The sequence below is a fragment of the Oceanobacter sp. ABM4_470 genome (genome assembly GCF_056158645.1).
Map to the genome: position 1 here is coordinate 97,501 of NZ_JBSWTR010000001.1, position 230,686 is coordinate 328,186.

Sequence of the window (230,686 nt, forward strand, 5' to 3'; positions counted from 1 at the left end):
ACATGGGGGGACCATCCTCCAAGGCTAAATACTCCCAGATGACCGATAGTGAACCAGTACCGTGAGGGAAAGGCGAAAAGAACCCCTGTTAGGGGAGTGAAATAGAACCTGAAACCGTGTACGTACAAGCAGTGGGAGCCGACTTTGTTCGGTGACTGCGTACCTTTTGTATAATGGGTCAGCGACTTAATGTATGTGGCAAGGTTAAGTGTTAACGGAGCCGTAGCGAAAGCGAGTCTTAACTGGGCGAACAGTCGCATGCATTAGACCCGAAACCGGGCGATCTATCCATGAGCAGGTTGAAGGTGCCGTAACAGGCACTGGAGGACCGAACCCACTCCCGTTGAAAAGGTAGGGGATGACTTGTGGATCGGAGTGAAAGGCTAATCAAGCTCGGAGATAGCTGGTTCTCCTCGAAAACTATTTAGGTAGTGCCTCGGACGAATGCCACTGGGGGTAGAGCACTGTTAAGGCTAGGGGGTCATCCCGACTTACCAACCCTTTGCAAACTCCGAATACCAGTGAGTACTATCCGGGAGACACACGGCGGGTGCTAACGTCCGTCGTGAAAAGGGAAACAACCCAGACCGCCAGCTAAGGTCCCAAAGTTACAGTTAAGTGGGAAACGATGTGGGAAGGCATAGACAGCTAGGAGGTTGGCTTAGAAGCAGCCACCCTTTAAAGAAAGCGTAATAGCTCACTAGTCGAGTCGGCCTGCGCGGAAGATATAACGGGGCTCAAACTGTACACCGAAGCTGCGGATGCCATTTATGGCATGGTAGAGGAGCGTTCTGTAAGCCGTTGAAGGTCAAGGTGTGAACCAGGCTGGAGGTATCAGAAGTGCGAATGCTGACATGAGTAACGACAAGGGGAGTGAAAAACTCCCCCGCCGGAAACCCAAGGGTTCCTGTTCAACGTTAATCGGAGCAGGGTTAGTCGGCCCCTAAGGCGAGGCTGAGAAGCGTAGTCGATGGGAAACAGGTTAATATTCCTGTACTTGTTTGTAGTGCGATGGGGGGACGGAGAAGGCTAGGCCAGCACGGCGTTGGTTGTCCGTGTTTAAGCTGGTAGGCAGAAGACTTAGGCAAATCCGGGTCTTCAATGCCGAGACGTGATGACGGTGACTCTACGGAGTCCGAAGTGGTCGATGCCATGCTTCCAGGAAAATCCTCTAAGCTTCAGCTACAAACGAACCGTACTCTAAACCGACACAGGTGGGTAGGTAGAGAATACCAAGGCGCTTGAGAGAACTCGGGTGAAGGAACTAGGCAAAATGGCACCGTAACTTCGGGAGAAGGTGCGCCGGTTAAGGTGAAGGACTTGCTCCGTAAGCTTTGACCGGTCGAAGATACCAGGTGGCTGCAACTGTTTATTAAAAACACAGCACTCTGCAAACACGAAAGTGGACGTATAGGGTGTGACGCCTGCCCGGTGCCGGAAGGTTAATTGATGGGGTTATCTTCGGAGAAGCTCTTGATCGAAGCCCCGGTAAACGGCGGCCGTAACTATAACGGTCCTAAGGTAGCGAAATTCCTTGTCGGGTAAGTTCCGACCTGCACGAATGGCGTAATGATGGTCACACTGTCTCCACCCGAGACTCAGTGAAATTGAATTCGCGGTTAAGATGCCGCGTTCCCGCGGCTAGACGGAAAGACCCCGTGAACCTTTACTACAGCTTCACAGTGAACTTTGAATTGGCTTGTGTAGGATAGCTGGGAGGCTTTGAAGCGAGGACGCCAGTTCTCGTGGAGCCAATCTTGAAATACCAGCCTGGTCAATTTGGGGTTCTAACTCAGGTCCGTTATCCGGATCGAGGACACTGTGTGGTGGGTAGTTTGACTGGGGCGGTCTCCTCCAAAAGCGTAACGGAGGAGCACGAAGGTCGGCTAATCCTGGTCGGACATCAGGAGGTTAGTGCAATGGCATAAGCCGGCTTAACTGCGAGACAGACACGTCGAGCAGGTACGAAAGTAGGTCATAGTGATCCGGTGGTTCTGTATGGAAGGGCCATCGCTCAACGGATAAAAGGTACTCCGGGGATAACAGGCTGATACCGCCCAAGAGTTCACATCGACGGCGGTGTTTGGCACCTCGATGTCGGCTCATCACATCCTGGGGCTGAAGCCGGTCCCAAGGGTATGGCTGTTCGCCATTTAAAGTGGTACGCGAGCTGGGTTTAGAACGTCGTGAGACAGTTCGGTCCCTATCTGCCGTGGGCGTTTGAGATTTGAGAAGAGCTGCTCCTAGTACGAGAGGACCGGAGTGGACGAACCTCTGGTGTTCCGGTTGTATCGCCAGATGCATTGCCGGGTAGCTACGTTCGGACGGGATAAACGCTGAAAGCATCTAAGCGTGAAGCCTCCTTCAAGATGAGATCTCACTGGTACTTTAAGTACCCTGTAGGGCCCTGGAAGACCACCAGGTTGATAGGTCAGGTGTGTAAGCGTTGTGAGGCGTTGAGCTAACTGATACTAATTGCCCGTGAGGCTTGACCATATAACACCCAAACTTGTTTGGAGTGACAAGCAAGGCACTGAAGAAAACAGTGTGAAAGATACGAACAAGCAACCGCCGGTTCGCAAGAGAATCTCAATTAAACATCATGTATCCAACCCTATTTGGTGAACGTTGCCGCCCACAATCGTGAGTGCGTAAGACAACAAAAACACCAAACCAGTTTGCTTGACGACCATAGAGCTGTGGAACCACCTGAATCCTTTCCGAACTCAGAAGTGAAACGCAGCATCGCCGATGGTAGTGTGGGGCTTCCCCATGTGAGAGTAGGTCATCGTCAAGCTTCTATTTAAAGCCCCAGTAGCGAAAGTTACTGGGGCTTTTCTCGTTCTGGGGATCTCTAAAACACCGCGACATCAGAATGAGACTAAACTTGCGACTGGGGCATTAAATGGAATACGTGGGTCTCTGTTACTGATATCGGGCCCATGTGACAGGTGATGCACCGAAGGTGCCAGCCTGGAGCGCCGCCGGCGTGGCGAAGCCAGACAACGCGCAGCGTTGGACTCATTGAGGTCATCGTCTCTGTTGACCCAAATACCCTCTGTAAAAAATCTAAAGCTCAACCCATGCGGGCGCCCCGTCGGAGTGCCGCTTCACCGCGCTCCCAGAAACAACAGTCATGCCGGAGTGCCGTCGGAGTGCCGCTTCACCGCGCTCCCAGAAACAACAGTCATGCCGGAGTGCCGTTGGAGTGCCGCTTCACCGCGCTCCCAGAAACAACAGTCATGCCGGAGTGCCGTTGGAGTGCCGCGCCGCTGTGCCTCGAGAAGTCGTGCTCTCAGACGGGGATCAGTACGTCTGAAGCTAACTCCCCCCAACCTTTCCTCAGCTTCTGTGAAGCCCCTAAACGTCCTCTTTCCTTCACAAAACCCTCTTTCCTGTAAGAACTTTATATCCACCATTTGGATACCTTGGATTAAATCAAACGATTTTTTGGATGCCTCAGCCCAGTGATACCTTGAATGCATAGGTACTCCCCACCGTTACCTGTCATGGGAACGGTGATAAGAATAAGAAGGCAATTCCATGCAGAAGCAGATTTTCAAAACCCATCAGGGGCGTGTTGCATTGATTACTGGTGCAGCGGGCGCATTGGGCTCTCACTTTGCCCACCGGCTGGCTGAAGCCGGTTGTGACCTGGCACTGACTGATATTCAAATGCCCGATCAGACCATTGAGTCACTGATGGATACCGGTGTACGTATCTATGCCGATGCCGTCGATCTGGCGGATGCCGACGCCGTGGCCGAATTCGCAAATGGTGTGCTGAAGCAGTTTGGTCATTGCGACATTCTGGTGAACAACGCCGCTTACATGCCTCTTATTCCATTCGAAGATCTTACGTTGGCAGAGTTTCGCAAGTTTGAAGCCATTAACGTCGAAGCTTCTCTGGTGCTGGCGCAAACACTGGCGCCATCCATGAAGGCCCGTAATTACGGCCGTATTGTACAAATTGGTTCCTCTACTACCGGTGATCCTCGTCCGGGCTTTGCTTCCTACATCACCACCAAGATGGCGGGCGTTGGCCTTGTTCGCGCTTTAGCAGCCGAGTTGGGTGCCTTTGGTGTCACCGCCAACGTCCTGCATCCGGGCCTGACGGCCACAGAAAGCTCTCGTAAACATTTGCCGCAAGCGCTGTTTGATGCAGTGAAAGACTTGCAGCTGATCAAGCGCACGGAAGTGCCAGAAGATCTGGTGGGGGCGCTGGCGTTCCTGACGTCAGAAGAGTCGGGCTTTATCACCGGTCAGGCCATCAACTGTGATGGTGGCACAGCCTTTTAAGCCCCTAGCCGATGTGGCCGTGCTGCTAGGCGGCCAATCCGATCCTGTGCTCTTGGATAAAAATAACAAAGGAGCCGTTATGAAAAATCTCCAATCTGGCGCCCGCAAGGCGTCGTTGATGCTGGCCATGGCCGCTGCCATGACGGCCACGGTTGCTGCTGGCGCCAAGGGTATTGTGGCGGCCAATGAAGCCATCGCGGAACCCGATAGTCTACCGGCTGTGACGGTTAGTCACGCTACCCATGCCGCGGTGCTCGACACTACTTCGGCTGGTGAACGTCTGGTCGCTGTAGGCGAACGCGGTGTAGTGCTGTTTTCGGATGATCAGGGCCAGAGCTGGCAACAGGCGCAGGTGCCCTCCAGTGTGACTCTTACGGCCGTTAGCTTTGCTGATGACAAGAACGGTTGGGCAGTCGGCCATTATGGTCTGGTGCTGCACAGCAGTGACGGTGGTGAAAGCTGGCAAGTACAACTCGATGGTGCGCAGGCTGCACAGTTGGTGCTGGCTGAGGTCGAGAAAGTCACTGCTGACGACACAAGCCGTAAAGCCAAGCGTAAGTTATTTAGCGCCAAACGACTGGTGTCCGATGGCCCGGACAAGCCGTTTCTGGATGTCTGGTTCGCGGATAGTCAAACCGGTTTGATCGTTGGAGCTTACGGCCTGGCGTTCCAAACCCGTGATGGCGGTGACAGCTGGCAGCCACTGATCAGTCATATCGAAAATCCGGGTGAGCGTCACCTGTACAGCATCGCCGCCGATGCCAACAACATTTATCTGGCCGGTGAAGAGGGACTGCTATTTCGCGCCTCACGTAATGCAAACCTGGCATTCGAGCGTCTTTATTCCCCTTATGGCGGCAGCTTTTTCACCATCAGTGCCAGCAACGACGAGTTGGTGGTTGCTGGCCTGCGTGGCAATGCCTTTGTATCCCGTGATCAGGGGGATTCCTGGAACGTGCTGCAGTTGCCGTCCGAAGCTTCGGTGGTCGATTCCGAGATGAGTAATGGCGGTGAGCTGATGCTTATCAATCAGGCCGGTCAGTTTCTGATTGCCAGTCGCAACGAAGTTTACGCCACGCAGGTTGGGGTAGAGCGGGGTCTGGCGCCGACAGCGATTCTGTCAATGAGCGACGGCCGGGTGCTGTTAAGTGGGTTGCAGGGAATGACTGCGGTCTCCCTGTCCGATGAGCGAATTTCGAGTAACTGATTATGCATTCCAATAATGACCTCGATCTGGCGCCAGTCGGGCTGGATCAATTCGACAAACAATCCGGTAATGCGCTGGAGCGCTTGCTGTTCAACAACCGTTTGGCGGTGATCATCCTGTGTGTGCTGGTCACCATCGGTTTGGGTTGGCAAGCCAGTCAACTGAAGCTCAATGCCAGCTATGAAAAAACCATTCCGACCACTCACCCGTACATCGCCAACTTCCTTGAGCATCAGGAAGACCTGACGGGTCTGGGTAACGCGGTGCGTATCGCGGTGGGCAGTCATTCAGGATCTATCTACGACGCTTCCTACATGCAAACCCTGCGTGAAATCAGCGACGAAGTATTCTTACTGCCGGGCGTTGACCGGGCTGGTTTCAAATCGCTCTGGACGCCTAATACCCGTTGGATTGGGGTGACGGAAGAGGGGCTGGAAGGCGGCCCGGTGATCCCGGATGGTTACAATGGTTCCGATGCCAGCCTTGCCAGTTTGCAGTCAAACATTGCCCGCTCCGGTGAAATCGGTCAGCTGGTAGCGCTCGATGGTTCTGCTTCGGCAATTTTTGTACCGCTGCTGAGCACCTTGCCGGACGGCAGCGCACTGGACTACGAAACTCTGTCAATGCAGCTGGAAGACATTCGCAGTCGCTACGAGCAGAACGGCACCAGCATTCATATCACGGGTTTTGCCAAGATCATGGGAGACCTGATTGATGGCTTGTATGAAGTGCTGACCTTCTTCCTGATCTCGATCGCCATCGTTACAAGCATTGTGTTCCTGTACACCCGCTGCTTTGTGTCCACCAAACTGGTGGTTACCAGCTCCTTGATCGCGGTGGTGTGGCAGCTGGGGCTGATTTCGGCGCTGGGTTACAACCTCGATCCATACTCCATGCTGGTGCCTTTCCTGGTGTTTGCCATCGGCATGAGCCACGGTGCCCAGAAGATGAACGGCATCATGCAGGACATCGGCCGTGGCGCGCATAAATACGTGGCTGCCCGTTACACCTTCCGCCGCCTGTTTATGGCTGGCCTGACGGCGCTGTTGGCTGATGCCGTGGGCTTCGCGGTGTTGCTGGTAATCGACATTAAAGTGATTCAGGAGCTGGCCATTGCGGCATCGTTGGGCGTGGCGGTATTGATCTTCACCAACCTGATTCTGCTGCCGGTACTGCTGTCTTATACGGGCGTTAGTAAGAAGGCCGCCAAGCGCAGCTTGCGTGCTGAAGAACGCGAAGAAAAAGCCGCGCTGTGGGCGCTGCTCGACAAATTTACCCAGCGTGGTCCGGCTGCCATGGCGATTGTGGCAGGCGTGGTGGTTGCCGGTCTGGGCTTCTGGGGTTCCACACATCTGAAAATCGGCGACCTCGATCCGGGCGCCCCGGAGCTGCGTCAGGACTCCCGCTACAACCAGGACGTCGCCTTTATGGCCGACCACTTCGGCGCTTCCAGTGATGTGTTCGCCATCATGGTGGAAACCCGTGGCAGCGCTGGTTGCGCCAACTACGATGCCCTGCGCCGTGTAGATGCGCTGGAATGGCAACTGCGCCAGTTGCCGGGTGTGGTGGCGACCAACTCGCTGGCGATGATGAACCGTCGGGTACTGACCGGCCTTAATGAAGGCAACCCGAAGTGGTTCGAGCTGATCAAGAACCAGTCGATGCTGAACTTCATTACCGCCTCGGCTCCGCGTGGTTTGTACAACGACGCCTGCACCATGCTGACGCTGTTTGTATACCTGGCCGACCACAAGGCCGACACCCTGACCCGCATTGTGGATCACGTGGAAGCCTTCGCTACGGTAAACAACAGCGACGAAGTCACCTTCAAGCTGGCGGCAGGCAGTGCCGGTATCGAAGCTGCCACCAACATCGTAGTGAAGGACGCCTGGCGCGACATGCTGTTCATGGTGTACGGCGCGGTAATTCTGCTGTGCTTCATCACTTTCCGCAGCTGGCGTGCCGTGATCGTGGCGATCCTGCCGCTGATGCTGACCTCATTGCTGGCTGAAGCCTTGATGGTCGCACTGGGTATGGGGGTGAAGGTTGCAACCTTGCCGGTGATCGCTCTCGGTGTGGGTATTGGCGTTGATTACGCTCTTTATATCCTGTCGGTCACTCTGACCCGTATGCAGGCTGGAGAAAGCCTTTCGGATGCCTATCAGCACGCGCTGTCTTTCACCGGCAAGGTGGTGCTGATGACGGGGATGACGCTTGCTGCTGGCGTGTCCACCTGGGTGTTCTCGGTGATCAAATTCCAGGCCGATATGGGCATCCTGCTGGCCTTCATGTTCCTCTGGAATATGGTCGGCGCTATGGTGCTGCTGCCTGCATTGGGCCACTTCCTGCTACAGGGAAAAGTTAATCGTCAGGCCCCTGATAACGTTCAGCCAATCACTGCCAACAACACCGCAGTACAGGGAGGCTGAGCCATGCCAAGGATTCCATACCTGACCGATGCCGACCCTGAAAACGGCGAATTCGCCGACCTGATTCAGTCCATTCGCAGCAAGCGTGGCGGCCAGCTGCTGCACATCGACCGCATGTTGATGCACAGCCAGCCGCTGATCAAAGGCTGGGCCGCTTACCTCGGAGCCGTGCGTAACGACCTTGAAGTAGACGCCCGTTATAGAGAGCTGGCGATTCTGACGGTCTCGGCCCGCAACAGCACCGCTTATGAATGGCATCATCATAAAACGCCGTTTCTCAACGCCGGTGGTAACGACCACCAGTATAAGGCGCTAGCACAGCCATTGAGCGCGAGAGACAACAGCAAGCTGTTCGACCCGTCTGAGCGGGCGGTGATGACCCTGGCACTGGAAATGACCGACCAGCCACAGGCGAGCGAAGACACCGTCCACGCTGCCCGGGCAGCGCTTGGTAGCGACAAGCAAGTGGTGGAGCTGGTGGCGTTGATCGCCGCCTACAACATGGTGAGCCGGGTGATTAACACTCTGGATATTCAGGTGGAGCCGTAGTTTTCCTCTGAGCGGTGCGCAGTGCGCACCCTACAGGCTGGAGGTATGACTCGCACAGATTGCTCAATGGCTGGATGTTTGACGAGTTCCTACTCAGAGCATGGGAAAAGAAATACCGGCGTTGTGCAGCAGGCTTCGCGAATGAATTCGCTCCTACACAACCCCGGTGCTTGCTGAAAACGGCTTTCAGGGTGTGCACCGCGCACCAAACAAAACCCTTACAGCTCCTTCCTGTTATTCGTTAGGCAGCCATGGGTATCGCCCGTGGTCGTGTATGCAGAGACAACTTCGCATACACTGGTCGCTGATTAACGAAGTATCCGGAACCTGCTGTCTGATGAGTAAAGAAACCCTCGCGCTGAATCTGCGCTTGCTGTGTCGCTACAAGAAATCGATCTCCGATGCCTGCCGTGAACTCAGCATTAACCGTCAGCAATTCAATAAATACCTCAGTGGCAAGACATCTCCGTCTGGCAACAACCTACAAAAGATTTGTGATTATTTCGGTCTGGAAGAGCACGAAATCTGGATGGAGCATGATGATTTCACCCGCTTGCTACGTGCCCGTCCCGTCAACGAAAGCCCGACTATCGCCTCTCGTCCTGAGATCGAATGTTTTGATCAGCTGACCAGTCGGGCGCCGGAAGACCTGTCGAAGTACGAAGGTTCTTACTACATCTACTATTATTCAACTTCCTATCCAGACCAGATTCTCAAGGCCTATGGTGTTTTGTACGCCGATAACGGCAAGCACTACTTCAAGTGGATCGAACGGCTGTCATTGCAGAACAGCAGTGCCAGAGACGGCTTCGTCTACAAGATCAAGGGCATGGTGATGGGGATGGGCAACCGGATTTTTATTTCCGGTTACGAGCAGGTACTGGGTAATGAGCTGATCCACGTTACTCTGTTTCCAACCTACAAAAATCGCGTCTCACAACTGGCTGGTCTGATGATGGGGGTCTCCGGTTCCGATTCCCGTGAACCGGTTTGCCAGCGGGTCATCCTGTCCTTTCTCGGCAAGGCCGTCAGTCATAAGCAAGCACTAGCCAGCTGCGGTATCTACGCCCCGGATACCGACCAGATTGAAGCCGGTATTCTTGAGCGCATTCGTAACGATGTTGCCCCTGGCGAAACCGTTTTCCGGGCTCGACCACTCTGAAACACGTAACATATCAACTGGCCAATACGGACACTTCGGGCGGGAAATTTCTCTCGTTCAATTGACATTCGTATGGCTCTGACGGCGCTTTCCAGCGCCCTCTCAAGGCGCAAGCAACTAGACGCAGAAAGAGCATAAAGTAGCTTCAGTTTGCCGCAAGCCGCGAAATTGAACCCGCCAACTCGGCAAGCCTATAGTCGATAACAGAACAGAGATTCAGGCGCCTGTTTCTGCTCTGACCACTGATGAGGGATGTCACTTCGACATGTTACTGGCTGGTTTAACCATACCGGGTTAAAGCGGTTGGAGCGGCATAACAACGACTACCGAAGATTGGAGTAACCGCGAATGATGTTGCTGAAAACCATGGGCAAAAGCCTGAACAAGATTGCACTGGCTGGGGTAACGACCGTTGCATTGGCCAGCTCACTGTCTGCCAACGCTGCTGACCTGCGCTTGAAGTTTGCTGGCACTTTGCCTGCTGATAGTCAGGGCAGCAAGCTGATGAAGCAGATCGAAAAAGACATTGAAGCCGCTGACGTTGGCCTGAAGGTATCTGTATTCCCTGCCAACCAGCTGGGCTCTGGTGAAGAGCTGTTTGAAAGCGCCATTCGCGGTAACGTCGATATGGTTGCCGGTTTTATTTATTCCCACAAAGACCCGGTGCTGGAAATTGCCTCGCTGCCGTTTCTGGTCAGCAGCTGGGAAGAGATGGATCAGGTGATGATGTCGCCGGACTCCCAGTTCAACCAGATCATGTCTGAGCGCCTCGATGGCCTTGGCCTGAAGCTGATGAACAGCATTCCTGTAGGATTCACCGGCATTGTCGCCACCCAGAAGCCGGATGATTGGGCCGGTATGGGTGAGAAGGGCATGAACATTCGGGTCTGGTCGTCCGAGTTGATGAAAGAAACCGTTGAATTGATCGGTTATCAGGCCACCACCATGGCGTGGGGTGACATCTTCCCGGCACTGCAATCCGGAATCGTTGATGGTGCCCTGTGTTGTACCAAACAGGATGCCTACAACATCTTTGCCGTCAGCGATGTTGGTAGCTACTACGTCGCCAACGACACCATCACCGACACCTCGTTCTACTACATCTCAGCCAAAACCTGGAACAAGATGAACGCCGATCAACAGGCCGTGGTAACCAAGGCTTTCAACAAGGCCGCCGGTGACTTCTTCGCCTGGAACAAGGCCAACGATAACGAATTTCGCGACAAGCTGATTGCCAAGGGTTACGAGATTCTGGAGCCGACAGACGCCCAGAAGCAGGCCATGAAAGCGGAGGTTCGCGCCAAGGTATGGCCAATGGCTGAAGCAACTGTTGGCAAGGATGTGCTGGAGCGTCTGCAGTCAGCCAAATGATTCGTCCCTAAATGGCGGCAGACCGGTCTGCCGCCTGAGTTTTTATATTCCTCCCGCAGCTTTCACCGGATATTTCTATGACTTCTCTGGCAAACCACTTTACCGGCTGGCCGCATCGGCCGCTCAACCTGCTGATGAAGGTGCTCAATGCGATCCTGATCAGCTCTGGCATCGTTATGGCGCTGACATTCTTTATGGTGGTGCTGCTGCGCTACCTGTTTCAGGCCGACCTGTTTGCCTATGAAGAATGGCTGATGATGATTGCCTTCTGGATGTTCTTCAGTGGCAGCGCCATCGCCACCCATGACCGTCAACACGTCACTGCTGACATGCTCGGCTTTATGATCAAGAGCCCGCGCTTGCTGCTCTGGCGTCGACTTTTGGTTGAGTCACTGGAGCTGCTGATTCTGTTGGTGCTGAGCTGGTGGGGCTGGTTGATGATCATGGAAAGTATCGAAGCTTATCCACGCTGGCAGCAAACCGTCGCACTAAAGCTGCCGTTTATCCTTCCCCGCAGCGGTATTTTCATTGGCCTGGCTCTGATGGCCCTGTACACCGCGCTTCACCTGATCGTACTGGTTCGTGAGCTTCGAACCGACTCTTCGTCTGCACAGTAACGGGTGTTTTATGATTATTCTTACGACGTTTTTGATTCTGTGTGTGCTGCTTCTGTTGGGTGTCAGCGTACCTTTGGCCTTTGGTGGACTGCTGATTTATCTGGCCTTTGTTGGTGGCTATGACGTTACCGGTTTCCTACCCACTGGCCACTGGAAAATGAATTCGTTGGTATTGCTGGCGATTCCATTGTTCATCATTGCCGGTGCGATCATGGAGAAAGGCAAGATCGCCGCGCCGCTGGTGAATCTGGCTGAATTGTTTGTCGGTCACCTGAAGGGTGGTTTGTCTTCTGCGGCCGTAGTGGCCAGCGGCATCTTTGGCTCCATCTCTGGCAGTGCCAACGCCACCCTGACCTGTATTGGCAGCATCATGATGCCGCATCTACGCAAGGCCAATTATCCACAAGGGTTGTCGGCGGCATTGATCGTCAGTGCCAGCCCGCTGGGGCTACTTATTCCACCCAGTGCCTCACACATTCTTTATGCCTGGGCAGCACAGCAATCGGTGCTGAAGGCATTTCTCTCGACGGTGTTCCCCGGCATTATCCTGATCACCTTACTGTGCCTGGTGAATTACCTTTGCTTGCGTAACGTACATGACCTCAAGCTGGGTGAAAAATTGAAGCCTTTCAATTTGGCTCTACGCAGCCGTTCATTCAAGGCGCTGCCCGCGATGACCATGCCGTTGATCATTCTTGGCGGTATCTACGGTGGCATCATGACGCCGGTAGAGGCGGCCGGCCTGGCTGTCATCTACGCCATCCCGATTGGTATTTACGTTTATAAGGGCATGACCTGGAGCACCCTGATCAGCACCATGCGCGGTGCTGGTGTGACCATTGGTGTGGTGATGATCATGATCTTTATGGTGTTGATCGTCAGTCGTTTTCTGGTCTTCGAAGACATTCCGGGCATTGCTCAGGATCTGGTGTATTCGGTATCGGAAAACCCGATTGTGATCCTGCTGATGGTGAATCTGGTGCTGATCCTGATTGGCATGTTGATGGACGATATCAGCGGCTTGCTGTTGTCGGTGCCGCTGCTGTTACCGATCGTACAAAGCGTGGGCATGGACCCGATTCACTTTGCTGCGGTTTTGGGGGTCAACCTTGGCATGGCCAATATCACGCCACCGACAGCACCGCTTTTGTATCTGGGCTCCCGGGTTACCGAAACCCCAGTGAACGAGATGATGAAACCAACGCTGATTCTGATTCTGTTTGCCTGGTTGCCCACCCTGATGCTGACAACCTTCATTCCGGAGTTGTCGCTTTGGTTGCCTGAACTGCTGCTGGGTTAGTAAATACCTTGCTATGACGCTGGTTATACCTGACGGATAGCCAGCGGATATCCTGCCTTATACCTCGCTGGTTTAACTGTTCTCCTGCATTTCCCTGATTAGTACACATTTGTGTCATTGGGCTCACATTGTCGACACAATCGTACCTATCGTTGTTTACAAATAATACAAGTGATCCGTATATCCAGGTCACGCAATACAAATGTGTCTTGTCATCGGATCCGGACAAGTCCACTGCTGTATCGCACCTTGCGAGATTCCTCCATTTGACTAACAGGTGTTATGAATATGTTGAGAGCGACCAGGATTGCAGCGATTGCGCTGACTGCTTCACTCGGTTTTGCCGCGTCATGGGCAGCACAAGCGGATACCAAACAATTTGTTTCCATCGGTACCGGCGGTGTGACCGGCGTGTACTACCCGGCTGGTGGTGCCATCTGCCGTATGTTGAACAAGGGCCGCAAGGAGCACGGTATTCGTTGCTCGGCCGAATCTACCGGTGGTTCGGTATATAACGTCAATACCATCCGACAGGGCGAGCTGGAGTTCGGCGTGGTGCAGTCCGACATTCAGGCTGCCGCCTACAATGGCAACCGCATGTTCGACGGCAAGCCATACAAGGAATTGCGTGCGGTATTCTCGCTGCATCCTGAACCGATTCATCTGATGGCGCTGGCAGGTTCCGGCATCAAGTCTTTCGAAGATCTGGAAGGCAAGCGCGTCAACATTGGTAACCCGGGTTCGGGTCAGCGTTCGATGATGGAAATGCTGATGGAGAAGGCAGGCTGGACCAAGGACTCGTTTGCCATCGCAGCAGAGCTGAAGTCATCCGAACAGGCGCAGGCACTGTGTGATAACAAATTTGATGCTTCTTTCTGGGCGGCAGGTCTGCCAAATGGCTCGGCGCAGGAAGCCACTACCACCTGTGACATCAAACTGATCCCGATGGACGGCCCAACCTCCAAGGCGATGCTGAAAGATATCCCGGCCTATTCTGTTGCCACCATTCCGGGCGGTATGTACAAAGGCAACGATACTGAGATTCCAAGCTTCGGTCCAAAAGGTACGCTGGTGACATCTACCGACGTACCGGATGAAGTGGTTTACCAATTGGTAAAAGCAGTGTTTGAAAACTTCGACTCCTTTACCTCGCTGCACCCGGCATTTTCTCGCCTGACACCAGAAACCATGGTCTCTACTTCGCTGGTTGCTCCACTGCATCCTGGGGCCGCCAAGTACTACAAGGAACAAGGCTGGCTGTAACTCTGGCGATCTTTGGCCCCTGATTTCTTCAGGGGCTGATTGTCCGGCGCGACAGTGTGGAGCTGCCGGCCGGGCTTCCTGTTATTCAATCGGGTGCGACAGCGGTCGTGCTGAGGAAACCTTATGTCTACGGATTCTGGGCTGAAGAAGGGTGCAACAATGCAGCAGCTGGAAGACATGGTGGCAGCAGCAGACACGGGTAATCGTCTGCCTGTCGGTCGCATCTCCATGTTGGTACTGCTGCTGGTACCGCTGATCTGGTCGCTGTTTCAACTCTGGATTGGCTCTCCCTTGCCTTCTACCTTTGGTATCGGCTTTATGAACGATACCGAGTCGCGCTCGTTGCATCTGGCTTTTGCCGTGTTCCTGGCGTTTATAGCTTTTCCGGCTTTCAAAGGCAGCCCGCGCGACCATATTCCCTTGTTGGACTGGGCGCTGGCGTTACTTGCGGCATTCTGTGCCGGGTATATCTATCTGTTTTATGAATCCCTGTCGTTGAGGCCGGGTTTGCCGACCACCATGGATCTGGTCGTCGCCGGCGGTGGCATGGTGCTTTTGCTGGAAGCTGCCCGCCGTTCGCTGGGTCCGCCATTGATGATTGTCGCGTTGTGCTTTCTGGCTTATGTATTTTTTGGTGACAGTTCGGTATTGCCGGACGTGCTGCAATGGAAAGGCGCTTCGTTTCAGAAAGCCATGTCACATCTGTGGCTCACCACCGAGGGGGTTTTCGGTATCGCGCTCGGAGTGTCGTCCGGGTTTGTGTTTCTGTTCGTACTGTTTGGTGCCTTGCTGAACTCTGCAGGTGCCGGCGAATATTTCATCAAGGTGGCGTTTTCGCTGTTGGGGCACATGCGCGGTGGGCCAGCGAAGGCTGCGGTATTGTCGTCGGCCATGACCGGCATGATCTCCGGCTCTTCCATTGCCAATACCGTGACGACAGGGACGTTCACTATCCCGTTAATGAAGCGTCTGGGCTTCAGTGCTGACAAGGCCGGAGCGGTAGAAGTATCGTCTTCTATCAATGGCGTGATTATGCCACCGGTGATGGGGGCGGTGGCCTTCATGATGGTCGAGTACGTGGGGATTCCCTACATTGAGGTGGTCAAACATGCCTTCCTGCCCGCCACTATTTCCTACATCGCTCTGCTCTACATCGTCCATCTGGAAGCGGTAAAGATGGATCTCCAGGGCCTGCCAAGAGCAACACCGCCACGGCCATGGAAGGTGCAATTACTGCGCAGCGGCCTGATTACCTGCAGCAGTATTATCCTGCTGGGGATGATCTATTTTCTGGTCGAAGCCATCAAGCAATGGCTACCGGAACTCAGTATTGGACTGATTCTTCTACTGATAGTGGCGGGCTACACCGGGCTGGTGAAACTGGCTTCCGGCGAGCCGGACCTTGCCGCCAGCAGTGCTGACGACGATGAGGTTTTGCCGGAGTTTTCTCGCGTCTACAAAACCGGTTTGTATTACCTGGTGCCGTTATTTGTGCTGGTGTGGTTCCTGATGGTTGAGCGCAAGTCGCCGGGCCTGTCGGCATTCTGGGCGACGATGCTGATGATTTTTGTATTGTTGACCCAGCGACCACTGAAAGCCTGGTTCCGTAACAGCGGCGATTGCCGTCAGCAGTTTTTTATCGGCCTGAAAGATCTGTTTAACGGTCTCAACGACGGTGCGCGCAATATGGTGGGTATCGGGGTGGCAACAGCTACCGCAGGCATTATTGTCGGTACCGTAACACTCACAGGGATCGGCGGCGTGATGGCCGACTTCGTTGAGCTGATTTCCGGTGGTGTACTGATTCTGATGCTGCTGTTTGTGGCGCTGATCAGCATCGTTTTGGGGATGGGGCTGCCAACTACGGCCAATTACATAGTGGTGTCATCCCTAATGGCCTCAGTGGTGGTTGAATTGGGTGCCCAACAGGGGCTGGTACTGCCTCTGGTGGCGGTACATATGTTTGTTTTCTACTTCGGCATCATGGCCGATGTGACTCCTCCGGTGGGGCTGGCCTCGTTCGCGGCGGCGGCGATATCGGGCGGGGATCCCTTGAAAACCGGCTTTACCGCGTTCTTCTTTTCGTTACGTACTGCTCTATTACCGTTCCTGTTTATCTTCAATACCGATCTGCTGCTGATCGACGTTAACTGGTGGCAGGGCTGCTTTGTCTTTGTCACCGCCTTGATCGCCATGTTGTTGTTTGCTGCCGCAACCCAGGGCTACTTCCTTGCCCGCAATCGCTGGTGGGAAAGCGCGGCGTTGCTGCTGGTGGCATTCACCCTGTTCCGGCCGGGGTTCTGGCTCAATCAGGTGGAAGATCCATTTGAGCATCGCGATCCCCGACAGTTGGCCCAATACGTTGAAAGCCTGCCCGATCATGGCGAACTGAGATTGCGTGCCGAAGGCGAGACCCTCGATGGCAAGTTCGTGCAAACCACGGTGCTGTTCGATACAGGTGCCGCCGGTGGTCCTGGTGAGCAGCGTCTGACGGCCGCAACGGGCATGGAGCTGGTAAACAACGATGGTCTGATGCAGGTCGATAACCTGACTTTCGGCGGTGCTGCTGAAAAAGCCGGACTCGATTTTGACTGGACCATCACGTCGATCGAAGTGCCAGCCGAGCGTTTCGCTAAACAATGGTTCTATCTGCCGGCATTGCTGTTGTTGACCCTGGTTGTGGTTTGCCAGCGGCGGCGGCGTCCACAGCAACAACTGTCAGGAGCAAAGGCCTATGTATAAGCGTATTTTGTTGGCGGTCGATCTCAATGATGAATGGTCATGGCGTCATGCCTTGCCAGTGGCGGAGCAACTGACGCGAACTTTCAGTGCTGAGCTGGAGCTGATCTCGGTAATCCCCGATGTCGGCAACGCCTGGGTCGGTTCCTTTTTCCCGAAGGGGTTTGAGCTGAAATTACTGCAACAGCATGAGCAGCGGTTACAGCAATTCGTGGCAGACCATGTGGCCACCGAGCTGACAGCCAGCAGCCATCCAGCAGAGGGCAGGGTGCACGAGGCGATTTTACGGCGAGCAAGTCAGTGGCAGGCTGACCTGATTGTAATGGCCTCGCACAACCCGTCATTGGGACACAGTTTGATGGGACCCAACACCAATCGGGTGGTCGACCGCAGCCATTGCTCGGTGATGGTGGTGCGCCAGCCGGACCCGGCCTGAGTCTCATTGGCTCCTGCAAGTGCTCTCGATTCACCAACGTAGAGCAGCGGCCTGAAGCAATGCTTTCGAAGCTTCAGGCCGGTTGTCGAGCGTTACTTACGGTAATAGCCGCCCAATCGCCGCAGATTGTTTTCAAAGCGATGGATGTTATCGACCATTCCTTTGTCGCCCAACGCCACGCATTCCCCCAACAGTGCTTCAACCAGGGTAATTGACGCCACAATACTTGGGAAAAAGTGCGGAGTATCGGTATCTACCGTAAAGGTAAAGGCTGCACCGGATGCCAGTGGAGAACGGATATCATCGGTGATGGCGACCAGCTCTGCGCCGGATTCATGGATTATCTCAACCGACTTCACTGTTTCGATGCTGTAAGGATCGGAGCCGAACGCTACGACCACGTCATCGTCACCAATTTCAGCCAATTCACTCAACAGGTTGCCCTCCTGACCACGAATCAGGCTGATGTGCGGAAAAGCAATCCGGCCGACATAAGCAAAGTGGTGGGCGCAGGCGAAGGTATCGCGAAAACCCAGTGCAAACACCCGCCGCGCCGAGACGATACGCCGTGCTACCTGCTGCAGTTTCAGCAGCGTCTCATCATTGAACAGCTTTTCCATATCCGCCATGGCTGACATCGCGTACTGCTGGAATTGCTGGCCACTACTGTCGCCGGAATTCTGCTGGATCGACTCGATGCGAGTACCAAAGCTGACGGCAGGCTTGCTGTGAACGGCTTGCTGAAACACCTGGCGAAAACTGTCATAGCGATCAAATCCCAGGCATTTGGCTAGCCGGGTCAGCGTGGAGGGCGTGACATCCGCCGCCGCCGCACTTTTACGAATCGACAGCAGGGCCACGTCAACCGGGTGTTCAACCACGTAGTCAGCGGCCTTACGCAGTTGCTCCGTCAGGGTCGGATACAGAGAGGAAATCGCTTGCAGGGCGCTTTCGGCATCTGAAATGGTGCTGTTGGAAGTGGAGTCTGACGACATGCTGGGCCTTTCCCTGCGCTGCTAAAAAGAAAAGCCAGTTTAGAGGATTGGTACAGATTGTTCACTTCTGCTGTTGATTCGATACATTTGTCTTGCAATGAAACGAATGTGCTATTTATGATTTAATTTAGGTTCAAATGTACCTAAGTGAGAAACACACCCCTTTCATAGCCTCAGGCTGGGACCTTCTATGCCATTGCCAGAATTTGAAACCCTGATTTATTCACGCGACAGCGGCTACGCCACGATTCGCTTTAATCGCCCGCATCGACTTAATGCTGTGGTTGAGCAGTTCTACACCGAGCTGCTGGCAGCGTTGGCATTGGCGGAGGCTGACCCGGAAATGCGGGCAGTATTGCTGACAGGCGAGGGCCGGGCGTTTTGTGTTGGCGCCGACATGAAAGAGCACGGTGCAGGCGAGCGTACGGCATACCAGCGCCGTCAGTACCTGCAATTGGGCAATGATGTTTGTGAAGCCATTTTCCGGCTCAATATTCCGGTCGTGGCAGCGATCAATGGCTATGCGCTGGGTGCCGGTGCGGAAATGGCCTGTGCTTGCGATTTTGTACTGATGGCTGAGGATGCCCAGATTGGCTTCCCGGAAGTCAGCATCGGTACCTGTGTGGGGGGCGGTGTGACCCAATTCCTGCCACGTCTGGTTGGACTGGCCAAGGCGCGGGAACTGATTTTTACCGGTCGTCGCATCAAAGGTGCCGAAGCTGAGGCCATGGGGCTGGTGCTTCGGAGTGTGGCTGGCGATAACTTGCTGGCAGAAGCGAAGGCCTTTATTGCCGAACTGAGCAGCCGGGCACCGGTATCGATGTCACTGGTGAAGCGCTTGTTGAACGATGCGTCGGCGACCGACCTCGATTCGCAGCTGCGTCATGAGCTGGATGGCGTGTTTATGTGTACTACCACCCGTGACTGGCAGGAAGGCGTCGATGCTTTTGCTGACAAGCGTGCGCCAGTGTTTCAGGGGAACTGACCATGAAGAGTGAATTGCATGCGTTCCTGACCCCGGGCTCCATCGCCATCATTGGCGCATCCGCTGACCCGACCAAGCGTGGCTACAAGGCCATCAAGGGCCTGATCGATGGTGGCTACGAGGGCAATATCTATCCCATCAACCCCAAGGCCGACAGTATTCTTGGTTACAAGGCCTTTGCCTCAATCACCGATCTGCCGGTGGCGGCGGATATGGCCCTGTTCTGCACCCCGGCCAAAACCATTCCGTCCTTGTTAGCCGAATGTGGCAAGAATGGCGTCAAGGGGGCAGTGATCCTGGCCAGTGGTTTTGGCGAGGTAGATGCGGCCGGTGCCGCGCTGGAACAGCAGGTACTCAATGCCGCCAGAGAGGCCAATATTCGTCTGGTTGGCCCGAACACCTCCGGCATGTTCAACCTCCACAAGAAGGTCAATCTGCTGGGATTGGATAACGTCAAACCCGGCGATATCGGCATTATTTCGCAGTCCGGCAACATGCTGCTGGCACTGGCTCTGGAAGCCGAAGCCAATGGTCATATCGGGTTCAGCAACTACGTAGGACCGGGCAATCAGACTGACGTCGACTTTGCCGATTATCTGCAGCTTCTGGGCGAAGATCCGCACACAAAAGCCGCGACCTTCTATGTTGAAGGCTTCAAGCGTGGTCGGGCTTTCCTCGACGTTGCCCGTGACGTGACCCGGGATATGCCGGTAGTGTTATACAAATCCGGCTCTACCGAAGCTGGTCAGAAGGCCGCCAGTTCCCACACCGGCTCGCTGGCGGGGAGTTACACCATGACGGTCGACCTGTTGCGTCAGGCCGGGGTGAATGTGGTGAGCCGATCCGACGAAATCCTGCCGGTAGCCAAGGGCCTGAGCCTGATGCAATTTGCAGCGGGCAAGCGGGTCGCGGTGCTGGCCGATGGCGGCGGTCAGGCAACCATTACCTCAGACCGACTTTCAGAAACCGGGCTGGAACTGGCGCAGTTGTCAGAGACCACCCGTGCAGCGCTGAAGGAAATCCTGTTCCCACAAGCGTCGTTAGTGAATCCGGTAGACGTGGCGGGCAGCACCGATGCCAATCCAGGCCTGTTAGCTGACTGTATGCGCATCCTGGAACAGGACCCGGGCGTTGATATGGTGTTCCTGGTGGGGATGTTTGGTGGCTACGGCATTCGCTTTGCCAGCGAACTGAAGGTCGAAGAACAACAGGCCGCCGATGACATAGCGGCACTGGCGAAGGCATCAACCAAGCCTCTGGTGATCTACAGCTTGTATGCCCATGTGAAGCCGCAACCATTGGCCAGTATGCAGCAGCAGGGCGTGGCGGTATTTGATTCCATCGAACACGCAGTGCAGGTGATGAAAGCACTGGCTGAGCGCGGTCAGTACATGCAGTCGCTGGCCAATACCGAGCTGCCTGGAGCCGTAACCGCGACATCCGCCGCTGGCGATATGTTTGCAACGGCGCGTCAACAAGGCCGTGACCTGTTCGAGTTCGAAGCAAAATCACTGCTGCGTCAGTACGGTGTCGATGTGCCGGAAGAGCGTATCTACAGTGCAGGGCAGTCGCTGACTGATGTAGAACAGGTGTTCGGTAACCAGCCTCTGGCGATGAAAGTGGTATCACGGGACATTCTCCACAAGTCCGATGCAGGTGGTGTCAAACTCAACCTCTCGGGTGTCGCGCAACTGGAACAGGCGCGAGCGCAAATTCTCGCTTCTTGCCGTGCTTACAAGGCCGATGCCGAGATCGAAGGGGTACTGGTGACACCAATGGCCCGCAAGGGCACAGAGGTCATCATTGGCGTCAGCCGTGACCCGGTATTTGGCCCAGTATTGATGTTTGGTCTCGGCGGTATTTTTGTCGAGATTCTGGAAGACGTCGCCTTCCGTTCCATTCCGCTCAGCCGTCAGGATGCGCTGGGGATGATTAACCAGATCAAGGCGCGCAAGATTCTTGAAGGGGCCCGTGGTGAAGCGGCGGTCGACAAGAATGCATTGGTCGAACTGCTTCTCAAGGTATCCGCCATTGTGGATGGTCATCCGGAAATCGCCGAGCTGGATTTGAACCCGGTGATTGCCTACGACGATGGTTACGCTGTTGTGGACGCCCGCATCATTGTTGAACAGGAGGCTTCAAATGTCTGATCAAACAGTTTCCAACGTGGCATTGCCATCCCTGCAGGATGCACAACTGACGCTAGAGAACCGCATCGCCATACTGACGCTCAATCGCCATGATGTGCGTAACGCTCTGACCGGCACGGCGCTGGTGGATGACATTGTCGCGACAGCCGAATGGATCAACCGTTGCCCGGAAGCCTCGGTACTGGTGATTACCGGTGCCGGATCGGCGTTCTGCGCCGGTGGCAATATTCACGAAATGGCCAATCGCAGTGGTGACTTTGCCGGTGATGTTGCTGAAGTGGAGGCCCGTTACCGGGCCGGCATCCAGCGCATTCCGTTGTCATTGCAGGCCGTTGAGGTGCCGATCATTGCGGCGGTCAATGGCGCTGCTATTGGTGCCGGGTTCGATTTGGCTAATATGGCTGATATCCGTATTGCTTCGGAAAAAGCCCGCTTTGGTGAGACCTTCCTCAATCTGGGAATCATCCCCGGTGACGGCGGAGCCTGGTTTATGCAACGACTGATCGGTTACCAGCGTGCGTTCGAACTGACTCTTTCTGGCCGCGTGGTGGATGCACGTGAAGCCGAGCAAATCGGCATTGTGCTGGAAGTGGTCGAAGCCGATGCATTGATGCCTACAGTGATGAAACTGGCCCAGCGTATTGCCAGTCAACCAGCCAAGGCAACACGCCTGACCAAGCGCATGATGAAGATGGCCCAACGTATGGAACTGAAGGATTTTCTCGATCTGTGCGCCTGCTTCCAGGGCATGTGCCACAACGAGCCGGAGCATCTTGTCGCGGTGCAGAAGATGATCGACAGCATGGCGTCGAAAACGTCTGGTTGAACGGAGTCTCCCCAGGACCGGTCAGTCTCCCGGTCTCTTTCCGTTACCGCCCCGGATATTCCGGTGGCGGTTTTTTCGTATTTCGGTCAGCTTTGTTTGACTGCCAGTACGCTGTAGTCGGCAAAGGCATCCTTGCGGAACGGAATCTGTTCGCGCACCTGACGCAGGGTTTCGGCATCAGGTTCGATCACCATAAAGCTTTCGTCTTCGCCCATGATGTCGGTTTGCACACTATCGTCGACCCAGGGCGGACAGAAAATGGAGTGGCCAAAGTGGCTACCGGCGCGGTTAAGGCTGAGAAAGTAGACCTGATTTTCCAGCGCCCGGCTGACCACAAACTGCTGCCAGGAATGGAATGAGCAATCCTGCGCAAACGCCACCGGGTGCAGCAGCACATCAACTCCCAGTTCACGGCAGTAGCGACGACTCAGTTCCGGAAAACGTATGTCGTAGCAAATCAGCAAACCAAAGCGGACGCCGCCGATATCAAAGGTCGTCAGGTGATTACCACGACTGAAATAGTTGGCCTCGGAGGAATCTCCGTATTCGGCGGTGTGCAGTTTGTCGTAGTGGGTGAGGTAGTCGCCGTTGGCATCCAGCACCACCTGACTGATGTAGGTGTGGTCGCCGTCCTTGCGGGCGATACCGTAACAGACGGCAACCTGATGCTGCTGGCAAAATCGTGCAAACAATTGCTGGGTTGGCCCACCGAGAGGTTCGCTGAACTCTTCAATGTTGTTGAAGTTGGGGGTGGAGTATTCCATCACCGCCAGCTCCGGCAGCGCGATCAAGTCGACCTGCGCGGTTTCCGCTCGTGCGCTCAGACGCTCAATCACAGCTTCAACGTGCTGCAACTGCTGCTGCTTGTTCGGCGTAGCAGGAATCTGTATTTGCGCGGCGAGAATTTTCATAACTCTGCTCCCAAACGGTCTGCTAATGGGCAGACGGTGAAATCCAGTGGTTATTTAATCCAAGCGCTGGGGGCGAAAACAGATTCGCACTGTTGGCCCTGATGGCGTTGTTTTGAGCTGATAGGGCGTCAGTTGGCTCACATCCTGCGATCGAATTGGCCATTCCTTACAGACTGCTTGTGCATCCTCAGCCGAGCTGGCTCGCCCTTGTAACAGAGTGGCTGGTGAATACTTCTTATTGGTTTTTACATATCGGTAAAATGGATAGATTGGATTAAACCAAACGATTTCAGGGATGCTTCAGCACGGTGATACCGTGATTGCCATTGAATTACCCGCTCCCGGCCTGACCGTGAAATAACAACAATAAGCGGAGTTCCAAGGGCATCACTGTCGGTATGAATGGCTTCCCTGTAGCTATACCGGTTTTGCCTGTCGCCTGTCCCCTCTGATGTCTCCGGGGTGTTGTTTCACGGTCTCGCAAGAGAGCACGACTTGTTCAAGTCGCCCGAGCAAGGTGTGTCATCTGATCTCGGTCCGAAACAAAACAACAAAAACCGATGAGGGTTACTCATGATCCAGTACATCAAGAAAGGCGCGGCGGCTGAGACCAAAGCGGAAATGAACACCCAGGTGCGTGGCATCGTTGAAGGCATTTTGGCCGACATCGAATCTCGTGGTGACGCTGCGGTGCGCGAATATTCCGAGAAGTTCGACAAGTGGTCGCCGGAGTCTTTTCGTTTGAACGATTCGCAGATTCAGGAAGCCATCGCCCAGGTGCCCGCCAGCACCATCGAAGACATCAAGTTCGCCCAGGCGCAGATCCGTCGCTTTGCTCAGATCCAGAAGAGCACCATGCACGACGTCGAGATCGAGACGCTGCCCGGCGTGGTGCTGGGCCACAAGAACATTCCGGTGAACTCTGTTGGCTGTTACATCCCGGGCGGCAAATACCCGCTGATCGCGTCTGCGCACATGTCTGTGCTGACGGCAAAAGTGGCTGGTGTTAAGCGTGTGATCGCTTGTGCGCCGCCATTCAACGGTGCGCCATGTCCGGAAATCGTGGCTGCCATGCACATGGCCGGTGCCGATGAAATCTACTGCTTCGGTGGTGTTCAGGCGGTTGCGGCGATGGCGATTGGTACTGAGTCCATTCCTGGCGTCGACATGATCGTTGGTCCGGGTAACGCCTTTGTGGCCGAGGCCAAGCGTCAGCTGTTCGGCCGAGTGGGTATCGACCTGTTCGCCGGCCCAACCGAAACCATGGTGATCTGTGACGACACCGTCGATGCCGAACTGGTGGCGGTAGACCTGCTGGGTCAGGCGGAACACGGCCCAACTTCTCCGGCTTACTGCGTGACCACTTCGAAGAAGATCGCTGAAGAACTGCCAGCGGCCATCGAGACCGTACTGGCCCGTCTGGAAACCCGTGATGTAGCGGCCGTTTCATGGCGCGATTATGGCGAGATCATCCTCTGTGAAACCGACGAAGAAATGCTGCAAGAGAGTGAGCGCTTGTGTTCCGAACACGTTCAGGTGATGACCAAAGACCCTGACTGGTTCCTGGAGCGCATGACCAACTACGGCGGTCTGTTCCTCGGCGAGCGCACCAACGTGTCTTATGGCGACAAGGTGATTGGTACCAACCACACTCTGCCTACCCAAGGCGCTGGCCGCTACACTGGTGGTCTGTGGGTCGGCAAGTTCATCAAGACGCACACCTACCAGCGCGTGCTGACCGACGAAGCCTCTGTAATGGTGGGTGAATACTGCTCACGTCTGTGTAACGCCGAACACATGATGGGTCACAAGGAGCAGGCTGACATCCGCGTACGTCGTCTGGGTAACAAGTAATGGTGGCCCCGGTGATTCGTGAGCTGGACGGTACCGAGCTGCAAGGCAAAGTCGCTGTCGTCACCGGTGGCAGTGGCGGTTTGGGAGCCGCCATCTGTCAGCGTCTGGCACAGGCCGGGGCTTCCGTGGTAGTGGGCTACAACAGCTCGAAACAACCGGCGGAAGAGCTGGCCGAGCAACTGCCGGTAGTGGCTTCACATGCTGCTGACCCACACTGTGCCTTGGCGGCGCCGGTTACTGACTCCGCTGCCATGACAGTACTGGCTGAACAGGTGTCAGAGCGCTATGGCCGTTGCGACATTCTGGTGAACTGCGCGGGTACTACACGCTACTGCGCCCATGACGATCTGGATGGGCTCGACGACGAGCTGCTGGATCGCATTCTGGCCACCAACGTCCGTGGCCCGTTTGCCGCGACCCGGGCCTTCAAGACGCTGCTGCAAAATAGTACCGAACAAAGTGGCATGGCCAGTCTGGTGGTGAATATATCGTCCATTGCCGCCGTCACCGCGATGGGGTCGAATGTGATCTACTGCGCCTCCAAGGCCGCGGTCGACAACATGACCAAATCACTGGCGCGAGCACTGGCGCCGCAGATTCGGGTGGTGTCGGTATCACCGGGCCTGGCCGACACCGATTTTGTAAAACAGATGGACCAGAGCTGGCGCGATGAACAATCTGAGCGTACGCCATTAAAACGATTGGCGGCACCGGAAGAAGTCGCCGATGCAGTGATCGCGGCGGCGGCGTATTTGACCTTCACCACCGGTAACATCATTGCTGTGGACGGCGGTCGACCGCTGAGTTGATTAAGGTCGTCGGACGTCTGACGCGGCGGTGCGTTGTAGGAGGGAATTCATTGCCGATATCGGCTGGTTTGGCAAATCGCATTGCGAATAAACCTGCGCGGCCCGATTCACTCGTACAGCCATCGCACGGATAAGAACATCAGACGTCCAGCGTCCGACGATTTAAAAGAGGAAACCATGAATAACAAGAACAATATCCCGGATATCCGTCCCGACCACTTCGGCATCAGCGTGCCGGATATGGATGCCTCGCTGGAGTGGTACCAACGGGTGCTGGGGTTTCAACTCGATTTTCGGGTCTACCTCGACATCATTCCGGCCCACGTGGCCTTTATCCAGCGCGGCAAGTTCCGTATCGAGCTGTTCCAGCTGGATGAAGCCAAGCCGTTGCCGGAAGAACGTCGGATGCCCAACACCGACCTGCAAACCCACGGCAACAAGCATATGTGTTTCGGGGTACAGGACATGGAAGAGATGCTGGCTCACCTGCACAAGGAAGAGGCCGACATCGTCTTCACCAAGGTGATCCAGGGCACCCCAACCACTTTCTTGCGTGATAACAGCGGCAACCTGATCGAGCTGATTCAGCTGCCTCACCTGTGGGAATAGCGCCCTCACTCAGAGCGTGACTGGCAAACGGCCGTCAGGCTCCAATAACAAGACAGGAAATCCTATGAAACTCGCGACGCTCAAAGATGGCAGCCGTGACGGCCGCTTGCTGCTGGTAAACCGTGATTTGACCCGCATGATCGAGGCCGATGCCGCCCGTACCATGCAGCAGCTGGTTGAATGCTGGGACGATCTGGCACCAGAACTGGAACGCCAGAACGTCGAAATGAACGAGTCTGGCTGGGTGCAGGCCGAAGCTTTTGACCCGGCCCGCCTGATGGCACCGCTGCCGCGTGCCTACCAGTTTGTCGACGCGTCTTCGTTTCTCAACCATGGCAAAATCATGGAACAGGCCTACAACCTGAGCGTGAAGAAAACACCGGGCATCCCGATTCTGGTGCAGCGCCAAAGCGACGACTTCACCAACGCCGTTGATGACTATGCCTTCCCGAGCGAAGACGACCAGTGCGATTTCGAAGGTGAAATTGCCGTGATTCTGGACGATGTGCCAGCTGGTGTGGCGCTGGAAAACGCCGAGTCTCATATCAAGCTGTTCACCCTGATCAACGACGTGTCCATGCGCGGCCACCTGTTCCGCGAATTGCAGATGGGCTTTGGTCTGATCAACGCCAAACCGGCCACCACCTTTGCGCCGGTGGCCTGCACCGTCGATGAGCTGGGCAGCAGCTTCGCCAATGGCCGCGTGAACCTGGACATGTGTGTTCACCGCAACAACCAATGGTTTGGTAACCCTAACGGCCGTGAGATGGACTTCAGTTTTGCCGAACTGATCTGTCACTGGGCCTATAACCGTAACCTGCGTGCTGGCACTGTGCTTGGCACAGGCACCTTCTCCAACGCCAACTGCCGCGAAGTGGGCTCCGCCTGTCTGGCTGAACAGCGTGCGGTGGAAGTGATCGACAAGGGTGAATCTTCCACCGACTTCATCAAATTTGGTGAAAGCCTGCAGTTCGAGATGTTTGCCAGTGATGGCAGTTCGCTGTTTGGCAAGATCGACCAGACTTTTGTCAAAGGCAATGGCACAGGTGCCAGCACTGAAGTAATGCGTCAATCAGCCGAGGAGGCCAGTCTATGAAAGTGATGGTGACAGGCGGTAATGGCTTTGTTGGCCGAGTACTGGTGGAACGGCTGTTAGAAGATGGTTTTTTGCTTAATGGTCAGCCAATCACTGCGTTGACCGTGGCGGATATGAGCTGCGCGGGTGTGCCGGATGACAGCCGTCTGACGTGCGTGGAAGGCAGCATTGCCGACGCCGACGTATTGGCCAAAGCCGTGGCCGGGGAGCCGGAGGTGGTGTTTCATCTGGCCAGCATTCCGGGCGGTGCCGCGGAGAAGAACTTCGAGTTGGGTCTGGATGTTAACCTGACCGCCACCGTGAACCTGTATGAAGCTTGCCGTCAGTTCGCGACGCCACCACGTATGGTGTTCACCAGTACCATTGCGGTGTATGGCTCACCGATGCCTGATGTGGTTACCGACGAGTCTCCATTGCAGCCGCACATCAGCTACGGCTACCAGAAGCTGGCTACCGAGTTGTTGCTGCAGGATTACAGCCGCAAAGGCTTTATCGACGGTCGCATTGTGCGCCTGCCGGGCATTGTGGCGCGCCCACCACAGCCATCCGGCTTGCTGTCGGCCTTTATGAGCGACATCTTCTGGAAACTTAAAGCCGGTGAGCCGTTTACCTGTCCGGTATCGGCGCAAGGCGTTGCCTGGTTTATGTCGGTGCCTTGCTGTGTGAACAACCTGATTCATGCCGCCAGCATCAGCCCGGAAGCGATTGCACCCAAGCGTGATTTCACCTTGCCGGTGTTGCGCCTGACCATGCAGCAGGTGATCGACGGACTGGCCGAAGCCTACGGTGAACATTGCAAGGGGTTAGTGACCTTTGAACCGGACGCGCATCTGGAAGCCGGTTTTGCCACCCAGCCGCCTTTGGTGTCGGATGCGGCACTGGCGTTGGGCTACCAGCATGACGGTGATATCCAGACGCTGATCGAGCGGGCGACGTCGGTGTATTAAGCGGCGGTTTAGTGGTTTAACACGGTGATTCGGTGCGCACTGCGCACCCTGCCAGGTTTATGGTATGGAACGGGTAGGGTGAGCATCGCGTACCCTAGTGTCCAGCGTCCAATATCCCCGTAGGGTGTGCACCGCGCACCATCAACCTCGTTATTACGTAAAAATCTGCAAATACCCGGCTCGGGTATCAAGGCCAAACCCCAGCATCCACGCCATTTTCCACGTCATTCTGAATTCAATTTCCTGCTGTACTGATAAACCCGCCGGTAACAGGGCTATACCGCAATTCGCACCGGGGTTAACCTGTCCTGACCGCTCTGGCTTCAATAACAAAACCGTCAGTGTCGGAATCTTCTATCTACACAAGACACGGACACGTGGAGCAGGGCGCACGTATGAGTCAAACCACCCATCAGCCAACCTGGGCGTTGGCCATGTATTCGATTGCCGGGGCGACGCCGTTCGCAGGCCTGATGGTTAATGGTCAGGTACTGGCATTAACGGCGCTAAAGCCGTGGGCTCGTACGCAGGGACTGTTTTTGTCTGGCTGTGACACCTTGTATCACTGTTTGCAGCATTGGACGCACAACCTGCCGACGATTGAGTCCGCGGCGACACAAGTGCTGGAAAGTGGCTGGATAGCATTGGGCGACGATTTGCCGGTGGTTGATGAAGCACTTCTGAACGTTTGCTCCCCAATTCCACAGCCTCGACAGTTTTTCTGTTCAGGAGCCAACTATCGCCAGCATGTGATTGATCTGGTGATCGACCAGCGCCGCGACCCGGAGTGGGTGCATCTGGACGACGACGCCATTCGGGTGCAGGCACAGCAGTTTATGGACCAGCGAGCCAAAGGCACCCCGTACATATTCACTGGCGTCAGCTCGGCAATTACCGGCCCTTACGACAAGGTCGCGGTCTCCAAGCAGGAGGATCAGCCAGACTGGGAATTGGAACTGGCGGTGGTGATTGGTCAACCGGCGTTCAAATTGACGTTGGAAAACGCCATGGACGCCGTGGCGGGCTACACCATCGTCAACGACATCACCAACCGTAACCTGACTCATCGCCCTGACCTGCACGCCATCGGCTCCGACTGGCTGATGGGCAAATGCCAGCCGGGCTACAGCCCGATGGGACCTTATCTGGTGCCAGCAGCCGAAGTGGCCGACCCACACAACCTGTCGATTCAGCTGCGTCTGAATAACGAGCTGATGCAGGACGAAACCACTGCTGACATGATTTTCAATATTCCGCAGCTGCTGGTGTATTTAACCAGCCGGGTGCAGTTGTATCCGGGCGATGTATTGATTACCGGCTCCCCGGCGGGCAATGGCTCTCATTACAAACGCTTTCTGAAACCGGGGGATGTAATTGAAAGCACCATTAGCGGGCTGGGTTCGCAGCGTAATGAGTGTGTGGGCGGGTAGTGTGCCCTGAGCCTAGGAGGTAATTTCGACGCTGCATTGGTGCGCAGTGCGCACCCTACATCAGATATTTTGAAAGATTACCCAAGTAGGGCGTGTACTGCGCACCGGATAACCAGCGCTGGTATTTTAATCAGAGGCGTATCTTTCCCCTTTATAGGATGCATCCTACGGAAATCGTATTTGCTGGGGAGTTTGGCCTATATATGGTTTCTGCTTTGTAGGGTGCGCACTGCGCACCGGATAACGAACTTCGAATAAAACATTGTATGCCGTCATGATTAACAGGGAGGTTAATCCATGCCGAACTACCGTCGCTTTAGCCATTCTGGCTGCTTGTTTTTCACGCTGGTCAGCCATCATCGCCAGCCAATATTCACTTCGGATCTGAGCCGCCGCTGTTTACGCGATGCCATTGTCGAGGTTCGTTCCTCTATGCCCTTTGAAATCGATGCCTGGGTGCTGATGCCGGATCACATGCATTGCCTGTGGAGTTTGCCGGATGATGACCATGATTTTTCTACCCGCTGGGGACGAATCAAAGCTGGTTTTTCAAAGCGCATGAATGATGCAGGGATGGCATCGGCGGTTGGTTATTCCCGCCAACAACGCCATGAAAGCGGGTATTGGCAGAGACGGTTTTGGGAGCATGTGATCCGCGATGAAGCAGATTATCAGCGCCATTTTGATTACATCCACGGTAACCCGGTGAAGCACGGTTTGGTGCAGCGGGCAGCCGATTGGCCATGGTCATCGTTTCATCGTTACGTTGCCGAAGGGATATACAACGCCGATTGGTATTGTCGTGAAGATATGGCCATGAATGGATTTGGAGAGTGATGCCGGGGGGATATCGGTGCGCAGTGCGCACCCTACGGTTTAGCGTTTAACAGGAAAATTGGTAATTCCTACGGTATATTGGTGCGCAGTGCGCACCCTACATCAGATATTTTGAAAGATTACCCACGTAGGGTGTGCAACGCGCACCGATCCACGGCTGAACAAGACCATTCAATATCCTGCTCCCCGATACCTCCCATGGAATCAAACGATTTCACCGATACCTCAAGCCTCGTTAGCCTGATCACATGTCCGTTCGGCCAGATTCTTTGCTGGCTGAAGGCACACCAAACCGACAGGTAAGAGAACAATAATAATGCGTTCCTACAGGCTCACGCCGGTTACCTGATGTACTGCTGACGATCACGCAGGATGTCTGGCCAGCTGGTGGTTTCCATGATCCGGGGCAAACCGTTCTTTGGGTCTTCAATCCAGCATGGCGATATTCCACGTGGCGCTATCTGGCCGGTGTTCCGGCTCGAGGAGAAATTATGTTCGAACCATTCCCGGGGAATTACGTCTGGAATCTGCAAACCAACCTGGCGCTGGTGTGTGGTGGTAATCATGGCGAAATTGATGTGGCGATTCGTCCAATCAAGGAAGCCGCCGCCAACGGTGAAGATGCCGGTACCGCACAACTGTTCGACAGCTGGATTGCAGTAGCCGATCAAGTGGCCAAAAACGCTGCCGCCGATGAAGAGCTGGGCTACACCCTGTCTGCCGGTACCAAATATGGCCGTGCGTCTGGTTACTACCTGTCTGCCGAACGCATGCAATCCCGCGACTATGCACCGCGCTGGGAAGCCTACGACAAGGGGCTGCAGCTATTCCGCAAGTACGTTGAATGCCGTGGTCTGCACATCGACTTCGTTGAAATTCCGTACGGCGATTCTTCTTACCCGGCGATTTTTGTTCATGACGGCAGTGGCATCAAGCGTCCGGCGCTGGTGTCCTGTAACGGCCTGGATTCGATGAAAGAGCAGGTCTACATGGCGGGTCACGGTGAATCCAACCTCGAACGTGGCATGTACACCCTGTTTGTCGACCAGCCGGGTACCGGTGAAGCGCTGCGCAAACGCGGTCTGACCGCTGTGTATAACTCCGAAGCCTGGGCAACCCCGGCCTACGAATACCTGGCCTCTCGTGAAGACGTCGACGAAACCCGCATTGGTATGTTCGGACTGTCGTTAGGTGGCTACTATGCCCCGCGTGCGGCGGCCAACGAACCGCGTTTTGCACTCTGCGCCATCATGGGTGCCAATCATCTGTGGGGCGACCTGCAACACCGTCGCTTGCAGCGTGAAGGTGAGAACCCGGTACCGCATTACTGGGATCACGTGATGTGGGTGTGGGGTCACGATAACCTCGATTCCTTTATGACGTACTGTGACAACATCACCCTCGATGGCCAGATCGAAAAGATCAAAATGCCGTTCCTGATCACCCATGGTCAGGGCGACCGTCAGGTACCTGTGTCTGATGTTGAGCGTTGCAGCTCTCAGGCGGTGAACTCGGTGCAGTGTGATGTGCGGGTATTCACCCCGGAAGATTTTGAGATCGAACACTGTGGCGCCGACAACGGCACCGCCATGCGCGATTACATCGCCGATTGGTGTGCCGCCACGTTTGCGGCCATGAAGTAAAGCAAAGGGAAACGTTCGCGCTCTGTATCCTGTTTCGCCCCGCACTTTGCGGGGCTTTTTTGTCCGTGCTGCTTTGCTGGCTGACAACCATCACCCGAAAACAATAATAAAGGGACCTGCCATGACGCTGCTTTTATTGGTATCTAACTATCGTAAGAAAACCACTCACTCCACTCTGTTGATTCCGTTTATTCCGTTGGACTTGGCGACGCTGTCCTTGCTGGTGTTGGCACTGCTGTTTCAGCCTCCGGTGCTCGCCCAGCCCATAGCTCAGAAGACAAACCAGATACAAGTCCATTCCCAACCCCAAAAACAAACCCGGATCAACGATGGGCTGGTCATTATCGAGCCGCGCTTACAGGCCCTCGATACCCTCAGCAACCTGCTGATGTACTACAACCCCAAGTTTGAAAATCACGATCCGGTGATCCAGCAAAAGTATCGTGCTAGCCTGATGTCGTTGCAGCAGTGGTCGGTGACCAGTGGCAATACCGGGTTAGCCGCAAGGGTGAGCACCCTGGCTGAGCAAATCCGTGCGATTGAAGCGCAGCCAATTGAGCATGATTATTTGTTGCCAACATGGATTAACCGCGCGATTCAGACCCATGCCTTGTTGGATAAACAATTGGCAGAACAGACCGAAAATCTGACGCTGGAGCAAACCATAGCAGTGCATATGGCGATGCAGAACCTGGCCTATCAGACCTCCACCTTCAGTTCCATCAACCTGCTGATACTCGATGGTCGCCCGGACATCATGGCACACCTGGACGCACAGGTTCAGCAAGATCTCCAACAGCTTCAAACCAGAGGGGATCGTATTGATGAGTTCCGAAAACTGGACACCCGTTATCAGGTGATTCGTGCTCGTCTGGTTGGGGAACAGGAAGAGTGGGTGCCGAATCTGGTGAGCTTTTATTACAACAGCATGATCGATTTACTCGGGCGGATGCAGGATGTGCGCGTGGCCGGTGATTGATTGGCACAAGCTGTCAGGCAAAATAAACGGGGCTATGAGCCCCGTTTTTTGTAGCAGTAGTTCAAGGCATCGCACACAAGGCTACGCCAATGCATTAGCGCTAAGGGTTAGTACAGGCGGGAATTCACCTCCGATGATCAGATGGGTTCGCGAATAAATTCGCTCCTACTTGTCGTGCTCGGTGATTGAATTTGGTGTAGGAGGGAATTTATTCCCGATGACTGGATGTGTTCGCGAATAAATTCGCTCCTACTTGCTGCGCTGCGTGATTGAGTTCGGTGTAGGAGGGAATTCATTCCCGATGATTGGATGCTTTCGCGAATAAATTCGCTCCTACCACGGACGGGTGTGATTACCGCGGAATCGGTGCATCACGAATCGGTGCCCATCTAACTCCCACTGACTCTCAGACACAACCCGCAGCTACAAAAAAGCCCATCAACACAGGCTGATGGGCGAAAGGCAGTTGCTGAAACTGCAGTGCAAAGGCTCAGAGAACTCGGTTTGGAATCAGGTGGTCGCCAGCAAGGCTTGCATGGTGATCCCCATAATCTGGGTATGCTCTTCCTTCGGGCCGCCGGTCTTTTCGATCTCACCCAGGCGCATGGAGTTGGTGACGATCATGCGGCAGCGTTCCCAGCGACGATTCTGGAAGCGTTCCAATACTTCCAGAATATCGCCACCGTTTTTGAATTCTTCTGCCAGTACCACGGCATCTTCGTGGCCCATACCCGCACCAGAGGCCAGGTGTGGGGTGGTGGCGTGTACGCAGTCACCCATCAGCAGGATGCGGCCCTTGTACCATGGCCGTGGCATCAACATGCCTTCGAGCGGGCGATAGATGATCTGTGACGACTCGCCCAGGTTCTCGCGAATCTCGACGATCTCCGGCGCAGTGAAGGGTTCCAGCAGCTTGGTCAGGTGCGGTACCAGTTCGTGTTCCTCGAAGAACTTGTCCATGGTTGGGCGAGCTTCGGTGTAGTACAGGTACATTTCGGTATCGGACACCGGCGTAAAGCCGACCTTGCCGTTTGGCCCGAGGTACTGCATGGCGCAATCAACGTCGCCACGTGGAATCACCGCACGCCATACGCCCTGACCGGTGTACTGCGGGCGTGGGGCATCGGGGAAGATATCCTGACGCACTTTCGAGAACACGCCGTCGGTGCCCAGCACCAGATCGTAGCTGCCGAAGCGGCCATCGCTGAACTCTACTTCAACCTGATCGCCGCGTTCTTCAATACGGGTGAAGGTGCAGCCCAGATGCACATCAACACCGGCTTCTTTGGTGGCTTCGCCCAGAATCCGTGCCAGTACCGGGCGCATAATGCCACCGCCACCGACGATGGATGAATCCGGTACCGCTGGGGTGTCGATCTGTTTGATCAACTGACCTTCGGCGTTGAACATCTTCACGCCAGAGGTGATGGCACCTTTTTCCTTGAACTGCGGCAGGATGCCGATCTTCTCGACCGCGCGCAGGGACGGGCCACTGACGGTAATGCCAGCGCCATCGGTACGCCAGTTAGGGTCGATTTCTACCAGCTCGACGTTGGCACCTTGTTGTTGCAGCAGAATGGCCGCAGACATACCGGTGAAACCGCCGCCGATAATCAGAATCTTTTGTGCGGGCAGGGTCATGGTGTATCCCTCGTATTGTTATTTTCCGGTATCTGTCGGGTGCAGATACACATCGCCTTGTTCGTTAACAGTTAGCTGTACGGGTGTTAGTGACTGGCCGGGGCAAGGGCCACGCAAGCATTCGCCAGTGCGAATATCAAACTGCGCGCCGTGGGCACCACAGAGGATGCGATCCCTGGCCTTGTTCAGAAACTGGTCCTTGCGCCACGCCATCGAGGTTCCTTCGTAACCGCGGTGGGGGCAGGCGTTGAGGTAGCCAATCACCTCATTTCCCTGACGAATCACAAACAGACTGTCGCGGCCGCTTCCCGTTGGGTCAAAGCCGCGAGCTTCGCCGTCGTTCAGCTCATCGAAGTGGCACAGTTGCACAGCGGCTGTCATGGTTTACAACGCCGTAATCATCAGTGCGGATCGCCACCCGGCATCCACTTGTCGACCAGGGTGAAGTTGAAAATCTGCGACGCATCGGCGCTGGCGTCGATTTCACGCGGCGTCCAGCTGTCGTCGTGCAGGTCCATATCGGCGTCGTATTCAACGTGAACGCCCATTGGGCTGTTGAAATACCAGAACCAGTTGGAACCATAGATATGACGGCCAGGGCCCCAGAACGATTCATAGCCCTTGTCCTGGAAGCGCTTGCCTGCCAGCAACAGTTCGTTAGGGCCACCCAGATGGAAGGTGAAGTGCTCGACGCCCTGCATTTCCGGCGGCGTGTTCACAAGGAAAATGGTGTGGTGATCAAGGGTGCCCTGCGGACGCAGGAATGGCCCCAGATTGGTAAAGCGGTCGGCCACGCGGAAGCCCAGACGTTCAATATAGAAAGCTTCGGCCTTCTTACTGTCTGGCACAAAGTACACCACGTGGGAAAGCGAGCGCGGGATGATCTCGACGGATTCATCGGCACCAATCACGTTCACCGGACGGCCCGGCTCATCCCCCGGCGCGTTGATTTTCTCAGCCGGTACCGAGATCGGTTTACGGCAGCTGATCTGGAAGCCCAGTACAAAACCCATATCGTCGGCGGCTTCAATAGAGCCATCGTCCAAGCGTTTTACTTCGCGGTCTTTGCCCAGCTCTTCGGCAATGGCGTTCAGTGTGGCCTGGTCGGCAACACCGTGAACGGTTTTGCGCAGCATCGAGCCGGTCGGTAATGCTGGTGGCAGGCTTGGATCATCCTGATGACGGATTTCAATAGCGGTGCCATCCAGAGCTTCGAAGCGACCGCCAGCGGCCGATACATCTTTCGGCGTCAGGCCATAGTCGGTCAGGTATTGATTGCAGGCTTCAACGTCATCGACGCCAAACACCAGGCAATCGAGGCCGGTGATATTCATGGGCATTACCTTGTTGTCTTTATTATTGGGCCGCTCGAAGCATTTGTAATGACGGGTGAGCCTCGAGCGTTGAATGCCAGTCTAGGTAGCGCAAAGGTATCCATAAAAATGGTTTGTAGCTATAGCAACCATGGATGCGCTGGATACATGAAAAGGACTGTCAGGCCTGTTTGATGGCGGTCATTTTTTGATGCTGTTAATGAAGGCACTGCCGTCCGGTGCAATGACGTTCATCAAACAATGGCTGCCAACCCTTGTGTTTTCTGGGCCGTTAGTGGGCTTGAGGCATGGTCTGGCCATGGATTGTAGCGATGGCTACCAGCGGAAATCCCCATAGCAGGAAGTGGTTACAAGGCTGGATTTGTGGAAAACGCGGATTGTTTTTGAGATCAGAAGGCTTTTTCACTGACCCTTTCTGACACTGGCGGCACGTTTGGTAGCGGCCTGAATCGCTATCAAGCCAGCTATCGGTGGCGGGGATGGATTCCATTGCAACGAGTCATTTTACCGATTCGTTGCACTCTTTTTATGTTGAAGCCACGACGGCAGCCCAGTTTGCCGACGAGCAGAAACCCGATGGAAGAATATAAACATAACAAGAGATTTCATGATGGAAACCAAACACCCTGCACGTTCCGTGCTGCTGCGCGCCATTCGCGCCATCACTCTGACCGCCCCGATCGTTGCCATGCCATTGCTGACTGCCTGTGGTAGCGACGACGATAGCAATAATGATGCGGCCAGCCTGCCAGAACTGACTATCGACGCCGACAGCAGCTACGAAGTGGCCGAAACCACCGAACTGTCTGCGCTCACCTTGGCCTCCGGTGCCAGCCTCACCACCGCCGACGGCTACAGCCTGACGCTCACCGTCGACGGCGTTGAAACCGCCATTGAAGCCGGTGCCAGCTACAGCGGCGACGTTGTGCTGACCGTCACCAGTGATATTGCAATCACCTACGGCGAACTGGACCCACATTACTTCCGCACCGCGGTGTACGTTGAGGACGGCGCTTACGTGGCAGAAAAATCCGTTGCGGCAGCCTACGTCGACGGTGAAGTAACTGACACTGCCTTGACCGACGGCTCGATTACTTCCGAAGCGGAAAACTTCAATGGTGTGATGGTTACCAGCAGCAGCGATTCTGCCGATGCCTTCAACTACGCCATTGACGGCCTGACCGTCGACTTTACCGGCAACGGTGGCAACGACTTCGCCGGTTACGGTGCCGCGGTTTACTCTGCAGGACAGGCTGATGTGTCGATGGATAACACCAGCATCACCACTCAAGGGGCGGTTCGTACCGCCGTATTTGTTGGCGGCAACAGCACCATGCGAGTCAATAACTCCGACATACATGTGCAAAACGGCACCCTGCCTGACGACTACGAGTTCACCGTGGCACTGGGCGAAATGATGGAAGTGCCGTGGATGCTGGGCCTGACCGGTAACGTCCGTGCCACCAACCTGGTGGGTAACGGCACGGCTTACTACATTAACTCCACCGTGAAAGCCGAGGGTTGGGGGGCGCTGTCTACCGACGATACCGTCAGCGTGCGTCTGTACTGCATCGACTCGACGCTGGAAACCGAAGAAAGCGGCTACGGTGCATACTCTATTGGTGATGCGGTCGACAGCTTTAGCGGCTGTACTGTTAACGTCAATGACTATGGTCTGATCATGGCCGCCGAAGGCTCCGGCACCTTCACCGACGCCTCGGTGGTCAACTCTGACCGCTTCGGTGTGATGCTGCACTCCAACGGTTCCGGCACCCTGACCATTGAACGTGGCTCGGTATTCAATACCGGCGAAGCCGTGATTCAGGCCAAGGGCAGCTTCCCGACCGTGATTGTCGACGACGCTGAACTGAACTCCGAGCAAGGCATCATCCTGCAAATGATGGCCAATGATGACCCATACTTCGCCACCTTTATGGCCGAAAACCCGGACCTGTTCGCTGGGGCCAGCGAAGCCGGTGAAGCCACGGCGTCCTTCAGCAACGTGACGCTTAATGGCGACATCATTCACGGCAACACTGCTGCGGGTAATCTGGCCGTTAGCCTGGCATCGACCACATTGACCGGTGCCATCACTACTGCCAACACCACCTTCCAGTTTGAAGCCGACGGTCTGGCGGCCTCCGACGTGACCGCCGAGCAATACGGCTACATTGGTCAGGTGGTCAACGAGTTCGCTGCCACCACCGACGACAGCGGCCTCGACCTGACGCTGGACGGCTCCAGCAGCTGGGTGGTGGATGAAACCTCCTACCTCACCAACCTGACGCTGGAAGACGGCGCTGCTATTACGGCACCTGACGGTTACACAGTCACCATGCTGGTCGACGGTGTAGAAACCGCCATTGCCGCCGGTGAATACAGCACCGTAACCCTGCAAGTGGCTGCTAACTGACAGGCACTTAACTGGCGATAGCAAAGAGTCCCTTGCGGCAAATCGGTTCTCCGTCCGGTCTGCTGCAAGGGGCTCGATCCATATCACCCGCTTCCGGCTTTCAGGCGCGCGTCACTTGTGTTGGATATCCAGAATGAACATCAAATTCTCCCGGCTTTTGTCTCCTCATCTTTTGTTCCGCCATCTTCTATTAGTGGTGCCATTGCTGGCGCTCAGCCTCGCAGTCTGGTCAGGCCAGACTACCGATGACTTTTCAGCAACCAGCTCTCCTTACCAGATCGACTGGCCACAATGGGGCGAAGTGAACGGCGACCCCGTCCGACTCGACGAAGCCCGCTTCTGGCTCAAGTTCAGCCAGCGCCAACCATTCCCAGCCGAACGAACCCCTGCAGACATAGAACAACAATCCATCAGCTACATGTGCCAGCAACGCCAGCTGCGCACCCTGGCCAGCCAGCACGATATTGTTATTACCGATAACGACGAACAACAGTGGCAGCAACAACGCCAGCAAGGCATTCGCCGTTATGGCGGCCTTGGCGAATACCTGATTCAGGTGCGTCGCATGTACCAAAGCGAAGCCATGTACCACTGGCTGCATAACTCAGATTTACTGGCCGACCGCCTGTTCGAACAGCTGTACGGTGTTAATGGCGAAAAAGCCCCACCAAACACGGTTGAGCAATACATGAAAGAACACCAACTGGTGTACGGTTTCTGGCTGTATGAAGAACCGGGTTCTGACTCAGACAAACTCTCTGATTTGCGCAAACAACTGGACGGTAAAACCGCCCAGCAGCAGTTGGGTTTAATGAAGGGCTTCAGGAAGGAGCAGGGCTTGAAAGGAAAGCGTTCAGAAGGGGAGCTGGTATTAACGAGCAGCAGTAGCAACAAGCAGAAACCGGACTCCCAACAGCCAGATTCTCTCCAACCTGATTCTCGTCGGCCAACTAGCGCCAGGTTAATCAGCCTGAATACCTTCGCCCCGGAGGTTGCCGAAGTTATCCAACAACAGCCGCTTAATCAGGCGGGCCCGCTGATCAACACCGCCGACGGCCACTACCTGATGATCCGACTGCCGGTATCCGCCGGGCAGGCGGTCAATAACAGCAACCGCCCGTTGTCTTACTGGGCCGCCCGCAAGCAACTGTTCAGGCCGTTGGTGGAAGAGGGGTGTGGGGTTGAGGAGATATAACGGGCATAGGTAAAAGGGTTCTCCCCATTTTTCCAATGCCCTCGGTAGAGCCTCCGTCTGACATGCCACTTGGCAATTACGAGCAGTCTATTGGCATCGTGATAGCACCCCGTCGCCTGGAATATGTGGCCCGCCTTTGCGGTGCGCAGTGCGCACCATAATCCATCTGCCAGTGCCCCCGGCCCACAGATCAGGGACTTTCACAAAAAGAAACTCAAAAAAGAAAAACCGACTGCACCTGACCCCTAGCGGTTGAAACTATGCACGTCCGGCAGTTCCTGAGAGCAGGTCACGATCAGGTCTTTCACCCATTGGGTGACGGGGTCGACGTTGTGCATTTCGTGCCATTGCAGGCCCCATTTGAACGAGGGGATTTCCATTGGTGCTTCGAGGATGCGGATTGGCAGGTATTGTGCCCATTGCTGGGCCAGGCGGCGGTGAATGGTGGCGATGCGCTGGGTGCCGACCACGCATTGGGGGATGGCGCTGAAGGTGTTTACGGTGACTTCTACCCGTCGTTCGATGCCGCCGCGTTTCATCATCCAGCTGTCTACGCTGGGGCGTCGTTTGGAGCCGAATTGGGCTAACACGTGGCCGAGGGCGCAGTACTGTTCTATATCGAGGCTGTCGCCAACGGTGCGGTTTTCGCTCCAGCAGATGATCACAAAGTCTTCTTCAAACAGGTCCACTGAAGGGTGATCCGGCGACAGGAAGTTGTTGGGCAGCATCAGAAAGTCGGCGTTGCCTTGTTCCATTTCTTCAATCGGTGCGTTGGTGGGGGCCATGGTTTCAAACATGATGCCCGGTGCCTGTTCGGCGGCGCGGCGCAGCACTTCCGGCATCAGGATGGTGACGGGGTAGTCCGACATCACCATGGTCAGCTGCCGCTGGGCGTGGGCAATATCGAGGTCGGGCCGGCTTTCTAGGGTGGTCTGGATTTTCATCAGCAGCTCACGCACCTGGGGGATCAGGCTTTCGCCAAGCGGCGTCAGTACCATTTTGCGGCCTACCTGCACCAGCAGGGGATCGTCGAAGTATTCTCGCAGTCGCGATAAGGCACCACTGGTGGCGCTCTGGCTAAGGAACACTTTTTCTCCGGCACGGGTGATATTGCGCTCGCTAAGCAGCGCGTCGAGGACAACCAGCAGGTTGAGGTCAAAGCGGTTGAATCGCATGGGCACCTCACTATGTGGGTATTGTTATTTTTGTTGGCCTTGATCGTATTGCTGGATGGTTGTGATGGCAATGATCCGTTTTATGGATACATTGGCCGTGGCCCGAAATGTAGCTGATAAGGCTTCTTTAGTGTCAGTGAGTGTCAGGTTCGGGCCTGCCCGAGAAGGCGGTTTGCTCGGGTGCTTAGGACCACAACGGCTGCCAGTATCTTCTTTTCCCTCTTGTCTTCTTCTTTTTTTATTTCTTTTTTATTCTCTAAGTTTTTGAAAAATATAGATTTTTTTATGGATTAAAAAACTTTTTGAAGCCATTCAAGGGGCTGTATTTGAATGATCGAGAGGCTGTCGAATCGCCATCGGCAGAGCAGCAGGTGGGTATTTTGGTATTGGCGTAACCAATGCCAGACATGGAAGCAAACGATTTAGTGGATGGTAAAACCGGGTCTTAGTATGGCTCCGTACTCGCGCTGACGCTGCCCGGAATCAGGACGACCGAACACGGACTACCCAATATCCGAGGCAGCGACAGACACAGAAAAATAACAATAACGCTGCTGTCGTCCGACCGTTGCCAAGGCCACACCCTTGTTTGGGGAATGCGCTTTCAACTCGTCTTCAGTGGCTTCCGAACACCCGTTCGGAGTGACTGGAGGTGTCCAGTGAGTTCGATCCAATTGCATCAGTGCGGCTGTGGCCGCTCACATCACAAACCATCGGCTCCCTGCGTGGCCGGTGCCATTGATATGCACTGCCATGTGTTTGCGCCTGCGGCCAATCAGAAAGCCGCCAGCCATCCGGCTTTTGCTGCCGAGCAACAGCGCTTTGTGGAAGAAATGGGCGTGGCGTCGGTTGAGCACAACCGCGATGTGATGATGCCTTCGGTAATCGGCAAGCTGGTCGACGTGCAGCAGCGTTTGGCGGATATGGATGCTGAAGGCGTGGCCATGCAGTGCCTGAGCCCATCGCCTTCACAGTATTTCTACTGGGCCGACGAAGCCTTGTCAGCCGAGCTGGTGGCGCTGCAAAACGCCGCGATTCAGCAGCTGTGCGAACAGTATCCACAGCGTTTTATTGGCCTGGGTGCGGTGTCGCTGCAGCATCCTGAACTGGCCGTGAAACAGCTGCGCGAGCTGATGCAGCAGCCTTGTTTTTACGGCGTTGAAATCTCTACCCGTGTGAACGACAGCGACCTTGATGCCGCCGAGCTGTTGCCGTTCTGGCAAGCCGCCGCTGAGCTGGGTGCGCTGGTATTTATTCATCCGTTTTCGACCCGCGTGGATGACCGCTTGCAGGACGGTTACCTGTCGAACCTGATCGGTCAGCCACTGGATACCACCATCGCGGTGTCGCGTTTGATGGTCGGCGGGGTGCTCGACCGTTTTCCCAATCTGAAAATCCTCACCGCCCATGGTGGTGGCTATTTGCCGCAATACATTGGCCGCCATAACCGCGGTGCCGCGGTAAGGCCGGAGCTGGCGCACCTGCCCCGCCAACCGTCGGAATACCTTTCCCAATTGTGGTTCGACAGCCTGGTGTTTTCGCCACTGGCGCTGCGTCATCTGATTGATCAGGTCGGTATTGAGCGCGTGGTGTTGGGTACCGATTACCCGTTCGATATGGGAAGCAAAGCGGCGCAGGAATGGCTTTCTGCCCTTGGTCAGCATGAGCTGGAAACCCTGCTTATCCACAACCCGCTGCAGCTGCTGGGGTTGAGCGCCGACAGCCATCCCCATCTTTTTTCTGATCCATTTGTTTCTGAATCATTGAATCGGTTGGCCGTGGTAGCTGCCGATGCCAAGGAGCCTTTATGACTAACCCATTGATTGGCTGGCAGCCGCAGCCTGAAGACATCGTGATGGTTGGCCACGACCTGCAACGGCCGGAGTGCATTCTGGCCGAGCCGGACGGCAGCCTCTGGACTGCCGATGCCCGCGGTGGCGTGGTGCACATTGCGCCAGGCGGAGAGCAAACCTTAATAGCCCAGCAGCCAACTGAAGGCCTGGATGAAAACGCTTCTGCCGCCGATCGCATGATGGGCGGCACCCTGCCAAACGGTTTGGCGTTCGACGCCGACGGCAACATCGTGATTGCCAATTTTGGCACCAACGCCATTGAGCGCATGAGCCGCGACGGCGAATCCGAACTGCTGTTCGACAGCATGGACGGCAAACCGCTCGGCAAGATGAATTTCTGCCTGCTGGATAGCAAGGGCCGTATCTGGTTCACCGTCACTACCCGTCAGGACCCATGGACGATTTCCATCAACGAGAAAACCGCCGACGGCTATGTGGGTGTGATTGATGGCGACACCATTCGCGTGGCGGCCGATGGTTTTGTGGGCACCAACGAGATCCGTTTCGACGCTGACGAAGAGTGGCTCTACGTGGTGGAAACCAACGCCAAACGCATTTCCCGGGTGCGCTTCGACGACCAGTTGAACGAGCTGGAGCGCGAAATTTACGGCCCCGCCGATTTGGGCGGTTACCCGGACGGTTTTGCCTTCGACAGTTACGGCAACCTCTGGATCACCCTGATTCTGAACGAACGCCTGATCGCTCTGACGCCAGAAGGCGAGGTGCTGACCTTGCTGGACGACGGTAACCCGGAAGCGCTGGCGATCTATCACAAGCATTTCGATGAAGGCACCACCACGCCCGAGCTGATGGGCGCTTGCAAGGGCACGCTGGCACCGATGATGGCCAGCATCACCTTTGGTGGGCCGGATCTGAAGACCGTTTATATCGGAAGTCTGGCGGGAAGCAGTTTGCCGAGTTTCCGATCCCCTGTTGCCGGACTGCCCATGGCGCATTGGCGCTAACGGCTGTTCAAGCACTGACGACCATAAATATAACAAGGAGCCTATCAGTGATGACTAACAGGCAAACCACAGCAGTAAATCAGGCACGCTCGCTCGGCCGACCAACCCTGCTGGCTGCGGCAGTAGCAGCGGCCCTCAGCGCCGGTCATGCCAACGCCTTTATGGTAACCAACAGCTCGGATCTGCGAGTGATGTGGGATACCACGGTGAAGTATTCGAACATGTTCCGTTTGCAGGATCAGCACGACCGACTAACGGCCGATACCCAGGGCAACTGGCCGAATACCGACGACGGTAACCGTAACTTCGACAAGGGGTTGGTTTCCAATCGTCTCGACGTTCTGACTGAAATGGATGTGATCTACAAGCGCAAGTACGGCATGCGCTTGAGCGCCGCAGGCTGGTACGACAGCGAGTATTCCGGCGAGAACGACAACGATTCGGAATCGACCGCTAACCCGCTGTCGACCGACTACAACGAATTCACCGACGGCACCAAAGACCTGCACGGCCAGAACGTCGAAATGCTCGACTACTTTGTGTTTGGTCGTGCCCGCGTGGGCGATGTATCCATGACTGGCCGAATTGGCTCGCACACCATGGTATGGGGGGAGTCGCTGTTCTTCGGTGGCAACGGTATTGCCAATGGCCAGGCGCCTATCGACGTTGCCAAGGCGATGGCGGTGCCATCGGTGCAGTTCAAGGAACTGATGCGTCCGGTGGAGCAGATTTCCGGTCAGTTGCAGCTTACCCGTGATCTGTCGGTAGGGGCTTACTACCAGCTGGAATTCAAGAAAACCCGTCTGCCGGGCTCCGGTTCCTACTTCTCTGGCGTTGACTTCCTCAGTGAAGGTGCCGAGCAAATGCTGCTGGCGCCGGACGGCTCTGTGTACTTCAAACGGGCGGCCGATGCCGAGGCCAAAGACTCCGGTCAGTACGGTGTGCAGCTGCGCTACCGCGGTGAAGAATCCGACTACGGTTTCTACGCCATCCAGTACAACAACAAGGCACCAAACATCAATGTGATGCCGTTTGCCGATGCCCAGGTCGACAGCGAAGGCCGGGTGCAGGCCGGTGAGTACCGCTGGTTGTACCACGAAGGCGTGAAAGCTTTTGGTGTGTCGGCCACCCGTACCTTTGGCAACTTCAACTTTGCCGCTGAAGCCTCCATTCGTCGTAACACGCCGCTGAACAGCGATGCCGCGGCTGACATGCGTTACATCACTGGTGTGAAGGGCGGCAATACCGAAAGCGATGCGCTGTACGCCATTGGTAACACCAGCCATGCACAGGTGAACTGGCTGGCCAGCATTGGCCCGAACTTCCTGTCCCGCGAAGCCGATTTCCTTGGCGAGATTGCCTACAACCACGTGATGGAAGTGACCCATGACCGTGGTGGCGTACTGAATCCGAACGGCGACCGCGATGCCTGGAACATGCGTCTGATCTATGCCCCGAAATACCGTCAGGTACTGCCGGGCCTGGATTTGAGTGTGCCGATGGTACTGGGCTATGGCCTGCACGGTAACTCGCTGGCGGAAGGCTCGTTTATGGGTGAGAAAACCGGTGATCTGAGTCTGGGGGTTGAAGGCACTTATCTCGACGTATGGCGCTTTGGTTTTGCCTACAACAACTTCTTTGGTCCGGTGGATAACGTGATCGATGAAAACGGCCACGGTTCCTACAAGCAGGCCATGTCCGACCGCGACAACATTTCTTTCAACATTCGTCGCACTTTCTAAGCTCGGGAGAACCTCATGAAAGCTATTACCAAACCCATGAAAGTTGCTCTGCTGAGCGCTTTGCTGACGGCGGCGGGCGTTGCCTCTGCGGCTGTTTCCCAACAGGAAGCTAACCGTCTGGGCGCTGATCTGACGCCATTCGGTGCTGAAAAAGCGGCCAACGCCGACGGCTCTATTCCGGCCTGGACCGGTGGTAACACCACAGTGCCTGCCGGTTTCAAAAATGGCGGCAAACGCAGCGACCCCTACGCTGATGAACAGCCTCTGTTCGTGATTACTGCCGCCAATATGGCGCAGTACGAGAAGGGGCTGTCGGAAGGTCTGAAGGCGATGCTGAAAAAGTATCCGGATACCTTCACCGTGCCGGTATACAAGACCCATCGTACTGCAGCGGCACCGCAGTGGGTCTACGACAACACCAAAACCAATGCCGTGAAGGCCACGCTGGATGGTTCGGAAGTGAAGGGCGCCTTCGGCGGTATTCCATTCCCGATTCCGCAAACCGGTGAGCAGGCGATGTGGAACCACCTGCTGGCATGGCGTCCGGCGTCCCACCATGTGGATGTGCGTGGCATGCAGACCACCGCTTCCGGTCAGCACGTACCGACCGTACTGGCGTCCGGTGATTTCCAGATGCCGTACTACTTCCAGGAGTCCAACTACGAAGAGTTCATGGACGACTACGAAGGCGTGTTCTGGAAGATCCGCTTGCTGAACTATGGCCCGGCGATTCGCGCTGGCGAGGCGATTGTTGGCCACGAAAACATCCAGAACGGCAAGGGCGAGACCTGGGTGTACTTCACCGGTCAGCGTCGTGTACGTAAGCTGCCTAATTCCTGCTGCGATACGCCGACCCCGGCGTCGGCTGGCATTTCCATGTTCGACCAGACCAACGTGTTCAACGGCCGTACCGACCGTTTCGACTGGAACATTGTTGGCAAGCAGGAAATGTACATCCCGTACAACAACAACCGCCTGTTCCAGCGTCCTTCCGAAGAGATCCTGCTGGATCATCACATCAACCCGGAAGATATGCGTTACGAGAAGCATCGTGTTTGGGTGATCGAAGCGACTGTTAAAGAAGGTCAGCGTCATTTGGCTCCGAAGCGTCGTTACTACCTCGATGAAGACACCTGGTTCGCAGTACTGGCTGACCACTGGGATGCCAACGGCGACTTCTGGCAGATGGGCTTCTCCAACCCGATCACTGCGCCAGATATCCCGGCCACTCTGCCGCCCATGAGCTTCGGCTTCTACGACCTGGTGTCGGGTGCCTGGTATGTCGACGGTGTACTGAACGATTCCGACGAGCAGTACAAGGTGATGGAGCGTTACGACGACTTCACTTTCACCCCGGAAGCCATGGCTGGCGAAGGCATTCGTTGATAGCTGACTCAGTATTTACACACTCAAAGAGACCCGGGTCGCAAGACCCGGTAATCTTCCAACCCATATTCGGGAGTCAATAATATGAATAACAACATGACCCCAGTTGCCCGGCCCCTTCACGCCTGGTTACTGCTGCTTTGCGGCTGTATGTCAGTATTGGCTGCCGTGGTAATTGCCCCTGTATTGCCACAAATGCAGGAATACTTTTCAGCCACGCCCAACGTTGAATTTCTGGTGCCGATGGCACTGACGGCCCCCGGGCTGGTAATTGCACTGTTTTCCATGATTGTCGGTGTCATTGCCGACCGTACAGGACGTAAAAACCTGTTGGTTTTTGGTCTGCTTCTCTACGCGGCATTCGGTGTTGCACCTGTCTTTATCGATTCATTACCAACCATTATTGGCACTCGTATCGGGGTTGGGCTGGCGGAAGCCATCATTATGACGTCGTCGGTGGCTCTGATCGGTGATTACTATTCTGGCGTCCAGCGCGAACGCTATCTGGCGCTGAACACCACCTTCTCATCCGCTTCCGCTGTGTTGTTTATTGCCATTGGCGGAGCTCTGGGTGAATTTGGCTGGCGCACCCCGTTCATGGTGTACAGCATTTCCATCATTCTGGCAGTGATGGCCCTGATCGTATTGTGGGAACCCAAGCGTGCTGAACCGCAGCACTTGCTGGAATCCCTCTCCGATGAAGAAAAAGCCATGTGGAACCCGCTGAAAATCGCCGGTATCTGCGCAGTGACCCTGATCGGAGCCATTCTGTTTATGTCGGTTCAGGTGCACATTGGTTACTTGCTGCACAGCGTCAATATCACTGCTCCCAGCACCATTGGTCTGCTTGCATCCCTGGGCCAGGTTGCTGTTGTTCTTGGCTCCATCAGCTTTCGCTTTCTGATTAACGTGGCCTGGTTTGGAACTGCCTTGAGGTTGGGTACTGCCTTGGCGCTGGTGGGTATTGGTTACCTGCTGATTGGTGGTGCCGGTGGTAATGCGGAAATCATGGTGGCTGGAATGCTGATCACTGGCCTGGGCGCCGGGCTGATGTTACCGACCCTGATGGTCTGGAACATGATTAATTTGCCGAACCATCGCCGGGCATTGGGCACTGGTGCCTGGATGGCGGCTTTCTTCCTGGGGCAGTTCTTCACCCCGATGGTGGTGGTTGGCCTGCAGGATGTGACTGGTACGCACGCTGCGGCGATTGGTTTGATTGGTCAGTTCGTACTGCCAATCGCCACCCTGCTAATGATTGGTCAACGTTTGTTTCGTAACAAGGCGGTGTCGCTGGCCTGAGTGGCCAGCCCGTTTCTGATTCAGATATTCGCTAGAGTCCGGGATAAAGCCCGGTAACCGATCGCCAGTCAGCACCACAACCGAGATCCCGCGGCTGGCGTGACAATTGAGGAAATCCAAATGAGCAGTAACAGCTACGATGTCGTTGCTATGGGCGCAGGCCACAATGGTCTGGTCGCCGCTGCCTATCTGGCCAAGGCTGGTAAAAAAGTACTGGTTCTGGAGCGTAAATCCTATCCGGGTGGCGGTGTATCCACCCAGCAGATCAACACGCCGGGATACTGGCATGACGAGCACTCCAGTGTTCACATCATGATTCAGGGTAACCCGATGATTCGTCAGGACGAACTGGGCCTGATGAGCCAGCACGGTCTGGATTACCATTATTCCCACGTACCGCACGCGACGATTTTTCCGGATCAGTCGGTGCTGTACACCTATAAAGATATCGACAAGACCTGCGAATGTTTCGCCAAAATCTCAAAAAAAGACGCCGAAACCTATCGGGCGTTCGTGAAGATGAGCCAAGACTTCCTCAAGGTCTTTATGCCGGGCCTGTACTCGCCACCACCGCCGCTGGGCGAGATGATGGCGATGCTGGACCGCACCGAAGAAGGTCGCATCATGCTCGACTATATGAGCCGCGACTGCCTCGACCTGGTTAATCAGTTGTACGAGAACGACAAGATCAAAATTCACCTGTTGCGTCTGGTGAGTGAAAACCTGCAAGCACCGAACGAACTGGGCACTGGTATGGGCGTACTGCTGATGCCGGGCATCATTCACACTTACGGGGTTTCGCAGCCAGTTGGCGGTTCCGGCAAGCTGACCGAGTCGCTGGTGCGTTGTATCGAACACCACGGTGGGGAAGTACGCTGCAATTCCGAAGTGCGTAAGATCCTGATGTCTGGAGACGAGGCCAAAGGTGTTGAGCTGTCCGACGGTGAAAAGATCATGGCCAAGGACGCGGTGATTGGTGCCATTCACCCACACGTAATTCGCAAGTTCGTCGAAGGTGTTGACGAGCCAATCCTGAAGCGTGCCGAGCGCGCTACGCTGGCGCCGTTCTCGATTATGGTTTCTCACTACGACCTGAAAGAAAACGCTCAGTACTATGCCGGTGAAGACGTCGGTCACGCCACCATGCTGGAATTCATGGCAACCGACTCCCTCGACGAAATGTGTGCCGACTTTGACGACCTTAAACGTGGCCTGATAACCAAGCGCCGCCTGTGTGCCGGTGGTGATGAATCGATTGGCGACAAGACCCGAGTACCGGAAGGCGCAGGCATGTTCCACGGCATCACCTTTGCGCCATACGACGTCAAAGACGAACGCTGGGCCGGCAAGCATTGGGACGAGTTCAAGGAAGAAATCGGTGACCTGTCGCTGGAGCATTACCGCAAGTTCGTCAAGAACCTGACCTCCGACAACATCATCATGCGCACCATCTGCTCGCCGGTGGATCTGGAACGCAGCTCACCGAACTCCATGGTGCGCGGCGACCTGCACGGCGTAGCACCGTACATGTACCAGAGCGCGGGCCACCGTCCGACGCCGGACCTCGGCCAGTTCACCATTCCGGGCATCAAGAATCTCTACCTGGCTGGCCCGTTCCAGCATCCGGGCGGTGGTGTTTACGGTGCAGGCCGTGCCACCGCGCAGAAGATGTTCGAAGAACTGGGCATGGACTTCGGTTCCGTTGCCAAAGGTGCTCGACAGGATGCTGGTGATCCTAACGCCGCAGCGGCAGTCAAGAAAGGCGGCATGGTGCTGCGCGGCCCAGCCGACGAAGAGCTGATGAGCGTTGACTCCATCGGTCAGGAAAACGGCGAACTCATCATCAAGGGCAAGAGCTTCGGCACCATGCCGATGGAAGCCCGCCTCGACGCCGACGCAGCCCGCGCTGGCCTCAAAATGATGAAGCTGAAGGACATGGCCTTCCTGGCGTCATTGCCGTTCCGTAAGAGCAAATAGGTCGGACGACTGACGCGAGCCGACGCCCTCGCAGCGTAGGAGCGAATTTATTCGCGAAACTTGCGACCTGGCTTCTACGCTCCTGCGTGGGAGCCTTCGGAATTGCAGGATAAGCGTCCGACGCCTGACATCAGACGTCCGACCAAAGGGACTAAAAACATGAATAAGAACAATCGCCTTGAAGGCAAGGTCGCTATCGTCACCGGTAGTGGCTCTGGAATTGGCCGTGGTTGCGCTCTAATGTTCGCCGCTGCGGGGGCTCAAGTGGTCGGCGCAGACATCAACGTAACCACGGCCACCGAAACCGACCAGCTGGCAGCCGAGCAGGGCACGCCAATGACCTCGCTGGCACCGTGTGATCTGACCCAACCGGAAGACGTTCAACGTCTGATCGACCATTGCATCGAAACCCATGGTCGGCTGGATATTCTGGTCAACGCCGGAGCCTTTGGTGCCTTCGCCTGGCTCGAAGACATGGACTACTACGAAGGCTGGAAGCGCACCCTCGACGGTGAACTCAGCGTGGTGTTCCTGACTTGCCAGAAAGCCTGGCCGCACTTGAAAAAAAGTGGCGCTGCGGCGGTGATCAACTTCGCTTCCGCCAATGCTCATAACGCGTTCAAGCCGTTGCCCGCCATCGCCCATTGCGCGGGTAAAGGTGGAGTGCTGGCGATGTCACGTCAGCTTGCGATGGAAGGGCGTGAATTCAATATACGGGTGAATACCATTTCACCGGCCTTGATTGAAACTACCGCCACCCGCGAACCGTTGGAAAATATCCCCGGGTTCCGTGATGACGTGTTGAACAAAACCATGATCCGGCGCCTGGGCCAGCCGGAAGATATTGGATATGCGGCCATCTATCTGGCCTCCGATGAAGCAGGTTGGGTAACGGGGGCCGATTTACCCGTGGATGGCGGGTCGACAGCCTGGTAGTCCCTATTACTCTCTCACTTTCAGTGAAAATAAAAAATGAAAGGAATAACGTTATGTTGAAAACTATAAAAACCTCAATTTGTCTTCTTGGTCTTGTTGGCAGCGCCGTGTTCATGGCACCCGTGGCGACTGCTGATAACTACAATCCGGAACACACTAAAAATTATCAGGTTATTAATCGAGCCGCATTTGATAATTATATTGCCATGTTCAATGACAAGAACCCGCTGGCATTTGAGGCCTACTACGCCGATAACATGCGTATGCAAAATGGCCACCTTGTATTAAACGGCATTCCGGAAGTGAAAGAGCATTACCGCAAGATATGGTCTGTTATGAAAGAGGAGCTGACTGTAGTCAACTTTGTGATGGACGGAGACTCTGTCGCTGTTGAACTAAAGGCCCACTTTACCGCCGAGCAAGACAAAAAAGGGTCCGTATTCGGTGATGTCGTGGAAGGTGAAAATTTCGATTATCACGGTGTGATCATGTACAAGATTGATCATATGGGTAAGTTTTATGACATCAAAGTCGCTTACTTGGACTTTACCAATACTCGCAATGGCGTGACTAAATCACTTGGTATTGTGCATTAAGGAGCTGTCATTCCACTGCATTCGCCGTCTTGTTACGACAACCTGCAGGACCTCTTCTCAATATGGGTCCTTAAGGGGACATCTATTTAATCCTGCACGGCTCTGCGCGAGTGTTGCCGTTGTTCAGTGCAAGGCGACGGATGCAGCGAAATGACGAGTCCTTTTCAAATTCGTCAACACCGCACTGGGCGGCGGCAACCCGCGCCCTGCGGGGGCTGCCGGATGATCTCGACTCTGTGTCGCCGACTTTTGACTTGACCCGTCAGGCCTGCAAGTCGGCTTCGTGATTCGAAACCACCCGGTAGCCCAGAGTGAGCACCGGATTAAATAGATGTCCCCTTAAGTATGCCCCGGTTTCGGGGCATACTTGTTTTCGTAACCTGTGCTGCTGGAGAACACAACCATGTCATTGCAATCTGCAACCGAGGAGCTGGCCGAGCAATTGAAAATGCGTCATTGGATGCTGGCTACAGCAGAGTCTTGTACCGGCGGCGGTATCGCAGCGGCCTGTACCGATCTGGCCGGATCTTCGCAGTGGTTTGATTGTGGTTTCGTGACCTATTCCAATGCAGCCAAGATGGCGCTGCTGGACGTTGAGGCTGAAACTCTGGAACAGCACGGAGCGGTCAGTGAGCAAACCGTGCGTGAGATGGTCGTCGGTGCCGTCAGTAACAGCAATGCCGATGTCGCCGTGGCGACCAGCGGCATTGCCGGGCCGGGCGGGGCAGTACCGGGTAAACCGGTAGGGACGGTATGGTTTGCCTGGGGCAATCATCGCCGTTTGCATTCCGAGGTCTGCCACTTTGATGGCGACCGCGAAGCCGTTCGGCAACAGGCAGTGATGCATGCCATCAAGGGCTTGTCGCACTGGTTGGAGCAAGCCTGAACCGCTGAAAAATAATCCTGTTAATTCATCCAGTATTTTGATGCTGTTCTCTTGGCGTTGGTCAAAATCTGTGTTTAACTACTGGTCAAATTTACAGTAAATTATCGCCATACGTTTTAACTTCCCTGACGGGTACGAGGAATTCAATGGACGCGAACAAGCAAAAAGCACTGGATGCAGCACTGAGCCAGATTGAACGCCAGTTTGGTAAAGGCGCCATCATGAAGATGGGCGAACAGCCACGCGAAGCCATTCCGGCCGTTTCCACCGGCTCGCTGGGGTTGGATATTGCGCTTGGCATTGGTGGCCTGCCAATGGGACGTATCGTTGAGATCTACGGCCCGGAAAGCTCCGGTAAAACCACCATGTGTCTGTCCGCCATGGCGCAGGCACAGAAAGCGGGTAAAACCGTTGCCATCATCGATGCTGAGCATGCGCTGGACCCGCTGTATGCCGAGAAGCTGGGCATCGACCTCGATAGCCTGCTGGTTTCCCAGCCAGATACCGGTGAACAAGCACTGGAAATCTGTGACAGCCTGGTTCGCTCCGGTGCCGTTGATGTGATCGTGGTCGACTCCGTTGCCGCACTGACGCCAAAAGCTGAAATTGAAGGCGAAATGGGCGACAGCCACGTGGGTCTACAAGCTCGTCTGATGTCCCAGGCGTTGCGTAAGATCACCGGTAACGTCAAGAACGCCAACTGTCTGGTGATCTTCATTAACCAGATTCGTATGAAGATTGGTGTGATGTTCGGTAGCCCGGAAACCACTACCGGTGGTAACGCGCTGAAGTTCTACGCCTCTGTTCGTCTGGATATCCGTCGTACCGGTTCCGTGAAGCAGGGCGATGAAGTTATCGGTAACGAAACCCGCGTTAAAGTGGTGAAGAACAAGGTTTCTCCGCCATTCCGTCAGGCGGAATTCCAGATTATGTACGGCCGTGGTATCTACCACATGGGCGAAGTGATCGACCTGGGTGTGAAGTGTGATCTGGTGCAGAAGTCCGGCGCCTGGTACAGCTATCAGGACAACAAGATCGGTCAGGGCAAGGCAAACGCTGCTGCGTACCTGGAAGAGCATCCGGAAATCGCGGCTGAAATCGAAGCCGGTATCCGCGCTCAGCTGATCGCCAGCGTGACTGAAGACGAAGCGGCTGCCGCAGACTCTGATGAAGAAACCGCAGAATCCTGATCCCCTCGACGCTGCGGCTCTGAAGGTCGCAGTGGTTGATCTGCTTTCCCGGCGTGAGCATTCGCGCTGGGAGCTACAGCAAAAACTCCTCTCCCGTGCGGCATCCGCCGACGACCTTCACCGTGTTCTGGATGAGCTGGCTGAACGTGGCTGGCAAAGCGACCATCGCTATGTTGGCAGTTACATCCGTACCAAAACCCTGCGTAATATTGGCCCGGTGCGGCTGTTTCAGGAATTACGCCAGAAAGGCGTTGCGGAATCCCTGATTCGGGAAGGCTTGCAAGAGTCTGAAGTCGACTGGTTCGAAATGGCCCGTGACGCGGCCTTGAAAAAAGCCAACGGTCTGAATTTGTCGGAACAGAAAGACAAGGCCAAGCTGTATCGCTTTTTGGCCTATCGGGGCTTTAACACCGATCAGGTGCAGTACGCACTGGATGAGTGTCGTAACCGGGACAATGACTGAGTCTGGTCTGCTCAGTGCTTTTTAAACGCCGCAGCGGTTTTGCCATTGCGGCGTTTTTCGTTCAGTTCTTAAATCAGGAAAACGCACGGCCGCTTTTCATACCAAGCTTCTTAAGCACGATGGCCAGTGGGCAGAAGCCGGTGACCGAGGCTTGCAGCAGGTTGGCACCCACAAAAGCCGTTAGCCATAGCCAGTCCACGGAGTGCAGTTGCGACAGCGCAAGGCTGCCCAAAATCATGGTTCCTGCAAACGCCAGCACGATACGATCAATGTTCATAGGTTGCTCTCCGGTGTGTGGTTCTTTAACTCTGAATTCAAATATAACCATTCAGTTATTCTTTGCAAGTGTCTTTGTTATGACCTGGGTCATGCCCGGTGTAATCGGCTTATCAACGACGTTTGTCTGGCCAATAGCGAATCCACATGGCGGGGGACTCGGACATTTGATCGCAAACCGCTATACTCGGGCCTTTATTGAAAGCAACCACTGGAATTTTGCCACCGTATGAAAAGCGCAGATATTCGCCAGGCATTCCTGGATTTCTTTGCCTCCAAGGGGCATGAAATCGTGCCTTCCAGCCCGCTGGTGCCGGGCAACGATCCTACTTTGCTGTTCACCAACGCAGGTATGGTTCAGTTCAAGGACGTATTCCTGGGTAGCGACCCTCGCAGCTACACCCGCGCGGCGACGTCCCAGCGCTGTGTACGTGCCGGTGGCAAGCACAATGACCTTGAAAACGTGGGTTACACCGCCCGTCACCACACCTTCTTTGAAATGCTGGGTAACTTCAGCTTTGGTGACTACTTCAAGGAAGACGCGATCAAGTTCGCGTGGGAATTCCTGACCTCAGAAAACGGCCTGCAACTGCCAGTCGACAAGCTGATGGTGACCGTTTACGCCGAAGACGACGAAGCCTACGACATCTGGAACAAGCAGGTGGGCGTACCGGCCGAGAAGATCGTTCGCATTGGCGACAACAAAGGCGCCCGTTACGCGTCCGACAACTTCTGGCAAATGGGTGATACCGGTCCTTGTGGTCCGTGTACTGAAATTTTCTACGATCACGGTGAGCACATCTGGGGCGGGCCTCCAGGGTCTCCGGAAGAAGATGGCGACCGCTTCATCGAGATCTGGAACAACGTATTCATGCAGTTCGACCGTCAGCCAAATGGCGACATGGTGCCGCTGCCGAAGCCATCCGTTGATACCGGCATGGGTCTGGAACGTATTTCTGCAATCAAGCAGGGCGTTCACAGCAACTATGAAATCGACCTGTTCCAGGCGCTGCTGGCTGCCGCTGCTGAAGTGACTGGCTGCAAGGACACCGAGAACAAGTCCCTGCGCGTGATCGCTGACCACATTCGTTCCACCAGCTTCCTGATTGTTGATGGTGTACTGCCGTCCAACGAAGGCCGTGGCTATGTTCTGCGTCGTATTATTCGTCGTGCCGTGCGTCATGGTCACATGCTGGGTGCTTCCGCTGGCTTCTTCCACAAGCTGGTTGGCGCACTGGTTGAGCAAATGGGCGAGGCGTACCCGGAACTGGCCAATCTGCAAGAGCACGTTGAGAAAGTTCTGCGCATCGAAGAAGAACAGTTTGCCAAAACCCTGGATAAGGGCATGGCAATTCTGAACGCTGAAATTGCTGAACTGCAAGGCGACACCATCCCGGGTGAAGTGGCGTTCAAGCTGTACGACACCTACGGTTTCCCGCTGGATTTGACCGCTGACGTTGCCCGTGAAAAAGACCTCAAGGTTGATGAAGCCGGCTTCGACGTTGAAATGAACAAGCAGCGTGAAAAAGCCCGTGCCGCCGGTAACTTTGGTGCCAGCTACGGTGCAGGCCTGGATATCGACGGCGAGACCAGCTTCCTCGGTTACGAGTTGTTGGAAAGCAGCGGTACTGTTAAGGCGTTGTTTGTTGAAGGCAATGCTGTCGACACTCTGAACGCCGGTGACCAGGCCGTACTGGTACTGGACGAAACCGCGTTCTATGCCGAAAGCGGTGGTCAAGCGGGTGATACCGGCTTCCTGAAAGCCGATGGCGTTGTGTTCCAGGTGAAAGACACCACCAAGGAAGGCAACAACCACCTGCACAAAGGCGTACTGGTTGAAGGTTCTGTAAAGGTTGGCGATCAGCTGACGGCAACGGTTGATGCTGAAAAGCGTCAGGCCACAGCCCTGCACCATTCGGCGACGCACTTGCTGCACGCCGCTCTGCGTCAGGTTCTGGGTGACCACGTGTCCCAGAAAGGCTCCTTGAACACCTACGACCGTCTGCGTTTTGACTTCTCACACCTGGAAGCCGTTACTGCGGCTGAGCTGGCTGAGATCGAAACCATTGTGAACCGTCACATTCGTGCCAACACCCCGGTCGTGACCCGTGTGATGAGCATCGAGGACGCTCGTGAAACCGGCGCAGCCGCTCAGTTTGGTGAGAAGTACGGCGATACCGTGCGGGTACTGAGCATGGGTATGGACGATTTCTCGGTTGAATTCTGTGGTGGAACTCACGCCGCTCGCACTGGTGATCTGGGCCTGCTGAAGATTGCTTCCGAAAGCGGTATCGCGGCGGGTATCCGTCGTATTGAAGCTGTGGTGGGTCAGTCTGCACTGGACTTTGTTGCTGCAGAAGAACAAACCCTGAAAGGCATCGCCAGCTCACTGAAAGGCAACACCGAAAACGTGGCCGAAAAAGTTGAGCAACTGCAGTCCCGTAGCAAGCAGCTGGAAAAAGAACTGGAAGCCCTGAAAGCCAAACTGGCCAGCAGTGCCGGTTCTGACCTGGCCGGTCAGGCCAAAGACGTTAATGGCGTCAAGGTGCTGGCCGCTCGTCTGGATGGCGCGGATGTTAACGCCCTGCGTACCACTATGGATCAGCTGAAGAACAAACTGGGTTCTGCACTGATCATGCTGGCCGCTGAAAACGACGGCAAGGTGACCCTGCTGGCAGGCGTGACCAAAGACCTGATCAAATCCGCCAAGGCGGGTGATGCGGTTAAAGCCTGTGCGGAATACGTTGATGGCCGTGGTGGCGGTAAGCCGGAAATGGCTCAGGCCGGTGGCCAGAAGCCAGCCGGTATTGACGATGCCCTGGCTGCCTTTGAAAAATGGGCCGAAGGCGTGCTCTGATTCGCTTTCGTTCCCCGTGTAAAAGCAGGCTTCGGCCTGCTTTTTTTGTTTGGGACGCTGATAAACACAGACTGTTCTTAAAACAGAGCGGGTGATCAGTAATTTCCCCTGTTGGTTTGGGGGGTGGCTAAAAAACAGTCAGATATGAACCTGCGATATCTTTCTTGTTAATGACAATTGTTGTTTAATTAGCGCCCTTTTTAGCTAGGGACCCTCTGAATAACTCTGCACAGCTCTGCGCGAGGCCTGCAAATCCGCTTCGTGATTCAGCGTCGCCCTGTCATCCAGAGCGGGCACCGGGTTTTTCAGAGGGCCCCTGACACTTTTCAATTAGTCAAATTCGGCTGTTACATCATGGCACTTTTTGTTCAGAAATACGGCGGCACATCGGTCGGTACGGTAGAACGTATCGAAGCGGTTGCCGACAAGGTGAAATCCTTCCAGGACGCAGGCCATCAGGTGGTCGTAACGGTCTCGGCGATGAGCGGCGAAACCAACCGCTTGATCGGTTTGGCCAATGCAATTTCTGATAACCCGACACCGCGTGAAATGGATGTGCTGGTGTCTACCGGCGAGCAGGTCACCATTGCCTTGTTGGCCATGGCCTTGCAAAAGCGCGGCGTTAACGCCCGTTCCTACACTGGCTGGCAGGTAGGCATTAAAACCGACAGCTCCTTTATGAAGGCCCGCATCGAAGACATCGACACGGTTTCCATGCGTGAACAGTTGGACGCTGGCGGTGTGGTGATTGTTGCCGGTTTCCAGGGCATTGATGACGACAACAACATCACCACGCTGGGCCGTGGCGGCTCAGATACAACCGGTGTTGCGTTGGCCGCTGCTCTGGGTGCTGACGAGTGTCAGATTTATACCGATGTGGATGGTGTGTATACCACCGACCCGCGCGTTGTTCCGTCTGCCAAGCGGATGGATAAGGTGACGTTCGAGGAAATGCTGGAAATGGCCAGCCTCGGCTCCAAGGTATTGCAGATCCGCTCGGTAGAATTTGCCGGTAAATACAAGGTTCCTCTGCGCGTGCTTTCCACATTCAAGGAAGGCAACGGCACACTGATCACAATGGAGGAGAACAGCTCCGTGGAAAATCCAGTTATCTCAGGCATCGCCTTTAACCGTGACGAAGCCAAACTGACCATCAAGGGCGTGCCGGATGTACCAGGTGTGGCCTCAAAGATTCTTGGTCCTGTCAGCGACGCCAACGTTGAAGTCGATATGATCGTTCAGAACGTATCGGAAGACGGCACCACCGACTTTACCTTTACCGTACATCGCAACGACTACGCCAAAGCCAGGACCATTCTGGAAAACACCGGAGCAGAACTGAAAGCTCGCCACGTGATCGGCACCGACGATATCTGCAAGGTATCCATGGTGGGCGTGGGCATGCGTAGCCATGCCGGTGTTGCCAGCAAAATGTTCAAGGTGCTGGCGGACGAGAACATCAACATTCTTGCGATCACCACGTCTGAGATCAAAATCTCTGTGGTGATTGCTGAGAAGTATCTGGAGTTGGCTGTACGTGCTCTGCACTCAGCTTTTGGCCTGGACGCCGAAGAAGAGACACAGGTTCCTTCCTGAGCCTCTTCGATTTTTACAAACGGGGGAAACTTCCTGTCAGGAAGGACCCCTAAGAACCAATAGTTCTCAATTTTCGGTGATTTTTCTGACCACGATAGGATCAATGGTCAATACTGAAAGATGAAGAGAACGGGCTCAGCGCCATAGCACCCTAGAACTAATAAACAGGATTTCAGGAGCAACCCTATGCTTATTCTTACCCGTCGCGTAGGCGAGACATTGATGGTCGGTGACGATGTGACAGTGACTGTACTGGGCGTCAAAGGCAATCAGGTACGTATTGGTGTTAACGCACCAAAAGAAGTAGCTGTGCATCGCGAGGAAATTTATCAACGTATCCAACGAGAGAAAGACGGTGGTGATCCGAACGGTAACTACTAAATTTTTGTTTTTCTTATAAATTTCTCTTGGCAAGACGAAAAAACGTGGTAATATGCGCGCCGTGTTGAGGAGAGATGGCCGAGTGGCTGAAGGCGCACCCCTGCTAAGGGTGTATAGGTTTATACCCTATCGAGGGTTCGAATCCCTCTCTCTCCGCCACGTTTTTTCTACCCCGGTAGATAGCGTAAAAAAAGTGTTGACTCTTTAAGAATTATCACTAAAATACGCGCCCCACGATACGCGCTCGTAGCTCAGCTGGATAGAGTACCTGGCTACGAACCAGGCGGTCGGAGGTTCGAATCCTCCCGAGCGCGCCATTCAATACCTCATTGAATGCGAACATATCGTGAACAATTTGATGCGCGCTCGTAGCTCAGCTGGATAGAGTACCTGGCTACGAACCAGGCGGTCGGAGGTTCGAATCCTCCCGAGCGCGCCACTCAAATTCCTCTTGTTATATGTCTGAAGTATCCCCCTACACTGAAGCAACTCTAAAATCTCCGACAAGTAGACGGCTTTCTGCTCTATCGCTGTTGTCAGCTTACTTTCTTGGTTCCATCCCCTTTATTATTTTCCGACCTTGTTCTGTTTTCAGGCCACTGGCTTGTAGTCAAATTGCCGAGCTGTGGTTGAACCCGGCTTGTCGAAAAAACTAACGGCTGTTCAAGCGTCAGTCAGCTTTGCCTCGAACCATTGTTTCAGCTCGTCGAATCGTTCCGGTGGAAAGCAGGGAATGCCGTTGGCGGTTAGCAAAGCGGCTGTCGCTCCCTGATAGGGCGTTAGCGTGCCGCTGAAGCTGCCGTCATAGGTGCTATCCGAGCCACAAGACGGAGAGCGGCTTGCCAGCAAGGCTGCGACTGCTCCGTGCTGACGGGCACTGTCCAGCGCTCGTTGAGCGCCCTCTACAAAGGCATCGGTGACGTCCTGCTGGTCGTTGGTGATGATGCGGGCGGCTCCAGCCAGTACAGCAGCACCGTTGCCTCCGGTAATTTCGGCCGCTGGTCGTGGCGTTGGCAGGCCTCCCATCAGCTCCGGGCATACAGGGACAATCAACCCGCGTTGTTGCCACTGGTTGATGATTTGCTGAACCGAGGCAACCTTGCTGTCGTTGGCTTTGCCGTCATACCGCACGGGTTCTCCCAGTAAACAGGCGGAAACCAGCAGTTTCATGGCTGGCTCCTGTGGGTCTCGGAAGAATCTGCGGATGAAGGTTTGCGCGCCATCACATGAACATAGCGGCCTAACAGTCGATAGGGGTCTTTCAGGCCAAATTCCAGATCGGCATCTTGCACACTTTGTTGGCCAATACGCTCACGGATTTTCTGGTGCATATGGTCGTGGATACAACGGATGCCGCGCCAGCGCACAATCTCAAAGCCCTGTTGTTCCAATGCCTGCATTACGGCCTGTGGGTCCAGCGGGTGCTGTGGCGCATTGCCTTCCTTGCGTAAGCGGTCGGTTGCTCCTTGTGGGGCGTGGGTGCGGCCATTCATCAGCTGTCGCCACTCATGGCCGTGAAGGTTGTAAAACATCAATGACAGCCAGCCGCCGTCGCGAACATGCCGGGTAATGGTCGGCAGTTCTTGCAATGGGGCTTCCAGCCATTCCAGTACCGCGTGGTTCATCACCAGGTCAAACGGGCCTTGCAGCTGTTCTCCGGCGTCTTGCAATGGGCAACACACTGCGTGCAGAGGCTGTTGGGCGTCATTAAAGGCACTGCGGGCATGGCGAATCATTTCTTCAGACAGATCACATAGCTGAATGTCAGCGCCTTGCTTGGCCAGTTGAAGGGCAAATTGCCCCTGGCCGCCACCGAGGTCGAGAACCCGTTTGCCCTGTAGTGGAATCTTCAGATCCTGAAAATCCTGCTGCAAGGCAGCCAGTCGCAGCTGACCTTTGGGGGTGTCATAAATGGTGCGCCGAAAACGGCCGGCAATGTCGTCGAAATTGCGGTCTGGCTGGCGTTCGCCGCTGTGCAGTTCTGGTCGGGTGGTCATTGTATTCTCCGCTTGGACCGGCAGTGTATCGGCCTCTTCGGACAGTGGGAATCTTCGTATTCTGTTGCTGGCGTCTGATATCACTGCCACAAGCAAAATGTGCCAGAAGTTCTACACTTCTTGGGTGGAACACAGGATTGCCATTGTTATGACTCATGGTTGCGGAGATTCATCCAGCGAAAATACTTCAACGATGCCTGATCGCACGATCGCTCGGGAGTCCGATTGGCTGTGTGGCGATGAGGCACAGTTGTGCCGTTTTCAGCAGGAATTAATCACCCTTCGGCAGCAGGTGATCCGCGACCCTCTGACGCAGTTGAATAATGTGCGTTACCTGTTGGATGCCATTGATCGTGAAACCGAGCGCACCGAGCGTTCAGGTTTACCTACCTGCCTGATGATGGTCGATCTCGATCACTTCAAGCAGGTGAACGACACCTGGGGCCACGAAGCGGGCAACCGGGTACTGGTCGCCACGGCTCGGGTGATTCGGGAAAGTACTCGCAAGCTGGATATTCAATGCCGCTACGGCGGTGAAGAATTTGCAATTGTGCTACCGACCACGTCGTTGATGGCTGCCCGGCCGGTAGCGGAGCGCATTCGTGAAAACATTGCCGGTTTGTCGTTTTACGAACAGGAGCAAACCTTCACCGTGACGGCCAGTATTGGCATTGCCATGATCGAGCAGGGTGAGGGCTTACAGGTCAGCGAATTTATTGAGCGTGCGGACGCTGAGTTGTACCGGGCCAAGGAAAGTGGCCGCAATCGGGTCTGTGTTATGCGTGAGTTGCTGGCTGGCAGCCATGTGAACGAAGATGAAAAAGACCTGATGTGGAGCCTGTTCGGCGGTGAGCGTGATCAGGAGGATGGCTATCAGGAAGACATAGACCCGGAAGACAGAGACTTTGAGGACTCTGACCAGGAGAACTCTGACCCGGCAACAGACAAATCTACGTCAGACGCATCCGATCCGTCGGCATCCGACTGGATGGCCGAGGACTGGGACGACGATTCGCCAAACTGACTCAGCTCGGCTTGCGATTGCGCGTTAGCCAACGATCGAAAGAATTGGAAAACTGCTGCTTGTCGCGCTGATCAAACGCCGATGGCCCACCGCTTTGCATGCCGCTTGAGCGCATGGTTTCGTAGAAATCCCGCATATTCAGACGCTGTTTAATGGTTTCCCGGCTGTAGGGTTCACCGCGGGGATTGATGGCGTCCAGCCCCTTTTCCAATGCCTCGGCAGCCAGAGGAATGTCCTGCGTCACCAGCAGGTCGCCCGCCTGACAGCGTTCAATGATGGTGTGGTCGGCAACGTCAAAACCGGACGCGACAGACAGCTTTTTGATCCATGGAGAGTTTGGCAGTGGCAACGGGTGGTTTGACACAAACCATGTCAGTGTTTCTGTACGGTTTGCTGCTTTGCAAATCACTTCGCGGACGATTGCGGGTATGGCGTCGGCATCAATCCAGACTTCAGGTTGGCGTGTTTGCGAGGATTGTTCAGACATAGGGGTCTCTGACGGCGGCAATATTGCTGCGGCTATCATAGACAAAAGCGGTCATGGCCAAAAGCTGTCGATTGGGTTGCCGTCAGTGTCGCCACCCCGTCTGCTGCTGTGATGTTTTTGAGTCGGATATTTTTAAGTCGAGTCTTCTTGAGTAAATAGGCCTCAATTGTCGGGGTTGTGAATACGGACGATTAGCATGGCTGACCGAATGAGCCAGCTCGCCCACAGGCTGCTGTGTGATCAGGGCGTAACCGCAATGGCGTGGAAACAGCATGGGCTGTCTCTCATAGGGCTCGGTTGGAGAGATTTGAGTTGCCAACTCGTCGGCAGGATAAAACCCCGGCGTTGCCGTGAATACCGATGCTGCGCTGAACAGCGGAGCGTCCAACACATTGGTTTGCTGGCTGTGAATCAACCTTGCCACTGCGGAAGCCTGAACACCACTGGACAAAAAGCAGAAGGCCCAGCCGTGCCAGTGCTGGTTTTGATGTGCACCGTAGGCCAGCAAGGCTGCCGTTGAACGGCTGTATGGAGCAATACCGTAATGGCACTGCAGGGATTCCAGCAGGTAATTGGATTGCCAACGGGATTGGGCGAACAGCACATAGAGCGGTGCGTCGATGGCTTTTAGCTGCTCCAGTTGGGCGGCTAGTCCGGCGGATGGACATGTGGAATTCGAAGGCGTTTCTAACGATCGTTCAACGGCCGTGTCGACGATCAAAATAATACCGATGTTTGTTTTTTTCATGGGTATATCTCGATCTGGTTACTCGGCTAACGCTATCGGAAGGCTGGCAATGGGGCAAAGTGATGCATGGAATGACAGGATCGAATTGGCGCCAAGTACGACATATCAACCGCTGGGCTATGTGTACAGCTCTTCGTCAGTCAGTTCGCCAACCTGAGAGGCTGGCGACTGACTGACGACGAGGTTAGTGCTGACGAGGTCAGCCCGCGATGCCTCGGATCACGATGTACAGCAACGAGGGGCCCAGCAAGCAACCTAACGCGGTATAGAATGCTGCGGTCAGACAGCCATAGGGCACCAGTTTGGGGTCGGTAGCCGCCAATCCGGCAGCAACTCCGCTGGAAGTCCCCATCAAGCCACCAAAGATCACCGCAGTGCGGGAGTTGTTCAGGCCAATGTAGGGTGCCACAAACGGCGTGGCGATCATCACCAGAATCGACTTCACCAGGCCAGCTGCAATCGATAGCGCCATGACTTCGGACGACGCGCCAATGGCAGCCCCTGTCACTGGCCCTACAATGTAAGTAATGGCACCGGCACCAATGGTGGTCATGCTGACGGCGTCGGTATAACCAAACGCGGCGGCAATACCGACCCCGGCCACAAATGAGGTGACAATCCCCATCACCAGCGCCATGACTCCGGCACTGCCAGCCCGTTTCAGCTCTTCAATATTGACCCCGAAACCGGTGGCGACAATGGCGAAATCCCGCAGCATGGTGCCGCCAAGAATACCGATCCCCGACAGCAACGGCAGATCGACGACGCCTTTCTGACCGCCGCTGAACACACCACCCAGATAGGCCATAAACAGACCCAGCATGATGGCAATGGCCGAGCCATGAACACGGCCATTGGTAAATTTGCCAGAGGCCCAGTAAGAGAACCACATGGTGGCACCGATCACGGCAAATCCCGTCACCAGGCTGTATTTGGCGCTGACTTCAAGCATGGATTCGTACATAGCTCACCTCATTGACCTGTGCTGGTTTGGGCATGGTTGTTGTTATTGTTGGTGCTATGGCCTGTGGCAGGCACATCGTCAGGGGCTTGTTGTTTGTCTGCGCCCATACGGTCGAGTACTGGTACCAGTGCAAAGCTGAGTACCACGGCGCTGACGCCAGCGGTAATGGCCATTGGCCCGCCGGTCAGTGCGCCGAGCACGTTTTGCTTGGCCGCCATGGCAACCACGACGGGAATGTAGATGGCGCTCCAGAATTCAATGCCCTGTTCGGTTTTAAGGTTGAGGTAGCCGCGCTTTTGCAGGTAGCTGCCAGCGAGAATCAGCAGGATCATGGCGATACCGACACCGCCGACGTTGGCCGGAATGCCGATCAGTTTGCCAAGTACCTGGCCTATGGTGATGCCCGTCAGGGTGCAGACGGACAAGAGTGCAACACCGTAAATAATCATGGTTCGTCTCCAGATATTGTTAAATTTATTACTGGTTGTGACTGATTGGTTGTGTGTACTGCTGGTTGTTTTCTTACTGTTGTTATTTTTTTGTCGTTATTTTTTTGTTCTTGGCTCGGACCTGTTGGGGCCGAATATGAATCAACTCCTCCCTGTATGAATGCAATGCTGTGGAAAGTCCATAGCGCTTGCTGCTGGTTTGTTATTGGTTTTTTGTTCAGGCCAATTGCTCCAGATGCTCCAGTGAATGGTCGTTAACGGCGAGGCAGCGAGCCTGCGCCATTGCCCGTCGGCTCAATGGGGTCAAGGTGCCGCCGGGGGGCATTTCAAACACACTGGTGACGCCACGTTCTGCCAACAGGCTATTGCAGTCGTGCCAATGCACCTGCGAGGCCATGTTCCAGGCCAGATCGTGGCGAATGGCGTCTGCGGTGGGCAGCAGCCGGGCACGGGCAGCACTGAGGTAACGGATCGATGGCCGGTTCATGGCGACGGTGGACAGGGCCTGTTGCAGTTGTTCGGCCTGCGGAATCAACAAGTCGCAATGAGAAGGCACGGTGACGTCCAGTCGTCGACTGCTGCAGTGGCCACCTTGTTTCAGCAAGCTCACGGTTCGTTCCATGGCGGTGTGAGCACCGGCAATCACAAACTGGCTGTCGGAATTCAGATTGGCCAGATACACATCGTCGCCAGCTTGCCGTTGTTGCTGTAGCACGTGCTCCAGCGTTTGCTGGTGGGTGTTCAGCAAGGCGGTCATGCCGTAGCCATCGGGGTAGGCCTGCTGCATCAGGTTGCCGCGCAGGGATACCAGTGTCAGGGCGTCGGTAAATTCCAGTACACCGGCAATCACCGCAGCGGGGTAGGCGCCGATCGACAGCCCTTGCACGTAATCTGGCTGAATACCCCGTTCAATCAGGGTTTCGGCCCAGATCACACCGCTGATAGTAAGGGCCAGCTGAACATTGCGGGTGTGCTGAAAGGCGTCCTGGTTATCCAGCGTGTGCAGTTGACAACCCAGAACCTGTTCGGCTTCGTCGATGCGGTGTTTGACCCGCGGACTGCCGGGCAATGTTTGCAACATGCCAACTCGCTGGGCACCCTGTCCGGGGAAGCTGAATACGCGACTCATGCGATGGCTCCCCGGGTTGTTGTGTTGGTGTTCTCGCCGGTTATTTGTGGCTGGGCCTGTTTCTGGGGTTGAACTTGCTGCCATGGATCGGACGTCAGTACGGGCCCTGTGGCAGTTTTGAGCAGCAGCGTGTGGCTGTCCGACAGCCACTCTTTCAGCGCAAATGCTCCTACTGGCGTTTCGATCTGGATATCGACCCGGCAAGCCTGTTGCCAGCACAGCGTGTGCAGCGACTGCAACTGGGCAGGCGACAAGAGCTGTGGCGCACGGATTAACAGGTCCAGATCGCTGCTGCTGGTGAGTTGCTCCATACCGGTGGCAAGCTCGAACCCCAGGCTGCCGGTGATGCCCCAGCTGGCGCTGTTGTTTTGGTGGCTGAGATTATTCAGGCTGGTGGCCAATCCTTGCAGGGCCTGCCAAACCGGGTGAGCACTGGTTACCATGCGTTGTTGTGCGGGGATTGCCAGTTGTTCGGGAGTACAGCTTTCCAGCACCGCACCGGCTTCCAACCAGGCGGCATATCGTTGCTGTTTATTGGCACCCCGTAACCCCACCGGAATCAAGCTTGCGCCCGTGTGTTCACACTCACGATGCAGCGCCCGGCGCACCACCGCCCAACCCGTTTGCACAGCGGTTTTTGTGGTAGCAGGGCTGTGTTGGCATGGACGATCAAACGGCAGCCAAACAGGCAGCGGTTGCTGCGCGCTGATGGCGCGCAGTCCGGAGATGTCGAACCGCAGCAGGTCGTGAGGGTGAAGGTTCATGGTTACGCTCCGGCGTTCCATTGCTCGGCCAGCATCTGGCGCACCCGCAGCGAGGCCTGACGGTTTTGGCCGTGTAAACGACGGCTCAAACCACGAGGCTGCTTGAGGATGTCGGCTTGTGCGGTGCGCAGAGCCTGCTCCACCAGACTGGTATCCAGTTCACCCGGTGGTTCGTTTACGTCTGAATCGCTGCTCGCCGGGCTTAATTCCAGCATGGTGTCTACCAATCCAAGCGAGGCATAGCTTTGCAGGTCGTAGGCCATTGGCGGCACCGAACGGGCCAGTAGGTCCAGCTCGTCTTCGGTACGCATGGTGATGCGGGCCGCAGCGGCTTTGCCCATGGCGTGTACCATCACGTCGTCATTGGCGAGGGTAAGGATACGGTCGGCCTGATAACCATGCGCCAGAAACGCGCCAGACATGGCTTTGCCTACCAGCAGGGCAATGACCGGATGACCAGCCTGGCGGGCGCGGGCGTAAGCACTGACCGAAGCTGCTAATGCCTGATGAATACCCATGGCTTCTTCGCGGCGGCCGTAGGCCTGGCTGGGGGTATCGACAATGGCGACCAGCGTGCGCTTGCTGTCGCTCTGAGCGTCTTGTTCAATCACATCGTTAATGGCTTCGGCCAGGGCGATGCCTTCTTGCAGGCCGACTTCTCCCCGACGCGCCCGTGGAAAGTGCGCTTGCGGGTTGGCGGTCACCAGCAAAAAACGACAGCTGTGGGCGCCCAGTTCACCGTCGGCTATGCGGACAGAATCAATCGGTGTGCTGACGCTCTGGCACTGTGTGGTCAGTGCTTCAAACCATTGCGGGCCTTTTGGACTGATGAGAGTACTCATTGGTCATCTCCTTGTTGCAGAATCTGACGGGCGTAAGAGGGCGTCATGGGTTGATCCATGTTGATAGCTTGCAGGGCCGCCTTGTGTTGCAGCCAGGCTTCGCTGGGATGCACCGCCGGAACGCCAGATGCCAGACACTGCACAACCGCGCTGCGGGTATCGCCAACGCTGCCAGATACCAGCTGATCAATCAGACCGCACTGAAAACGCTGCTCGCCACCGGTCAGGCCCCAGATCAGGCCGCGGTCGCGGGAGTCGTATTCGTTCACACCGGCTTCCTGCTCGATGACCTGTGGGCCATTCAGACCCAGGCGGCCTTCGCGGGTCATGATCAGGTAGCTGCACAGACCAGCACTGATCGACATGCCACCAAAGCAGCCAACCGGGCCGGTAATCACCGCCACCACCGGCTGCATTGCGCGCAGTTCAACAATGGCGGATTGAATATCGGCAATGGCGGCCAGCCCGAGGTTGGCTTCCTGCAGACGTACGCCGCCGGTTTCGAGTACCAGCACAGCGCTGGTGGGGTTGCCGTTGCGGTTTTCCTCAATGGCCAATTCCAGCGCACCAGCGATTTTGGCTCCGCCAACTTCGCCGAGGCTGCCCCCCTGAAAGCTGCCTTCAATGGCGGCCACCAGGGTGTTTTGGCCGTCGATCTTGCCGCGGGCGATCACCACACCATCATCAAACTGGGGAACAACGCCCTGTTTTTCCAGCCATGGGGAGGTCTGGCGGTCAAACGGTGTCAGCAGTTCATGCATGGTGCCGGGGTCCAGCAGGCTACGAACCCGGTCGCGGGCGCTGAGGTCGGTAAAGCCTGTGGCTGCAGTGGCTTGTGTCTGTCTGCTCATCTCACTGCTCCTGCTCTGAGTGGTGTTGCGGATCTGAGTGGTATTGCTGGCCTGACGCCTGTTCGATTGCTTGCTCCAGTCGCAGACGGACGACGCCCGGAGTGGCGGCAAAATCGTGAATATCCATCCGCATGGCGGGCAGACTGCGGGTGTTGGCAATCTGTTGTAGCAGTTGACGCCAGCGCACTTCGGCACCGCTGACAGAGGTCTGGATGTGGATCTCCAGCGTGTCCGAACCCGGAGTGGGTTCGATCATCACTTCCAGATCGCCGGAGCCCACCTGGCCAACCAGTGCGCGTTGCAGCGATTGTGATGTGGCAGGCAGTTGTATGTGCAGGGTTTCCATGACGACTCCTTGTTATTGTTGGTCTGTCGTTGCCCAAACTGCGCGGGCATTGGATAAACGGGACGATGGGGCATCTGTATGCAGTGGATACAGACGATCGAGCAGCAGGGTGGCGGCCAGTAAATCCGCAGCACCACCAGCGGACGCCCGCAAGGCCTGCAATTGTTGTTCGTAACGAACAAAGCGAGCCTTGCCAGCACGACTGCCAAACCCTCCGCATTGAAGAATGTCGCGGGCCCCTTGCTGCATTTCCAACAGACCTTCCATACCTGCACGGGACAGCACGCAGGTGTCGGTCAGTGACGACATGATCGCCAACAGAGCATTCAGGCGAGCAACGTCTTCGGTTTCTCCGTTGGCGCGACTGTTGCGCAATTCAGGCAAGGCCAGCTGGTGGATGTGTGGAAAGCCTTGCTGGGCTTCTTCGCGGGCTCCGGTCACCTTGTATTGGCGGCAAGCGGTCAGGCCTTTGCTGGGATTGGCGTCAGACTTCGGCAAAGCCGGGTCGGTGATCCGGGCCAAAGCCGCGGCGTGTTGCAAGGTGCTGGTGAGCGAATGCCCGTTGGTTTGAGTGTCCGTTTGGGCGTCTGCTTGGGCGTCTGCTTGGGCGTCTATTTGAGCAGCAGCGCAAACCAGCAACCCCAACGCCCAGATGGCTCCACGATGGGTGTTGATGCCGTTGGTGGTGCGCAGCATGTCGGCTTCTGCCTGACGACCTAATGCACCAAGCTGCATTCGCAGAGCCAGCCCGTGATAGCGTTCAGGTAACTCTGCCATGGCGGTAAACCAGGGCTGTAAAGTGGTGGCCGATGCCTGCATCAACGACAACTGCATATCGCTGTGAGCGCCGTTTCCGCGGCTATCGACCAGCGCTGGCTTGGGTGCCAGCGCCGCTTCTTCGTGCAGTGCCCAGCAGGCCAATTGGCCCAGCTGATCGGGTGTGAGGTTGGGCTTGGCAGCCGATATGTGGCGCGGATTGTTCCGTTGCAATGTGTTCATGATTACCAGCTCCGGAATTTGGCAGGTGGGTGGTACAGGCCGCCGGACATCTGTTCCAGCTCGCTGATGCTTTGCGCTGCCAGCAAGCTGCGTTTGGCGTCACTGCGGCGAATGCCAAGGTCTTCCGGATAGGCCACCAGACCGGCTGCGCGCAGTCGTGCGGTTTCGGCCGGGTCCTGTTTCAGGCCCATTGGGGTAACACCGGCAATGGCGGCGATCATGGCGCGGCGCTGCTCCAGAGACTCGGCTTTGTAGACGTAGGCAATGCCTTCTTCGGTCAGCACGTGGGTGACGTCGCTGGCGTAAATCATCACCGGTGCCAGTGGCATCTGGTAATCGCGGGCCATGGCCAAAGCGTCGAGTTCTTCAACCAGGGTTGGCTTGCTGCTGTCTTGCCAGGTTTCGACCATTTGAACGACCAGCTTGCGGCCTTTGGTCAGCAAGGCATCGTCCGGACGCATGTCCAGCCAGGCTGGAGAAGAGTGACGGCGGCCGCCGGGATCATGGCCCATGTTTGGCGCGCCGCCGAAGCCCGCCAGTCGACCACGGGTAACGGTGGAAGAGTTGCCGTCCTGATCCACCTGCAAGGTCGAACCGATGAACATATCCACGGCGTACTGGCCCGCCAGCTGACAGAAGGCGCGGTTGGAGCGCAGTGAGCCGTCTTTACCGGTGAAGAAAATATCCGGCCGGGCGGCAATGTAGTTTTCCATGCCCAGCTCGGTGCCAAAGCAATGCACGCTTTCGACCCAGCCGCTCTCGATGGCCGGAATCAGTGTGGGGTGCGGGTTCAGCGTCCAGTGGCGGCAAATCTTGCCTTTCAGACCCAGCTGTTCGCCGTAGGTGGGTAACAGCAGTTCGATGGCGGCGGTATTGAAGCCGATGCCGTGGTTGAGCGACTGCACCTTGTGGCGCTCGTAAATGCCGCGAATCGCCATCATGCCCATCAGCACATGCAGGTCGGTAATCAGCCGTGGGTCGCGGGTAAACAGGGGCTCAATGAAAAATGGCTGGTCGGCCTGCACCACGTAATCGACCCAGGAGGCCGGAATATCAACACGAGGCAGGTCGCTGACGTCGTCGACAATTTCGTTCACCTGAAACACCACAATGCCATCGCGGAAAGCGGCGGCCTCGGCCAGTGCCGGGGTGTCTTCGGTGCTGGGGCCAGTGTAGATATTGCCTTCACGGTCGGCGGTGAAACCGGCCAGTAGTGCCACTCTTGGGGTCAGGTCAACAAACAGGCGGGCGTACAGCTCGATGTAGGTATGAATCGCGCCGACTTCCAACAAGCCGTCTTCCATCAGCTGGCCAATACGCAGGCTTTGCGGACCAGAGAACGAGAAGTCGAGTTTGCGGGCAATGCCATTTTCAAACAGGTCCAGATGCTCTGGACGGCCGACGCTCGGCATCAGCATGTGCAGGTTATTCACCTTGTCGGGGTTCAGGCTACCCAGTGAGCGCGACAGAAAATCCGCCTGTTTCTGGTTGTTGCCTTCCAGCACCACACGGTCGCCGGGTTTGATCAGGCGCTCCAGCGCCTTGCAGATATCCCCGGTGTCGATGATCACACCGTCGACCAGCTCGGCGATGCTGTCTTTGCGTTGTTGGGTGTCACTTCTTCGAGTCGACCACTGGGAGTGGCTGTCAGCACAGGCCTGCATGGGAACGTCCTCTGGTTGTTATTTTTCTTCGACGATAGGCCTGCGGTAATGGGGGCATCAATCAAGCTGATTGACCAACCATTACTGTCAGAGTAATAGTTGTGGATGGCAGTCACAGAACAATAAGGACAACGACATGCTCGATGACAACCTGACGCTGAAGAAGCTGGAAATCTTTTTGGCGTTTATGAAAACCGGCACTTTGGCCGGTGCCGCAGACCAGCTGAAGCTAAGCAGCGTCAGTGTTCACCGGGCCATTCACTCGCTGGAAGAGTCGTTGAAATGTCCGTTGTTTCGACAGGAAGGACGCCTGTTAGTACCGCTTCCCAGCGCCCGGATTTTTGAAGAACGGGTAGAGCAATTGCTGCACGGACTGGACGACGCGGTGAAAGTGACCCGCGAAACCGCAGGCCTCTTTTCGAGCCAATTCAAACTGGGCGCGCTTTACTCTCTGACCCTGAACACGGTTCCGCATCTTATCGCCGGGCTGAAATTACGCCGGGGCGATCTCAATATTGAGCTGACGCTGGACTCCAACGAGGTATTGTTTCGCAAACTGAGAGAGCTGGAACTGGACGCCATTCTGGTGTCATTGATGCAGGCTCCGCAGGAACCGGAATACACTGCATTGCCGTTATTTGAAGATCAGGTGATGTTGGCAGTGCCTGTCGACAGTTCGCTGGCGGATGCCAGCAGCATCAATTTATCGACCTTGCAGAACGATACCTTTGTCACCCTGACACCGGGTTTCGCCACTTATCGGGACAGCTACATGGCGTTTGAACGGGCAGGCTTTACCCCCAATGTGGTCACTCAGGTGAGCGATATTTTCTCGTTAATCAGCATGGTCAGTGCCGGTGTGGGTTATGCCTTGCTGCCCAAACGGGTGGAATCGGTGTTTGAAAACAAGATCCGCATGATCCCGATGGAAGGTTTGGAAGACATCAAGCAGCGTATCTTTATGGTCTGTTTGGCGAATAGAGAACGTGACCCGAGGATTCTGAGTTGTATTGCGGAGTGCCGGATGTCGGCAATGGAAGAGCCGGGTTGGCAAGGTGCGCGGTAACGGTTTACGGTGTCAAAACCGGCACTGTGGTGTCAAAGCGGGGGAAAAATGGTGGGCCTGCACGGACTTGAACCGTGGACCAATCGATTATGAGTCGACTGCTCTAACCAACTGAGCTACAGGCCCCTTGCTTGGTTCGCATTCTGTGGCGTTGCGCCGCAGTGCGAAGCGACAAAAAGTGCGACAGCATCCTTCCGTCTTTAAAGCGCCGCCGATTATACGTAGTTGGGGGTTTCAACGCTACTGCTCTGATAGATAACGGAAAAATTCGTGATCCATTTTTGTCAGCAGTGCTATCAGCAGTTCTATCAGGCGTTGGATAACGTCGCTGTCAAAACGGCAGACACAAAAAAGCCGCGAACGAGTCGCGGCTTTTTCAGGGCGTTGCCTGTCGACTTATTCGTCGATGAAGCTACGCAGGTGGTCAGAACGGCTAGGGTGACGCAGTTTGCGCAGTGCCTTGGCTTCAATCTGACGAATACGTTCACGAGTAACGTCGAACTGCTTGCCCACTTCTTCCAGCGTGTGGTCAGTGTTCATGTCGATACCAAAACGCATGCGCAGTACCTTGGCTTCACGGGCCGTCAGGCCGCCCAGTACGGAGCGAGTGGCTTCGGTCAGACCGTCGTTGGTGGCGGTATCCATTGGTGATTCGGACTGGGTATCTTCAATGAAGTCGCCCAGATGTGAATCTTCGTCGTCACCGATTGGGGTTTCCATGGAGATCGGCTCTTTGGCGATCTTCAGCACCTTACGGATCTTGTCTTCCGGCATTTCCATACGCTCTGCCAGTTCTTCAGGGGTAGGTTCGCGACCCATTTCCTGCAACATCTGACGAGAGATACGGTTCAACTTGTTGATGGTCTCAATCATGTGAACCGGGATACGGATGGTACGTGCCTGGTCTGCAATCGAACGGGTGATCGCCTGACGAATCCACCAGGTGGCGTAAGTTGAGAACTTGTAACCACGACGGTATTCGAACTTGTCGACCGCTTTCATCAGACCGATGTTGCCTTCCTGAATCAGATCGAGGAATTGCAGACCACGGTTGGTGTACTTCTTGGCGATGGAGATAACCAGACGCAGGTTGGCCTCAACCATTTCCTTCTTGGCACGACGAGCACGTGCTTCACCGATGGAAACGCGACGGTTTACTTCCTTGATCTCGGCAATGCTGAGGTTGGTGCGGTCTTCTACGGCTTTGATCTTCTTCTGTGAGCGGAAGATGTCCAGCTTGTAGGTTTCCAGCTTTTTGGAGTACGGCTTGTTGGAAGCAATCAGACCTTCAATCCAGTCCTGGTTGCCTTCGTTGCCCTGGAAGTACTTGATGAACTCTTTACGGTCCATGCCGCATTTGCGGGTCATCAGAGTCATGATCTGACGTTCCTGTACGCGGATGGCGTCGAGGGATTCGCGAGCGCTGCTGACCAGTGCGTCGAAGTATTTCGGCGACAGTTTGATCGGGGCAAAGATTTCGGCCAGCCAGATCAGGCATTTTTCAGCTTCGAGGCTGCCACGACCGTGTTCTTCGATGGCTTCCTTGGCGGCGATGTTGGCATCGATCATTTCCTGGAAGCGACGGGTCACTTCCACCAGATCCATACCGGAATCGGCTTCATCGTCATCGTCATCGTCGTCGGAATCGTCGTCAGAATCATCGCTGTCGGATTCTTCTGCCTTGGCGGCTTCGGCTTCAGGGCCGCTTTGCGGACCTGGCTCCGGGTCAACGTCAGACGGGTCGATAAAGCCGTTGAAGATGTCGCCAATGCGGTTCGGATCCTGTTCGGCTTCGAGGAAGGCGGTCATGATGGTATCGACGGCACCCGGATAGTACGCCAGGGCGGACATCACTTCGCGGATACCTTCTTCGATACGCTTGGCGATCACGATTTCGCCTTCACGGGTCAGCAGTTCCACGGTACCCATTTCACGCATGTACATGCGGACCGGGTCAGTGGTGCGACCAACATCGTTTTCTACCGAGGCCAGCGCAGCAGCGGCTTCTTCAGCAGCGGCTTCGTCGGCGGCATCGCTCATGAACAGTGCTTCGCCATCGGGAGCAACTTCCGACACCGGAATACCGATGTCGTTAATCATACGAATGATGTCTTCAACCTGATCCGGGTTGGCAATGTCGTCTGGCAGGTGGTCATTCACCTGAGCGTAGGTGAGATAGCCTTGCTCTTTACCTTTGGCAATGAGCTCTTTTAATCGGGACTGGTGGGTATTCGCTGACATAGGGGCCCTGTGTTCCGTTGGTATCAGGCGTGGCAAGAAAAGCGCTGAAGTATATAATTTTGGCTACTTTTAGGCCAGTCCCAAGCAAAGCGGATGCGCCTGAATTGTGATCAATAACGGTCACTTGGCGTCACTTTGGCATTTGAGACAGTCGGATTTCCGATTACTTGCTGGCGTCTTTTGGCACGTCTTTCTAATGTTGGGTCGGTCTGCTGTTTTTCAAGCCCAACCGGATAATTTTTGTTCAGATCGCGTTGGTGGCTGTGTTAGCGCTAACGCTGTCTGGGGTTATTCAGGTAAATATCGCCGCGGGCGGCGGTAAATTCGCGCCGTTGGCGTTGATATTCCTTGAGCTTGCGAATGTCGTCGTCGCTCATCTTCTTGCGTGTTTCCGAGTGTTCAAACATGGCTTTCAGTTGCTGGAATTCAGCCTCATAGCTGCGGTTTTGCAGTCGTTTCAGGGCCATTGATACTTCGGCTAACACAGGTTTTATGTTGCTGTGGTTGGCGTTTGCCAACTGCGTCAATTCGCTGTGGTAGGGCGTGCCTATCCATTGAATCAGCAAGCCAACGCTGCTGGATTGCGGCGAGTGTTGCAGCTTGCGGATGATTTCCAACAACAACCGCTCGCGGTCGGTTTGGGCTTCCAGCTCTGGCAGAGCGATCTCTCTGGCCAGTGACGGATGTTTGATCAGTGCCAGTATCGCCCGTTCCACAATCGGCACCAGACGTTCGTCGGTGTCTTCGCTGCTGCTGGCTTCCTCGTCCTGGGCATACCACTGGGCGGCCGGTAGCTGCTCGGTGTGGTAGTCGGGCATCACCGGGCTGTGGCCGTGTTCCGGTTCCGCTGGTGGCGGCTCCGGCTGTTCGGCCAGCTTGTCCATGGCCCGGCTATGAACACCAATCTGGCGCTCCAGTTCCGCCACCATCAGGTCACGCAGGGTGCCCTTGGGAATCCGGCTGATCAGCGGCGCGGCCAACTGATCGAGTCGGGCCTTGCCATCGAGGGTGTCGAAGTCGACTTGTTCTTTCAGGTGATCGAACAGAAACTCGGGCAAGTGACGGGACTGGTTCAGCCGTTGCTCAAAGGCATCGCGGCCTTCCTGGCGCACCAGGGTGTCCGGGTCTTCGCCGTCGGGCAGAAACAGGAATCGTGCCTGCAGTCCGTCTTCCAGCACCGGCAGTACGGTTTCCATTGCCCGTGCTGCGGCGGTGCGTCCTGCCTGGTCGCCGTCGAAGCAGAAAATGATTTCCGGCACAGTGCGGAACAGCCGCCGCAAGTGGTGTTCACTGGTGGCGGTGCCCAGCGTGGCGACGGCATAGTGGATGCCGTATTCGGCCAGTGCCACCACGTCCATGTAGCCTTCCACAATCAGAATGCGGGTCAGCTTCTGGCGAATCTTGCGGGCTTCGTACAGACCGTAGAGTTCGCGGTTTTTCTGGAAGATGGGGGTTTCCGGCGAGTTCAGGTACTTGGGTTTTTCGTCACCGAGAACCCGGCCACCAAAGGCAATCACCCGGCCGCGAACATCGCGGATGGGGAACATGATGCGATCGCGGAAACGGTCGTAGGTGCGGCCATCTTCCTTTTCGATCAGCATGCCAGCCGTCACCAGTTGCTTGTTGCGCTCGTTGTCGCTGGCCAGTTCGCTTTGCAGGTTGTCCCAGCCCGGTGGCGCATAGCCAATGCCAAAAAACTTGGCGGCCCTGCCTGATAAGCCACGGCCCTTGAGGTAGTCCACGGCTTTCTGACGGGAGTCGCTGCTGCGCAGCTGGCGCATGAAGAAGTCTGCCGATTCCTGCATACGGGTGTAGAGCGGCTCCTGCTCCTTTTGTTGTTCGATTTGCTGGCGGCTTTGTTGCTCCCGCGGTACTTCAAGGCCACTGGCGTCGGCCAGTTTCTCGACCGCATCAGGGAAACTCAGACCGTCAAATTCCATCACGAACTTGAGCGCACTGCCGGTCGCTCCGCAGCCGAAGCAGTAGTAAAACTGTTTGTCGCGGCTGACGGTGAAGGAGGGCGTGTTCTCGTTGTGAAACGGGCAGCAGGCGGAGTAGTTTTTCCCGGCCTTTTTCAGCTTGACGCGACTGTCCACCACGTCGACAACGTCGACCCGGGAAAGCAGTTCATCAATAAAAGACTGTGGAATACGACCTGCCATGCAGAACGGAGCACCTGATAGGAAAACGGAGTATGTGTGTATCTTATGCAATCACAACCAATTCGCCAGCCTGACGATTGGACCTGCTGCACAAACAAAAACGCCACTGACAAGCAGTGGCGTTTCTGAAACCCTGGCGGTGCGGTACAGCCAGTTGCTTAACCGAGCTGATCTTTGACCATTCGGCTGACTTGCGCCATATCGGCGCGGCCTTGCACCTGTGGTTTGAGGATGCCCATAACGTTGCCCATGTCCTGCATTGAAGCAGCACCGGACTGTGCAATGGCATCAGCAACGAGCTGGTTCAGCTCATCTTCGCTCAGGGCCTGCGGCAGGAATTCGCTGATCACGTCGATTTCGGCTTGCTCAGCGGCTGCCAGCTCGTCACGACCTGCTTCAGTATACTGAGCAATGGAGTCGCGACGTTGCTTGTTCATTTTGTCGAGAATCAGCAGCGCACGGGCATCGTCAACCTCAACACGTTCGTCAACCTCTACCTTTTTGAATTCGGCAGTGATCAAACGCAAAGTGCCAAGACGTTCTTTCTGTTTGTTGCGCATGGCATCTTTAACGGATGCTTTGATTTGCTCAACCAGAGTGCTCATGTGTGCTCCAGATTCTTACCAACAAATGATTAGTACAGGCGAGTCATCTTGCGCTGTTCGCGCTGTACTTTCTTCAGGTGACGCTTAACGGCAGCAGCAGCTTGACGCTTACGTACCCAGGTTGGCTTCTCGTAGTGTTCACGACGACGTACTTCAGACAGTACACCGGCTTTTTCACAAGCGCGCTTGAAACGACGCAGAGCTACGTCAAATGGTTCGTTTTCTTTAACTTTTACAGCTGGCATCCAATCACCTACGTATTAGCTGAATTCTTTGTTTGGAACCGATCATTGTCACAATAAGACCGATGGGCTCCAGTTAGAGGGCGGGCATTCTAAAGCCTTTGTTTGAATTTTGCAAAGCCCTGTTGGCTGCATTGGTTGGCATTCGACTTGGCCAGCCGTATCATGGGCGCCTTGGCGGGGTTGGGCTCTGTTTAATGGGCCGAATTTGGCGGTTTTTGCCCCCTTGCTACCGTGTTTAAACGCTCAGCAGGTAATAAATGAAGGTTCTTGGTCTGGAAACATCGTGCGACGAAACCGGTATCGCGCTGTACGACACCGAAAAAGGGTTGCTGTCGCATCGTCTGTATTCGCAAATTGCCGTGCATGCGGAATACGGTGGTGTGGTTCCTGAACTGGCCTCACGTGACCACGTTCGCAAGGCCCTGCCGCTGATTCGTGAGGCGCTGGCAGACGCCGGTCTGACCACTGCCGACCTCGACGGCATTGCCTATACCTCGGGCCCTGGCCTGGTCGGAGCCTTGCTGGTAGGCGCTTGCATGGGCCGTTCCCTGGCGTGGGCGCTGGACGTACCAGCCATTGGTGTGCACCACATGGAAGGCCATTTGCTGGCGCCGATGCTGGAAGACACGCCACCGGAGTTTCCGTTCATTGCCCTGCTGGTGTCGGGTGGTCATACCCAGCTGGTGCAGGTAGACGGTATTGGTGAATACACCTTGCTGGGCGAGTCGCTGGACGATGCCGCCGGTGAAGCCTTCGACAAGGCCGCCAAGATGATGGGGCTGCCGTATCCGGGCGGCCCGGCGCTGAGCAAGCTGGCCGAGCAGGGCGACGACAAGCGCTTTGCATTTCCGCGCCCAATGACCGACCGGCCAGGACTGGATTTCAGCTTCAGTGGTTTGAAGACCTTTACCCGCACAAAGATTCTTGAACTGGCGGTGGATGGCGTATTGGCCGAGCAGGACAAGGCCGATATTGCAGCGGGTTTTCAGTCGGCGGTGGTCGATACCCTGGCGCTCAAGTGCAAGCGAGCGATGAAGCAAACCGGTATAAACCGGATGATCATTGCCGGTGGCGTGGGTGCCAACCGCCGTTTGCGCGAGCAACTGCGTGAAACGGCTCACTCCCTGAAGGGCGAGGTGTACTATCCTCGGCCGGAATTCTGTACCGACAACGGTGCCATGATTGCCTACGCTGGCGCTCGTCGTCTGGCGGCGGGCCAAACTTCGGAGCTGGCGGTGGCGGTGGTGCCTCGCTGGCCGTTGGTCGATCTGCCTGCACTGGCAACGTCGGCTGACTCTGGCAACGTATAAAGGGCGGTGGCAATGGACAAGGTATTTATCGAAGGCCTGAAAGTCGACGCGGTGATTGGTGTTTTCGACTGGGAAAAGCAGGTTCGCCAGCCGTTGGTGTTCGACCTTGAAATGGCCTGGGACATTCGTCAGGCGGCGGCGACGGACGATCTGGCGTTCGCTCTTAACTACGCGGCAGTGACCGAGTACGTTGAGAACTTTGTGCGGGCGCAGCACTTCCAGTTGCTGGAATCCCTGATTGAACGTCTGGCGGATGAATTGACCAAGGAATTCGGTATGCCGTGGTTGTCGATTCGTGTTGAGAAGCCGGCGGTGGTGCCACAGGCCCGTGCGGTCGGCTTGAAAATTGAACGTGGGGAATACTGATTTGGCTGTTGTTTATCTGGGTATTGGCTCCAACATGGAGCCGGACCTGAATATCGCCAAAGGATTGCAGGTGCTGTCCGACGAACTGACGATTGAGCAGGTATCGCCCTGGTATCAGTCGCCCGCGTTGGGCTTTGAAGGACCGGATTTCATCAATCTGGTGGTTCGGGCCAGTACCGATATGTCGCTGACCGAGCTGGTGTTGCTGCTGAAGCAGATTGAAATGCAGTTTGGCCGGGCACCCAATGCCGCCAAGTATTCTTCCCGGGCGTTGGATATTGATGTGGTGATGTACGACGACTTGCTGGGCGACCACGCAGGCCAGACATTGCCGCGTTCAGATATCTGGCGCTTTGCCTTTGTGCTGAAACCCTTGCTGGACATTGCCCCTGCGCTGGTTTGTCCAAAATCCGACGCCCCGGTGGCTGACTACTGGCCTTTGGTGGCCCAGCAGCCCATCACTCAGGTTGAGCCCGCAGGCAGCCTGCAACGCTCGGCGTCTTCGCTGGCAGCCGCCGGCTATTGATTGTCAGCGCTGGCTATTCGCTGGCCAGCGCCTTTTTCCAGTTGGCCAAATGGCGGCTTCTGGCTTCGGCCAGAGCCGGGCGGATGGCAGCGCCTTCAATTCCCTGTTCGATCATTTGCCGGGCGTTAATGCTCAAGGCTTCCGAGAGCGCCTGGCGCAGAAAATCCGCCTGTGGGTAGTCGACGGTTTCAAAGCCGGTGCGGCCACGGGAATCAGCGGTGGCGACCAGCAACAGCTGCTCAAACCGTTCTGGCCTGCGCCAGACATCCATGCCATCAAACAGCTTCAAAATGGTCTCGGGCCGCAATTCCAATGCTCTGTGAACGTGGGTGTGCCATTCGCTGCTGAGGCGGGATAGCTCGGCAGCGTCTTTTGGTGCCTTGAGCCGTTTGGCCAGTGCCTTGGCGGGTTTGACACCTCGCTGTTCATGTTTGATGTGACGTGGCCATTCTTGTTCTGGCGTCAGTGCCTTGCCCAGATCATGGGTGAGCGCTGCCCAACGCACTGCCACCTCGTCAGAGAGTGTGACCGCCGCTTGTAGAGACATCAGCGCATGAACACCGCAGTCGATTTCCGGGTGGTGTTTTTCGGGTTGGGGCACGCCGAACAGCGCATTTAATTCCGGCATCCACACAGCCAGAGCGCCGCAATCTCGCAGCACCTGAAAATACACCTGTGGCTGTTGTTCCAGCAGCGCCCGTTGGGTTTCCTGCCATACCCGTTCGGGTACCAGATGTTCCAGTTCGCCATTGGCCACCATGGTACGCATCAGCGTCATGGTTTCATCGGCAACGGTAAACCCCAGCGCCGCAAAGCGAGCGGCAAAGCGGGCAACCCGCAGTACTCGCAGCGGGTCTTCGCTGAAGGCTGGCGACACATGGCGCAACAGGCGGTTTTGCAGGTCCTGTTGGCCGTTGTAGGGGTCGACAAGCTGGCCGTCGCTACCTTGGGCCATGGCGTTGATGGTGAGGTCGCGGCGCAACAGGTCATCTTCCAACGTGACATCCGGACTGAAGCGACACTCAAACCCTTGATAGCCGTGACCGGATTTTCGTTCGGTGCGGGCAAGAGCGTATTCTTCCTTGCTTTGGGGATGCAAGAACACCGGAAAATCGGCTCCCACTTGCTGATAGCCTTGTTGCAGCAATTCGTCAGGCGTTGCGCCAACCACAACCCAGTCGCGGTCCTTGATGGCAATGCCCAGCAGTTGGTCACGGACGGCGCCGCCTACCAGAAACGTCTTCATATCAATTCTGTCGTTGGTATTTCGTTTAGCCAGAATAAAAAACGCCGCAGGTGATGTCACCCGCGGCGTTTGGTTTGGCCGGATATGGGAATCGGCCTCGATGTTGTAGCTGATTAGGTTCCTTAGAAATAGAAACCGGTTTCCAGCGCAACACCGGCTTCTTTTTCCGGGTCGTTCGGGTTGGCCATTGCCGCAATGTCGATGTGCACGCCAAACGGTGAGAAGCCCAGACCGATGGAGGCGACTTCTGCTTCCGACACGCTCATGTTGGTGCGGTAACCCAAACGCAGTTGCAGGGTGTTGTAGATATCGAACTCAGCACCAATGGCGGCGTACTGGGTTGGGTTTTCCCAGGCGATCGGGTCGTTTTCAACCAGATCAACATCCAGTGCCAGTGTGGTCCAGTCGCCGTTGAAGGCAACACCCGCGCGGAATTGTGGATCAAGGGTGACTTCGCCGCCTTCCAGCGTGCGAGGTAGGGTAGAGCCTTTAACCTCTGCGTCTTTTACTTCAAAGCTCTTGCTGATCAGGTTCTTGCCAACCACACCAAACATCCACTTGTTGGACGCGCCAAAGCGGAACGAAGCACCTACGTCCAGGTTAACGTGGTTGTAGGTTTCGGACGCGTCTTCGAGGTCTTCCTGCTCGATATCACCGTCGTAATCGGCTTCTGCAGCGTAGTGCATGGTCACGACACGTTGCAGTTTGGGAGTGATACCAATCGCGACCTTCTTGTCCCAGAAGCTGAATTCACGGGAGAAGGAGACACCCAGGTCGGCAACGGCCAGGGCAATGACTTCAACGTTGGAGGTCATGTCCGGGTCTTCGGCGTCGGCCGACAGGTCGCCGTTTTCGATCAGGTTGTAGCTGGAACCGTCTTCACGGGTGATGGTATCGGAAGTGAAGTTGCTGGTGTCTTCGGCCTGGGCGGCAATGGTGTCGGCATCGTCCTGATCAACGTTACCGGCTTCGGCATCGGCAAGAAACGCGTCGATGTCGCTGGTCAGTTGGTCGGCTTCGTCAGCGTAGGCTACAGCGGCGTCGGAATAGCCATTCAACAAGGCGCTGTCATCGGCGCTGAAGAAGGCGCGACCAGAGAAGGTAACGTTGCCAGAGAAGCTCAGTGCGGCAGCGAATTCCTTGCCCGGGAATGCCAGCGCGGAAGAAACTCCCAGACGACCACTCAATGGATTGCCGGATACCGAATTCAATTCACTGGTCAGCTGCTCGCTGAGGTTATCAACGGTGGTCAGATCGCTGCGGACGTCGGCCAGGGCACTGCGGACATTGTTGTTGAGGCCGCGAATTTCACTGATTTTGGCATTGGCGTTGTTGACGTCGGCGGCGGTCAGTCCTTCAAGCGCTGCTTGAAGGTCTTCAGTTGCCTGACCGAGGTTATCGACCTTGTCTTCAAAGTTGTTGGCGGTGGCGTCGTCAAACAGGTCTTCAAACTCGGGTACCAGATCGTCGTTGATGTCGATGAAGGTGTCATACATTTCTTCTTCATCAGCCACGCTGAGGCCTACTTGCGGGAACAGGATGGCGAAGTCGTCATCGTGTTCACCCTGAGACAGCAGGGACGGGTTATAGGCCGGTGCGTGGGCACGTTTGGCACTGGCCACACCGGTGCTACCCATGGCCAGGCCGCGAGCATCCATTGGCAGGAAAGGCGAAGCCTGGGCGGAGGCAATGGTGGCAGAGGCGATGGCCGTGGCGAGCAGGGAACGTTTAATCATGATGGGGTCCTTGTTCCGTTGTAATTCCAGTTCGTGCCAGCGATGTGAGGGGGCGGCATCGAACCGTGTCTTCAGCAGTGTAGTTCAGCTACTGCTGTCCGTTTGTCAGAAGACTTCTTTTCATGGATTGGTCCAGATAGTAGCGGCAAGGCTGAGTTAAAACACCCGGCATTCCGAACCAAATTGTTGTTTTTTTATACGGTCAGCGTGACAGCACTTTATGACAGGCGTCACATTTTGTCAGGTTTTGTCTCAGTATGCGCCCGGTTTCACGGTTGGATTCGTGCTTTGGGACCCTCTGAATAACTGTGCACAGCTCTCGGCTTCGCCCTACCTCCTGCATCCATGCAGTCGTGCGCGAGTCCTGCAGGTTGTCATTGGCTCTCTACAACAACCCCGCGGCGAATGCAGCGGAATGGCTGGCCCTTTCCAAATCGGGCCGCGCAGGTTCGCCAACACCGTTCTGGCGGCCTGCAGGCCACGCCCTACGGGGATGGCAGGGCATTGCTGACTCTGTGTCGCTGATTTTTGACTTGACTAGCCAGGCCTTCAAATCAGCTTCGTGACTCAGCTGCGACCTGTCATCCAGAGCAGGCACCGAGTTTTTCAGAGGGTCCCTTGCCAGTTTGACCGACGCTGAGCGGCCATTTCGTTATTGATTGTAAAAAGCCTCAAGCGAGCACGGTGAGCGGCCGATAACCCCGACAGAGACGTTCTGATCGGAGACCGAATTTATGAAAGCCATGTGGAAAATGGCAACCGCAATGCTGGCGGCAACGGCACTGGGCGGATGCAGCGAAGCCATGATGAGAAGTGCCGGTATGGGCAGCAGTACCGACGATTATTTTGCTCCGGTCAAACAGCAGGTCGACCCGATAGCCCCGATGGTACTGCGGGTTGTGGGTTATGGCGCCATGGATCAAAGCAAGACTCGCTCTGAAGCCCAGCGGCGTTTGATGGCCATTCGTGCCGCTCGAATGGATGCCTACCGGGTGATGGCGGAGCGGGTTTACGGTACGGCCATTCAGGGCAGTACCACAGTGCGAGACATGGTGGTTGAGAACGACCGCTTGCGCACTTACGTCGAAACCTATCTGCACGGTGCCCGGGTGATCAGTACCGACGTGATGCCGGATGGCACGGTAGAAACCTTGCTGGAAATGACCATCGACCAGGGCTTCCGCAATTGCTTGCAAACGGTTGATAACCAGCGCCAGAACATCGATTGCCGGGTACCACTGGGCGGCGCACAACTTAGCCAGTTTGTGGAACGTCAGAACACCCGGGTTCGCAGCGAATCAGCGGTACCGGATTCCGGTTTCTATTTTATCGAATGATGACGTTGAGCGAATTGTGACAGTGATCGAATGACGACAGAGGCGGGGCCGCTGTTGCAGCCAGACACGTCGGGAGCAGGCTATGAAATGGTTTAATTGGATGTTGTTGATGACGGTGCTGGTGGCTCCTCATGGGGTCGCCCGTACGGTTGAAGTGAGTGGTCAGGCAGTGATTGGCAGCTCGATCAATCAGGCCCGCGAGGACGCCCTAAAAGACGCCTTGCGTCAGGCCAGCTTGCAGGCGGGCGCCAGCATCCGTTCAACCCAGTTGATGACCAGCGGTCAGATGGATCGCGACGAAGTCGACCTGCGCAGTCAGGCGCGCATTCGCGACGTAGAAGTGCTGCACGAAGGCGAAGCCAATGGCATGTATGAAGTGGTTTTAAAAGTCGATGTTGAATCGGAAACCCTGTGTGCTGCCAGCAATCAGAATTACCGCAAGGCCATTGCCGTGGCTGGCTTTGGGTTGGCCCGGCCAGCTCAGGCGACGCTGGGGCGGCTGCAAAACATTGAGCAGGATCTGCCCCGTGCGCTGATCAACCAGTTGAATCGCGGCCGTAATGTGCAGGCACTGGATGCTACCCGCATCAGCTTGTTCCGTGACCCGCGCCGGGCGCCTTCGTTTGAAACCAGCCAGCAACGGCTTACCACCTCGGTGGCACTGGCAACCCAGCTGGGCGCTCAGTACGTGGTGTCTGGCGTCGTACGGGAACTGGGTGAGGCGGGTCGCACCCGGGTACCGTCTGATCCCAATGGCAGTTGGGCTGCGTTACTGGGGTTGGAGAAAACCGCAACCCAGCGCCAGTTTGTCGCTGATGTGTTCGTTCACGACGGTTTGAGCGGTGCCATGTTGTTTCAACGAACCTACGAAACCAGCGGTGCCTGGACACCGAAGCGCAATGCCAGTGTGGGCTTTGCAACGCCGAAATTCTGGCAAACCCCGTACGGCAAAAGCGTTGATAACCTGATGACGGCAATGGTGGAGGACGTTGGCGAAGTGATTCGTTGCCAGCCGTTTATGGCACGTGTGGTGGCGTCCCGTGGTAACCGTTTGCACATTGAAGCCAGTGCGGCGACGGGCATTCGCCCGGGGGACAAGCTACAGGTGTACCGTACCGGTACTTTCTACAACCTTGATCTTGAACCACGCACCGAGCTGACGGATATGGCGACTGAAGTGGTGGTGAAACAGGTGCAGCCGCAGTTTGTTGTGGCAGAGATGACATCTGATGCCGGTGGTCTGGCGATTCAGCGTGATGATCTGGTGATTGCCTGGTAGTTACACGTCTCCTTTGAACCGGGGACCCTCTGAATAACTCGGTGCCCGCTCTGGATGACAGGGCGACGCTGAGTCACGAAGCTGATTTGCAGGCCTGACGGGTCAAGTCAAAAATCAGCGACACAGAGTCAGCAATGCCCTGCCATCCCCGTAGGGCGCGGCCTGCAGCCCGCCAGAACGGTGTTGGCGAATTTGAAAAGGACCCGTCATTTCGCTGCATTCGCCGCCTTGTTCTGACAACCTGCAGGACACGCGCAGAGCTGTGCAGAGTTATTCAGAGGGTCCCCCGCGTCCTAGCCAGTACCCACAAACAGCAAACACACCGGCGACCGCCAAAAACGAAACAACAAAGGAAAGCCATTCACTGGCGTTGTGTGGTACATCAATCATTGGACAACTTACTCAATAAAAGGACTATTAAAGAGTAGTTTATCAATATAGGGGTTGCTGAACATCGGTTTAAGGAAATTGGTTTAACGAAGGCAGTAATGTAAAACACCGAGTCCTTTCGGTGTGAGCGAACGAATGAATCTAATTATAATCGATATGAGAATTGTTATCGAACAACTGTTAATTTTTAGTCATTAACAGTTCATATTTATAGGCGATATTTTCCATCTTTTTATAAATAGAATCGGTCGTTACTGAAATGACGTTCGGAACGTATTGTCCGTTCTTATCCAGCTTGAATCCGGCATTGGAAAACTTCCATTGGGATTCAACACGAGCCAGCAGGTTGGTCAGTTCCGGGGTGTTGTGATTGGTTCCCAGCAGAACGGTCAGGTTCTGGTCGAATTGCTGGATGGACTGTTGGAAATCAGCTCGTACTGTATCGGTTTCAACGTTCCAGTACATGGCATAGTAGTCGCGGGCAATCTTCTGGGCCAGGGTGGTTTCTTCTTCAGAAATACGCACCAGCTCGGCATACGGGGAGTCGCTCTCGGCGGCGATGGCGGCAACGCTGTTGTTGCAGGCTTTCAGCAATGCTTCGCTGTGCTTAAGCAGTGTAGCGGCATGCAGTTTGTCCGGCTTGGCCAGCACGTCCATACGGTATTCCTGCCAGAGTTTTGCCAAAGGCTCGACGCTGTGGTTGATGCCGTGCTCGTGAGCAAAATCCATTACCAGATTAATACGCTCTTCAAACAGCGATACGCTTTCATCCAGGTCCTGCATGGCCACTTCCGGGCGGATATCCGCACCAATAGCAAAGTAATCCTTAGCCATACGCTGTGACAGCATACACAAGCTGCCAGCATAAAATTCTGCTTTGGCAGCAGAAATGCTTTCAGCATAAGAAATGGAAGAGAAGGAAAGGGCGGTAATTGCGGTAATGGTTAAAACTCGATTCATTCAGTCGTTGCTCTGGGGTGCTCAAAATTTGGGCGGAAGTATAGTTTGCTACATTTTGTAAATCTACTGAGTTAGGAAAATAATCCATTAAATATGGCTGACTTAAACGCAAAAATATAATTTTTTGTTGGTGGTGGCGTATAACGTCTGATATATAGTCGAAATATAGAGCAATATAATTGCTGGTATGTCGCAATGTCTGATTGTCGATTTGTAAGACAGTTGTGGTCAAAAATTGACCAGTACATGCACTCTGTGAACCTTGCTGAGAAAGGGAAAGCAAGGAAGAGCAAGGAAAAGCAAGGAAAGCCAGTCGAAAGTTAGGCGAAAGAAACGAGCACATGAGTGAAAGTCGTCGTTTTCAGGTGAACCTGCAAACCCCGAGACGGGGAGTGCAGGGTATTGAGCGAATTGCAGCGTTTCTCAGAAGGTCTTTAATCGGCAACCTTCATTTCCGGCACGCTGCGGCGTCCGATCACTTCTCCGTCCTTGACGGTGTCCAGATGAATATCAAAGCCCCACAGCAAGTGCAGGTGCTTCATCACTTCAAACACATCCTGCGACAGCGGTGTGCCATAGTGCATGGTATGACGCAGGGTCAGTGAACGATCACCTTCCAGATCGACAGACCACACCTGAATATTAGGCTCACGCATCGACAGATCATACTGCCGCGCCAGCATTTCCCGTACCTTGCGGTAGCCGTTGTCATTGTGAATGGCCTCTACTTCATAGTGTGAACGTTCGTCATCGTCGTAAATGCTGAACAGGTGGAATTCGCGCATCATGCGTGGCGACAGGAATTGCTGCACAAAGCTTTCGTCCTTGAAGTTCTCCATGGCGAAATGCAGGGTATCGAGCCAGTCCTTGCCGGCAAAATCCGGGAACCACTCGCGGTCTTCATCGGTCGGGTTCTCGCAAATACGCTTGATGTCCTGGAACATGTTGAAGCCCAGCGCATAGGGGTTGATGCCGCTGTAGTAGGGCGAGTCAAAACCGGGCTGGTATACCACGCTGGTGTGCGAGGTAAGAATCTCCATCATAAAGCCGTCGGTCACCTTGCCTTTGTCGTACAGCTCGTTCAGTAAGGTGTAGTGCCAGAAGGTTGCCCAGCCTTCGTTCATTACCTGAGTCTGGCGTTGCGGATAGAAATACTGGGAAATCTTGCGCACGATACGAATGATTTCGCGCTGCCACGGCTTCAGCAGTGGGGCATTTTTCTCAATGAAGTAGAGGATGTTCTCTTGCGGCTCGTCAGGGAATACACGCTTCTTTTGCTCGGAAGCTTCTTCATGGCGGCTTGGTAGTGTGCGCCACAGGTCATTCACCTGTCGCTGTAATATGTCTTCCCGCTCTTGCTGGCGCAGGCGCTCTTCGGCCGCAGAAATAGGGCGAGGACGACGATAGCGGTCGACGCCGTAGTTCTGCAGCGCATGACACGCATCCAGCATCTGCTCAACTTCTTCCTGGCCGTAGCGCTCTTCGCACTTACGCACGTAGTTCTTGGCGAACAGCAGGTAGTCGATGATGGAACTGGCGTCGGTCCAGGTCTTGAACAGGTAGTTACCCTTGAAAAAGGAGTTATGGCCGTAGCAGGCATGGGCGATCACCAGTGCCTGCATTGGCATGGTGTTCTCTTCCATCAGGTAGGCAATACACGGGTCGGAGTTGATCACGATCTCGTAGGCCAGGCCCATCTGGCCACGCTGGTAGTTTTTCTGGGTCGACAGGAACTGTTTGCCGTAGGACCAGTGGTTGTAGCCAATCGGCATGCCCACCGACGAATAGGCGTCCATCATCTGCTCAGCGCTGATGATTTCAATCTGATTCGGGTAGGTATCCAGACGGTACTTGGCGGCGATTTTGGCAATCTCGCTGTCGTACTTTTCCAGCAGCTCAAAGTTCCAGTCGGAATCGGTCGACAGGTAGGTTTTAGCGCGCGGATCGTCTTTGTAGATATCGCTATTGAGACTCATACGGCCTCCTTGTATCGCTCTTTGGCGAACAGTTCGCGGAATACCGGATAAATGTCGCCGGCTCCCCGGATTTGGGCGGTAGCAAATTTGCTGGCGTTGGCTTGTGCCACGCCCTGATAGGCGTACCACAGGGCCTGATGCTCATGCGGCGTGATTTCCACATAGGCAAAATGCTGAATTGCTGGTAGCAGGTTTTCGGACAGAATCTGGGCGCACAGCGGGGAATCGTCGTCCCAGTTGTCGCCGTCGGAAGCCTGTGCAGCGTAGATGTTCCAGTCACCTTCCAGATAACGTTCCTGCACCACCTGATCCATCAGCTTCAGTGCGCTGGAGACAATGGTGCCGCCGGTTTCACGGGAGTAGAAGAACTCTTGTTCGTCCACTTCCTTGGCGCTGGTGTGGTGGCGAATAAAGACGATCTCGATGTGTTCGTAGTTTTTCTCAAGGAACAGGTACAGAAGCAGGTAGAAGCGTTTGGCCAAATCCTTGACGTCCTGAGTCATGGAGCCGGAAACGTCCATCAAACAGAACATCACTGCCTTGCTGGAGGGCATTGGCACCTTGACCTGATTGCGATAACGCAGATCGAGCTCGTCGATGAAGGGCAGCATCTTGAGCTTCTTCTCAAGTTCGGCAATGTCGGCCTTGAGGCCTGCAATGACGCTGTCGTCATCGGGTTTACCAGCGGCAATCAGTTCTTCAATTTGAGCCTGCAATTCCTTGATTTTGCGGCGCTTGCCAGCGCCCATGCCGATGCGACGGGCGTGGGCATTGCGCAAGGATTTCACCACCGACAGGTTGTTGGGTGTACCTTCCGACACAAAGCCTGCCCGGCGGGTCTTGAACTCTTTCGATTGCGACAGCGACTTCTTGATCATGTTGGGCAGTTCCAGGTCATCAAACAGATAATTCAGGAACTCGTCTTTGGTAATAAAAAAGCTGAAGTCATCTTCGCCTTCGCCCTGATTGCTGGCCTGGCCAGAACCTGAGCCGCCGCCGCCACCTTTCGGTTTTTCCAGCTGGTCGCCGGTGTTGAATTCCTTGTTGCCTGGAAATACGCGATGGGATTTGCCACCCTGACCGTGGGTAATCATTGGCTCGTGGGTGTTGCGGGTAGGAATGCTGATTTGCTCACCGCGTTCCATGTCGGTGATGGAACGACGGTTGACGGCGTCCGATACCGCTTCCTTGATGTGGCCGCGATAGCGTTTCAGAAAGCGCTGGCGGTTGACCATGCTTTTGTTTTTGCCGTTTAAACGTCGATCGATAATGTAAGACATCTAGCCTCCTCATGAGGAGCTGAAAGCTACTGCGCTCGGTAATACGGCGTTAATTCTGACTCGCGATGCTCATGTATGACTTATACACTCCGCTCGCTTGCCAGAATTTGCCTTGTCTTACCATCGCTCGTCACGCTTTCTTCCGCCCTCAGTATTGGTAACCCGCACCTGGCGAGTTCTTGATCAATCTTTATAGCGCCTCTGCAAACCTGATTTGGATCGGCAGAGGCGCATTGGTGTTGCTGGTTAATTCCCTTTTTACTCAGGAATTACTGCGACTTACGCACACGCAGGTACCATTCGGCCAGCAGGCGAACCTGTTTCTCGGTGTAGCCACGTTCGGTCATCCGAGCCACGAAGTCGTCGTGTTTCTTCTGATCGTCGTTGGAAGACTTGGCCGAGAAGGAGATTACTGGCAGCAGGTCTTCTGTGTTGGAGAACATCTTCTTCTCGATCACAGAGCGCATTTTTTCGTAAGACTGCCAGCTCGGGTTGTTGCCGTTGTTGTTGGCGCGGGCACGCAGCACGAAGTTGACGATCTCGTTGCGGAAGTCCTTCGGATTGGAGATACCGGCGGATTTCTCGATTTTCTCCAGTTCTTCGTTGATCGACGCACGATCCAGCATTTCGCCGGTTTCCGGATCACGGTATTCCTGATCCTGAATCCAGAAGTCGGCGTAGGTCACGTAACGGTCGAAGATGTTCTGGCCGTATTCGGAGTAGGATTCCAGGTAAGCGGTCTGGATTTCCTTGCCGATAAAGTCGACGTATTCGTGGGCCATGTACTCTTTCAGGTAGTTGAGGTAGCGGTTGTGGGTATCTTCCGGGTACTGCTCCTGTTCGATTGCCTGTTCGAGTACGTACATCAGGTGTACGGGGTTAGCCGCCACTTCAGTGCTGTCGAAGTTGAATACCTTGGACAGAATCTTGAAGGCGAAACGGGTCGAGATACCGGCCATGCCTTCGTCCACACCCGCCGCGTCGCGGTATTCCTGGATCGATTTGGCTTTTGGATCGGTGTCCTTGAGGTTTTCACCGTTGTAGATGCGCATCTTCGAGTACACGCTGGAGTTTTCCGGCTCTTTCAGGCGTGACAGCACGGTGAACTTGGCCAGCATTTTCAGTGTGTCTGGCGCGCATGGGGCATCAGACAACGAGCTGTGTTCCAGCAGTTTTTCGTAGATTTTAACTTCCTCGTTCACACGCAGGCAGTACGGCACCTTGACGATGTATACCCGGTCGAGGAAGGCCTCGTTGTTCTTGTTATTCTTGAAGGCTTGCCATTCTGATTCGTTGGAGTGAGCCAGAATCACGCCTTCAAACGGAATCGCGCCCATGCCTTCGGTACCGTTGTAGTTACCTTCCTGGGTGGCGGTCAGCAGTGGGTGCAGCACCTTGATCGGCGCCTTGAACATTTCGACGAATTCCATCAGGCCCTGGTTGGCACGGCACAGCGCACCGGAGTAGGCGTAGGCGTCCGGATCATCCTGGGAGAAGTCTTCCAGTTTGCGGATGTCGACTTTACCGACCAGCGAGGAAATGTCCTGGTTGTTCTCATCGCCCGGTTCGGTTTTCGCCACGCCGGTCTGATCAAGGATGGACGGATACAGTTTCACCACTTCGAATTTGGAAATATCACCGCCAAATTCGTGCAGGCGTTTGACTGCCCAGGGTGACATCACACGGCCCAGATAGCGCTGCGGAATGCCGAAATCTTCTTCCAGAATCTGGCCGTCTTCCACCGGATCAAACAGGCCTAACGGGCTTTCGAACACCGGTGAGCCTTTGATGGCATAGAAGGGCACTGCCTGCATCAGTTGTTTCAGGCGTTCGGCCAGCGAGGATTTACCACCACCCACCGGGCCCAACAGGTACAGCACCTGCTTGCGTTCTTCGAGGCCCTGGGCGGCGTGGCGGAAATAGGAAACGATGCTCTCAACGGCTTCTTCCATGCCGTAGAACTCGTTGAACGCCGGGTAGCGCTTGATGACTTTGTTGGAAAAAATGCGGGACAGACGCAGGTCTTTCGACGTGTCTACCAATTCCGGTTCACCAATTGCCATGAGCATTCGCTCGGCGGCAGTGGCATAGACGCTCGGGTCTTTCTTGCAGAGCTCGAGGTAGTCTTGCAGGCTCATGACTTCTTGCTGAGTGGCCTGGTAACGATCTTGAAAACGGCTGAATACACTCATTGGTTCACCTCTTCGGCTTGGTAGATAGCAATGTTCGGATGACGTCGGTACTGCGGCGTTCCTCTCGTTCGGGTTGTGGTCAAATCTGTGTCTGTTGATGTCGCTGATGCCTTGGTCTCAGGCAACGCACCGCGTCATTTCTTGTTTGGCTGTGACCGCACTACAAGGTTCAGTCTAGCCTGTGTATCAGTAATAACATTTTTCTGACACCTGTTTGTAATATGCATTGGCCGTGCCGTTTTGCCTTTTGCTGGTTAAAAAACAAACGACCATAACGGGTGTTTGATGAGCTGGCATCGGCTGGCCGGATATCAAGTGTTTGAAATAAAAGAAGAAAAATGCGGGCTTTGGGATGTGTAAAATTTTCAGCGAGGGAGGGAAGGGCCAAAGTTGACCATTTGAATAGTCGACCAAAGTTGGGTGAGGCGGGTTTTTATGACCAAATAGCGCGTTTTTATGGCGCTGAATTATTGTCAGTATTGGCCGACAGTTACTGACCCCTCTCTGTCAGCGTGGGGTCAGAGATGGGTCATGTTGTGCTTTACCCGGATCAATCCTGACCTTGTGCACACAGCTCCGGGAACGACACTTTCCACATTTCGTAGCCGCCATCGAGGCTGTAGGCCTGGTTGTAGCCTTGTTCGGCAAAGAACTGCGCTGCTTGCTGGCTGGAGTTGCCGTGGTAGCAGCAAACGATCAATGGCTGGTCTTTGCTGGTGGCGGCCAGAAATTCCGGCAGGTTGCTGTTGTCGACGTTACGGGAAGCGGTCATATGGCCGGACTGGTAGCTCATGGCATCGCGGATGTCGGCAATGTTGACGTCACCGGCATCGATCATGGCTTTGGCGTCAGCGGGAGAGATTCGGGTAAAGCTGCTCATGGAAAACTCCGGGTAAAGGTAATATCAGGTCGGCGACGCGGCCACCGAAAAGCGTTGTTGGTCTTCCAACCGCAGGGCGGTCAGTCGGCCACCCCAGACACAGCCGGTGTCGAGGGCATGAATCTGAGGTGCACCTGTGTGTCCTTCCAGCGCTGCCCAGTGACCAAAAAGAATGCGGGTAGTCGACGGTGTGGCCGGGTTCATCGGACGAGTGAACCAGGGGGCGAATCCGGCCGGTGCACTTTCCAGACCTTCCTTGGCTTTGAAGTCGAGACGGCACTGGTCATCAACAAAGCGCATTCGGGTCAAATAATTGACGATCAAGCGCCAGCGGTCGATGCCAGCCAAACCATCTTCCCAAACGTCCGGCTTATTGCCGTACATTTGTTCCATCAGGTCGGCGCATTGGTCGCCTTGTAACACCTGTTCAACTTCCGCCGACAGCTGTTTGGCCTGTTGCGGCGTCCATACCGGCGGCAGTCCGGCGTGGCTCATAAACCATTGCTGGTCGTCAGCCAGATGAACCAGCGGGCAATGCCGCAGCCAGTCCATTAACTCATCACGGTCGGGGGCGTTCAGCACATCGTCGATGGTGTCGCTCTTGCTCTTTTTGGGGTTGCCATAATGGCGCGCCAACAAGTGCAGATCGTGGTTGCCCAGCACCGCGACGACGCGATCGCCCTGGGCTTTGGCCCAACGCAGCACCTGCACATTGGCGGGGCCACGATTGACCAAATCACCGGCAAGCCAGATGCGGTCGACGTCGGGGTTGTATTCAATCTGTTCCAGCAGCCGCTGCAGCGGCTCGAAACAGCCTTGAAGGTCGCCAATTGCGTAGGTCGCCATCGAGTCTTGCTGCTCCCAATCAGTTCAGGGCGTTGGTGGAGGCCAACGTGAATACCGGAATCGAGGCGTGGAACAGGGTGCCGTCATCGGCTTCCATGACGTAGTAACCACGCATGCTGCCAACCGGGGTGCTGAGCACCGCTCCGGAGGTGTATTCAAATTCATCATCGGGCTGAATGCAGGGCTGTTCGCCAATCACGCCTTCGCCTTTGACTTCCTGCACATTGCCGTTGCCATTGGTGATGAACCAGTGGCGGGTCCGTAAGGTCACCGCCTGATCGCTTTGGTTGCAGATCCGGATCAGGTAGGAGAACACAAACCGTTCATCCTCCGGGTCTGACTGATCGTCCAGATAGTGCGGCATGGCCGTGATCAGGACGTTGTCGCCGAGTTCCATTTCGGGCTCCTGCTAGTCTTGCTGTTCTTGGGGTTCCTGCTGTTGCAGTTCGTACACTGCGTCGGCAATGGTGACGTATTGTTGCAAGGTCAGAACCTCCGGACGCAGACTGGTATCAATACCCAGGTCGGCCAGCTGATCGGCGGAAATCAGGTTCTTGAGGGTGTTACGGATGGTTTTGCGACGCATGTTAAAGGCTTCGCGCACCACGCGTTCCAGCACCTTCACGTTTTTGGCCTGAACCGGCAGGGTTTCGTACGGAATCATTCGCACAATGGCCGAATCCACTTTCGGTGGTGGATTGAACGAGCCTGGGCCAACAATAAACAGCGGCTCTACCTTGCAGTAGTACTGTGCCATGATGCTGAGGCGGCCGTAGTCGCCATTGCCCGGGACCGCGCCTAAACGCTCAACCACTTCTTTTTGCAGCATAAAGTGCATGTCTTGCACCTGCGCGTGGTGGCTGAGGAAGTGGAAGATCAGCGGCGTTGAGATGTTGTACGGCAGGTTGCCGACAATACGCAGACGCTGACCCGGTTCCAGCAGTTGGCTGAAATCAAACTTCAGCGCATCGCCTTCGTAGATTTTGAATTCCGGGTAGTTGAAAAACTTGGTCCGCAGAATCGGGATCAGATCGCGGTCCAGTTCAACCACGTTGAGCTTGCCGGAGGCTTCCAGCAGCGGTTCGGTCAGGGCACCCATGCCCGGGCCCACTTCCACCAGACAGTCGGTAGGTAGTGGGTGAATGGCACCAACGATCTTGCTGATGATGTACGGATCGTGCAGGAAGTTCTGACCGAAACGTTTTCGGGCTTTGTGCCCATGCATATTGGCTTTCATAGCTTGGCTCTTGCTGGCCCGCCCGTGAGGGCTGGCGGGCTTGGAATTCTTGGGTTCAGGCGCAGGTTCTGCTGTTTGTGTCTGTTTCAGGCGGAACGGCTGCTGGCCATTTGTACGGCGACGTTGATGGCGGTTTGCAGGCTGCCCATATCGGCTTTGCCTGTTCCGGCCAGATCCAGGGCAGTGCCGTGATCCACTGAGGTTCTGATAAAGGGTAGACCCAATGTGATGTTGGCGGCACGGCCAAAACCGTGGAATTTCAGCACGGGCAGGCCCTGATCGTGGTACATCGCCAGCGTGGCATCGGCGTGTTGCAAATGCTTCGGCGTATACAGGGTGTCTGCGGGCAGTGGACCAATCAGGTTCATGCCTTCGCCACGCAACTGCTCCAGCGTCGGAATAATCACATCCAGTTCTTCACGACCCAGGTGGCCATCTTCACCGGCGTGGGGGTTGAGCCCGGCGACCAGAATACGAGGCTGCTGACAGCCAAAGAAGGTTTTCAGGTCGTTGTTCAGGATACGAGTCACGCGCTGGATGCGGTCCGGGGTAATGGCTGCTGGCACGTCTTTCAACGGCAAGTGAGTCGTTACCAGTGCCACGCGCAGGTCTTCAGTGGCCAGCATCATCACCACTTCTTCGATTTCGGCAAAGTCGCGGAAATATTCCGTGTGGCCGCTGAAAGCAACGCCGGCGTCGTTGATCACGCCCTTGTGCACAGGGGCGGTCACGATGGCATCCCAGTCGCCATCCTGACAGCCTTGGGCTGCGTGGGTCAGCGTATCCAGTACGTACTGGCCGTTGGCCGCATTCAAGACACCGGCCTCGGCGCTGGCAGCAAGCCGGACGTCAGCGTAGAACAGCTGCCCCGGTGCGGTTGCCTGTGGCGCTTGTTGCGGGTCGAACTCAATCAACTGCAACGGCAAGCCCAAAAGGCCGGCCCGTTGTTGCAGCAGGGTTGGGTCTGCAATCACGATCAGCTGGTGGTCACTGCCTTGCTGTGCCAGTTGAATGCACAGATCAGGACCGATGCCAGCAGGTTCGCCCGCCGTGATGGCCAGCCGATGGATCATGAACGCTCCTTGATATCTACGTACGCCTCGGAACGGATTTTACGCAACCAGATTGGTAATTCTTCTTCAAAACGACGGCTGTACAGCAGTTGGCGCACCTGGTTGCGTTGTACCTGCTCACCGATGTCGGTTTCGCGGGTGTTTTCCACTTGCAGGATGTGCCAGCCAAACTGGGTTTCAAACGGTGCTGTGATGTGGCCGATTTCGGACTGCTGCATGGTACGGTCAAACTCCGGAACCATGTCGCCCGGGCTGGCCCAGCCGAGATCGCCGCCATTGGCACCGCTGCCTGGATCGTCGCTGTATTCTTTTGCCAGTGCGGCGAAGTCTTCGCCGTTTTGCAGGCGCTCATAAATCGAGGTAATCAGTTCTTCGGCTTGCTGCTTGTTACGCAGTTCGTTCGGGCCGACCAGTATGTGGCGAACCTTGTACTGGGTAATCAGCTGGCTGTTGCCGCCGCGCTTGTCGGTCACCGCCACCAGATGATAACCACTGGAGCTGCGGATCGGGTCGGAGACCTCGCCAACTTTCAGCTTGGGCACAACCGCCGCAAAAATACCCGGCAGCTGGCCTTCTTTACGCCAGCCCAGATCTCCGCCTTTGAGGGCGTTACGGCCATCGGAGGAGGAGATGGCAACGTCTGAGAACCGGGCACCTTCACGAATGCGCTGAGCCAGCGCACGGGCTTTCAATTCGGCTTTCTGCAATTGGCTGGCGTTGGCGTCAGCCGGTACTGATACCAGAATGTGGCCCAGACGGTATTCGGCAGCCGATGCCAGTTTGCCGGCTTCGGATTGCAGGAAGTAATCCACGTCCTTGTCGGTGATCTGAATGGTTTCGCCAACCCGGATACGCTGCAAGCGGCTGGTGATCATTTCGTTTTTGATCTGCTCGCGGGCTGAAGCAAACGGCACGCCTTCGGCTTCCATAGCGTTGCGGAACTGCTCCAGCGACATCTTGTTCTGGGCGGCAATGCGTTGCAGTGCTTCGTTGAGCTGGGCGTCGCTGATACGAATACCAATGCGCTGGGCCATTTGCAGCTGGATGCTTTCTTCCACCAGGCGGTCACGTACCTGCTGCCGCAGCACGTTGTCCGGTGGCAGGTTAGCGTTGCGGTTTTGCAGCTTGACGGTTTCAACCCGCTGATCCAGTTGGCTTTCCATAATCACATCGTCTTCGACGATAACGGCCACCTGGTCGATCAGAACCGGCTTGGCATGGCTGAGGGCGCTGGCCAGTACGGCGGCGCAAGTAAGCAAAATCTTGTTAATAGTCATGATACTGTCGTCTGGTGTAACCCTGAATCGCGTTCTTCAGCGTGGCGTCGGCGCCGCCACCCAATGTGCTGAGTCCCTTGAGCTGAATGCTGAACATGATGCTGTCGCTCTTCTCGGTACTGTATTGAGAATCGTCATCCGCAGTCGGAGAGGTTTCCTTATACATGAGCTGGAAGCGCCAGCAGCAGTTCTGATATTCGAAACCGGCCAGTGACTCCAGAACATTACTTTCCGGACGTCGCTCGCCGGCGTCGTAGTGTTTCATATCCCGCAGTACTCGACCTATCAATGCCCAGCTGTCATTTAACGCCCAGTAGCCATTGACGTCGGCCTGATAGATATCGGTATCAATGCTGCCGCTGTCGGCGTCTTCACTCTGAACCTTGTTGACGGACAAGTTCAACATGCGGTTGGTTTCCGGCCGATAACGAATGCCCAGTCGGCTTTGACGAGCAAAGTTGGCGTAGGAATCCCACTCCAGCGTGTTGTAGATACCCCAATGATTATTGGGGCGCCACTCCAGTTCGGCAATGGTCGAGGAGGTGGCGTGGCTGTCGTTGACTTCATCGGCTTCCAGCTGAACCTTGCGGTCACCGGAGAAGTTGACCCGGCCAATGCTGAAACGCAGCCACTCATCGCCTTCTTCGTCGATGATACGGCTGGTGAAACCGAGGCTGACCTGATCGAGGTCGGCAAGGCGGTCGTAACCGGTGAAGCGGTCGCCGGTAAACAGACTGTCGTAGCTGGTGCTGGTGACCTTGGTATCAAACGCCGGGATTTCGTCCTGACCCAGAATGTAAGGGCTTTTAACCCAGTACAGGCGTGGCTCCAGGGTTTGGGTCTGGTGAGTACCGAACCAGCTCAATGGCCGTTCCAGAAACAGTCCGCTGTCGAGGCTGTAGCGGGCCTGACCGTGCTGCACGGAAGCGTCGACGTTGTAGCTGTCGTCATCGCTGGTCAGCTGGTAGGCGCGGTAGCGGTAGGTGACCGCAGGCTCAATGTAGCTGTAGCTGGTTTGCAGGCGGTAGCCAACGCTGGCATCGGCGACCAGACGCTTGCCGTTGACCGCATCAAGACCACTCAGAGTCTGGGATTCGCCATTGATGCTGGCTTGCTGGTCGCGGCTGAAGTTGCTGGCTTGCAGCAGGGCATCCAGCTGCCACGGACTGCTGCTGGTGAATTCGTTGCTGTAACTCAGGCTCGCCTGTGGCAAACGCTTGTAGGGGCGTTCGGCCAATGAAATGGAATCCGAGATGGTTTGGTAGGCTTCCGCCATCAGGGTGAAGTCGACTCCCTGATTCCAGTAATTGATCTCGCCACGACGCGGCATATGGGTAGAGCGGTCGATCCCGGCGGCAGAGTTGAAATCCGACAGGTAGTCGTTATCGCTGATGTGGTTGTACACCCAGCGGTGGCTCCAGTGTTCGGAAATATCCCCGGCCTGCTGATAGTTAATCAGCCAGCGCTCTTCTTCGGTGCTGGCGTCCTGATTGAGGAAAGCGTAGTTCAGCTCGCCGTCGCCCAGCAAACGGGTTTTGTGACGCAGCTGCGACTCCCACAGCCAGCCGTGCTGGTTAACGTAGTGCGGCGTCAGCGTGGCGTCGAGGTTCTCGGCAAGGTTGAGGTAGAACGGCGTTTTCAGCTCTTGCAAACCAGCGTCGCCGCCCAGTGAGAACGACGGATCAAGAAAGCCGGTGGCACGGCGGTCATCAATCGGGAAGCGGTAATAGGGCAGCCAGAAAACCGGGACATCCATGATTTCCAGACGGGTGTTCCAGGCGCTGCCGACGCCGCGCTGCTGATCCAGATTGATTTCGCTGGCGGCGATTTTCCAATCATTGTGGCCCGGTTCACACCAGGTCACAGTGGCGTTTTCGAGCTTGATGACACCGTCCGAGCGGGTTTGCATCGAGCCTGCGGTACCGCGCATGTGACTGTCGGGCAGAGAATATTCTGCATCTTGCAAGGCCAGTTCGCTGACCGCGTTGCCCTGGCTGTCGTGGTCGCTCTCGTGCTTATAGCTGGCCGAACCGCCATGAATGCTGACGGCGTCGTTTTCTACTTGTACATCGCCCTCGAAGCGGGCGGTTTGCATCCGGGCATCCCAATGGGCGCTATCCGCAGCCAGACGGTTGTTGCTGTAGCGCATATCAACCCGGCCGGACAGATCGGTATTGCCCTGGTTATCCAGCTCAGCCTGGTCGGCTTCGGCAATCAGTTTGCCGTCTGGCAAGGTGCTGAGGGCGGATGATTTATACATGCCGTTGCAGAAATCCGGCAGCGAAGCGGCTTCCTCGGCGCTCAACACTGAACGCGGGTACCAGTTCAGGTACGGTCGCGGCTCGATATTGAGGATCATGTCGTCTGTCGACGGGGTGGTCGTGGACTCGGCTGTGTCAGTCGCGGTCTGATCATTGGCTGAATCGGCATAAGCCGTGTGACTGAACAGCCCGGTAAGGGCGGTTGACAGAATCGCGGCCGCCAGCCGGTTAACCGGACGGGCAGTCAGCGCCGTTGGGCTGGCATCGGTCGTGGTGGCCACGGACTGTGCGCCAGCGCCGTGCCAATCTCGAGAGGCCGACGTTGAAGAGGAAAAAAATGTACTGGTCGGCCTGCTGTGCATGAATGCCCTGATGCGTGTTCGGGTGATGGAGCGATCCGGTTGCGGAACCTTCCAATGCGGGTAAGATCACTGATTCGTCCCCGTTTGGTTTATACCTAAAGTTCCCAGCGCGCAGATGATACGGGGGACGCACAATGCGCGCAATTTTAGTTCGCAAAGAAAAGCATCTGAGGCCAGCATGGACCTGCGATTGGATCGATTGGTTGAGTGGGCGACGCACATTATTCGTCGTGAAGCAGATCTGGCGCTTGATGCCAGTGTTGAGATGGTGTCAGGCGACGCCAGTTTTCGCCGTTATTTCCGCCTGCGAGGCATGGGCCGCAGCTGGATTCTGGTGGATGCACCACCGGAAAAAGAAGACAACCCCCGGTTTATCGCCATTGCCAACGAATGGCGCTCGCACGATGTCACCGTGCCCAGAGTCATCGGCTCCGACATTGAACAGGGTTTTATGCTGCTGGAAGACTTCGGCGACACCTTGCTGTGGGCGGCCTTGCACGAAGACAGCGCCAATGAGGCAACGATTCTGGCGCTGTATCGAGGCGCGATTGAGCAGCTGGTGCACTTGCAGGGCGTTCCCTGTGCCGAGCTGCCAAAATACGACGCCGAGCTGTTGCAAACCGAAATGGCGTTGTTCCGCGACTGGCTTTGCTTGCAGCAACTGGAGCTGGCGCTGAGCGATTCCGAACAGCAAATGCTGACTGACACCTTTGCGTTGTTGCAACGGGAAGCGTTGGCACAGCCGGTGGTGACGGTGCACCGCGATTACCATTCCCGCAACCTGATGGTGCTGGAAGAGGGCAAGCTTGGGGTTATTGATTTTCAGGACGCAGTGGCCGGCCCGGCGACGTACGATTTGGTCTCACTGCTGCGCGACTGCTATGTACGCTGGCCCCAGACCATGGTTGAAGAGCTGATGGCTCATTACTGGGAACTGGCTCGCCCGGCGGGCCGTTACCGTGGCGACTGGACGCAGTTTGTTCGTGATGTCGACCTGATGGGCATGCAACGTCATATCAAGGCCGCCGGTATTTTTGCGCGCCTGAACCTACGCGATGGCAAGCCGACTTATCTGGCCGATGTGCCAAACACCTGTCAGTACCTGGTGGAAGTGTCTGCCCGTTACCCGGAGCTGCAACCTTTCCACGACTGGCTGGCACAACGACTGATTCCGGCATTGGACAAGCTGACCCAATGACTGCAACCGCCTTGCCATACAAAGCCATGATACTGGCCGCCGGTCGCGGTCAGCGCATGGCGCCGTTAACGGACCATTGCCCCAAGCCACTGCTGCCGCTGGCGGGCAAACCACTGATTCAGCATCACATTGAAAAGCTGGTGGCTGCCGGATTCAACGATCTGGTGATAAACCACGCCTGGCTGGGGCAAATGATTGAAGAGGCACTGGGCGATGGCGAATCGCTCGGCTGCCGGATTCAGTATTCGGCGGAATCCGAGGCGCTGGAAACCGCGGGTGGCATACTGAATGCCTTGCCTCTGCTGTGCCGGTCAGAACTGTCCAGGTCAGAGTTGTCCCGGTCAAAGTCATGCCGGTCACAGCAGTACGGGAGGACAGAACCTGAACCATTTTTGCTGATCAATGGCGATGTGTGGACCAACTGGAACTACCAGCAGGCCGCAGACTTGCTGCAAGCCAATATGCTGGGCAGCGACTGTGATGCGCTGCTGTGGCTGGTCGATAACCCGGACCACAACCCGAACGGCGATTTCATTTTAAAAAGCATGCAGGTAATCGACCCCAGTAGCCAGGCGCAGCCGTCTGACCTGGCTTCGCAAGCTCAGGAGCAGGAAGAATGTCTCACGTTTGCGGGAATTTCACTGATTCACCCACGGTTACTGGCAGGCTACGAACCCGGCAAACGCGCGCTTGCGCCTGTGTTGCGCGAGGCCATGGCCAAGGGCCGGGTGGCAGGACGCAAACTGGACGGCCAGTGGGTGGACGTCGGCACACCGCAGCGGTTGCAACAGCTTGAACAACAATTAATGGAGAACGTCTGATGCTATGGATGGGTAAGGCCATGGGCAGCATGCTCGGCCTGATGACCGGTGGACCTTTCGGCGCCATTGTAGGTGCCTTTGTGGGTCACTTGTTCGACCAGAACGTTGAACGCTTTATGGGCGGCAATTTCACCCTGCCAGCGGGAGCGTCAATCAGCCAGACCCGCACGCTGTTTGTCTCGACCCTGTACCGTTGCATGGGGCGGATCGCCAAAACGGACGGCCGTGTCAGTGAAGAAGAAATTGCTGCCGCGACCTTTGTGATGGATCGTATGGCGCTCAAGGGCGAAGCCCGCCAGCAAGCCATTGACTGGTTCCGGGAAGGCAAGCAACCGACCGAAGAAATGGACGCCGACCTTGCCAAGTTGCGGCCGCTGATGAGTGGCCCGATGTCGCAGATGTTTCTCGAAGTGGTGATGACCATTGGCTATGCCGATGGCGAGTTATCAGCACAAGAGTGGGCTTTGATTGAACACCTCTCGAACCGTCTGGGGATCAGTCAGGCGCAAATGCAAGGGGTGAAGGAGCGGATTGAATCGGCCGTGCATCAGTCGCGCAACGGCGGCATGAGCCGCAGTCAGCAACTGGATCAGGCCTACAAAACCCTGGGCGTATCGGCCGATGTGGACGACGATACCCTGAAGAAAACCTACCGTAAGCTGATGTCTCAGAATCATCCGGACAAGCTGGGAGCCAAAGGCGTACCGGACGAAATGATTCGGCTGGCGAAGGAAAAAACCCAGCAAATCCAGCAGGCCTATGCCTTGATCAAAAAGCAGCGAGGCCAGTGATCAGCGGGTTGGACTAATAATCGACCTTGCCACGCATGGTTTTGACCTGCCCCCGGCGAGTCTTGCTGTCCATGCGTTTGCGCTGGGATGAGCGTGTCGGTCGCGTTGCCACCCGAGCTGCCTGGACGATGGTGGCTTCGCGCACCACCTCTGCCAAACGCTCCAGTGCATCTTCGCGGTTCTTTTCCTGAGTGCGGAATTGCTGTGCCTTGATGATCAGAATGCCATCCTTGGTCAGACGGCTGTCTTTCTTTTGTAGCAAACGTTCCTTGACGGCGATTGGCAAGCTGGAGGCGTTGATATCGAAGCGCAAATGAATGGCGCTGGATACCTTGTTGACGTTCTGGCCACCGGCGCCCTGGGCACGAATCGCTTGCAAGTCGATTTCGGACAGCGGGATGGACAGGCGATGGTTAATGCTGAGGGATTCGGTTTCGTTCATGGCGTTTACAGTAACAGATAATGGTTTGGCTTAAATGGTTTTTGCCCTGCCGTCAGGGCAGGGCGCTTACATCAAAGTCGGCCAGTCCAAAGGCAATTGCCCAGAAATGGCAAAACACACCAGCCATCACAAACACATGCCAGATTTCGTGGAAGCCAAACACGGTTGGCCATGGATCAGGCCACTTCAGCGCATAAATCACGGCACCCACGGTGTAAAACAGGCCGCCCGCTACAATCCACCACAGCACGTGGGTCGGAATGCGTTCGGCGGCTGGCTCAATGGCAAAAATCACCAGCCAGCCCATGCCCAGATAAATCACCGTTGAGAGCCAGCGCGGGGCGTCAATCCAGAACAGCTTCAGGGCAATGCCCGCGACGGCAAAGGTCCATACCCCGGCAAACAGGCTCCAGCCCAGTGTGCCATTCAATGGCACCAGACAAATGGGCGTATAGGTACCGGCGATCATCAGGAAAATCGCCATATGATCGATGCGCTTCAACCAGGTGATCAGCTCGTCGGAGCCGTGGGCAAGGTGATACAGTGCGCTGGTCGAAAACATCAGCAGCATGGTGGCGCCAAACACCGGAAAGCTGACCCATTGCCAAATGTCGCCGTGCACTGCCGCCTGGGCGCTCAGTATGCAGAGCGCGACAATGGCAAACAGCGCACCGGCCATGTGGGTGAAGCCGGAAACCGGCTCGCGAAAAAATCGGGTACTGGTAATCATCAAAACAACCTGGTGAACATCACTGCTATTTTTACTGCAAGCCGATGACAGCAAATGCTGGTAAATGTTCGCCAGCCTAACAGAGATGGCGTCGCAGCGTGGAAATATGCTAAGGACCCTCTGAATAACTCGGTGCCCGCATCTGGATGACAGGGCGACGCTGAATCACGAAGCTGATTTGCAGGCCTGACGGGTCAAGTCAAAAATCAGCGACACAGAGTCAGCAATGCCCTGCCATCCCCGCAGGGCGCGGCCTGCAGCCCGCCAGAACGGTGTTGGCGAATTTGGAAAGACTCGGCCGGACAGGTTCGTCATTCCGCTGCATTCGCCGCCTTGTTCTGACAACCAGCAGGACTCGCGCAGAGCTGTGCAGAGTTATTCAGAGGGTCCCTAATCAGCACAGGTGAAATCAAACTTGTCCAAACGTGCCAATAAAGAATCTGAGGCGTGGAGTGTCTATCTGATCCGTAACTGTCTTGATCAGTTGTATTGCGGTGCCACCTCGAACGTTGAACGGCGTTTTGCCGAGCATCAGGCTGGTGGTGCGCGGGCCGCTCGGGCGCTGCGAGGCAAAGCGCCCTTGCAATTGGTCTGGCACCATCAACTGGCTGATAAATCAACGGCTTTGCGTTGGGAGTATCGGGTCAAGCGACTCAGTCGTCGGCAAAAAAATGCCCTGATATCTGGCAGCGACCACTTGATGCAGCAATTGGCTGATACCGTCGCCAATCAGTCGGCTACGGATACGATGACAACGGCTGCAAGCACCAAATCTGACCAAACAAAGACGAAATGATATGAGAATTGTTACACGGATGTCATAACCGGGCTTTAGACTGCCTGCCCCTGTCAGTACAATGACAGCCGTTTTTTGAACGATATGGATTTTGCACACATGCTCTCTGCCGTTTGGGCAGCCCGTTGGTATCTGCTACTAGGGTTGCTGTCTTTGCTGGTTTTTCTCGCGGTGACTGTTCCCCTGAATCTGGTCTGGCAAACTCTGGAGCCGAATCTGGGGCGCTTGCCGGTGCAGGTCAATTCCGTATCGGGCACGGTCTGGGACGGCCGTTTCCAGATTCGTGAACGCCAATTGGGCGTATTGAATGGTGAATGGCAATTGCAGCCGCTGTCTTTGCTGAGCGGCAGTGCTGTGGCCGATGTGACGGTCAATAGCGATTCGCTGCGCGTGACGGCCAATCTGCAAGCCTCTGCCAACGGTGATGTGCAAATCAGCGAGCTGGATGGCTACTTCGACCCACTGCTGCTGGCGCCAATGCTACGTCGCCAGCGGGTGTCGTTTGATGGCGATATTGAAGCCAGTAAGGTCGCAGCGGCACTGAACGCCAATACCCTGCAAGTAGCCGAGGTGTCGGGCCGGATTATTTATCAGGGCGGCTCGGCGGAGTTCCCGGTGCAAGGCAAGCCGGTGAGCGCAGAGATTCCAATGATCATCGGCAACTTGTCGATGGAAGGCGACAAGGCAGTCGTCAATATTGAAAACACCGATTCAGAAGCGCTGGCGCAGGGCTTTCTGCAACCGGATGGCTGGGCCGGGGTAGCGGTACGTCGTCGCTTTATCGATACACTGGGTCAGCAGTGGCCGCAGAAAGCCGACGCGGACACGGTGATTTTTGAAGTGTCCCACAAGATTCTATAACCTTTGCCGCCGACACGGAGCGACGTACATTGGAAATGAAAGCGGTAGAACTGCCACGCTGGCAAAAATTGACTCTGGTAAGTGGCAAGCTGTTGCTGACGCTGCTGATCAGTTGGCAGCTGTCGCAGCTGATCTGGACCATTGTTGCACCGCAGCCCCTGATCCTGATGGCACCCACCAAGGGAGACGGCAGCACCGTGGCCCGTGCCGAAGGCACTGCACAGTACCACCTGTTTGGCGAAGCCTCCGAGCTGCCAGCGCCGGTGATCGCTCAGCCTGTGGATGCACCGGAAACCCGTCTCAAGCTCACCCTGTTGGGTGTCAACGCTGCCAACCCGGAAGAAAACTCCAGTGCCATCATTGCGGTATCCGGACGCGCCGGCGACTTTTTCCGCCTTGGCGACACCGTACAAGGCCGCACCCGATTGGTGGGTGTGTACCAGCACAAGGTGATGCTGGATACCTCCGGCAAACTCGAAACCCTCAAATTTGACGATGAACCCAACCGCGGCTCTGACGTTCGCAGTGTACCTGCCCCAAGCCGGGCCGAAGACTTGCCAGAACGTCTGACCCAGGGTTCGCTGACCCAGCGGTTCCGCAAGGTTCGCAACGCCACCGAATTTGTAGGTGTGGCCACCAGTGAAATTGCCGATGACCCGCTGGCGGCGCTGAATAAAATGGGGCTCGAGCCTCAGGGCGCCGGTTCCGGCTACCGGGTTAAACCGGGTTCGCCACTGATGCAATTCAAACTCCGTCCGGGAGATATCGTGCTGTCGATCAACAGCCAGTCTCTTGGCGATCCTGCCAGCGATCAGAGCTTGCTGGCCGACCTCCCGAATGCTGACGAAGTACGCATTGAAGTACAGCGCGGCAATAGTCGTTTCAACGTCAACCACAGACTGGATTAATTTCGATGGGTGCTATCAAACATTGGGCAATGATTGCCATGCTGTTCGTGAGCCTGAGTGCCTTGGCTCAGGACAACTGGCAGATCAACCTTAAGGAAGCCGATATTGGTGCCTTTATCAGTCAGGTGGCTGACATCACTGGCAAAAGCTTTGTGATTGATCCTCGTGTGAAAGGCAAGGTGAATGTACTGACCAGCGAAGCCATGAGTGCCGAGGGGGTCTATGAGCTGTTCCTGTCGGTACTGCAACTGCATGGCTATGCGGCTGTACCAGCCGGTGACGTGGTGCTGATTGTGCAGCAGAACGAAGTGAAGCAGGTTGGTCGCGACCTCGACACCAAAGCCGGTGCCGGTAGCCAGGAAATGCTCACCAAGGTCATCATGATCAAGAACACCCCGGCGCTGGACCTGGTACCGATTCTGCGTCCTCTGGTTGCCAAGTACGGTCATCTGGCGGGAGTGAAGTCGGCCAACGCCCTGATCATCTCTGACCATGCTGCCAACATCGACCGGATGGAGCAGATCATCGATCGTCTCGATCGCTCCGGCTCGGAAGAACTGGAAGTGGTGCAGTTGAAAGAAGCCTGGGTTGGTAACGTGGTCACCATGCTGCAGAGCCTCGACCCGTCCAAGGTCAGCCAGGGCAACGGCGAGGGTAACAATACCGCTGGCAGCATCCGTGTGGTGGCGGATGAACGTAGCAATCGTTTGATCATCAAGGGTGAAAAAACCGCCCGTGAACGTATTCGCAAACTGATCGAACAGCTCGACCAGCCATCCTATTTCTCGGGCAGTGCTCGCGTGATTCGTCTGCAATACGCTGACGCTACCAAGCTGGCCGACCTGCTGAAAAACCTCATGGGTGAAGTCACCAGTGACGACAAGGGCGCCGCCAAAGCCAAGGGAGATGTGGCCATTCACGCCGATGAAGAACTGAACGCGCTGGTGGTGCGTGCAGAGCCATCCTTGATGAAAGAAGTTCAGGAGCTGGTCAGCGAGCTGGATGTTCGTCGTGCCCAGGTACTGATTGAATCGGCCATTGTTGAGGTAACCGGCAGTGTTGACGACGCTCTGGGCGTCCAGTGGGCGACCGGTGATCTGGACAATCCTGTTGGGGTAACCAACTTCAGCGAAGCAGGCTCTTCCATCAGCTCAATTGCAACCAGTGTGGCGTCCGGCGATTATGCCAGTGCCGTCAGCAGTGGCCTGACCCTGGGTGGCTACAGCGAACTGAACGGTAACTTCAGCTTTGGTGTGATCCTGCAAGCGCTGCAGAGCAACAGCCACACTAACCTGCTGTCGACGCCAAGCATCCTGACCATGGATAACCAGGAAGCCGAGATTGTCGTGGGCCAGAACGTGCCGTTCATTACCGGCTCCACTACCTCGTCCAGTAACTCCAATCCGTTCACGACCATCACCCGTGAAGACGTCGGTGTGACCCTGAAGGTGATTCCACACATCCATGACGGTTCCGACATTCGCCTGGAAGTGGAAGCGACCGCTGAGTCTGTGTCTTCTACAACCGTTTCTGGCAGTGCTGACCTGATCACCAACAAACGCTCGATCAAGACCATGATTCTGACTGGCAACGAGGAAACCGTGGTGCTGGGTGGCCTGATCCGTGACGACGTCATTGAAAGTGAGAGCAAGGTGCCGCTGTTGGGTGATATTCCACTGATCGGCTGGCTGTTCCGCTCGACCAGCAGTGAGCACACCAAGAGCAACATGATGGTGTTCCTGCGCCCAACCATCGTGAACAGTGGCGATGTTGCCAAGCAGGTTACTGATACCAAGTTCAAGGGGATCTGGGAATTCAGCCTGTCGAAGGAAATTGGTGTAGACAGCCTGGATACTGAAATGGAGAAAATGTTCCAGGGTCTGCCGGGACGCGATGGCAAATAAGTCGCTGCGATTCTTCAGCTGCCGGCAGTTAAGGCAGCAACAAAAAACGGCCTGCGGGCCGTTTTTTGTTGGGTGTTTGTTGTAGCTGTTGGTATAGCTGTTATGTTGCCTGCAATCAGATGCTCAGGCTGTGGCCTCGTCCGCCACCAGCGACAAGGGCTGCAGCCCAGCGTCGCGCATCAGGTTCAGCAGGCTGATCAACGGCAAGCCAATCAGGCTGTTGATATCATTGCCATGCAGGCCTTCAAACAAATGAATTCCCAGCCCTTCAACCTTGAAGCTGCCAGCGCAATCGTATGGCTGTTCCAGTTCCAGATAGCGACGGATTTCGTCATCGACGAGCTGGCGAAAGGCGACGTCGAAGTGCTCACAGTGGGACCAGGTCTGCCCCTGATGCCACAGCGCAATGCCGGTGGAAAAGCGCACCGACTTGCCGGCGCAGGCTTTCAACTGGGCAAAGGCCTTGTCGAAGCCGTGGGGCTTGCCGACGATCTCGCCATTCACACTGCACGACTGGTCGCTGCCGATGATCCAGTGGTCGGGATGACTGTCGCTCAGGGCGCGGGCTTTTTCTATTGCCAGCCGCTCAACATAGGCGTCAATGGATTCCCCGGCTTGAGGGGTTTCATCAATATCCGGGCTGGCGCTTTCAAACGGAATGCCCAGCTGTGCCAGCTGCTGGCGACGGTAGCGGGAAGAAGAGGCGAGTAGCAGTTTCATTCAGAAAGACTCCGGCTGAATACAAAACGGGCCGGTAAAACCGGCCCGCTGGGGATCTTGACGTTACGGCAGCCGTAATCAGAACGGGATGTCGTCGTCGAAATCGTCGAAGTTGTTGCTTGGCTGAGGCGCAGCGGCAGGTGCCTGCTGTGGGGCTTGTTGAGGCGCTTGCTGGTAACCACCCTGTGGTTGGGCTGGTTGCTGTGGACGCTGCTGTGGAGCCGCTTGGGGAGCTTGCTGGTACGGCTGTTGAGCTGGCTGCTGCGGAGCCTGTTGTGGGGCCTGCTGATAACCGCCCTGGTTGCCCATTGGCTGTTGTGGCTGGCTTTGCGGTGCTGGTTGACCGTAGCCCTGACCACCCATGCCCGGGTTCATACCGCCTTGAGGCTGGTTCATCATACCCGCTGCACCGCCGGCAGGCTGCTGGTAGCCGCCCATGCCGGAACCCATACCGCCACCCATGGAATCACCGCTGTTGCGGCCATCCAGCATCATCATGTCGTTACAGACGATTTCGGTGGTGTAGCGTTTGATGCCGTCTTTTTCCCATTCGCGGGTTTTCAGTTTGCCTTCAAAATAGGCTTTGGAGCCTTTCTTCAGGTATTGCTGAACGATTTCGGCAAGCTTTCCGTAAACAACCAGACGGTGCCATTCGGTTTGTTCAACCTTCTGGCCAGTTTGTTTGTCGTTGTAGCTTTCATCGGTCGCCATGGTCAGGTTGGCAACGGCATTGCCGTTGGGCATGTAGCGGACTTCCGGGTCACGGCCCAGAGTACCAATCAGTGTCACTTTGTTAACGCTGCGACCCATGAGTGTCTCCTGTAGATTCGATAATTTGGTTGGCCTGCGACTTATCGAAGTCACGGGCAGTTACTTTCAGATAAATAGCGTTTTCTTCCGGCATTTCTGCCAGCTCTGCAACCCCGGACAAGGCCAGCAAGGCTTGTTGTTGCTGGCTGTTCAGAGGTTGGAAAATGTCCAGTCGCACACTGGTTAAATGGCGCGGTGCGGCGGAGAAAAACATCAGGATTCCCCATAACAACACAGCCAGCGCGAAGATGGCAAATACCGAGTTCACACCAAAGGTTGCCATCAACCAGCCACCCATACTGCCGCCCACAAAGGCCCCCAGAAACTGCATGCTGGAGTAGATGCCCATGGCGCTGCCCTTGGAACCGGCCGGTGCCACTTTGCTGAGCCAGGACGGCAAGCTGGCTTCCATCAGGTTGAAACCAACGAAGTACAGCAGCAGCAACGCGCCCCAGTGCCAAACGGCGTGTGCCAGGGTCATCAGCAGCAGGGCCAGCAGGATAAAACCGCCGGCCAGCAGCACGATATTTTTCATTTGCTGGCGCTTTTCGGCAATGATGATGAAGGGCACCATCAGTACAAAGGCAGCAATCAAAATCGGCAGATACAGATGGCTGTGGTTCTCAGCAGCAAAGCCCAGCTGGGTTAATTGCAGCGGAATGGCGACGAACACCGCCACCATCAAGGCGTGCAATACAAACACGCCAATGTTCAGGGGCCACAGCACCTTATTGCCCAGTTGGCGTTTGACTTCGCTGAGTACCGCTACCGAGTCCCGGTGACGCACCTTGGGCGGCGACGGAATCAGCAGTAGGGTAACCAATACACCACCCAGCGCCAGTACGCCGGTGGCGGTGAAAATCAGATGCAGACCGCCCAGCGCCGATAGCCATGGCCCCAGCACCAGTGCCACGGAAAACGACAAGCCAATGCTGGCGCCGATAAAGGCCATCGCCTTCATGCGGTTGTTTTCGTTGGTCAGGTCGGTCACCAACGCCATGATCGCGCTGGCAATGGCACCGCCGCCTTGCATGGCACGGCCAATAATCAGGCCGTAGACGCTGTCTGCCTGAGCCGCAATCAGACTGCCGAGGGCAAAAATCAGCAAACCACCAATAATGACGGGCTTGCGGCCAATTTTGTCGGACAGGGCGCCAGCAGGAATTTGCAGTACTGCCTGGGTCAGGCCGTAAACGCCCATCGCAAGGCCGAGCAATTCCGGTGTGGCATCTTCCAATGTCAGGCCGTCGATCATCAGGACCGGCAGCACCATAAACAGGCCCAGCATGCGCAGGGCGTATAAAGCAGCGAGCGAGGCAACGGCGCGCTGTTGAACCGAGTTGGGTATGGCGATCATGTAAATTCCAGATAGGGGAGCCATCCCGGGCTTCCGCTGAACGTGACTGGTGAAACGGGTACCGCGAAAAAGCGCGCTAGTTTAACAGGACTCGACCTGAAATTTCAGCCACTCTGGAGGTTTTTGACAATCTGTTCAGTCCTGGCAACCCCGCTTTGGCAACTACCGGCCGGGTGCCAAAACCGCTATAAATAGTTGCTCTGAACAATGCGAACCATCAAGCGGGTGATAGCAACAGCAGGACGCCGGTTGCTGCACTCGATGGTCTGGGACTCTGGCTTCAGACCCAATAATCAGAAGTCACAAAGCCCGCGGCTGCGGGTCAATGCCCGACCAATAACAACAAGGATGTTTTTATGGCGACAGGCAATCACAGCGCAGGCTCTCTGCTGTTGTTTTCCGGCTCCAGCGTGCAACAGCCGCTGTTACTGCAATACCTGCAAACCCAAACTGGTCGAACATGCCAGCATCTGGACGATTTTGACGCCCTGATGCAGCTGGATTTCCGCTCAGTGGCGTTGGTTCTGTGTCAGTTGCCCTATGGTCGTGAGGAACAGTACGAGCAGTGGCTCGATCATCTGATGCAGCAGGAATTTCGCGGCGCAGTGGGCTTTTTTGACGTTGCTGCGCCGGCGGATCTCAATCAGCTGGTGCTGTGGCAGCCAGTGTTCGGCTGCTTCGAGTCCGATTGCACACCGGCAGAGCTACTGGACGGGGTTAACCGGCTGCTGCAAAAGCAGTGCTGTTTACCTGACTGTTTGCTGTATCGGGTATTGCAGCAGTTGCGTTCCCGTCCGGCGCGGCTGGGTAACCGCAAGCTGACCCGTCGTGAGCAAGAGGTGTTTCGATTGGTGCAGGCTGGCAACAGCAATCTGCGCATTGCCGATGACCTGCAACTGAGCGAGCACACGGTGAAAACCCATGTCTCCAGTTTGTACCGCAAGCTGGGCGTTCGGAATCGCATCGAATTGATGAACTTGCTGGCGGAATAGTCAATTCTCGTCTTTTATCGCTCGGTTAGAAGACTAGCTCTGCATCCGCTGGCTGCATGATTTACAATGTCGCTTTTGATTTTCAATTCAGGTGTAGAGCTGAGCCGCATGGACAAGATTCTGGTCAGAGGTGCCCGTACTCACAACCTCAAAAACGTCGATTTGGACATTCCTCGTGACAAGCTGGTGGTGATCACCGGTTTGAGTGGATCGGGCAAATCGTCATTGGCGTTCGATACGCTCTACGCCGAGGGACAGCGTCGCTATGTGGAATCGCTGTCGACTTACGCCCGCCAGTTTCTGAGCGTGATGGAAAAGCCCGATGTCGATCTGATTGAAGGTCTGTCTCCGGCCATTTCCATCGAGCAGAAGTCTACCTCCCACAACCCGCGTTCTACCGTGGGTACCGTCACCGAAATCTACGACTACCTGCGTTTGCTGTTTGCCCGCGTTGGCACGCCACGTTGCCCGGATCACGATGTCGCGCTGGAAGCCCAGACCGTCAGCCAGATGGTCGACAGCATCATGGAGCTGCCGGAAGGTGCCAAGTACATGATTCTGGCCCCGGTGATTCGTGACCGTAAGGGGGAACACGCGGGTGTGTTCGACAGCCTGCGCGCTCAGGGCTATGTGCGGGTGCGCGTTGATGGCCGTATTTATGATCTGGATGACCTGCCGGACCTCGACAAGCGTCGCAAGCACTCGATTGAAGTGGTGGTGGATCGCTTCAAGGTGAAAGAGGGCATTGAACAGCGTCTGTCCGAGTCGCTGGAAACCTGCCTCGACCTGAGCGGTGGTCTGGCGCTGGCTACATCGATGGATGACGATGGCTCCGAGCCAATGCTGTTCTCCTCGCAGTTTTCCTGTCCGCATTGTGGTTATAGTCTGTCTGAGCTGGAGCCACGATTGTTCTCGTTCAACAACCCGGCAGGTGCTTGCCCGAGCTGTGATGGTTTGGGGGTGAAGCAGTATTTCGACCCTGACCGCGTTGTTGTTGATCCGAGCCTGTCGATCAGTGAAGGGGCGATTCGCGGCTGGGACCGTCGCAGTGTGTATTATTTCCAGATGCTGTGCGCCGTTGCCGAGCACTACAAGTTTCCGCTCGATGTGCCGTTTGAAGACATGTCTGAATTTGCCGTCAACAAGTTGCTGTACGGTTCCGAAGGCGAAGAAATCGAGTTCAGCTACGTCAATTCCCGTGGCGACAAGATTTCCAAGAACCACGCGTTTGAAGGTGTGCTGCCGAACCTGGATCGTCGATACCACGAAACCGAATCCCAGACGGTACGCGATGAGCTGTCGAAGTACCTGAGCGTGCAGCCATGCCCGGCTTGTGAAGGCTCACGTTTGCGCAAGGAAGCTCGCAACGTCTTTATTGAAGACAAGACCATTCATGCTTGTACCGGCATGGCGGTGGAAGACGCTCACAATTACTTTACCGACCTTAAACTGAGCGGCCATAAGGGCGAAATCGCTGAGAAAATCCTCAAGGAAATTCGTGAGCGACTGAGCTTTTTGGTCAATGTGGGGCTGGAATACCTGACCCTGAATCGCAGCTCCGATACCTTGTCTGGTGGTGAAGCCCAGCGCATTCGTCTGGCGTCACAAATCGGTGCTGGTCTGGTCGGGGTGATGTATATCCTCGATGAGCCGTCGATTGGTCTGCACCAGCGTGACAACGACCGCCTGCTGAAAACCCTGTTCCACCTGCGTGATCTGGGCAATACCGTATTGGTTGTAGAGCACGACGAAGATGCCATCCGCAGCGCCGACTATCTGATCGATATTGGCCCGGGAGCCGGTGTGCATGGCGGTCAGGTGATTGCCAAGGGCACGCCGGAAGAAGTCGCCAACGACCCCAACTCCGAAACCGGTAAATACCTGTCCGGTGCTCGTGCCATCGAGCTGCCAGACAAGCGCACGCCGTACCCGAAAGGCAAGGAGTTGAAGCTGAAGGGGGCCAAGGGCAACAACCTCAACGACGTTGATCTGACCATTCCGCTGGGCCTGATGACCTGTATCACGGGGGTTTCGGGTTCCGGTAAATCGACCCTGATCAACCGTACCTTGTACCCGTTAGCCGCTACGGCATTGAACGGTGCGACCACCCTGAAAGCGTCCGAGCACAAGAGCATCACCGGGTTGGGGCAGCTGGATAAAGTGGTCGATATCGACCAGAGCCCGATTGGCCGCACGCCACGTTCCAACCCGGCCACTTACACCGGTATTTTCACCCCGGTGCGGGAAATTTTTGCTGGTACCCAGGAAGCCCGTTCCCGTGGCTACAAAGCTGGCCGTTTCTCGTTCAACGTCAAAGGCGGTCGCTGTGAAGCCTGTCAGGGCGATGGCGTGATCAAGGTTGAAATGCACTTTTTGGCCGACATCTATGTGCCGTGCGATGTGTGTCAGGGCAAGCGTTATAACCGCGAAACCCTGGATGTGCGCTACAAGGGCAAGAACATCCATGAAGTGCTGGAAATGACGGTAGAAGACGCTCGTGAGTTCTTCGATGCCATTCCGGCCGTAGCTCGCAAGCTGCAAACCCTGATGGACGTCGGCCTGAGCTATATCCGATTGGGACAAGCGGCGACGACCTTGTCTGGGGGGGAAGCCCAGCGGGTGAAACTGGCCAAAGAGCTGTCCAAGCGTGATACCGGCAAGACCCTGTACATTCTGGATGAGCCGACCACCGGTCTGCACTTCCATGACATTGAACAGCTGTTGGAAGTGCTGCATCGCCTGCGTGATCACGGTAATACCGTGGTGGTGATTGAGCACAATCTGGATGTGATCAAAACCGCCGACTGGATTGTCGACCTGGGGCCGGAAGGCGGTTCTAAAGGTGGTTACATTATTGCCGAAGGTACGCCGGAAGACATCGCCGCTGCTGAGGTTTCCCATACAGGTCGTTTCCTCAAGCCATTGCTGGAAGTGGGTCAGGCTCGCAAGGGCTGATTCGGTCGTAACGCGATGAGTAAACGCAAGATCTGTGACCGATGTGAGCGCCCGCAAACCGTGTGTTTGTGCAGCGCTCTGGTGACCCTTGAAGCGGATATTCAGCTGACGATCTGGCAAGACCCGGACGAATCAAAGCATCGCTTGTCGACCGCGCCCTTGTTGCAGAAAAGCATCCAGGGCAGCCGTTTGCTGGTGGGGGATCAGTTTGAACCGCAAGCCCTGTTGGGAGAACACTGGCGAACCGATACGCTGTTGTTGTTTCCGTTGGAAAACAAACCCGCGCTGGAACCCGCTCAGCTGCTAAACCCGGACGGCTCGGTGGGCTTCAGCATTTTACTGGTACTGGATGGCACCTGGCGTAAGGTCAAACGCTTGTTGCTGTTGAATCCGTGGCTGACCGAGTTGCAGCACATTCAACTTACCCCCGCACAGCAAAGCCGCTACGCACCCGTGCGAAAATCCCCACGGGAAGACGGGGTGTCTACGCTGGAGGCCAGCGTTGCAGCGCTCAATATGCTGCACCCAACGCGGGACTTTTCAGCGGTTACCGGCGTGCTGGATCGCATGGTTGAGTTGCAAATCCAGCAGCGTCAGCAGGCGCAGCAGTAAGTTCTGTTGCTTACCGGCCGACGTTGCTCAGGCGTTCTCTGTCATTGAAGTGATATGACGAATCTGTCGCTCGATCAGGGTGCGGCTGGTTTCCGGCAGGTCCTTGAGCCAGAAGTTGGATTGCTGGCTGCCTTGCAGGTTTTTCACCAGTGGGCCTTCGTCCCATTCCACACCGTATTCCGGTGGCAGTTCGGAAATCAGTACCTGACTGGCCAGCAAGCGATTGTCTTCGCTGCGGCGGGCGAGGTGAGACGCCCAGTAGAGGGTGTCACCAATCAGGCTGTAGTGAATCGAATCGGTGGCGTTGTCTTCGTCATGCTGCTGCATGGGGGCCAGTAGTACCGGGCCCCAGTGGGCGGCAATGCGGAAGCTCACTGATGCCATCAGCGGGTTGCGGCTTTGGGCATTCTGCAACAGCCCCAGACACAGTTGGGCAGCGTAAATACAGTGAATGGTGTCGCGTTCGCTGGACTCGTTCAGACCAAAAATCATCACCAGACCATCGCCCTGATATCGGTCAAGTTTGCCGTTATAGAGCTTCACCGCCTGGTTCATCAGGCGATAGTACTCGCTCAGCACGTTGCCCAATTCTTCGGCGCTGAGACGCGATTGCAGCACGTCCAGATCGGAAATTTCGATGTAAACCAGAGCGCAGCGGTGGTAGGTCGCAGCCGTGACGGGCGGTTTGCTGCCCGAATACAAGTATTTGCCCAGTGCCTTTTCAACCGCCTGACGTTGGCGCTGCTGTTGCTGGATACCGCCACACTGTTGATTCAGTTGCTGTAACTCTGCAATTGGCAGGGTCTGCTCTGGCAGATCGAGTGGCTTGTCGTCCTGCCAGCGTTGCAGGGCCGCAGTCAATTTACGAATGTAACCGGCCATGCGCTCGGCCAGAAAATAGCTGATCAGTCCGGCCAGCATGGCAAACAGGCCGGTGGCAATCAGCGCCAGCGACAGGTAGCGGCCGCTCTGACGGCTCACCGGAGCAGGGCTGATTTCAGCTTGCACCACACCGAGGGTGGCATCGTCGAGGGTGATGGCGCGGCTGATGATATGGGCGTCGTTCACCAGTGGGCCGGTTTCGGCCAGCGGTTTGCCTTCCGGGGTCAGTACCCGCAGGGCGCGAATGTCTTCGCCTCGCTGCCACTCTTTTACCGCCAGATTAAGGCTGATGCGGTCCTGCTGGATCAGGCTGGCGGAGAGGGTCTGGGACAGCCGTTCAATTTGCTGATAAGCGTCAGAACGTTGTTCGGACTGCAATTGGGTGTGCAGGTGGCTGTAGGTTAATAACGAGATCAACAACCCCAGTACCAGAACCTGGGCAGCGCCGATAAATCCGCAAAGTTGACTGAATCCGAAGGTTCGCTTGGAAGCTGCTGACATGTGTACGCCGTTGAGTTGTTATAGGTTGCTGGTGAAAGGAGCCGCAGTGGTTTGCCTCACGTTTATTGTAGCTGCTAAACCGGGTGATACAGAGGCAATCCTCCACTGACTGCCACAAGTGATGATAGTCAGGGGTGTTTGAGGTGCTATTATAGGCGCCGCCCAAGGGATGGCCACCGACGCTATCACAGGTTGCCTACCGCGCGGCATTGGACGATACCCCAAAAAGAAATGAGAGGATCCAATAATGAGCGACGCCAAGCAGTCTTTGCAGGAAAAACTGGAACAGCTTGAGAAAGGCCTGTTTCTGATGAGCGTAGACCGTGTTCGTGCTTTGTCCGTTCACGAAACCGTCGACTTGATCGAAGAGTTGCGCACCGTCGTAGCCGCGGCCAAAACCGACGTTGAAAAACTGTAACAAGCAAACGCTGTAAACACATTAAAGGGTAACAGGAACGTATTGTGACCGAACTGGTTCTTATCCGGGTATCCGGTGCCGACAAACCCGGCCTGACGGCCAGCATGACCGCTATTCTGGCTCAGTATGGCGTAACCATTCTGGATATTGGCCAGGCTGAGATTCACGACACCTTGTCTCTGGGCATTCTTGCCGCCGTTCCTGACAGCGCAGAATCTGCTCCGGTATTAAAAGATGTGCTATTCAAGGCGCACGAACTGGGGCTCTCTATCCGATTTACGCCGGTAACCGCCGAAAGCTACGAGCAGTGGGTTTCCGGTCAGGGCAAAAACCGCCACATCATTACCTTGCTGGCGCGTACCATTGAGGCCGAAGCCATTGCCCGGGTGACTGCCATTGTGGCAGAAGCGGGTCTCAATATTGACCAGATCAGCCGTTTGTCTGGTCGGGTGCCGTTGGATCAAACCGACGAAGACACCCATACCCGCGCCTGTGTTGAGTTTTCCGTGCGTGGCGATGCCAACCAGAGCGAATTACGCGCTCGCTTCCTGAAAGTGACCAACGAGCTGGGCGTCGACGTTGCTGTGCAGGCAGACGACGTTTACCGCCGCACCCGCCGTCTGGTGGCGTTCGATATGGACTCCACCCTGATTGAAGCCGAAGTGATCGACAAGTTGGCCGAGGCGGCCGGTGTCGGTGACAAGGTGGCAGAAATTACCGAACGGGCGATGCAGGGCGAGCTGGACTTCAAACAGAGCTTTGCCGAGCGTATGGCGCTGCTGAAAGGTATGGACGCCAGTGTACTGGAGCAAATTGCCGAGCAGCTGCCGATCACCGAGGGCGCCGAACGCCTGATCTATAATCTGCGTGCGTTGGGTTACAAGACGGCGATTCTGTCTGGTGGTTTCACCTACTTTGGCCATTACCTGCAGAAGCGTTTGGGCATTGATTACGTGTTTGCCAATGAGCTGGAAATGGAAGATGGCCGAGTCACCGGTAATGTGATTGAGCCGGTGGTTGATGGTCAGCGCAAGGCGTTCCTGCTGCGAGAACTGGCCGAGCAGGAAGGCATCAAGCTGGAGCAGACCATTGCCGTTGGCGATGGCGCTAACGACCTGCCAATGCTGGGCATTGCCGGTTTGGGTATTGCTTTCCGTGCCAAGCCGCTGGTACGTGAGAACGCTCGCAACTCCATTTCGACTCTGGGTCTGGATGGTGTGCTGTACCTGCTGGGTTACCGCGACCGCGATATTCTGGAGCCGCCTGCGCAGGATTGATGAACGTCTTTCCGCAATGATAAGCTGCTTGCAGAAACCAAAAAGCCGACAACAATGTCGGCTTTTTGCGTTAAGGGCTGCGTTCTCTGACGGGCTATCAGCCCCAAGAGGTATCTGATCAGAAGCTGCCTTCTTCTTCGAAGTTATAGCTCATGCCATCCTGGGCGGCCTGAACATAGTCGCCCTGTACAAAGTCGGCACCCATTTGCCACAAGGTTGCGAGGGTGTTGGCGCTGTCGACCATCGGCACGATGATCTGTTTTTCCAGTTCCTGCAACTTGCCCAGCATTTGCTGCAACTGCTGTTGGTTGTCGGTCATGTTACTGGTGTAGGAAACATCGACCTTGATGAAATCGGCGGACAGATGTTGCAGGTTTTTCACCGGGTCAATGGCGCAGCCAAAACGGCTGAGACTGCATGGAATGCCCAATGCCTTGAGGTTGGCGATGAACTTCTGCGCCTGCATCAGCATGCGGGAAACATCGTCCTCGCTCAGCTGCACTACCAAGGCGCCTTTCGGCAGTCGTGCCGCACGGGTAGCAACACTGATCCAGTTCGGTAGTCCTTCGTCCAGAATGGATGGGCCGGACAGGTTCAGGAATACCTTGGTGCTGTGGCCTTTCTGGTGATGTTCACCCAAACGCTTGGCGGTGTTCAGGATGACCCAGCGGTCGATCTTGCGCTTCAGAACGTCACTGAGATCGTCGGCGTTCAAAACGTCACCGGCACTCATCAGATGGCCGTTTTTGCTCAATTTGAAGCGCGACTCGTAATGCTCGACTTCGGAGCCTTTAAGGCTGATCAACGGCTGGAATGACAACATGAAGCTGTTGTCTTTCAGAGCTTCGGTCACCATCTCTTCGATGCTGACGGCACTGTCGCTGTCGTTGTTGCGCTGCTCTTCTATGTACATGCCAATGCTGTTGCCATGCTCCTGGCCTTCGATATCGTGGGCGCGGAAGCAGGCAGTATGGGCGTTCTGCAATACGGCAGTCGGGCTGGCACTGGTCTCGTTGATCAGGGCAATGCCAATACTGACAGTGATTGTCAGGGTGCGATCGCCAAGGTCGAACATCATTTCCGCGATGTGAGCTCGCAGCTGTTCGGCTTTTTCCTGGGCCTCGGCAGCACTGGTGCTGGTCATGATCAGGGCGAAGATGTCTTCACTAACGCGTGATAGATTGCATTTATTGCCAACCAGTTTTTTGAGGGTGCTGGCCAGCTCGGTCAGTACGCTTTCAGAGCGGGCAATGCCATTGTTGGCACGCAGTCGGCCAAAGCTGTCGACGTTGATGTACAGCACTGCGCCGCGACCGCCGCTCAGCACGGACTGGTCGACGGCGACTTCCAGCTGGCTCATGAAATACGGCTTGTTGTAGAGGCCGGTGAGCACATCCAGGTTGCTGATTTCCCGCAGTTTGGCTTCCAGTTGGGTGTTCTTTTCGTTCGACTGAATGCTCACCTGGGTGCAGCGTTCGTCGGCAAAACTGGCCGGCGAAAACGTCATTCGCATCGGGAACAGGTCACCGGAACCGGACACACCAATGGTGTTGATTTCTTCGGTTTGAAAGCTGCTTTGGGAATACTGCTTGAGGAATTTTTTGAAGTCGGCCTGACCGGAGCCATCGACCATGTCGATCAGTGGCATGCCTTCGAGGTCATCGTTGGTTTCATAACCAAACATTTGCAGGTAGGCCGGGTTGCCAAAAATATGCATGCCGTCTTGTACGTAGGCGACCGCATCGCGGGAGCTTTCCAGCAACGCCTGGGCGCGCTTTTCGGCTTCGCGCAGACGAGCTTCCAGAGCTCGCTTGGCGCGGCGATTGCGCAGGTGCTCCAGCTCACGCTGGATGGCCAGAATCAGCAGGTTGTTTTCGCCCATCGGAATCATGGTGCTGGCACCGCGTTTTACCGCGGTTTCAAGGGCAATCAGGTCGATTTCGCGGTTGATCAGAATAAACGGCAGATCCTGGTTGTAACGAGCGATCTGCTCTTTCAGGCTGGTGTATTCAATGCCATGGGCTTCCGGTTCTGCCAGCAGCAGGTCCCAGGTTTTCTCTTCCAGCAGGTCGGCAAACTCTTCCAGCGAGGTGACGTATTGGGCGCGGGTGGCGCTGCCGGAATTGCGCAGCAAACTGACGATCCGTTCGGCGTCATTCTGGCTTTCCATCAGGATCAGCAGGTGCAGAGTCTCTGGAGTGGTCGACATTCTCTAGCTCGTTACAGGGTAATATTATTCTGACTTCCTGTGTCACATTGTATCCAATACTGTCTGTAGCTGCCCAGTATGGTCGCTGAACATCATAGAGGTTAACGGCTTATTGAGATAATTGGTAATAAAAACCGAGCGTTAACAGCGGAAAGAGTCAGTTGCGTCAGGCTCCATCATAAGGTTTTTGACACAGAAGTTTGTGCCTCAAGTGTCAAAAACCGTTTATTCAGAGAGGCCTGATCAACTTATTTCAGAATTGTTGGACAATATCAGGGTTTTTCCGGCTTTACCGGCCTGTTCTTTTACCAGTCTGGGTAATAAATACCCGGGCAGGCGAGCGTGCAATTGTTGGTATATCTGTAACGCCTGTTGTTTACCGGTATCGAAGTGATGGGCGCCTTGCACTTCGTCCATCAGGTGCAGGTAATAGGGCAGAATACCGGCATCAAACAGGTTTTCGCTCAGTTGCTGCAAGGTGTCGACATCGTTGTTCACGCCATTCAGCAGCACACTTTGGTTAAGCAGGGTAACGCCTGCTTGCTTCAGTTGCGCCACCGCCATTTCCAGCGCCGGGCTGATTTCGTGGCTGTGATTGATGTGCAACACCATGCTGGTACTCAAGCGGGAAGCTGCCAGACGCGCGGCCAGTTCCGGCGTAATCCGTTGGGGGATCACCACCGGCAGGCGACTGTGAATGCGCAGGCGGCGGACATGGGGAATGGCCTCGATGGCGTCGACCAGATCAATAAACTGGCCGTCTTTCAGCATCAGTGGGTCGCCGCCGCTAAGAATCACTTCACTGATGGAGCTGTCGTTACGGACATAATCAAGCGATGCGTCCCATTGGCGTCGGCTGATGCGGTTGTCGGCGTAGTCAAAGTGTCGACGGAAGCAGTAGCGGCAGTTGACGGCGCAGCCGGTGGCGGTAATCAGCAGCAGGCGACCGTCGTATTTGTGAATAATGCCTGGCTGCACGTTGGCTTCGGCTTCACCCAGCGGGTCGGTGATGTAACCGCTGACCTGTTCGGTTTCCTGTTGGCGGGGCAATACCTGCAATAACAGCGGGTCGAGCGGGTTGCCGACTTCCATTCGCTCAAGATAGGTTCGAGGTACCAGCACCGGAAAATCCTTCGCGGCCTGATCGTTGATATTAAGGCTGGCGTCTTGCAAATTGAGCTGTCGCAAGAGTTCATCACCGGAGCGGATGGCCGAGGCAAGAATCTCTTGCCAGTGCGGCTGCTCAATTGGGGCAGTTCGCGCTATGATACGCACTTTAAAAAATGTCCTACATCTTTGGATAGCGAAATGGCTAACTATTCTACCAACGAATTCAAATCTGGTCTTAAGGTAATGATGGATGGCGAGCCTTGCTCCATCATGGATAACGAATACGTTAAACCTGGTAAAGGTCAGGCGTTCAACCGCGTCAAGCTGCGTAACCTGCGTACCGGCCGTGTGGTTGAGAAAACCTTCAAATCCGGCGACTCCCTGGAGGGCGCGGATGTGATTGAAGTGGATATGGAGTACCTGTACACCGACGGTGAGTTCTGGCACTTCATGGCAACCGACGGTTCTTTTGAGCAGCACGGCGCATCTCAGGAAGCTCTGGGCGACACCATCAAGTGGCTGAAAGAGCAAGACGTGTATCTGGTGACCCTGTTCAACGGTGCCGTTCTGACAGTGACTCCACCAAACTTTGTTGAGCTGGAAGTGACTGAAACTGACCCGGGTCTGAAAGGCGACACCGCTAACGGCGGCAGCAAGCCAGCCACGCTGACCACCGGTGCTGTGGTTAAGGTGCCTCTGTTCATCAACATCGGTGAAAAACTGCGTATCGACACCCGTTCCGGTGAATACGTAAGCCGCGCCTGATATTCAGACGCTGTTCCGAAAGGGAGCCTCGGCTCCCTTTTTTGTGCCCGCCCGACGGGTCTTCGATTTTCGTTTCAGGCAGATTTTCATGACAACCAGCTGGCAACCAACCGCTTCCCTGACCGCGTTGAAGGCACGGGCCGACTGCAATCGACAGATTCGCGAGTTTTTCCACCGTCGTCAGGTGTTGGAGGTAGAAACCCCGGTATTGTCGGTAGCGGCGGTGATGGACCCCAACATTGAGCCGATGCAAACCTCCGACCAGCGCTTTTTACACACTTCGCCGGAGTACCCGATGAAGCGGCTGCTGTGTGCGGGCAGTGGCGATATCTATCAGATTGCGCGGGTGTTCCGTCGTGGCGAAGCGGGTCAGCGTCATAACCCGGAATTCTCGATGCTGGAGTGGTATCGAGTGGGCTGGGATCACCATCAACTGATGGCCGAAGTGGCCGACCTTGCCCGCGATTTATTGCAGTTGGGTGAGGGGGGCGACGTACTGACGCTGGAGTATCAGCAAGCGGTGATTCAGTACTGTGGCCTTGATCCGTTCGCCAGTACCGACCAGCAACTCAAAGCGCTGGGCATTGAGTGCGCTGGCCACGATTTGCAGTTATCCCGCGACGGCTGGCTGGATGTGATAGTCAGTCATTTGCTGGAACCGGCATTGCCGCAAAATACCCTGGTGTTTATTCATGATTTCCCGGCCTCGCAAGCGGCATTGGCGAAAACCCGCCGCAATCATCAAGGCATCGAGGTGGCTGAGCGTTTTGAGCTATTCTGGAACGGCAGTGAGCTAGCCAATGGTTACCACGAACTGACGGACGCCGAAGAGCAACGCCGCCGTTTTGAACTGGAAGCCAACGGTCGACCGCTGGATGAACATTTGCTGGCTGCGCTGGCGGTGGGGATGCCTGCATGTGCTGGTGTGGCGATGGGGCTGGATCGAATTCTGATGCACCGCTTGGGCACCCGTGCCATTGCCGACGTGCTGGCGTTTGACTGGTCGCGGGCATAAGCCCTGTTTATAAGCCCAATGCTTGGCTAACAGCTGCTAATCGGCACCGAAGTCACACGGCTTAACCTTGTTATAACGGGCCGCTTTCGATTTGGTTGACGGCGCTGAAAAACTTTACCAATTCCCACGTAGCTTTGCCTTTGGCCTCGACAGCTGCCGATCTTTTTATCGGCGGCTGATGCATCATCTGAATGAGAAAAATTCTTGTTCATGCGGCATCAGAGTGGAATCGGCTTATGGCACTTGCAAATCTGGATATCAAACCGGCGCTGTTGGCGCTGGCGTTAACGGCATCACCCTTGTTCCTGAGCGGTTGTGGTTCGGACAGCTCAAGTTCCTCAGACAGTACGTCTGAAACGACCTCTGACAGTTCAACCGACAGCTCTACGGATACCTCCACAGACTCCTCGTCCGATAGCTCGAGCGACTCTTCGTCAGATAGCTCAACTGACAGTTCGGACAGCACCACCACTGTCGATTGCAGCAGTGATGATTACGCCACTGAGTTGGCGTGTGCCGCCAACGCCTTGCTGGATTCCCTCGACTCCAGCCAACTGGCGACCATGCAATACGATTTCTCTGACTCTGAAGCCCGCACTGTCTGGTCGAATCTGCCGACCAACTCCGTGACCCGTAATGGTTTGAAACTGGGCTCCATGACCACAGCCCAGCAGACGCTGGCCATGAATCTTGCGGAAGTTGCCCTGAGCGAGGCAGGTTATCTCGATTTTCAGGGTATTTTGGCCGCTGATGACTACCTGCAAGAGCAGGGTGGCGGCAGTGTGTACAGCTCTGACAACTATTATTTTGCTATTTTCGGAACACCATCGGCATCGGATCAGTGGCAGCTGCAAATCGGTGGCCACCATCTGGCGTACAACCTCACCTATCTGTATGGCGAAGGCTATCCGGTACCGAACCACTTTGCCTCAGAGCCAAAAGAAAGCTTTGTGCTGAATTCCGAAACCTGGGCTCCAATTGAGGACGAAGGCAATGCCATGGTGGCGGTGTTTGACTCCCTTTCCTCTGACGAACTGAGCACCGCTTACCTGAGCGGCCAGTCGTTTTCTGACGTACTTGTTGGTCCTGATAACGGCAGTGGCACATTGCCTACTGACTACCCGAGCGGCAGTGATCGCACGGGGCTGCTGGTGTCTTACATGAGCGACGCACAGCAGGCATTGGTGGTTGCGGCCATCGAACAGTGGGTGCGGGATTTCCCTGCCGACGTAGTGGACTCCCTGATGGAAACCTACACCTCCGATGCCGCCTTTGCCGACACCTATGTGGCCTGGGCAGGCAGTGAATCTGCCGGTGTGGATATCGACAACACCAGCACCTACATGCGTATTGACGGCCCGCGTTTGTGGATCGAAGTAGCCGTGCAGGGTGGCATCGTGATTCGTGACGAAACTCACTACCACACCATGTACCGCGACAAGACCATGGATTATGGCAACAGTCTTTAATATGTCTGCTATTCAGTCTGTTGGTCGTCAGCTGCTGCTGCTGTGCACCTGGCTGGCGGCGTTCGGTATCACCACGGTGGCAGCCCACCCGGCGCTGCCATCGCAGTTGGTGTTTTTCAGTCCATCGGCAGAATCGGGAGCTCTGGATGCTGGCGTTCTGGATGCTGGTGAAGAGAAAGCCATTCAGTCGTTCAGCCTGACGATGCCCGTCGATCAGCTGCATCTGGCCGAACTGAGCTTGCCTGCCACGCTGCCAGAACTGACATCCGATGCCCGCGTGCGCTACCGCGATTATCTGCGCCAGCATGTGAGGATTTACCGCAGCGCCGAGCGTCAGCAATTGATCGACTGGTCGATCAGCGGTTGGCAGCTGGATACCACGTTGCGGGATACCTTTGGCACGGAACTGGTTTCTGTGATAATTCGCGTGGCCGAGCCTTTGCCAACAACCGCACTGCTGGATGTGGATACTCTGGTACACCGGGTGGTGAACCACCGCACGCTGGTAACCCTGGCTGATGCGGTAAACTCCGGTGAATCCAGTAGCGAAAAAGCCAGCGAAGAAAGGGAGTACGACTTCCAGCAGCGCTATCAGGCCGCATTGGCGCACGACGGTGCGGCAAGCGAGCAGAACGACAGTGCTCATGCCGCCGAAATGGAATCCGGCTGGGAATTCTGGCTCCGTCGTAAATACACCGAAATCCCCATGGCTCGGGTGTATCAGGTCCAACAAGACTGGCTTGCCGACAGAGCAACCAATCGGCGTTCCAATCTCAGTTATTTAGGGTATGGCTTTGAGCACATTGCCTTTGGCCCGGACCATCTGACGTTTATGCTGTGTTTGCTTCTACCAGCGCCGTTATGGGGAATCGGGTTGGGACAGGGGATGGCTCAGAGTACAGGGCGAATTCCATCATGGCGAGGCTGGGGAACACCGGTGCTGAAGCCGCTGGCCATTCAGGTCAGCTGTTTTACCCTCGGCCACATGACCAGTTTGTTGTTGGCGGCCGCAGGCTGGATGCTGATGCCGGTGGTGTGGGTCGAAATCGGGGTGGCGTTGACCATTCTACTGGCAGCCCTGAATGTGCTGAAACCAGGCTCAAAACCGGGCGCTCTGACGTTTGCGCTGACAGTGCTGTTCGGCCTGATTCATGGCTCGGCTTTTGCCGAAATCCTGCATCAGCTGAATCGTCAGGGGTGGGATCTGTTGTGGTCGTTATTGGCCTTTAATCTCGGTGTTGAGCTGATGCAGTTACTGCTGGTGGTGGCACTGGTGCCGCCATTGTTGTGGCTGGCGAGTCGGCATACTCGGGGCTTTTTACGTCTGCAAACGGTGTTGGCAGTGGCTTTGGCAGTCATTGCAAGCGGCTGGATTGTTCAGCGGCTGGAATGGTTGCCGATCACCGTCAGCGATGCTCTCGATCGTTTGTCCGATGGTTTGCCGGTGGCATTGGCGTGTGGCTGGTTGCTGTTGTTGCTGATTCTTTGGGGGTTATCGTTACGTCAGCCACCGCAGTTGGCGATCAATACAGATTCATTGGCGGCTAAATAGCCCTGACAGTAGTTGGCAAAGCCTTGCGTTTCCAAGCCGCAGGCTTCGCCTACTTCACAAGCGGTTATGGTTCTATTTGCGAACAATCCCTCGCTTCGGAATCTGACCATGACGTCCTTGCCCCGTGTACCTTCTCCGCTTCGTCGTGGTGCTTTGCGCCGCACGACAGGCATGCTGTTTTCCGTGCTGGGGTTTGGTTTGTTGTCGACGCAAGCGCAGGCTTCCGAAGTTGCATGTGAAACCCTGATTGCCCGGGTCGGGCTAAGCGGTGGTTTGCAGGTGCGGGTACCGCTGCAATCGCTGACAGCCAGAGGCCAATTTACCGTAGCTCATCTGGAAACCGCAGCGGCATCGGACCTCAGTGGCATGATGACTGACCTGGCTACGGTATTGTGGCAAGACCAACAACAAGACCGCGCGCAATGGAGCTTCAGTGATATTCACCTGGACGGTTCCCGCGAGTGGGTGTCGCTGCGGCTGCGCCCGCAAGCCAGCCAATTGCAGTGGCCGCAGGCTTGTCTGGATGACCAGCTGGTAGGCGCGAACTAGTTCAAGGGGCTAACACCAGCGCGTTAAGCCTTATTTTAAAAACCAAAAAGCCAGCTTCTGCTGGCTTTTTGGTTTCTGGCGTTTGGATATTACCGGAAGGGCCAGCTCAGTCCTGACCGTTTTCCGGGCTATCGTCCTGGTCGCCGTCTTTGTCGTCGCCGCTCTTATCCGAATCACTTTTATCCGAGTCACTCTTATCCGAGTCAACTTGGCCATCATCATCCTTGCCGTAGCGCTTGGCGTCTTCTTCGGCGTCTTCCACGGCTGTGGCTGCTGGCTCTGCTGGCATCGTCGCAGCAACGGCACTGACGCTACCAATACGGCTGCCCATGGTAATGGCAGTACCGGCTTGCAGTTCGTTGCTCCAGTCGATCATTTGATCGGGGAAGCACAGCACGACGGTCGAGCCGAGGCAGAAGCGACCCATTTCGGCACCACGAGCCAGATCCACAGGTTGCGGGTCGGCAAAGTCGAACACTTTCAGTTTGCGCTCTGGCGGGGTAATCCGGCCAGCCCAAACGGTTTCGATGGCGGCAACAATCATGGCACCGACCAGCACCATGGCCATTGGGCCGTGCTCGGTTTCAAAAATGCACACCAGTCGCTCGTTACGGGCAAACAGGCCCGGTACGCGTTCGGCGGTGGTCTGGTTAACCGAGAACAGCGAGCCCGGCACGTACACCATTTCTTTCAGGGTGCCTGCCATTGGCATATGAACGCGGTGGTAGTCCTTTGGCGACAGGTACAGGGTGGCAAATTTGCCGCCAACAAATGGCTCGGCACGGTCACGGTCGCCGCCCAGCAGTTCGGTCAGTGAGAACTCCTGGCCTTTAGCCTGGAAAATCTTGCCGCGCTGGATGTGGCCAATTTGCGAAACCGCCCCATCACACGGGCTCAGCAGACTGTCGGCGCGTTCGTCCAGTGGACGAGCATCCGGCAGCAGTGCACGGGTGAAAAAGTCGTTGAAGCTTTTGTAGTCCTGCGGGTGCTGGTGAACGGCTTCGTCCAGTTGCACACCGTACTGACGCATAAAGCGTTGGATCAGCTGGTTTTTGACCCAGCGGTTTTCGCAGGAAGCCAGTTTGCCCACCACGCGAGACAGCAGGTGATGTGGCAGGATGTATTGGCTGGCGATAAAAAAGTCATCTTTCAACAAAAGAAAGGTTCTCCGAATAACGTGTTCTTTAGGACGGCCCTGTGAAGCTGGCCACCATGGCAATAAACATCAGCCGCGAGGGCTTGGGCCTTCAACCACCGGAACGTCTGGATCGTTGCCCCATTCCGCCCAGCTGCCTGCGTAGGCCTTGATGTTGAGGCCCAGAATCTTGCCCACCAGATAGGTATAGCCGGAGCGGTGATGGCTTTGGCAGTGGGTGGCAATTTCCTTGTCGGCGGTGACGCCCATGTCAGTCAGTATCTGACGGAACTCATCGAGGTTCTGGATGCGCAAGTGGCGTTGCTTGTCCATGCCGCGGGTCCATTCGTAGTTTACCGCGCCTGGAATGTGGCCACCGCGAGCAGAGACGACTTTTTCGCCGGTGTATTCCTGCTCTGAACGGGCGTCCCAGACGATGAAATCGTCATTGCCCAGTCGGTCGAGGATGTCTTGCTTGCTGAGTGAGAAGCCGGTTTGCAGTTCGTTAACCTGATAGTCACTGGCGGTTGGCAGCTGCTGGCCGCTGTCGGTGGTCAAACCTGCTGCCAGCCAGGCGTGAATGCCGCCATTCAGGTAGCTGTAGTGGTGGTGGCCAATCATGTCCAGCGCCCAGATCAGGCGACCAGCCCAGCCGCCACCTTCGTCGTCGTAGGCGATTACATGGGTATCCGGGGTCAGCCCCAGCTCGCTGAATACGTCGGACAGCTGCTGCAGCGACGGCAATGCGCCCGGGGTTGGCTTGACGCCCAGTTGCAGGCGTTTGAAGTCCAGATGTACGGCTCCGGGCACATGGTGTTGCAGGTAGCTGTCGAGCTTGCTCTGGTCAATGATCAACACATTGGAAAGCGGCAATTGCGGGGCAAGGTCTTCCACTTCCAACAGCAGCGGCAGGCTTGGCGTCTGGGACATGAACAGAGAACTCCGGAAACGTGTAACAAACCAGCAGTGTATCCAAGCCGGACTGTTCTGTCAGTGGCTGGTGGCTTGCTGTTTCTTCAGGGAGGCCTGTTTCAGGGCCGCCAGTCCATGGGAGGCGCTGTGACACAGCTGTTTGAATTGCTGATATTGATGTTTGTCCGGCAAAGGTTGAGCAATGTCGGTGATACCGGCGATGACTATCCCAATAGGCTTGCTGCCGGCACTGACTGACATGGCCATAAAGAACGACGGCAACCGTTCCGCGATGTTCATGGGCAAGCCGCCAAGAACATTATCACGATTGGCGGCATGCACGGCGATGGCGGCACTGCGCTGCATCAGCTTGGTGAACAGGTTGTTGGGTTGCAGGCGGGTCTGGATGCCGATTAACGGGTGATCGTCATCTAGGCCCCGTTGATACAGCATACGAATGGCGGATTTTTCGCGGTTGGGTAACAGCACGGCGGCAAACGGCAGGCCGATGTCGTCGTGGATACCTTCCAGCAGACTGGTCATCAGGGTGTTCCAGTCGCCAAAACTGGTGGCGTCCTGTTCCAGTCGGCTTTGCAGAACGTTAAAGGCTTGCTGGTGTCGTTCGGCTTCCAGTTCTGCGGCGTTCTCGTTGATGTCGGCAGGCAGGCTTTCTGCCTGGAGATTTTCTGTTGGAAGGTCTGGGGTTTGAAGCTCGTCCTGGGTTTGAATGTCTTGAGTAGGCAAATCCTGAGCCTCGGACAGCGGACGAATACCTGTGGCATCTGTTGCCGCATTCGATGCGGTGATTTGTGGCTCGAAATTTTTCTGCTCCGGGGCTTCGCTGCCATCTTCTTCCAGCCATGGGTACAGCAAGTCACTGAACGCCGGAGCCACTGGCGATAACAGGGCATGAATGCCGGTGGAGTAGGCGGAATGCTGGTGGTGTGCGGTGTTGAACTGGGTTTCACGCACCCGTGGAATCAGCACGTCGGCGGATTTGCTGAGCCAGTGGCTGATGATCTGAATCCAGCGCTGGCTGCGTTTGCCGTACGGATTAATGTGCAGGTGCCAGGCCAGGCTGTTGGCCATCACCGGGGTGATTTCCGGGCGCTGGCACAAGTGCAGCAACGGCCGGCCTTTTTCTTTTTCCAGATCCCATGGGTCGTAGCGGCGCAGCATGGACCACTGTGCTGCTGTTGGCTGTTTGGTTGGATTCCAGGCGTCGCGGGCCAGTGGCGGCAGCGCAAAGCGGCTAACCAGCTGGTGCCAGGGTTTCATGTCGGTTCCCCAAACCTGTTGCAGCGCGGCCTGGATTTCGAGCCCGCGGGAAACGTAATACAGCAGGTTGCGGGCTTGCGGCTGTTGTAGCAGCCAGGGCCACAGTGGCGCAAACACCATCATGGCGCCCCAGCGGGCGTAGTGTTCGCTGTTGTTGCCTTTGTGGTGTGTCATCACGGCGGCAATGGTGCCGGCCATGCTGGAAGTAATCAGTGCGGCGCGGTACGCCTGTTCTGCCGGGACTTCGCTGCTGGCAGACACCACCGGCAGTTGTTTCACCAGTCGCACCAGCTCCTGCATGCCCAGCAAGGACAAACAATTGGCCGCGCCGCTGATCTGCTGAATGGCTTCCGGGTTCAGTTGTACCGCCAGACGCTGGATTTGCAGACACAGCGCCGGGTCTTTCTCTACCTCGGGGGCCAGATCGTTGAAATTCACCTGTTTGTCGCGCAGCAGGGTGTGCAGCCGCGACCGGGTTTCTTCCAGTATCGGCAGGCTGTTGGTTTTGAGAACGGCGTCCCAATCCTGCTTGCCAAACGGCAGCGAAGTGAATGTTCGGAGGTCTGGTTTCATGTCCGTATTTGAGTAAACGTGAGTCGTGTCCTTAACTATAGACAGGAATTTCTCATCGAGAGCAGGGGGCGCCCGCCAGCATGTTGTTTTTGCTAGGAGTCATCATCGTATTTGGAAGCGTGCTGTATGGGTTTGTGATGTCCCATGGCCAGCTATTGGCCTTATGGCAGCCGTTCGAAATTCTCATCATTGTCGGTGCGGCAGTGGGGGCGTTTCTGATTTCCAACCCCTGGGCTGTGGTTTCCCGCAGCATGGCGCAAATCCCGCAGGCCATCATGGGAGCGCGACATCACAAGGTGCGCGAAATGGAAGTGCTGGCACTGATTTACGACATCCTCGGCAAATCGCGCCGGGAAGGCATGATGTCGATTGAGGACGACATCGATAACCCGCAGTCGAGTGCCTTGTTCGCCCGTTACCCCAGTGTTCAGAAGAACGCCGAACTGGCGAATTTTATTGCCGACTATTTTCGCATCATTGTGGTCGGCAACCTCAGCGCCTACGAGCTGGAAGGCCTGATGGACCATGAGATTGATACGCGCCTGCACGAGCTGGAACAACCCGCCGGTGCGCTCGGCAAGGTCGCCGATGCGCTGCCGGGCTTTGGTATTGTGGCCGCGGTGCTCGGCATTGTGATCACCATGGGCGCCATTGGTGGCGACATTACCGAAATTGGTGCTCATGTGGCGGCGGCCCTGGTCGGTACGTTTTCTGGGGTGCTGCTGTCTTATGGTTTGGTGGGGCCGCTGGCTGCCAAAATGAAGCATCTGGCCGAAGATGAAATTCGTCTGTACGACGCCGCCAAAGCCGCCATCATTGCTTCCTTGCATGGCTTGCAGCCGCAGCTGGCGGTGGAGTTTGGTCGTAAGGCGCTGTTTGCTCATAGCCGCCCCAGCTTCAGTGAGCTGGACGGCCGTTTGAGAGGCCGCTGATGGAGAATCTCGGTCCACAGCCGCCCATTGTTATTCGACGGGGTGGCCGTGTTCGTCACGAAGATCATGGCGGCGCCTGGAAAGTGGCGATGGCGGATTTCGCGCTGGCGCTGATGGCGCTGTTTCTGGTGCTTTGGATCATCAACAACTCTACCGAAGACGAACGCAAAGCCATTTCCGGCTACTTTCAGGACCCCCGTGCTTTTGAAGATGGCCGTTTGGCACCGTCTGCGACGCCTATTGATCTGGGCGGCTCGCCGTCGATTCAGGCCAATGTCGGTCAGGATGGAGCGTCGGACCCGATGGTCGATTTGCAAGCCAATCCGCGCAGCAGCGACGGTGAGGATCAGGATCAGCTGGAGCATCTGGAACAGATGCTGGAAGAGTTGATCATCGCCAGTCCGACACTCAGCCCCTTCAAAAACCAGATCATGCTGGACATGACCACCGAAGGCTTGCGGCTGCAAATCGTCGACCGCCGCGAGCGGCCCATGTTCGAAACCGGCAGCGCCCGGTTGACCTATTACACCGAAGACATTCTGTGGGAACTGGCTCCAACGCTGGCGCAGTCGAGCTTGTCGATATCGGTGACGGGACACACTGACGCCATGCCGAACAATCCCAGTGGTCTGGCGGAAGACAACGGAAACTGGCTGCTGTCGGCCGCACGGGCAGACGCCGCCCGTTTTGCTCTGGTTGAAGCCGGGGTGGAAAACCAGCAGATTGCCCGGGTTGTGGGGATGGGCGACACCACGCCATACAATCCGGATGACCCGACCGCAGCGGTCAATCGCCGTATTGGCTTGCTGCTGTTGCGGCCGAAAGCGGAAAAACGTGAGCAGGAACTGGACTACTTTGAACAGCAGCAGGATGAAGATCGCCGCGCCCAACAAACAGAAAACGCAGCCGGACGGGCGGATTCAGACGTTGGCCGGGTGCAGCAAAACCGCGATCGGCCGGATAACCAGTACGATAATCCGCCCAATCTTTACGAGTAGCGGCTGGGCCTATAACTCGGACAGGGTTTCCAGAATCCGTTTGTAGCTGACAAAACGTTCTGGCGTTACTTCGTCGTTATCCACCGCTTCTATTAAAGCGCAGCCCGGCTCACTTTCGTGGCGGCAGTCGCGGAAGCGGCAGTGGCCCGCCAGATCTCGCAATTCACGGAATCCGTACAGCACTTCGTCTTCGCTCATATGCCAGAGGCCAAATTCACGGATTCCGGGGGAATCGATCAAATCGCCACCGGCCGGGAAGTGGTACAAGCGGGCGGTGGTGGTGGTGTGTTTGCCCTTGCGGGTGTTTTCAGACAAGGCGCCAACTTTCAGTTCGACGTCTGGCAGCAGGGTGTCGATCAGGGACGATTTGCCTACCCCGGATTGGCCAACAAACACACTGACCCGGTCGTTGAGGAAGTCTTTCAGGTCGCCGAGGCTATCCGGGTCTTTGGCGCTGACCTGCAAAATCTGATAGCCCAGATCGTGGTAACGCTCCAGCAGAGGGTACAGGTGGAAACGGCTGAGGTCGTCCAGCAGGTCGACCTTGTTGAGCAGGATGATGGGCTCAATGTGGCAGTTTTCACAGGCGACCAGGTAGCGGTCAATCAGGTTGGCGTGGGCGTGAGGCTCAGGCGCGACCACCAGCACAATAAAATCGATGTTGGCAGCAACGGGTTTGATTTCGTTGTAGGGATTCGGGCGCGACAGTTCGGATTCGCGGTCGAGTCGGGTTTCAACCACCCCCTGACGAATGCCCTTGTCGTTTTCCGCACCGGGGCGAAACACTACCATGTCGCCAGTTACCAGCGGCCCAAGGTTGGAACGCATAAAGCAGCGGTAGGAATTACGGTCGCGGTCTTCAAGTTCAACCTGCGAGCCAAAGTGCGCGATCACCTGGCCATGAATTTCATCGCCCAGCTCACCGGCGCTAAGCTGATCGGAAATTTCGGCTTCCTTCTGCTCGGCCCGTTTGGCTTTTTCTTCCTGGATCTTGGCGATGCGCCAGGTTTGTTTTTTGGTGAGCTTGCGTTTGGCCATGCGACTCTCTGAATTCAACGAAGGCCGCTATTCTCCGGTTTGGTCAGCAAGGGCGCAAGTGGGGAGGAGGATATTACAGCGCCGCAGTAGAACCGCTCACATCGGTCAGCTGGCGCTGCAGACGACGGCGCTGTGACCCCAGCATCAGCAAGCCACTGGCACATAACAGCATCCAGACCGAGCCTGCGGCAATCATGCTGATGTTCACTTCAGGGTTGGATAGCAGCGGATGGACATCCCGGCTATAAGGGCTGAAACGGCCAAAAAATCCAAACGCCACCAGCATCATGCCGGGAGCATCCAGTACCGCGATCAGCACACTTTTGCGGTGGATTTTGTCGAGTTCTTCATAGGTTGCCTGATTGCTGCTGCACTGCTGGTCGGGCAAGGCGAGGGACTTTCGGGTCAAAACGAAACTCTTTCAACAGCTGACTGAGGGGCCAGAAATATAGTGATTGTCGGACAATATAATCGGAACTGGTTCACAAAATAAGGGGTGTTAGAAATCTCATTAGTATTTATGTGGATTTATAACCAGGCTCTGACCCTCCCACCTCGGGCCGTTAGCCGCTAGAATTTCAGCAAACCTCAACGGGAAAGAAACATGAGTCAGCAAGACAATCTGGTGTGGATGGATCTGGAAATGACCGGTCTGGAGCCAGAGCGTGATGTGATTATTGAAATCGCCACCATCGTCACCGACAGCAATATGAATGTGATTGCCGAAGGGCCAGTGATGGCCATCAAACAGCCGGACATTCTGTTGGACGCCATGGACGAGTGGAACACCCGTACCCACGGCAATTCGGGTCTGACCCAGCGAGTCAAGGACAGTCAATTCAACTGCCGTGCCGCCGAGCTGGAAACCCTGGCGTTTCTCAAACAACACGTGAAAGCAGGCACCTCGCCACTGTGCGGCAACAGCATCCATCAGGACCGTCGTTTTCTGGTGAAATACATGCCGGAGCTGGAAGCCTTCTTTCATTACCGCAACATCGACGTCAGCACACTTAAAGAGCTGGCCAAGCGCTGGAACCCGGCGGTGGTGTCATCGTTCACCAAAACCGGCACGCATCAGGCGCTGGATGACATTCGTGAGTCGATCAACGAACTCAAGCATTACCGCCAGCATTTCCTGATCAGCCAGTGATCGGGTTGATAACAGGCTGATCCTGACAGGTGATTTAAACAGGCAGCCCATACAGATAACCCATACCGAAAACCCAAACAAACAGGCCAGCATTACGCTGGCCTGTTTGTTTTTGGTTAATGCCTGTTCCGGGGCCAGGGATCAGGACAGGGTTTCCGACGGCTTGTCTGCGGTGCGCATTTGCGCATGCTGAACGGCCAGATTGGACTGTCGAGCCCGTTCGACGGCATCGAGGAAATCCTTGCCCCAGTGGTCGATGTCGTAATACTGCACCGCGTCATAGGCGTCGCGCAGGCGGGCCTTGGCTTCGCCCTTGTCCATGGTGAGGCCCTGCCAGGCCGAATCGGCCAGCTCGTGGGGTGAATGTGGGTTGGTCAGCACCGCGCCTTTCAACTCGGCGGCAGCACCGGCAAACTCCGACAGCACCAGCACGCCGTCACCGTCAATCATGCCCTGGGTTGCCACGTATTCCTTGGCCACCAGATTCAGACCGTCGCGCAGTGGCGTAATCCACATCACATCGGCGACGGCATAGTAGGCCACCAACTGTTCAAACGGCACCTTGCGGAAGAAGAACTGCAGCGGCATCCAGCCAACCTGAGCAAAACGACCATTGATACGACCAACCGCCTGTTCAATTTCGGTTTGCAGCTCGGCGTAAATCGTCATTTCCTTGGCCGCAGGCACACACACAGTGATCAGCGTAACCTCGCCAATCAGCTCCGGGTGTTCGTCCAGCAAGCGCTCAAAGGCTTGCAGTTTTTCCAGAATGCCCTTGGTGTAGTCCAGTCGCTCAACCGACAGCAGCACCTTGGTGCCTTCCAGTTCGGACTTCAGGTTTTCAATTTGCTTCTGAATCGCCGGGTCGTCGAGGGAGTGGGTGATACGGCCCAAATCCAGCCCCACCGGATGTGCCCCCAGATGAATACGACGACCATTCACTTCAATCACTGACGTCATTTCCTCAAGTCCCACCGCACAGCCGTAGGTCAGGAAGCGCGGTGCGCAGTTGGTGCGTTCGATCACTTTCAGCGGCGTCACACCACGGGCGACGTCGATAAAGTTCTCTGACTGACGTGGAATATGGAAGCCGACAAAATCGCATTGCAGCAGACTGCCGATGATCTCTTTGCGCCACGGCACCACGTTGAATACGTCCGCCGACGGGAAGTAGGTGTGGTGGAAAAAGGCAATGGTCAGGTCCGGGCGCATTTCGCGCAGGTAGGCAGGCACCATCCAGAGGTTGTAGTCGTGAATCCAGACGGTGGCGTTTTCTGCCGCTTCTTGTGCGGTTTGTTCGGCAAACTTCTTGTTTACTTTCAGGAATACCTGCCAGTCTTCTTCAAGGAAGGTCGCACGCTCCCAGAAGGTATGCAGGGTTGGCCAGAAAGCCTCCTTGGAGAATTTCTTGTAGAAGATATCCACTTCCTGCTTGCTCAGGTTAACCCGGGCAACCGCCAGATTCGGGTATTTGACCTTGTCGACCGATGAGCGGGTCTTGTAGCCCGGCGTTGATGGGCTAACGCTCGACCAGGCCACCCAGGAGCCGGTTTTGCCATCGCCAAAAAAGCTCAGCAGGGTTGGAATAATGCCGTTTGGCGATGACGGCTGGCGCTCTACAACCGCGCCGTTTTCGACCGATTCTTCAAAGGGTAAACGGTGATAGACCACCACTAGATCAGATTTGCCCGGCTGAACGTCGTCACGGGTTTCGTGAGCGACGCCTTGCTCGCCCAGAAAACCGTACTGATTAAAGGCTTCAATAATGCCACCTGCGCCGATTTCGTTGGCGTGGTAAATCAGCGATTCGCGCTCGGTCTGCTCCAGCAAACGGTCTTCAGAACCGCCCACGCAGACGGCCGGGTAATCCAGCGACAGCATGGCCAGGTCGTTCAAGCTGTCGCCTGCAATCAATACTTCGTTCTGGGCCAGCCCAAGATGGTCGATCAACGATTGCAGGGTGGTGCCCTTGTTCACGCCACGCGGCAGAATGTCGAGATATTGATGATAGGAATACAGCAGGTCGCAACCGAGCTTGCTGATGACTTCACGAACCTCATCGGTGACTTCTTCAGGTTGGCAATCGTACGAGCAGCGGCGCTCTTGCGGCACGTCCTGACGAATAAGGTTGGGGAAGGCATCCAACGCGCTGGCAACGGCCACTTCACCGGGCCAGTTCTGTTCAATTTCGGCCTGAATATCGCCGATGGGTTGCAGGGTGTCACCGTCAACAATGGTCGCACCCACATCACAGATGATGTAGTCGGGCTTTGGCAGAGACGGGTCGGACAACAGCGGAATGACCATTTCCAGACCACGGCCGGTCACGTAGGCTAGCTGGATGTGCGGGTGGTGGCTGATCAGTTGGTAAAGCTGGTAACGGGCCTCTTGAGAGCCTGCGAGCAAGGTTCCATCAAGGTCTGTTGCAAGTAACATCGGATTCTATCTCCTTCCGGAACTGGTTCCGTGTTGACCACGGGCGGTTCCGATTGACGGTTAGGGCCTCTCGTCATTGAGGGGCCTGCACTCGCAACCCTGGAAGCAAGGCTGCGGGCTGGTGGATGCCGCTGTCAGAGTCCATGGAGGACAAGCGGACGCTGTGAAAGTCAGAATCCCAACGGAGGAAGATGTTCCTCGTGCTGAGTGCTTTCTGATCGTTTATTTACCTTACCTGAGTTATTTTCAGAATTCGATAGCGATTGGCTATCAATGTCTGCTTTGTGGCTGTCGTCATTCGCTGCCCTGTGCTCGGCGGAGCCTGACTGGCCTGAAGCGCCTGAATCTGTTTCCGCGTCGTTGGCCGTCTCCGTATCTTCTTCAGGAATCATTTCCAGCACCGCCGGTGTGGTACGCACCATGGGTACAAAGTGGCTGGTGGATTCCGGCTCTGGCTCGGCAATGGCGGCCGGGCGGGTAAGTTTGAAGCCCACATAAAGAGCAATCAGGCCGTGGGCCAATGCAAAGTACAGCAGCAAGGTGGAGGCAGAGGTCCATTCCATCAGTGTGCCGGCCAACGCAGGTCCAATGGCTGCCCCCATGCCATGCAGCAGCAACAAGGCGCTGCCCGCGGGCAAAATATCGCGGTGATCAATATGATCGACCAGATGGGCAACCGACACCGGATAAATGGCAAACGCCGCGCCGCCCCACAGGGCCATGCTCAACAGCACCAGCCAGTAGGGCGTTGGCAGCATCCACGACACCAGTGCAATGCCGAACCCGACGGCGGCGGTAATGCCCAGTACCCAGCGGCGGTCGTGCTTGTCGGAGTAGCGGCCCAATGGGTACTGGAACAAGGCACCACCCACAATAGAGGCCGACATCAGCGTGGCCACCTGACCGCTTTCCAGGCCAATACGCTGGCCATATACCGGCATCAGGCCCCAGAAGGCCCCCATGGCAAGGCCCGATAAAACCCCGCCTGCAACAGCAATGGGGGCAATTTTCAGCAGCTTGCGCAGTGAAAACCGTTTGACCTCAGCCACCGACGGCTGCGCCAGCCGGGTCCAGGGAATGGGCACCAGGCTGATGCACACCAGCATGGCTGCCAACGCAAAGAGGGTGAAATTCATCGGGCTGTCGAGTTGCAACAGCTGCTGGGTCAGCGCCAGCGAGCCCAGGTTAACCGCCATGTACACGGCAAACACCTGGCCGCGTTTTTCGGCGGGGGTGACGTCGTTAAGCCAGCTTTCAATGATGGTGTACAGAATCACCAGTACGGCTCCGGTGACCACACGCAGCAGCATCCAGCTGTAAGGATTCACCAGCAATACGTGGGTCAAAACCACCGCTGCTGAAATCGCCGCGCAGAGCGCAAAGGCACGGATATGGCCAATGCGTCTGAGCATGGGAATGCCGGCATAGAAGCCGACGAAGAAACCCACAAAGTAGCCCGACATGATGTAGCCAATCAGGCTGTCACTGTAGCCTTCCATACCGCCCCGCAAGGCCAGCAGGGTGTTCAGCAGTCCGTTTCCGAACAGCAACAGCGAGACGCCCAACAGCAGCGACCCCACCGGTACAATCATGGGCAACATCTTTGGTTCTCCTCTATGCGGTGGTTTTGATAGAGCATGAAATACAGCATGAACCAGACGCTGGCTGGTTGTCGGCGATGTTTGAATGGAACGGTTCAATTGGCCGACATTGGCAACTTTGGAGTTTCTGAAAGCCGAGATGGCCCGAATGGTGTGCTATTGACGAAGCGATTAGCGAAATCCTGTCCGGTGACAATTTGAGCAGTTGGCCAATCGACTTTCATCGCTGGCGACCCTGTTTTGTCTGTTGCATGCTGAAGAATCTGACCGTGCGGTCATGGTGTGTGTGGTTGGAGGCGGGGTTGTACTCCCTTATTTGCGGCAGATTATTCCAGCGACAAAATAAACAACCGGATTTAATTCTGGGTAGGCTCCATAGACTGCTTTGACCATCGCAAATGGCGCTGAAATTCCAGCCAAAATAGTCTGAAATGTGAGCCAACAGCGAAGTTGGGGCGAATTTCAGCCGAAAAAGTGGTGCATACGGTCAGGTTAACGGTTGTCATGCCTCTGTAATGCAAAGAAAATAGCGCCCGGCAACGCGGCCATATTGATACATCGGTAAACGGGCATTTTTGCACGGTTGACTGGGCAGTACGAGTGTTCGGAATGTGTTTGTGCAGACGAACCAACGTTTGTCCGTTGACCATCCGCGAACGCCTTTATAAGAAACTACACCAAAGACGGTACCCAATGAGTAACACCCCACTGGCACTGGAATTGATCGATATCCATAAATCCTACGGCGAGCTGGAAGTGCTCAAAGGGGTCACTCTGAAAGCCAACAAAGGCGACGTGATCTCCATCCTGGGGTCCAGTGGTTCAGGTAAAAGTACCCTGTTGCGCTGCATCAACCTGCTGGAAAAACCCAGCAAGGGCGAAATTGATATTGGTGGCGAGCAACTCAAGCTGAAAGCCGGTAAAGGCAACGAGCTGGAAGCCGAAAGCCCACGCCAGCTTGAGCAACTGCGCTCCCGCCTTGGTTTTGTGTTCCAACAGTTCAACCTGTGGCCACACATGACCATCCTCGAGAACATCATGGAAGCACCGGTTCAGGTGCTGAAAGTATCCAAAAAAGACGCCAAAGAACGTGCTCTTAAGCTGTTGGCCAAAGTTGGCCTGACCGGTAAGGAAAACGCGTATCCAGCCCATTTGTCCGGTGGTCAGCAGCAGCGTGTGGCGATCGCCCGTACTCTGGCTATGGAGCCAGACGTACTGTTGTTCGACGAGCCAACGTCCGCACTCGACCCGGAACTGGTCAACGAAGTGCTGGCCGTTATGAAAGAACTGGCTGAGGAAGGCCGTACCATGCTGATTGTGACCCACGAAATGCGCTTTGCTCGTGATGTGTCCACTCAGGTGGTGTTCCTGCATCAGGGACAGATTGAGGAAATGGGACCGCCGGAACAGGTGTTCGATAACCCCAAATCCGAGCGGGTCAAAGAGTTTATGGCCAGCCACAAAGGCTGATCAGACAACCGCTAAAAGACCGATCCATCAATCGTCATACGTCACCATGGTGACATTTAAAACGACCAACGACAGACCAACGATAGAAAGACGAGGAACATCATGAAGAAACTGTTTGCTACTGCTGTGATGCTGGCAGCCTGCGCCACCGCACCGTTTGCCATGGCGGGTGACAAAGTTCGTATCGCTACCGAAGGCGCCTACGCACCGTTCAACATGATGGACAACCAGGGCAACCTGATTGGCTTCGACGTTGAAATTGCCAAAGCCCTGTGTATGGAAATGAAGGCCGACTGTGAAATCGTTGCCCAGGACTGGGACGGTATCATCCCGGGTCTGCGTGCCCGCAAGTACGACGCCATCATCGCTTCCATGTCGATCACTGACGAGCGTCTGCGTGTGGTTGATTTCTCTGAAAAATACTACGCCAACGTACTGGCTTTCGTTGGTCCTAAAGGCAAAACCCTGGGCACTGACAAGGCATCCCTGAAAGGCAAAACCATTGGTGCCCAGCGTGCCACCATCGCCGGTCAGTCCCTGGAAGACAACTTCAGCGACGTGGTAAACGTGAAGCTGTATGACACCCAGGATAACGCCTACCTGGATCTGGCCAGCGGTCGTCTGGACGGCATCATGTCCGACAAATTCCCGGCCTACGACTGGTTGCGTACCGCTGACGGTGAAGGCTTCGAGTTCAAGGGCGAAGACTTCGACATCAACGACGAAATCGCCATTGCCGTTCGTAAGGGCGACAAACTGGCAGGCAAGTTCAGCGAAGCCATCAAGGCCATCCGTGCCAACGGCAAGTACGCTGAAATCAACGCCAAATACTTCCCGTTCGACATCTACTGATCGAACACCACCGGGGCAAATCGAACGATTTGCCCCGGTTCGTTTGACCATTCTGCAAGGTAATTCTCATGGATCTACACGGCTACGGCGACCTGCTGCTGAGCGGCCTGTGGGTGACCATCAAACTGGCGTTGGTTAGCCTGTTTTTTGGCCTCATCATCGGCTTGGCTGGTGCAACTGCCAAACTGTCCTCCTCACGGGTAGCACGTGGCATTGCCACTGCCTACACCACCATCGTCCGCGGTATTCCGGAACTGCTGCTGGTACTGACCCTGTATTTCGGTGGCTCGCAGCTGCTGATGTACTTCGCCAGCATGTTCGGTTACGACGAATACATCGACGTTGGGCAGTTCGCTGCTGCCGTAGCAGCGCTGGCCATTGCCTTTGGTGCCTACAGCACCGAAGTCTTCCGCATGGCCATGCAAGATGTGCCCAAGGGCCAGTGGGAATCCGCTCAGGCCATGGGCATGACTCCACTGCAAACCTTCTTCCGGATTATTCTGCCGCAGGTATGGCGTCTGGCCATTCCGGGGTTGGGTAACCTGTTTCAGGTACTGTTGAAAGACACCGCGCTGGTGTCTGTGGTGGGCCTCAACGAACTGATGCGTCAGGCATCGGTAGGTGCAGCCACTACCAAATCGCCGTTCGATTTCTACCTTGCAGCCGCCATCCTGTACCTGCTGCTGACGGTCGGCACCACGCTGGTTACCGGCTTGCTGGAACGCATGAGCAAACCTGAACTTCGTGGAGGTCGCGTATGAGCTGGGAATGGGGTGTAATCTGGGAATACTTCCCGAAACTGCTCGACGGTGCCTGGCTGACACTGGAACTGGTGGCCATTTCCGGCATTCTGGGTCTGGTGATTGCAGTGCCAATGGCATTGATGCGTGCGTCCGACAACATGGCCATCAAGGCACTGCCGTATGCCTATATTTTCTTCTTCCGTGGCACGCCGCTGTTGGTGCAAATCTTCCTGATTTACTACGGTGCCTCGCAATTTGACGCCGTGAAATCGTCGGCGCTGTGGCCAATCCTGCGCGAACCGTACTGGTGCGCCATCATCGCCTTCTCACTGAACACCGCCGCCTATGGCGCGGAAATGATCCGTGGTGCGATTCAAGCGGTGCCGAAAGGCGAAATCGAAGCCGCTATGGCGCTGGGCATGAGCAAGTTCCAAACCATCAAACGCATTATCCTGCGTCGTGCGGCAGGCATTGTATTGCCGGGCTACAGCAACGAAGTGCTGCTGATGCTGAAAAGCTCGGCGCTGGCATCCACCATCACGTTGCTGGATCTGACAGGCATGGCCCGAACCATCATCGCCCGTACCTACACGCCGCTGGAGATGTTCTTCGCCGCCGGTATGGTCTATCTGGCTATGGCCGCGGTGCTGATTCTGTGCTTCCGCTTGTTGGAGCGCCGCTTGAACAAATACCAGTTTGCCAAGCGCCCGATCTGAATTGATCTGATCTGATTTATAGTGCCTTTGAAAACGGCGGCCTTGTTCAACGAGAGTGAAACAAGAGCCGCCGTTTTTGTTTGGGCTGTGAACAGCGCTGTGGCTGCTATATCGGGCTGCTATATGGCCATGCACTGTAGGGGCGAATGTATTCGCGAACGAATTCTTCTGGGTACGTCGACACCCGCTTATCACCACTGTCTTGCAATTCATCACGTTCCTGAAAACTCACTCAACAATGGATTGTTCCACCAACAGCGGGAAATCAATCCGGCCGGATCGGTCACAATGCTTAACGCTTTGTCAACGATATCCGGAGCCTCTATGCCTGACCTGAAACCCGACTCTCCCGTGTATTCACGTGTCCCCCGTTTTATTAGCGGTCTGGGGCTTGGCTTGGGGGTGGGAATCAGCGCACTGTGTGTACTGCCGGCCAGCGCAGAAGAGTCGACATCTACGGCAGCAGACGAGTCGATAGAGGATTCTCAGACAAACTCACAGCCAAGCGCACAGCCATCGCCATGGAACTGGGGCATTGGGGTGGTATCGTCGCGGGACGTGTACGCCGACTTCGATACCCGGGTGGTGCCGTTTCCGATGATCACCTACCACGGTGAGCGCTTTCATTTGTTTGGTCCGTTTGCCCGCTATGACCTGACCCGAATCGGCAGCGCCAACCTCGCCTTGCAGGTGAATCCGGTGTTTGCCGGTTACAACGAGTCCGACAGCCCGATCCTGCAAGACATGGACAATCGTGGTTATTCCATGGCCGGTGGTTTGTCGTTGGATCAAAGCCTCGGCAACTGGCACTGGAACATCAATGCCACCCACGATTTGCTGGGGGTATACGACGGTTACGAAGCCGCCGTTGGTGCCGAATACAAAATCAAGCTGGGCAGTCTGTTACTGGAACCGGGTGCCAAAGCCATTTTCCAAAGCAGCGACTACGTTGATTACTACTACGGCGTGAAAGGTTCGGAAGCCCGTTCCTGGCGGCCGGAATACCAGGCCGACAGCGTAGTGAACCAACAAGTCAGCCTGGCACTGGCACATCAGAAAATTGCTGGTGGCGGCCTGCGCCTGCAAATGACCCACACCCGCTACGGCAAAGCCATCACCGACAGCCCACTGACCGACCGCAAAACCGCCTTGGGTGTGAACCTGGTGTACAGCCGGTTTTTCTGACGTTGTTTTGCACCAGGGCCTTGTCGGATGGCGCAGGCTTGTCCGACCTACACGGACTGAGGTTTTATTTGGACTTTGTTGGGTAGCGCAGGCTTATCCGGCCTTCGGTGGGACTGATCAATACGCCCTCCAACGTGTGTTGGAGGGCGTGGTCAATCAGCTTAGCTGAAACGGATACAGCGCCTGGCCTTTCAGGCCCAATACCGTGATCAGGTCTTCCAGTGCGGTCATCACTTCCCGGTAGAACTTCACATCGGCCAGGTCGGCAATACTGAGCTGGTCGCGGTAGTGACGTTTTACCCAGTCTTGCAGTACATCGATTTTGGCTTCGTCCAGCAGGAAGGCCGGGTTTACCGCCGCTAGTTGTTCGTCAGTCAGTACCACGCGCAATCGCAAGCAAGCAGGGCCGCCGCCGTTGCTCATGCTCTGGCGAACGTCGACAAATTCGACGTTACGAATCGGTTGGTTGTGGTCCTGTAACGCGCGTTCAATCCACTGGCGCACTGCCGTATTTTCTTCACATTCCGACGGTGCAATCAGGCGCATCTTGCTCATGTCGCCATCGGCTGAGGCCAGTAACTGGCTGTTGAACAAGTAGGACTTGATGGCGTCTTGCAGGCTGACCTCGTCGGCGTTAACGCAGAGGGTTTGCAGCGGCAAGTAGGCTCGCAGGGTGTCGAACGCACGTTCGGCTGCCGGTGCTTCGTAAGCGTGCTGGTGGTACATCAGCAGCGGGCCATTACCGACGGCGACAACGTCGTTATGGAAAGCGCCAGCGTTGATGGCCTGAGCTGCTTGTTGCAGGTAAACAGCGGCTTGGGTGCCATGCTGGCGCGCGACGGCTTCGCTGGCGGCAAGGGTTTGTCGACCCGGGAAGGTCAGGCTGCTGAGGTCGGTCTGGTCGTCACGGCCGTATACAAAAAGGCCAACACCGGCGTCGCCGTAGCTGCTGCACAAACGAGTGTGGTTGGCGGCGCCTTCGTCACCAAAACGGCCAATCGAGGGTACGGCGCTGTGCACGGCAAAGTGATCGCTGTTGCCAAACACGGTGCTCAGTATGCGCTCGGTTTGCGGGTGTTCGATGGCACGGTGAGCGGTGGTCAGCAGGTTGGCGGGAGTGAAGTGAACTCGGCCATCGCTGCTATCAGCAGACGGTGTGACGGTAGCGGCGTTGGCGGCCCACATGCTGGAGGCGGAGTACACCATTGACAGCAGTTCCGGGGCTTGTTGGGCGGTGCTGCTGATGATGTGTTCGTCAGGACCGCGGAAACCGAGTTGGCTCAGCAGTGAAAGGTCTGGGCGCTGCTGCGGTGGCAGGAAGCCTTGGGTGTAGCCCAGCTTGATCAGTGTGCGCATTTTTTCCAGACCTTGCAGCGCCGCTTCGCGCGGGTTGGAGGTGCGCAGGGCGTTGCGGCTGGAGGCGAGGTTGCCGGAGGCCAGGCCGCCGTAGTGGTGGGTTGGGCCGATGAGACCGTCGAAGTTGACTTCGCGGGCGTTGGTAGTGGTCATGTGTTTATCCATTTTTCAGGAGGGCATGCCTCTTGGGGATAACTTCTTTTCCCTGAGGCGCTGCGCGGTCAAGCCAAATAGTTTTATGAGTCCGATGTCTCTTTGGGGAGTTCCTCCCCACGCCGACGGGCAAACCCCACCTTCGCGCTTCCGGTTCGCTGTTCAGCAATGGCTGCAAATTCACAACGGTAACGCCCACATTCGGCATCCCTGCCTCAAGTGGGCTAAGTGGCCATCCATGGCCACATTACCTGTTCATTTGGACCATGGCTGGCTTACCTCGAGGCGCATGGTTGGAGCCGCAATTTCGGGGTTTAGGTCATGGGGCCTCGGTATCCTCGAGGCTGCGTTGCTGTTTATTCGCTTTTCAGCCCCGGCAGCGGTGCTGGTTGGTAGTCATTGGTGCTACCAGCAGCGCTGATGGCTTGTGGCCAGGCGCAGTAGTCGGCGGCATACCAGGCGCCGGGGCGGTGGTTGCCGCTGGCACCAATACCGCCGAACGGTACTTTGCTGGAGGCTCCGGCCGTTGGCTGGTTGATGCTGATGACGCCAGCACGAATGCCTTGTTTGAAGTCGCGTTGGTGGTCGCTGTTGTTGCTGACCAGTCCGGCGGCGAGGCCGAATCTGGTACGGTTGGCAATCTCTAACGCTTGTTCAAAGTTCGATGCCCGAATCACTTGCAGCAGTGGTCCGAACCATTCGTCGTCGGGGATGTTGTTCTTTCCGTTCACCACGTCTGTTACATCCACCAGTCCTGGGGTCAGCACATAGCCTTGCTCACCATGAGGCCTGGATTGCAGCAGTGGTTTGCCGCCCAGTTCAATCAACAGTTGCTGGCCTTTCAGCAAATCATCGCGGGCTTTGGCGCTGATCACCGGGCCATAAAAGCTGCTTTCTGATTGGCTGAGGTCAAGCTGTTGGCAGCGTTGGTTCAGTTCATTTAGCAGGGCTGTGGTTGAGTTGTTCTCTACCAGAATCAAGCGACGGGCACAGGTGCAGCGTTGTCCGGCACTGATAAAAGCACTGCGGATAATCAGGTCAGCGGCTTTGCCGATGTCGTTGCTGTTGAGGCTGTCGTCGACAATGAGCGGGTTATTGCCGCCCATTTCCAGCGCCAGAATTACTTCCGGGCGGCCACCAAATTGCTGGTGTAGTAGCTTGCCGGTGGTGGAGGAGCCGGTGAACAGCAGTCCGTCGATGTCCTGGGCGCACAGTGCCTTGCCGACTTCGACTTCGCCTTGCACCAGATTCAGTACGCCGTCGGGCAGGCCTGCGCTTTGCCAAAGCTGCACGGTGCGTTCGGCCACCCATGGGGTCAGTTCGCTGGGTTTGAATACCACGGTATTGCCCGCCAGCAAGGCTGGAACTATATGACCGTTGGGCAGGTGGCCCGGGAAGTTGTAAGGACCGAATACGGCCATCACGCCGTGAGCATGGTGTTCCAGGCTGGCGCTGGAGCCGGTGCGTTGCAGGGCGGCGTCGATGGATATTTCGACCTTGTTGATCATCGCCTGCACTTCGGTCAGGGCTTCCCACTGCGGCTTGCCGGTTTCCTGATGAATAACGGTGGCCAGTTCGGTTTTGTGTTCGGCCAGCAGTTCGGCGAACTTGCGCACCACGGCACGACGCTGGTCGGCACTGTTGCGTGACCAGCTTTTGAAGGCGGTACGGGCGGCGCCGACGGCCAGGGCAACCTGTGCCTGGCTGGCCTGTTGTTTTTGCCAAACCGGAGCTTCGGTTTGTGGGTTCAGGGAGGTCAGGCTGGGGCCTTCACCCTGTTGCCACTGGTTGTTGATCATGATGGCTTTCATGGCAGTGGTTTCCTCACACTGGTGACTTGATGACGTTGCTGGTCAGTCGGGCTGGCACCCAGGCCACACGGTCGCCAGAACGCATTTGCAGGGCATCCAGCGCGGGGCCCGTCAGTTCCAGACCGTGGGCGGTGGTGGCGGAGCCGCTTTCGTTGGCTTCGGTGCAGATCACCCGGAAGTTGTTCCAGTGCGGATTGGCGGCAATCACCTGGGTCGACGGGGCTGGATCATTCAACGACTCTGCTGCCAGAGCCTTGTGCTCACGGATGGCTTTGACGGTTTCGATGTGGTTGAGGTCGGCGCGCAACAGCGGGCCGGCATCGAAGATGTCGACCACTTTTTCGTAGCGGAAGCCTTCTTCTTCCAACAGTCGGGTAGCGCGGCGTCCGGCGTCGGCTGGGCGGCCGATCACGGCGCGGGCATCTTCCGGCAGCAGGTTGGTGTAAATGGGGTATTTCGGCATCAGTTCGGTGATGAACTGGTTGGAACCAACGCCGCAGAGGGTATCGGCTTCGTCGAATTCCATTTCAAAAAAGTGCATGCCAATGGCGTTCCAGAACGGGCTGTTGCCGTCCTCGTCGGTCCAGCCGCGCATCTCGGCAATCACGGATTCGGCAAAGCGATCCGGAAACAGTCCCATCAATAAATAGCGCGAGCGTGCCAGCCAGTGGCCGTTGCCGCGATAGGCCGGGTCGAGGAACAGTGACCCCACTTCGGAGCAATCGGTGTAATCGTTGGTGAGGTGCAGCATGTCGCTACGCACCTGACGATTGAGCGAATGCGAAAAGTGCGTGGTGGTCATCATGCGGTAGGCGTAAAACGCCTGCCGTGCGCCGGTCATGGCATAGACACCGGCACAGCCGACGACTTTCTGTTTGGCAGTGTCTTCCATCGCTAGAAAGAAGAAGTCGTCGTGGTGACGCTGGCTGCGTTCAAAGCTTTCGCAGGAGCGGTTGATGCGTGCCAGTAGGGCTTCCGGGTCTTCCGGCAAGGAGGTCATGCCCTGACCGGCGGCTTTGGCCAATGCCATCAGGTCATCGAGATCGCCGGGTTGCATAGGGCGAATGATCAACATGGCAGTTGGCCCTCTTTCAGATGTTGATGAAGTGTTTGAATCAGCACAATCGACAGAGCAGTTCGTTCAGTAAAGCTGTCGAGGCAGGCAAATTCCTGGTCGGTATGAATGTTGGCACCGCGTACGCCAAGGGTATCGATGTTGATCAAACCAGCCGCTGCCAGATTATTGCCCTCACAGCAGCCACCGGTGGCGCGCCATTGAATGTCCAGTCCCAGTTGGGTGCCGCACTGCTTCAGCAGGTTGAACAGCGCCAGCTGGCGTTCGGTCATTGGCTTTGGCGGTCGGTTGAAGTGGCCGTGCAGCTGCAATTCCACGCCGGTATCTGCGCTTGCTTGCTGTAAAATTTGCTCGGCCTGATCGAGCAGATACTGCTGCTGTTCGGGTTCTTTCACCCGTACATTAAAGCGGCATACACAGGTGTCGGGGACGATATTCACCGCACCGCCACCGAGAATCTGGCCAATGTTGACGCTCAGGCCCGCGGCTTCGTCGCTCAGTTGCGCCAGCTCGTGGGCAACCCGGGCGATGGCGGCGACGGCATTGCGGCCTTCAAAAAACGCGCGTCCGGCGTGGGTGCTTTTGCCTTTGGCTGTGATCGAGAAGTTACCACTGCCTTTGCGAGCCCCGGCCAGGGTGCCGTCTTCCAGCGCCGGTTCGTAGGTCATGCCAATGGCGAACTGGCTGTTGTCGAGCGTGTGTTTGGCCAGCTGCGCCAGCACCGGGCCGGAGCAGGGTGAGCCGATTTCTTCATCCGGAGAAATCGCTACGGTAAAGCCAACCTCGTCTTTCAGTTCAGAGTGGTTAAGCCAGCTCAGCACTTCGGAGACCAGTACCAGCCCGCCTTTCATATCGGCGGTGCCGGGGCCGCGCAGCAGGTTGCCGTCAGTCCAGCACTGCTGGAAATTGCAGTCTTTGGGAAACACGGTGTCGCTGTGGCCGGTGAACAGCAACTGCAAAGGTGCTTGCGGTCGGCTTTGGAATACTTGCATAGGAGCCAATGGCAACTGGCTGACTTCGGCGTTATCGGTGACGCGCTCCAGCGGGCCCAGCTCAATCTCGCGGTAGTCGTCCGCCAGCGGAGCGAACAGCGCCTTGAAGTGGGCCTGTACCTGCCGAATACCGGTCAGGTTGTAGCTGCCGGAGTTGATGTCGCACAGTTCAATGGTCTGCTGAACCATCTGTTCGGCGCGGGCTTCCAGTTGGCTCATCAGGCTTGTATGGGCGGCTGAGCGTGCTGGTGATGTAAGGGATGTTGACGGTTGCTTCATGGCTTCGATGACACGTGTTCCCGATTCAGTTGATCTCAGTTTGGTTCAGTGCCGAACGAATGTGATGCGTAGTTGTGGCTTAAAAGCCGAATAAAGTTCTGAAAGGTTTTTGGTGGTTCTGAAATGCCTTTAAAGCCCTTATTTATGGGGTTTGATGCGGTTTTTGAAGTTTTGTGAACGAACAAAATATCAGGGTTTTGCAAAACAACCGGATTAAATTTTTTCGGTTATTCATACACTGAAAGGACACAAAGACCGAGATGTCCGGCGCTGGAATCGCCGGGCAGGAGGAGAGTATCCGTATGAGCAACCATTCCCCATCAGGCCAAACCGAAACGGCCGCTGCAACTGCGTCCCCAGCCGCCAAGAGCATTGAGGCTGGCGCTTTTGATACCGCTGCGCTGGCGGCACAGGACCACGATGTGATGCTGCACCCGGCGTCGTCCATTACGGCACTTGAGGCCAATGGCCCCAGCATGATGGTGGGTGGCAAGGGCTCTACGGTGTTTGAAGCACGGCTGGAAGCCGGAGCCGGAGGCGAAACCACGGCGCTGCTGGATGCGGTGGGTGGTTTGTGGTGTGTGAATGCCGGTTATGGCCGCGAGGAACTCACCGAGGCGATGAAGCAAGCGGCCGATCAGCTGGCTTATTACCACACCTTCAGCAACGCCTCGAACCCATGGCAGGTGGCGCTGGCGGACAAACTGCTGTCGATTGCGCCGCCTTCCTTGCGGGACGGCCGGGTGTTCTTCGGTTCTGGCGGCAGTGACGCCAACGACACCCTGATTAAAATCGCCTGGCATTACCATGCGCTGCGCGGCAAGCCGAACAAAATCAAGGTGATTGCTCGCGAGCAGGCCTACCACGGCACGTCCATCAGCACCGCCAGTTTGACCGGATTGGGTGGTTTTCATAAAGGTTACCCTCTGCCGCAGGATTTTGTTTTGCGTACAGAGTGCCCTCACTATTACACTCGTGCCCTGCCTGATGAGTCCGAAGCAGAATTTTGCCAGCGCCTGATCAAGGCCGTTGAAAGCCTGATTGACGAGCACGGTGCCGATAACATCGCCGCTTTCTTTGCCGAACCGATTCATGCTGCCGGTGGTATTATTGAGCCACCAGCCGGATATTATCCGGCTTTGAAAGCCTTGCTGAGCCAGAACGACATCCTGTTGGTGGCAGACGAGGTGGTGTGCGGTTATGGCCGTTTGGGCAGCTGGTTTGGTTCCACCCAGTTGGGGTTCGAGCCAGACATGATGAGCTCCGCCAAAGGCCTGACCAGTGGCTACTTCCCAATGTCTGCCGCGTTTGTATCGAATGCGGTATGGCAGGTGTTGAAGCAGGGTTCCGACGTTTATGGCGCGTTCTCTCACGGCTACACCTATTCCGGTCATCCGGTGGGGGCTGCGGTGGCACTGGCCAACTTGCAGTTGATTGAGCGCGAAGGGCTGGTAGAGCAAGCGGCGGAACACGGTGCTTACTTGCACCAACAGCTGCGTGAGCGCGTTCTGACGCTGGCTAACGTTGGCGAAATTCGTGGTCGCGGCTTGTTGGCCGGGGTGCAGCTGGTGGCCGATAAAACCAGCAAAACCCTGCCGAACCCGGCCGATAAATGGCCACTGAAAGTGAGTCAGGTGGTACGTAAGCAGGGTGTTATTGTGCGTCCGCTGCCAAGCGTGGGCGCGTTGGCGATTTCGCCGCCGTTGGTGATCACCAAGGCCGAAATTGACCAGCTGGTGGATGCGCTGGTCGCTGCCATTCAGCAGGTTCTTGAATAACATTTAACCAAAGCGAGGTTGCCGGTGAGACGGGCAAGTGAACTGGACAGACTGGATTTACGCATGCTGCAAGCCTTGCAGGATGACGGACGTATTACCAACAAGGAGTTGGCTGCCAAGGTCAACCTGTCGCCCAGTGCCTGTCACCAGCGACTGCAAAAGCTGATTCAGGACGGCTGGATTGACGGCTTTATTGGCATGATCAATATCGACCGTTTGTGCCAGCCGGTGCAGTGCATTGCTACCATTTCATTAGGCAGCCATGCGCCAGACACTTTCCGCTTTCTGGAACAGCGCATCGAAGCAATTCCGGAAGTGATGGAAGCCTGGACGGTGAGCGGCGGCTGTGACTTTATTGTGCGGTTTATTTGTTCGCACATGACGCGTTACATGGAGCTGAGTAACTCGCTGATCCAGATGTGTCCGGAAATCAGCAACATCAATACCCATGTGATTCTGAAAGAAAGCAAGAAATTCAAAGGCTATCCGGTGGATGAGTTGATGAATCCCCGAGGGCTTTGAGCGGTTTTCAGGCTTTCAAACACCAGAAAAGACAAAAGCCGAAGCATAAGCTTCGGCTTTTTTGGTTAAGCAATCACCCTTTCAGTCTCTCAGCCAATCAGTGCGCCAACCTGTTAAACACCACGCGGGCCGGTTGCCGTTGCATCAGAATTTCCCCTTGTCGAACCGACAGCAGTACCTCGCCCTGATTACGCAGCACACTGTAGTCATCCTCGCCTTCCAGCAAAATAAAACTCGCTGGCTTGCCGGTTTCAATGCCGTAGCCATCGGTAATGTTGAGGGTTCTGGCGCCGTTGTCGGTGATTAAATCAAGGGCACTCTGAAAATCCTTGTAGCCCATCATCTGGCAGATGTGCAGGCCAAAATCGAGGCTGCGCAACAGTTTGCCGTTGCCCAGCGAATACCAGGGATCGAAGATTGAATCTTCGGCAAAGCAAACGTTAATACCGGCTTCGTTGAGTTCTTTAACGCGTGTTAGTCCTCGGCGTTTGGGGTAGCTGTCGAAGCGGCCCTGCAAATGAATGCTTTCGGTGGGGCAGCTGACAAAGTTGATGCCCGACTGCTTCAGCAAGCGGAACAGCTTGGAGCAGTAGGCGTTGTCGTAGGAATGCATGGCGGTGGTATGGCTGGCCGTTACCCGTGGCCCCAGTTCCTTGAACAGGGCTTCGCAGGCCAATACTTCCAGAAAGCGCGAGTTGGGGTCGTCAATTTCATCGCAATGCACATCCACCAGGCGGTCGTAGCGCAGCGCCAGCTCAATTACGGTTTTCATCGACTGCTCACCCAGCTCGCGGGTGTATTCAAAGTGGGGAATACCGCCGACCACGTCAGCGCCGTATTCGAGCGCCTGTTCCATCAGCTGCAAGCCATTGGGAAACGACAACAGGCCGTCCTGCGGAAATGCCACCACCTGAATATCGATGCGGTCTTTTAGTTCATCACGCAGGTCACACAGGGTTTTCAGGCCGACCAGCGTTGGGTCGGAGGTGTCGGCGTGGGTACGAATGTGCTGGACGCCGTTGGCAACCAATAGCTCGACGGTTTTCAGTACCCGCTGACGAATATCCTGTTCGTTCAGCATCGGCTTGCGCTCGCTCCAGCGTTCAATGCCCTCGAACAGCGTACCGCTCTGGTTCCAGTTCGGCTCCCCTGCGGTTAGCGCGGCATCCAGATGGATGTGAGGCTCTACAAAGGGCGCACACAGCAGCTTGCCGTCGGCGTTAATCATGTCGTCGATCAGGTCGTCGGCCGGGTTGTGTACGGAAGCACTGTCGATATAGCCCTGCTGAGCACGGATGGCGCTGAACAGCCCGTCTTCAACTTCCAGTGTGTACAGGTCCGGCTGTTTGCGAAGGCGCGCATTGATGATCTTCATGGTGTTGGGGTTCCGGTCGAATGAGGTGTCTGGTGATCGATGCTGTGGTGCTGAAACAATATTTGTTCGATCAGCAGGGCGTTTTGCAGGTTCAGCCGTGTGAACGGGTCCTTGAGGCTGAGCCCGGTGTCGGCTTCGATGCGTTTCAGGCGGTACACCAGGGTGTTGCGATGAATGCCCAATGCCTCGGCTGCCTGCTGCTGGTTGCCAAACAGGTTGAGGTACTGGGTCAAGGTTTCTTTTAATTGCAGTGATTGCTGGTCGCGGCAAAAGCACAGGGCACCGAGCTGTTGCTGGCAGAACTCGCTCAGCATCTGGCGCTGGGGAATGGCGGCAAACAATCGGGCGATGCCAAGCTGGTCGTAGAAAAACAGCCGTTGATGCTGGTGTTGCAGGGCGAATTGCACCGACTGGCGGGCTTGTTCGACCGCCACCGACAACTGCCCCAGTGCGTCTTGTAGATCACTGACACCGGCATACAGCGAGATATTGGAGTGCTGTTGCAGGCGCAAAAACGCGTCGCTGATTTCTTCGTAAAGGGTGGCACTGCGGTGGTCATCACTGGGCCAGAGCGTCAGCAGATCCTGTTCATGCACCAGCACCGGCCAGTCGATATGACGGCGCTTTATCAGGTCGGTCAGTTGCTGCTCCAGATGATGGCGTTGTTGCAGCAGCAAGGCTTGCTCATCCGGGTGATTGCTTGCTGGCATCACCATACGCACTGCTAGCACGGCGTAGGGACGTTGGTCACTCAGACCAAGCTGCCGGGCGCGCAAGTGAATCAGCTCGGGGGTTTCTGCAAAGCCGTTGATCAGCTTGCTGAGAAACAGCTTCACCGACTGGCCCATCAGGTTGTCTTGCACAATGGCGTTGCTGATGGTTTCGGTCACCAGCACCATTTTCAGTTCGTAGGGCTGCTCAAACAGCGGAAACTGCAACCGGTTGGCCAGCTCCAGCACGCTGGTGGGAATTTCCCGGATGTATTGCTCGCCGGTAAGTACCACGATACCAGCAATGTGCTGCTGGTGGCCTTCTTCTACCAGTCGGCACAAATCGTCTTCGTTGCGGGGCAAATTGATCCCGGTAACAAACACCAGTTCGCCACCGCTGACCCATGGCGTAATGCTTTCGTTTTCAGCAATGTAGGGCCAGCGCACAATGCGGTTGGCCCCCTGAAACCCGGCTCTCAGGCGAATAGTGCCAAGGCCGGGCAGGTGTGGAATATCGGCACAGCTGATGCTCATTAACCCTCCGCAACGTCCGCTTCAATGCTGTTCTGCGGCAGCTTCAGCAGCGCGCCGTAGCAAAGCGCTGCCACCACCACGCCAATGACTGGCGGCAGTACCGGAGAGAAATAGGCAGCGGCAGAGCCAGTGGCGTAGGAGGCCAGGCCAAACCAGTTGAAGTCGGGCAGTTGGGCGTTGGCCAATGTCGGGTAGCTGCCCTTATGACGCAGCCAGAAATCGGCCATGATCACGCCGCCAATGGGTGGAATAAAGGTGCCCAGCATCACCAGAAACGGAATCAGCAAGTTGTACATGCCGCCAATTGCCAGCACCGTGCCAATGGCGGCACCGGCGATGGTGACCAGCTTGCGCTTTTCGGTGCGCAGCAGGTTACAACCGGCTACGGCGAAGTTGTAAATGGTGTTGTCCTGGGTGGTCCAGATGTTCAGAAACAGCATCAGCACAGCCAGAACCACAAAGCCCTGGGCGATCATCACATCGACAATATCGGCCTGCTGATAAATCAGCGTGCCCATGGCACCGGTCAGTACCATCAGGCCGTTGCCAATGAAAAAGGCCGCCATGGTGGCAATCACTGCAATCCGTGGGGTTTTGGCAAACCGGCTCCAGTTGGTTGCCTGGGTGCCGCCGCTGACGAAGGTGCCGATAACCACGGTAATGGCCGCCGCAAAACTCATGCTGTCGGTCGGGGTTTGCGAGGTTAAACCAGCGAAGCCGCCAACATCGATCAGACCGGCGTAGAGGCTGACCAGAATAAACACCATCATGGCCGGTACAGCAAAACGCGAGAGCCAGTCGAGGCCCTTGTAACCAATCATGGCGGTGAGGCAGAAACCAAACCCGAACAGCACCATCAGCGGGATTTCCAGAGCCGACGGTAGTCCGGTGGTCTTAACCAGCACAATGGCAATGGTAGCTGTGCCCCAGGCGTACCAGCCTATTTGGGTAAAACCGAGAACAAAGTCCGACAGCTTGCTGCCTTTCTCGCCGAAGCAAAAACGTCCCATCAGCACCGAGTTCAGACCGCTTTTGCAGGCAATGTAAGCCAGTGCCGAGGCGTAGCTGCCAAGTAGCAGGTTGCCTACCAGAATTACCAACAGCAGTTCGCTGAAAGAGAAGGCGCTGCCCAGTGTGCCACCGGCCCACATGGTGGCGGTGAAGAAGGTAAAGCCCAACAGCACGGCGGCGCTGGAAAGCAGCCCCCGGCGATCCGTTTTGGGCACTTCGCTGAGCGGGTAATCGGACGTGTTCATAGTGGGCTCCATAGATTCCATGATCGTTTTGGCTGGGAAACCCCTACAGAGCAAGGCCTGTACCAGATTCAGAGTCAGACGATCAGGCTGCTGACAGATGTGAGAACTGCCAGACAGTTAGTCGTTATTTTGTGCATAGTGCACAAGACACATGGCGGACACCTGTCGACCTTGGGCGAATATGGGGAGAATATGGGGCAGGTGTGTGGACCAAGGTGAGGGGAATGCGAACACAGGATGCACCATGGTGGTACGAATGGGCGTTCCAAATGCAGCAAGCAGGTGCTGTGACGGCAACTGCTGCTGCAACTATTAGGCTTAACCCGCCTGAACCGTCATGGATGTTGCTTTTTCATCATTAGCACTGGGGTGAGCACAGGGTTGTGCACCTTGGGCCAGGGAGCTGGTGGTGGCGACTGACTCGGGTTCAGACTCAGGGTCTGATTCTGCTACGTCTTTACGGGGTGCTTCTTCACGGCCGAGCTCTTCAGAAGCCGGGTCTGACTTTTCACTCGCGCTTGTAGCCTTCAGGGGACATCTATTTAATCCGGTGCTCACTCTGGGCTGCCGGATGGTTTCGAATCACGAAGCCGACTTGTAGGCCTGACGGGTCAAGTCAAAAGTCGGCGACACAGAGTCGAGATCATCTGGCAGCCCCCGCAGGGCGCGGGTTGCCGCCGCCCAGTGCTGTGTTGACGAACTTGAAAAGATTCGACCGGACAGGTTCGTCATTTCGCTGCATTCGTCGCCTTGCACTGAACAACGGCAACACTCGCGCAGAGCCGTGCAGGATTAAATAGATGTCCCCTTCATATCATCACTGACCGGCAGCGACTCATCCGGGTGCATTTCCAGCACCGCAGGTGAGGTACGCAGCATCGGCACAAACGCCGCCGGAGATTCCGGCTCGACCGCAGCAATCGGGTTACGTAAGCGGTAGAAGGCATAAGCCGCAAAGCTGCTGTGAGCAACGGCGAACAGCAGCATCAATGCCGAGGCATTAAATGCCTGCATGATTTCACCACTCAGCGCTGGGCCAATGGCTGCACCAACCCCGTACACCAGCAAAATGGCGCTACCGGCGGGCAGAATGTCATCGCTGTCGACGTTATCCACCAGATGCGCCACCGCCAGAGGATAAAGTGAAAACGCCACGCCGCCCCAGATGGCAACATTGCCCAGTACCAGCCAATACGGCAGCGGAAGTAGCCAGGTCAGCAAGGTAATGACAGCCCCCAGCGCAGAGATACTGGCCAGAATCAAACGGCGGTCACGACTGTCCGACAAGCGCCCAATAGGGTACTGAAACAGCAAGCCACCAATAATGGCTGCCGACATCAGACTGGCAACCTGATGGCTGTCGAAGCCGTTTTGCTGGCCATAGGCGGGCATCAGGCCCCAGAAACTGCCCATCACCAGACCCGACAACATGCCACCCATCGCCGCGACCGGCGCAATACGCATAAGCTTGCGAGAAGAATAGCGGCGCAGGCTGGACTGTAATTTAGGCTGTGGTAAACGGGTCCAGGTAACCGGCATCAGACTCAGGCAGATCAGCATGGCGGCGATGGCAAACAGGGTGAAGTTTTGTGGGCTATCCAGCACCAACAACTGCTGGGCTGCTGCCAGTGCCACCAGGGTAACCCCAATGTAGACGGCAAACACCTGGCCGCGTTTGGCAGCGGGGGTTTGGTCGTTCAGCCAGCTTTCGATGGTGGTGTACAAAATCACAATGGCCGCGCCATTTAGAATGCGCAGCACAATCCACACGTACGGGTTCACCCACAACACGTGCAACAACACGGTAATGGCTGCCACCGCCGAACAAAAAGCAAAGGTGCGAATGTGGCCGATGCGTCGTAACAGCGCCAACCCCAAAAACGAGCCAATAAAGTAGCCAAGGAAATAGCCGGAAGTGATGTAGCCAATCAGGCTGTTGTTGTAGCCCTCGAGGCCCCCTCGCAATGACAGCAGGGTATTCAGCAAACCGCTGCCAAACAGCAGCAGGGCAACACCAACCAGCAAGGATGAAATGGGCATTACCAGAGGAAGCATGGCAAGCCCTCCGGTTTGAATGAGTGATCAGCAGACGAGTGAGTGACCGCAGGCAACTGTGGCAAAACAGCCAGCAGACGCGCGCGCAAGCAGGGAGCGTTCATGATCTCCTTGGTTACCTGAATAGCAAAATGACAAAGACAGTGGTTACTTGTCGACGGCTGAATGACACATCAATCGGGCAGGTCTGGGCATGCTTGAAGCAAGCCAGCCGGGATTGGATGGTGATGTCTTGGGCTCAGGAACAAGCTTTTGAACACGGAATGCTCAGGAGTCGGTAAGAGCCGCTTTCTTATCATTTATGATCAGAAGCTCAAAACGGTTTTTGCACAAATACGGGGAGTTTTTGAGCAACAATGGGTTGTGGTGGTGGGACGGTTTCGGCACAGTTTTTGGGACGGTCTGATGAGAGGCCGAATAAGAAACAGGGCTGGTTACTCATCTCGTAAAGAACGCCTGGTGTGGTTATAGTCTGATATGACATGGTGTAGTACTGAGGCTAAAAAGTATTGGAATGAAGAAATTAACGTGTCCCGCCTGCGGTAAACGTGTGCTATCTAAAATTCAATGTTTTAACTCGTGTAGATTCTCCCCTTTGACGTGTAGTGAATGCAAGTCTGAAATATACCTTTATAGCTTGGATATGGTTCTATTTCAGCTCAGGTTTATGGCTTTATGGTGTCTTGGTGGTTTCGTTGCATACTCCTTGTCATTACCTGTGTGGCTCTTTCTGTTGTGGGCTGTCATCGCGCTTTGGGTAGCGTTCAGACATGCTTTCTCTAGCCCTCGGCTTGTTGTTAAAGGGCGATGAAACCAGTCTGATATTATTCCCAGTTATGGGTTTTAATGCTCAGGTTATTAGTGAAGTTACTTGGTATATTATATATTGACCTTTGATTTCACCATTACGTACGTTTTAAATAAACTCGCCAGTGGTGTCTGCGCCTGGTGTTGAAAACATAATGGGTGGAAAATGTAAACATTAAAAAGATCATATCTATGCTAATCAAATAGTGTTGATATTGACACAAAAACACCCGCAACTGCGGGTGTTTCAAACGTACTTTCAGCAGTTTTAGTGTTGCGTCTACTGCTTTTATTACTGCGCCAGAAAGCCACCGTCGGCGGCGTAGTAGGTGCCGGTAACGAAGGAGGCGGCGTCGCTGGCCAGCCAGGCCACTGATTTCCTGTGGTTCACCCAGGCGGTTAAGGGCATGTTTGCCGACCACGCCGTGTTTGGCCGCGACATAGGCGGAGGATTGGGCGATGCCCACCTGACCAAGCACCGAGGCCATGTTGATGATGCTGCCTGAGCCTTGTTTGACCATGGCTTGCAGTTGCGCCCGCTGGCAGTAAAACACGCCGTTCAGGTTCACATTGATGACCTGATTCCAGCTGTTGATCGGATGGTTTCGAATCACGAAGCCGACTTGCAGGCCTGACGGGTCAAGTCAAAAGTCGGCGACACAGAGTCGAGATCATCCGGCAGCCCCCGCAGGGCGCGGGTTGTCGCCGCCCAGTACTGTGTTGACTAACTTGGAAAGACTCGGCCGGACAGGTACGTCATTCCACTGCATTCGTCGCCTTGCACTGAACAACGGCAACACTCGCGCACGACTGCATGGATGCAGGAGGTAGAGCGAAGCAGGAAGCCCGAGCCGAGAGCCGTGCAGGATTAAATAGATGTCCTCTTTACACTTCAGAGCTTTCAGAGAGCGTGTTTGAATAGGGCAGTCTATTCAGGGCTGGTGTATACCGGCCGTTACTTCGGGAGCAGGAATCGTCATGGAAGCCAACTGGCAGCAGCCCCTTCAGCAATTCTTTGGTTTTGATGGCTTACGCCCCGGTCAACAGCCGGTGGTGGAGGCGATATTGGACGGTCGTTCGGCGGCGGCTATTTTCCCAACCGGATCGGGTAAGTCGCTGTGCTATCAGTTGCCCGCCTTGATGCTGCCGCATCTGACGTTGGTGATTTCTCCGCTGCTGGCGCTGATGCAGGATCAGGTGCAATTCCTCAAGTCGAAAGGCATTGCGGCGGCGACCATCGATTCCAGTCAGAGCCGTGATGAAACCCAGGAGGTGATGAACGGCGTTCGGTCGGGGACCATCAAGATTCTGATGGTGTCGGTCGAGCGGTTGAAGAACGAACGCTTTCGCCAGTTTATCTCGCAAGTCCCTATTTCCCTGCTGGTCGTCGACGAAGCCCACTGTATTTCCGAATGGGGCCACAATTTCCGGCCGGATTACCTCAAGTTGCCAGATTATTGCCGCGAGTTTGACGTGGAACAGGTGCTGTTGCTCACCGCCACTGCCACACAGGCGGTGATCGACGACATGCAGAAGCACTTCGCCATTGCCGCAGACGACGTGGTAACTACAGGGTTTCATCGGCCCAATTTGCGCTTGCTGGTGCAACCCACTGCCGAGTCCGAACGGACCCAAAAATGTGCCCGCTGGTTGAATCATCTGGCCGAAAAGTCAGCACAAAAACAGCAGGATTTTGCCGCCATTGTGTATGTGACGTTACAGAATACGGCCGAGCAAGTGGCGGAGGCCTTGGCCCGGCAGCTGAGCTTTCCGATACGGGCCTATCACGCCGGTTTGCCTGCAGAACAACGGGATCAGATTCAGCGGCAGTTTATGAGTGGCGAAATCCCGGTGATTGTCGCCACCATTGCTTTCGGTATGGGAGTGGATAAAAGCAATATTCGCCAGGTGATTCACTACGACCTGCCCAAGTCGGTTGAAAACTACAGCCAGGAAATTGGTCGCGCCGGGCGAGATGGCAAACCGTCGGATTGCGTTATGTTGGCGGATCAGTCCGGCCTGACGGTGCTGGAAAATTTCGTATACGGCGATGCGCCAGAGCTGAGTGGCATCGAACAGGTGATTCAGACCATTCAGCAGCAGCTGCAAACGGACCATCAGGGGGCGGCGCAGTGGGAAGTGTTGATGACGCCGCTGTCCAGTGCCACCAATATTCGTATGTTGCCGCTGAAAACCCTGTTGGTGAACCTTGAAATGCGCGGCGTGCTGACCTCCCAGTACAGCTACTTTGCCGAGTATCGCTACAAATTGCAGGGCTCTGAAGCCGAGTTGTTAGGACACTTTGACCCGCAGCGGCAGCAGTTTTTGAAGACCTTGCTGAACACCAGCAAGCAGGGCCGCAGCTGGTACACACTGGATACCGAAAAACTGGAACAGGCGTTAGCTAACGGCGGCGATGCAGGCTCCCAAAGTACAGCGGAGCCACCGCGAGTTCGTGCTCTGAAGGCGCTGGAGTTCTGTCAGGAACGCGGCTGGTTGCAGCTTGAAAGCAAGCAGATGACTGACGTGTATCGGGTGGATGCCAACAAGCTTGCAACCCCGCAATTAGCGACCAGCCTGCATCAACACTTTCTGGACAAACAGCAAAACGAAATCCAGCGCATCCATAAGATGCTCGACCTGTTTCGACAGCCGCAGTGTGTGTCGCGCCGATTGGCGCACTATTTTGGCGAAAACATGGGCCACGACTGTGGCATCTGCTCGGTGTGCCGTGGCCAATTCCAAAGCTGGCCAGAAGCTCCGGCAGACGCCTCGCTGGCTGGCATCGACCTGGCTGTTATGGTGGCGCCATTGAATCAGGCGGTGCAGCAGCAATTTGGTGTGCTGCCGTCGGTTGAACTGCAAACCCGCTTTCTGTGCGGCATTCATGTGCCCTGGTTTACCAAGGTCAAAGCTCGTTCGCTGGCAGGCTTTGGCAAGCTGGAGCAAGTACCGTATGCGGTCGTCAGGCAGGCGCTGGCTGGCGTCTGATGTTCTGCTAGAATTGCGGTCCGATAATCGGCCAGTAGCGTAATGCTGGCCTCTGCTTAACGTACAAACAAGGAGGTTGGTACGTGACATCGCCTGCCAATACGTTTTCTTTTGAGTCGGCTCTTGAACCTACCCCAAAGAGCAGCAGGGAGACCGCTGTGAAAACGACCTCTCGTCGTCAATTTCTTCACCAGATGGTCCGTGTTTCGGTTGCCGCTGCTGCCGGGCCGGGGGCCATGTCGGCGTTGGCTGAATCGGAATTTGAGCGCTGGAAGCGGGCTCAGCTGCAACAGGCAGGTAGCCCTTCGAATCAACAGCAAGCCTTTGATGTCCATCGCGAACGCCAGGATCAGCAGTTCCAGCAATATCACCAGTCCATGATGAAGGCGTACAAACAGTACACCGAACAACTGTCCAGGGTTTGGTCTGAGCCAGAAACGTCAGACCGGAATCAGTGGGTGGAATACAGTGATGACCTTGATGTTCGCCGCACGGTGGACTTTGCCAAAAATGAAGTGCGGGTGTCCTTCACCGGGGAGGCTGCGAAACAGGTAACGCCAGAGGTTATTGCCAAGCAGGTCGAGCAAATCACCGATACCACGGTGGCAGATGCCTACGACGCCGACCCCGTGTTAAAACCGCTTGAGAACGTGATTCCGGATGAACCCACTCCCGTAACGGACCAGTCTGCAGCGACCCAATCCGCTGCTGCTAATAGCTCAGTAAAGAGCTCAGCCAGCCAGGTCAAAACGCCGATGTTGGCGGGCGTTGATACCAAGCAGCTGTTGCAGCAGGTAAAACGCACACGGCCGATTGCAGTGACGACGCCGAAGGGTAAGGTCGTTACGGTCACAGTGCCGTTGCTGAAGCCCATCCCGGAACGGGCAAAAACCTTCGAGCAGCAGGTGCGTATCCAGGCCAAGCGTTGGAATCTGCCATTGAATCTGGTGTTTGCGGTGATGGAAACCGAGTCGACGTTCAATCCGATGGCCCGTTCACACATTCCGGCCTTTGGTTTGATGCAGATTGTGCCGCGCTCTGCCGGTCGGGATGCTACCAAGCACGCCTGGGGCAAGGATACGCTGCTGACTGGTAAACAGCTGTTGGTACCGGAGACCAACATTGAACTGGGCTGCGCTTATCTGAATTTGCTGAATACCCGTTATCTGAAAGCCGTCAAAAACGATGAGGCGAGGCTCTACTGCGTCATTGCTGCTTACAACACCGGCGCGGGGAATGTCGCCAGATCGTTCACCGGCAAGACCAGCGTCAAGGGGGCAGCAGCCAAAATGAATCGACTGTCGCCGGCCGGAATGAAGCAACATTTGATGGCCAGGCTGCATTACGAGGAAGCTCGTCATTACGTGGCCAAGGTGACCAAGGCCATGCCGAATTACCCGACGGCCTGAGTTTCTCTCTTCAGATGGGCGTGGCCTGCTGTCGGGTCAGCGCCCAGTCAATGTGTTCCTGCACCATGTCGCTGACTAACGGCCGTTTCTTTTGCAAGGCATCGATCACTTCCAGGCTGGCGGGCGCATTACCCAGCCCTACGGCAATATTGCGGAGCCAGTTTTCGTAACCGGTGCGGCGAATGGGCATGCCTTCGGTCTTTTTCAGGAAGGTAGCTTCATCCCAGGCGAACAGCTCCAGCAGACCGGCTTTATCAAGCTGGTGGCGGGGGCTGAAGTCTTCTTCTTCGCTGGTGTCGCTGATGCGGTTCCAGGGACATACCATCTGACAGTCGTCACAGCCAAAAATGCGGTTACCCATGGGTTCCCGCAGGGCTTCCGGGATCGGGCCTTTCAGCTCAATCGTCAGGTAGGAAATGCACTTGCGGGCATCGAGTTCGTAGGGGCCGGTAAAGGCGTCCGTTGGGCACAGGTCGAGGCAGCTGGTGCAGCGGGCGCAGTGGTTTTTTTCGTAGGGTTTATCCACCGGCAGTGGCAAGTCGGTGAGAATTTCACCCAGAAAAAAGTACGAGCCAGCTTTGCGATTGATGATCAGGGTGTGTTTGCCGGTCCAGCCGAGTCCGGCTTTTTGCGCTAACGGCCGTTCCATAATGGGGGCGCTGTCGACAAATGCCCTGAAATCCATGGCGCCAGCGGCTTCGCGCAGCTTGTTGCCCAGTTGGGTCAGACGCTTACGCACCAGTTTGTGGTAGTCCCGACCTAGCGAATAGCGTGAGATATAGGCCTTGTCCGGGTTGCGCAATTGCTCAACCTGATCAACTCCCGGGGGCAGGTAATTCATGCGGGCGCTGATGACCCGAACGGTGCCGGGGTGCAGTTTTTCCGGGTGCCAGCGCATGTCATCGTGGGCGGCCATGTAGTCCATGTCGCCGTGGTAGCCCTTGGCCAGCCAGTCCTGCAACTCTTTACCGGCTTCTGCCAGGTCGATGTCGGTAACGCCTACTTGCTGGAATCCCAGTTCGGCTGCCCATTGGTCGAGTTGCGCCCGCAACTGTTGCATGGCCATGATGTCGGCGTTGGTACCGTCTTTGATACCGGTCGTCGCATTATACTGGGCATTATCGGACATGATTGGCTAGCTATTGGCGTCAGAGGTTATAATCACTAACTTTATCACAGAGGCGTGCGGCCGTAGCGTCGGGCTAGGTGTTCGGGAGCTGGCTTTCCGGAATTATGCTGAACTTTATTGGCCAGTAACGACCTCTTAATAAACCAGCGTGTTCAAGCGCGGGCTCTTTACGGCTTGCCGGAGCACGCGTCAATGTGTCGAGTACAACTTGCATAACAGAAAGGTGACAGGGATGAAACGACCGCACAGCGTGATGGATCACCTGCCGGGAGCGGTATACACGGCAGAGCAGGTTCGTGCTCTGGACGCTGCAGCAATCTCGCTGGAAAACACCCGTACGTTCGAATTGATGGCACGCGCTGGCGAAGCAGCGTTTGCCTGCCTGATTGAGCGTTGGCCAGAAGCCGAACACCTGTGTGTGGTGGCCGGTAATGGCAACAACGGTGGTGATGGCTATTACCTTGCCGCGTTGGCGGCCTTGCATGGTATTGGCGTCAGTCTCTATACCCTTGGCGATCATTCCAACCTTTCTGAAGCCAGTCAGGAAGCCCGCACACTGGCAGACGATGCCGGTGTGGTAGCGAAGCCATTCGAAGGCGAGTTCGATTTTGATGGCGATGTGATCGTCGATGCCCTGTTGGGCACCGGTCTGAACAAGATTGTCAGCGGTCGCTACGCCGAAGCCATTCATGCCATTAATGTTCACCCGGCTGCGGTGATGTCGCTGGATTTGCCATCGGGCCTCAACGCCGATACCGGCTGCATCATGGGGGCCGTGGTGAAGGCTGATATCACGGTCAGCTTTGTGGGGATCAAGCGTGGTTTGCTGGTGGTGGAAGGCCCGGACTACTGTGGCGATATCGCATTTGCGCCACTGTCGACCCATGCCGAACTGGCATTTCAGGTAATTCCCGATGCTGAACGCATCAGCTGGTCACGCATGCAAAAAATGCAGGAGCTGTTACCGGCTCGCAGCGGCAACTCTCACAAAGGCATGTTTGGTCATGTACTGGTAATCGGTGGCGACCACGGCATGGCCGGTGCCGTGAGCATGGCCAGTGAATCCGCAGCCCGTATGGGCGCAGGACTGGTCAGCTGTGCGACTCGCCCTGAACACGTTATGCCGCTGCTGGCGCGTCGCCCGGAGGTGATGACGCTGGGCGTGAATTCCGGTCAGGAACTGATTGGCAAACTGGATGCTCCAACCGTGCTGGCAATTGGCCCGGGTCTGGGTTCCAGCAGCTGGTCGGAATTGATGATGCAGCAGGTGCTGGAGTCCGACAAACCTCTGGTACTGGATGCCGATGCGCTTAACCTGCTGGCGTCACCAGCCTGGTTCCGTGAGTTCTCCGAGCGCAACGTGGTGATGACACCGCACCCGGGCGAAGCGGCGAGGCTGCTGGGGCTGGATACCGTGGAAGTGCAGCGGGACCGTTTCAAGGCCGCCCGTGAGCTGGCCAAAAAATATCAGGCCGTGGTGGTGCTGAAAGGTCGCGGTACGCTGGTTGCTGACCCGAGTGGTCGAGTGGCGGTGTGCACCGACGGCAATGCCGGCATGGCATCCGGTGGCATGGGCGATGTGTTAACCGGTGTGATTGCCGCGCTGCTGGCACAAGGACTGGACGGCTGGAAAGCCGCTCGTCTGGGGGTTTGCTTGCACAGTGCAGCAGCCGATCTGGCAGCCGAAGAAGGCGGTCCTCGTGGCCTGCTGGCAACCGACCTGATGCCCTGGTTGCGAAACCTGAACAACACAGCGTAAGCGGCTGGTCTTGCCCGACGGGACTGGTAAACTGACGCTGAATATTACTGCAAGGGGACATCTATTTAATCCTGCACGGCTCTGCGCGAGTGTTGCCGTTGTTCAGTGCAAGGCGACGAATGCAGCGAAATGACGAACCTGTCCGGTCGAGTCTTTTCAAGTTCGTCAACACCGCACTGGGCGGCGGCAACCCGCGCCCTGCGGGGGCTACCTGATGATCTCGACTCTGTGTCGCCGACTTTTGACTTGACCCGTCAGGCCTACAAGTCGGCTTCGTGATTCGAAACCATCCGGCAGCCCAGAGTGAGCACCGGATTAAATAGATGTCCCCGTAAGACGTAACGGCGTGAGCGATATCCCGAGTGAGTGATTTACCAACCAACTCCCTGAGCAAAGTTCTCCATGGCGAAAGTGCAACCCTGGCTTTCGCTGCATCCATGGCCCCACTGCTGACGTCGGGCGGTCTGATTTTTCTGCAAGGCACGCTGGGGGCTGGCAAAACCGCATTCAGTCGTGGCCTGATCCAGGCCATGGGCCATCAAGGCCCGGTGAAAAGCCCTACCTACACGCTGGTGGAAGATTATCCATTGGCAAACACCCATGTGTACCACTTCGACCTGTATCGCCTTGGCGACCCGGAAGAGCTGGAGTTCATGGGGATTCGTGATTACATCGATGGCGATGCCCTGTGCCTGATCGAATGGCCAGATAAGGGGCTGGGCGTTCTGCCTGCTGCCGACCTGACCATTGAGCTGCAAGACCTCGGCGAATCCCGTCGCATTATCCTGACAGCGGCCAGTTCTCGTGCCGAACACTGGTTGCAACAGCTGGCGGCCAACGACGCCGACTTGCAAGCGTTCAGCAGCGGCGGTGCCGACTGATGTGGTGGCGGGTTCTGCTGCCTGTTCGTTGGGCCGTGAATGGTGTTTCGTCCGTGCTTGGCAGTCAGCGCTCAGTCAGGTTCAAAACGCTGCTGGCGACACTGGCTGTTCTGGCTGCACAGGGCTTGGCTCCAACCGCATGGGCTGATGTCGAAGACATTCGGGTTTGGCAGTCGCCGGAAAGTACCCGTCTGGTGCTGGACCTGACCGAATCCACCGAACACAAGATATTCCCGCTCAGTAACCCGAACCGGGTGGTGATCGATTTATCCGACTCCAAAATGCTGATCGATCCGTCTGCAGTGGATATTGCCGAAACCGCTGTGGCGGGGATTCGCACCGGCAGCCCCAGTAAGAACACCTTACGCATTGTGCTGGATCTTAGTGAAACCCTGAAGGTCAGCAGCTTCCCGCTGGCACCAAACGACGTTTATAAAAATCATCGTCTGGTGGTGGACCTCAAGCGTGCCGATACCGGTCAGTCTGTAGTGCCGGTGAAAGAGGTGAAAGCGCCAAAAGGCAAGGCGCGTGACATCATCGTCGCGATTGATGCCGGTCACGGCGGTGAAGACCCGGGTGCATCCGGTCCTCGTCGCACCAAGGAAAAACACGTGGTGCTGGCGATTGCCAAAAAACTCGAAAAACTGTTGAAAGACGAGCCGGGCTATACGCCATTTATGGTGCGCACCGGCGACTACTACATTGGCCTGCGTGAGCGTACCGAGAAGGCCCGCTCCGCCAATGCCGACTTCTTCGTATCGATTCATGCCGACGCCTTCAAGAACCCGAAGGCCCACGGCAGTTCGGTGTATGTGTTGTCCGATCGTGGTGCCACCTCGGAAACCGCCCGCTGGCTGGCTGATAACGAAAACAACGCTGACCTGATTGGCGGGATCTCCCTTGGCGACAAGGACGATCACCTGAAAATGACCCTGCTGGATTTGTCGATGACCTACCAGCGCAACTCCAGCAAGCGTATTGGTGCGGATATTCTCAAATACATGGGTAATATCTCTTACCTGCACAAGCGTCAGGTCGAAGAGGCCGCCTTTGTGGTGTTGAAAGCCCCCGACATGCCTGCCTTGCTGGTGGAAACCGGGTTTATTTCCAACCCCGGCGAAGAGCGCAAGCTGAGCACCAGCAGCTATCAACAGAAGATGGCCGGGGCGATTTTCAATGGCCTGAAAAAGTACTTCAAGGATCATCCGCCCAACGGCACCTTTGTGGAAAACCGTCGCAATACGGTACCCAATGCCAGTTCCGGCGGTACCCGGTCGTATGTGATTCGCAGTGGTGATACCCTGTCGGAAATTGCCCTCGATAACGGCGTCGCCATCGCTGAATTGCGCCGTTTGAACGGACTCAGCAACGACCGCATTCGCATCGGTCAAACCATCAAGATACCCAACTCCTGATACCTCATGCCCCAGATTCATTTACTGTCGCCTCGCCTCGCTAACCAGATTGCTGCTGGCGAGGTGGTCGAGCGGCCGGCCAACATCGTCAAGGAATTGGTCGAAAACGCCCTTGATGCCGGTGCCAATCGCATTGAAATTGATGCCGAGCAGGGCGGTGTAAAGCTGCTGCGTGTGCGCGACAACGGCTGTGGCATCAGCAAGGACGACTTGCCGCTGGCACTGAGCCGCCACGCAACCAGCAAGATCATCACCCTCGATGATCTGGAAGCGGTCGTGACCATGGGTTTCCGTGGCGAGGCGCTGGCGTCGATCAGTTCGGTATCTCGACTGACCCTGACGTCTCGTGCGGAAGACGCCGATCTGGCCTGGCAGGTAGAGGCCGAAGGCCGTGACATGACCACCAGTGTAACGCCAGCAGCGCACCCGACCGGCACAACGCTGGAAGTGCGTGACCTGTTCTTCAACACGCCAGCCAGACGCAAATTCCTGCGCACGGAAAAAACCGAATTCAATCATCTGGAAGAACACCTGAAAAAGCTGGCGCTGAGTCGATACGACGTGGCTTTCAGCTTGCGCCACAATGGCAAGGTGATTCACCAGTTGCGAGCGGCGGAGCGCGGCATTGAAAAAGAGCGCCGGGTGGCGGCCTTGCTGTCGCCGCAATTCATCGACAACGCGGTGCATATCGATACCGAAGTGACCGGACTGACGTTGAAAGGCTGGGTTGCGCTGCCAACCTACAGCCGCTCGCAGGCCGACATGCAGTATTTCTTTGTGAACGGCCGGGCGGTGCGCGACAAGCTGGTGGTGCACGCCATCAAGCAGGCCTACCGCGACGTGTTGTATCACGGCCGTCAGCCGGCCTTTGTGTTGTACCTGGAACTTGATCCCAAGCTGGTCGACGTTAACGTTCACCCAACCAAGCACGAAGTGCGTTTTCGCGATGGCCGTTTGGTGCACGATTTCCTGTTCCGCACCTTGCATCGGGTGTTGGGCGATGTGCGTCCGCAGGATCAATTGCCGCCGACTCAGGGTAGTGATCTGAATGCCGGAGTGGTGGTGGAACCCGGTCAGTCTGGTACAGGCCAAGGAACGGGAGTTGGAACAGGTTCTGGGTTTGGTCTGAATCAGAATAACGCGCCTGCTTCCGGGCAAGCCGCCGGTGAATTTGCCGGCCAGGAGCGGTTGCCATGGCAATCGGCTCCGGCGGGCGGTGCTGCGGTGCCTTCTGAAGGCGGAGCTGGCAATTGGGCCTCTGGCGGTTTTGGCCAGCGTCCACAGGGTTCTCAGGTAGCCGACCAAATGGCCGCTTATCGCAGTATGAGCGAACCGCTACCGGTCAATAACGACAGGCCTGTGTCTGGCATGCCACAAACACTGCCAGAACAAACCGACGACGTGCCGCCACTGGGCTTTGCCATTGCCCAGCTGCATGGCATTTATATCCTGTCGCAGAACAAGATGGGGCTGGTGCTGGTGGATATGCACGCCGCCCATGAACGCATTACCTATGAACGCCTGAAAGTCGCTGTTGATCAGCAAACCGTCGCCAGCCAACCCTTGCTGGTGCCCGAAACCCTCGCGGTATCCGAGCGCGAGGCCGATGCGGCCGAGCAATTCGCCGACGACTTCAAGGTGCTGGGGGTTGAGCTGGCCCGCTCTGGCCCGGAGTCGATCCTGATTCGGCAGATTCCGGTACTGTTGCAAGCCGCGCCGGTGCAGCAATTGATTACTGATATGCTGGGCGACCTGATGGAACATGGCACTTCCGACCGTATTCAGGCCCATCGCAACGAAATCCTGTCGACCATGGCGTGTCACGGTTCGGTGCGAGCCAATCGCAAACTGACGATTCCGGAGATGAACGGCTTGCTGCGCGATATGGAAGCCACCGAGCGCAGTGGTCAGTGCAACCATGGTCGTCCAACCTGGACGCAGCTCAGCATGACCGAGCTGGATAAACTGTTTTTACGAGGTCGCTGATGACTGCTTCACCTTCTTTGCCGCCAGCGATCTTTTTGATGGGGCCAACGGCGTCCGGCAAAACCGCCCTGGCGTTGGAACTGGTCGAAAAACTGCCTTGCGAGATCATCAGCGTGGATTCCGCGCTGGTGTACAAGGGCATGGATATTGGTACCGCTAAACCCGATGCCGAGATGCAGGCCCGTGCGCCGCACCGATTGATTGATCTGGTTGACCCGGCCGAAAGCTATTCCGCCGCCACCTTCCGGGAAGACGCTCTGCGCGAAATGGCGGAAATTACCGCCGCCGGCAAGATTCCGTTGCTGGTGGGCGGCACCATGATGTATTTCAAGTTCCTGCGTGATGGCGCGGCGGACTTGCCGCAAGCGGATGAACCGGTGCGCGCGGCACTACTGGCTGAAGCAGAAAAGCACGGCTGGCCTTGGATGCACGAGCAACTGGCCAAGGTCGACCCGGAATCCGCCGCCCGATTGAAGCCGATGGATCAGCAGCGCATTCAGCGGGCGCTGGAAGTGTATCGGGTGTCTGGCAAAACGCTGACGCAATTCTGGGCCGAGCAACAAACGGAACCCTTGCCCTACCATGTTGTCAATTTTGCAGTTTGCCCTTCCGAGCGCGCAGTGCTGCACGAACGCATTGCCTTGCGCTTCCGGCAGATGCTGCAACAGGGATTCCTGGACGAAGTCCGCGACCTTTACCAGCGTGACGACCTGCACACCGGTTTACCGTCGATTCGCGCGGTAGGCTATCGTCAGGCATGGGAGTATCTGGAAGGCCAATACGATTACGACACCATGGTCGAGCGGGGCATAATTGCTACCCGTCAGTTGGCCAAGCGGCAAATCACATGGCTCAGAAGTTGGCCAGATTTGCATTGGTTGGAAACAGATTCACCAGAACTGTGGACGTCTGCCTTGAAAATACTTGAAGCGAACGCCATATTTAGCAAGTCGTTATAAATTTACGACGGACTGGGGTAACTTTTTTATTTTTCGCCACCGAATTTGGGGCACCACTCTTTGAGGAGAACATAACAATGTCAAAAGGGCACTCTCTACAAGACCCTTATCTGAATCAGCTCAGAAAAGAGCGAATTCCCGTTTCCATCTTTCTGGTAAACGGCATTAAATTGCAGGGGCAAATCGAATCTTTTGATCAGTTCGTCATTCTGCTGAAGAACACGGTAAGCCAGATGGTTTACAAGCATGCCATCTCCACCGTTGTGCCTTCCCGCAACGTGCGTATGGCACCAGTAGAATCGAACGACGAATCCAGCGACGACAACTGATTTCAGTTGAGGAGTAGCGACTAGTTGTTCTTTGAGCGCCCACAGAGCGGTGGTGAGACAGCCGTTCTGGTGCACATCGATTTCCCGGAAGGGGCCAACCGAGAAGATTTGGCCGAATTCCGGGAACTTGTGATCTCCGCCGGAGCCGATCCGGTCGAATTGGTAACCAGCAAGCGGGATGTTCCCGAAGCCAAGTATTTCATTGGCAGTGGCAAGGTCGAGGAAATTCGCGAGCTTGTGCAGTTGCACGAAGTGCAACTGGTTATCTTCAACCACTCTATTACGCCAAGTCAGGAACGTAACCTCGAGAAAGCACTGCAATGCCGTGTGCTCGACCGAACCGGCCTGATTCTGGATATCTTTGCCCAGCGGGCACGTACTCACGAAGGTAAATTGCAGGTCGAACTGGCCCAGTTGCAGTTTCAGTCAACCCGACTGATCCGCGGTTGGACCCACCTTGAGCGTCAGAAAGGTGGTATCGGCATGCGAGGCCCGGGTGAAACCCAGCTGGAGACCGACCGTCGTTTGCTGCGCGAACGGGTCAAGAACATCAATGCCCGGTTGATCAAGGTGCGCGCCCAGCGTCAGCAAGGCCGTCGTGCCCGTCAGCGTTCATCGACGCCGACCGTCGCCATCGTGGGCTACACCAACGCCGGCAAATCGACCTTGTTCAATGCTCTTACCAGCTCCGAGGTGTACGCCGCCAACCAGCTGTTTGCAACACTGGACCCGACCTTGCGTCGGCTGCCGGTGGAGCCCATTGGGGAAGTGGTATTGGCCGACACCGTGGGCTTTATTCGTCACTTGCCGCACAAATTGGTGGAAGCGTTTCAGGCAACCTTACAGGAAGCCGCGGAAGCCGATCTGTTAATGCACGTAGTGGATTGCGCAGCCGCGGAACGCGACGACAATATTCACGAAGTGGACAAAGTGCTGGCAGAAATTGAAGCCACCGATGTGCCGCAGTTGCGGGTTTACAACAAGATCGATTTGTTGGAACACGGCAAGGCGCGCATCGACCGTGACGAGCATGGTAAGCCGGTTGCTGTATGGCTGTCGGCGATGCAACGGCAGGGGTTCGACCTGCTGGAGCAAGCCATTGGCGAGCTGATGGGTGACGACGTGATGTCGGAAGACATCGAATTGAAGCCCAACGATGCCAAGTTACGGGCTATCCTGTATGAATTGGGCGCCATTCGGGAAGAACGCTACGACGATAACGGCAACATGTTGTTGTCTATTCGTTTGCAGCGTCAGGACTTCCGCAAGGCGTTGGCGCGTGCTGACATTGCTGAAAGCCGGTTTATTCCGCAGCAGCCGGAGCCTTGGCAATAAGGCTGGTCTACAAAGCCCTTTCGAGGGCTTTGTATCGCAATATGGGCTAAAACAGTTATCATTGCGTCACATTTGAACTAGGAACAGCCCGTCTTGAATGGCTTCGGATGAGTCTGGGCGGGTTACCAAAATTACTAAAAGAAACTTCTCTGACGGAGTTAGATATGGCCTGGAACGAGCCCGGCGGTAAGGGCAATCCCAACGATCCCTGGGGTAACAACAACCGCGGCAACAACAATCGCGGTGGTGGTGGTAATCAGCCACCTGATCTGGACGAAGCACTGAAGCAACTGCTCGACAAGCTGAACGGCATGTTCGGTGGCAAAGGCGGCGGCAACTCTGGCTCAGGTAACGACAACGGTGGTGGCGGTATCGCTGGCATGTTGACGATTGGTGCTGCCATTGTGCTGGTTCTGGGAGTGTTCAACTCCATCTATACCCTCGATGAAACCGAACGCGGCGTGGTTCTGCGTTTGGGTGAATACCACGACACCACTGGCCCGGGTCTGAACTTCAAGGTGCCGCTGGTCGACGAAGTGATTCCGGTAAACACCACCGGTGTGCGTGAAATCGAAGTGAAAGAGCGCATGCTGACCGAAGACGAAAACATCGTCGAGATCGAGCTGAGCGTTCAGTACCGTGTGTCTGATCCGGTGGCCTACGCCCTGCGTGTGGAAGGCCCTGAACGCACTCTGGTAGCGGCGGCTGAGTCTGCCCTGCGTCACGAAGTGGGTTCTACTGAAATGGACCAGATTCTGACCGTAGGTCGTAACCTGCTGGCCGATAACGTCCAGCTGCGTCTGCAAAACTACCTCGATGTCTACCAGACCGGTATGGTCATCAGTACTGCCAACATCAAGGACGCTCGTCCACCTAGCCAGGTGAAAGACGCCTTTGACGATGTTCAGAAAGCCAAGCAGGACAAGGACCGTTTCACCAACGAAGCGGAAGCCTATGCCAACTCGGTGGTGCCTGAAGCCCGTGGTCGCGCCCAACGTGAACTGGAAGAAGCATCGGCCTACAAAGACCGTGTGATTGCTCGCGCAGAAGGTGAAGCGGCTCGCTTCAACGACCTGCTGGTCGAGTACAAGAAAGCGCCGGAAGTTATGCGTGAGCGTCTGTATATCGACGCGGTATCCGACGTATACACCAACTCCAACAAGGTGCTGGTGGATGTCGACGGTGGCAACAACATGATGTACCTGCCATTGGATCAGATCATGAAAAATATGCCGGCAGCTTCCTCAACCGGTAGTTCAGGTAATGGTCGCCTGACTGACGACGACGTTTCCCGTCTGACCGATCGTGTTCTGGAAGAAGTTCGCTCTCGTCAAACCAGCTCCACCACAACACGTCGGGAGGGTCGTTAATCATGAATGCCAAATCTCTAGTCGCGATCGTTCTGGCTGCCATCGTGTTGGTTGCTGCCAGTGGTCTGTTCGTTGTCAACGAAAAAGAACTGGCGATCAAACTGCAATTGGGTGAAGTCGTGGAAGCGGGCATTGAGCCAGGTTTGCACTGGGCGACCCCATTTGTTCAAAACGTCAAAAAGTTCGATGCCCGGGTTCTGACTTTGGATGCCACGCCATCCCGTTTCCTGACCTCTGGTAAGAAATACGTCATCGTTGATGCGTTCGCCAAGTGGCGCATCAAGGACATCCGTGCCTACTACCGCGCAACGTCCGGTAACCGCATGGAAGCGACCAAGCTGCTGTCCAACCTGATGAACAAAGGTCTGCGTGACGAAATCGCTGCCCGTACCATGCACGACGTGGTATCCGGTGAGCGCGACGAACTGATGACCAAGCTGACGGCTCTGTTGAATGAAGATACCCAGTCTGAACTGGGCATCGAAGTGCTGGATGTGCGCGTTAAAGCGATCGACCTGCCAGAAGACCTGAGCCAGTCGGTTTACGACCGTATGTCTGCTGAACGCCAGCGTGAAGCCCGTGAGCACCGCTCACAGGGTCGCGAGCTGGCCGAAGGTATTCGTGCTGACGCCGACCGTCAGAAGACCGTTATCGAAGCAGAAGCCTATCGTGACGCCGAGCGTCTGCGTGGTGAAGGTGATGCAGAAGCCTCTCGCATCTACAACGCGGCCTACTCCCAGGACGCCGAGTTCTACTCCTTTACCCGTAGCCTGAAGGCCTACACCGAGACGTTCAACCGCAACGATATGATTCTATTGAAGCCTGACAGCGACTTCTTCCGTTACATGAAGGACGCTTCTGGTAAATAACACCAGAAGTTAGTTCGCCGGACACATCCATCATGGAGTTCGGCGGGCTGCTTTGATAGAATCCTGCAACCGGGCCTATGGCCCGGTTTTTTTGTGAGAATTCGACGGATTTGGTTAAAAAACGAACACCTTCCGTGTGGTCGTAACCGGGTCCTCATTCGCAGATACAAGTATGACGCTCTGGCAAGAATTTCTGGTCGCCGTATGTCTGGTGTTCATATTGGAAGGGCTGTTGCCGTTCCTGATTCCGGATCAATGGCGTCATTGGGTGATGTCGTTGGCACAAGCCAACACCCGCACCATCCGAATGACAGGCCTGTTCAGTATGTTGCTGGGCGTCGGCCTCCTGTATCTCATCCACTGACATGGGCTAAAGAATGACACTAGCGGATCGCTGGCTGTTGCCGGACGGCATCGAAGAAGTGCTGCCTCCTGGTGCACAGCAGATTGAACACTTGCGTCGTCGTTTACTCGACCTGATGGACGGCTGGGGCTATGACCTGGTTATGCCACCGGTACTGGAATATCTGGACGCATTGCTGACAGGTACCGGTAAGGACCTCGACCTACGCACTTTCAAGGTAACTGACCAACTCTCTGGCCGCATGATGGGTCTGAGTGCGGATACCACGCCACAGGTGGCACGTATCGACGCACACAGCCTGCGCCCGGAAGGCATTGGTCGCTTCTGCTACTGTCGTACTGTATTCCATACCCGCGCTCGCTCTTTGCTGGCGAGCCGCACCCCGACCCAGATCGGTGCTGAACTGTATGGCGAAGCCGGTGCCGCTGCCGATGTTGAAATCATCAGCCTGATGCTGAGCACCCTGGTGGCCAGCGAAGTCGAGCAACTGCACCTGAACGTTGGCAACGTTGGCGTTTACCGAGCCATTGCCGCTGCCGCCGCCATTACCGAAACCCAGCAAGCCGAGCTGTTTGATCTGCTGAAGCTGAAGTGCGCTTCCGATATCGAAGCCTGGGCGGCACGTGAAATTGCCGATGCCAACAGCCAGCAAGCGCTGCAACTGCTGGCCCGTGCCCAAGGCTCTGTCGACAGCCTCAGTGCGACCTTTGCCAACATTGGTGAACTGGTGCCAGCAGCTGCGGAAGAACTGGAACACCTGGTCGCTGTATGTGGCCAAATTGCCGCACGCTACCCGTCAGTGCCTGTTTACATCGACCTGACCGAACTGCGCGGCTACCAGTACCACACTGGTCTGGTGTTTGGCGCTTACGTGCCGGGTTATGGCGATGCCATCGCCCAGGGCGGTCGTTACGACGAAACCGGCGAAGCCTTCGGACGTTCGCGTCCGGCCCGTGGTTTCAGTGCCGACCTACGTGTTCTGGCGCGTCTGGGTAACTTCGCACCGAACATCAAGTCCATCGTACTGGCGCCTGCGGAAGGTGATGCCGAACTGTGGGCTAAAGTGAACGAATTGCGCGAGCAGGGTATGCGTGTCATCTCCTGTCGCGAGCAAGACAATCAGCCAGCGGATTACACGCTGCAGCAACAAGACGGCCAGTGGCAACTGGTCCAGATTCAACCGGTTCAGGGTTAAGAAAGTCATGGGTAAAAGTGTTGTAGTTCTGGGCACCCAATGGGGTGACGAAGGTAAAGGCAAGATCGTTGACTTGCTGACCGAAAAGGCTGCTGCGGTAGTTCGTTTTCAAGGTGGCCACAATGCGGGTCATACACTGGTCATCGACGGTGAAAAAACCGCACTGCACCTGATCCCGTCCGGCATCCTGCGTGATGGCGTACGTTGTGTGATCGGTAACGGCGTCGTGCTGGCTCCTGATGCACTGCTGAAAGAAGTACGTGCTCTGGAAGATCGTGGCGTACCAGTGATGGAACGTCTGCGTGTATCCGGTGCGTGTCCGCTGATCCTGCCTTACCACGTTGCGCTGGACCAGGCTCGCGAAATCAAGCGTGGCAACGCCAAAATCGGTACTACCGGTCGTGGTATTGGTCCTGCCTACGAAGATAAAGTTGCTCGTCGCGGTCTGCGTGTGGGTGACCTGTACCAGCCAGAATTCGCTGACAAGCTGAAAGAAGTGATGGAATTCCACAACTTCTCTCTGAAAAACTACTACGGCGTTGACGAAGTCAGCTACGAAGAAACCCTGGCGTCCTGCATGGACTGGGCTGCTCAGATCAAGGACATCGTGGTAGACGCGGTTGATCTGGTTCACACCATCCGTGAAGACGGTGGCGACATCATGTTCGAAGGTGCCCAGGGCACGCTGCTGGACATCGACCACGGTACTTACCCGTTCGTAACTTCCTCCAACACCACGGCTGGCGGCGTTGCCACCGGTTCCGGCGTTGGCCCACTGTACCTGGACCAGATTCTGGGTATCACCAAGGCATACACCACTCGCGTAGGTTCCGGTCCGTTCCCGACCGAACTGTTCGACGACGTAGGTGAGCACCTAGCGACTGTAGGTAAGGAAAAGGGCACCACCACTGGCCGTAGCCGTCGTTGTGGCTGGTTCGATGCCATGCTGGTGAAACACGCAATCCGTGTTAACTCCATCAACACCATCTGCCTGACCAAGCTGGACGTACTGGACGGCCTGGACACCATCAAGGTATGTGTTGGTTACGAAGACGCCGAAGGCAACCGCATCAACGTACCGGCTTCTGCTGATCAGTTCGAGAAGATCAAGCCAGTGTACGAAGAGCTGCCAGGCTGGAAAGAATCCACCTTCGGTGCCAAGACTCTGGACGACCTGCCAGAGAACGCCAAGGCTTACATCCGCTTCGTGGAAAAAGCCATTAACGCACCGATCGATATCATCTCCACCGGTCCAGACCGCGTAGAGACCATCGTACTGCGTCACAGCTTCGACATCTGATCCTGAATCAGACGAACAAGCCCAAAAATGCCGCGCATCGTCGCGGCATTTTTGTATCCGCAAATCGCTTTTGGTTGCTGGTGTTTACGCTGTAATCTGTAAAGCGCAGTTTGCTGCATGATCGTAGTCGTCGCGGCTTTGTTCTAAACAACGGTCTGTAACTCACTGATTTTAAAGGACTGTCACCCTTGTGTCGGGTTGCTGTCGGCTGTTTGTCGTCACGACTTTAAAGGGAATCAAATACGCTGATCTCAACAGCAACAAGGAACTCGCAATGATTATTCGCAAATTGAGATTGCAACGAGGTTGGTCGCAGGATGATCTGGCGCAACTCACAGGATTGAGCGTGCGTACGATTCAGCGAATTGAAAAAGGCCAGAAGGCTGGCCTGGAATCATTGAAGGCTTTGGCTGCTGTCTTTGAGGTAGAACTCACCGATCTGCAACAGGAGCCCGACATGCAAAATTCTTCATCTCTTCCCCATGGTCAGTTCAACGTGACAGCCGAAGAGCGGCTGGCACTTGAGCACGTGCGCAGGAAGCGAGGTTTTTATCGCCACACCATCAGTTATGCCGCAGTCATACCGGTGCTTTGGGGGATTAACCTGTTTTCCTCTGAGCATATTTGGGCGATCTGGCCGACTTTGGGGTGGGGGATCGGGCTGCTCTCGCATGCTATGAGGGTTTTTCCTGTGATTCGCCTGTTTGGCCCTCAATGGGAAAAGCGCGAAGTTGAAAAAATTCTTAACCGAAAGCTCTGAGCACATTCGAACCAAGGAATAGCGCTGGTGCTGGTTTTAATAAAACAGCATCAGCCGTCACGCAATACTGTAGACCCTTATGGCCCAATCCCGTTTTCACCGTCTCGACCGCTTTATTGCTGCCAACTCCGAGCACAGCCGCAACGACGTGCGCTTGCTGCTGGCGCAAAAGCGGGTATTGGTGAGTGGCGAGACTGCGACGGATATCAACCAGCGCATTGGGCCGTTCGACCGGGTTGAGCTGGACGGGCAGGTGCTGCAAGACAGGCAGCCCGTATACCTTGCACTCTACAAGCCTGCGGGTGTGGTCAGCGCTACTAAAGATCCACACGACAAAACCGTTATCGACGTGCTGCGCGAGCACGGTGTAAGTGATCACCAACTGCAGGACCTGCATATCGTCGGCCGCCTGGATAAATACTCCACCGGCTTGTTACTACTCACCAACGACGGTGAGTGGTCGCGGGCGCTGATGGCACCAGACACCAAGGTCAGCAAGGTATATGACGTTGAACTTGAGAACCCGGTCGAGCCAGAGCAGGTTGCTGGCTACGTACAGGCTTTTGCCGAGGGCATGTACTTCGAATACGAAGACCAAACGACTCAGTCCGCCAAGCTGGAAATGCTCGACCGTCATCTTGCCCGGGTAACCCTTACCGAAGGCAAATACCATCAGATCAAACGTATGTTCGGACGTTTTCGAAACCCGGTAATTGGCCTGCATCGGCTCTCGGTCGGGGAGTATTCGTTATCCGGGTTGGGACTTCAGCAGGCCGGGCAATGGTGCTTGCTGGGACGGGGCTAGCCTGCACCGTATCGGCAGTTACCAGCCCTGACAGGTCCTGTCGCCAATGGCAAAACTTTACTTTCTGTCTGCCAATCGGTAGAACGTTCGTTCTTTCCGGGTGCTTTGGTCGGCCATTGTTGGCGACCACAGGCAACCGCATGGAATCTCGCCACCAGTACCTTGCAGGGCAGTGCGCGTCGGGCGCTGGAGGCTACAGACTAGTTTCAAGGTGATCTGTACCTATCAAATCTGATTTTTTTAAGCCTGACATTAATCCCCGCCAACGCCTAATCTGACACTCCCGAATACGGGTTTCAGTCTGTTGCGGAGGTAGTCAGATGGACGAAACAGCCTTGATGCTGGCGCGGGTTCAGTTCGCGTTCACGGTTTCCTTTCATATTATTTTTCCGGCCATCACCATCGGGTTGGCCAGTTTTCTGGCGCTGCTGGAATACCTTTGGCTGCGCACCGCGCAGCCGGTCTATAAAACGCTTTATGTGTTCTGGTCGCGTATTTTTGCGCTCAACTTCGGCATGGGAGTGGTGGCTGGCTTGGTGCTGGCTTATGAGTTTGGCACCAACTGGGCGGGGTTCTCGAACTTTGCTGGCAGCATTACCGGCCCGTTGTTGGCCTACGAAGTACTCACCGCCTTCTTTCTGGAAGCCGGGTTTCTGGGTGTGATGTTGTTTGGCTGGGATCGGGTCGGCAATCGTCTGCACTTTTTCGCCACGGTCATGGTGGCCATTGGCACCCTGATTTCCGCTACCTGGATCATCGCTTCCAATAGTTGGATGCACACGCCAGCAGGCTACACCCTGGTGGAAGGTATGTACGGTCTGGAAGTTGAACCGGCCAGCTGGTTCGAGATTATCTTCAATCCATCGTTTCCGTATCGACTGGTACACATGGTGTTGGCGGCGTTTTTAAGCACCGCTTTGATGGTGGCCGCCAGCGCTGCCTGGCATTTGCTGCGGGGTAACAACAGCCCGGCGGTTCGCAAGATGATGACCATGGCGCTGTTGATGCTGGTGGTCACCACACCGCTGCAAATCATTGCTGGCGACGCGCATGGCCTGAATACGCTGGAGCATCAGCCAGCCAAGGTCGCTGCAATGGAAGGCCATTGGCGCAATGGTGAACCTGGTGAAGGCGTACCACTGATTCTGTTTGGCTGGCCCGACAACGACACCGAAACCACTCACTTCGCGTTGGAAATCCCTCACCTTGCCAGCCTGATTCTGACACACAGCATGGACGGCACTTTCAAGGGGCTGTCGGAGTTTCCGGCTAACGAGCGTCCAAATGCCGCCGCGGTGTTCTGGTCGTTTCGGGTCATGGTGGGCCTTGGCATGCTGATGTTGCTGCTGGGTGTGTGGGGCAGCTGGAGCTGGTGGCGCGGTACCTTGTTTAGCCAGAAGTCATTGCTGAAATTCACCCTGCTGATGGGGCCGAGTGGGTTGATTGCGCTGTTGGCGGGTTGGTTTACCACCGAGCTTGGACGCCAGCCCTGGGTGGTGTATGGCCTGTTGCGCACCGACGAGGCCGCCAGTGCCCACAGTGTGCCGGTGCTCAGTTTCACTCTGGTGTTGTTTGTGGTGGTGTACTTCGTCGTTTTCGGCATCGGCATTCGCTACCTGCTGCGGCTGATTGCTGCCGGGCCGGACGACCTGACGGCCGATAGTCACTTTTCAATATCCACCATTCGGGACGTTCCCGACCAGCCACACGGAGGCAAATAACATGGGCATTGATACCTCGCTGCTGTGGGCGGTTATTATTCTGGTGGGCGTGATGCTTTATGTGATGGCCGATGGCTTTGATCTGGGCGTTGGTATTCTGTTTCCGCTGGTATCGTCTGACGACGACAAGCACCGCATGATGGCCAGTGTCGCTCCCATCTGGGACGGTAACGAAACCTGGCTGGTGCTTGGCGGTGCCGGGCTGCTGGCGGCCTTTCCGATGGCGTATTCGGTGATTTTAAGCGCCCTGTATCTTCCCATTGTGCTGATGCTGGTGGGGCTGATTTTTCGGGGCGTTGCCTTTGAAGCCCGGGGCAAGGCTTCAGCACAAAGCCGTCATCTTTGGGATCTGGCTTTCTTCGCCGGTTCATTGCTGGCGACGTTTTGTCAGGGGGTGATTCTGGGTGGTTATGTTTCCGGTTTGGAGGTGGTGCAGGGCCAGTTTGCTGGTGGAGCTTTTGACTGGCTCAGCCCGTTTTCGGTGTTTTGTGGTGTGGCGCTGATCGCTGCTTATGCCCTGTTGGGCAGCACCTGGCTGGTTATGAAAACTGAACATCGGCTGCAAAACCAGATGCGCGCCATCAGCGCCAAATTGGTATGGGCTTTGTTGGCGTTTATTGCGGTGGTGTCTGTCTGGACGCCTCTGGAGCATCCGGCCATCGCCGAACGCTGGTTTGCCTTCCCGAATATCTGCTGGCTGCTGCCTATGCCAATACTGACCTTGCTGGCCGCGATACAGCTGCTGCGTTCAGTAAAACAGGGAGAAGCGGCACCGTTTGTGTATTCGCTACTGATTATGGCGCTGGGTTATGTCGGCCTTGGCATCAGTTTGTGGCCTAATGTGATTCCTCCCAATGTCAGTATCTGGGACGCTGCTGCGCCAACATCCAGTCAGGGCTTTGCGCTGATTGGTGCCTTGCTGATTATCCCGGTAATCCTGATGTACAGCGCCTGGTCGTACTACGTGTTCCGCGGCAAGGTAAATATGGACGACGGTTATCACTGAGCCATTCAGAGCGACCCTGATAACGCCGGACTTGCTCCGGCGTTTTTGTATCCGGATGCCAGCTGGGTATCAGTTTTCTGAAGATCTTTCGGCTATACTGCGGAGCGTGTTCTATAGCCGCTTTCGTTCAGCAGCGGCACTCACAAACAAGGAATTTGGCATGAAAGGAAGCTGCTTATGTGGCGCAATTCACTATGCGGTGGATGCACTCCTTACTCCGATCATCCATTGCCACTGTAATACCTGTCGAAAGGCTCATGCAGCGCCATTCGCCAGTACGGCCGGTGTCTTGCGAGAACACTTTCACTGGACCAGGGAGAAGACAAGCTAAGCCTTTACGTATCCAGTCCTGGTAAGCGAAGGCACTTTTGCTCGATCTGCGGTAGTCACTTGATCGCCGACAGATGTGGGCAGAAGCATGTAGTTTTGCGTGTTGCGACACTCGATGATGACCCTGGCGTAAAACCCGAAGCCCACATCTGGACGGAACATCACGTTGAATGGTTAGCCTACGACAACCTGCCTGCTTTTGAGCAATGGCAAGTAAACCGCTGAATAGCATCAAGGAAGAGTGATGAGACAAGCATTGTGCGACAAAATCATTGTGGTTTGTAACGCCAAAATCAAAGCCAAGGGTGACAATGTTGGATTGTCGTTTTACTCGTTTTTTGGCAACAGGAACGACGACCCCGGAATGCTGATGGAAGCCGCATCCTGGTGGATTGAAAGGCATCAACTGGATCACTTCGAAAAGGCCGTGAAAATCCGCGACATGGTCAGGGCAGGCCTTTGATTCCGGGCCATATGCCAGGCGTGTTTGCTGGATAGGCGTAGGATGTAATAGCCGAAGGCGTATTACATTGAAGGGTTTTGACTGATAAAAAACCGCCCGGATAACCAGAGCATATCCGGACGGTAAAACGGCAACTTGAACGGTTCGGGGGAAGTCGCTTCTTTGGGTCTACCGGACCAAAGACGCTGCCGTATTTGCCCGTTGTTTGACTCAGCTAGCGGGCAAATCCATAGCGGAAGCGTTGCAGCCCCTTGAGGGCATCTTCCGGACTTTTATCGGCACGAATGACAAACGAACTGAAACCACATTGCTGCATCAGTACCAACTGGTCGCGCAGCACGTCACCCACCGCACGAATATCCCCTTCGTAGCCCATATTGCGGCGCAGCACAGCAGCCTGAGAATAGGCGCGGCCATCGGTAAACTTCTCGAACTCCAGTGCCACCATAGGGCAATGTTGCAGCAGATCAGCGAGTTCTTCCGGTTCGTCGTTGGCGCTCAATTGCAATGCTGGAGCAGCTTCCGATGCGCTGTGTTCAGCTAGCCAGCGGCGGTATTGTTCGACGGTCAGGATTTGGCCTATTGCTACCTGCTGTTCCATATCGGCCTGATGGCCAGGGTGACTCCAGGGGTCATCAAACACCCGTTCGGCCACGCCATTTCGAATAGCGATCAATTGGCTCATCAGCAGCTCTCCTCAAGGGGTTGGTGGCCGCGGTTGTAAACGGCATCCTTGAACGCCGGGACGCCAAGCCGCTCAACGCAGTCGGCGAAGTTTTCATCGCCTTCACGAACGCTGAGGTAGTGGTCGGTCAGGCGGTTCAATACGTTGGGAATCTCTTCTGCCGGAAAGGCCGGCCCAATGATTTTGCCGATGCGAGCGCCCTTGCCTTGCTGGCCACCGATGGTGACCTGAAAGTTCTCTTCCTCTATGCCGTCCTTGCCCTTCTTCACGACGCCCAGAATGCCGATGTTGCCAACGTGATGATGGCCACAGGCGTTCATGCAGCCCGATACGTTCAGGCTCAATTCACCAAGGTCGTGCAGGTAGTCGAGCTGGTCGAACTGCTGCTGAATCTGACGCTCCACCGGAAGAGTCTTGGTGTTGGCCAGAGCGCAGAAGTCTCCGCCGGGGCAGGAGATGATGTCGGTTAACAGGCCGATGTTTGGCGTTGCCAGACCAATGCGTTGGAAGGCTTTCCAGAGTGGCAACAGGTCGCAGCGGGCGACATCGGTCAGCACCAGGTTTTGCTCGTGAGTCACCCGAATTTCGCCATCGCTGTAGCGTTCTGCCAGGTCGGCCAGTTCGCGCATCTGGTTGCTGCTTAGGTCCCCGGGGGCGCTGTTTTCAAAGGCGTGTGGTCCGGGTTTGGTGGAAGCCACCACCGCCACAAAGCCCGGCTGCTTTTGGGCGCGGGTGTTTTGCTGAACCCATTGGGCGAAGTCCTTGTCACGAGCCAGCCAGGCGCCGTAATCCAGATCCGGCTGGTTGTTTGGCGCTGGGTACTCACGCTGGAAACCGGCGCTGATGCGAGCCAGCTCTTTATGGCTGACCACTGGAGCAGCACCACTGTTGCGGATTTTTTGCCACTCTTGTTCGACTTCATCGCGGAAGGCATCAATGCCTAACGCCTTCACCAGAATCTTGATGCGAGCCTTGTACTTGTTGTCGCGACGACCAAAGCGGTTGTACACCCGTAAGGTGGCTTCCAGACATCCCAGCAGGTCTTGCCAATGAACCTGTTCAAACAGCATCTGGTTCAGAATTGGCGTACGGCCAAGACCACCGCCGACCATAATGCGGAAGTGCGGTTCGCCATTATGGAGGTAAAGATAGAGGCCAATATCGTGGGCGCGAATCACCGCGCGATCTTCATCGGAGGATGACACCGCAATCTTGAATTTGCGTGGCAGAAACAGAAATTCCGGATTGATGGTGGCCCATTGGCGCAGCAGCTCGGCAAAGGGGCGCGGGTCCATGGCTTCGTCGGCGGCGACACCGGCGAACGCTTCGGTGGTGATATTGCGCACGCAGTTACCGGACGTCTGAATGGCATGCATATGCTCACCGGCCAGGGCTTCCAGAATGTCTGGCACGTCGCTCAGCTCAATCCAGTTGAACTGCAGGTTCTGACGGGTGGTGAAATGGCCATAGCCACGGTCGTAACGGTCGGCGATATCACCCAGCAAGCGCAGCTGATCGGCAGACAGGGTGCCATAAGGAATAGCGACACGCAGCATCCAGGCGTGGCGCTGCATGTACAGACCGTTCTGCAGGCGCAGTGGCAAAAATTCGTCTTCGCTGAGGTCTCCGGCTTGATAGCGGGCTACCTGATCGCGAAATTCTTCAACTCTGGCAAGCACCAGAGCATCGTCATAGTCGTTGTATTGGTACACAAACACGAGCCTGAACAGTGGAGTGGCCTACAGATTAGGGTTTGACGCAGATCAGGTTCAGGCTCAAAAAAATTAAAATAAATAGGGACAGTTTGGGGGGCGGAATACGCATTTGGTGCGCAGTGCACACCCTACGTTAAATCATAAAGTAAGATACGTAGGGCGCGTACCACGCACCCGGTTGAAGATATCAACCCTCCACCAGTCCCCGGAACCGCGCCAGTGCCTGTTGGCGATGGTCGTTCCAGTCGTGGGCGAAGCTGAGCCGCACACAGTTGCTGAACTTGCCCGAGGCTGAAAACAGTGGCCCGGGCGTAATCACAACTTTTTGCTGTAACGCGCGTGGGTAAAGAGCCAGTGTGTCGGCTTGCTCGTGCAGCTCCAGCCACAGTGCCAGTCCACCCTCCGGGGTGCTGATTTTGTGGTCGTTCCCCCAGCTTCGCAGTGCTCCCAGCAGCTGATCCCGTTGATTGCGCAGCTGATATTTCTGCCGTTTCAGGTGCGCGGCGTAGTGGCCATCTTCCATGAAATCGGCGATGCCCTGTTGCAGCGATCGGCTGGACGCCAGCTGGGTGATCATTTTCATATGCAAAATCTGGCGGTGCCAGCGGCCACCACAGACCCAGCCGATGCGCAGGTCCCGCGACAACGATTTGGAAAATGAGCTGCACAAGATTACCCGGCTCTTTTTCGGATCTTGCGTGGTTGTGTTGGCTCCGGTTTCCAGTGCCTTAAGCGGGTCGGGAATGCTGTTAAACGCCGTGTCGGCATAGATGTCGTCCTCAATCACCGCCAGATCGTGCTTCTCCGCCAATGCCAGCAGGCGGCTTCGACTGGCTTCTGGCATCAGCGCGCCGGTTGGTGTTGCAAACGCGGGCGACACCAAGCAAGCGCGGATGGGCCATTGTTTCAGTGCCGACTCAAAAGCGTCGATGTCGAGGCCGCTGTTGGGATGAGCCGGGATTTCGATCACCCGCAGTTGCAGCTGTTGCAGCAGCTGCATCACGCCGTAAAAACCGGGGGATTCCACCGCCACCACATCGCCCGGCTGGCAGCAGGCAGACAGCGCCAGAAACAACGCCTGCTGACAGCCCGACGTGATGGCGATGTCGTCTATACCTAACGGGCAACCGCGGCGGGACAGCGACAACTGCAGTTGTGCTCGTAATGACAGCATGCCTGCCGGATCATCGTAATAGAGGTAATCGTCACCACGCTGGCGGCGCAGGGCACGGCCGATGGAGCGGTTGAGCGCGACAATGCCCGGCGGTAAATCGCCGCTTGGACGCTCGGGCAAAATATCGAAAGCGGCACTGCGACGCATGATGTCCAGCAGCAGTTCACTGACACTCACCGGACGCGGTGGCTCCAGCTTGCTGGTGGTGCTGGGGGCGGTAATGGCACTGGGTTGCAGGGTAACGTAAAAGCCGGATTTGGGGCGGGCTTCCAACAGCCCTTGAGCCTCCAGCCGTTGCAGCGCATGTTGCACTGTGGCCTTCGAGGCTGAAAACTCCTGGCACAGGGTGCGAATGGATGGCAGGCGTTCACCCAGACGCCAACGCTGCTGCTGAATGCCATCCAACAACTGCTGCTCCAGTTGCTGGTAGCGGTAATGTTGAAGAGTGTTGTTATTCATGCTGCTTCCCCGATTGTGCCCATCTGTCCCCATTCTTTTTAAAATTTTTAGGCCTGATTCGATTGCTGTCAATTGCTTACTCTGCAACCAGTGATTATTCGATGAGAGGCCAGAACGATGGAACATACCACCGCGGCACGCATTCCCCTTGTGAACGAGTTTGATCCCTCCGGCGTGCACTCAACGCCACGCACCACCGATGAGCTGCAACAGCTACTGCCACCGAAAAAGCCGGCCCAGGTGAACGGCAAGTTTTACGTGCGGCTGGTCAGCGGCATTTTTCAGAACCTGCGCCGCATCGTCAGCGCCCCCTTGCTGCTGGCGTTTTTTGGCATGGTGTGGGTGCAGTGGGGCGACCACCCAGCGGTGCTGTTCTCGTTTGCAGAACGCCGTATCTTCCTGTTTGGCAGCAGTCTGGGTTGGCACGACCTGCACATTCTGTCGGGGCTGTTGATTGCGTCTGCCACCCTACTGTTTTTTACGGCGGTGGCCTATGGCCGCGTGTGGTGCGGATTTGCTTGCCCGCAGAGCGTATGGACCTGGCTGTTTATTCGCATCGAACAATTGATAGAAGGCGATGCCCGCAAGCTCAAAAAGATGGATGAAAAAGGCCTAACCGCTGTTCAGTACCTGCGTCGTGGCCTCAAGCATCTGGCGTGGCTGGCGGTGGGACTGGTAACTGCTATCACCTTTGCGGGCTACTTTATGCCGATTCGTGAACTGCTGGCAGACATGGCCAGCTTCGACCTGCTATCGGTTGCCTGGGGCTGGACCATCATCATGGCGTTGCTGACCTACACGAATGCCGGGCTGGTGCGCGAAAAAATCTGTACCCATGCCTGTCCGTATTCGCGCTTTCAAAGCGTGATGTTCGACTCTGACACCTGTACGGTTTCCTACGATGTGGTGCGCGGCGAACCGCGTAGCCGTCATCAGAAACAACAAAAACAGGGTTGTGGCTCCGCTGCCGATGGTGCTGCCGCTGGCACTGAGAAAAGCGAGCGTCAGGGCGACTGTGTCGACTGCTCCCTGTGTGTGCAAGTGTGCCCTGTAGGTATTGATATTCGTAACGGCCTTCAACTGCCATGCATCGACTGCGGTGCCTGCATCGACGCCTGCGACGGCGTGATGGAAAAGCTCGGCAAAGCCAAAGGGTTGATCCGGTTTGCCTCCGACAACGAACTGCTGGGCAAACCGCGCCGCCTGATTCGTCCCCGACTGCTGGGCTACGGCGCAGTGATGACACTGGCGTTTTCTGGCGTTGCCTGGGGTTTTGCCAACAGCACTGAACTGCTGGCCGAAGTACACCGAAGCCGTGGCCAGCTATACGTGCAACGGGCCGACGACACCTGGTGCAACGACTTTGAAATCAAACTCGAAAGCTTCGTAAAAGGATCGCAGCAAGTGAACCTGACGGTTACCAGCCACAGTGGCGCGCGGTTTGAACTGCTCGGCCCTGCGCCGGTGGATTTGAACGACGCCCAAGGCAAATGGCAAAGCTACCGGGTGTGCTCGCTTACCGATCGCGTAACGCCCGATATGCTGGTGTTCGACTTCGCGATGGATGGCATTCAACAGCAACGTGAAGCCAAATTTATTGTGCCAGCGAGTGCGCGTTGAGGCCTGGCGGAACCGGAAAGTGAGGCGTGCTGTTGGCACGCCTTCGCGAATAAAGCTACGCGTCCCGATCTTCTCCTACCACACCAACGCTACCTCGCGAATAAGACTCCGCGCCCCGATTCGCTCCTACAAGACTAAGGTTACCTGTAGGAGGGAATTTATTCCCGAATCCGCAGCCAATTTGCGCTACCTGTAGGAGGGAATTTATTCCCGATAGAAGACCCTTCGCTTGATCCATCATTCACAACCAAACGGCATCCCAAAATGGGTAATCGCCAATGTGCTCAACCAATCCCGCTCTTAACGGATTGGCGACAACGTAGCGCGCCACCTGCCTGATATCCTCTTCCCGTCGAATCGCCCGATCATGGAACCCCGGTTGCCACAGCGAACCCGCTATTCCATGATGTTTATTAATCTCCCGGGCGGTCGCCGCTTTTATACGCTTCACCTCGCCCGACAGGGTTTGCTGATCAATCTGAATTAACCAATGTACGTGGTCGGGCATCAGCACCCAGCAGAGCAGCCGGGTTTGTTGCAACACCGGCTGGCTGGTAAAGGTATGCACCGCTGTATGAGCAACGGGCCAATCAGCAAAGATCGGCATTCGGTTATTGGTGGCGGTAGTCACAAGGTAGATCTGGCCGGGAATGGAAACCCGGCCCTTGCGGAGGGCTTGCTGCCCTGGGGAGTTGTTCATCGCCAGCGTCCTTGCCTGCGGTTGGTTTTGGCAGTTTAGCGGGGATCGGGAATGAATTCCCTCCTACAATACCTATGCTACCGGCTGCGTTTAACGCCGGGTTCGGGAATGAATTCCCTCCTACAATACCAATGCTACTGGCTGCGTTTAACGCCGGGTTCGGGAATGAATTCCCTCCTACAATACCGAGGTCATCCTGTAGGAGGGAATTTATTCCCGATGGATGGGCTTGTTCATCCCGAAAATTTGCGTTGATTGACGCCTTCGCGAATAAAGCGACGCGCCCCGATTCACTCCTACACTCCCACGTCTTCCTCAATGCATCCCGGTGCTCAGATAACTCGGTTGTTCAATCAAATCCGCTACCTGATGCAGGTTCTCTTGCCACTGTTCGCGGCTGATCGGCCCGCCGAAGCATAACCGCACGGCATTAGGTGGGTTGTTGTCGGTAGAGAAGGCGGCGCTGGATACGGCGCTGACACCCGTTTGCCTTAGCTGTACCGCCAGTTCCGATGGGTTCCAGTCGGAGCTTTTGGGGATTTGCAGCCATAAATGGAATGCCCCTTCGGCGGAGCGCAGGTTGCTTTTCCCCAGTTCCTGTTCGGCAATACGCAGACGGGCGATGGACTCACGGCGGATGCTTTTCACCATTTGATCGGCGGTGCCATCCAGAATCCACTGGCTTACCAGTGCGTCGGTGAGTGGGCTGGACATCACGTGCAGGGCGCGCATGGCGGCGGCGACCCGTTGTTGCTGGCGTTTGCCGGGGCTGTACATAAACGCCGAGCGTACTCCCGGGCCGAAGCATTTGGAGGTGCCGGTGATGTACCAGCTCAGTTCCGGAACCAGTTCGGCGAAGCTTATCGGTGCTTCGTCAGCCAGCATGGTGTAGGCCTCGTCTTCAATGATGGGAATGCTGTAGCGCAGGCAAACATCGGCGATGGCTTCACGGCGGTTTTTGCTCATGGTGTCGGTGGTGGGGTTCTGGATGGTCGGGTTGAGGTAGATCGCCCCGACGTTGCCGAGCTTGCAGAATTCCTCGAACGGTCGTACCAGCGGGCCATCGTTATCGCGTTCCAGTGAGTGCAGCTGAATCCCCAGTTGGGCGGCAATGGCCTTGATGCCAGGGTAGGCCAGACTTTCCACGCACAGCACCTGATGGGGTTCAATCAGGGTGCTCATCAATCCGGTCAGGGCAGAGTGAATGCCCGGACAAATCATCACCTGTTCCAGTTGCGGGTTGGGTAGCCGTTGGTCGAGCCAGATCAGCGCTGCCTCTTTGTTTTCCCGTGTGCCACCGAACGCCTGATAGCGCAGCATCGAGTAAAGATCGCGGTTCGACATCACGCTGTGGGCGCTGTCGCGGATCTGTTCGATCAAGGTTGGAATGGCGGGCTCGACCAGCAGGTTCATGGTCATTTCATAGCTGCCAATACTTGGCCGAACGGTGGCGGTCTTGCCTTTTACAAAGGTGCCTGAGCCCGGATGAGAGTCGATCAGGCCACGGGTTTTGGCTTCCTGATAGGCCCGCGCAGCAGTGGTGTAGTTGATACCAGTAGCGGTGGCGAGATCACGCAGGGTTGGCAGCCGGTCGCGGGCTTGCAAGCGGCCACTGTCGACGTCTTCACCAATCAGGTCGGCGATCAAGCGATAGGCCGGAATGCCATCGGCGTTTTTCAGTCGACGTGCCCAGCGCGCCAGCTCGGTGTTTTTCATTGGATAGGGTTCCGTCTTGATTTTCCTGGAGCAGATTGAATGCAATCAATTCGTTAATGATTGCATTGAATGATCGCAACTGCCAGATAAACAAAAATCTGAATAACCACATTGGCATGAAGGTGGCGTTATATCTGGGCCTGAGTCAATAAAACCGCCCATTATCAGTGCATTTCAGGGGAAATTATTGATTGGGTATTGATTGCTTTTTAACCGTTATGAAATTTTTTTGCGGCCTTTCAGAAGTTCGTATGACTGTTTGATTGCACCTTGATTGCAATCACTTGAATCAATATTGGCCCCTTGATTGCTCTAACTTGATTGCATGAATTGATTGCATAAAAAGGCCGAGTCCACCAACAACAATGGACGGTCTTATCAACCAAGAAAGGAGCAAACCATGCCTCAAGTAACTCAGCCAATGCACAAGTCCGGTGATTTCTTCGTTGATTACGAAGAGAAAGTATTTGAAGACGTTAAGGCCCGCGATGGCGAAAAAGCCCTGGTGACTTTCCACACCGTGGCCTTTGAAGGTTCAATCGGTCTGGTGAATATGCTGCAAGCTACCCGTCTGCAGCGTAAGGGTTACGAGACCTCCATCCTGCTGTACGGCCCGGGTGTGACGCTGGGTATTCAGCGCGGCTTCCCGACGCTGGGCGACGAAGCCTTCCCGGGTCATCAGAACTACGCCAATCAGCTGAAAAAATTCATGGCTGAAGGCGGCAAGGTGTACTGCTGTCGTTTTGCTCTGCAGGCCCTGTACGGCCACGGCGAACCTTCCCTGATTGAAGGCATCACGCCAATCAACCCGCTGGATGTGATGGATCTGAAACTGCTGCACATGCGTGACAACGCAGTGATCATCGACACCTGGACTCTGTAAGGAAAACGCGGCCCATGTCTTACACCGACAACAACAAGACAGTGCGGGCCGCGGCCGTTCAGATCGCTCCGGACCTCCGGAGCGCCAACGGTACGCTGGCCAATGTACTCAACGCGATGGATGAAGCGGCTGCCAAAGGCGTCGAATTGATTGTGTTCCCGGAAACCTTCGTGCCCTGGTATCCGTATTTTTCCTTTGTGCTGCCAGCGGTGCAGTGCGGTCCGGAGCACCTGCGCCTGTACGAAGAAGCCGTGGTGGTGCCGGGTCCGATTACCAATGCGGTAGGCGAGCGTGCTCGCAAGCACGGCATGGTGGTGGTGCTTGGCGTTAACGAACGCGACCACGGCAGCCTCTATAACACCCAGCTTGTTTTTGACGCTGACGGTCAGCTGGTGCTGAAGCGCCGCAAGATTACCCCGACCTATCACGAACGCATGATCTGGGGGCAGGGCGATGCCGCCGGACTGAAAGTGGCAGACACCAGTGTTGGCCGAGTCGGCGCGCTGGCTTGCTGGGAGCACTACAACCCGCTGGCCCGTTACGCGCTGATGACCCAGCACGAACAGATTCATTGCAGCCAGTTTCCGGGTTCGCTGGTGGGCCCGGTATTCGGCGACCAGATTGAAGCCACCATTCGCCATCACGCGCTGGAGTCCGGCTGCTTTGTGGTGAACGCCACCGGTTGGCTGACCGATGAGCAGATCGAATCCATCACCCCGGACGAGAAACTGCAGAAGGCTCTGCGGGATGGCTGTAACACCGCGATTATCTCGCCGGAAGGCAAACACCTGGCCCCGGCACTGACGGAAGGCGAAGGCATGGTGATCGCCGATCTCGATTTCAGCCTGATCACCAAGCGCAAGCGGATGATGGACTCCGTTGGTCACTACGCCCGTCCGGAGCTACTGCGTCTTGCCATCAACGATGAACCGGCGGCCTACAAGCAAGGCATGTTCGAGTCGTCGCAGGTTGAGCAAGCCCCAAAAAACGTTGCAGGAGAAGAGCATGAATCAGGCTATCGAATCACCCCTGCGTTTGATCACTGAGTTACAGACTCGCGGTTTACGGCTGACCCGGCCGGACCAGCGCCACGTTGCCCGCCGTGGCGGCGCGGGGCCATCCGACCATCAGGCGGTGACCGTCAACGGCACTACTGTGATGGTGCCGATTTACACCGAGTCGGCGTGGGAATCGCCGTTCGAAGTGGAGTCGCTGACCGACGGCGAGCAGATCGTACAGAAGCAGCAAGACAATCTGATTCCGCTCAAGAACGTCAGCTTCGCCAGCGAACCGAAGTTCTACAGTGGCCAGACTGCCGACGGCATTCCGTACAAGCAGTTAGCGACTTTACACAGCAAGGACGTGCTGGCGACCACGGTACTGCAAACCTGCATCCGTTATGAAAGCCGCAAAAAAGCCTGCAAGTTCTGCTCGATTGGTCAGTCGCTGCGGGCAGGCCGAACCATCGCCGAGAAAACCCCGGCACAGTTGGCCGAGGTCGCCAAGGCGGCGGTCGAGCTGGATGGCGTGACCCAGATGATCATGACCACCGGTACCCCGGCAACGCCGGATCGCGGCGCCAAAGTGATGGCCGACAGCGCTCGTGCCATCAAGGCGGTGGTCGACATCCCTATTCAGGGCCAGTGCGAACCGCCCAAAGACCCGAGCTGGTATCAGCTGATGAAAGACGCCGGGATCGACAGCCTCGGTATGCATCTGGAAGTGCTGAGCCAATCGGTGCGCGAAGAGATGGTGCCGGGCAAGTCCGAAGACACCCTGGAAGACTACATCGAAGCCTTTAAAGAAGCGGTTGCGGTGTTCGGTCGTGGTCAGGTCAGCACCTACATCCTGGCCGGACTGGGCGATACCCTGGAATTTATTCTGGAGGTCAGCGAACGCCTGATAGAGATCGGTGTGTACCCGTTCGTGGTGCCGTTTGTGCCGATTCGCGGCACACCGCTGGAAGACCATCAGTCGCCAACGCCGGAATTCATGGAAAGCATTCTGAAGCCGCTCGGCAAGCAACTGTTCGAAGCAGGCATGACTGCCGACACCGGCAAGGCAGGCTGCTCCAAGTGTGGTGCTTGCTCAACGCTGTCGGAATACGAAAAAGCCGCTGCCGCAGAAGCAGGGGCAGCCAAAGACAGCAACAAACGTATGGAAACCGGCCCACTGACACTGGCAGGTGCTTGTAACTGACGCAGATTTTAACCGCGCTTTTCAACGAGGGAACAGCGATGAAATACCCGGATTACTCTGACTACACCATCAAATGGGCGACCCTGCCATGGGAAGTTGAGCAAGCCCATGACTTGCGCCGCCGCGTGTTCTGCGACGAGCAAGGCTTGTTCGAAGGCGACGACATTGATGAAACCGATGGTCATGCCCGCACGCTGGTGGCACTGGCCAATAACGGTGGCTGGCACGACAAGGTGGTTGGCACGGTGCGTATTCACCGCGAAGGCGATGCCGACGAGCAGCTCTGGTATGGCTCGCGCTTGGCGGTCGATCCGGCCTTTCGCAGTCAGGGGCAGTTGGGGTCAACCCTGATCAAACTGGCGGTCAGCAGTGCTCATGCGCTGGGCTGCAAAACCTTTATGGCCACAGTACAGGCCCAGAACGAAGTGCTGTTCCGTCGGCTCAAGTGGGAAACCCACAGCTACCGCGACATTCTCGATATGAAACACGCGGTGATGCAAGCTGACCTGGCTGCCTATCCGCCGTGCCATACACCGAAAAGCGGCTTTGTTCTGAAAGCCCGCAAGCAGCATCAGTACACCGACTTCTGGCCGGGGCTGGTGGGTGTGCGCTGGCAGAAAGAGAAACTGCTGAACAGCCGTCAGATAGTGATTCCGGAACTGCTGCGCAAGTGGTTCGCGCCATCTGCTGCCTGACCCCTGAGCGCCGCACATCTGAGCGCAGCCAAACTGAAGTAACCGTTAAAAGAGTTGCCCATGAACATGATGATGAGAAAACCGCATTTTGATCCCGCTGCCGCAGCCAATGAAGTACAGGCGCAGGCGTCGGAACAACTGCACGCCCTGCTGGAGCAGGTATCGCAACGTTGCGGTATTGGCCTCAAGCAGGACATCGCTGCGGTCAGTCAGCATCTTCCACCATTACCGGATGGCTGGCATCCCAACGGCGACGATGCCGCCGCCATCCCGATCGGACTCAACGGCGAGTCCGGTTACCAGCTGCTGGCCATCGAAGGCATGCAAGGCAAGCTGGTACAGCAGCAACCCTGGTTTGCTGGCTGGTGCAGTGTGATGGTCAATTGCAGTGATATCGCCGCCATGGGCGGACGGCCAACGGCGGTCGTCGATGCCCTCTGGAGCGATGCCAGCCAGCCCGGCCACGACCAATGGCTGGCTGAATTACTGCGCGGCATGTGCGATGCAGCGACGCATCTGGGCGTGCCGATTGTGGGTGGCCACAGCAACATCCGATCCAACGACGTCAATCTGGCGGTATCCATCATGGGACATGCGAACACCTTGCTCAGCGCCTTTGCGGCCAAACCGGGGCAGCGTCTGGTTGCCGCGATTGATCATCGCGGCCAGTTCCAGAACGGCAGCCTTAACTGGAATGCCGCCACCTCAGCACCGTCTGAACGGCTGCGTGGCGATCTGGAATTACTGCCAACCATCGCCGAACAAGGACTGGCCGATGCCTGCAAGGACATCAGTCAGGCCGGACTGTTGGGTACCAGCATCATGCTGCTGGAAAGCTCAAAGTGTGGCGCTGAGCTGAACCTCGATTTGCTGCCTAAACCCGAACAGGTCGCCATGGCGGACTGGCTTTGTGCCTTCCCCAGCTTTGGCTACCTGCTGACCACCGACGATGCACGCTTGCCAGCCTTGCTGGCGACCTTTGCTGAACGTGGCATCAGCGCGGCGGTGATTGGCGACATCACCGACAGCCAGACACTGGAAGTCAGTTGGCAGGGCGAACAGCGCTGCTTCTACAACCTGCGGGAACAGAGTCTGACCGGATTTACCTGAGCGACTCCGTTCCACCGCTAACCCCAAAAAATCATTAAACGTAATGGCGGCCAAGAGCCTGCCAGGGAGACCTTATGCCTGCAGTTAACTTTTACGTCCGTTGGCCGGACGGCAAGGAAGAACAGTGTTACTCGCCGTCCACCGTCATCTATCAGGCGTTCAAGCCCGGTGACAGCATGCCGCTGAGCGAATTCATGCAAAAAGCCGAAGCGGCGCTGAGCCAGGCCAGTGAACGGGTAAAAGCCAGTTACGGCTACTACTGCTCCAGTGCCAGTGACCAGAACAGTCAACTGAAGCTACGAGCGGCAGAGTTTGAAGACCAGAGCCGTCAGATAACCGTGTTGTCGATGACTGAAATTCCCCGTTGAACCAAAGGCAGCGCATTGAGGGAAGTCAGAGCCAACAGAGACCGGCCAAGAGTCTCGTCCTGACCCCGCGCTTGCCATGTTTGAAACCCTATTTTGAAGCCAGGTTTTTTGAAGCCTCGTTTTTAAAGCCAATGGCGGCCAGAGCACATTTTCCAGAACGGTAAAAAGACAGAGAGACAGAGCTATGAACACAACCTCCAACCATTTTGACGTCATCATCGTCGGCGGTGGCCAATCCGGCCTGACCATGAGCTACTTCCTGCAGCAAGCCAACATGAGCCACATGGTGTTCGAGAAAAACACCATCCTGCACGGCTGGAAGCACGAACGCTGGGACTCCTTCACCCTGGTGACGCCAAACTGGCAATGCGACCTGCCGGGCCTGCCTTACGACGGTGATGATCCAAAAGGCTTTATGACCGGCAAGCAAACCGTCGAATGGCTGGAACGTTTTGCCGCCAAGGTCAATGCACCGGTAAAAGAAGGCGTGGCGGTGAAGCGCGTTGAATGCGATGACGACGGCCTGTACCACGTCAGCACCAGCGACGGCGAATACACCGCCGACCAGATTGTGGTGTCGTCCGGTGGCTATCACCAGCCAGTGATTCCACGCATGGCCGAACGCATTCCCGAAACCGTGCACCAGATTCACTCTGCCCAATACAAAAATGCCGCCGAGCTGCCAGAAGGCACCGTGCTGGTGGTGGGTTCCGGCCAGTCCGGCGCGCAAATTGCCGAAGACCTGCACCTGGAAGGCCGCAAAGTATTCCTCGCTACCGGCGATGCTCCACGAGTAGCGCGCTTCTACCGTGGCAAGGACGTGGTGGAATGGCTGTACGACATGGGCTACTACGACATCTCGGTAAAAGAACACCCGTTAGGCAAGAACGTCGCCGCCAAAACCAACCACTACGTTACCGGTCGTGACGGCGGACGTGACATCGACCTGCGCAAATTCGCCACTGAAGGCATGGAACTGTACGGCCTGATGACCGACTTCGACGGCGAAAACCTGATCTTCCAACCGAACCTGACCGAGAATCTGGAAAAAGCCGACAACACCTACAACAACATCAATGCCCGCATCGACGCCTGGATTGAACAACAAGGCATCGAAACCGCAGAAGGCCCATCCCGCTACGAGCCGGTGTGGCAAGTACCGCAAGAACGCATCACCCTGAACCTGGCCGAATCCGGCATCACCACCATTCTGTGGTGCATCGGCTTCCGCCCGGATTTCAGCTGGCTCGACGCACCGGTATTTAACGGTCAGGGCCACCCGAAACACGACCGTGGCATCACCGGCCAGGCAGGCGTGTACTTCATCGGCCTGCCATGGCTGCACACCTGGGGCTCCGGCCGCTTTGGCGCGGTAAAACAGGATGCCGACTACCTGTGTGAATACATGAAAGGCTACAAAAGCGACCGTGAACTGAACGCCAGGCAGACAGCCACGGCCTGAACGGTATGAAACAGGGCCAGTGGGCGTTACCCAAACGCACACTGGCCCGCTCCGATAACACCAACGCTACCTCGCGAATAAATTCGCTCCTACACAACCAACGTTACGCTGTAGGAGGGAATTCATTCCCGAACCTCACAGGTTTCCGCTGCCTGTAGGAGGGAATTCATTCCCGAAACCCACAGATTTACGCGCTTGTAGGAGGGAATTCATTCCCGAAACCCGCAGATTTACGCGCTTGTAGGAGGGAATTCATTCCCGAGGCCCACAGGCTTACGCGCTTGTAGGAGGGAATTCATTCCCGAAACCCACAGATTTACGCGCTTGTAGGAGAGAATCGCGACGCGGAGTCTTATTCCCGATGGATGAGCCTGCTCATTCCCGGGTTTATGTTACGCTCGCCAATGGACATCGAAAATTCGGGTTCGGGTTCGGGCTCGGGCTCGGGAATAAATTCCCTCCTACAACATCCGCGTCACCCTGATCCGGTCGAACTTCAGGTGGTGCATGTACTCACGGAAAATCAACAACTGCGCATAAAACCGCCGCGAGGTATCCGGCTCATCCGCTTGCGGTGGCCGTCCGGCGGCGATTTCGGCGTAGCGCCCGAACAAGGCTTCCAACGCCTCGCGTCGCAATACCATGTCATCGCTGTCTGGCACTCCTGCCTGCCTGGCAATGGTGTAAATAAAGCCCTGATCATTAACCAACGACCTGCCCTCAATGGGAATCTTGCGGGCGACCTTTTCAATCTGGTCCTCAATCTCATTGATGGCGTATTCAATATCGTCGTAGGTCGGCGGGGTATGGCGAAAATAGCGGCTGGCGATACCCTCGAAGCCGACGGGCAGGGTAACCTGCTGGCTGCCACCATCCCACGAGAACGACGACTCGGCCTCGCCAATGTGCATCTGCACGAGTTTGAACTCTGCCGGACTTTTCATACTGGACATCATCCCTCCCTGAAGCCGTTGCGGTTATGTGTACTGCCCTGGTTTGCTCACTGAGGCGACTGCCTTGAAACCCATACGCTGAAACACATCCCCCAAAGTCATCGCCCTGAGGCTAATACCTAAAGAACGGGCAGCCAATGAGTATCAGACAACGGAATCAAGGCAGAGTGCTAAGCCGCCATGCTGCTAAACAGCCCTACGCAGGAGCGGTGCAGGGCGGCGCGGGTGTAGCTGTAGCCGTACCAGTAGGCCGTACCAGTTTCAGTGTCGGGTTGTTGAAAGGTGCTGTCGAGTTGTTCTGTGTAGTGGTCAACTGATTCCGGACACGGTTTTAAGTTTTTCTTCTGCGGCGCGAGGGCTGATTCCTCCGTTCGCAGTATGTGGCCGTTGCTGGTTGTAAAAGCCCATCAAATAACGGCCGATATCCATTTTTGCCTCCGCCAGTGATCGATACCAGGTATCCGGAACCCACTCGCTTTTCAGGCTGCGGAACAGTCGCTCCATCGGTGCGTTATCCCAGCAGTTGCCACGTCGGCTCATGCTCTGAGCCATACGACAACGCCAGATTCTCTGACGGAACTTCAGGCTGGTGTACTGGCTTCCTTGATCCGAGTGGAACATCACGCCTTCCGGTTTGCCCCGACGCAGCCAGGCATCCTCTAGTGCCTTTGTCGTCAGCTCGCTGTCAGGGCTGTTGGACATGGCCCAACCCACGACCTTGCGAGCGTATAAATCCATGACCACGGCAAGGTACGACCAACGTTCTCCTGTCCAAATGTAGGTGATGTCACCACACCAAACCTGATTGGGCCGCTCAACAGAGAACTCACGGTTCAGAAGGTTGTTGATTTCAACGTGTTCCATCCCAGTTTTTTTGTATTTGTGGGCACCCGGCTGCTTACTGATCAGCCCCGATTCTTTCATCAGTTTGCGCACCAGATAACGTCCAATAACAATGCCTTCGGTTTTCAATAAGTCACGGATACCGCGGCTACCAAAGCCATGACGACTGAGATTGAATGCCCGTTTTACATGGGCCTTGAGCTCCAGTCGTCTGGGGTTGATTCGACGCTTGTTACGACAGTAATCGTAGTAACTGGAACGCTTGATACCGAACGCCTGACAGACCCATTTGATTGGCTCCAGCTCTCCCAACCGGTCTATCAGTACATATTTTTGAATTCGTCTGACATTAAGAGAGCAGTAGCCTTTTTTAATATTCGCTTCTCGGTTTCGAGCTCTCTTACGCGCTTTTCGAGCTCCTGAATGCGCTTTTGCTCTTCCGTCATGGCCTTGGAGCTTGGCGTTTTGCCACCACGTTCTTCACGAAGCTGGTCAACCCATCGGCGAAGGGCTGTCTCACCCACGTCCAGCGATTTACTGGCCTGCGGAATGGAATACCCCTGATCGAGAACAAGGCTGGCTGCTTCGAGTTTGAACTCAGGAGTGAAGGAACGACGTTGTCTTTTCATTGAACACCTCTTTGGCGGCAAGATTACCACCTATCTGGGTGTCCGAGATTATTGAACCACTACACTGTGAGGGTTACAGCGAGGCAGGCAGTTTCAGGTTGGGGTTTGGGGTGGGGAGCTCGGGCGTTTAGTTCAAGCGCGTAGTTTGGACGCGTAGTTCGGGTGAGAGTGAATGGGTTTTGGTGTTTGCTATCGTTTTTTGATTTCTGATAGCCAAAACACTATCAATTGCATCGGTTTATTTGATTTCTAAAATTGATAGCCAAAGCCTAAATTAACAGTGTCTTCCAAACACAGCCAACCAGAGTTGGCACAGGAGCTACCCATGACCAAGACACTGACTTTCGCGGTAATGCACTTTTCTGTTGCCTTCACTGTGGCTTACGCCCTGACCGGTGATTTGCTGGTAGGCGGCCTGGTGGCCTTGATTGAGCCAGCCATTAATACGGTGGCGTTTTACTTCCACGAAATGGCCTGGAACATGAAGGAGAAAATCCAGGGCGTGGGCGAGCAAACCATCGACGGTTTGATGGCGGTTCAGGCAGAAGGTGTTGGCCGCTGATTATTGTTATGATATAACTTTTTTATCTCCTCAGGATGGCGGGTAGCTTGTTTGGTTACCCGCCGTTCTGTCTTGGCGTTTTTGTTATTTTGTCCCGAATTAACCTTTCTTCTTGTTTGTGTACGAATTCCGCTGCCGTTTTTCGACCATTGCAGCTCGTTGCACAGGCATATCGTGATTGCCCCCGGATGAGCAAAGTGGACATTACTTTGGCCAGCACCTGTTCGGGATGACTGGCTTCGGGCACCAAAAAAAACAAATCGCCAAACAGGAATTCAGGTTATGTGTAACAAGAGCAATCGCGGTGTTATCTATCAGGGCCCGGGCAAGGTCGAAGTTCAGAACATTGCTTATCCGGAGCTGGCGCTGGGCGATCGCAAGTGCGAGCACGGTGTAATTCTGCAAGTAATCACCACCAACATCTGTGGCAGTGATCAGCACATGGTGCGCGGTCGTACCACCGCGCCTGCCGGTATGGTTCTGGGCCATGAAATTACCGGTTTGGTGATTGAAACCGGCCGCGACGTTGAGTTCATCAAGGAAGGTGACATCGTTTCTGTACCGTTCAACATTGCTTGTGGCCGCTGCCGCAACTGTAAGGAAGGTCTGACCGGTATTTGTTTGAACGTGAATCCTGCTCGTCCGGGTGCCGCATACGGCTACGTGGACATGGGCGGCTGGGTAGGTGGTCAGGCTGAGTACGTTATGGTGCCTTACGCCGACTTCAACCTGCTGAAATTCCCTGATGGCGATCACGCCATGGAAAAAATTCAGGATCTGACGCTGCTGTCGGACATCCTGCCAACCGGTTTCCACGGTTGTGTGACGGCGGGTGTTACCGCAGGTAGCACGGTTTATATTGCTGGCGCTGGCCCTGTGGGTTTGGCAGCTGCGGCGTCTGCGCATTTGCTGGGTGCGGCCTGTGTGATTGTTGGCGACATGATTGAAGAGCGTCTTGAACAGGCGCGTTCGTTCGGTTGTGAAACCATCGACCTGAAAGCCGATGGCGACATGGGCGACAAGTTCGAAGCGATTCTGGGTGAACGTGAAGTGGATTGTTTCGTTGACTGTGTAGGCTTCGAAGCCCACGCCTGTGGCTGTGGTCACCAGACCGAAGCACCGGCTACCGTTCTGAACTCTGCCATGGAGCACACCCGTGCCGGTGGCCAGATTGGTATTCCAGGCCTGTACGTAACTGAAGACCCGGGTGCGGAAGATGAAAGCGCTCGTCAGGGTTCCCTGAGCATGCGTTTTGGTTTGGGTTGGGCGAAGTCGCATTCTTTCCACACTGGTCAGTGCCCGGTAATGAAGTATCACCGTGGCCTGATGCAGGCGATCCTGTTCGACAAGCTGCAAATCGCCAAGGCAGTTAACGTTGAGGTGATTTCTCTGGACGATGCGCCGAAGGGCTATGAGGCGTTTGATGGCGGTGCGGCGAAGAAATTTGTGATCGATCCACACGGTATGGTGAGGTCGTAAGCGAGATGGTTGTGGACGATGGGCACTCGAGCCCATCCTCTATATCGGGAATGAATTCCCTCCTACAGCATCACCGTTATTCTGGACGACCTCCGGCGAGATTCAGAGTCCATCGCTGTTCAAATCGGGACGCGAAAGCTTGCATCGGGAATGAGGCTTTCGTGTCCTTATTAGATCAGCTCATTGCGGGCGTTACTTAAATCCACCAATGCCTGATTAAACTGGCGGAAGGCGCTCAGGTGGTCGTTGTCGGAGCCCACCAGGCTTTCGGCCATGGTCCCCATCATATCCAGTACATTTTCAAACGGGTTGGATTGCTCGGCGGCCGCCAGTACGCTTTCGACGTAGTTAGCCAGTGGGCCTTTGACCGATTCCAGGCTTTCGGTAGGGGCTGAGCTGTTGTCTGCACCATAACCTGATTGATAGGCGCTGGTGGTTTGCACGGCGCGGCTTTGGCTGAGGTCGAGGCTGAAGGCGGCCAGTTCCGTGCTGTCGTAGCCAATGTCCATGGCCTGCTTGATGGCTTCACCCATGTTGCCAGCGAAGAACTGGTTGCTGAGGCTTTCCACCTGTTTGAACAAGCCATTCAAGGCTTCCATTTCACCATCGTCCAGCTCGCCTTCCACACTGAAGCTGAAGGCCTGATCTTGCAGGGAAGAGAACGCATAACTGCCGTTGGATGAGGCTTCTTCCATGCTGCTGTTCTGTTCGTAGTACACGGTTACGGTGTCGCCGTCGCGAGTTTGCACTTCCAGCGCGAAGGTATTGCTGCTGTCGGCGCGGCTGTAGTTGGCGCTGTTCTGAACGGCACCGGTGTTGCCACTGGCGCTGGCAGAAGACACTGACGACATCAGTGCGCTAACGGTCAGTTGTTGGCTCTCGGCGACGTCGTCAGTGTTGTTCTGGTTCAGGTAGTTTTCGAGGCTGCTGAGGTCGGCCAGGCTGCTGTCGACAATGGAGCGAGAGGTGGCGATTTCAGATTCCAGGTCTTCGCTCAACAAGCCCATGCCATCGAGCATTTCAGTAGCTTCGGCATAACCTTTGGCGACGCCTTCGCGGGCGGCTTCCAAACGTGCTTGAATCCGCTCTTCCGATGCCCCCTGGGCTTTCAGGTTGTCGATCCCGCGGGAGACAAATTCCAGAATGTTGTTGGCGGTGGTTTCCGGGTCTACCCGTTCGCCCAGCTGGATGCCAGAGCCGCTGTCAGTTTCGGTTACCTCTCCAGGTTCAGCTTTGGCCTCGGCTTGGCGGGCGTTGTCGGAGCGCGCTGTGCTGGAGCCCAGAGTTTGGCTGGACTGATAGCCTTTGCCAGACACAAAATTATTGAAATCGATCATGGTGCGACCTCCCTTCAGGACCGCGGCAGCCAGATGTGAAGCCGCTGCGAGGTATTTGATCTGAAGGGTATCGGCTGTTTACTGGACGGCTTTAGGATGTTTTTCGGTATGGGTCAGTCCGCAATTGTGTAGACTACTGCTTGTTTATATCGACATTGGAATTTAGCCATGAAGCTTTTCAGATCTGTATTGTTCACTGCTGTTTTGATGTCTGCTGCTTTGATCTCTGCCGTTAGCGCCGCTGCTCAACAACATCAAGTGGCTGGGCACACCACGGCTTCTCCCTACGAAGGACAGCAAAATCGCAGCATCAAAGCGCTTCCAGAGGATCGGGTTGCTGGTCTGTTGCAGGGTAAAGGGTTGGGCTATGCCAAAGCGGCGGAGCTTAACGGTTACCCCGGCCCTGTGCATGTTCTGGAGTTGGCTGATGCACTGAAACTGAGTCAGCAGCAACGAGAGTCCACGGAAGTACTTAAGCAAAAGGCGGTGGCTAAATTTCAACAGTTGGGCGCGAAACTGGTGGCGGCTGAGCAGGCGTTAGACGAAGCATTCGCCGAGAAAAACATCAACTCGGCCAGTCTGGACAAGCTGGTTTTGGCTGCTGCGCAAGTTGAAGCCAAGCTGCGCGCCGAGCATTTACGAACCCATTTGCTGCAAACCGAACTGCTGTCTCGTCACCAGATTCATCAATACATGATGTTGCGTGGATACATGGGAGGTGACACATCTCATTCCGGCAGTCACGGCCATCATTAATGATCGTGGCTATTGAACGCGCTCACCGCAGGCGCGCTTGCCAGCCGCTCCGCCAGGAAATCCACCAACAGCCGCACCTTGGTCGACAGATGACGGCCGTGGGGATACAGCGCCCAGATGCCTTCTGGTTCAGGGCGGAATTGCGGCAGCAGTTCTACCAGGCAGCCTTTTTCCAGATGCCAACGCACGTAGTAGTCGGGCAGTTGCACCAGCCCCAGCCCCTTGTGTGCGGCATCGACCAGTGCAAGCCCAGCGTTGGTTTTGATGCTGCCGTTCACGCGCAGAATGCGTTCCTTGCCGTTTTCGCGAAAGCGCCAGTAGTCGAGTGTGCCAAGCAGGCAGTTGTGGTGTTCCAGTTCCGAGAGCGAATGCGGCTCGCCGTGGTTTTTCAGGTATTCCGGTGAGGCGCACAGGTGCAGTTGGCGGGTGGAAAGGCGCCGGGCTTTCATCGAAGAGTCTTCGAGTTTGCCGAGTCGAATGGCGAGGTCGAAGCCACCGTCAATCAGGTCGACTTTCTGGTTGGTGAGCTGGCATTCCAGCTGCACTTGCGGGTGTTGCACCAGAAATTCGTTCAGCAGCGGCGAAATATGTCCCTCACCGAAGGTAAATGGCGCAGTCAGGCGGATCAGGCCACTGGCTTTGTGGCTTAATGAACTGAGCGCCCGTTCGGCTTCTTCGAGGCCATCGAGTAATGGGCGACAATGTTGATAGAACAGCTGTCCGGCTTCGGTGACTGACACCTTGCGGGTGGTACGATGCAGTAATTCGCTGTCGAGACGGGCTTCCAGTGCCGCGACCTGGCGGCTGACCTGTGCCACAGACAGCTTCAGGCGGTTGGCGGCTTCGGTAAAACTGTTGGTTTCCGCTACTGCGACGAACTCACGAACCCCTTCCCATTGCGCCATTTTTACTGTCTCGTAAAGATCAATTGCTAATTTACGGGATTATAACCAAATCGATAAAAACTAGAATCCTCCACGAACTGATAATTTAACCGGTGCATTCAAGCCGGTGATTGATACCAACCTTGAGGATCTGACATGTCTGACGTGATCAAGTGTAAAGCTGCGATTGCCTGGAAAGCGGGCGAGCCACTGAAAATTGAAGAAGTGGAAGTTGCGCCACCTAAAGCTGGCGAAGTTCGTGTAAAAATCGTTGCTACCGGTGTGTGCCACACTGACGCGTTTACTCTGTCTGGTGAAGACCCTGAAGGCATCTTCCCTGCGATTCTGGGTCACGAAGGTGGCGGTATCGTTGAATCCGTTGGCGAAGGCGTTACCAGCCTGAAGGTGGGCGATCACGTTATTCCGCTGTATACCGCCGAATGTGGCGAATGTAAATTCTGTAAATCCGGCAAAACCAACCTGTGTCAGGCCGTTCGTGCCACTCAGGGGCAAGGTCTGATGCCAGACGGTACTACCCGTTTTACCTGCAACGGTGAGCCGATCTTCCATTACATGGGTTGCTCTACTTTCTCTGAGTACACCGTGCTGCCTGAAATCTCGCTGGCCAAGGTAAACCCGGAAGCACCACTGGAAGAAGTGTGTCTGCTGGGTTGTGGTGTGACCACCGGTATGGGTGCCGTGAGCAAGACTGCCAAGGTTCAGAAGGGCGACACCGTGGCTATCTTCGGTCTGGGTGGTATTGGTCTGTCTGCCATCATTGGTGCTCAGATGGCGGGTGCCAGCCGCATCATTGGCGTCGACCTGAACGAATCCAAGTTCGAACTGGCCACCAAGCTGGGCGCCACCGACTGCATCAATCCGACCAAGTTCGACAAGCCGATTCAGGAAGTTATTGTTGAAATGACCGACGGCGGTGTGGACTTCTCCTTCGAGTGTATCGGTAACGTCAACGTAATGCGTTCTGCGCTGGAGTGCTGCCACAAGGGTTGGGGCGAGTCTGTGATCATCGGTGTGGCCGGTGCCGGTCAGGAAATCTCTACCCGTCCATTCCAGCTGGTTACCGGTCGTGTATGGCGCGGTTCCGCTTTCGGTGGTGTGAAAGGCCGTTCCGAGCTGCCTGGTATTGTTGAAGACTACCTGGCGGGCAAGTTCGCGCTGAGCGACTTCATCACCCACACCATGGAGCTGGAGAAGATCAACGAAGCGTTTGATCTGATGCACGAAGGTAAATCCATCCGTTCCGTTATTCACTACTAACAGTCGGGTGTCTGGGGCTGGGCGCCTGACGCTTGGCTCCAGATTTCAGCTTTGTAGGTTGGGCCTTGCCCAACACATTGATGGGCGGGGCCCATCCTACGCTCGGGTGATTTATGCAGGAGGTCGCTTACGGCCGATGGATTGCATCGCAGGCAAGCCTGCTCCTACGATTCCAGTCAGCGTCTGGCTTCAGACGTCTGGCGTCCGACTTTCCGAAGGAAACCGAACATGGAAATGATTAGCCAGAACAAGGTGTTTGACGGTTGGCACAAGCAGTACGAGCACGACTCGGCTGTGTTGAACTGCCGCATGCGCTTTGCGATTTATCTGCCGCCCAAAGCGGCCCAAGGTGCCGAAGTACCAGTGCTGTACTGGCTTTCCGGCCTGACCTGTACCGATGAAAACTTCATGCAAAAAGCCGGTGCCCAGCGTATTGCTGCGGAGCTGGGCATTGCCATTGTGGCGCCGGATACCAGCCCGCGTGGTGACGATGTGGCCGATGAAGACCGTTACGATCTCGGCAAGGGCGCGGGTTTCTACGTAAACGCTACGCAGGAGCCATGGAACAAGCACTACCACATGTACGATTACGTGGTAAAAGAGCTGCCGGAGCTGATTGAAGCGACTTTCCCGGTATCTTCCAAAAAAGCCATCGCCGGTCACTCCATGGGTGGTCACGGTGCCTTGACCATTGCCTTGAAAAACCCGGGTATGTTCACCTCGGTATCGGCCTTCAGCCCTATCACCAACCCGATCAACTGTCCGTGGGGTCAGACCGCGTTCACTACCTATCTGGGTAACGACCGTGAGTTGTGGAAGCAACACGACAGCTGTGAACTGGTGAAAGCCGCCGGTGACGTACGTACACCAGCGCTGGTGGATCAGGGTGAAGCGGATAACTTTCTTGCAGAACAGCTTAAGCCAGAAGCGCTGGAAGCCGCTGCGGCTGAAACCGATTACCCGCTGATACTGCGTTTGCATAGCGGTTACGACCATAGCTACTACTTTATTTCTTCTTTTATCGAAGAACATCTGCGCTTCCACGCCGAGAAGCTGGGTGCCTGATCCAGAGTGACGATGTGTTAAACGCGGAGGCGGGGCTCCCGCTGCTGATTAAAAAGCCGGTCTGGTGAGAACCTGACCGGCTTTTTTATGGCTATTTACCCAGAGCTTTACAGCAGCTTGCCGGTCCAGATCACACCTGCACTGAGCACGTTGGGCTGGCGATCCGGATTGGCGCGGTCCTGCAGCCATTCCACTCGCAGGCCCAGATGGTCACTGTGTTGCCAATTCCAGCTGATGCTGGTTCGGGTTGGATTATGGCCGTCATTGATCAGTCCGGCTTCTTCACCCAGAGTGGAAACAGCTGCACCACGCAAGCTATTGGTGAGGCTGAGGGTTTCGTAGCGCATTGCCAGCAGGTGTTTGCCAAGCTTCAGTTGCGGTTGCAGCAGCAGGCTGTTGTAGTTGCCATCGACGGTCATGCTTTGGGTTCGGTCGGCATCTTCAACCAGACCATCCAACTGCAGCCTCATGTATTCGGTTTGCAGGCTGACGCGCTGCTGGTGGCCAAAGGTCCAGCCCAGTTCGGCGTATACACCTGCAGCATCACTGTCGCCATTGAAGTAACCATCAAAGGCGCTGCTTGTGCTGCTACTGTGGCTGTGTCCGCTGCCACCGGAGCGGTCGTCCTGACGGTTTTCGGCGGTCGCGGTCAGCGCCCAGCCCTGTAACAGCCAATCGAGATAAAATCCACGTTGGGCATGACGAACAAATACTGCGTGTAAGCCGCCGCTACCGGCAGCCGGATAAGCGCTGCCTTTGTAGCTTTCCAAACCGGCACTGAAGCCTTTGTCGGCGCTGCCTGCAAGCAGGCGGATGCCGGTGTCCTGTACGTGACTGCCAAGCAAGGTATCAAAGCCAAGCGGGCTGAGGCTGAATGGTGAGGTCGATGGGTGCAGGTGATTGTTGGGCGAGAACATCGCGGTCATCAAACCCAGTTCGGCTTGCAACGGGATCTGTTGGTACTGCCACAGCATGCCAGCATAGGCATTTTCCAGTGCGATGTCGGTGCCGCCATGACTGCCGATTTTGATCGCTGCGTAGCTGTGGCCGTTGGTTTGACCTGTGGCCTGGCGCTCTTGCAGATATTCCAGTCGCAGCGACATCTCATCCAGCGAAGTGCCTTGCTCATAAGTGCTGGTATGACCGCCCATCATGGCCCCGGGAATCTGCCAGACACTCTCGTTTTCAATATCTTCGTCCGACTGCTGATTCTGATTACGCCAGCTGGCGGCCAGATTGAGCGATACCGAGAAGCCTTGCTTCTCTGGCAGGCTACTATGGGCCTGTGCTGTGCTGCTGGTGCCAATGAGACCCAGGTTTAACAGGGGGAGGCAAAGCAGCGGCAGGCGCATAAATTGTTGGGACCATAAGCTCGAGCCTGTTTTAGGCTTGGATTGATACGGCACGGCAGTACTCACATGCTGATCCGCTGACATTGTTCAGGCTCTCCGGGGTGTTGAGGTTGTGCTCGGGCGTGTCCGTGCTCGTCTGGCCATGGGTTGGCATAACGGGGATTGGTAATGAAACGGTCGTCCGTCAGGCTGCACAGGAACGTCATCAGGTCGTTGGTTTCAGCTTCTGTGATTTCGAAACCGGTAATCCGCACGTCCTTGATTCCGGCATCTTTATACTGCTCTGTGCCGGGGGCTGGCTGAGTACCACCTTGGGCGTATATGGCGATCACCTGCTTGAGTGTTGCTATTGAGCCATCGTGCATATAAGGCGCGGTCAGGGCGATATTTCTGAGGCTTGGTGTACGGAACAGACCCAGGTCTTCCGGTATGCCGGTGGCTTCGTGGCGGCCGGTATTCGGGTAGGTGTAGCTGCCAACGGCTGCGTTGTTATGGAAACCTTGCTGGCGCTTGCCGCCAACCACACTGATGTGGGAATCGGTGAGGAAATGATTGGCACTGTGGCACTGCGAACATTGCAGCTTCTCGCTGCTGAACAGTGCCAGTCCGCGTTTAGCGGCTGGGCTGAGCGCCTGTTGATTGCCTTGCAGGTACTGGTCCCATGGCGAGTCAAATGAGGTCATGCCGCGCACAAATGCTGCCAGCGAAGGAATCACATGATTGATGTAATTCCAGTCCCGTTGTTCGTTGGGGAAGGCTTGTTCGAGTAATGCCTGATAGCTCGGGTCGCCGGTCAGGGTTGCCAGAATGGCCTGCTGGTTGTGTTCTTCAATGCCGTGTTCAAACGGATCGTCACCAAACATGGGTACCCGAATCTGGCGTTCCAGTGTAACGGTCACCGGGTTAGCCCAGTTGAGGGTACCAAACCAGGCGGTGTTACCTAACGACTGAGCGTTACGCGGATGGAGCTGGCCATAGGTGCCGACCGGGCGTACGCGACCGTCGGTGAAGCCTTTGTCTTGATGATGGCAACTGGCACAGGCGATATTTCCTTCAGCAGACATGCGGGTGTCGTAGAACAGGTGACGGCCGAGCTGGAAACGGGCTTCGGTGATCGGGTGATGAGACGGGATCAATGGCATGGCAACACCGGCAGGCAGTTGCCATTCAAAATCGCTGACTACAGTGTCGCCTGATGAGGTTGCTGCTGGTTTTTCTGCAACGGACTGTTTCTGATCAGATGACTGAGCAGCCGTGGCACTGGCTTTGTCTGTCTCCTGATCGCTACAGCCTCCCAGCACAGCGACTAGTATCACAAGTCCACAGATGGCCGCCTTGCTGCTGATGATTTGGGTAAATCCGCCGCTTGTGAGGTGTGGTTTCTGCTTGTCAAAGGTGATCGCGTCCATATTTATCAAATTCTCGGTTTATCAAATCCCTGGCTTGTCTTGCGGGGTTTGTTGCGCTTGAGTCGTTTGTTCCAGTGCCAGGTCATAGCTGGCACTGCGGATTCAACGAGGCATCGGCCATCGGGCTATCAGCAACGCCTATTGGGTCGCCGTTGTCATCGGGCCAGGGATCGCTATAGCGCGGATTGCTGATAAAGGTTTGGTCGGTAAGGCTGCAAAGGAAGTTCAGCAGGTCCTGTTTTTCGCTGTCGGTAAGGATGAACCCAGCGCTGAGGTCGCCATCAACGTTGTAGTTGCCGTGTTTACCGCCCTGAGAGTAGGTATCGATGATGTCGAGCAGGGTGGCATGGTTGCCATCGTGAGAGTACGGTGCGGTGAGAGCGATGTTACGCAGGCTCATGGTGCGGAATTGACCTAAGTTGCGCTGTTCGCCCGTCACTTCATACACCCCGCGATTGGGAGCTTCGTAGCTGTAGACCGAGCCGGTGTTGTGGAATAACGAGGTTGGGCTATTCCATTGCCGGTTCATGTGGTTGTCGCTGAGGAAATGATCCGGTAAGTGGCAATGGGTACATTCCAAGCGTTCGCCTGAAAACAACGCAAATCCGCGGCGGGCTGATAAGGACATTGCGCTGCTGTCGCCCTGCAGGTAGCGGTCGAAATCGGAGTCAAATGAGGTAAGCCCGCGTACAAAAGTGGCCAGTGCCGGAATCAGGTGGTCGTCAAAATTCCACTGTGTATTGCTATCGGCATCCGGAAAGGCCGCCGCCAACAGGGTTTGATAGGTGGCGTCGCTGGCGACGTCGGCTTCGATCAATGCGATGTTATCACCAGTGATGCCGTGCTCCGGGATTGGTGTGGTATTGAACAGCGGCCCTCGAATTTGTTTTTCCAGCGTTGTCACGTCGCTGCCTGCCCAGTTGAAGTTGGCGAACCAGCCGGTGTTGGCCAGCGCCATGGCGTTGCGTGGATGGCTGTCGCCCCAGGTACCGGTTGGAAACTGTACGCCATCACTGAAGCCGAGTTCCTGCTTGTGGCAGCTGGCACAGGCAATGTCGTTATTAGCTGACAGCCGGGTGTCGTAGAACAGGTGACGGCCGAGCTGGAATTTTTCTTCCGTCATCGGGTTGTCGTCCGGCACTACCGGCAGGGGGACAGATTCCGGAAGGCCCCAGTCGTAGCTGCTTGCAGAGGCACCTTCGTCATCCAGCGAGGTGCCACTGCTGCCAACGCAAGCCGACAGACCGATACTCGCCAGGATGACGAGTATCGGCTGGATGGTTCTGGACAATCGTTTCATTGCATCCAATCTGCAGGTGTTGTCAGTCATTCAGGGTACTGAAAACAACCTGCTCGATTGGTGTGGTGAAGTCTTCACCCTGAGTGGCGTGTTGCAGACCAAGACGAGCGAAAATTTCTGCACATTCCGGGTCGGTGGTGCCCGACATGCAACCAATGGCACCGCCTTCATCCCGCATTACATTGTTGCCTGCATAAAGAGCGGCGATATCCACAGCGATCTGGCTGCTGTCCGGGTTGAAATCGGTCAGCTCAACGTCGGACAGGTTCGGGTTGTCACACAGGTTGTCGGTCGGTGCTGCGCTGCGGTTATTAACACCATCGTATTCTTCCGCGTTGCTACAGCCGGTGGCACCAAGGTGTACTGTCCAGCCGTCGTAGGTTGAGTCATTGGCTTCGCTGTATACGCCATCCATCGCCAGATCCATGCGCAGGTAGCGGTAACCTACCAGCCAGTTCCAGGCCATGGATACTTCGCGGGATAACACGCCAGCGCTTTGTAGTTCGGCGTGGTTCAGTTCGGCAGGCAGACCAAGTTCGTATTTAAGGCCGGTGTATTCCGTGCCTTCGACATGCTCGTAGCTGCCGGTGACGTGGTTCCATATGGCTCGCGTATCGCCGTCGCCACCACAGGCACTGGTGATGTCTCGGAAGTCGACCAAAGCGACCCCTTGTTCCTGGCTAACCAGGGTTTCATCCAGTGTGACAGTTACTTCTGTGCCGCTGCTGGTCACTAGTCGAACGTCGTTGATGTAGAACGCCATATAGGCAATGCCTGCATCGGTGTTGTTGGTGCCAACGGCGGTTAGGGTGGTATCACACACGCTATCGGTAATGTCGACATTTGGCGTAACTGTACTGTTGATGGCGCGGAAGTCGAGATCAAGCGCTCGGGTTTCGGTGCTGGCGCTGTCGGTGGAAGAATCACTGCCACAACTGGCCAGCAGGATGCTGGAGGTCATTACTGCCAGTGGCAAAGCCGACTTTTGAAACAGGGTCATGGTCCTTTTTTCCTTGTTATTTCCGTATCGAATCGGAGGTGGGTTTGTCATTCAATGCTGGTGATGAGCGTCAGCGGCGGTGATGCCTGCTTCACGAGTCTGGATGCGTACTTCGACGGGGAACTCGTTTTGGCCTTCAAAATTCAGCCAAAGCTCAAACCTGTTGCCATCCTGAAGCTGCTGTTCGAGGCCAATCAGCATCAAGTGAATACCCATGCCTGGACGCATCTTAAGGGTCTCTCCGGCAGCGATGGTCAGCTGCTCAAGAGCGCGCATCTTCATGATGCCGTCGGCCATCGACATGGTGTGAATCTCTACTGTATCGGCCATATGAGTGCGTACAGACTTCAGTAGCAGCGGGGCGTTGGACTGATTGGTTATGTCGATGTAGGCCGCTCCGGTTTGGGCACCGGGAGGGGTTTCTACAGCAAACGGGTGGGCGATCCGCATGCTGTCGATTTTGTATTCATGGGCTTGGCCAGAGGCGGCAATCATCAAAAATAAAGCTGCTGAAAGGTAACGTACTGCGCTCATGAACCATTGATGCCCTCAATAAATGTACGTGTACTATGCCACGGGTGTCCTGTGGTCAGAATGTGACAAAAGGTCGCAAGATTCTGCTGGAGAAGCGTTACTGATGAACTAGGGTTTAGGAAAGCCTGTATTTTCGGAAACTTTCCTCATGCTGTTACTTAACCAGATTCGCTTTGCCAGCGCTGCATTGCTGGTGGCCGCCATTGTCAGTATCTACCTGACTACGACTCAGTTGGCCGAGCCTCGCCTGCGGGAAGAAGTGCTGAAGCTAAATGAGGCCAAGGTGGAAGCCATGAAATCTGAGGTCGAGTCGGTGCTGTCTTCGGCGGCAACACTGACCCGCACGTTGGCAGCCTTGACGGAATCCTTGCCTGCCCGGCCGCCCATGCTGGAGCGACATCTGGACAGCGTGATAGATCACTATGGCGACAGCACCATCGCTGGTGGTGGTGTCTGGCCGGAGCCGAACAAGCTTGTTGATGGCCAGCAACGGGCGTCATTGTTCTGGGCCCGCACTGGCTCGGGGTTGGAGTTACTCGATGACTACAACGATCCAGCGGGCAATGGTTATCACAATGAGAGCTGGTACACGGTTGGCAAGTCGCTGGCGGCGGGTCAGTGTGCCTGGTCAGAGGTGTATTTTGATATGGCATCCGGTGTCGCCATGACAACCTGTACCGTACCGATCCGTCGTGATGGTGAGTTTTGGGGGGTGGCAACCGTCGATCTGATGCTCGAAGGCATGGATGGTTTGTTGCAGCGGCAAAGAGACAGCAGCGGTGGCTATGCCATTGCTGTGGACCAATTGGGTCGAATCATAGGTATGCCGGGGCTGCGTTCGGAGTCATTGGCGACCAAAATGCTTGATGAAGCAGCGGCTGCTGATTCCTCGCTGCGGCCACTGGTGAGCGTGTTGGGTCAGGGCGAAGGTGATTACAGTTTCGGCAGTGGTGTTGTCGCTGGCGACTCCTCGACTCTGGTGGTCAAGGATTTACCGGAACAGGGTTGGAAAGTCGGCTTGATCATGCCGGACAACCTGGCGTTGGCGGTATTGCATAGTATGTCCAACGCTCTCTATGCCGTATTGATTCCGATGGTGCTGGTATTCGTAGGGGCCTTGTGGTTTGCCGGTCGCAAGATCATCGGTTCGTTGCGGGAAACCACCCGGCAGATTGATGCCTTGTCTGCGGGCCATTCAGCCCAGCAACTTGAAGTGGACTCCAATAATGAAATTGGTGATTTGCGTGCCGCTGTTAACCGTTATGGTGAGCACCTGAAACAGCTGTTGGCTGAGATTGCCCGCGAAGCCACGTCGGTGAAACAGGGGGCAGAAAATTTGCAAAGGGTGAGCAGTACCTTGACGGAACGGGCGCTGCAACAAACCGACGAGAACCAGACGTTGGCATCGGCAATTACCGAAATGTCGGCCAGTGCCAATGATGTGTCTACCAATACCAACGATGCAGCACTGACTGCAGAGAGCGCCAGCCAGCTGGTTCATGATGGTCGCTCTATCGTTGCCCGTAACGCTGATGCCATTGGCGAGTTGGGCGAAGCCTTGTCGAGTGCCTCACAGGTGATCGAACGACTGGCGACCGATACCGACCGCGTTGGCGCAGTGCTGGATGTGATCAAGGCTATTTCTGAACAGACCAACCTGTTGGCCTTGAACGCAGCCATTGAAGCGGCCCGTGCCGGTGAACAGGGGCGGGGTTTTGCGGTGGTTGCGGACGAAGTTCGTACGTTGGCGGGCCGCACCCAGGAATCTGCCAGCGAGATTGAGACCATGATTTCGCAGTTGCAGTCGGCGGCATCGGAAGGGGTCAGTGTGATTTCCGGCAGTCGCGATTTGTCGATGCAATCCATCGAGAGGGCCAACGAAGCGCGTCAGAAATTTGATGATATTGTGAACGCATTTGCGCAGATCAAGGAGCGTACTGGCAACATTGCAACGGTGGCGGGAGAGCAAGCGCGTGTGACGTCAGAGATCGACCGCTTGGCCGATCGTATTCGGGTGATCTCAGAGAAAAACGCCGAGGACGCCTCGACCCTGAATGGAATGAGCAAAACGTCGACCGAGCTGGCGCAGCGACTGCACAAGCTCAGTCAGGGGTAATCCACAAGAGCATCGCTTTGGGCAGATCCAGCCGCTTTATAGCGGGTGGATCAGTTCGAAGGACGGCACAGCCATGTGAGCTGGCTGTTCAGGAATATCACCTTCACGAATCAGCCAACAGGTTTGCATTCCGGCGTCGCGGGCGGCATCCAGTTCGGCTTCGATGTCAGACAGAAACAACACTTCTTCGGCCTCCAGTCCGGCGATATCTTGCTGCAATGCAGCGAGGATATTGCGGTAGGAATCCGCTTGTTGCTTGTGGCCCACCTGAGTGTCGAAGTGGCCGCTGAACAGTGGCAGCAGGTCGCCGTCCTGGCTGTAGCCAAAGAACAGTTGCTGGGCTTTCACCGAGCCGGACGAATACACGTACAGCGCCAGTCCTAGTGCTTTCCACTGCTTCAGACAGCGGGTGGCATCGGCGTACATATGCGCCTGATAGTCACCGTTCTGGTAGCCCTCGGCCCAGATCAGTCCTTGCAGGGCTTTCAATGGCGTGGCCTTGCGGTCTTCGGCAATCCAGTCGAGCAGGGTGTTGATGAGGGCGTCGGTGTCGGCGCTCAGATCATCCAGCGACACTTCGCTGCCGGGCGCTTCGTCCAGCAGCAGCTGAGCGGTGGCCGCCAGTTGCTGTTGTACTTGCTCGTTGTTCTGGTTGGCCCGGACGTAGCCGGACAGGTGTTCGGCTGCGTAAGGAAACAGCACTTCCTTCACAAAGGAAATGGAAGAGGTGGTGCCCTCGACGTCGGTCAGGATTACCTTGATGGTCATGTGTTGGCCTCAGTTTTCCAGACGGTTAAAACGTTCGGCAATGGTGTCGCCGGTGTAGTTGGCGACCCAGCCTTCCGGGTTATTGAACAGGCGGATGGCAATAAAGCCCGGATTCGGGCCCATATCAAACCAGTGCGGGGTGTTGGCCGGTACGGAAATCAGGTCGCCCTGACGGCACAGCACTTCGTAAACCTTGTTTTCAATGTGCAGGCTGAACAGGCCTTCACCGGCCACAAAGAAACGCACTTCGTCTTCGCTGTGGCGATGTTCGCTGAGGAATATCTGGCGCAGCTCGTCTTTCTTCGGGTTGCTGCTATCCAGGCTGACAACGTCGACAGTCTGGTAGCCTTCTTCGTTAATCAGGCGATCGATGTCGCTCTGGTAAGCAGCAATCACATCTTCTTGCGGGGCACCGGGCGCCAGTTCGGCTTCGGTCTGCCACTTTTCAAAACGCACACCCACTTCGTTGAGCTTTTCGGCGATGCGGCTGTGTTCATCACTGGCAAACAGCAATTGGGTGGTATCACGTTGCGGATAGATTTTCAGGCTGCTCATGGTGTCTTGCTCTCCAAAATCCATATCAACAGAGTTTTGGCCGGACTGACGGTAGCGCAGAGGACGAAGCTTTTGATGGCGGGTGCGGAAGTCCTTGCGGGAAAGGCTCTGACGCATGATGAATCTGGGCTTCGGTGGTGTTTTCATAATGTCCTCTGGCTCGGTTGCGGTGCCATCACATGGGGTTCGGCACATGGGCTGTGCCTTGTTGATTCTGTTTTCCAGCGGCTGTTTGCCACCGGGTTGACCTGACAGCTCAGGCCAGTGCCATTCGTTTCAGTTCCAGCTGGTAGCCAAACAGGTGCTCAAGGGCTTCCAGATGACGGAAACATTCCGCCAGATCACGGCCCCAGGTGTAAACCCCGTGGCCACGAATCAGGTAGGCATGACCTTGCTGGTGCTGATGCATGTGTTGCTCAACCAGACCAGACAGGCGTTCGATATCCTGATCGTTGTCGAATACCGGAATTTCCATGCGGCATTCGTGGCTGGTTTGGCCTGCAAAGGCTTTTAGCAACTCCCAGCCTTCCAGTACCAGAACGTCGTCCTTGATGATGTGCGACAGCACCACTGCGTTGTGGCTGTGAGTGTGCAGCACCGCGCCAATGCTGGCATCGCGTTCGTACAACTGGGTGTGCAACAGGGTTTCTGCGCTGGGCTTGCCTGCAGTGTGTGGCTGGCCTTGCCAGTCGACCACCAGAATCTGCTCGGGAGTCAACTCGCCTTTGTGCTTGCCGGAGCTGGTCAGCGCACAGCACTGCTCGTTCAGACGAACCGAATAGTTGGAGCTGGTGGCAGGCGACCAGTCGCGGTCGTACAGCAGTTTGCCGTAGTGGCAGAGGTCTTCGGCGGCTTGCTGAAACACAGATGCTTCGAATTCGATCATGACAACTCCGGATCAGCCGCGATTGAACAGTTCGGCCATGGCTTCGGTGGTCGGGTTACGAACGATGCCTTTTTCGGTGACGATGGCGTCAATCAGCTCCGCTGGTGTCACGTCGAACGACGGGTTGATGGCGTTGCAGCCCTCGGGCGCAATTTGTTTGCCCTGAATGCTGGTCACTTCTTCCATTGGGCGCTGTTCGATAGGAATCAGATCGCCGGAGGCCAGTTCCATATCGAAGGTGGTGGTTGGTGCGACCACCATGAACTTCATGCCATGGTGTTTGGCGTTCACCGCCAGGCTGTAGGTACCAATCTTGTTGGCAACGTCGCCGTTGGCGGTGATGCGGTCGGCACCAACGATCACCCATTCTGGCTTTTCAGCACGGAACAGCTGTGCCGCGGCGCCATCGCACACCAGGGATACCGGAATGTCATCCTGCATCAGTTCCCAGGCAGTCAGTCGCGCACCCTGCAGCCATGGGCGGGTTTCACCGGCGTAAACGTGCTGGATCTTGCCGTCGGCAAAGGCGGAACGAATCACTCCCAGTGCGGTACCGTGGCCACCGGTGGCCAGCGCGCCGGTGTTGCAGTGGGTATACACCTGCACACCGTCGGAAATCAGGCTGGCACCAAACTGCCCCATGGTGTGGTTGGCCTGGATGTCTTCTTCATGAATCTTGCGGGCTTCGGCCAGCAGGGTTTGGCCGTCGGTGGTGTTTAACGACGCCATACGCTCCAACGCCCAGAACAGGTTCACCGCGGTTGGGCGGGATTCCGCCAGCACTTTGTAAGCCGCTTCCAGATCACGACCTGCTAACGCATCCAGCGCATAACCGTAGGCAGCACTGATACCAATGGCTGGTGCGCCACGAACCACCATATCGCGGATGGCATCGGCGGTTTCAGTCGCGGTTTTGCATTCAATCATGCTGTGTTCGTGAGGCAGCACACGCTGGTCAAGCAGGAACAAGGACTGCTGACGCCATTCAATGGCTACAACCTGGGACTGGGAAGATTGGGACATGGCGGCGGGTTTCCGAAGCAGTGAACGAAAAAATAAACGACAAAAGTATAGCTACAGCGACGCCGGCAAACAGGCATCAGAAAGGGCGGCATTCTAACGCGAAATAGCGGGAGTGTCGTTAATGTTGCTGTGCGGGCCGCGCAGGCTTGGGTGTCGGTGTAGGAGTGAATCGGGACGCGTAGTCTTATTCACGAAGTGTTGATCGCGAATGAATTCGCTCCTACGGTCTCGCCAGACGCCAGACGCCAGACGCCAGACGCCAGACGCCAGACGCCAGATCCGCACCCGGCCGGGCCAGACGCCTTACAAAATAGTCGGGTTTTCCGCTCCGGGGTAAACCACTTCGGGGTCGAATACCTTGCTGTCTTCGTTGAAGGTCAGTGTGTCGGCGGCTTGCTGTTGCAATGGCTGTTTGCTGCTGCCAACCGGCACGTCGCGATAGAAACAGGAATGATAGCCAACGTGGCAGCTGGCGCCATTGCCAGCGACGCGTACCTTGATCCAGACGGCGTCCTGGTCGTCATCAATGCGCATTTGTTCGACTTTTTGTACCAGACCGCTGGTGGCGCCCTTGTGCCACAGCAACTGTCGGGAACGGCTCCAGTAGTGGGCCTCGCCGGTGGCGATGGTGAGCTTCAGGGCTTCTTCGTTCATGTATCCGAGCATTAGTACATCGCCGCTGTCGGCTTCGGTGGTGATACACGAAATCAGTCCGTTGGCGTCGAATTTGGGAGCCAGTTGGTTGCTTTCTTCCACCTGTTCGATGCTGGTTCGAGGAGCGAAGTGAATATTTTCTGCCGGATTTTGAGATGTTGACTGTTGTGATGTTTTGGTTGGTTTACTGCTCATTGAGCGGACTCCGGTAAACAGGTTTCGGTAAATTGGATCGGACGGGCGTTCGGGCGGGTTTGCAGGGTTTCGTCCTGCACCACAATGTGGCCACGCACAATGGTGTGAATTGGCCAGCCCTGCACGGTTTTGCCGTCGTATGGGGTCCAACCACTGACGCTGGCTATCCAGTCATTCTGGATGGTCCGCTGAGCGTTCATGTCGACAATGCTGAAGTCGGCATCGTAGCCCACGGCAATGCGGCCTTTGCCTGCCAGTCCGAACACCCGTGCGGGACCGGCGCTGGTGAGGTCGACCAGCCGCTCAAGCGTCAGTCGCTGGTTGTTCACATGGTCCAGCATGGTGGGCAGCAAGGTTTGCACGCCGGTCATGCCACTGGGCGAAGCTGGATAGGTTTGCTGTTTTTCGCGCAAGGTGTGAGGCGCGTGATCACTACCGATCACATCGACTACGCCATTGTTGATGCCTTGCCACAGTGCTTGCTGGTGGCGGGCATCGCGAACCGGTGGATTCATTTGCGCCAACGTGCCCAGTTGCTCGTAGCAGTCAGGGGCTTGCAGAGTCAAATGGTGGGGGGTGGTTTCCACCGTCACCAGCCGCTTGTGATGGGCTAACCAGGCCATTTCTTCTGCGGTCGATACGTGCAACAGGTGCAAACGACGGCCTTCCTGTTCGGCCATGGTGACCACTTTTCGAGTGGCCAGCAGGGCGCTGTCAACATCGCGCCATACCGGGTGCTGGCGCACGTCGTTGCTGGTGGTGACGATTTCCTTACGCTGGTTAAGGCGCGCTTCGTCTTCGGCGTGGACAGCCATTCGACGGTGACCGTTGCGCAGTAGCTGCCGCAGGACATCGTCGTCATCGGTGAGCAAATCGCCAAAAGAGCTGCCCATAAACACCTTGATGCCAGCACAGCCGGGTAACTGTTCCAGCATCAGGGTCTCGTTGCGGTTGGCGGCCGAGCCACCCATGTAAAATGCGAAGTCACACCAGCTGCGTTCGGCGGCGATGTCGAGTTTGGCCTTGAGGTCGGCTCCGGTCAGTGTCAGCGGGTTGGTGTTGGGCATTTCAAAGAAGCCGGTCACACCGCCTAACACAGCACCACGGGAGCCTGCTTCGATGGTTTCCTTGTGCTCCATACCCGGTTCGCGGAAGTGCACCTGGCTGTCTATTACGCCCGGCAGAACGTGCAACCCTGAGAGGTTGAGCGTTCGATCGGCGGTCCACTGGCCCAGATATCCGATGGCGATAATTTTGCCATCGCGGCAGGCAACATCGCTGATCTGACGACCATTCGGTGTCACCAGGGTGCCATTGCGCAGTAGCAGGTCGGCATGTTGATTGGTCGTCATTGTTCTGTGGCTCCGGTGTTTGCAGGTTGTCGGAGGCTACGTATCAGTTGCTGCCGGCGATATTCCGAGCCGGTGTAGTCCGGGCTGGTGGCCATTTCCTGTAGAAATTCGATGGCATCGGCAATGGGGTAGTTGCCGAGCTGATCGCCCTTGCGGTCACGAATGGTGATGGTGCCGTTAGCAACTTCCTGTTTGCCCGCCACCAACAGGTAAGGCACCCGTTGCAGGGTTTGCTGGCGCACCTTGTAGCCGATTTTTTCGTTGCGGGTGTCGGCGCTGGCGCGAATGCCGCTCAGATTCAGCAGCTCACCGAGCTGTTGAACGTAGTCGCTCTGGTCGTCGGTGATCGACATGACAGCAGCCTGAATTGGCGCCAACCACATGGGCAGTTTGCCACTGTGATGCTCCAGCAAAATGCCGGTAAAGCGCTCCAGTGATCCAAACAGTGCCCGGTGCAGCATCACCGGACGTTCCCGTTCACCGGCTTCGTTGATGTAGGCAATATCGAAGCGTTCCGGCAGGTTCATATCGACCTGCAGGGTGCCACACTGCCAGTCGCGGCCAATGGCGTCGCGCAGTACGAACTCCAGTTTGGGGCCGTAAAACGCGCCTTCGCCGGGGTTGATCTGGTAGTCCATGCCCTGCTGGGCAAGGGCATCGACAAGGGATTGTTCGAGCAGATCCCAGGTGGCGTCATCACCAATGCGATTGTCCGGTCGGGTCGAGAGTTTGATGCGAATGTCGTCAAAACCGAACTGGCGATAGATATCCAGCGTCAGTGCGATCACGGTCTGGCATTCGGCGTTGAGCTGCTGCGGTGTGCAGTAGATGTGCGCGTCGTCCTGAGTGAAATGCCGTACTCGCAACAGGCCATGCAGGGCACCGGATGGTTCATAGCGATGTACCTTGCCGAATTCGCCCATGCGGATCGGCAGGTCGCGATAGCTTTTCAGACCGTGGCGGAACAGCAGCACACTGCCGGGGCAGTTCATTGGCTTCAGCGCCATGTTGCGGCCATCTTCGGTTTCGCTGGCAAACATATGGTCGCGGTAGTTTTGCCAGTGGCCGGAAATTTCCCACAGACCACGATCCATCATGTCCGGCGTGTTCACTTCGATGTAACCGGCCTGATGCTGACGGCGGCGCATGTAGTCGATCAGCTGCTGGAACAGGGTCCAGCCTTTCGGATGCCAGAACACCGAGCCGGGGGCATCTTCCTGAAAGTGAAACAGGTCCTGTTCCTTGCCAATGCGACGATGATCGCGCTTTTCGGCTTCTTCCAGCATGTGCAGATGATCTTTCAATTGCTGCTTGCTGGCCCAGGCAGTGCCATAAATCCGCTGCAATTGTTCGTTGTTGGCATCACCACGCCAGTAAGCACCTGAAACACCGGTTAGCTTGAAATGCTTCAGAAAACGGGTGTTGGGCACATGGGGGCCACGACACATGTCGAGGTATTCCTGATGAAAATACAGGCCGAGCTCGTCGGCGCTGTCGGCAGCGGCCGGAATGTCTTCGATCAGCTTGAGCTTGTATTGCTCGTTGCGCTGGCTGAACAGCTCAATGGCCTCAGCGCGTGGGGTCATGCGTTTGATGACATCGTAGTTGCTGTTGATCAGCTCTTTCATGCGCTGCTCGATGGCGCTGATGTCTTCCGGTGTAAAGGTACGATCGAATGCAATGTCGTAATAGAAGCCGTTTCGAATCACCGGGCCAATGACCATTTGCGCGGCCGGAAACAACTGCTTCAGGGCATGGCCGAGCAAGTGGGCGCAAGAGTGGCGAATGATGTCGATGCCGTCATCGTCAGTTGCCTTTACCAGCGTGACGGTTGGCGCCTGTTCGTTGTTGTCGGTACTGCCAATGATCGGGTCACACAGGTCCTGCAGTTCTCCGTTGACGCGTCCGGCAACCACTTGTTTGGCAAACTGCGGGCTGATCCGGTTAGCAACGTCGAGCAGCGTTGGAGGCTGTTCAAATTGCAGTTGTTTGCCATCCGGCAGTTTGACCGCGTATGACGCAGCGGCCTGGACGGGGGATTCAATCTCGCTCATGACTTAAAACTCATTCTGGATGTGCTTGTAGCCAGCCACCAGATCGTTGTTGGTGCGTGCTACGTCTTCAGAAAACTCGCTGGCATCGGCAGACACGCGCGGCAGGCTGTCGAGATTGGTCTGGGCATCAATGCGAGCGGTGGATGGCACGTAAAAGCCTTCCGGCAATTCGCAGCCGTCGACCACGGCGTTGTAGCGAATCACGCAACCATCGTTGATATGGCAGTTGAACAGCACGCTATTGAAACCGATAAATACGCGATCCTTCACGACGCAAGGGCCATGCACGATGGCGCGGTGGGCAATGGAGGTATGCTGGCCAATGTGGACTTCGGCACCGGATTTGGAGTGGATCACCACGCCATCCTGAATATTGGAATGGGCACCAATCACGATGGGTTCGATGCCACCGTCGGCGTTGCGCTCATCGGCTCGAATAACGGCATAGGGGCCAATAAATACGTTTTCTTCAACAATGACGCGGCCACAAAGGATGGCGGTTGGGTCGACGAAAGCAGTCGGGTGAACAATGGGCAGGTCGCCCTGAGGATTTTTACGAATCATGGTTTTGGCTCAATCACGGTATGTCACTGGTTAGGCAGGGGGCAGATTGCTTGAGTGGCTACATAGACGGACGCTTGTTGGTCACACTGGCGATGGCATCGTGGGGATGCAGGCTCTCGAGGTGGCTGACGCTGATGTTGACGCCCTGATAGCTCGCCAGAGCGGCGTTGATTCTTCGGACGGAATCTTCAACAAACATCAGGTTGCTGCCGTTCAGCTCGGCAAACGCCTGTTCATCGGCGCGCTTGACGGCGGTTTGTAACGGCGTCTTTAACGCCCGTTCGATACTTTCGATCAGTGCTTCAAGGCCGAAGTCCACGGCGCTGTCGGGCACAGACACTTCAACATCCGCCCGGCTGCGCTGGCTATGTGGGGTTGCCAGAGTGGCGTGTTGCTGAAGCCAATTCACAACCGCAGCGGGCTCTAATGCGTCGTTTGAATGGCCAAAGTCGGCGGCAAAGCGTTCGCTGATCAGTTGGCGGGCCAGCGCCGCAGAACATGGGCAGGTAGATGAGTAGCCAACGCTGACTTGCAGCCGGAAATCAAACTGGCCGCGGTCGAGTTTGGCGTTCAGTGTCACCGGATAGGCACTCCAGCCAGAAAGCTCCGCGGTTTTCAGTGCTGGTTTTTGCATCAGCAACTCAAACTCAAACGCCAGTTCAGCACTGTTACTGCCGCAGTCTTCGTGACTCGCGATCATCTGCTGTAATACCTGTTTCAGCCCGGCCGGGCTGAGGCGAACATCATCGCCAAGCGGCATCAGTAATCGATACAGCCGTGACATATGAATGCCTTTCACGTGAGGCAAAGGCAAGTTGACCGTGGCTCGCACACGGGCATTGGCAAACGGCCGCTTGAGTGAGTCTGCCAGCGTAATGGGCAGGTCGATGGCATCCATGCCAACTTCAGACAGGGCGCCTTCAATCTGGGCGTTGTCTGACACGGACACATCGGGAAGTTTGGCGTTCATGTGATCGTTTTGATGCCTCTTCAGAGATTTGTTTCGATTGACAGGTTAGTGACGGGCGTTGCACGGCCAACATGTGGGCGAGGGAGTGACCATGGCCGTACAAGCCCGAAACCGGATAGCGGCTTACAGCGTATTCACCACGGTCGGTGTCAGCTTCATATAGCCTTCGGCGTATTCAATATTGCGCTTGGCGGTAATGCCGATATTGCGTTTGGCCTGGACGCCGCGCTGCAGTGCAACACGGGTGTAGTAGTTCCACAGGTGTTCCTGGCCTTGCATGCACTGAATGGCCTTGAACTTGGTTTCCCAAACATCAGTGATATCGAGGAAGGTGTTTGGCTCCCAGCCACATTGCTCGGTTTGATGCGGCTCAAAAGCATAGACCGGTGGAGCCCCAACGATTTTCTGACCCGGATTATGGCCTTCGGCCTGAGCGATGATGCGAGCTTCCTGAGCGGCGTGCATGGCCAATGGGTGGTCGAAGTTGTAAGGGTCTTTGACCGAGTGCGACAGCACGAACTCGGGCTGTAGTTCGCGGTAAGTGTCGACTAACCGGAACAGGGTGTCGTCGCTGATGCGCATCGGATAATCGCCGATGTCCCAGAATTCAACGTCGGCACCCAGGATGTCAGCCGCTTGCTGCGCTTCTTCCTGACGGGCCGCTTTGACGGCTTCCAGCGTCATCCCCTCTTTGCGCCACAGCTTGGCGGATTCGCCGCGCTCACCATAAGACAGACAGATAACCTTTACCTTGTAGCCTTGCTGAACGTGGCTGGCGATAGCGCCACCGGCACGCCAGACAAAATCGGCAGAGTGGGCGCTAACGACCAGGGCTGTTTTTTGATCCACAGTTCGGATTCCTTCTTTTGATTACGGATTTTTCTTGGTCGTTTGGTGATTTCTACTCTAGTTATTTAATTGTTATAACATAACATTTAAAGGTGGTGAATAGTCAGGCGTGAACAACGAATACGTAAAGCAGGAATGTGGATTAACGAGGAGGAAAAGCCGTGGTGCAGGCTGTGTCAGGAGTCGGGTAGGAGGAATGTCATGTAGGAGCAGGCTTGCCTGCGATGGTACAGAGGGTGGGAGGTAGCTTGCTGCCGATGGTTTATCGAGAGCAAGCTCTCTCCCACAATATTATCCAGACGCCAGATCCGCTCCCGGCCAGGCCAGACGAAACGCTTACAGCTGCGATTGCATATCGTGGAAGGCGCGTACCAGGCCGTTGGTGGAGCCGTCGAAGTGTTCAGGGATCTGATCGCTTTCCAGTGCCGAAAGCACTTTGCCACCCAGCTGTTTGCCCAGTTCCACACCCCATTGGTCAAACGAGTTGATGCCCCAGATCATGCCTTGGGCGGCGACCTTGTGTTCATACAGAGCAATCAATGCGCCCACCACTTGTGGTGTGGCTTTCGGGAAGTACAGGGTGTTGCTTGGGCGGTTGCCTTGAATCACTTTTTGGCGCGCCAGCACCATGGCTTCGGCTTCGCTCATGCCACCATTCACCAGCTCTTCCACGGCTTCAGCTTCAGATTTGCCTTGCAGCAGCGCCTGACTTTGGCTCAGGCAGTTGGAGACCAGCATGGCGTGGAAGTTGTCGATCGGGTTGTGGCTGCACATCGGCATGATGAAGTCGCACGGTGAGAAGTGGGTGCCTTGGTGCAACAGCTGGTGGAAGGCGTGCTGGCCGTTGGTACCGACGCCGCCCCAGATGACGGGGCCGGTGTTGTAGTCGACCTTCTGGCCATCAAGGGTGATGGATTTGCCGTTGCTCTCCATGTCCAGCTGTTGCAGGTGAGCTGGCAATGAGCGCAGGTAGTGGTCGTACGGCAAAATCGCGTGGGAGTTCACACCAAAGAAGTTAACGTACCAGACCCCCAGCAAGGCCATCAGCACTGGCATGTTTTGTTCCAGCGGGGCGGTGCGGAAGTGCTCGTCCATTTCATGGGCACCGCGCAGCAGGTCGCGGAAGTTGTCGATGCCAATCGCCAGCGCCAGTGGTAAACCAATGGCAGACCACAGAGAGTAACGACCGCCCACCCAGTCCCACATCGGGAAGATGTTTTCTTCGGCAATGCCAAACTCAACCGCTTTTTCAACGTTGGAGGATACCGCGGTGAAGTGCTTGCTCAGGTGCTCTTCCAGGCCGCCGTTGCGCAGGAACCACTCGCGGCAGGCCAGGGCGTTTTTCAGGGTTTCCTGGGTGCCGAACGATTTCGACTGAATGATAAACAGCGTGGTGGCCGGATTCAGACGTTTGAGAATCTCGGTGATGTGGGTGCCGTCGATGTTGGCCAGGTAGTGAATGTTCAGGCCGCTGTCCCAGTAGGGCTTCAGGGCGCTGGAAGCCAGTTTGGGGCCGAGGAAGGAGCCGCCAATACCAATGGAGACCACGTCGGTAAACGGTTGGTTGTTGTAGCCACGCCATTGGTTGCGACGGATTTTCCAGCAGAATTCTTCCATGCGGGATACGGTTTCACGAATCTCCGGCATGATGTCTTCGCCGTCGACCATGATCTGGCGGTCGCTGAAGTTACGCAGGGCGGTGTGCAGGGCTGGGCGGTTTTCGCTGCGGTTAATGGCTTCGCCGCTGAACATGGCGTGGATTTGTTCGGGCAGGTCGCGTTGCTCGGCCAGTTGCAGCAGCAGCTCCATGGTGTCGCGGGTCACCCGGTTTTTGGAGTAATCCAGGCTCAGGCCTGCGGCTTCTGCATGAAAGTGTTCGAAGCGGTTTGGGTCTTCCTTGAACCAATCCAGCATGTGCTCGTTGCCGACGGTTTGATGGTGCTGCTGGAGGGCTTTCCAGATATCTGACTGAATCAGGCTGCTTGCCAGAGTCATAGTGCTTCCTTGGGATTTTTGAATTCTCTTTTGGTCGTCGGCCAGTATACGAGAGCGGCCGCTATAGCCGCAAAAGCCCATGGCGACCGGGGTCGAATGACACCGCTGTCATTGGCGAAAAGATGAAAAATAAAGGGTTTGGGTGGTTTTTGCAGATCGGGAATAAGACTGCGCGCCGCAGAAGAAAAACTTAAAACCGTGTCCGGAATCAGTTGACCACTACATACATACAGGGTGCGTGTGCAGGGCGGGTGTGATCGGGAATAAATTCCCTCCTACAGGGGGCGTGTGCAGGCGAGTGTGATCGGGAATGAATTCCCTCCTACAGGGTGCGTGTGTAGAACGGGTGTGATCGGGAATAACTTCCCTCCTACAGGGTGCGTGTGCAGGCGGGTGTGATCGGGAATGAATTTCTGTATGCAAGGATGGTTGTAGGAGCTGATTTATCCGCGCACAAACAAAAACAGCCAGTGGCGTTACGCGCACTGGCTGTTGGGTCATTGGCTGAATGCCAATGCGGCAAGGTTGTTGCTGGAATCAGGCAACCTGTACCGGAATGTCGAAGCTGGTGTGGCTGACGCTGTTGTCTTCGTTCATGTACAGCATCTTCGGCTTGAAGGTTTCCAGCTCTTTCTCATCGTAGTTGCCGTAAGCGGCGATGATGATCTTGTCGCCAACGTCTGCCAGCCGGGCTGCTGCGCCGTTTACGGAGATAATGCCGGAGCCGTCTTCGCCACGAATGATGTAGGTGGTGAAACGGTTGCCGTTGGTGATGTTGTAAATCTGGATCTGTTCGAATTCACGCAGGCCTGTCATTTCCAGCAGCGCACCGTCGATGGCACAAGAGCCTTCGTAATCCAGTACTGAGTGGGTAACGCGCGCCTGATGGATTTTGGCTTTCAACATAATGGACTGCATGAGAACCCCTTTTTTATAAGTCTCTTCGGTTTGACGATTGCGGGTCTGGCTGTTGCTGTCAGGCCCATGACACCGGTCCGCCCCCTTGTTTTTCCTGATCAATTATTGATCCGTTTTCAAAGGGGGCGTGAGTATGCACTAATCGTTTTTGGTGATCAATGTTACGGAAATGTTGTCGATCAAGCGGGCTTTGCCAAGGAACGCGGCCCCCAGAATCACCAGCTTGTCACCCACTTTGGGGGCGTCGGCAATGCTCAGGTTGGCAGCATGGCGCACTTCCAGATAGTCGGGTTTGAAGCCGGCTGCTTGCAGTTGCTGTTCGGCGGCGGCGATCAACTCAGCCAAAGGCTGCTGCTGTTGCAGGCCGTTGCCGATGGCGGTCAAGGCCTGATAAAGCGCCGGTGCCGCTTGGCGTTCGGACTCGGTCAGATAGCCGTTGCGGGAGCTCAGTGCCAGACCGTCGGTCGCCCGGGCGGTGGGCACGGCGACGATGGTCAGCGGCATATTGAGGTCGGCGACCATTTTGCGAATCACCGCCACTTGCTGGAAGTCTTTCTCGCCGAAAAAGGCGAGGTCTGGCTGCACCATGTTGAACAGCTTGGTGACCACGGTGGCTACGCCGTCGAAGTGACCCGGACGGCTGCCGCCGCACAAGCCTTCAGACACGCCCGGTACGCTGACGGTACTCTGGATAGCCTGACCGGCAGGGTACATTTCGTCGACATCTGGCGCGAACAGCAGGTCGCAGTCGGCGCTGACCAGTTGCTCCTGATCGGCTGTCAGGGTGCGCGGGTAACGCTCAAGATCGCTCTTGTCGTTGAACTGCAGCGGGTTAACGAAAATGCTGGCAACGGTAAAGCAGTCTTGCTGTTTGGAGGCCTTGATCAGGCTGATGTGGCCAGCGTGCAAATTGCCCATGGTAGGCACAAAGCCGATGTCTTTACCGGCTTTACGAGCAGCACGAATTTCCGCCCGCAAGGCGGCCACAGTATGAATGGTTTTCATCAGGCGAACTCATGCTCCGCAGACGGGAATGTGCCACTGCGAACTTCGTCGCCGTAGGCTTGCAAGGCTTGCTGAACGGTGCGGCCTTCGGTCATGTAGTTTTTAACGAAGCGAGCAACGCGACCGGTGTGCAGGCCCAGCATGTCGTG

196 protein-coding genes, 4 tRNA genes, 2 rRNA genes and 1 pseudogene (2 of these 203 running past the window's edge) are annotated in these 230,686 nt (G+C 55.8%); 112 read left to right on the forward strand and 91 right to left on the reverse strand.

What is annotated here, in order from left to right; genetic code table 11:
- From ACXADJ_RS00405 to ACXADJ_RS00465, 13 genes are all read left to right on the forward strand, one after another.
- Nucleotides 1–2,496 (forward strand): 23S ribosomal RNA (locus ACXADJ_RS00405) (it extends 388 nt beyond the left edge of the window).
- A 185-nt stretch (nucleotides 2,497–2,681) separates the two neighbouring features.
- A 5S ribosomal RNA gene (gene rrf, locus ACXADJ_RS00410) occupies nucleotides 2,682–2,797 on the forward strand.
- A 746-nt stretch (nucleotides 2,798–3,543) separates the two neighbouring features.
- Nucleotides 3,544–4,299 carry an SDR family NAD(P)-dependent oxidoreductase gene (locus ACXADJ_RS00415; RefSeq protein WP_475061855.1) on the forward strand — a complete coding sequence of 252 codons (756 nt, stop codon included), beginning with the start codon at nucleotides 3,544–3,546 and terminating at the stop codon, nucleotides 4,297–4,299.
- Nucleotides 4,300–4,378: 79 nt separating this feature from the next.
- Nucleotides 4,379–5,506 (forward strand): WD40/YVTN/BNR-like repeat-containing protein, encoded by a 1,128-nt coding sequence (locus tag ACXADJ_RS00420; RefSeq protein ID WP_475061857.1) that lies wholly within the window; start codon nucleotides 4,379–4,381, stop codon nucleotides 5,504–5,506.
- 2 nt (nucleotides 5,507–5,508) lie between these two features.
- The gene (locus tag ACXADJ_RS00425) at nucleotides 5,509–7,935 is read left to right on the forward strand and encodes an efflux RND transporter permease subunit (protein WP_475061859.1); all 2,427 of its coding nucleotides are present in this window, start codon (nucleotides 5,509–5,511) and stop codon (nucleotides 7,933–7,935) included.
- Between the two features lie 3 nt (nucleotides 7,936–7,938).
- Nucleotides 7,939–8,484 (forward strand): carboxymuconolactone decarboxylase family protein, encoded by a 546-nt coding sequence (locus tag ACXADJ_RS00430; RefSeq protein WP_475061861.1) that lies wholly within the window; start codon nucleotides 7,939–7,941, stop codon nucleotides 8,482–8,484.
- 337 nt (nucleotides 8,485–8,821) lie between these two features.
- On the forward strand, nucleotides 8,822–9,646 hold the full coding sequence (locus ACXADJ_RS00435; protein WP_475061863.1) for a helix-turn-helix domain-containing protein: 825 nt from the start codon (nucleotides 8,822–8,824) through the stop codon (nucleotides 9,644–9,646).
- 348 nt (nucleotides 9,647–9,994) lie between these two features.
- Nucleotides 9,995–11,017 (forward strand): TRAP transporter substrate-binding protein DctP, encoded by a 1,023-nt coding sequence (dctP, locus tag ACXADJ_RS00440; RefSeq protein ID WP_475061865.1) that lies wholly within the window; start codon nucleotides 9,995–9,997, stop codon nucleotides 11,015–11,017.
- Nucleotides 11,018–11,094: 77 nt separating this feature from the next.
- A complete protein-coding gene (locus ACXADJ_RS00445) occupies nucleotides 11,095–11,634 on the forward strand; it encodes a TRAP transporter small permease (protein WP_475061867.1) in 540 nt (179 codons plus the stop codon).
- A 10-nt stretch (nucleotides 11,635–11,644) separates the two neighbouring features.
- On the forward strand, nucleotides 11,645–12,934 hold the full coding sequence (locus tag ACXADJ_RS00450) for a TRAP transporter large permease (protein ID WP_475061869.1): 1,290 nt from the start codon (nucleotides 11,645–11,647) through the stop codon (nucleotides 12,932–12,934).
- 288 nt (nucleotides 12,935–13,222) lie between these two features.
- Nucleotides 13,223–14,197, forward strand: coding sequence for a TAXI family TRAP transporter solute-binding subunit (locus tag ACXADJ_RS00455; RefSeq protein WP_475061871.1), 975 nt, complete (start codon nucleotides 13,223–13,225; stop codon nucleotides 14,195–14,197).
- Between the two features lie 123 nt (nucleotides 14,198–14,320).
- Nucleotides 14,321–16,939: a TRAP transporter permease gene (locus ACXADJ_RS00460; RefSeq protein ID WP_475061873.1), complete on the forward strand. Its 2,619-nt coding sequence runs from the start codon at nucleotides 14,321–14,323 to the stop codon at nucleotides 16,937–16,939.
- Nucleotides 16,932–17,372 carry a universal stress protein gene (locus ACXADJ_RS00465; RefSeq protein WP_475061876.1) on the forward strand — a complete coding sequence of 147 codons (441 nt, stop codon included), beginning with the start codon at nucleotides 16,932–16,934 and terminating at the stop codon, nucleotides 17,370–17,372. The genes ACXADJ_RS00460 and ACXADJ_RS00465 overlap by 8 nt, the downstream gene beginning before the upstream one ends.
- 92 nt (nucleotides 17,373–17,464) lie before the next feature.
- On the opposite strand, the gene ACXADJ_RS00470 is transcribed toward ACXADJ_RS00465, so the two are convergent.
- Entirely contained in the window at nucleotides 17,465–18,367 is a 903-nt protein-coding gene (locus tag ACXADJ_RS00470) for a MurR/RpiR family transcriptional regulator (protein ID WP_475061878.1), read from the reverse strand.
- Between the two features lie 190 nt (nucleotides 18,368–18,557).
- Between ACXADJ_RS00470 and ACXADJ_RS00475 the strand changes: the two genes are divergently transcribed.
- The 3 genes from ACXADJ_RS00475 to ACXADJ_RS00485 are packed head-to-tail and all read left to right on the forward strand — an operon-like array spanning nucleotide 18,558 to nucleotide 22,328.
- Nucleotides 18,558–19,352 (forward strand): enoyl-CoA hydratase/isomerase family protein, encoded by a 795-nt coding sequence (locus ACXADJ_RS00475; RefSeq protein ID WP_475061882.1) that lies wholly within the window; start codon nucleotides 18,558–18,560, stop codon nucleotides 19,350–19,352.
- Nucleotides 19,353–19,354: 2 nt separating this feature from the next.
- Nucleotides 19,355–21,502, forward strand: coding sequence for an acetate--CoA ligase family protein (locus ACXADJ_RS00480; RefSeq protein WP_475061886.1), 2,148 nt, complete (start codon nucleotides 19,355–19,357; stop codon nucleotides 21,500–21,502).
- Nucleotides 21,495–22,328 (forward strand): enoyl-CoA hydratase-related protein, encoded by an 834-nt coding sequence (locus tag ACXADJ_RS00485; protein ID WP_475061888.1) that lies wholly within the window; start codon nucleotides 21,495–21,497, stop codon nucleotides 22,326–22,328. Before ACXADJ_RS00480 ends, ACXADJ_RS00485 begins: the two co-directional genes overlap by 8 nt.
- A gap of 86 nt (nucleotides 22,329–22,414) precedes the next feature.
- On the opposite strand, the gene ACXADJ_RS00490 is transcribed toward ACXADJ_RS00485, so the two are convergent.
- Nucleotides 22,415–23,239 carry a carbon-nitrogen hydrolase family protein gene (locus ACXADJ_RS00490; RefSeq protein ID WP_475061890.1) on the reverse strand — a complete coding sequence of 275 codons (825 nt, stop codon included), beginning with the start codon at nucleotides 23,237–23,239 and terminating at the stop codon, nucleotides 22,415–22,417.
- Between the two features lie 573 nt (nucleotides 23,240–23,812).
- Here ACXADJ_RS00490 and hisD point away from each other — a divergent pair.
- From hisD to ACXADJ_RS00535, 9 genes are all read left to right on the forward strand, one after another.
- Nucleotides 23,813–25,093, forward strand: a complete 1,281-nt coding sequence (gene hisD, locus ACXADJ_RS00495) for a histidinol dehydrogenase (protein ID WP_475061894.1) — start codon at nucleotides 23,813–23,815, stop codon at nucleotides 25,091–25,093.
- Nucleotides 25,093–25,902: an SDR family NAD(P)-dependent oxidoreductase gene (locus ACXADJ_RS00500; protein ID WP_475061896.1), complete on the forward strand. Its 810-nt coding sequence runs from the start codon at nucleotides 25,093–25,095 to the stop codon at nucleotides 25,900–25,902. Before hisD ends, ACXADJ_RS00500 begins: the two co-directional genes overlap by 1 nt.
- 177 nt (nucleotides 25,903–26,079) lie before the next feature.
- A complete protein-coding gene (locus ACXADJ_RS00505; RefSeq protein WP_475061898.1) occupies nucleotides 26,080–26,511 on the forward strand; it encodes a VOC family protein in 432 nt (143 codons plus the stop codon).
- A 64-nt stretch (nucleotides 26,512–26,575) separates the two neighbouring features.
- The gene (locus ACXADJ_RS00510) at nucleotides 26,576–27,607 is read left to right on the forward strand and encodes a fumarylacetoacetate hydrolase family protein (protein WP_475061900.1); all 1,032 of its coding nucleotides are present in this window, start codon (nucleotides 26,576–26,578) and stop codon (nucleotides 27,605–27,607) included.
- Nucleotides 27,604–28,554: an NAD-dependent epimerase/dehydratase family protein gene (locus ACXADJ_RS00515; RefSeq protein ID WP_475061902.1), complete on the forward strand. Its 951-nt coding sequence runs from the start codon at nucleotides 27,604–27,606 to the stop codon at nucleotides 28,552–28,554. Before ACXADJ_RS00510 ends, ACXADJ_RS00515 begins: the two co-directional genes overlap by 4 nt.
- 395 nt (nucleotides 28,555–28,949) lie before the next feature.
- On the forward strand, nucleotides 28,950–29,984 hold the full coding sequence (locus tag ACXADJ_RS00520; protein ID WP_475061904.1) for a fumarylacetoacetate hydrolase family protein: 1,035 nt from the start codon (nucleotides 28,950–28,952) through the stop codon (nucleotides 29,982–29,984).
- Nucleotides 29,985–30,281: 297 nt separating this feature from the next.
- On the forward strand, nucleotides 30,282–30,821 hold the full coding sequence (locus tag ACXADJ_RS00525; protein WP_475061907.1) for an REP-associated tyrosine transposase: 540 nt from the start codon (nucleotides 30,282–30,284) through the stop codon (nucleotides 30,819–30,821).
- Nucleotides 30,822–31,312: 491 nt separating this feature from the next.
- Nucleotides 31,313–32,464, forward strand: a complete 1,152-nt coding sequence (locus ACXADJ_RS00530) for an alpha/beta hydrolase family protein (RefSeq protein WP_475061910.1) — start codon at nucleotides 31,313–31,315, stop codon at nucleotides 32,462–32,464.
- 121 nt (nucleotides 32,465–32,585) lie between these two features.
- Nucleotides 32,586–33,443, forward strand: a complete 858-nt coding sequence (locus tag ACXADJ_RS00535) for a hypothetical protein (RefSeq protein ID WP_475061912.1) — start codon at nucleotides 32,586–32,588, stop codon at nucleotides 33,441–33,443.
- A gap of 510 nt (nucleotides 33,444–33,953) precedes the next feature.
- Here ACXADJ_RS00535 and ACXADJ_RS00540 read toward each other — a convergent pair.
- From ACXADJ_RS00540 to ACXADJ_RS00550, 3 genes are read right to left on the reverse strand one after another with little or no spacing between them, the layout of a single operon-like run.
- Complete coding sequence (locus ACXADJ_RS00540) at nucleotides 33,954–35,084, reverse strand: FAD-dependent oxidoreductase (RefSeq protein ID WP_475061914.1); 1,131 nt, start codon at nucleotides 35,082–35,084, stop codon at nucleotides 33,954–33,956.
- Nucleotides 35,085–35,102: 18 nt separating this feature from the next.
- Nucleotides 35,103–35,465, reverse strand: a complete 363-nt coding sequence (locus ACXADJ_RS00545) for a Rieske (2Fe-2S) protein (RefSeq protein WP_475061916.1) — start codon at nucleotides 35,463–35,465, stop codon at nucleotides 35,103–35,105.
- Between the two features lie 20 nt (nucleotides 35,466–35,485).
- Nucleotides 35,486–36,418 carry a VOC family protein gene (locus ACXADJ_RS00550; protein WP_475061918.1) on the reverse strand — a complete coding sequence of 311 codons (933 nt, stop codon included), beginning with the start codon at nucleotides 36,416–36,418 and terminating at the stop codon, nucleotides 35,486–35,488.
- 607 nt (nucleotides 36,419–37,025) lie between these two features.
- On the opposite strand from ACXADJ_RS00550, the gene ACXADJ_RS00555 reads away from it, so the two are divergent.
- Both ACXADJ_RS00555 and ACXADJ_RS00560 read left to right on the forward strand, forming a co-directional pair.
- Entirely contained in the window at nucleotides 37,026–38,831 is a 1,806-nt protein-coding gene (locus ACXADJ_RS00555) for a hypothetical protein (RefSeq protein WP_475061920.1), read from the forward strand.
- A 133-nt stretch (nucleotides 38,832–38,964) separates the two neighbouring features.
- Nucleotides 38,965–40,026, forward strand: a complete 1,062-nt coding sequence (locus tag ACXADJ_RS00560; RefSeq protein ID WP_475061922.1) for a hypothetical protein — start codon at nucleotides 38,965–38,967, stop codon at nucleotides 40,024–40,026.
- A 245-nt stretch (nucleotides 40,027–40,271) separates the two neighbouring features.
- On the opposite strand, the gene ACXADJ_RS00565 is transcribed toward ACXADJ_RS00560, so the two are convergent.
- Nucleotides 40,272–41,201 (reverse strand): LysR family transcriptional regulator, encoded by a 930-nt coding sequence (locus ACXADJ_RS00565; RefSeq protein WP_475061924.1) that lies wholly within the window; start codon nucleotides 41,199–41,201, stop codon nucleotides 40,272–40,274.
- Between the two features lie 659 nt (nucleotides 41,202–41,860).
- Between ACXADJ_RS00565 and ACXADJ_RS00570 the strand changes: the two genes are divergently transcribed.
- From ACXADJ_RS00570 to ACXADJ_RS00620, 11 genes are all read left to right on the forward strand, one after another.
- Nucleotides 41,861–43,012, forward strand: coding sequence for an amidohydrolase family protein (locus ACXADJ_RS00570; RefSeq protein WP_475061926.1), 1,152 nt, complete (start codon nucleotides 41,861–41,863; stop codon nucleotides 43,010–43,012).
- The gene (locus ACXADJ_RS00575) at nucleotides 43,009–44,019 is read left to right on the forward strand and encodes an SMP-30/gluconolactonase/LRE family protein (RefSeq protein ID WP_475061931.1); all 1,011 of its coding nucleotides are present in this window, start codon (nucleotides 43,009–43,011) and stop codon (nucleotides 44,017–44,019) included. Before ACXADJ_RS00570 ends, ACXADJ_RS00575 begins: the two co-directional genes overlap by 4 nt.
- A gap of 50 nt (nucleotides 44,020–44,069) precedes the next feature.
- Entirely contained in the window at nucleotides 44,070–45,761 is a 1,692-nt protein-coding gene (locus tag ACXADJ_RS00580; protein WP_475068081.1) for a DUF1302 domain-containing protein, read from the forward strand.
- Nucleotides 45,762–45,776: 15 nt separating this feature from the next.
- Nucleotides 45,777–47,147: a DUF1329 domain-containing protein gene (locus tag ACXADJ_RS00585; protein ID WP_475061933.1), complete on the forward strand. Its 1,371-nt coding sequence runs from the start codon at nucleotides 45,777–45,779 to the stop codon at nucleotides 47,145–47,147.
- Between the two features lie 84 nt (nucleotides 47,148–47,231).
- The gene (locus ACXADJ_RS00590; protein ID WP_475061935.1) at nucleotides 47,232–48,449 is read left to right on the forward strand and encodes an MFS transporter; all 1,218 of its coding nucleotides are present in this window, start codon (nucleotides 47,232–47,234) and stop codon (nucleotides 48,447–48,449) included.
- Nucleotides 48,450–48,569: 120 nt separating this feature from the next.
- Nucleotides 48,570–50,426, forward strand: a complete 1,857-nt coding sequence (locus ACXADJ_RS00595; protein ID WP_475061937.1) for a phytoene desaturase family protein — start codon at nucleotides 48,570–48,572, stop codon at nucleotides 50,424–50,426.
- Between the two features lie 102 nt (nucleotides 50,427–50,528).
- Nucleotides 50,529–51,362 carry an SDR family NAD(P)-dependent oxidoreductase gene (locus tag ACXADJ_RS00600; protein ID WP_475061939.1) on the forward strand — a complete coding sequence of 278 codons (834 nt, stop codon included), beginning with the start codon at nucleotides 50,529–50,531 and terminating at the stop codon, nucleotides 51,360–51,362.
- 53 nt (nucleotides 51,363–51,415) lie between these two features.
- Nucleotides 51,416–51,958: a nuclear transport factor 2 family protein gene (locus ACXADJ_RS00605; RefSeq protein ID WP_475061941.1), complete on the forward strand. Its 543-nt coding sequence runs from the start codon at nucleotides 51,416–51,418 to the stop codon at nucleotides 51,956–51,958.
- Nucleotides 51,959–52,361: 403 nt separating this feature from the next.
- A complete protein-coding gene (locus ACXADJ_RS00610; RefSeq protein ID WP_475061943.1) occupies nucleotides 52,362–52,844 on the forward strand; it encodes a CinA family protein in 483 nt (160 codons plus the stop codon).
- Nucleotides 52,845–52,990: 146 nt separating this feature from the next.
- Nucleotides 52,991–54,034 carry a recombinase RecA gene (gene recA / locus ACXADJ_RS00615; protein ID WP_028293962.1) on the forward strand — a complete coding sequence of 348 codons (1,044 nt, stop codon included), beginning with the start codon at nucleotides 52,991–52,993 and terminating at the stop codon, nucleotides 54,032–54,034.
- Nucleotides 54,012–54,497 carry a regulatory protein RecX gene (locus ACXADJ_RS00620; protein WP_475061945.1) on the forward strand — a complete coding sequence of 162 codons (486 nt, stop codon included), beginning with the start codon at nucleotides 54,012–54,014 and terminating at the stop codon, nucleotides 54,495–54,497. Before recA ends, ACXADJ_RS00620 begins: the two co-directional genes overlap by 23 nt.
- 73 nt (nucleotides 54,498–54,570) lie before the next feature.
- Here ACXADJ_RS00620 and ACXADJ_RS00625 read toward each other — a convergent pair whose 3' ends face one another.
- Nucleotides 54,571–54,774, reverse strand: a complete 204-nt coding sequence (locus ACXADJ_RS00625; RefSeq protein WP_475061947.1) for a YgaP family membrane protein — start codon at nucleotides 54,772–54,774, stop codon at nucleotides 54,571–54,573.
- A gap of 228 nt (nucleotides 54,775–55,002) precedes the next feature.
- On the opposite strand from ACXADJ_RS00625, the gene alaS reads away from it, so the two are divergent.
- The 6 genes from alaS to ACXADJ_RS00655 all read left to right on the forward strand — a co-directional run bounded on the left by alaS (nucleotide 55,003) and on the right by ACXADJ_RS00655 (nucleotide 60,046).
- A complete protein-coding gene (alaS, locus tag ACXADJ_RS00630; RefSeq protein WP_475061949.1) occupies nucleotides 55,003–57,630 on the forward strand; it encodes an alanine--tRNA ligase in 2,628 nt (875 codons plus the stop codon).
- A gap of 354 nt (nucleotides 57,631–57,984) precedes the next feature.
- Nucleotides 57,985–59,226, forward strand: a complete 1,242-nt coding sequence (locus tag ACXADJ_RS00635; protein WP_475061951.1) for an aspartate kinase — start codon at nucleotides 57,985–57,987, stop codon at nucleotides 59,224–59,226.
- Nucleotides 59,227–59,412: 186 nt separating this feature from the next.
- Nucleotides 59,413–59,607 (forward strand): carbon storage regulator CsrA, encoded by a 195-nt coding sequence (gene csrA / locus ACXADJ_RS00640; RefSeq protein WP_028294960.1) that lies wholly within the window; start codon nucleotides 59,413–59,415, stop codon nucleotides 59,605–59,607.
- A 68-nt stretch (nucleotides 59,608–59,675) separates the two neighbouring features.
- Nucleotides 59,676–59,766: transfer RNA gene (locus tag ACXADJ_RS00645), tRNA-Ser, on the forward strand.
- 81 nt (nucleotides 59,767–59,847) lie between these two features.
- Nucleotides 59,848–59,924 (forward strand) — tRNA-Arg (locus ACXADJ_RS00650).
- A gap of 45 nt (nucleotides 59,925–59,969) precedes the next feature.
- Nucleotides 59,970–60,046 (forward strand) — tRNA-Arg (locus ACXADJ_RS00655).
- Nucleotides 60,047–60,270: 224 nt separating this feature from the next.
- Here the strand turns inward: ACXADJ_RS00655 and ACXADJ_RS00660 are convergent.
- Both ACXADJ_RS00660 and ACXADJ_RS00665 read right to left on the reverse strand, forming a co-directional pair.
- Nucleotides 60,271–60,777, reverse strand: a complete 507-nt coding sequence (locus ACXADJ_RS00660; RefSeq protein ID WP_475061954.1) for a 2-thiouracil desulfurase family protein — start codon at nucleotides 60,775–60,777, stop codon at nucleotides 60,271–60,273.
- Nucleotides 60,774–61,604, reverse strand: a complete 831-nt coding sequence (locus ACXADJ_RS00665; protein WP_475061955.1) for a methyltransferase domain-containing protein — start codon at nucleotides 61,602–61,604, stop codon at nucleotides 60,774–60,776. The genes ACXADJ_RS00660 and ACXADJ_RS00665 overlap by 4 nt, the downstream gene beginning before the upstream one ends.
- A gap of 193 nt (nucleotides 61,605–61,797) precedes the next feature.
- Between ACXADJ_RS00665 and ACXADJ_RS00670 the strand changes: the two genes are divergently transcribed.
- The gene (locus tag ACXADJ_RS00670; RefSeq protein ID WP_475061957.1) at nucleotides 61,798–62,628 is read left to right on the forward strand and encodes a GGDEF domain-containing protein; all 831 of its coding nucleotides are present in this window, start codon (nucleotides 61,798–61,800) and stop codon (nucleotides 62,626–62,628) included.
- Nucleotide 62,629: 1 nt separating this feature from the next.
- On the opposite strand, the gene ACXADJ_RS00675 is transcribed toward ACXADJ_RS00670, so the two are convergent.
- From ACXADJ_RS00675 to mdcA, 11 genes are all read right to left on the reverse strand, one after another.
- Nucleotides 62,630–63,115 (reverse strand): YaiI/YqxD family protein, encoded by a 486-nt coding sequence (locus ACXADJ_RS00675; RefSeq protein WP_475061959.1) that lies wholly within the window; start codon nucleotides 63,113–63,115, stop codon nucleotides 62,630–62,632.
- An 82-nt stretch (nucleotides 63,116–63,197) separates the two neighbouring features.
- A complete protein-coding gene (locus ACXADJ_RS00680; protein WP_475061961.1) occupies nucleotides 63,198–63,863 on the reverse strand; it encodes a hypothetical protein in 666 nt (221 codons plus the stop codon).
- Nucleotides 63,864–64,062: 199 nt separating this feature from the next.
- A complete protein-coding gene (madM, locus tag ACXADJ_RS00685; protein WP_028294965.1) occupies nucleotides 64,063–64,827 on the reverse strand; it encodes a malonate transporter subunit MadM in 765 nt (254 codons plus the stop codon).
- A gap of 8 nt (nucleotides 64,828–64,835) precedes the next feature.
- The gene (madL, locus tag ACXADJ_RS00690) at nucleotides 64,836–65,276 is read right to left on the reverse strand and encodes a malonate transporter subunit MadL (RefSeq protein WP_475061964.1); all 441 of its coding nucleotides are present in this window, start codon (nucleotides 65,274–65,276) and stop codon (nucleotides 64,836–64,838) included.
- Between the two features lie 217 nt (nucleotides 65,277–65,493).
- Complete coding sequence (locus tag ACXADJ_RS00695) at nucleotides 65,494–66,405, reverse strand: ACP S-malonyltransferase (protein ID WP_475061966.1); 912 nt, start codon at nucleotides 66,403–66,405, stop codon at nucleotides 65,494–65,496.
- Complete coding sequence (locus ACXADJ_RS00700; protein WP_475061968.1) at nucleotides 66,402–67,169, reverse strand: malonate decarboxylase holo-ACP synthase; 768 nt, start codon at nucleotides 67,167–67,169, stop codon at nucleotides 66,402–66,404. The genes ACXADJ_RS00695 and ACXADJ_RS00700 overlap by 4 nt, the downstream gene beginning before the upstream one ends.
- A gap of 2 nt (nucleotides 67,170–67,171) precedes the next feature.
- Nucleotides 67,172–68,011 (reverse strand): biotin-independent malonate decarboxylase subunit gamma, encoded by an 840-nt coding sequence (mdcE, locus tag ACXADJ_RS00705; RefSeq protein WP_475061970.1) that lies wholly within the window; start codon nucleotides 68,009–68,011, stop codon nucleotides 67,172–67,174.
- On the reverse strand, nucleotides 68,008–68,862 hold the full coding sequence (locus ACXADJ_RS00710) for a biotin-independent malonate decarboxylase subunit beta (protein ID WP_475061972.1): 855 nt from the start codon (nucleotides 68,860–68,862) through the stop codon (nucleotides 68,008–68,010). The genes mdcE and ACXADJ_RS00710 overlap by 4 nt, the downstream gene beginning before the upstream one ends.
- A gap of 1 nt (nucleotide 68,863) precedes the next feature.
- A complete protein-coding gene (gene mdcC, locus ACXADJ_RS00715) occupies nucleotides 68,864–69,208 on the reverse strand; it encodes a malonate decarboxylase acyl carrier protein (protein WP_475061974.1) in 345 nt (114 codons plus the stop codon).
- 12 nt (nucleotides 69,209–69,220) lie between these two features.
- A complete protein-coding gene (locus tag ACXADJ_RS00720; protein WP_475061976.1) occupies nucleotides 69,221–70,207 on the reverse strand; it encodes a triphosphoribosyl-dephospho-CoA synthase in 987 nt (328 codons plus the stop codon).
- A gap of 2 nt (nucleotides 70,208–70,209) precedes the next feature.
- Nucleotides 70,210–71,871, reverse strand: coding sequence for a malonate decarboxylase subunit alpha (mdcA, locus tag ACXADJ_RS00725; RefSeq protein ID WP_475061978.1), 1,662 nt, complete (start codon nucleotides 71,869–71,871; stop codon nucleotides 70,210–70,212).
- A gap of 136 nt (nucleotides 71,872–72,007) precedes the next feature.
- Here mdcA and ACXADJ_RS00730 point away from each other — a divergent pair, with 136 nt between their 5' ends.
- The gene (locus ACXADJ_RS00730; protein ID WP_475061980.1) at nucleotides 72,008–72,937 is read left to right on the forward strand and encodes a LysR family transcriptional regulator; all 930 of its coding nucleotides are present in this window, start codon (nucleotides 72,008–72,010) and stop codon (nucleotides 72,935–72,937) included.
- Nucleotides 72,938–72,986: 49 nt separating this feature from the next.
- On the opposite strand, the gene ACXADJ_RS00735 is transcribed toward ACXADJ_RS00730, so the two are convergent.
- The 5 genes from ACXADJ_RS00735 to rpsU all read right to left on the reverse strand — a co-directional run bounded on the left by ACXADJ_RS00735 (nucleotide 72,987) and on the right by rpsU (nucleotide 78,190).
- Nucleotides 72,987–73,063 (reverse strand) — tRNA-Ile (locus ACXADJ_RS00735).
- 270 nt (nucleotides 73,064–73,333) lie between these two features.
- Complete coding sequence (rpoD, locus tag ACXADJ_RS00740) at nucleotides 73,334–75,178, reverse strand: RNA polymerase sigma factor RpoD (protein WP_475061982.1); 1,845 nt, start codon at nucleotides 75,176–75,178, stop codon at nucleotides 73,334–73,336.
- A gap of 272 nt (nucleotides 75,179–75,450) precedes the next feature.
- A complete protein-coding gene (gene dnaG, locus ACXADJ_RS00745) occupies nucleotides 75,451–77,340 on the reverse strand; it encodes a DNA primase (protein ID WP_475061984.1) in 1,890 nt (629 codons plus the stop codon).
- 158 nt (nucleotides 77,341–77,498) lie between these two features.
- Nucleotides 77,499–77,945 carry a GatB/YqeY domain-containing protein gene (locus ACXADJ_RS00750; protein WP_028294973.1) on the reverse strand — a complete coding sequence of 149 codons (447 nt, stop codon included), beginning with the start codon at nucleotides 77,943–77,945 and terminating at the stop codon, nucleotides 77,499–77,501.
- A gap of 29 nt (nucleotides 77,946–77,974) precedes the next feature.
- The gene (gene rpsU / locus ACXADJ_RS00755; RefSeq protein ID WP_028294974.1) at nucleotides 77,975–78,190 is read right to left on the reverse strand and encodes a 30S ribosomal protein S21; all 216 of its coding nucleotides are present in this window, start codon (nucleotides 78,188–78,190) and stop codon (nucleotides 77,975–77,977) included.
- Between the two features lie 257 nt (nucleotides 78,191–78,447).
- On the opposite strand from rpsU, the gene tsaD reads away from it, so the two are divergent.
- The 3 genes from tsaD to folK are packed head-to-tail and all read left to right on the forward strand — an operon-like array spanning nucleotide 78,448 to nucleotide 80,392.
- Nucleotides 78,448–79,500: a tRNA (adenosine(37)-N6)-threonylcarbamoyltransferase complex transferase subunit TsaD gene (tsaD, locus tag ACXADJ_RS00760; protein WP_475061987.1), complete on the forward strand. Its 1,053-nt coding sequence runs from the start codon at nucleotides 78,448–78,450 to the stop codon at nucleotides 79,498–79,500.
- 12 nt (nucleotides 79,501–79,512) lie between these two features.
- Nucleotides 79,513–79,866: a dihydroneopterin aldolase gene (gene folB, locus ACXADJ_RS00765; RefSeq protein ID WP_475061989.1), complete on the forward strand. Its 354-nt coding sequence runs from the start codon at nucleotides 79,513–79,515 to the stop codon at nucleotides 79,864–79,866.
- Nucleotide 79,867: 1 nt separating this feature from the next.
- The gene (gene folK, locus ACXADJ_RS00770) at nucleotides 79,868–80,392 is read left to right on the forward strand and encodes a 2-amino-4-hydroxy-6-hydroxymethyldihydropteridine diphosphokinase (RefSeq protein WP_051219624.1); all 525 of its coding nucleotides are present in this window, start codon (nucleotides 79,868–79,870) and stop codon (nucleotides 80,390–80,392) included.
- A 13-nt stretch (nucleotides 80,393–80,405) separates the two neighbouring features.
- On the opposite strand, the gene ACXADJ_RS00775 is transcribed toward folK, so the two are convergent.
- The gene (locus ACXADJ_RS00775) at nucleotides 80,406–81,638 is read right to left on the reverse strand and encodes a multifunctional CCA addition/repair protein (RefSeq protein WP_475061991.1); all 1,233 of its coding nucleotides are present in this window, start codon (nucleotides 81,636–81,638) and stop codon (nucleotides 80,406–80,408) included.
- Between the two features lie 122 nt (nucleotides 81,639–81,760).
- Nucleotides 81,761–83,374: a conjugal transfer protein TraF gene (traF, locus tag ACXADJ_RS00780; protein WP_475061993.1), complete on the reverse strand. Its 1,614-nt coding sequence runs from the start codon at nucleotides 83,372–83,374 to the stop codon at nucleotides 81,761–81,763.
- Between the two features lie 734 nt (nucleotides 83,375–84,108).
- On the opposite strand from traF, the gene ACXADJ_RS00785 reads away from it, so the two are divergent.
- The gene (locus tag ACXADJ_RS00785) at nucleotides 84,109–84,711 is read left to right on the forward strand and encodes an LPP20 family lipoprotein (RefSeq protein WP_028294979.1); all 603 of its coding nucleotides are present in this window, start codon (nucleotides 84,109–84,111) and stop codon (nucleotides 84,709–84,711) included.
- An 82-nt stretch (nucleotides 84,712–84,793) separates the two neighbouring features.
- A complete protein-coding gene (locus tag ACXADJ_RS00790; RefSeq protein ID WP_475061996.1) occupies nucleotides 84,794–85,990 on the forward strand; it encodes a flagella assembly protein FlgT in 1,197 nt (398 codons plus the stop codon).
- A 570-nt stretch (nucleotides 85,991–86,560) separates the two neighbouring features.
- Here ACXADJ_RS00790 and ACXADJ_RS00795 read toward each other — a convergent pair.
- The 11 genes from ACXADJ_RS00795 to ACXADJ_RS00845 all read right to left on the reverse strand — a co-directional run bounded on the left by ACXADJ_RS00795 (nucleotide 86,561) and on the right by ACXADJ_RS00845 (nucleotide 100,643).
- A complete protein-coding gene (locus ACXADJ_RS00795; protein ID WP_475061998.1) occupies nucleotides 86,561–87,340 on the reverse strand; it encodes a hypothetical protein in 780 nt (259 codons plus the stop codon).
- A 434-nt stretch (nucleotides 87,341–87,774) separates the two neighbouring features.
- Nucleotides 87,775–89,316, reverse strand: coding sequence for a SpoVR family protein (locus tag ACXADJ_RS00800; protein WP_475062000.1), 1,542 nt, complete (start codon nucleotides 89,314–89,316; stop codon nucleotides 87,775–87,777).
- Nucleotides 89,313–90,596, reverse strand: coding sequence for a YeaH/YhbH family protein (locus ACXADJ_RS00805; protein WP_028294983.1), 1,284 nt, complete (start codon nucleotides 90,594–90,596; stop codon nucleotides 89,313–89,315). Before ACXADJ_RS00805 ends, ACXADJ_RS00800 begins: the two co-directional genes overlap by 4 nt.
- Before the next feature lie 269 nt (nucleotides 90,597–90,865).
- Nucleotides 90,866–92,788, reverse strand: a complete 1,923-nt coding sequence (locus ACXADJ_RS00810; RefSeq protein WP_028294984.1) for a PrkA family serine protein kinase — start codon at nucleotides 92,786–92,788, stop codon at nucleotides 90,866–90,868.
- 550 nt (nucleotides 92,789–93,338) lie between these two features.
- The gene (glpE, locus tag ACXADJ_RS00815) at nucleotides 93,339–93,668 is read right to left on the reverse strand and encodes a thiosulfate sulfurtransferase GlpE (protein ID WP_475062003.1); all 330 of its coding nucleotides are present in this window, start codon (nucleotides 93,666–93,668) and stop codon (nucleotides 93,339–93,341) included.
- 24 nt (nucleotides 93,669–93,692) lie between these two features.
- A complete protein-coding gene (locus tag ACXADJ_RS00820) occupies nucleotides 93,693–94,514 on the reverse strand; it encodes a symmetrical bis(5'-nucleosyl)-tetraphosphatase (RefSeq protein WP_475062005.1) in 822 nt (273 codons plus the stop codon).
- 19 nt (nucleotides 94,515–94,533) lie between these two features.
- Complete coding sequence (gene apaG, locus ACXADJ_RS00825) at nucleotides 94,534–94,911, reverse strand: Co2+/Mg2+ efflux protein ApaG (protein WP_028294987.1); 378 nt, start codon at nucleotides 94,909–94,911, stop codon at nucleotides 94,534–94,536.
- A 12-nt stretch (nucleotides 94,912–94,923) separates the two neighbouring features.
- On the reverse strand, nucleotides 94,924–95,751 hold the full coding sequence (gene rsmA, locus ACXADJ_RS00830; protein WP_475062007.1) for a 16S rRNA (adenine(1518)-N(6)/adenine(1519)-N(6))-dimethyltransferase RsmA: 828 nt from the start codon (nucleotides 95,749–95,751) through the stop codon (nucleotides 94,924–94,926).
- An 86-nt stretch (nucleotides 95,752–95,837) separates the two neighbouring features.
- Nucleotides 95,838–96,824 (reverse strand): 4-hydroxythreonine-4-phosphate dehydrogenase PdxA, encoded by a 987-nt coding sequence (gene pdxA / locus ACXADJ_RS00835; protein WP_475062009.1) that lies wholly within the window; start codon nucleotides 96,822–96,824, stop codon nucleotides 95,838–95,840.
- Nucleotides 96,821–98,101, reverse strand: coding sequence for a peptidylprolyl isomerase (locus ACXADJ_RS00840; RefSeq protein WP_475062012.1), 1,281 nt, complete (start codon nucleotides 98,099–98,101; stop codon nucleotides 96,821–96,823). Before ACXADJ_RS00840 ends, pdxA begins: the two co-directional genes overlap by 4 nt.
- Complete coding sequence (locus ACXADJ_RS00845) at nucleotides 98,091–100,643, reverse strand: LPS-assembly protein LptD (RefSeq protein ID WP_475062014.1); 2,553 nt, start codon at nucleotides 100,641–100,643, stop codon at nucleotides 98,091–98,093. Before ACXADJ_RS00845 ends, ACXADJ_RS00840 begins: the two co-directional genes overlap by 11 nt.
- 259 nt (nucleotides 100,644–100,902) lie before the next feature.
- Between ACXADJ_RS00845 and ACXADJ_RS00850 the strand changes: the two genes are divergently transcribed.
- The 3 genes from ACXADJ_RS00850 to djlA are packed head-to-tail and all read left to right on the forward strand — an operon-like array spanning nucleotide 100,903 to nucleotide 103,534.
- Complete coding sequence (locus ACXADJ_RS00850) at nucleotides 100,903–101,922, forward strand: aminoglycoside phosphotransferase family protein (RefSeq protein ID WP_475062016.1); 1,020 nt, start codon at nucleotides 100,903–100,905, stop codon at nucleotides 101,920–101,922.
- Nucleotides 101,919–102,743, forward strand: coding sequence for a nucleotidyltransferase family protein (locus ACXADJ_RS00855; protein WP_475062018.1), 825 nt, complete (start codon nucleotides 101,919–101,921; stop codon nucleotides 102,741–102,743). Before ACXADJ_RS00850 ends, ACXADJ_RS00855 begins: the two co-directional genes overlap by 4 nt.
- Nucleotides 102,743–103,534, forward strand: coding sequence for a co-chaperone DjlA (djlA, locus tag ACXADJ_RS00860; RefSeq protein ID WP_036537539.1), 792 nt, complete (start codon nucleotides 102,743–102,745; stop codon nucleotides 103,532–103,534). Before ACXADJ_RS00855 ends, djlA begins: the two co-directional genes overlap by 1 nt.
- Nucleotides 103,535–103,547: 13 nt before the next feature.
- On the opposite strand, the gene arfB is transcribed toward djlA, so the two are convergent.
- The gene (gene arfB / locus ACXADJ_RS00865; protein WP_475062020.1) at nucleotides 103,548–103,976 is read right to left on the reverse strand and encodes an alternative ribosome rescue aminoacyl-tRNA hydrolase ArfB; all 429 of its coding nucleotides are present in this window, start codon (nucleotides 103,974–103,976) and stop codon (nucleotides 103,548–103,550) included.
- Nucleotides 103,977–104,028: 52 nt separating this feature from the next.
- A complete protein-coding gene (trhA, locus tag ACXADJ_RS00870) occupies nucleotides 104,029–104,706 on the reverse strand; it encodes a PAQR family membrane homeostasis protein TrhA (protein ID WP_475062022.1) in 678 nt (225 codons plus the stop codon).
- 415 nt (nucleotides 104,707–105,121) lie between these two features.
- On the opposite strand from trhA, the gene ACXADJ_RS00875 reads away from it, so the two are divergent.
- The 4 genes from ACXADJ_RS00875 to gspD all read left to right on the forward strand — a co-directional run bounded on the left by ACXADJ_RS00875 (nucleotide 105,122) and on the right by gspD (nucleotide 109,175).
- Complete coding sequence (locus tag ACXADJ_RS00875; RefSeq protein WP_475062024.1) at nucleotides 105,122–105,502, forward strand: GIY-YIG nuclease family protein; 381 nt, start codon at nucleotides 105,122–105,124, stop codon at nucleotides 105,500–105,502.
- Nucleotides 105,503–105,601: 99 nt separating this feature from the next.
- Nucleotides 105,602–106,363 (forward strand): type II secretion system protein N, encoded by a 762-nt coding sequence (gene gspN / locus ACXADJ_RS00880; protein ID WP_475062026.1) that lies wholly within the window; start codon nucleotides 105,602–105,604, stop codon nucleotides 106,361–106,363.
- A 35-nt stretch (nucleotides 106,364–106,398) separates the two neighbouring features.
- Nucleotides 106,399–107,271: a type II secretion system protein N gene (locus tag ACXADJ_RS00885; protein WP_475068083.1), complete on the forward strand. Its 873-nt coding sequence runs from the start codon at nucleotides 106,399–106,401 to the stop codon at nucleotides 107,269–107,271.
- Between the two features lie 5 nt (nucleotides 107,272–107,276).
- On the forward strand, nucleotides 107,277–109,175 hold the full coding sequence (gspD, locus tag ACXADJ_RS00890; protein ID WP_475062028.1) for a type II secretion system secretin GspD: 1,899 nt from the start codon (nucleotides 107,277–107,279) through the stop codon (nucleotides 109,173–109,175).
- 123 nt (nucleotides 109,176–109,298) lie between these two features.
- Here the strand turns inward: gspD and ACXADJ_RS00895 are convergent, their stop codons facing one another.
- The 3 genes from ACXADJ_RS00895 to ACXADJ_RS00905 all read right to left on the reverse strand — a co-directional run bounded on the left by ACXADJ_RS00895 (nucleotide 109,299) and on the right by ACXADJ_RS00905 (nucleotide 112,062).
- A complete protein-coding gene (locus tag ACXADJ_RS00895; RefSeq protein WP_475062030.1) occupies nucleotides 109,299–109,895 on the reverse strand; it encodes a Maf family protein in 597 nt (198 codons plus the stop codon).
- Nucleotides 109,896–109,973: 78 nt separating this feature from the next.
- Nucleotides 109,974–110,705, reverse strand: coding sequence for a single-stranded DNA-binding protein (gene ssb, locus ACXADJ_RS00900; RefSeq protein WP_475062032.1), 732 nt, complete (start codon nucleotides 110,703–110,705; stop codon nucleotides 109,974–109,976).
- Complete coding sequence (locus ACXADJ_RS00905) at nucleotides 110,689–112,062, reverse strand: MFS transporter (protein WP_475062034.1); 1,374 nt, start codon at nucleotides 112,060–112,062, stop codon at nucleotides 110,689–110,691. Before ACXADJ_RS00905 ends, ssb begins: the two co-directional genes overlap by 17 nt.
- Nucleotides 112,063–112,418: 356 nt before the next feature.
- Here ACXADJ_RS00905 and ACXADJ_RS00910 point away from each other — a divergent pair, with 356 nt between their 5' ends.
- From ACXADJ_RS00910 to ACXADJ_RS00920, 3 genes are all read left to right on the forward strand, one after another.
- The gene (locus tag ACXADJ_RS00910; protein WP_475062037.1) at nucleotides 112,419–113,054 is read left to right on the forward strand and encodes a helix-turn-helix transcriptional regulator; all 636 of its coding nucleotides are present in this window, start codon (nucleotides 112,419–112,421) and stop codon (nucleotides 113,052–113,054) included.
- A gap of 108 nt (nucleotides 113,055–113,162) precedes the next feature.
- Complete coding sequence (gene uvrA / locus ACXADJ_RS00915; protein ID WP_475068085.1) at nucleotides 113,163–116,009, forward strand: excinuclease ABC subunit UvrA; 2,847 nt, start codon at nucleotides 113,163–113,165, stop codon at nucleotides 116,007–116,009.
- 15 nt (nucleotides 116,010–116,024) lie between these two features.
- On the forward strand, nucleotides 116,025–116,621 hold the full coding sequence (locus ACXADJ_RS00920; RefSeq protein WP_475062039.1) for a tRNA-uridine aminocarboxypropyltransferase: 597 nt from the start codon (nucleotides 116,025–116,027) through the stop codon (nucleotides 116,619–116,621).
- 27 nt (nucleotides 116,622–116,648) lie between these two features.
- On the opposite strand, the gene ACXADJ_RS00925 is transcribed toward ACXADJ_RS00920, so the two are convergent.
- Nucleotides 116,649–118,004, reverse strand: a complete 1,356-nt coding sequence (locus ACXADJ_RS00925; protein WP_475062041.1) for an adenylate/guanylate cyclase domain-containing protein — start codon at nucleotides 118,002–118,004, stop codon at nucleotides 116,649–116,651.
- Nucleotides 118,005–118,251: 247 nt separating this feature from the next.
- Between ACXADJ_RS00925 and ACXADJ_RS00930 the strand changes: the two genes are divergently transcribed.
- Together ACXADJ_RS00930 and serB are read left to right on the forward strand one after the other, a co-directional pair.
- Nucleotides 118,252–118,422 carry a hypothetical protein gene (locus tag ACXADJ_RS00930; protein ID WP_169449560.1) on the forward strand — a complete coding sequence of 57 codons (171 nt, stop codon included), beginning with the start codon at nucleotides 118,252–118,254 and terminating at the stop codon, nucleotides 118,420–118,422.
- Nucleotides 118,423–118,466: 44 nt separating this feature from the next.
- Complete coding sequence (gene serB / locus ACXADJ_RS00935) at nucleotides 118,467–119,699, forward strand: phosphoserine phosphatase SerB (RefSeq protein ID WP_475062044.1); 1,233 nt, start codon at nucleotides 118,467–118,469, stop codon at nucleotides 119,697–119,699.
- A gap of 118 nt (nucleotides 119,700–119,817) precedes the next feature.
- On the opposite strand, the gene ACXADJ_RS00940 is transcribed toward serB, so the two are convergent.
- Together ACXADJ_RS00940 and epmB are read right to left on the reverse strand one after the other, a co-directional pair.
- Nucleotides 119,818–121,908, reverse strand: coding sequence for an EAL domain-containing protein (locus ACXADJ_RS00940; protein ID WP_475062046.1), 2,091 nt, complete (start codon nucleotides 121,906–121,908; stop codon nucleotides 119,818–119,820).
- A 243-nt stretch (nucleotides 121,909–122,151) separates the two neighbouring features.
- The gene (gene epmB, locus ACXADJ_RS00945) at nucleotides 122,152–123,183 is read right to left on the reverse strand and encodes an EF-P beta-lysylation protein EpmB (RefSeq protein WP_475062048.1); all 1,032 of its coding nucleotides are present in this window, start codon (nucleotides 123,181–123,183) and stop codon (nucleotides 122,152–122,154) included.
- A 33-nt stretch (nucleotides 123,184–123,216) separates the two neighbouring features.
- On the opposite strand from epmB, the gene efp reads away from it, so the two are divergent.
- From efp to ACXADJ_RS00970, 5 genes are all read left to right on the forward strand, one after another.
- Nucleotides 123,217–123,783, forward strand: coding sequence for an elongation factor P (gene efp / locus ACXADJ_RS00950; protein ID WP_028295010.1), 567 nt, complete (start codon nucleotides 123,217–123,219; stop codon nucleotides 123,781–123,783).
- A gap of 88 nt (nucleotides 123,784–123,871) precedes the next feature.
- Nucleotides 123,872–124,798 carry an EF-P lysine aminoacylase EpmA gene (gene epmA / locus ACXADJ_RS00955; protein WP_475062051.1) on the forward strand — a complete coding sequence of 309 codons (927 nt, stop codon included), beginning with the start codon at nucleotides 123,872–123,874 and terminating at the stop codon, nucleotides 124,796–124,798.
- Between the two features lie 236 nt (nucleotides 124,799–125,034).
- On the forward strand, nucleotides 125,035–126,267 hold the full coding sequence (locus ACXADJ_RS00960) for a DUF3500 domain-containing protein (RefSeq protein ID WP_475062053.1): 1,233 nt from the start codon (nucleotides 125,035–125,037) through the stop codon (nucleotides 126,265–126,267).
- A gap of 1 nt (nucleotide 126,268) precedes the next feature.
- Nucleotides 126,269–127,819: a HupE/UreJ family protein gene (locus tag ACXADJ_RS00965; RefSeq protein ID WP_475062055.1), complete on the forward strand. Its 1,551-nt coding sequence runs from the start codon at nucleotides 126,269–126,271 to the stop codon at nucleotides 127,817–127,819.
- Between the two features lie 108 nt (nucleotides 127,820–127,927).
- Nucleotides 127,928–128,368, forward strand: coding sequence for a hypothetical protein (locus tag ACXADJ_RS00970; RefSeq protein ID WP_475062059.1), 441 nt, complete (start codon nucleotides 127,928–127,930; stop codon nucleotides 128,366–128,368).
- Between the two features lie 106 nt (nucleotides 128,369–128,474).
- Here the strand turns inward: ACXADJ_RS00970 and asd are convergent, their stop codons facing one another.
- The 3 genes from asd to ACXADJ_RS00985 all read right to left on the reverse strand — a co-directional run bounded on the left by asd (nucleotide 128,475) and on the right by ACXADJ_RS00985 (nucleotide 132,266).
- A complete protein-coding gene (asd, locus tag ACXADJ_RS00975; protein WP_475062061.1) occupies nucleotides 128,475–129,524 on the reverse strand; it encodes an archaetidylserine decarboxylase in 1,050 nt (349 codons plus the stop codon).
- Between the two features lie 69 nt (nucleotides 129,525–129,593).
- Entirely contained in the window at nucleotides 129,594–130,433 is an 840-nt protein-coding gene (locus tag ACXADJ_RS00980) for a sulfurtransferase (RefSeq protein ID WP_475062063.1), read from the reverse strand.
- 60 nt (nucleotides 130,434–130,493) lie between these two features.
- Nucleotides 130,494–132,266 (reverse strand): HDOD domain-containing protein, encoded by a 1,773-nt coding sequence (locus tag ACXADJ_RS00985; protein WP_475062065.1) that lies wholly within the window; start codon nucleotides 132,264–132,266, stop codon nucleotides 130,494–130,496.
- Nucleotides 132,267–132,346: 80 nt separating this feature from the next.
- Between ACXADJ_RS00985 and motA the strand changes: the two genes are divergently transcribed.
- Nucleotides 132,347–133,198, forward strand: coding sequence for a flagellar motor stator protein MotA (gene motA, locus ACXADJ_RS00990; protein WP_028295018.1), 852 nt, complete (start codon nucleotides 132,347–132,349; stop codon nucleotides 133,196–133,198).
- Entirely contained in the window at nucleotides 133,198–134,196 is a 999-nt protein-coding gene (locus ACXADJ_RS00995) for an OmpA family protein (RefSeq protein ID WP_475062068.1), read from the forward strand. The genes motA and ACXADJ_RS00995 overlap by 1 nt, the downstream gene beginning before the upstream one ends.
- A gap of 9 nt (nucleotides 134,197–134,205) precedes the next feature.
- Here ACXADJ_RS00995 and rsgA read toward each other — a convergent pair whose 3' ends face one another.
- Together rsgA and ACXADJ_RS01005 are read right to left on the reverse strand one after the other, a co-directional pair.
- Complete coding sequence (gene rsgA / locus ACXADJ_RS01000; RefSeq protein ID WP_475062070.1) at nucleotides 134,206–135,234, reverse strand: small ribosomal subunit biogenesis GTPase RsgA; 1,029 nt, start codon at nucleotides 135,232–135,234, stop codon at nucleotides 134,206–134,208.
- A gap of 73 nt (nucleotides 135,235–135,307) precedes the next feature.
- Nucleotides 135,308–135,643, reverse strand: a complete 336-nt coding sequence (locus tag ACXADJ_RS01005; RefSeq protein WP_475062072.1) for a hypothetical protein — start codon at nucleotides 135,641–135,643, stop codon at nucleotides 135,308–135,310.
- 195 nt (nucleotides 135,644–135,838) lie between these two features.
- Here ACXADJ_RS01005 and orn point away from each other — a divergent pair, with 195 nt between their 5' ends.
- Nucleotides 135,839–136,384, forward strand: coding sequence for an oligoribonuclease (orn, locus tag ACXADJ_RS01010; RefSeq protein WP_475062074.1), 546 nt, complete (start codon nucleotides 135,839–135,841; stop codon nucleotides 136,382–136,384).
- A gap of 141 nt (nucleotides 136,385–136,525) precedes the next feature.
- Here orn and ggpS read toward each other — a convergent pair whose 3' ends face one another.
- Nucleotides 136,526–138,820 carry a glucosylglycerol-phosphate synthase gene (gene ggpS, locus ACXADJ_RS01015; RefSeq protein ID WP_475062076.1) on the reverse strand — a complete coding sequence of 765 codons (2,295 nt, stop codon included), beginning with the start codon at nucleotides 138,818–138,820 and terminating at the stop codon, nucleotides 136,526–136,528.
- A 170-nt stretch (nucleotides 138,821–138,990) separates the two neighbouring features.
- Nucleotides 138,991–140,421, reverse strand: coding sequence for an MFS transporter (locus tag ACXADJ_RS01020; protein ID WP_475062078.1), 1,431 nt, complete (start codon nucleotides 140,419–140,421; stop codon nucleotides 138,991–138,993).
- 693 nt (nucleotides 140,422–141,114) lie between these two features.
- Here ACXADJ_RS01020 and ACXADJ_RS01025 point away from each other — a divergent pair.
- The 5 genes from ACXADJ_RS01025 (at nucleotide 141,115) to ACXADJ_RS01045 (ending at nucleotide 145,387) form a co-directional block, all read left to right on the forward strand.
- Nucleotides 141,115–141,891, forward strand: a complete 777-nt coding sequence (locus tag ACXADJ_RS01025) for an ABC transporter ATP-binding protein (protein ID WP_475062082.1) — start codon at nucleotides 141,115–141,117, stop codon at nucleotides 141,889–141,891.
- Nucleotides 141,892–141,993: 102 nt separating this feature from the next.
- Complete coding sequence (locus tag ACXADJ_RS01030) at nucleotides 141,994–142,743, forward strand: ABC transporter substrate-binding protein (RefSeq protein WP_475062085.1); 750 nt, start codon at nucleotides 141,994–141,996, stop codon at nucleotides 142,741–142,743.
- A 68-nt stretch (nucleotides 142,744–142,811) separates the two neighbouring features.
- The gene (locus ACXADJ_RS01035) at nucleotides 142,812–143,504 is read left to right on the forward strand and encodes an ABC transporter permease (RefSeq protein ID WP_475062087.1); all 693 of its coding nucleotides are present in this window, start codon (nucleotides 142,812–142,814) and stop codon (nucleotides 143,502–143,504) included.
- Nucleotides 143,501–144,202, forward strand: a complete 702-nt coding sequence (locus ACXADJ_RS01040) for an ABC transporter permease (RefSeq protein ID WP_475062089.1) — start codon at nucleotides 143,501–143,503, stop codon at nucleotides 144,200–144,202. Before ACXADJ_RS01035 ends, ACXADJ_RS01040 begins: the two co-directional genes overlap by 4 nt.
- Nucleotides 144,203–144,526: 324 nt before the next feature.
- The gene (locus ACXADJ_RS01045; protein WP_475062091.1) at nucleotides 144,527–145,387 is read left to right on the forward strand and encodes a MipA/OmpV family protein; all 861 of its coding nucleotides are present in this window, start codon (nucleotides 144,527–144,529) and stop codon (nucleotides 145,385–145,387) included.
- Between the two features lie 156 nt (nucleotides 145,388–145,543).
- On the opposite strand, the gene astB is transcribed toward ACXADJ_RS01045, so the two are convergent.
- From astB to ACXADJ_RS01065, 4 genes are all read right to left on the reverse strand, one after another.
- The gene (gene astB, locus ACXADJ_RS01050; RefSeq protein ID WP_475062093.1) at nucleotides 145,544–146,896 is read right to left on the reverse strand and encodes an N-succinylarginine dihydrolase; all 1,353 of its coding nucleotides are present in this window, start codon (nucleotides 146,894–146,896) and stop codon (nucleotides 145,544–145,546) included.
- Between the two features lie 356 nt (nucleotides 146,897–147,252).
- Nucleotides 147,253–148,707, reverse strand: a complete 1,455-nt coding sequence (gene astD / locus ACXADJ_RS01055; protein ID WP_475062095.1) for a succinylglutamate-semialdehyde dehydrogenase — start codon at nucleotides 148,705–148,707, stop codon at nucleotides 147,253–147,255.
- A 13-nt stretch (nucleotides 148,708–148,720) separates the two neighbouring features.
- Nucleotides 148,721–149,782, reverse strand: a complete 1,062-nt coding sequence (locus ACXADJ_RS01060; RefSeq protein ID WP_475062097.1) for an arginine N-succinyltransferase — start codon at nucleotides 149,780–149,782, stop codon at nucleotides 148,721–148,723.
- Nucleotides 149,776–151,053 (reverse strand): hydrolase, encoded by a 1,278-nt coding sequence (locus ACXADJ_RS01065; RefSeq protein ID WP_475062099.1) that lies wholly within the window; start codon nucleotides 151,051–151,053, stop codon nucleotides 149,776–149,778. Before ACXADJ_RS01065 ends, ACXADJ_RS01060 begins: the two co-directional genes overlap by 7 nt.
- 302 nt (nucleotides 151,054–151,355) lie before the next feature.
- Here ACXADJ_RS01065 and ACXADJ_RS01070 point away from each other — a divergent pair, with 302 nt between their 5' ends.
- Complete coding sequence (locus tag ACXADJ_RS01070; protein ID WP_475062101.1) at nucleotides 151,356–152,831, forward strand: aminotransferase family protein; 1,476 nt, start codon at nucleotides 151,356–151,358, stop codon at nucleotides 152,829–152,831.
- Between the two features lie 24 nt (nucleotides 152,832–152,855).
- Complete coding sequence (locus ACXADJ_RS01075) at nucleotides 152,856–153,353, forward strand: Lrp/AsnC family transcriptional regulator (protein ID WP_281168052.1); 498 nt, start codon at nucleotides 152,856–152,858, stop codon at nucleotides 153,351–153,353.
- 97 nt (nucleotides 153,354–153,450) lie between these two features.
- Here ACXADJ_RS01075 and codA read toward each other — a convergent pair whose 3' ends face one another.
- The 5 genes from codA to ACXADJ_RS01100 form a co-directional block, all read right to left on the reverse strand.
- Complete coding sequence (gene codA / locus ACXADJ_RS01080; protein ID WP_475062106.1) at nucleotides 153,451–154,728, reverse strand: cytosine deaminase; 1,278 nt, start codon at nucleotides 154,726–154,728, stop codon at nucleotides 153,451–153,453.
- The gene (locus ACXADJ_RS01085) at nucleotides 154,725–155,972 is read right to left on the reverse strand and encodes a PucR family transcriptional regulator (protein ID WP_475062108.1); all 1,248 of its coding nucleotides are present in this window, start codon (nucleotides 155,970–155,972) and stop codon (nucleotides 154,725–154,727) included. Before ACXADJ_RS01085 ends, codA begins: the two co-directional genes overlap by 4 nt.
- Nucleotides 155,972–157,228 (reverse strand): cytosine permease, encoded by a 1,257-nt coding sequence (gene codB / locus ACXADJ_RS01090; RefSeq protein ID WP_475062110.1) that lies wholly within the window; start codon nucleotides 157,226–157,228, stop codon nucleotides 155,972–155,974. Before codB ends, ACXADJ_RS01085 begins: the two co-directional genes overlap by 1 nt.
- A gap of 792 nt (nucleotides 157,229–158,020) precedes the next feature.
- Entirely contained in the window at nucleotides 158,021–159,283 is a 1,263-nt protein-coding gene (locus ACXADJ_RS01095) for an MFS transporter (RefSeq protein ID WP_475062112.1), read from the reverse strand.
- A gap of 905 nt (nucleotides 159,284–160,188) precedes the next feature.
- Nucleotides 160,189–160,704 carry an SDR family NAD(P)-dependent oxidoreductase gene (locus ACXADJ_RS01100; RefSeq protein ID WP_475062114.1) on the reverse strand — a complete coding sequence of 172 codons (516 nt, stop codon included), beginning with the start codon at nucleotides 160,702–160,704 and terminating at the stop codon, nucleotides 160,189–160,191.
- Between the two features lie 364 nt (nucleotides 160,705–161,068).
- Here ACXADJ_RS01100 and ACXADJ_RS01105 point away from each other — a divergent pair, with 364 nt between their 5' ends.
- Both ACXADJ_RS01105 and ACXADJ_RS01110 read left to right on the forward strand, forming a co-directional pair.
- Complete coding sequence (locus ACXADJ_RS01105; RefSeq protein WP_475062116.1) at nucleotides 161,069–163,081, forward strand: RecQ family ATP-dependent DNA helicase; 2,013 nt, start codon at nucleotides 161,069–161,071, stop codon at nucleotides 163,079–163,081.
- A gap of 158 nt (nucleotides 163,082–163,239) precedes the next feature.
- Nucleotides 163,240–164,490: a transglycosylase SLT domain-containing protein gene (locus tag ACXADJ_RS01110; protein WP_475062118.1), complete on the forward strand. Its 1,251-nt coding sequence runs from the start codon at nucleotides 163,240–163,242 to the stop codon at nucleotides 164,488–164,490.
- A gap of 10 nt (nucleotides 164,491–164,500) precedes the next feature.
- Here ACXADJ_RS01110 and queG read toward each other — a convergent pair whose 3' ends face one another.
- The gene (gene queG, locus ACXADJ_RS01115) at nucleotides 164,501–165,556 is read right to left on the reverse strand and encodes a tRNA epoxyqueuosine(34) reductase QueG (protein WP_475068088.1); all 1,056 of its coding nucleotides are present in this window, start codon (nucleotides 165,554–165,556) and stop codon (nucleotides 164,501–164,503) included.
- Between the two features lie 295 nt (nucleotides 165,557–165,851).
- Between queG and ACXADJ_RS01120 the strand changes: the two genes are divergently transcribed.
- The 18 genes and pseudogenes from ACXADJ_RS01120 (at nucleotide 165,852) to ACXADJ_RS01205 (ending at nucleotide 184,466) form a co-directional block, all read left to right on the forward strand.
- On the forward strand, nucleotides 165,852–167,378 hold the full coding sequence (locus ACXADJ_RS01120; RefSeq protein WP_475062120.1) for an NAD(P)H-hydrate dehydratase: 1,527 nt from the start codon (nucleotides 165,852–165,854) through the stop codon (nucleotides 167,376–167,378).
- A gap of 362 nt (nucleotides 167,379–167,740) precedes the next feature.
- A complete protein-coding gene (gene tsaE / locus ACXADJ_RS01125) occupies nucleotides 167,741–168,259 on the forward strand; it encodes a tRNA (adenosine(37)-N6)-threonylcarbamoyltransferase complex ATPase subunit type 1 TsaE (protein ID WP_475062122.1) in 519 nt (172 codons plus the stop codon).
- Nucleotides 168,259–169,674, forward strand: coding sequence for an N-acetylmuramoyl-L-alanine amidase (locus tag ACXADJ_RS01130; protein ID WP_475062124.1), 1,416 nt, complete (start codon nucleotides 168,259–168,261; stop codon nucleotides 169,672–169,674). The genes tsaE and ACXADJ_RS01130 overlap by 1 nt, the downstream gene beginning before the upstream one ends.
- A 6-nt stretch (nucleotides 169,675–169,680) precedes the next feature.
- Nucleotides 169,681–171,660: a DNA mismatch repair endonuclease MutL gene (gene mutL / locus ACXADJ_RS01135; protein WP_475062126.1), complete on the forward strand. Its 1,980-nt coding sequence runs from the start codon at nucleotides 169,681–169,683 to the stop codon at nucleotides 171,658–171,660.
- On the forward strand, nucleotides 171,660–172,619 hold the full coding sequence (gene miaA / locus ACXADJ_RS01140; RefSeq protein WP_475062128.1) for a tRNA (adenosine(37)-N6)-dimethylallyltransferase MiaA: 960 nt from the start codon (nucleotides 171,660–171,662) through the stop codon (nucleotides 172,617–172,619). Before mutL ends, miaA begins: the two co-directional genes overlap by 1 nt.
- Before the next feature lie 77 nt (nucleotides 172,620–172,696).
- Entirely contained in the window at nucleotides 172,697–172,948 is a 252-nt protein-coding gene (gene hfq, locus ACXADJ_RS01145) for an RNA chaperone Hfq (protein ID WP_028295042.1), read from the forward strand.
- 24 nt (nucleotides 172,949–172,972) lie between these two features.
- The gene (gene hflX, locus ACXADJ_RS01150) at nucleotides 172,973–174,283 is read left to right on the forward strand and encodes a ribosome rescue GTPase HflX (protein WP_475062131.1); all 1,311 of its coding nucleotides are present in this window, start codon (nucleotides 172,973–172,975) and stop codon (nucleotides 174,281–174,283) included.
- 164 nt (nucleotides 174,284–174,447) lie between these two features.
- Nucleotides 174,448–175,653 (forward strand): FtsH protease activity modulator HflK, encoded by a 1,206-nt coding sequence (gene hflK / locus ACXADJ_RS01155; protein ID WP_475062135.1) that lies wholly within the window; start codon nucleotides 174,448–174,450, stop codon nucleotides 175,651–175,653.
- A 2-nt stretch (nucleotides 175,654–175,655) separates the two neighbouring features.
- Nucleotides 175,656–176,522, forward strand: coding sequence for a protease modulator HflC (hflC, locus tag ACXADJ_RS01160; protein ID WP_475062137.1), 867 nt, complete (start codon nucleotides 175,656–175,658; stop codon nucleotides 176,520–176,522).
- Nucleotides 176,523–176,694: 172 nt separating this feature from the next.
- Nucleotides 176,695–176,886 (forward strand): DUF2065 domain-containing protein, encoded by a 192-nt coding sequence (locus ACXADJ_RS01165; protein ID WP_028295046.1) that lies wholly within the window; start codon nucleotides 176,695–176,697, stop codon nucleotides 176,884–176,886.
- A 13-nt stretch (nucleotides 176,887–176,899) separates the two neighbouring features.
- Entirely contained in the window at nucleotides 176,900–178,081 is a 1,182-nt protein-coding gene (locus tag ACXADJ_RS01170) for an ATP phosphoribosyltransferase regulatory subunit (protein WP_475062139.1), read from the forward strand.
- Nucleotides 178,082–178,088: 7 nt separating this feature from the next.
- Complete coding sequence (locus ACXADJ_RS01175; protein WP_475062142.1) at nucleotides 178,089–179,381, forward strand: adenylosuccinate synthase; 1,293 nt, start codon at nucleotides 178,089–178,091, stop codon at nucleotides 179,379–179,381.
- A 274-nt stretch (nucleotides 179,382–179,655) separates the two neighbouring features.
- Nucleotides 179,656–180,141 carry a 2TM domain-containing protein gene (locus ACXADJ_RS01180; protein ID WP_475062145.1) on the forward strand — a complete coding sequence of 162 codons (486 nt, stop codon included), beginning with the start codon at nucleotides 179,656–179,658 and terminating at the stop codon, nucleotides 180,139–180,141.
- Nucleotides 180,142–180,220: 79 nt separating this feature from the next.
- Complete coding sequence (locus ACXADJ_RS01185) at nucleotides 180,221–180,946, forward strand: pseudouridine synthase (protein ID WP_475062147.1); 726 nt, start codon at nucleotides 180,221–180,223, stop codon at nucleotides 180,944–180,946.
- Nucleotides 180,947–181,266: 320 nt separating this feature from the next.
- Nucleotides 181,267–182,667, forward strand: coding sequence for a cytochrome ubiquinol oxidase subunit I (locus ACXADJ_RS01190; RefSeq protein WP_475062151.1), 1,401 nt, complete (start codon nucleotides 181,267–181,269; stop codon nucleotides 182,665–182,667).
- A 1-nt stretch (nucleotide 182,668) separates the two neighbouring features.
- Nucleotides 182,669–183,673 carry a cytochrome d ubiquinol oxidase subunit II gene (gene cydB, locus ACXADJ_RS01195; RefSeq protein WP_475062153.1) on the forward strand — a complete coding sequence of 335 codons (1,005 nt, stop codon included), beginning with the start codon at nucleotides 182,669–182,671 and terminating at the stop codon, nucleotides 183,671–183,673.
- Nucleotides 183,674–183,833: 160 nt separating this feature from the next.
- Nucleotides 183,834–184,228 (forward strand): annotated as a pseudogene (locus tag ACXADJ_RS01200) (GFA family protein).
- Between the two features lie 19 nt (nucleotides 184,229–184,247).
- A complete protein-coding gene (locus ACXADJ_RS01205) occupies nucleotides 184,248–184,466 on the forward strand; it encodes a DUF6500 family protein (RefSeq protein WP_475062155.1) in 219 nt (72 codons plus the stop codon).
- Between the two features lie 214 nt (nucleotides 184,467–184,680).
- On the opposite strand, the gene ACXADJ_RS01210 is transcribed toward ACXADJ_RS01205, so the two are convergent.
- The 3 genes from ACXADJ_RS01210 to ACXADJ_RS01220 form a co-directional block, all read right to left on the reverse strand.
- Nucleotides 184,681–185,151 carry a DUF934 domain-containing protein gene (locus ACXADJ_RS01210; RefSeq protein ID WP_475062157.1) on the reverse strand — a complete coding sequence of 157 codons (471 nt, stop codon included), beginning with the start codon at nucleotides 185,149–185,151 and terminating at the stop codon, nucleotides 184,681–184,683.
- The gene (locus ACXADJ_RS01215; protein WP_475062159.1) at nucleotides 185,151–186,863 is read right to left on the reverse strand and encodes a nitrite/sulfite reductase; all 1,713 of its coding nucleotides are present in this window, start codon (nucleotides 186,861–186,863) and stop codon (nucleotides 185,151–185,153) included. Before ACXADJ_RS01215 ends, ACXADJ_RS01210 begins: the two co-directional genes overlap by 1 nt.
- Before the next feature lie 190 nt (nucleotides 186,864–187,053).
- Nucleotides 187,054–188,499, reverse strand: coding sequence for an aminotransferase-like domain-containing protein (locus tag ACXADJ_RS01220; RefSeq protein ID WP_475062161.1), 1,446 nt, complete (start codon nucleotides 188,497–188,499; stop codon nucleotides 187,054–187,056).
- A gap of 117 nt (nucleotides 188,500–188,616) precedes the next feature.
- On the opposite strand from ACXADJ_RS01220, the gene ccoG reads away from it, so the two are divergent.
- On the forward strand, nucleotides 188,617–190,119 hold the full coding sequence (gene ccoG / locus ACXADJ_RS01225; RefSeq protein WP_475062163.1) for a cytochrome c oxidase accessory protein CcoG: 1,503 nt from the start codon (nucleotides 188,617–188,619) through the stop codon (nucleotides 190,117–190,119).
- Between the two features lie 241 nt (nucleotides 190,120–190,360).
- Here ccoG and ACXADJ_RS01230 read toward each other — a convergent pair whose 3' ends face one another.
- Nucleotides 190,361–190,819, reverse strand: coding sequence for an REP-associated tyrosine transposase (locus tag ACXADJ_RS01230; RefSeq protein WP_475062165.1), 459 nt, complete (start codon nucleotides 190,817–190,819; stop codon nucleotides 190,361–190,363).
- 315 nt (nucleotides 190,820–191,134) lie between these two features.
- Nucleotides 191,135–192,535, reverse strand: a complete 1,401-nt coding sequence (locus ACXADJ_RS01235; RefSeq protein ID WP_475062167.1) for an aminotransferase-like domain-containing protein — start codon at nucleotides 192,533–192,535, stop codon at nucleotides 191,135–191,137.
- Between the two features lie 400 nt (nucleotides 192,536–192,935).
- Between ACXADJ_RS01235 and ACXADJ_RS01240 the strand changes: the two genes are divergently transcribed.
- The 7 genes from ACXADJ_RS01240 to ACXADJ_RS01270 all read left to right on the forward strand — a co-directional run bounded on the left by ACXADJ_RS01240 (nucleotide 192,936) and on the right by ACXADJ_RS01270 (nucleotide 199,252).
- Complete coding sequence (locus ACXADJ_RS01240; RefSeq protein WP_475062169.1) at nucleotides 192,936–193,418, forward strand: MSMEG_0572/Sll0783 family nitrogen starvation response protein; 483 nt, start codon at nucleotides 192,936–192,938, stop codon at nucleotides 193,416–193,418.
- Between the two features lie 14 nt (nucleotides 193,419–193,432).
- Nucleotides 193,433–194,464 carry a Nit6803 family nitrilase gene (locus ACXADJ_RS01245; protein WP_475062171.1) on the forward strand — a complete coding sequence of 344 codons (1,032 nt, stop codon included), beginning with the start codon at nucleotides 193,433–193,435 and terminating at the stop codon, nucleotides 194,462–194,464.
- Nucleotides 194,424–195,617 (forward strand): MSMEG_0568 family radical SAM protein, encoded by a 1,194-nt coding sequence (locus ACXADJ_RS01250; protein WP_475062176.1) that lies wholly within the window; start codon nucleotides 194,424–194,426, stop codon nucleotides 195,615–195,617. Before ACXADJ_RS01245 ends, ACXADJ_RS01250 begins: the two co-directional genes overlap by 41 nt.
- Before the next feature lie 38 nt (nucleotides 195,618–195,655).
- Entirely contained in the window at nucleotides 195,656–196,312 is a 657-nt protein-coding gene (locus ACXADJ_RS01255; RefSeq protein WP_475062178.1) for an MSMEG_0567/Sll0786 family nitrogen starvation N-acetyltransferase, read from the forward strand.
- Nucleotides 196,313–196,372: 60 nt separating this feature from the next.
- Entirely contained in the window at nucleotides 196,373–197,422 is a 1,050-nt protein-coding gene (locus tag ACXADJ_RS01260; RefSeq protein ID WP_475062180.1) for a sll0787 family AIR synthase-like protein, read from the forward strand.
- A gap of 74 nt (nucleotides 197,423–197,496) precedes the next feature.
- Nucleotides 197,497–197,790, forward strand: coding sequence for an MSMEG_0570 family nitrogen starvation response protein (locus ACXADJ_RS01265; RefSeq protein ID WP_475062182.1), 294 nt, complete (start codon nucleotides 197,497–197,499; stop codon nucleotides 197,788–197,790).
- Nucleotides 197,791–197,974: 184 nt separating this feature from the next.
- Nucleotides 197,975–199,252, forward strand: a complete 1,278-nt coding sequence (locus tag ACXADJ_RS01270) for an MSMEG_0569 family flavin-dependent oxidoreductase (protein WP_475062184.1) — start codon at nucleotides 197,975–197,977, stop codon at nucleotides 199,250–199,252.
- Nucleotides 199,253–199,713: 461 nt separating this feature from the next.
- On the opposite strand, the gene ACXADJ_RS01275 is transcribed toward ACXADJ_RS01270, so the two are convergent.
- Together ACXADJ_RS01275 and ACXADJ_RS01280 are read right to left on the reverse strand one after the other, a co-directional pair.
- Entirely contained in the window at nucleotides 199,714–200,205 is a 492-nt protein-coding gene (locus ACXADJ_RS01275; RefSeq protein WP_475062186.1) for a hypothetical protein, read from the reverse strand.
- Between the two features lie 309 nt (nucleotides 200,206–200,514).
- A protein-coding gene (locus tag ACXADJ_RS01280; protein ID WP_475062188.1) for an IS3 family transposase occupies nucleotides 200,515–201,677 on the reverse strand; the annotation gives its coding sequence in 2 pieces (ribosomal slippage) (nucleotides 200,515–201,422 and nucleotides 201,422–201,677; 1,164 coding nt in all).
- A gap of 325 nt (nucleotides 201,678–202,002) precedes the next feature.
- Here ACXADJ_RS01280 and ACXADJ_RS01285 point away from each other — a divergent pair.
- Both ACXADJ_RS01285 and fdhA read left to right on the forward strand, forming a co-directional pair.
- Nucleotides 202,003–202,239, forward strand: a complete 237-nt coding sequence (locus ACXADJ_RS01285) for a DUF2061 domain-containing protein (RefSeq protein WP_475062190.1) — start codon at nucleotides 202,003–202,005, stop codon at nucleotides 202,237–202,239.
- 282 nt (nucleotides 202,240–202,521) lie between these two features.
- A complete protein-coding gene (gene fdhA, locus ACXADJ_RS01290) occupies nucleotides 202,522–203,718 on the forward strand; it encodes a formaldehyde dehydrogenase, glutathione-independent (RefSeq protein WP_475062192.1) in 1,197 nt (398 codons plus the stop codon).
- Between the two features lie 170 nt (nucleotides 203,719–203,888).
- On the opposite strand, the gene ACXADJ_RS01295 is transcribed toward fdhA, so the two are convergent.
- Entirely contained in the window at nucleotides 203,889–205,055 is a 1,167-nt protein-coding gene (locus ACXADJ_RS01295) for a DUF5610 domain-containing protein (RefSeq protein ID WP_475062194.1), read from the reverse strand.
- A gap of 168 nt (nucleotides 205,056–205,223) precedes the next feature.
- On the opposite strand from ACXADJ_RS01295, the gene ACXADJ_RS01300 reads away from it, so the two are divergent.
- Nucleotides 205,224–205,811 carry a hypothetical protein gene (locus ACXADJ_RS01300; protein ID WP_475062196.1) on the forward strand — a complete coding sequence of 196 codons (588 nt, stop codon included), beginning with the start codon at nucleotides 205,224–205,226 and terminating at the stop codon, nucleotides 205,809–205,811.
- Here ACXADJ_RS01300 and ACXADJ_RS01305 read toward each other — a convergent pair.
- Nucleotides 205,808–206,716, reverse strand: coding sequence for a LysR substrate-binding domain-containing protein (locus ACXADJ_RS01305; RefSeq protein ID WP_475062198.1), 909 nt, complete (start codon nucleotides 206,714–206,716; stop codon nucleotides 205,808–205,810). The two genes, ACXADJ_RS01300 and ACXADJ_RS01305, sit on opposite strands and share 4 nt — an antisense overlap.
- Before the next feature lie 135 nt (nucleotides 206,717–206,851).
- Between ACXADJ_RS01305 and ACXADJ_RS01310 the strand changes: the two genes are divergently transcribed.
- A complete protein-coding gene (locus ACXADJ_RS01310) occupies nucleotides 206,852–207,973 on the forward strand; it encodes an S-(hydroxymethyl)glutathione dehydrogenase/class III alcohol dehydrogenase (RefSeq protein ID WP_475062200.1) in 1,122 nt (373 codons plus the stop codon).
- A gap of 228 nt (nucleotides 207,974–208,201) precedes the next feature.
- Complete coding sequence (gene fghA, locus ACXADJ_RS01315; RefSeq protein ID WP_475062202.1) at nucleotides 208,202–209,038, forward strand: S-formylglutathione hydrolase; 837 nt, start codon at nucleotides 208,202–208,204, stop codon at nucleotides 209,036–209,038.
- A gap of 107 nt (nucleotides 209,039–209,145) precedes the next feature.
- Here the strand turns inward: fghA and ACXADJ_RS01320 are convergent, their stop codons facing one another.
- From ACXADJ_RS01320 to ACXADJ_RS01340, 5 genes are all read right to left on the reverse strand, one after another.
- Nucleotides 209,146–210,390: a hypothetical protein gene (locus ACXADJ_RS01320; RefSeq protein WP_475062204.1), complete on the reverse strand. Its 1,245-nt coding sequence runs from the start codon at nucleotides 210,388–210,390 to the stop codon at nucleotides 209,146–209,148.
- Between the two features lie 62 nt (nucleotides 210,391–210,452).
- Nucleotides 210,453–211,799: an MbnH family di-heme enzyme gene (locus tag ACXADJ_RS01325; RefSeq protein WP_475062206.1), complete on the reverse strand. Its 1,347-nt coding sequence runs from the start codon at nucleotides 211,797–211,799 to the stop codon at nucleotides 210,453–210,455.
- An 82-nt stretch (nucleotides 211,800–211,881) separates the two neighbouring features.
- Complete coding sequence (locus ACXADJ_RS01330) at nucleotides 211,882–213,099, reverse strand: cytochrome c peroxidase (protein ID WP_475062208.1); 1,218 nt, start codon at nucleotides 213,097–213,099, stop codon at nucleotides 211,882–211,884.
- Between the two features lie 22 nt (nucleotides 213,100–213,121).
- Entirely contained in the window at nucleotides 213,122–214,099 is a 978-nt protein-coding gene (locus tag ACXADJ_RS01335) for an MbnP family copper-binding protein (protein ID WP_475062210.1), read from the reverse strand.
- Between the two features lie 51 nt (nucleotides 214,100–214,150).
- A complete protein-coding gene (locus ACXADJ_RS01340) occupies nucleotides 214,151–214,594 on the reverse strand; it encodes a copper chaperone PCu(A)C (RefSeq protein ID WP_475068090.1) in 444 nt (147 codons plus the stop codon).
- A gap of 187 nt (nucleotides 214,595–214,781) precedes the next feature.
- On the opposite strand from ACXADJ_RS01340, the gene ACXADJ_RS01345 reads away from it, so the two are divergent.
- Entirely contained in the window at nucleotides 214,782–216,749 is a 1,968-nt protein-coding gene (locus ACXADJ_RS01345; RefSeq protein ID WP_475062212.1) for a methyl-accepting chemotaxis protein, read from the forward strand.
- Nucleotides 216,750–216,785: 36 nt separating this feature from the next.
- Here the strand turns inward: ACXADJ_RS01345 and mtnC are convergent, their stop codons facing one another.
- The 14 genes from mtnC to panB form a co-directional block, all read right to left on the reverse strand.
- Nucleotides 216,786–217,517: an acireductone synthase gene (gene mtnC / locus ACXADJ_RS01350; protein WP_475062214.1), complete on the reverse strand. Its 732-nt coding sequence runs from the start codon at nucleotides 217,515–217,517 to the stop codon at nucleotides 216,786–216,788.
- A 9-nt stretch (nucleotides 217,518–217,526) separates the two neighbouring features.
- Nucleotides 217,527–218,072, reverse strand: coding sequence for a 1,2-dihydroxy-3-keto-5-methylthiopentene dioxygenase (locus tag ACXADJ_RS01355; RefSeq protein ID WP_475068093.1), 546 nt, complete (start codon nucleotides 218,070–218,072; stop codon nucleotides 217,527–217,529).
- 256 nt (nucleotides 218,073–218,328) lie between these two features.
- The gene (locus ACXADJ_RS01360) at nucleotides 218,329–218,958 is read right to left on the reverse strand and encodes a methylthioribulose 1-phosphate dehydratase (protein ID WP_475062218.1); all 630 of its coding nucleotides are present in this window, start codon (nucleotides 218,956–218,958) and stop codon (nucleotides 218,329–218,331) included.
- 12 nt (nucleotides 218,959–218,970) lie between these two features.
- Nucleotides 218,971–219,981, reverse strand: a complete 1,011-nt coding sequence (gene mtnA, locus ACXADJ_RS01365; RefSeq protein WP_475062220.1) for an S-methyl-5-thioribose-1-phosphate isomerase — start codon at nucleotides 219,979–219,981, stop codon at nucleotides 218,971–218,973.
- A 303-nt stretch (nucleotides 219,982–220,284) separates the two neighbouring features.
- Nucleotides 220,285–220,830: a phosphoribosyl-AMP cyclohydrolase gene (gene hisI / locus ACXADJ_RS01370; protein ID WP_475062222.1), complete on the reverse strand. Its 546-nt coding sequence runs from the start codon at nucleotides 220,828–220,830 to the stop codon at nucleotides 220,285–220,287.
- Nucleotides 220,827–222,182, reverse strand: a complete 1,356-nt coding sequence (locus ACXADJ_RS01375; protein ID WP_475062227.1) for a dihydroorotase — start codon at nucleotides 222,180–222,182, stop codon at nucleotides 220,827–220,829. The genes hisI and ACXADJ_RS01375 overlap by 4 nt, the downstream gene beginning before the upstream one ends.
- Nucleotides 222,179–224,236, reverse strand: coding sequence for a threonine--tRNA ligase (gene thrS / locus ACXADJ_RS01380; protein ID WP_475062229.1), 2,058 nt, complete (start codon nucleotides 224,234–224,236; stop codon nucleotides 222,179–222,181). The genes ACXADJ_RS01375 and thrS overlap by 4 nt, the downstream gene beginning before the upstream one ends.
- A gap of 3 nt (nucleotides 224,237–224,239) precedes the next feature.
- Complete coding sequence (locus ACXADJ_RS01385; RefSeq protein ID WP_475062231.1) at nucleotides 224,240–224,800, reverse strand: gamma carbonic anhydrase family protein; 561 nt, start codon at nucleotides 224,798–224,800, stop codon at nucleotides 224,240–224,242.
- Between the two features lie 58 nt (nucleotides 224,801–224,858).
- Nucleotides 224,859–225,770, reverse strand: coding sequence for a GTP cyclohydrolase FolE2 (gene folE2, locus ACXADJ_RS01390; protein ID WP_475062235.1), 912 nt, complete (start codon nucleotides 225,768–225,770; stop codon nucleotides 224,859–224,861).
- 123 nt (nucleotides 225,771–225,893) lie between these two features.
- Nucleotides 225,894–226,619 (reverse strand): PIG-L deacetylase family protein, encoded by a 726-nt coding sequence (locus ACXADJ_RS01395; protein WP_475062240.1) that lies wholly within the window; start codon nucleotides 226,617–226,619, stop codon nucleotides 225,894–225,896.
- Between the two features lie 336 nt (nucleotides 226,620–226,955).
- Nucleotides 226,956–228,614, reverse strand: a complete 1,659-nt coding sequence (pgi, locus tag ACXADJ_RS01400) for a glucose-6-phosphate isomerase (protein ID WP_475062242.1) — start codon at nucleotides 228,612–228,614, stop codon at nucleotides 226,956–226,958.
- 537 nt (nucleotides 228,615–229,151) lie between these two features.
- Nucleotides 229,152–229,532: an aspartate 1-decarboxylase gene (gene panD / locus ACXADJ_RS01405; RefSeq protein ID WP_028295072.1), complete on the reverse strand. Its 381-nt coding sequence runs from the start codon at nucleotides 229,530–229,532 to the stop codon at nucleotides 229,152–229,154.
- Nucleotides 229,533–229,670: 138 nt separating this feature from the next.
- Nucleotides 229,671–230,537 carry a pantoate--beta-alanine ligase gene (gene panC, locus ACXADJ_RS01410; protein WP_475062245.1) on the reverse strand — a complete coding sequence of 289 codons (867 nt, stop codon included), beginning with the start codon at nucleotides 230,535–230,537 and terminating at the stop codon, nucleotides 229,671–229,673.
- Nucleotides 230,537–230,686, reverse strand: the end of a protein-coding gene (gene panB / locus ACXADJ_RS01415) for a 3-methyl-2-oxobutanoate hydroxymethyltransferase (protein ID WP_475062248.1). It continues 657 nt past the right edge of the window; only the last 150 of its 807 coding nucleotides appear in the window; its start codon lies off the right edge, out of view; the stop codon is at nucleotides 230,537–230,539. Before panB ends, panC begins: the two co-directional genes overlap by 1 nt.

Coding starts and splice junctions, on each gene's coding strand:
- ACXADJ_RS00415 (WP_475061855.1), top strand. CDS start 3,544: ATGCAGAAGCAGATTTTCAAAACCCATCAGGGGCGTGTTGCATTGATT.
- ACXADJ_RS00420 (WP_475061857.1), top strand. CDS start 4,379: ATGAAAAATCTCCAATCTGGCGCCCGCAAGGCGTCGTTGATGCTGGCC.
- ACXADJ_RS00425 (WP_475061859.1), top strand. CDS start 5,509: ATGCATTCCAATAATGACCTCGATCTGGCGCCAGTCGGGCTGGATCAA.
- ACXADJ_RS00430 (WP_475061861.1), top strand. CDS start 7,939: ATGCCAAGGATTCCATACCTGACCGATGCCGACCCTGAAAACGGCGAA.
- ACXADJ_RS00435 (WP_475061863.1), top strand. CDS start 8,822: ATGAGTAAAGAAACCCTCGCGCTGAATCTGCGCTTGCTGTGTCGCTAC.
- dctP (WP_475061865.1), top strand. CDS start 9,995: ATGATGTTGCTGAAAACCATGGGCAAAAGCCTGAACAAGATTGCACTG.
- ACXADJ_RS00445 (WP_475061867.1), top strand. CDS start 11,095: ATGACTTCTCTGGCAAACCACTTTACCGGCTGGCCGCATCGGCCGCTC.
- ACXADJ_RS00450 (WP_475061869.1), top strand. CDS start 11,645: ATGATTATTCTTACGACGTTTTTGATTCTGTGTGTGCTGCTTCTGTTG.
- ACXADJ_RS00455 (WP_475061871.1), top strand. CDS start 13,223: ATGTTGAGAGCGACCAGGATTGCAGCGATTGCGCTGACTGCTTCACTC.
- ACXADJ_RS00460 (WP_475061873.1), top strand. CDS start 14,321: ATGTCTACGGATTCTGGGCTGAAGAAGGGTGCAACAATGCAGCAGCTG.
- ACXADJ_RS00465 (WP_475061876.1), top strand. CDS start 16,932: ATGTATAAGCGTATTTTGTTGGCGGTCGATCTCAATGATGAATGGTCA.
- ACXADJ_RS00470 (WP_475061878.1), bottom strand. CDS start 18,367: ATGTCGTCAGACTCCACTTCCAACAGCACCATTTCAGATGCCGAAAGC.
- ACXADJ_RS00475 (WP_475061882.1), top strand. CDS start 18,558: ATGCCATTGCCAGAATTTGAAACCCTGATTTATTCACGCGACAGCGGC.
- ACXADJ_RS00480 (WP_475061886.1), top strand. CDS start 19,355: ATGAAGAGTGAATTGCATGCGTTCCTGACCCCGGGCTCCATCGCCATC.
- ACXADJ_RS00485 (WP_475061888.1), top strand. CDS start 21,495: ATGTCTGATCAAACAGTTTCCAACGTGGCATTGCCATCCCTGCAGGAT.
- ACXADJ_RS00490 (WP_475061890.1), bottom strand. CDS start 23,239: ATGAAAATTCTCGCCGCGCAAATACAGATTCCTGCTACGCCGAACAAG.
- hisD (WP_475061894.1), top strand. CDS start 23,813: ATGATCCAGTACATCAAGAAAGGCGCGGCGGCTGAGACCAAAGCGGAA.
- ACXADJ_RS00500 (WP_475061896.1), top strand. CDS start 25,093: ATGGTGGCCCCGGTGATTCGTGAGCTGGACGGTACCGAGCTGCAAGGC.
- ACXADJ_RS00505 (WP_475061898.1), top strand. CDS start 26,080: ATGAATAACAAGAACAATATCCCGGATATCCGTCCCGACCACTTCGGC.
- ACXADJ_RS00510 (WP_475061900.1), top strand. CDS start 26,576: ATGAAACTCGCGACGCTCAAAGATGGCAGCCGTGACGGCCGCTTGCTG.
- ACXADJ_RS00515 (WP_475061902.1), top strand. CDS start 27,604: ATGAAAGTGATGGTGACAGGCGGTAATGGCTTTGTTGGCCGAGTACTG.
- ACXADJ_RS00520 (WP_475061904.1), top strand. CDS start 28,950: ATGAGTCAAACCACCCATCAGCCAACCTGGGCGTTGGCCATGTATTCG.
- ACXADJ_RS00525 (WP_475061907.1), top strand. CDS start 30,282: ATGCCGAACTACCGTCGCTTTAGCCATTCTGGCTGCTTGTTTTTCACG.
- ACXADJ_RS00530 (WP_475061910.1), top strand. CDS start 31,313: ATGTTCGAACCATTCCCGGGGAATTACGTCTGGAATCTGCAAACCAAC.
- ACXADJ_RS00535 (WP_475061912.1), top strand. CDS start 32,586: ATGACGCTGCTTTTATTGGTATCTAACTATCGTAAGAAAACCACTCAC.
- ACXADJ_RS00540 (WP_475061914.1), bottom strand. CDS start 35,084: ATGACCCTGCCCGCACAAAAGATTCTGATTATCGGCGGCGGTTTCACC.
- ACXADJ_RS00545 (WP_475061916.1), bottom strand. CDS start 35,465: ATGACAGCCGCTGTGCAACTGTGCCACTTCGATGAGCTGAACGACGGC.
- ACXADJ_RS00550 (WP_475061918.1), bottom strand. CDS start 36,418: ATGAATATCACCGGCCTCGATTGCCTGGTGTTTGGCGTCGATGACGTT.
- ACXADJ_RS00555 (WP_475061920.1), top strand. CDS start 37,026: ATGATGGAAACCAAACACCCTGCACGTTCCGTGCTGCTGCGCGCCATT.
- ACXADJ_RS00560 (WP_475061922.1), top strand. CDS start 38,965: ATGAACATCAAATTCTCCCGGCTTTTGTCTCCTCATCTTTTGTTCCGC.
- ACXADJ_RS00565 (WP_475061924.1), bottom strand. CDS start 41,201: ATGCGATTCAACCGCTTTGACCTCAACCTGCTGGTTGTCCTCGACGCG.
- ACXADJ_RS00575 (WP_475061931.1), top strand. CDS start 43,009: ATGACTAACCCATTGATTGGCTGGCAGCCGCAGCCTGAAGACATCGTG.
- ACXADJ_RS00580 (WP_475068081.1), top strand. CDS start 44,070: ATGACTAACAGGCAAACCACAGCAGTAAATCAGGCACGCTCGCTCGGC.
- ACXADJ_RS00585 (WP_475061933.1), top strand. CDS start 45,777: ATGAAAGCTATTACCAAACCCATGAAAGTTGCTCTGCTGAGCGCTTTG.
- ACXADJ_RS00590 (WP_475061935.1), top strand. CDS start 47,232: ATGAATAACAACATGACCCCAGTTGCCCGGCCCCTTCACGCCTGGTTA.
- ACXADJ_RS00595 (WP_475061937.1), top strand. CDS start 48,570: ATGAGCAGTAACAGCTACGATGTCGTTGCTATGGGCGCAGGCCACAAT.
- ACXADJ_RS00605 (WP_475061941.1), top strand. CDS start 51,416: ATGTTGAAAACTATAAAAACCTCAATTTGTCTTCTTGGTCTTGTTGGC.
- ACXADJ_RS00610 (WP_475061943.1), top strand. CDS start 52,362: ATGTCATTGCAATCTGCAACCGAGGAGCTGGCCGAGCAATTGAAAATG.
- recA (WP_028293962.1), top strand. CDS start 52,991: ATGGACGCGAACAAGCAAAAAGCACTGGATGCAGCACTGAGCCAGATT.
- ACXADJ_RS00620 (WP_475061945.1), top strand. CDS start 54,012: ATGAAGAAACCGCAGAATCCTGATCCCCTCGACGCTGCGGCTCTGAAG.
- ACXADJ_RS00625 (WP_475061947.1), bottom strand. CDS start 54,774: ATGAACATTGATCGTATCGTGCTGGCGTTTGCAGGAACCATGATTTTG.
- alaS (WP_475061949.1), top strand. CDS start 55,003: ATGAAAAGCGCAGATATTCGCCAGGCATTCCTGGATTTCTTTGCCTCC.
- ACXADJ_RS00635 (WP_475061951.1), top strand. CDS start 57,985: ATGGCACTTTTTGTTCAGAAATACGGCGGCACATCGGTCGGTACGGTA.
- csrA (WP_028294960.1), top strand. CDS start 59,413: ATGCTTATTCTTACCCGTCGCGTAGGCGAGACATTGATGGTCGGTGAC.
- ACXADJ_RS00660 (WP_475061954.1), bottom strand. CDS start 60,777: ATGAAACTGCTGGTTTCCGCCTGTTTACTGGGAGAACCCGTGCGGTAT.
- ACXADJ_RS00665 (WP_475061955.1), bottom strand. CDS start 61,604: ATGACCACCCGACCAGAACTGCACAGCGGCGAACGCCAGCCAGACCGC.
- ACXADJ_RS00670 (WP_475061957.1), top strand. CDS start 61,798: ATGCCTGATCGCACGATCGCTCGGGAGTCCGATTGGCTGTGTGGCGAT.
- ACXADJ_RS00675 (WP_475061959.1), bottom strand. CDS start 63,115: ATGTCTGAACAATCCTCGCAAACACGCCAACCTGAAGTCTGGATTGAT.
- ACXADJ_RS00680 (WP_475061961.1), bottom strand. CDS start 63,863: ATGAAAAAAACAAACATCGGTATTATTTTGATCGTCGACACGGCCGTT.
- madM (WP_028294965.1), bottom strand. CDS start 64,827: ATGTACGAATCCATGCTTGAAGTCAGCGCCAAATACAGCCTGGTGACG.
- madL (WP_475061964.1), bottom strand. CDS start 65,276: ATGATTATTTACGGTGTTGCACTCTTGTCCGTCTGCACCCTGACGGGC.
- ACXADJ_RS00695 (WP_475061966.1), bottom strand. CDS start 66,405: ATGAGTCGCGTATTCAGCTTCCCCGGACAGGGTGCCCAGCGAGTTGGC.
- ACXADJ_RS00700 (WP_475061968.1), bottom strand. CDS start 67,169: ATGAACCTTCACCCTCACGACCTGCTGCGGTTCGACATCTCCGGACTG.
- mdcE (WP_475061970.1), bottom strand. CDS start 68,011: ATGAGTACTCTCATCAGTCCAAAAGGCCCGCAATGGTTTGAAGCACTG.
- ACXADJ_RS00710 (WP_475061972.1), bottom strand. CDS start 68,862: ATGAGCAGACAGACACAAGCCACTGCAGCCACAGGCTTTACCGACCTC.
- mdcC (WP_475061974.1), bottom strand. CDS start 69,208: ATGGAAACCCTGCACATACAACTGCCTGCCACATCACAATCGCTGCAA.
- ACXADJ_RS00720 (WP_475061976.1), bottom strand. CDS start 70,207: ATGAACACATTGCAACGGAACAATCCGCGCCACATATCGGCTGCCAAG.
- mdcA (WP_475061978.1), bottom strand. CDS start 71,871: ATGCAGGCCTGTGCTGACAGCCACTCCCAGTGGTCGACTCGAAGAAGT.
- ACXADJ_RS00730 (WP_475061980.1), top strand. CDS start 72,008: ATGCTCGATGACAACCTGACGCTGAAGAAGCTGGAAATCTTTTTGGCG.
- rpoD (WP_475061982.1), bottom strand. CDS start 75,178: ATGTCAGCGAATACCCACCAGTCCCGATTAAAAGAGCTCATTGCCAAA.
- dnaG (WP_475061984.1), bottom strand. CDS start 77,340: ATGGCAGGTCGTATTCCACAGTCTTTTATTGATGAACTGCTTTCCCGG.
- ACXADJ_RS00750 (WP_028294973.1), bottom strand. CDS start 77,945: ATGAGCACTCTGGTTGAGCAAATCAAAGCATCCGTTAAAGATGCCATG.
- rpsU (WP_028294974.1), bottom strand. CDS start 78,190: ATGCCAGCTGTAAAAGTTAAAGAAAACGAACCATTTGACGTAGCTCTG.
- tsaD (WP_475061987.1), top strand. CDS start 78,448: ATGAAGGTTCTTGGTCTGGAAACATCGTGCGACGAAACCGGTATCGCG.
- folB (WP_475061989.1), top strand. CDS start 79,513: ATGGACAAGGTATTTATCGAAGGCCTGAAAGTCGACGCGGTGATTGGT.
- ACXADJ_RS00775 (WP_475061991.1), bottom strand. CDS start 81,638: ATGAAGACGTTTCTGGTAGGCGGCGCCGTCCGTGACCAACTGCTGGGC.
- traF (WP_475061993.1), bottom strand. CDS start 83,374: ATGATTAAACGTTCCCTGCTCGCCACGGCCATCGCCTCTGCCACCATT.
- ACXADJ_RS00785 (WP_028294979.1), top strand. CDS start 84,109: ATGAAAGCCATGTGGAAAATGGCAACCGCAATGCTGGCGGCAACGGCA.
- ACXADJ_RS00790 (WP_475061996.1), top strand. CDS start 84,794: ATGAAATGGTTTAATTGGATGTTGTTGATGACGGTGCTGGTGGCTCCT.
- ACXADJ_RS00795 (WP_475061998.1), bottom strand. CDS start 87,340: ATGAATCGAGTTTTAACCATTACCGCAATTACCGCCCTTTCCTTCTCT.
- ACXADJ_RS00800 (WP_475062000.1), bottom strand. CDS start 89,316: ATGAGTCTCAATAGCGATATCTACAAAGACGATCCGCGCGCTAAAACC.
- ACXADJ_RS00805 (WP_028294983.1), bottom strand. CDS start 90,596: ATGTCTTACATTATCGATCGACGTTTAAACGGCAAAAACAAAAGCATG.
- ACXADJ_RS00810 (WP_028294984.1), bottom strand. CDS start 92,788: ATGAGTGTATTCAGCCGTTTTCAAGATCGTTACCAGGCCACTCAGCAA.
- glpE (WP_475062003.1), bottom strand. CDS start 93,668: ATGAGCAGCTTTACCCGAATCTCTCCCGCTGACGCCAAAGCCATGATC.
- ACXADJ_RS00820 (WP_475062005.1), bottom strand. CDS start 94,514: ATGGCGACCTACGCAATTGGCGACCTTCAAGGCTGTTTCGAGCCGCTG.
- apaG (WP_028294987.1), bottom strand. CDS start 94,911: ATGGAACTCGGCGACAACGTCCTGATCACGGCCATGCCGCACTATCTG.
- rsmA (WP_475062007.1), bottom strand. CDS start 95,751: ATGAAAGCCAATATGCATGGGCACAAAGCCCGAAAACGTTTCGGTCAG.
- pdxA (WP_475062009.1), bottom strand. CDS start 96,824: ATGATCCATCGGCTGGCCATCACGGCGGGCGAACCTGCTGGCATCGGT.
- ACXADJ_RS00840 (WP_475062012.1), bottom strand. CDS start 98,101: ATGACTATTAACAAGATTTTGCTTACTTGCGCCGCCGTACTGGCCAGC.
- ACXADJ_RS00850 (WP_475062016.1), top strand. CDS start 100,903: ATGGACCTGCGATTGGATCGATTGGTTGAGTGGGCGACGCACATTATT.
- ACXADJ_RS00855 (WP_475062018.1), top strand. CDS start 101,919: ATGACTGCAACCGCCTTGCCATACAAAGCCATGATACTGGCCGCCGGT.
- djlA (WP_036537539.1), top strand. CDS start 102,743: ATGCTATGGATGGGTAAGGCCATGGGCAGCATGCTCGGCCTGATGACC.
- arfB (WP_475062020.1), bottom strand. CDS start 103,976: ATGAACGAAACCGAATCCCTCAGCATTAACCATCGCCTGTCCATCCCG.
- trhA (WP_475062022.1), bottom strand. CDS start 104,706: ATGATTACCAGTACCCGATTTTTTCGCGAGCCGGTTTCCGGCTTCACC.
- gspN (WP_475062026.1), top strand. CDS start 105,602: ATGCTCTCTGCCGTTTGGGCAGCCCGTTGGTATCTGCTACTAGGGTTG.
- ACXADJ_RS00885 (WP_475068083.1), top strand. CDS start 106,399: ATGAAAGCGGTAGAACTGCCACGCTGGCAAAAATTGACTCTGGTAAGT.
- gspD (WP_475062028.1), top strand. CDS start 107,277: ATGGGTGCTATCAAACATTGGGCAATGATTGCCATGCTGTTCGTGAGC.
- ACXADJ_RS00895 (WP_475062030.1), bottom strand. CDS start 109,895: ATGAAACTGCTACTCGCCTCTTCTTCCCGCTACCGTCGCCAGCAGCTG.
- ssb (WP_475062032.1), bottom strand. CDS start 110,705: ATGGGTCGCAGCGTTAACAAAGTGACACTGATTGGTACTCTGGGCCGT.
- ACXADJ_RS00905 (WP_475062034.1), bottom strand. CDS start 112,062: ATGATCGCCATACCCAACTCGGTTCAACAGCGCGCCGTTGCCTCGCTC.
- ACXADJ_RS00910 (WP_475062037.1), top strand. CDS start 112,419: ATGGCGACAGGCAATCACAGCGCAGGCTCTCTGCTGTTGTTTTCCGGC.
- uvrA (WP_475068085.1), top strand. CDS start 113,163: ATGGACAAGATTCTGGTCAGAGGTGCCCGTACTCACAACCTCAAAAAC.
- ACXADJ_RS00920 (WP_475062039.1), top strand. CDS start 116,025: ATGAGTAAACGCAAGATCTGTGACCGATGTGAGCGCCCGCAAACCGTG.
- ACXADJ_RS00925 (WP_475062041.1), bottom strand. CDS start 118,004: ATGTCAGCAGCTTCCAAGCGAACCTTCGGATTCAGTCAACTTTGCGGA.
- ACXADJ_RS00930 (WP_169449560.1), top strand. CDS start 118,252: ATGAGCGACGCCAAGCAGTCTTTGCAGGAAAAACTGGAACAGCTTGAG.
- ACXADJ_RS00940 (WP_475062046.1), bottom strand. CDS start 121,908: ATGTCGACCACTCCAGAGACTCTGCACCTGCTGATCCTGATGGAAAGC.
- efp (WP_028295010.1), top strand. CDS start 123,217: ATGGCTAACTATTCTACCAACGAATTCAAATCTGGTCTTAAGGTAATG.
- epmA (WP_475062051.1), top strand. CDS start 123,872: ATGACAACCAGCTGGCAACCAACCGCTTCCCTGACCGCGTTGAAGGCA.
- ACXADJ_RS00960 (WP_475062053.1), top strand. CDS start 125,035: ATGGCACTTGCAAATCTGGATATCAAACCGGCGCTGTTGGCGCTGGCG.
- ACXADJ_RS00965 (WP_475062055.1), top strand. CDS start 126,269: ATGTCTGCTATTCAGTCTGTTGGTCGTCAGCTGCTGCTGCTGTGCACC.
- ACXADJ_RS00970 (WP_475062059.1), top strand. CDS start 127,928: ATGACGTCCTTGCCCCGTGTACCTTCTCCGCTTCGTCGTGGTGCTTTG.
- ACXADJ_RS00980 (WP_475062063.1), bottom strand. CDS start 130,433: ATGTCCCAGACGCCAAGCCTGCCGCTGCTGTTGGAAGTGGAAGACCTT.
- ACXADJ_RS00985 (WP_475062065.1), bottom strand. CDS start 132,266: ATGAAACCAGACCTCCGAACATTCACTTCGCTGCCGTTTGGCAAGCAG.
- motA (WP_028295018.1), top strand. CDS start 132,347: ATGTTGTTTTTGCTAGGAGTCATCATCGTATTTGGAAGCGTGCTGTAT.
- ACXADJ_RS00995 (WP_475062068.1), top strand. CDS start 133,198: ATGGAGAATCTCGGTCCACAGCCGCCCATTGTTATTCGACGGGGTGGC.
- rsgA (WP_475062070.1), bottom strand. CDS start 135,234: ATGGCCAAACGCAAGCTCACCAAAAAACAAACCTGGCGCATCGCCAAG.
- orn (WP_475062074.1), top strand. CDS start 135,839: ATGAGTCAGCAAGACAATCTGGTGTGGATGGATCTGGAAATGACCGGT.
- ggpS (WP_475062076.1), bottom strand. CDS start 138,820: ATGTTACTTGCAACAGACCTTGATGGAACCTTGCTCGCAGGCTCTCAA.
- ACXADJ_RS01020 (WP_475062078.1), bottom strand. CDS start 140,421: ATGTTGCCCATGATTGTACCGGTGGGGTCGCTGCTGTTGGGCGTCTCG.
- ACXADJ_RS01025 (WP_475062082.1), top strand. CDS start 141,115: ATGAGTAACACCCCACTGGCACTGGAATTGATCGATATCCATAAATCC.
- ACXADJ_RS01030 (WP_475062085.1), top strand. CDS start 141,994: ATGAAGAAACTGTTTGCTACTGCTGTGATGCTGGCAGCCTGCGCCACC.
- ACXADJ_RS01035 (WP_475062087.1), top strand. CDS start 142,812: ATGGATCTACACGGCTACGGCGACCTGCTGCTGAGCGGCCTGTGGGTG.
- ACXADJ_RS01040 (WP_475062089.1), top strand. CDS start 143,501: ATGAGCTGGGAATGGGGTGTAATCTGGGAATACTTCCCGAAACTGCTC.
- ACXADJ_RS01045 (WP_475062091.1), top strand. CDS start 144,527: ATGCCTGACCTGAAACCCGACTCTCCCGTGTATTCACGTGTCCCCCGT.
- astB (WP_475062093.1), bottom strand. CDS start 146,896: ATGACCACTACCAACGCCCGCGAAGTCAACTTCGACGGTCTCATCGGC.
- astD (WP_475062095.1), bottom strand. CDS start 148,707: ATGAAAGCCATCATGATCAACAACCAGTGGCAACAGGGTGAAGGCCCC.
- ACXADJ_RS01060 (WP_475062097.1), bottom strand. CDS start 149,782: ATGTTGATCATTCGCCCTATGCAACCCGGCGATCTCGATGACCTGATG.
- ACXADJ_RS01065 (WP_475062099.1), bottom strand. CDS start 151,053: ATGAAGCAACCGTCAACATCCCTTACATCACCAGCACGCTCAGCCGCC.
- ACXADJ_RS01070 (WP_475062101.1), top strand. CDS start 151,356: ATGAGCAACCATTCCCCATCAGGCCAAACCGAAACGGCCGCTGCAACT.
- codA (WP_475062106.1), bottom strand. CDS start 154,728: ATGAAGATCATCAATGCGCGCCTTCGCAAACAGCCGGACCTGTACACA.
- ACXADJ_RS01085 (WP_475062108.1), bottom strand. CDS start 155,972: ATGAGCATCAGCTGTGCCGATATTCCACACCTGCCCGGCCTTGGCACT.
- codB (WP_475062110.1), bottom strand. CDS start 157,228: ATGAACACGTCCGATTACCCGCTCAGCGAAGTGCCCAAAACGGATCGC.
- ACXADJ_RS01095 (WP_475062112.1), bottom strand. CDS start 159,283: ATGCTTCCTCTGGTAATGCCCATTTCATCCTTGCTGGTTGGTGTTGCC.
- ACXADJ_RS01105 (WP_475062116.1), top strand. CDS start 161,069: ATGGAAGCCAACTGGCAGCAGCCCCTTCAGCAATTCTTTGGTTTTGAT.
- queG (WP_475068088.1), bottom strand. CDS start 165,556: ATGGCCATGCAACAGTTGCGGGCGCAACTCGACCAATGGGCAGCCGAA.
- ACXADJ_RS01120 (WP_475062120.1), top strand. CDS start 165,852: ATGAAACGACCGCACAGCGTGATGGATCACCTGCCGGGAGCGGTATAC.
- ACXADJ_RS01130 (WP_475062124.1), top strand. CDS start 168,259: ATGTGGTGGCGGGTTCTGCTGCCTGTTCGTTGGGCCGTGAATGGTGTT.
- mutL (WP_475062126.1), top strand. CDS start 169,681: ATGCCCCAGATTCATTTACTGTCGCCTCGCCTCGCTAACCAGATTGCT.
- miaA (WP_475062128.1), top strand. CDS start 171,660: ATGACTGCTTCACCTTCTTTGCCGCCAGCGATCTTTTTGATGGGGCCA.
- hfq (WP_028295042.1), top strand. CDS start 172,697: ATGTCAAAAGGGCACTCTCTACAAGACCCTTATCTGAATCAGCTCAGA.
- hflK (WP_475062135.1), top strand. CDS start 174,448: ATGGCCTGGAACGAGCCCGGCGGTAAGGGCAATCCCAACGATCCCTGG.
- hflC (WP_475062137.1), top strand. CDS start 175,656: ATGAATGCCAAATCTCTAGTCGCGATCGTTCTGGCTGCCATCGTGTTG.
- ACXADJ_RS01165 (WP_028295046.1), top strand. CDS start 176,695: ATGACGCTCTGGCAAGAATTTCTGGTCGCCGTATGTCTGGTGTTCATA.
- ACXADJ_RS01170 (WP_475062139.1), top strand. CDS start 176,900: ATGACACTAGCGGATCGCTGGCTGTTGCCGGACGGCATCGAAGAAGTG.
- ACXADJ_RS01175 (WP_475062142.1), top strand. CDS start 178,089: ATGGGTAAAAGTGTTGTAGTTCTGGGCACCCAATGGGGTGACGAAGGT.
- ACXADJ_RS01180 (WP_475062145.1), top strand. CDS start 179,656: ATGATTATTCGCAAATTGAGATTGCAACGAGGTTGGTCGCAGGATGAT.
- ACXADJ_RS01185 (WP_475062147.1), top strand. CDS start 180,221: ATGGCCCAATCCCGTTTTCACCGTCTCGACCGCTTTATTGCTGCCAAC.
- ACXADJ_RS01190 (WP_475062151.1), top strand. CDS start 181,267: ATGGACGAAACAGCCTTGATGCTGGCGCGGGTTCAGTTCGCGTTCACG.
- cydB (WP_475062153.1), top strand. CDS start 182,669: ATGGGCATTGATACCTCGCTGCTGTGGGCGGTTATTATTCTGGTGGGC.
- ACXADJ_RS01205 (WP_475062155.1), top strand. CDS start 184,248: ATGAGACAAGCATTGTGCGACAAAATCATTGTGGTTTGTAACGCCAAA.
- ACXADJ_RS01210 (WP_475062157.1), bottom strand. CDS start 185,151: ATGAGCCAATTGATCGCTATTCGAAATGGCGTGGCCGAACGGGTGTTT.
- ACXADJ_RS01220 (WP_475062161.1), bottom strand. CDS start 188,499: ATGAATAACAACACTCTTCAACATTACCGCTACCAGCAACTGGAGCAG.
- ccoG (WP_475062163.1), top strand. CDS start 188,617: ATGGAACATACCACCGCGGCACGCATTCCCCTTGTGAACGAGTTTGAT.
- ACXADJ_RS01230 (WP_475062165.1), bottom strand. CDS start 190,819: ATGAACAACTCCCCAGGGCAGCAAGCCCTCCGCAAGGGCCGGGTTTCC.
- ACXADJ_RS01235 (WP_475062167.1), bottom strand. CDS start 192,535: ATGAAAAACACCGAGCTGGCGCGCTGGGCACGTCGACTGAAAAACGCC.
- ACXADJ_RS01240 (WP_475062169.1), top strand. CDS start 192,936: ATGCCTCAAGTAACTCAGCCAATGCACAAGTCCGGTGATTTCTTCGTT.
- ACXADJ_RS01245 (WP_475062171.1), top strand. CDS start 193,433: ATGTCTTACACCGACAACAACAAGACAGTGCGGGCCGCGGCCGTTCAG.
- ACXADJ_RS01250 (WP_475062176.1), top strand. CDS start 194,424: ATGAATCAGGCTATCGAATCACCCCTGCGTTTGATCACTGAGTTACAG.
- ACXADJ_RS01255 (WP_475062178.1), top strand. CDS start 195,656: ATGAAATACCCGGATTACTCTGACTACACCATCAAATGGGCGACCCTG.
- ACXADJ_RS01260 (WP_475062180.1), top strand. CDS start 196,373: ATGAACATGATGATGAGAAAACCGCATTTTGATCCCGCTGCCGCAGCC.
- ACXADJ_RS01265 (WP_475062182.1), top strand. CDS start 197,497: ATGCCTGCAGTTAACTTTTACGTCCGTTGGCCGGACGGCAAGGAAGAA.
- ACXADJ_RS01270 (WP_475062184.1), top strand. CDS start 197,975: ATGAACACAACCTCCAACCATTTTGACGTCATCATCGTCGGCGGTGGC.
- ACXADJ_RS01275 (WP_475062186.1), bottom strand. CDS start 200,205: ATGTCCAGTATGAAAAGTCCGGCAGAGTTCAAACTCGTGCAGATGCAC.
- ACXADJ_RS01285 (WP_475062190.1), top strand. CDS start 202,003: ATGACCAAGACACTGACTTTCGCGGTAATGCACTTTTCTGTTGCCTTC.
- fdhA (WP_475062192.1), top strand. CDS start 202,522: ATGTGTAACAAGAGCAATCGCGGTGTTATCTATCAGGGCCCGGGCAAG.
- ACXADJ_RS01295 (WP_475062194.1), bottom strand. CDS start 205,055: ATGATCGATTTCAATAATTTTGTGTCTGGCAAAGGCTATCAGTCCAGC.
- ACXADJ_RS01300 (WP_475062196.1), top strand. CDS start 205,224: ATGAAGCTTTTCAGATCTGTATTGTTCACTGCTGTTTTGATGTCTGCT.
- ACXADJ_RS01305 (WP_475062198.1), bottom strand. CDS start 206,716: ATGGCGCAATGGGAAGGGGTTCGTGAGTTCGTCGCAGTAGCGGAAACC.
- ACXADJ_RS01310 (WP_475062200.1), top strand. CDS start 206,852: ATGTCTGACGTGATCAAGTGTAAAGCTGCGATTGCCTGGAAAGCGGGC.
- fghA (WP_475062202.1), top strand. CDS start 208,202: ATGGAAATGATTAGCCAGAACAAGGTGTTTGACGGTTGGCACAAGCAG.
- ACXADJ_RS01320 (WP_475062204.1), bottom strand. CDS start 210,390: ATGCGCCTGCCGCTGCTTTGCCTCCCCCTGTTAAACCTGGGTCTCATT.
- ACXADJ_RS01325 (WP_475062206.1), bottom strand. CDS start 211,799: ATGGACGCGATCACCTTTGACAAGCAGAAACCACACCTCACAAGCGGC.
- ACXADJ_RS01330 (WP_475062208.1), bottom strand. CDS start 213,099: ATGAAACGATTGTCCAGAACCATCCAGCCGATACTCGTCATCCTGGCG.
- ACXADJ_RS01335 (WP_475062210.1), bottom strand. CDS start 214,099: ATGACCCTGTTTCAAAAGTCGGCTTTGCCACTGGCAGTAATGACCTCC.
- ACXADJ_RS01340 (WP_475068090.1), bottom strand. CDS start 214,594: ATGATTGCCGCCTCTGGCCAAGCCCATGAATACAAAATCGACAGCATG.
- ACXADJ_RS01345 (WP_475062212.1), top strand. CDS start 214,782: ATGCTGTTACTTAACCAGATTCGCTTTGCCAGCGCTGCATTGCTGGTG.
- mtnC (WP_475062214.1), bottom strand. CDS start 217,517: ATGACCATCAAGGTAATCCTGACCGACGTCGAGGGCACCACCTCTTCC.
- ACXADJ_RS01355 (WP_475068093.1), bottom strand. CDS start 218,072: ATGAGCAGCCTGAAAATCTATCCGCAACGTGATACCACCCAATTGCTG.
- ACXADJ_RS01360 (WP_475062218.1), bottom strand. CDS start 218,958: ATGATCGAATTCGAAGCATCTGTGTTTCAGCAAGCCGCCGAAGACCTC.
- mtnA (WP_475062220.1), bottom strand. CDS start 219,981: ATGTCCCAATCTTCCCAGTCCCAGGTTGTAGCCATTGAATGGCGTCAG.
- hisI (WP_475062222.1), bottom strand. CDS start 220,830: ATGAGCAGTAAACCAACCAAAACATCACAACAGTCAACATCTCAAAAT.
- ACXADJ_RS01375 (WP_475062227.1), bottom strand. CDS start 222,182: ATGACGACCAATCAACATGCCGACCTGCTACTGCGCAATGGCACCCTG.
- thrS (WP_475062229.1), bottom strand. CDS start 224,236: ATGAGCGAGATTGAATCCCCCGTCCAGGCCGCTGCGTCATACGCGGTC.
- ACXADJ_RS01385 (WP_475062231.1), bottom strand. CDS start 224,800: ATGATTCGTAAAAATCCTCAGGGCGACCTGCCCATTGTTCACCCGACT.
- folE2 (WP_475062235.1), bottom strand. CDS start 225,770: ATGAACGCCAAACTTCCCGATGTGTCCGTGTCAGACAACGCCCAGATT.
- pgi (WP_475062242.1), bottom strand. CDS start 228,614: ATGACTCTGGCAAGCAGCCTGATTCAGTCAGATATCTGGAAAGCCCTC.
- panD (WP_028295072.1), bottom strand. CDS start 229,532: ATGCAGTCCATTATGTTGAAAGCCAAAATCCATCAGGCGCGCGTTACC.
- panC (WP_475062245.1), bottom strand. CDS start 230,537: ATGAAAACCATTCATACTGTGGCCGCCTTGCGGGCGGAAATTCGTGCT.